This is a genomic window from Geobacillus thermocatenulatus (genome assembly GCF_002217655.1).
Lineage (GTDB): Bacteria > Bacillota > Bacilli > Bacillales > Anoxybacillaceae > Geobacillus > Geobacillus thermocatenulatus.
The window spans coordinates 806957-1032463 of record NZ_NEWK01000002.1 but is presented as its reverse complement, the minus strand read 5'-3'; the positions used below and the strand labels follow the sequence as shown (position 1 = coordinate 1032463).

Genomic DNA, 225507 nt, shown 5'->3' with positions numbered 1-225507 from the left:
GCTGGTCGAATGCTGAGTACGACAAGCTGATCAAAGACGCGCAAACGACGCTGGCCAACGATCAACAAGCTCGTTGGGATGCGATGCTGAAAGCAGAAAAAATCGTCTTTGAAGGAATGCCGATCGCTCCGCTGTACCAACGCGGCGCTGCGTATTTGCAACGCGAATACGTCAAAGATTTCGTCACGCACACGTTTGGCGCCGACTACAGCTTGAAATGGGCGTATATTGAGTAACCGTTCTCTTGAGAGATGCGGAGGAGAGTATATGCATCGGGCATATACTCTCCTTTTGCCTGCCAAGGCGAAAAATGTCGAAAAACAACGAAGATTATAAGAAAAGCAGAGGAGGTGCGGTCATGGCGCGGTATACGCTTCAGCGGTTCGTTTATATGATCATCACGTTGTTTATCATTGCGACGTTGACGTTCTTTTTAATGAAGCTGTTGCCTGGTTCGCCGCTTCAGAACCAAGAGAAATTAACGCCGGAACAGAAGGCGCTTATTTTAAAAGAGTACGGATTGGATAAGCCCGTGCCGGTTCAATACATTCAATATTTAGGGAATTTGCTGAAAGGAGACTTGGGGGTATCGTTCCAATATGACAACCGCCCCGTGGCAGAACTCATCAGCGATCGAATCGGCCCGTCGGCCCAGCTCGGGTTTCAGGCGATTGTGTTTGGGACGATCGTCGGGTTGATTCTCGGAATTGTCGCGGCGATTCGACATAATCATTGGGAAGATTACACCGCTACGGTCATTGCGGTGTTGGGCGCCTCGATCCCGTCGTTTGTGTTAGGGGGGTTTTTGCAATATTTTATCGCTGTGAAACTGCAATGGCTTCCGGTCGCTTTTTGGGAAGGCTTCAAATATACGATTCTCCCGACATTGGCGCTGTCTGTCGGGGTCATCGCCAGCATCGCCCGCTTTATGCGCACGGAAATGCTGGAAGTGTTAAGCTCTGACTACATTTTGACGGCTCGGGCGAAAGGGATCAGCCAGGCGGGGGTTATCATCAAGCACGCCATCCGCAACTCGCTTATCCCCGTCATTACCATTTTAGGACCGATGACCGTCAATTTAATGACGGGAACGCTTGTCATTGAGAAACTGTTTGCCGTCCCTGGTCTTGGAGAGCAGTTTGTCCGTTCGATTGAACTGAACGATTACCCGGTTATTATGGGAACGACGTTGTTTTATTCCGCCTTGTTGATTTTGGCAGTATTCATCGTTGATGTGTTGTACGGGGTTGTCGACCCACGCATCCGGTTAGCGGGAGGGAAAAAATGATGGCGAAACAACAATACGAACAACTGTCACCGGAATGGTTTCAGCCCGCCCCGCCGAACGTCGGTGAGCAGGAAAAAATCAATCGTCCGAGCTTGACGTTTTGGCAGGATGCTTGGCTTCGCCTTCGGGAAAACAAGGCAGCGATCGTCGGGCTCGTGATGATTATCATTTTGACGCTCATGGCGATCATCGCCCCGATGGCGAGCGACCGGACGTATAAAGATCAAAACTTGCGGCATGCGAAACTTCCGCCGAAAATCCCGGTGCTTGAACATATCCATTGGCTTCCGTTTGACGGCCGGGATGCGAACGGCGTTGATGTGTATAAACAGCGCGGCGTAAAAGAGTATTATTGGTTCGGCACGGATGACTTAGGCCGCGACTTGTGGGTGAGAACGTGGTATGGCACGCGCATTTCGCTTTACATTGGTTTGCTGGCGGCGTTGATCGACTTGTTGATCGGAATTGCGTACGGCGGCATTTCCGGCTACTATGGCGGCCGCGTCGACAATGTGATGCAGCGGATCATTGAAATTTTAAACGGCATCCCGTATTTAATTATGGTCATTTTGTTCATTTTGATTTTTGAGCCTGGAATCATTTCCATCACGTTAGCGATGGTCATTACCGGTTGGACGACGATGGCGCGGATCGTGCGCGGACAAGTGTTGAAGTTAAAAAATATGGAATACGTGTTAGCGGCGAGGACGCTCGGAGCGCCGACATCACGGCTCATTTTCAAACATTTGATTCCGAACGTCATCGGCCCGATCATCATTACGACGATGTTCACAATTCCATCGGCCATCTTCACCGAGGCGTTTTTGAGCTTTATCGGCCTTGGCATCCGTCCGCCGGAAGCGTCGCTCGGCTCGCTTGTCAATGACGGATACAAATCGATCCAGACGTATCCGCATTTGATGATTATTCCAGCGGTCGTGATCAGCTTGCTTATTTTAAGCTTCAACTTGGTGGCAGACGGAATCCGCGATGCGCTTGACCCGAAAATGCGCAAATAATCGACGGAAGGGGTGAGAATGGTGGAAAAAATTTTGCAGGTGAACGATTTGCACATTTCTTTTGACATCCATGCCGGTGAAGTGCAAGCCGTGCGCGGCGTCACGTTCGACTTGTATAAGGGAGAAACGCTGGCGATCGTCGGCGAGTCAGGGTCTGGGAAATCCGTGACTTCAAAAGCGTTGATGCGCCTGTTGCCGACGCCGCCAAGCCGAATCAAGCAAGGGGAAATTTTATTTGAAGGAAAAGATTTGACCAAGCTGTCGGAGAAAGACATGCAATCGATCCGTGGTGCGAAAATTTCGATGATTTTCCAAGACCCGATGACGTCGCTCAATCCGACGATGACGATTGGGAAACAAATTATGGAAGCGATTTTAAAGCATCAAAAGCTGTCGAAAGACGAAGCGCGCAAACGGGCGATTGAACTGTTGCAGCTCGTCGGCATTAAAAACGCCGAGCTGCGCATGAAGCAATACCCGCACCAATTTTCCGGCGGGATGCGCCAGCGTGTTGTCATCGCCATCGCCTTGGCGTGCAATCCGAAAATTTTGATCGCCGATGAACCGACGACCGCGCTGGATGTGACGATTCAGGCGCAAATTTTGGAGTTGATGAAAGACATTCAGAAAAAGCTCGGCATGTCGATTATTTTCATCACCCATGATTTAGGGGTTGTCGCCAACATGGCCGACCGTGTGGCGGTGATGTATGCCGGGAAAATCGTGGAGATCGGCACGGTGGATGAAATTTTTTACAATCCGAAACATCCGTACACGTGGGGATTGCTCGCCTCGATGCCGAGCCTTGATCATAAAGATACGGAGCTGTATTCGATTCCGGGTTCGCCGCCAGATTTGTTAAATCCGCCAAAAGGCGATGCGTTTGCGCCGCGCAATCCGTATGCGCTCAAAATCGACTACGAGCTCGAGCCGCCGATGTTTCAAGTCTCAGATACGCACTATGCGGCGACATGGCTCTTGCATGAGATGGCGCCGAAAGTGGAACCGCCGGCTGTTGTGCGCGAACGGATGAAACGGTTTGCCGACATTGTCGCCCGGAAAGGAGGGAAGCCGCGTGGCTAGACAAAAGCTGCTTGAAGTGAAAAACTTAAAACAATACTTCCCGGCCGGCCGCGGCGAGGTCGTCAAAGCGGTCGACGGCGTCACGTTTGACATTTATAAAGGGGAAACGTTCGGCCTTGTCGGCGAGTCGGGCTGCGGCAAGTCGACAACGGGGCGGACGATCATTCGGCTCTATGAGGCGACAGACGGGGAAGTGCTGTTTAACGGGGTCAATGTGCACGGCAAAAAAACGAAAAAAGAGTTGAAAGAGTTAAACCGGAAAATGCAAATGATTTTCCAAGATCCGTATGCGTCGCTCAATCCGCGGATGACGGTCGCCGACATTATCGCTGAGGGCATTGACATCCACGGATTGGCGAAAACGAAAGAGGAGCGGATGCAGCGCGTGTATGAATTGCTTGAGACGGTTGGCTTGAACCGCGAGCATGCGAGCCGCTACCCGCATGAGTTTTCCGGCGGTCAACGCCAGCGGATCGGCATCGCCCGGGCGCTTGCCGTCGAGCCGGAATTCATCATCGCCGATGAGCCGATTTCGGCGCTTGACGTGTCGATTCAGGCGCAAGTCGTCAACTTGCTGAAGCGCCTGCAGCGTGAAAAAGGGTTGACGTACTTGTTTATTGCCCATGACTTGTCGATGGTCAAATACATCAGCGACCGGATCGGCGTCATGTATTTCGGGAAAATGGTCGAGCTTGCTGAATCGGAAGAGCTGTACCGCAATCCGATCCACCCATACACGAAGGCGCTCTTGTCGGCCATTCCGCTTCCGGATCCGGAAACGGAGCGGACGCGCAAGCGAATTGTTTACGACCCGGCGCAACATGGCTACAGAGATGGAGAGGAACTTGAGTTCCGTGAAATTACCCCCGGCCATTTTGTGCTTTGTTCAGAGGAAGAATATAAGCGATATCGGGCGATGTATGCCTAGCAGAATCGAAAAGAGCGCCGCTCCTTCATCGCCGCATGATGCGAACGGTGAAAGAGGCGGCGCCCGCCTATGCGCCTGTCTTGGCGCGTTATTTTTTTCCCCCGACGACTTTCCATCCTTGTTGGATGCGGCGGGAGGCCTCGACGTGCTTTTCCCGTTTTCGGCCGAACAGCCGCTCCCCGATCGTGTTGCTGATGTTCCCCATCAATGCGGTGAGGACGACGATCAATGCCGAAGCAATGGCAAAGTCGATGAAATAGCCGGCCATCGGTTCTTCCTCCCTTTTCCTTTTCTACTTTGATTGTAGAGGATTTGCCTTCACTTTGGAAGAGGAAAGAAAGAAAATTGCATTTATCATCGAAAAACTATATCTTTCTTGGCCGATGTATTGTATAATATATCATGTTAAAGTCATTTCAATTTGCAAACGATTGGCAAAGCGGCTGATCGCCAGACTGGTGTCCAGGCCGTGTCGCTATGCTGTCAGACGTCAAACCGGCATAGCGGTGCACGTCTGTCGTCTGACGGACGAGGGAAGCAAGGGATTCCTTGTCAAAAGGAGTGATCGAAGTGGTCAAGCTATACACATCACCGAGCTGCACGTCATGCCGCAAGGCGAAGGCGTGGCTCGAGAAGCACAATATTCCTTATGTCGAGCGCAATATTTTCTCCGAGCCGCTCACGGTCGAGGAGATTAAAGAGATTTTGCGGATGACGGAAACGGGGACGGATGAGATCATTTCCACCCGTTCGAAAGTATTCCAGAAGCTGAACATTAACTTGGAAGCTCTCCCGCTGCAAGATTTGTACGAACTCATTCAAAAAAACCCAGGCATTTTGCGCCGACCGATCATCATTGATGAAAAGCGGCTTCAAGTCGGCTACAACGAAGATGAAATCCGCCGCTTTCTGCCGCGCAAAGTGCGGGCGTATCAGCTTCGTGAAGCGCAGCGGCTGGTGAACGGGTAATAAAAAAACTTCTACATGGCCTGCCATGTAGAAGTTTTTTATCATTTGCTTTATGCGGCGCGCGACCGACGGTGGGCCGCCAAGCCGAGCAAAACGGCAAGAACGGCCGCCGCCATGGGAAACAGCGCCTCCCCATTCGGGGGGTAAAACGGGCGCAACCGCTCTTCGGCAGCGATCATCTTTCCAGCGGTGTACGCCAAGAGGGCGCCGCCGGCATAAATGAGAATCGGGAATCGTTCCATGGCATAAAGGATGATTTTGCTGCCTAAAATGATGATAGGAACGGAACAGAGAAAACCGAACACAACAAGTCCGATATGGCCTTGAGCCGCTCCAGCGATGGCGATGACGTTGTCAAGGCCCATGGCGACATCGGCGGCGACGATCGTCTGGATGGCTTTCCAAAGCGACGGTTCGGCTTTGATCATCGTCGGTTTTTCGTCTTTTTGCCCGATCAGTTTCAAGGCGATCCAAAACAAGAGGAGGCCGCCGGCAAGTTGCAGAAACGGGATGGTTAGCAGCCATACGACCGCTGCGGTCAGCAAAATGCGGATGGCGATCGCCAGCGCCGTGCCGAGGACAATGGCGATGTTCCGCTTTTGTTCCGGCAAGTTGCGGCTTGCCAGCGCAATGACAACCGCATTGTCCCCGCCAAGAATGACATCAATGCCGATAATCAGCAAGATGGAAACGATGTATTCATCCACCATAGGCGTCCCTCATTCCGTCCGTGTTCATCATCATTATAGTAGGGCATGGCCGGTTTCATAACCAATTTTTAAAAATGCGTTTTTTTATTTCCCTTCTTTCACTTTTTATCATAAAATAAAAGTACAAGATCATCAGTTTTGATTGAAACCGTTTCAGGGGCACGATCCCTTCCTTTTTTATTTCTCTGTTTTAGAAGGGAGAGTTGAGAAATGGAAATCGAACGCATCAACGAGCATACCGTGAAATTTTACATTTCCTATGTTGATATAGAGGAGCGGGGTTTTGACCGCGAGGAAATTTGGTACAATCGGGAACGAAGCGAAGAGTTGTTTTGGGAAATGATGGATGAAGTTCATGGGGAAAGCGATTTTTCGCTCGACGGTCCGCTTTGGATCCAAGTGCAGGCGCTCGAAAAAGGGCTTGAAGTCGTCGTGACGAAAGCGCAGTTGTCCAAAGACGGAAGCAAGCTCGAGCTGCCGCTTCCAGAAGAGAAATGGCGCGAGTTTTCGCTGTCAGCTGATGAAAAGATGGAATCGCTGTTCGGCCACCATTTCCACTTTGGTCAAAGCGGGGACGCCGAGGAGAGAGAAGAGCAAGACGTTCTTCAGTTCATCCTTTCGTTCAAGGACATCGAGGACGTCATTTCCTTGGCCCATCGCGCTGACTTCTCTCGGTTGTCGAACCGCCTGTTCCAATTTGAAGGCCACTATTACTTGTTCGTCGAGTTTGACGAGCGCTACACCGAGCAGGAAGTAGACAATATGCTCAGCCTTCTGTTGGAATACGGAAGCGATTCCCAGCTGACGATTTATCGACTTGAAGAATACGGGACTGAAATTATGGGCGACAATGCACTCGAAACGATCAAAACGTATTTTCCAGTCTCATAATTGTTTCCATTCCGCCGATTTCGCCGCTAGAAATCGGCGTTTTCTACGTTAGTGGAAGAAAAACGGCCATCATGAAGAGCTGGGTGGAGGGGTTTTGTTGCGAAACACATCGAGAGTGGCGATTCTTGTGGTCATTGTCGGCGCGTTGCTGGCATTGACGAACGGGTTTTGGGAAGGGAAGCTGCTTGGTCTTTTCAGCGTATTGATGTCTTGTTCCGTCATCTTTATTGCGCTGGTCATTTCTCTTGAGAATCGAAAGCCGGCGCAGACGATCGCTTGGCTGGCGGTGCTGGGGAGCTTTCCGATTGTCGGCTTTTTGTTTTATTTATTGTTCGGGCGCAACTATTGGCAACAACGGCGCTATAAAAAGAAAGCCCATTTTGATGAGGCGGTGCTGCTCAAGTTTCAAGAGCCGTCGCCGATTGCCGTCGAGCGGCTGCCGATGGCGCCCCATCAGCGTCCACTTTTGCGCCTTGCTTATCGCATCGGCCAGCATCCGGTTTCACTCGCCTCGCAGACGGCAGTGTTGACGAACGGAGAGGAGACATTTTCTTCTATCTTTGCTGAACTGGAAAAAGCGGAACACCATATTCATTTAGAATATTATATCGTCCGCCATGATGAAATCGGCCAACAGTTGAAGCGCGTCTTGATGGAAAAGGCGCGCCAAGGGGTGCGCGTCCGTTTTTTGTACGACGCCGTTGGAAGTTGGAAGTTGTCAAACGCCTATATCGAGGAGCTGCGCGCGGCTGGCGTCGAGATGATCCCGTTTTCACCAGTACGCCTCCCGTTTTTAAGCAACCAGATCAATTTCCGCAATCACCGAAAGATCATCGTCATCGATGGAGGCGTCGGCTTTGTCGGCGGGCTGAACATCGGAGATGAGTATTTAGGAAAAAACAAATATTTCGGATTTTGGCGCGATACGCACTTATTGATCCGCGGTGAAGCCGTCCGGACGCTCCAGCTCATTTTTTTGCAAGATTGGTATTACATGACGGGAGAACGCTTGTTGACGCCGGACTATTTGTCGCCGCCGCTCATCGTCGAGGAAGGGCAAGGCGGGGTGCAGCTCATTGCCGGCGGTCCGGACCAAAAGTGGGAAGTGATCAAACAGCTGTATTTTGCCATGATTACGTCGGCCAAACGGTCGATTTGGGTGGCCTCGCCGTACTTTGTGCCGGATGAAGACATTTTGACGGCGCTCAAAGTGGCGGCGTTAAGCGGCATCGATGTTCGCCTGCTGGCGCCGAAGCGTCCGGATAAAAAAATTGTCTTTTACGCTTCGCGCTCGTATTTTCCCGAGCTGCTCGAGGCTGGGGTGAAAATTTACGAGTATGAGAAAGGGTTTTTACACAGCAAAGTCATCGTCGTCGATGGCGAGCTCGCCTCGATCGGAACGGCGAACATGGATATGCGCAGTTTCCATTTAAACTTTGAAGTGAACGCCTTTTTGTATTATACCGACAGCATTCATAAACTCGTCCGCGACTTTTTGGAAGATTTTCGCCACGCTTCCATGATCGACTACGAACAGTTTCAACAGCGCCCGTTCCGGGTGCGCATTGCGGAATCGGTCTCCCGGCTGTTGTCGCCTTTGTTGTAACCAACCGTTTGTAAACGCGAGTCCGCCGAATCGGCGGACTTTTTTCGGCGCAGTTTGTCTTTGGGCAGGAAAACCGGCGATGGTCAACGAATAAAAGGGAAGAACTCGACGGTGAAGGGGAGCAGCGGACATCCCAGCTGCTTTCGCCCACAGGAAATCATGTTTCACTGGAAAGGAAGTGATCATATTGTTTGTCGCTCTCTCAGCTGATGGCAGGACGGTTTCGCTTGCCGGGGCGGAAAGATGGGGGAAAGAGAGATTGATGGACTTGAAACGGCAAGAACCGTTTTTTTGCCCCGCGTGCCGTCAAGAAGTGGTGCTCCGGTCGGGCCGCTACCGTTTGCCTCATTTCGCCCATCGAAAAGGGGCGGCCTGCCCGGTCGAGCACGAACCTGAGTCGGAGCGTCACTTAACCGGGAAGCGAGACTTGTTCGCGTGGCTCATTCGCCAAGGCATGGAGGCGAAGCTCGAGCCGTATTTGCCCGCCATCAAGCAGCGTCCTGACGTATTGTTCCGCCATGGCCCACACCTTTATGCCCTCGAATACCAATGTTCCACGATCGATGAATCGCTGTTTCGCGAACGCAATGACGGCTACCGTCGCCTCGGCATCCGCCCGTTATGGGTGTTAGGAGCCCATCATTTGCGTCGTTCGCCAAAATATTCGGGGGAAGTGCAGCTCTCCCGCTTTCAGTGGCTGTTTGCCCACCGTGCCCCGCATTCGGCTGTTCCGCATATATGGTACTACAGCCCAGAGACGAAGCGCTTCATCCGTCTTTTCCGCCCGCTGCCGCTATCAGTGCAGCGAACATTCGCTGCGGTCGATTCGATTCTGCTTTCGTCGTTTTCGTTCTCCGATTGGATGGCCCCCTGCCCGCTGCCGCTTTCACCCACGTTTTGGGAACGATGGCTCGAACGAAAAAAACAATGGCGGCGGACGTTTCCCCTTTATCCAAACCAAACCGTGCGCCGCATTTGTGCTGATTTTTACCAGGCGGGCATCGTTCCATCACTGTTTCCGACCGAAGCAGGCTGGCCGGTGCCGCGTGGGTATTTATGGGAGACGGCGCCGTTCATTTGGCAAACGTATGTCCTTTTGTTTCTTCTTGGAAAGACCGGACGGCCGGCGACGGCAGTATCTTTATTTCAGTGGCTCGATGACAAAATCCGCACCGGCCGCCTCGTTCCGCGACGGCTGCCGCTTGTCGGCCGGGATACGTATCGTGAGGCTGTCGCCGAGTATTTGCATTGGTTGAGCCTGCTTGGCTATCTCCGCCGCGAAGAGGGAGACCAGCTTCATTTAGTGAAGCCGCTGTCGTTTCCGTCTACCGTTGATCAGATGATTCATCAAGATGCTGCGCTTCTTGAGCAAATTCATCAAACGCCAACACTTAGCCGCTATTGGGAGGCGCTTGAATTTCAAAACGCGGAGAAAATGAGCAGAAAACAGGAAAAGATGAACGGAATGGTGAATAATAATTCGTGTATCGATTATTTGGATAAGGAGGAATGATGACGGTGGAGGAAAAGAAAACGAAAAAGTCGCTGCCGCTGCGAAGCGAGATTCCGGTGGAAGAAACGTGGCGGCTTGAGGACATTTTTCCCACCGATGACGCCTGGGAAGAAGAGTTCAAACAAGTGAAGGCGATGATTCCAAAGCTTGGCGAATACAAAGGGCGGCTTGGCGAATCGCCGGAAGTGCTGTATGAAGCATTGCAATGTCAAGATGACGTATCGATGCGCCTCGGCAAGCTGTATACATACGCCCATATGCGCTATGATCAAGATACGACCAACTCGTTTTACCAAGGGCTCGACGCCCGGGCGAAAAGCTTGTACAGCGAAGCAGCGAGCGCGATGGCGTTTATCGTGCCGGAAATTTTGGCGATCGATGAAGCGGTGCTGCGCTCGTTTTTGGAACAATACGAACCGCTTCGCTTGTATGCGCACGCGTTAGACGAAATTACGCGCCAGCGCCCGCATGTATTGTCGGCAGAAGAAGAAGCGATATTGGCGCAGGCAGCCGAGGTGATGCAGGCGACATCCGACACGTTCAGCGCGTTGAACAACGCTGATTTGACGTTTCCGACGATTATCGATGAAAACGGCGAGGAAGTCGAAGTCACGCACGGCCGGTTCATCCGCTTTTTAGAAAGCACGGACCGCCGCGTCCGCCGCGATGCGTTTTACGCCGTATACCATACGTATGAGAAGTTTCAAAATACGTTCGCCAATACGCTTGCCGGCACGGTGAAAAAAGACAACTTTTTCGCCCGCATCCGCCGCTACCGTTCGGCGCGGGAAGCGGCGTTGGATGCGAACAACATTCCGGAGAGCGTCTATGACAACTTGATCGCTACGATTCATGAACATTTGCCGCTGTTGCACCGGTACGTACGGCTGCGCAAACGAGTGCTTGGGCTTGATGAACTGCATATGTACGATTTATACACGCCGCTTGTGCAAGAAGTGAAAATGGAAGTGACGTACGAGGAAGCGAAGCAATATATGCTTGAAGGGCTTGCGCCGCTTGGCGAGGAATATGTGGCGATCGTAAAAGAGGGACTTGACAACCGTTGGGTCGATGTGCGCGAAAACAAAGGAAAGCGAAGCGGCGCCTATTCGTCGGGAGCGTACGGCACCCATCCGTACATTTTGCTCAACTGGCAGGACAATGTGAACAATTTGTTTACACTTGTGCATGAATTTGGCCATTCGGTGCACAGCTACTATACGCGCAAAACGCAGCCGTATCCGTATGCCCATTATTCGATCTTTGTCGCCGAAGTGGCGTCGACGTGCAATGAGGCGTTGTTGAACGACTATTTGCTGAAAACGATCGATGATGAGAAAAAGCGGCTCTATTTGCTCAACCATTATCTTGAGGGGTTCCGCGGCACGGTTTTTCGCCAGACGATGTTCGCGGAGTTTGAGCATTTGATCCATTTGAAGGCGCAACAAGGCGAAGCGTTGACGGCCGAGACGTTGACGTCCCTTTATTACGACTTAAATAAAACGTATTTTGGCGATGATATTGTCGTGGACAAAGAAATCGGCCTCGAGTGGGCGCGCATTCCACATTTTTATTACAACTACTACGTGTACCAATACGCAACCGGCTTCAGCGCGGCGACTGCACTCAGCAAGAAAATTTTGGAAGAAGGCAAACCGGCGGTGAGACGGTACATCGACTTTTTGAAAGCCGGCAGCTCTGATTACCCGATTGAAGTGTTAAAAAAAGCCGGCGTTGACATGACGAGCGCCGAGCCGATTCGCCAAGCGTGCCAAGTGTTTGCGGAGAAGCTTGATGAGATGGAGCGGCTGCTTGAGAAATGAAACGAATGCGGCGCTACAGCCGCATTCGTTTGGACGGAAATCCACGAAACTGATGGCGGCGGTTCCATGTCGCCACCAATCCAAGCAAGGAGAGGAACAAAAGCGGCATGGTCGCCCAAAGCGGAAGGAGTTGCATGAGGCCCAACAAGTTCAGAATAAAGGCGGCAGTGGATGCCGCCGCCCAAAGGGATAAGACGATGCGTTGCTTCATGGCGATGGCCACCTCTTCCCATTTGCTTTAGTTGATTATATGCTGTTTGTCTGCCTGATCATGACGCAGGGCGAATTATGACAATAATGTGAACAAACGAGCAAACGGGTTGCCAATTTGGTTGGACGTTTGGTAAGATGAAAACGTGAACGGAAGACAAAACTTGATACCCCTTTGTTTGACCGTGAACAATTTCTCCCATCCCCTTTGTTGTCTTGGCAACAAGAAAAAGCCCGGCGTCAGCCGGGCTTTTTCTTGCGCCCATCCCTGCTTTTAGGGACGGGAATCATCGATATAGCGCCAAAATGTTCCGTGTTTGACGGGCACCCGCTCCACTTTTTGCTTTAGCTGCAGCTTTTTCATTTCCGTTTCCGCTTCTTGGATCGTCCAGTTGTACACAACGGCAACTTCCTTTGTGGCGACGAATTTAAAATGGCTTAAAAATGATTCCAGCGGAGGAGGAGAGGACGGTTCAGGATGGAAGCCGAGCATTTCAGCGATCAATTCGACGTAGATGGCGTACGGATAGCATCCGGAAATTTTAATGCCTTCGTCTTCAATGTTTTCATTAAACAACACAAGCGTCGGAATTTCGTCGACGTCCATTTCCGAGGTGATTTTTAAATCACATTGGAACGCTTTCGCCGCTCCCGGCGAGTGCATGTCGCGCAAAAATTCATCGACATCCAAGCCCGCTTTGACGGCGCATTCGGCGAGCACCGACAAATCGGCGACATTTTGTTTTTCCAGAAAGAGCTGTTCTTGCAGCTTGCGCAAAAAGCGAAGGCCAGCCCGCTTCCCTTGCATTTCCGCCGCTTTAATGGCGAGCGATGGGGCGAACGGGCTCGAAATCGGGTTTTCGAGCCAGACGCTGCCATCGCATGACATGCCGGTGCGGTTCGCCGCCCATTCCCACGCTTTGGCCATTGCCTTCGGCTTCGTTCCTTTGCACGCGCTCCATGTCGCCCATGTTCCGCTCAATATGTGCCTTAAGGTAAAAAAACGGCCGTATTCGATCGTCAGTTTTTTGATGACTGGTTCAAGCCCCCAGCATTCCGGGCATAAAGGATCGATAAACAAATACAGCTCGAGCGGTTTGTTTGTGTTGCCTAGCGGCTGGGAAGGGTAGCAAGTTGATGTCGTCTTCCCAGCAAACTTCTCACTCAAGGGTATGCTCCTTTCTGTCCAGATGATCTGGGGTATTGACCATATGATGGGCGGTGAGTACGAGCCGGTGATAAAACTGTTCGCGCGCCGGCCCGGACAAGCCGATTTCGTCCATGGCTGCCCGCATGCAGGCAAGCCACGCTTCCGCCCGCTTCGGCGTGATTTCAAAGCGGAGATGACGCGCCCTCAGCATGGGGTGTCCATGCTCTGCCGTGTAAAGAGGGGGGCCGCCTAAATATTGTGTTAAAAACTGTTTTTGCTTGCGGGCGGTTTCCGTCAAATCGTCAGGGAAAATGGGCCGCAAGTCCGGATGCGCGGCCACGCGACGGTAAAATGCTTCGACAAGTTTCGTAACCGTCTCCTCTCCGCCGATCGCCTCATAAAGAGTTTGCCATTGTTCCCCCATCGCGGATGCTCCTTTTGTTTGAAAATCATTCGTTGTCGTTTGATTGCTATTTTATCAACAGCACGCATGGATCTCAAACAAAGTGACTCGAGCGCCGCTCGTTTATGTGCGGTAGCTTTTCAACACGCGTTCGACATACGCCCGCGTTTCGGCAAATGGGGGCACGCCCCCATAGCGATCGACGTGCCCGGGCCCGGCGTTGTAGGCGGCTAAGGCGAGAGTGATATTGCCGTTGTACCGGTCAAGGAGCTGGCGCAAATATTTTACGCCGCCGTCGATGTTTTGCGCCGGGTCAAGCGGGTTGTGGACGCCGAGCATTTTTGCCGTGCTTGGCATGAGCTGCATGAGTCCAAGCGCTCCAGCGGGGCTTTTCGCATCGGGACGGAAATTTGACTCATGGCGAATGACGGCGCGGATGAGCTGTGGGTCAACATCGTATTTTTCCGCTGCCGCCGCGATGAAAGCATCGATGGAAGAAGATGAGTTGGTTGCCGCACCCGCTTCAAGTTCGAGCGGGGCGCTGCGATGGCTGGCGGGCGCCGGGAGCTGACTGCTTAGGGCAGCTTGAGGCGCCTCGGCAGAAGATTCCTCCCCGCGGCTGATAGATTCGGCAAGCAAGCTTGAAAACAAGGATGGCACCGGCGATGGCAACAGGCTGGAGCGTCCGGGTGAGAACGCATGGAGCGCCTGCCATTCGATGAGCAGCTTTAATGGCGAAACGGTCATCGTCTTTCCTCCATTTCTTTCATGCGGGCGTAAAAGCGGGCGATTTTGTTTGGCGCCGGGCGGCGCGGGATGCCGAGCTCCTCAAGCAGGCGCAAAAACCGCTTTTCACCCGCTTCCACGTGATCCACTTCATATTCAAGTTCGTAATCTTCGCTTTGCAAGTAACAGTTATGGTCAAGGCATAGCGTGCCGCCTTCATACGGCCATTCGGCTCGGTCGGTGACAAGGGAGCCAAAGCAACGCACCTCGTGTGGGTTGATGCCCAGTTCTGCAAGCAAATCGGCGATCGCCCCGCGCGGCGCCGCTATACCAGCAAGCAACGCTTCCGCTTCAGACAGCGAAAGCGGCTCATGGATTTCCAAAATGGCCCCGTCCGCCCGCGTTTGTTTCAGCGTCAAGGTTAGGCGTCCCTCTTTCGCCCGGATGCGCAGCGCTGCCGCTCGTTCTTTCAGGGCGAATGACGGGGTGTCAAAGTAATGGTTTTCCTGGCGGAAGAAAGCGCCATCATCAAGGCGGAAGGCGGCGCGGACGGCCGCAAACTCCGCTGCTGTTAACAAGTTTTTTAATTCGATTTCGATTTCTTGATGCATCGTGAATCCCCTTCAGACAGGATAGTCGTCTCCCTCTATTATCAGCTGTTTTCCGGCGAATATCAATTATTTCGCCTGTATAGGGTGAATATGGTAAAATAAAGGGCGGATGGTTGATGCGGAAGGAGAGAAAACATGAACGAAAAATGGATCGTCGAGCGGGCGGAGCGGGAAGGCGGCCGGCTTTGGCTGTATGTCCATGATGCTCCGGTTCCGCTTGCCTGTGCGCCGAAACGCCATATGCTTGTCGACTCGGATGCGTTGGCGTTTGCGTACATTTTGGAAACCGATGACCGCTTTCTATATGTCATGATTCCGAAGCCGTGGTGGCCTGAGCTAAAGGCGGCGCTTGACGCCAAGGAGCCGGTCTGGCTTCGATGTGGAGAGAGGACGCTTGAGCTTGAACAGTTTCACGATGAACTGTCTTATTTGCTTGAGAATATTCGCGGCAACGCCAACTATGGCGAGGTGCTTGAACAGGCGGTGCAAGACGTGTTTTTTGTTGAGCCGTAAGCCGGTTGATTTCCCTTTCCGGCGCGTTAGGATCGGGAGCGGCCCGGTGAATTCGATAGATGAGCGGTTCCATCGAGCAGCAAGAAAGAGGCGCGGTTGCGCTCTCTTGACGTAAGCCGCGGGAGATCGAAAACATGTAGGCAGGTGGTACGATGGTCAACCATTGGGATCTGTTTTTAGCCCCGTATAAGCAGGCGGTTGAGGAGCTGAAAGTGAAGCTAAGGGGCATTCGCGCCCAATTCGAGATGATTGAAGCGCATTCGCCGATTGAGTTTGTCACCGGACGGGTGAAGCCCGTCGCCAGCATTTTGGATAAGGCGCAAAAGAAAAACATCCCGCTCGACCGTCTCGAGGAAGAGATGCAAGATATTGCGGGGCTGCGCATCATGTGCCAGTTTGTCGATGACATTAAGACCGTCGTCGAGCTATTGCGCCAGCGCAACGATTTTACGATTGTCGAAGAACGCGATTACATCACGCAAAAAAAAGAGAGCGGCTACCGCTCGTACCATGTCGTCATCCGCTATCCAGTGCAGACGATCCGCGGTGAAAAAAACATTTTGGCAGAGATTCAAATCCGCACGCTGGCGATGAACTTTTGGGCGACGATTGAGCATTCGTTGAACTATAAGTACAGTGGGCGTTTCCCCGAAGATATCAAAGTTCGGCTGCAGCGCGCTGCGGAGGCGGCCTATCGCCTCGATGAGGAGATGTCGAAAATCCGCTTTGAAATTCAAGAAGCGCAGGCTGCTTTTTCTCGAAAACAAGAAGCAAAAGGAGAAGGGCAATGAAACGGACAGACGCGCCGCTCGTGTTCGCCATCACGTCCAAAGGCGATGACATATCGAACGCTTTGGCGCAAAAAATGAAGACGTATTTGCTTGACTTTGACTTGCGTTACGATGAAGAGGAACCTGATCTCGTCATTTCGGTTGGCGGCGACGGAACGCTGTTGTATGCGTTCCATCGCTATTGCCATCGGTTGGACAAGACGGCGTTTGTCGGAGTCCATACTGGCCATCTCGGCTTTTACGCGGACTGGGTGCCGGAGGAACTCGAAAAGCTCGTCATCGCCATCGCCAAGACACCGTACCAAGTCGTGGAATATCCGCTCCTTGAGGTGACGATCCGCTATTTGAATGGAGGCAGCGAGGCGAAGTACTTGGCGCTCAATGAATGCACGGTCAAATGCGTCAGCGGGACGCTTGTGATGGATGTGGAGATTCGCGGCGACTTATTTGAGCGGTTCCGCGGCGACGGGTTGTGCATTTCGACGCCGACTGGAAGCACAGCTTATAATAAAGCGCTCGGCGGCGCGATTTTGCATCCGTCGCTCGAGGCAATTCAAGTGACCGAGATGGCGTCGATCAACAACCGCGTGTTTCGGACAATCGGTTCGCCGCTCGTGCTGCCGGCGCACCATACGTGTTTGCTTAAACCGGTCAACCACGTCGATTTTCAAATTACGATCGACCATTTGTCGCTGTTGCATAAAGAAGTGAAATCCATTCAATGTCGAGTGGCCGATGAAAAAGTGAGGTTTGCCCGCTTTCGGCCGTTTCCGTTTTGGCGGCGGGTGCGGGACTCGTTTATCGCCGACTGAGGGAAGCCCGCCTCCTTGGTTAGGCGGCGCTTCCTGTTTGCGGCGAGGTGACGGTCTTTTGGCGTGGATGCCGATTCCGTTTTCGCGGCGCCAAAGAAAAGTGGATGGAACACGATGAACAAGACGGAGATTTTTGATCAGAAAGGTGACGAACATTGCCGCCGTTTACCATGACCTTTTCCATCGATGAACAGCACGACGGAAAGCTGCTGCGCCAGTTTTTGCAAGAGAACGGCATTTCGCGGACGGCGCTTACCGATATTAAATTCCATGGCGGGGCGCTGTTAGTGGATGGACGGCCTGTCACTGTCCGCCATGTGCTGCGCGCCGGCGAGACGCTGTCGGTTGTCTTCCCGCCGGAGCGGACGAGCGATTGGATGGACGCAGAAGCGATGCCGCTTGACATTCTGTATGAAGACGATTACGTCCTTGTTGTCAACAAACCAGCGGGATTGGCGACGATTCCGTCGCGCCACCATCCGGGCGGGACGCTTGCCAATGGCTTGCTTCACCATTATCGAAAGCAGCAGCTCGACTCGACCGTCCATATCGTCACCCGGCTTGACCGCGATACGTCCGGGCTCGTGCTCGTCGCCAAGCACCGCCACGTTCATCATTTGTTGTCGGCATTGCAGCAAAAAGGGTACGTTGTGCGCACGTATGAGGCCATCTGCCATGGCGTCATCGTCGAGGATGAAGGGACGATTGACGCCCCCATCGGCCGCCAAAGCGACAGCATCATTGCCCGTGAAGTGCGGGAAGACGGGAAGCCGGCTGTCACTCATTTTCGTGTGCTTGAGCGGCTTTATGGCTATACATACGTTTCGCTCCGGCTGGAGACGGGGCGCACGCACCAAATCCGCGTCCATTTGGCTTATCTCGGCCACCCGCTCGCCGGCGATGAACTGTACGGCGGGAGCCGGGAGATGATCGGCCGCCAGGCGCTTCATAGTCGGCAGCTGTCGTTTTTTCACCCGTTTGCCGGGCGCTGGTATACATGTTCCGCCCCGCTTCCTGACGATATGGAACTCCTCCTCGAGGCAACGCGCAGACGGTGCGCTGATTAGGAGAACGTGCGGAATTTTTCCGGGACGAACGGCATCGAGGAAGGAACGGATACCGTTTCCATTTCCGGATAGCGCAAGGCGGTCAGCGCACCGCCGAATACGCAGCCGGTGTCGATGTTGACCGTCCGCCCGACAAACCGCGGTTTTTCGACCGGCGTGTGGCCGTATACAACCCATGCGCTGCCGTGATACCGTTTCGCCCAGTCGCGGCGCACCGGCGTCCCGTCCGGGTTCGTTTCGCCGGTGATGTCCCCATACAGGACGAACGTCTTGACTTTTTTGTCCGTCCGCCCGATATAGTCGTGACGGATGCCGGCGTGGGCGATGACAAGGCGCCCCTCATCGAGCACCGCATACAGCGGCGCCTGTTCATACAGGCGGATGAACTTGCGGCGGATCATCTCTTGTTCGCTTGGAGGCAAGGCGCGATATTCCGCGACCGTCGTCTCAAGCCCGTGGGCGATTTGCACGTTTCGTCCTAAAAAAAAGCGGTACAGCTTATTGCAATGGTTGCCTGGCACGTAGTAAGCCAAATTTCGCTCAACAAGGGCGCAGACGATCTCGATCATGTTCAGCGATTCAGGACCGCGGTCGGTCAAATCACCGACAAAGCCGAGTTTTCGTCCGTCGGGATGAATCGGCACCCCTTCGTCCCAATGGTAGCCAAGTGTCTCCGTCAATGCGGCGAATTCGCGGAAGCAGCCATGAATGTCGCCGATGATGTCCACCTGCATACATGAGCTCCTTTCTAGCCCGAATCGTTATACTACCAGTATGCCCGTTAGACAAGGAAAAGAAAAGATGAGGCAGCTTTGCTCTATCTATCGAAGGCGTGCGAGCGGAGGCGCTGTTCAGGGAGCAGAGGCCACGGCGGAGAGTGGAACAAAGAAGGGGCCTTGGCCCGGGTGACGGCCAAAATAAAGCCGCTTGCGGACGCAGCAAGCGGCTTTATTCATCGCTCGAGAACATAAACTTCCGCGTTCGCGAATGAACGTTTAAGACGAGGCCGATCGCCAGCATATAAGTCGCCAGGGAGCTTCCTCCATAGCTGATGAACGGAAGCGGCAACCCCGTGATCGGCAAAAGTCCAATCGTCATGCCAATGTTTTGGAACACTTGGAACGTAATCATGCCCGCGACGCCGGCGCATAAATAGCTGCCGTATAAATCGTTGCTCTCCAAGGCAATATGGATCATGCGATAAATGAGCAGGAAAAAGAGAGACACGACGATGCTTGAGCCGACAAATCCGAACTGTTCTGAGATGACGCCAAACACAAAGTCTGTGTGCGCCTCTGGCAAATAGACTTGTAGGTTGCCCAATCCTTTCCCATACAGCTCCCCCGATCCAATGGCCATGAGCGAACGAATGAGCTGGAAACCTTGGTCGGTGGAATATTCATATGGAGCCAGCCAGCCGTAAAATCGGTTCAACTGATAATCTTCTTGAATAATGTATTTATGGAAGAAATCAGGAAAATAAAAATAAATAAACACAACGGTTGCCACCATTGTTACACCGGAAAAGACAATGCCGAAAATGATGCGCCAGCGGATGCCGGAAACGAGCACCAAGGTGGCGGTGATGGCCATAAACACCATCGACATGCCCATGTCCGGCTGCTTGGCGAGCAAAATAAGCGGCGGCAAGACGGTCAAAGCGATTTTGCCAAGCAATTTAAAATCATCGCTGATCGTCGGTTCGGGATATTTTTCCCGATGGTTGACAATGATGCGACTTAGGACGATGATCATAAAAATTTTCATCAGCTCGGATGGCTGGAAGTTACCTCCAGGAAGATGATACCAGCTCGTCGCCCCCTTAATGGTTACGGATCCTGGGACGTTCAATTCGAGCCCAAGAAGCAGCAGCATCCCGAATCCATACAAATACCAAGCGATTTGAAACAGCCGATCATAGTCAATGATCATCGTCAAGGCGATCACGACAGCGCCGATGGCGTACCATTGCAGCTGTTTCGAAGCGAAGTTGACGTTTTGCAGTTTCTCCGGCAGCATCGGTTCTGCGCTATGGATGGCGATGGCGCTGACGACCGCCATCAAGAATAAAAGGAACAGCATATGGTAATCAAGCTTCGATTTGGAAACACGATCATGATCCATGGAACGATCCTCTCCATTCAAATGTGCCATATACCATATTAGCGAATTGCGCGGGTTTTGCAAAGTGGGAAAAACCGCCGCCAGCATGAAGGAATCGGAAGGCAAAAGGGAAGCGTGCATTTACATCGCCCGCCGCATCGCCTATAATAGAATTAACACCTGGTGCTAAGAATAAATGATAATTGGGAGGATGAACGAATGGCCTTATCGTTGGAAGGACGTACATATGTCGTGATGGGGGTGGCGAACAAACGAAGCATCGCCTGGGGCATTGCTCGTTCGCTTCACGCTGCCGGCGCTCGGTTGGTGTTTACGTATGCCGGAGAGCGGTTTGAAAAAGAGGTGCGGGCGCTTGTGGATACGCTTGGGGACGAACGTTCGCTTCTGCTGCCATGCGATGTGGCAAAAGACGAACACATCGTTCAATGTTTCGCGCAAATCAAAGAACAAGTCGGCGTCATCCATGGCGTCGCTCATTGCATCGCCTATGCCAATAAAGAAGACTTGAGCGGTGAGTATATGAACGTAAGCCGCGAAGGCTTTTTGCTCGCCCACAACATCAGCGCCTACTCGCTCACCGCGGTCGCGCGCGAGGCGAAAGAGCTGATGACGGAAGGCGGCAGCATCGTCACCCTCACGTACTTAGGCGGCGAGCGCGTCGTGCAAAACTACAACATTATGGGTGTGGCGAAAGCGTCGCTTGATGCGAGCGTGAAATATTTGGCGAACGATTTAGGCAAATACGGCATCCGCGTCAATGCCATTTCCGCTGGACCGATTCGCACACTGTCGGCCAAAGGGGTGAGCGATTTCAACTCGATTTTAAAGCAAATCGAAGAACGCGCTCCGCTCCGCCGGACGACGACCCAAGAAGAAGTCGGTGATGCGGCGCTGTTTTTGTTCAGCGACTTGTCGCGCGGCATCACCGGGGAAATTATTCACGTCGACTCAGGATACCACATTTTAGGATATTAAAAACGTGCGAGCAGCCGTTCCTGTTGATGGAGCGGCTGTTTTTTGCTTGACTTGAGCAATTATGGAGATCACGGGCATACATATATAAGGTAAGGCAAGCATGGAAGGGGGATCGACGTGCGGAAACAAAACGTTGTGGAGACGGAGCCGTTGCTTTACATTGTGCAGCCAAAAGCGATGCGGGCGGCGGCGCATATGCAAGAAACGTTTATGTGGACGAGCCGAATGCAACAGGAAGAGGAAGGAAGTTCTAGCGATGAACGAGGCGGCGAGGAGGAACCGGCTGAATTTTTTGCCAAAAAAGAATTCCAAGTGATGGCGCTCGACGAGCGGCTGGCCTTTTTGGCGGAGCTGCCCGGCCATTTGCCGCCGTTGAAATGCCAATTTGTCATGAAGGATAAGAGCTATGAAGGCATATTAAAGAAGTGCACGGCGACCGAGTTGACGATCGCCGATGAACAAGGAAACGAAACGGTCATCGGGCGCGCGCAGCTTCTCGCGGTGACGATGATCGGGTTTGTGCAGTAACGCATTTCCTTGCGTTGAAACGCATCTTTGCCTGAATGCGTTGCGGCGCCAGGAAAGGATGATGAGGGTTTGTTTCCTTCATTTGCTGTGGGATTGTATTCTCGTTTTTATTTGGGGTGTCCGTCATTTTCTTCGTTGGCGATTTTCGATTCGTGTTAGTGTGAGCTTGCAATCGTAAAATGTTTGGTGTCATGTTTCGCTTGAGCCAATTTGCGGTTCAAATGCGTTTTAGGCGACGCGTCCAGTGTTTGTTGGTTGCCGCTTGCAATGGTAAAAGGTTTTATATGGCGGCCGGTTTGGGGCTGTTTAGGAGCTGGGGCGTTTTTCGCGAGTTCAGTTCGCTCTGCCGCAGCTTCTTTTTGTTTGGCTGTTCGTTGATGGTCTTCCATTGATGTGGCACTCTCTTTTTTGGCTTTTCTCTTTTTCGTTTTGTCGGATGACGCTGCCGCGTTTTTTTTCGAGTGGACGTTTTCTTTTGCATCTGCTTTAGGGATTGGCAGGTTCCGTTGTTCTGTTGCCTCTTCTTCCAGCGGTTCTATTGTCATGCCGGCTGCTTGTTCTTCACTCGCTGCCGCTTGTTCTGTTTTCTCCGCCTGCTCCCAAACTTCCAATAACTCGGAAGCGACTCGCTCCCACTGATAGATCGAAATCGCAAGCTGCCGGCCTTTTTCTCCCATTCTTCTCATCAATGATTGATCTGATAATATTTGGGCAATCTTGTTGGCAAAATCACTCGGGTCCTCCGGATTTTCGACGATCAGGCCGTTTTCATTGGCGAAAATGACTTCCGGATTGCCGCCTCTCGCGGTCGTAACGATCGGAAGGCCTGCTGCCATGGCCTCGTAGTGGACGCGCGCCAACGGTTCCTGCCATTGCGAGGTGCATACGAACAAATCGGCTGCCGCAAACCAATTTTGGATTTCATTCGGTGCGACAAAGCCTGTCGTGACAACAGGGACAGGCATTCGTTTCGCCAGTGCTCTTACATAGGCGACATAATCAGTCATGTCATTTTCGCTAAACCAGTTGCTCCCGACAATCACCAGGGCTACGTTTTGAAATTTTTTTGCCAGCTCCGGCAAGGCTAGAATGAGTTTATCGACCCCTTTATTGCGCGACAGCCTTCCGGCGAACAAAATGACCGTTTTGTTTTCCAACCCATGTGCCCGTCGAATGTCATGGCGTATTTTCTGCATGTTTGGATGATTTCCCGGCAAAAATCGTTCGCTGTCTACCCCTGAATAAATGGTGCGCAATTTTGGCGATGCCTGCGGATATAGGTTGCGGATGACATTGCCAATATAATCACTCACTGTTACGATGTGGGCCACTTCTGCGATGGCCGCCGCTGCTTCTTCTGGATCGATTTTCTCCGGTTGAAACATATCATTGTGCATACTTAACGTTATTTTGGCGGCGGGCGCTGCCTGTCGGATCGGAAGGACAAGACGGGGCCGGTTAAAGATGTGAATGAGATCGAACTCGTTCGCTTCCACATAACGAACAACGTTTTCTCGGTATATTTCAAATAGTTTTCCCGGCACGCGCACGTAGTGAACGCCTTGGATCGTTTCTTGCTCGGGAAGCGACGAATCGCTGATGCCTAAAACGGTCATATCATGGAATTGGTTTACATATGGAAGAATGCTGGAAATATACGTTTGAATGGCTCCGCCGAGTACAGGGGGAACGGGGAGTTTTTCTGTACAAATCATCAAAATTCTCATATTTATCCCATTCCTTTCCAGTCATTTTCGATTTCTGCCAATACAGGCCACTTCGACTGGTCGGTTTCGACAATCGTTTGAATGAGCTGTGCGGTTTGTTCATTGAGAAAGGTTTCTGGTTCATAGACGACTTCCTTCATATTTTTGTAAAATTCGTTTGGCATGGCCAAATCAATCATCAAAAGCTCGTATAATTCAGGTGTGATTGGATTTGCTTCATGGTACGCTAGAATCATTTCCCGCACCCATGTTGCATCCCATTTGTATAAATCGGCCATTGCGCCGCTAATGAGTTTTCGTAAATCACGAATGGGAAGGTCAAAGGCAACTCCGTCGAGATCAATAATCCACATTCCGTCCGCTCCCATTTGGCCGTTGGACCAACCGTAGTCTTGGTGAACCAACCCCCAATGAGCCGTTCCTTGCTTGACGAATTCAACATAGTTGGATTGCAGGAATCGTTCCATGCCTTTTCGCGCCTGTTCTTTAAATCGGTCAACTACTTCTAATAACGGTGGGCTTGCCGGCATTTCAGGGTAGTATTGGGCAATGTTCCGAAACCAGCTCATTTTCGTGATCATCTTTTCATAGTTTTTTGGCCACTTGTGCAGTCGCGAGGCCATTTCCGCCTGCTTCGGGGGGACGTATCCTTTGCTTAGGCGATGGAATTCTCCAAGGGCATAACAAAGCTTTCTTGCTCCTTCCAAATCCTTTGCAACCGGCGTCAACGGTTCAATCCATTCCGCCACAAACCATAGTTTTCCTCCTGCCTCGACATAACGTTTTCCATCCTTTGTTTTTACAATTGGCGGCACTCTTGCCTTGCGCACTTCCACTAAATATTCTTGTGCTCCTAAGCTGAATAGGCTCCTTGTCGGCCTCCGGTGCAGCAGCTTCAAACTTTTCGGGCCTGATTTTGTTTCGAGCTTCCAAATGGCTCCTCCTTTGTCTGGTTTTGTTGTGATGATTTGCATATTTTGAACGGATAAATCGTAATGTTTCAGCACTTCTTCTGCCAGCTGGATGATATACTCAGGGACAAAAAACTCATGGGTCGTTTCATCCACGAGCCATGGTTCAATCACGATGTCTTTCATGCTATCCCTCCTGTCGGGTATTTGGGAATGGACGAAACGAAATAGGTGTGATTGCTACTAGGATATGTATGGAGAACAAAATTGGACTGGGTAAGCTCATTAACTTATTAGGATCTGTCTCTATGATCCTGAAGCTGATGGCGTTCGCTGCGGAGGAAGCACCCCCACAGGGATGCAATGAAAAAGAAGTGGCATTGTTGGTTTCAGAGAAACAAGAAAAAGGCTGTCCCGAAAAAATTTCTTTTAGACAGCCCTTATTGGTTTGGGGAAAGGGAGGAATAGGCTTCGATATAAACCGTTTCAAACCGCTTGGCCACATGGTGGAATTGAAATTGCTGTTCAACGAGCATTCTTGCGTTTTTCGCCATGGTTTCCGCTTCATGTTTATTCACAAGCATGTAATCAATCGCTTCAAAAAAAGCGTGCGGGTTTTGGTAGTCATCGATGACAAAGCCGGTCTCGCCGTGGCGGACGATTTCGGCATTGCCGCCGCGGTTGGTCGTCACGACCGGAATGCCGGCGGCCATCGCCTCATAATGGACGCGGGCGAGCGGCTCGTGCCATTGCGAGCTGCATACAAACACATCGGCGATTAAAAGCAGTTTTGGGATATGGTTGTGTGGAACGTAGTTTGTAAAGATGATGCGATCGGCCATTGGCGATGCCAATTCATAAAGCCAATCAATGTATTCGCTTCGGCTATTGTCGTTGAACCATTTTCCACCGGCAATAACCAGTGCTGTCTCGGGATGGCGGGTTAAAAGGGAGGGAAGACATTGGATCAGCAAATGCGGTCCTTTTGTTTTGCTGAGCCGGCCGAGAAAGAGAACGACTTTTTTATCGGTGAGTCCGTACGCTTTGCGTTCCGACTGGCGGATGCGCCTGCCTTCTTCCGTCCAGACGGGGATGTACTGGGCAAGGTTGACTCCGGAATAAATGACTTTGATTTTTTTCGGGTCCACCAAGTACCGGTCAGTCACCGTCTGTTTGATGTATTCACTGACGGCGGTCAGCAAGGTGCAGGCGTCTAGCGCCCGCTTCGCCTGATTGGCTGTCATTTTCAGCGGGGAAAACATGTCGTTATGCAGGCTTAGCACAAAGGCGCTTTGCGGAGCCGCCGCTTGGTAATCGATGAGCGGAACAGGACGATTGAAGACGTGGACGACATCGAATTTGTGCGCGGCCAGCGCACGTGCCACATCCGTTTCATACGTGGCTTTTGGAAAACGGATGTAGCGGATGTCTCCGTCTGTCTCTTCAGGCGGCAAAAGCGGATCAGCGATTGAAAAAATCGTCAGTTCGTGGCGGCGGGCGATCAAGGGAGCAATCCCATCGATCATCATTTGAATGGCCCCGCCCCGCACTGCTGGGGCGGGCAGCTTTTCGGTGCAGACATAGGCGATTTTCATGAATGCTCACCCTCATACAGCGAACGGATGTATTCAATCTCTTTTTGCAGGCCGTCCTCAAGCGTTACAACCGGCTTGTACCCAAGCAGCCGCTCCGCTTTTGTCAAGTCGGCCCACGTTTGTTTCGGCTCTCCGCGGGCGGCGGGGGTATACTGAGTGTTCGCGTGTTTTCCCGTCAGCTTTTCAAGCAGCCGGATTACCTCATTGACCGATGCTCGTTCTTTTCCGCCGATATTGATCGTTTCTCCAATGACGTCATCCCGCTCGATTGCGGCGATCGTTCCATCAACGCAGTCAGAAATATAGGTGAAATCACGCGATTGTGTTCCGTCGCCGAATACAATGAGCGGTTGTCCAGCGAGCAGCTGACGGATGAAGCGGTGAAACGACATGTCCGGGCGCTGGCGCGGGCCGTAGACGGTGAAATAGCGCAAAATGACGATCGGTACGGCGAACTCGCGAAAGTAAACGCGACATAAATGTTCGCCGGTGAGCTTTGTAATGCCATACGGGGAGAGCGGGGTCGGTTCAAGCGTTTCCGACAACGGTCCACTTCGCTCGCCATAGACGGATGAGGTCGAAGTGTAGATGAACCGTTTGAGCGGCCGGTCTTTGCATGCCTCAAGCAGCCGCTGGGTGGCGGAAATGTTGTGTGCAGCGTAGGCGGCAAACTCCGTTCCCCAGCTCGTTCGCACGCCGGGCATGCCGGCTAAGTGGTAGACCGCTTCGACGTTTTGCAGCAAGGACGGCAAATCGGCTGTCAACAAATCTAGCTCAAGAAAGGTAAACCGTGGATGAGACTGCAAATGGGCAATGTTGTTCGCTTTTAGCGGCGCCGGCGTCGGTCCGAGAAAACCGTCGACGCCGATGACATGATGCTCGTCGTTTTCGAGCAGTTTTTCGCATAAATGGGAGCCGATAAATCCAGCCGCACCGGTGACGAGAATGTTCACGGACGCCCCACCCCCATGTAGCGCAAACCGCTTTGTTCGACTGCATGGCGATCCAAACAGTTTCGACCGTCAAACACGAGCGTTCCATTCATCGCCGCTTTCACTTGCTCCCAGTCAAGCGTGCGGAATTCGTCCCAATCGGTGGCGATGACCAAGCCATCCGCCCCTTGGATCGCTTCGTACACCGACTGGACTTGTGTTACGCGGGCGAGCGGCTCCGAGAGCGTTGCCTTCGGGTCGTAGGCGGCGATCGTGCAGCCGTTTTCGCTCAATCGGCGGATGAGTGCTTCAGCAGGGGAAACACGTGTATCGTCCGTATTCGGCTTAAAGGCGATGCCAAGCACGGTGATCTTTTTGTCCGTCAATGGGGCCAACTGTTCATTGAGTTTTTGAAAGCAAAAGTCAAGCTGGGTGGCGTTGACGGTCTGCACCGCCTTCAGCAAATGCGGCTCCACTTGGCGTGAGCGCGCCGCATGTTCGAGCGCCTTGACGTCCTTTGGAAAACAGGAGCCGCCATAGCCGAGGCCGGCCCGCAAAAAGTGCGAGCCGATGCGTGGGTCGAGGCCGATCCCGCGGGCGATGTCATTGACATCGACGGTAAACGCGTCACAAATGCGCGCCATTTCGTTAATAAAGGATATTTTCGTTGCCAAGAACGCGTTGGCGGCGTATTTGATCAGTTCCGCGCCGGTGAGGCTCGTTGTGAGGTAAGGGGCATTGATGCCGGCATACACCGCCTGCATGACGGCAAGCGATTGGTCATCATCCGGTTCGAGTCCGACGACAATTTTGTCTGGATGGAACATATCGTAGACAGCCGACCCTTCGCGCAAAAACTCCGGGTTGGATACGATGCGGAACAACTGCGGCTTCACTCCTTTGCGGATGAGCTCGGCGCGCATCCATTCATTCGTCCCCGGCGGGACGGTGCTTTTCGTGACGATCGTTTTGTACGATTCGATCATTGTCGCCAAACGGTTGAGCACCGCTTCGATATAACGCAAGTCGGTGCTGCCGTCGGACCGCGGCGGGGTGCCGACACAAATGACAACGACGGCCGCCCGTTTGATATCATCCCAGCGGCCGCTGAACGTCAAATCATGATGGTGTTTGGCAATCAATTCTTCGAGCCCTGGCTCATAAAACGGAATTTCCCCGTTATTGAGCAGGCGGATTTTCCGTTCGTCATGATCGATGCAATGCACGTCATGCCCAAGTTCAGCAAGGACGGCAGCGGTGGTTAGTCCGACGTAGCCAGCGCCAATGATGCAAATGTTCATGCTAATAGGCCTCCTTCGTTAGATCTCCGGCTTTTATAGCGTATTAACAGACAAGCGTGGTTTGCTACATGGCAAGCGCCTAAAACGCTGAAAATGGTGCGGCCTATTTTCGTCGGACAACCTTCCCCGTCATTCGAAAGCGAATACGATATAAAAAAGACACGGGAGAAAAGAGGCGGTCAAAAAAGCGATGATCCCTGCGGCTGGATATGGGACAAGAAAACGGAGCAACAAAAAACCAGGTGACCATTACCTGGTTTTTTTGATGAATTCATCATACAACCGCTCCTGCACCTTGATTTGTTTTGTGATATCAAACCGCTGTTCAATCACTTTGCGCGCTTTTTTCGTGAAGGATGGAATTCGTTCCGGATGTTCCAGGAAAAAGCCAATGCCGTTCGCTAGCTCAAGGTCGTCTCTTTCTGGTGCGAGATAGCCGGTGCGTTTGTGTTCGATCAATTCGGGGATGCCGGCGTGATTCGTTGAGATGACCGGCAGCCCGCTTGCCATCGCTTCTTTCAATACGTTGGGGATGCCTTCAATGTCTCCGTCTGAAGCGGTCTCGCTCGCCAGGCAAAATAGATGGGCGCGTTCCATTTCGCGGGCGATTGAAGCGGCATCCATGGCACCCAGCAGGTCGACAAACGGATCGAGCTTCAGCTCGCTGACAAGCCGGCGGATGTTTTCTTCCTCTTTGCCGCTGCCGATGATGCGGAGGCGGCAGCGCGGATGAACCGCATGCACGCGCCAAAAGGCGCGCACGAGCGTTAAAAACCCTTTTTTCTCGACGAGCCGGCCGATCGAGAGAATGATGATGTCTCCGTTCTCCGGAATCGTCCGTTCCCGGTACGGAAATAAATCGAGCTCGATGCCGCCGTAGAGAACTTGGATTTTTTCCGGCGGAAAGCCTAGCGTGATCAGTTCATTGGCAAGATAGCGGCAGACAGGAAGAAAGAGCGCCCCGTGCTGTTTGAGCAAATGGTACCGTTTTTGATTGCGCCGCAAGCTTTGATGCTTCGCCGATCCATCGCGGCCGCGGATGCTGACGACAAGCGGAATGCGATGGGCGATGCAAAACGGGAGAATTTCGACGGCATGCTTTCCATGGTGAGCATGAATCGCGACGATATTTTGTTCTTTGGCGAAGCGGCCGAAATCTTCGATGTCGTTGAGGTGATAATAGTTGATGAGAGGAAACGGATGGCTGCTGTCATCGGCGAATGACCCAATCATGATCGGGCGGTATTTTTTTAAATGAACCATTTGGTTGTAAATAAAACGTTGATTGATTTTCATTTTTTCATGAAGAAAGTGGGCGATCGTTTGTTTCATGTTTCTCTATCCCTCGCTTTTGAGAAAATCGGACAAGAATGCGAATTTTTTTGTTTCCTGTTCGGCGAGGCGGGTGAGCAAGTCCAAGGACGCTGGGCTGTTTACCGCCCGCTTTTGCTTTTCTTGGCCGACCGTTTCGCTGTAAAACACGTGCGGAAACATGGCATCAGCCAAATAGACACTTTTGTATGGAGCATACAGGGAACAAACGGAGAAATAAAGGTCAAATAGCAGCTCCGTTCGTTTTACCGCATCGTTTTTCGGGTTTTTCGTCAAAGAAATAAGCAAAAAGCGAAAATCATCAAGCGGAAGACCATAGTAGGCGAGGTCAAAGTCAATCATCATGATTTCGTGGTTTTCCGCCAATAAAAGGTTGTTGCTGTTGTAATCCCCGTGGCAAATGGCCTTTCGTTCTTTCGCTGAGCGGCAAAAATCAGCTAGATTGCTTTTTTCAAGCCATGCATAACTTTGATTCGCGATTCCAGCCATCTGTTCCATTATATGAGAAAGAGCGTCACTATGATCGATGGCCTTTGCCTGCTCCTCTAACTGTGCTGCTTTTTGCCGATGTGCGCTCAGCACGTCTTTCGGCTCCGGAAACGATGAAGGGCAGGGGCCGGCCCAATCGGCAAACAGACTGTGAGCATGAAAGCGGGCGAGCCCTTCGATCCGTTGTTGGAAAGAGGGCTTCGTTCCGCTTGGGACGATGTAGTCCATCAAATAGTAGTAATGGCCTTTTCGGTGGATGTAATATTGGTCTGTTTTCGTTTGGAAGATTTTTGGGACATGAAATCCTTCTTGGTACAGCTTTGAATGAAGCAAAATCGGAAAATTCGTTTTGTCTTCGCTCAGCCGTTTCAGCACGTACCGTTCCCTCGTTTTTTTGTTTCGCACAAGCCATACTTTTTCTTTTTTCAGTTCCTTCATGATATCGACTTCAGTTCCAGTCAGGTCGTAACGGCTTAAAATGTCAAACAACAAGCGAGATCGTTTCGAAGCCAAGATCAGTTCCTCCTAGCATCCATTGTCGATTGATAAAAGTGTATGTAATACGAGAAGAGAATGTATAGACAAGCGTACTAGTCAATGAGAAAACGGCGTCGCCAAAAAAATAAGCGCCGACCGCGCTGGTTGGCGTCAGCCGGCTGTGCTTTCTTTCTTGGTTATTCTTCCTCGTCATCCGAATCAGCGGATGAAGCCGGCCGCATGGAAACAGGGAGATCGATTGCGGTGATTGTGGTTGCATCGATCGCAAGGGAGCGCCCCCCGTCTTTATAAAAGCGGTCAACCAACAGTGAGACGTTGTTCGTCCGCGGCTCGAAGCCGAGAAAAAGCGCATTGTAATGCGTCTCGTTGGTGGTGTGCACGTTAACCTCAGTGTTGAGTGGAAGCGCGGTCAGCTGTTCGTAAAGAGCACGGGGAAGGCGGGGTCGGGTTGGGCGTCGGTTGAAAAAGACATGGTACATCGCTTCGCCTCCTTTCTTGTCCCTTGTGTTAAAAACCTATACTCCATCATATGATTGGCTTAGGAGAGCGTTTGGGCAAACGTCCGCGGCAAAGAGAATTCACTGGTTGCCAAGTTAGAACGACGGAGAGGTAATCGGTTTTTTAGCGGTCATGACCGACGGAAAGGGGGAGGGGAGCATGGACGATCCATTTTCATTTGTCCTTCTTTGTTTAGCCAGCTTTCGCCTGACAAGGCTGATTGTATATGATGCGATCACCGCCTGGATTCGCCGTCCCTTTCACGAATGGACGGAGCAGGAACTTCCAGACGGAAGCAAACAAGTATTTCTTTCTTTCAAGGGAGGCGGGCTGCGTCGCTGGTTTGGCGAACTGCTGAGCTGCTATTGGTGCACGGGGATCTGGTGTGCGGCGTTTTGTTATACTGGCCTAATGCTTTGGCCGAATGTTTTTGAGCCGCTCATTATGCTTCTAGCGATTGCCGGCGGGGCGGCGATCATGGAGACGATCGTCAGTAAATGGCTGTCGTAAGGAGAAAGGCGGCTATTGAGATCATGACACAGCCAATGAGGGATGCCGGCGGGCGTCGTTTTGGCCAAAAAATGGACAGCGAACCGCTGATGCTGGTTGGGCAACGTTCGCTGAAGGAATGGGCGGTGTGGATGGAAGTCGTCAAGCCGTCGCCAGCCGGTGATGCAAAAACAGCCGCGCAGCTTGTCGGGATGACGTTGATGGAAGGAAACGTCCAACTGCTATTGTTTGAAATAGGAAATAGCGGAGCCGGCCCAAAATGGCCGGCCCAAACAGCAGGTGCGCCGCTGGTCGGCATGAAGGCGGAAAACGAGTGGGTCACCATTGAATGGCAATATGGTTGGCGGCAGGAACGCCCTTTGGCAGTTCTGCGCAATACACGAATCCATCAACCGTCAATGAGCGGGCATTGCTGGACGGGGGAACAGTGATTTCAAACTGGGAAAAGCGCCGCTCCTCGCCTGGTTCAAGCGGGGCGTCATAAAGCGGGGCAAGCCAGTATTCCCCGCTTTGCCGCACTTTTTCCCGCCAGTTTTCTTGGGTGAACGTCCAGCTTTCCGCGCTATTGGAGATCCGCGCTTCCTGCTCGGCCCGTCCGCTGTTTGGCAAAACCATTTTCCCGCTGAGCACCGCCGTTTTTGGAGGCGAAAGGCGGAGACAGACAATCAAATGGTGAAGCGGCGCTGTTCCGTGATTGCGAATGATGAAATCGCCGATGATGGTCAGCTCTTCCTCGTCAAGATGCGTCGGAATGACGACAGAGTAGTGAAACAACGACGACACAGCGGCAGCTCGTTCCAACACTGGTGTCTGTGTCTCTTTGGAGGTGCTGGATCGCGTTTCTTCGAGTGCAATTTCACACAACAGAAGCTGGCGTTCCAAGGCGGCGATTTTTTTCTTGTACGTTTCAACGTTGGTTGTTTCTGCTTCACGCAGCTTCTCTTTCAAATAGGCGCTGCGCATTTTTTCCTTGGCCAACTCGGCCTCCAGTTGCTGCATTTGTTGCCGGCATGAGGCTGCTTCTGACCGGTAGTGGATGATTTGTTGCTGCAGACGGAGATGTTGGTCGTTTTTGTTTTTCATACGGTTTCCACCCCTTCCATTCTCATCTTATGTATCCATTGCGGGCGCATGCCATATAAAAAAGGCTGTTGTTGGAACAACAGCCTGAACGGTGCAGGACGCTACATGGCCGGGAATACGTCCGGGCATTGCGGCGGGAATTTGGTTGTCGGGCAAAGCACGACTTCGGCCAATTCTTCGCGCGGTTGGCAGAAACGAGCTTCGACTTCGATTTTGACATCAGCTTCCACTTGGACTTCAAGGCATAAGGTGATGGAAACATCAAGTTGTGCAAAGTTGTCTGTGCAGACTAGGCTCGTGTCGCATTCGAAGAACGAAATATGGCAGTTGAGCTGCGTGCCTTCCGGGGCGCACAAGATGAACGTTTGTGCGGTAGCGAACGGAATTGGATTCGATTGGCAAATGACCGTGCCGGCTGGGCTGACAATTTGCACGACGACATGCCCTTTGATGAGCGCTTTGACTTTTTGCAACGTCACCGTTTCCCCAGAAGGAAGGGTGACGTTTACGGACTGCCGTCCGTTTGGCTGCGTAATTTCCTGGCAAATCAAGGCGTCCTGGTCAACGACCGAGTCGATCGGGTTTCCGTCGGCGTCTGTCAGGAAGCAGCGGATCGTCAAGTGTTGCGGGTTTGTATGTTGCGCTCCCAAAAAATCGCAAATCGTTCCTTCCCGATGGCAGTGATTCATCGGGAAAATCGCTTCCAAATCCTCGCCGCTGAAGCTTCGCAATGGCACATCGACTTGGCGCGTCACCCAGTCGTAAATTTTGCGCGTTCTGATGCATACTCTTTCTGTATCGCGACGGTGATGATGACCCATTTTTCTTCGTTCCTCCTATCGTTCAGTTGTTCCCCAACGCCTGGTGGTTTGGGACTACTGTATACTATGGAACGGATTAGGTAAATGTGTTGGGACAGATGCGGATTTTTTGCTGGTGGGTGCAGCCAACGATGAATCAAAGGGGGAGATGTCGAATGATGAAAGATAAACACGGGGCGATGAATGAAGAGAGAAGGGGGACAGGTGAACAGCGGCTTGCTGAGCGACTGGCGGAACTGGAGCGCCGGCTGAAAGAGGTGGAAGCCGAAAACATTGTGTTAAAGGAACTGGCTTACCAAAGCGCCAAGCGCTACGAGCAGCTCAAACAGCTGGCGAAGGAAAATGACGAGCTTCGCCGCCAGCTGTTGCAATCGCCATGGAGCGAAAAAACGGGCAAGACGGATGAGGACGAACGGCCGGACAGCTGGTTTTTCCGCACACTGAGACAAGAAAATGCCATCATGCCACACCCGGAGCGAAACGAAAAATGAGAAGCACCCTTGGCTTGCCAAGCCATACAATAGCAGTAGCCGCTCGCTTTTTCTTTCGCCGTTAGACATGGTTTGTTTTTATGCCGTTTCGATTAGAGACGAATCGTACGGAAATGGACTTGAACATCAATTGGTTGATCGGCGAGGGCTACACTTTTTCGGGATGGAGGGATGAGGAATGAAGAAGCCTACTCCGTCGAAACCGGTGACAAGGGTGCTTTCTTCGACAACGCAGCCTGTGCGGCGTCCGAGCGGATGCGGATGTGGTCGGCCAGCCGTCATCAAGAAGAAATAACGGAAATCTGTGAGAGATGCCTATACTTCGCTTCGCCTCCTTGCATAGTCTAACAGTGCAACTAGGCGAAAGGAAGGGGGGAAGGGCATGTCGGATCGGAAAAAAGCGAAAGTGATTCATGTCGATAAATTGATCATTCATGCCGATGACATCGTCATTATGCCGCGCGGCCGCATCCGCGATCCATGGTTGTTCCCGCACCGCGATGATACGGAAATGGAAGCCGTTGAAGATGTTCGGGACCGGGATAAGGAAGAACATGGTGAAGGAGGCCATGATCGAAACGAAGGAGAACGGAGACCGTTCTCGTGGATCTAGCCATAAAGCAAATGGGGGACGCAAACGGTGGAGCGTTTTAAAAATTACGGGCTTTGGCTCGGGGTCGGGTCGTTTGTCGTACTGGCGCTGGAGACGTTTGGCGTCGACATCGACCTTGGCAAGTATGAACAGTTGTATCATGCGTTATTAAGCATTTTGGTGATGGCCGGCATTTTAAACAACCCGTCGCTTGGCCGCGGTTATTCCGACAAAGTTGATGACAAGTCGTAAACCGCATGGGCGCCTGCAGAAGGCGCCCTTTTCGTGCCTGGAAAGGCTGGAGAGGCGGCAGAACGTTTTGCTGAAAATGACAATTATAATTTGGCGGCGAAAAACCATTCTAAACATTGTCACCCCCATCTTACACCATAAAGGAGGACATCCATTGTGACGGTTGCAACACAAGTGAAACAAACCTTGGCGGGGTTAAAATCGGCTCAAGCGAGCTTCGAAACGTTTGCTTTGCAAACCGAAAACCAAGCCGCAAAACAGCTTTACCAACAAGCTGCCCAACAAACGCAGGCAGTCATTGATTTGGTGAATGGGCGCATGCAAGAAATTCAAAACGAAGAGCCACAATATAAACAACCATAACCTTCGCTGAAGCGAATGGGGATGGTTCAGACGGAAAGGTTGGCACAGCACGCCGACCTTTCCCGACTTGGCGGAAATACATAAAAACGAATGGGTTGATGAAGATGAAAAAATGGTGGTTGGCGGCCGTCGTTGCGATGATCGTGGTCGGCGGCTGCGCCAAAGAAGAAACGGAACAAAAACAATCGCTGCAAGGGGCAAACCTGCTGAGAACCCAAACGTCCGGGACGGCAAAACATGCGGAACTGAACCAAGGTCCGGCCGAGCGGGCGGTCAGCTATTTGCGCGGGCGCGACGATGTTCGGGATGTGGTGGCAGTCAACAGCGGGGATCGGTTGCTCATTGCTTATCAAATTCCCCATATGAAGCGGTGGAGTCGAAAACAAATCGAGAAAGATATTGATCAAAAACTGCGTGGCATGTTTCTCGGCTACCATGTCGTTTCCTCGAGCGATTTGAAAATTTTTTGGAAGACGAAACAGCTGAAAGCCAATATGGATCACCGGCGTTGGGATGAACGAAAAGTCAATCGGGAAATCAGGCGCATTGAAAAGCTAAGCAAAGAGCAAACATAAGAGGTGTCATTATGGCGAATGAAAAACGGAAAAAGCTGACCCCGGTTCAGCAGGAATATCATTTATTCGAAAAAGAGCGGGAAACGAAGCGTCCTATTGTTCGCAACTGTGTTTGCGCGTTTCTCGTTGGCGGAATCATTTGCACGATCGGGCAGGCGATCTCTTATTTCTATATGTACTTCTTTGATTTCACCGAGCAAACGGCAGGCAATCCGACGGTGGCGACGATGGTCTTTTTGTCGATGATTTTAACTGGGCTTGGCGTTTATGACCGGATCGCCCAATTCGCTGGGGCGGGAAGCGCCGTGCCGGTGACAGGGTTTGGCAACGCCGTCATTTCCGCCGCTATCGAGCACCGCACGGAAGGGTTTGTGTTAGGCGTCGGCTCGAACATGTTTAAGCTTGCCGGCTCTGTCATTTTGTTTGGTACGTTTGCCGCCTTTGTCATCGCCCTTGTCAAAACGATTGCGACCCAGTGGGGGGGATTGTAATGCTGAAAGGACACCGCACATGGGTGTTTGCCAACAAGCCGGCGATCATCGCGACCGCTGCCGTCGGCGGGCCGTTTGAAGCGAACGGCCGCCTCGCGGAAGACTTTGATCTTCTTCATGAAGATTTATGGCTCGGAGAGGAGTCGTACGAGAAGGCGCACCGCGTGCTCATAGAAGAAGCAGCGTTTCAGGCGATGGAAAAAGCCGGCCTGGAGAAAGAAAACGTGCAATTTCTCATCGCCGGCGACTTGATCAACCAAATGACCCCGACAAGCTTTGCTGCCCGAACGCTCGGCATGCCGTATCTTGGTGTTTTTGGCGCCTGTTCCACTTCGATGGAAGGGCTGGCACTAAGCGCTTTTATTGCCAACTACGGCGGGGCAGATTATATATTAACCGGAGCCTCAAGCCACAATGCTGCTGTCGAAAAACAGTTTCGTTACCCGACGGAATACGGCGGGCAAAAGCCGCCGACAGCGCAGTGGACAGTAACGGGAGCTGGCGTGGCGATCGTCAGCCCGAAAGGGGACGGGCCGCGCGTGACGGCAGCGACGATCGGCCGCGTTGTGGATATGGGGCTTGCCGACCCGTTCAACATGGGTGGAGCGATGGCGCCGGCGGCGGTCGATACGATTGAGGCGCATTTGCGCGATAGGCAAATCGATGCATCGTATTACGATTTGATCGTCACCGGCGATCTAGGGCGAATCGGACGCCAAGTCTCCCTTGACTTGCTGCGTCAGCACGGCATTGACATCGATGAAGAGTGCTACCAAGATTGCGGGCTGCTCATTTACCGCGATGGGCAGCCGGTTTTGTCCGGCGCAAGTGGGGCGGCTTGTTCTGCTGTCGTCGTTTACGGGCATCTCATCAAACGGATGCTCCGCGGCGAGCTGAAGCGCATTTTGGCAGTCGCGACAGGAGCGTTATTGTCGCCGCTATCGTTCCAGCAAAACGAGACGATTCCATGCATCGCCCACGCGGTGGCGATCGAGTATGGAGGTGAGGCGTAGCGTGTTGGCTATGTTTTTTTGGGCGTTTGTCGTCGGCGGGCTGATTTGCGTGATTGGGCAAATTTTGATGGATGTGTTTAAACTGACACCTGCGCATACGTTGACGATTCTCGTCGTTGTCGGGGCGATTTTGGATGGATTCGGTTTGTATGAGCCACTCATTGATTTTGCCGGCGCCGGGGCGACGATTCCGATTACGAGCTTTGGAAACGCGCTCGTTCACGGCGCGATGCAAGAGGCGGAAAAACACGGCATTATCGGCGTATTGACCGGCATGTTTGAAGTGACGAGCGCCGGCATCTCCGCGGCGATCGTCTTTGGGTTTATCGGGGCGCTCTTGTTCCGCCCGAAAGGATAGGAGGGATCTTCCATGACCGTTGTTTCACAGGTGAAACAAACGTTGGCGAGCTTAAAAGGCATTCACGCTGGGCTGCAACAGCTGGCGCTCACTTCTCAAGATGAAACGGCGCAGCGGACGTTTCATGAAGCGATGCTTGCGACAGAGGAGATCATCGCGGACATCAAAGACCGGATCGGCCGGCTCGAGTTCGAAGAGCCGCAATATCACGGAAAGTAAGGAGCATGATCGATGCCTATATGGTTAGAAACCGCCATTCGTTCGATTTGCATTTTAATCGGGTTGTTTGTGATCACCCGCATTCTCGGCAAAAAGCAATTATCAAAATTGTCGTTTTTTGAATACATCGTCGGCATTACCGTCGGCGATATCGCTGGAACGATGTCGGTCGACTTAGGAATTTCGCTGCAAGAAGGCATCACCAGCATTTTGATTTGGTCGCTGTTTCCAGTGGCTGTCGCTCGACTCTCGCTGCGCAACAAGAAATTTCGCGATTTTGTCGAGGGCAACTCCACGGTTTTTATTAAAAACGGCAAAATTTTAGAGGAAAATTTGAAACGGGAGAAATATACGGTTGACGAGCTGCTCGAACAGCTGCGCAAAAAAGATGTGTTTCGTGTCGCCGACGTCGAGTTTGCGGTGCTTGAGCCGAACGGCGACTTGAACGTGTTGCTGAAGCGGGAAAAGCAGCCGCTCACCGTCGGCGACGTGTTCCCAAACCCGCCGCGGGAAAAAGAGCCGCAAACGGTCATCATGGACGGCATGATTTTGGATGAGCCGCTCGCTGTGATGGGGCTTGGCCGCGGCTGGCTGAAGGAACAGCTTGACAAACAAGGAGTGGCGATTGAAAATGTGTTTCTCGCCCAAGTCGATTCATACGGACAGCTGACGATCGATTTGTACGATGATAAGATCCAAATTGCCGAGCCACAGGAGAAAAAGCTGCTCTTGGCCGCGATGAAAAAAGTGCAGGCTGATTTGGAGTTGTATGCACTGCAGACGAACTCTGAAGAGGCGAAGGCGCTGTATGAACGAAACGCCGCAAAAATGGCGGAGCTTGTGCAAAAAGTCGAACCGCTCTTGCGAAACTGATGACACAGGAGGAAAAGACGATGAAAGAGAAACGGACAAAAACGACGGATGAGGAAATTCAAATCCAATTGAAACGAAATGGGCGCTCCGAGCAAACGCGGACGACCGATGAGGAAATCTCGATTGAATTCATGTTTGACAGCCCGCAGCTGACGCGCCAGCCGAAAGACTACGACGAAATCGAATATTGACAGCTTCCGTTTCCACAATCGTCGATCCATAAGGAGCTGTCTGTTCATTCGCATGGCTGTCCGGGAAGGAAAACTTCCTTCTCGGACAGCCTCTTTTTGTTGCCCTTCTTCTCTGGCGACGCAAGGGCGCCGGCCCGCCTTACTCTGGCAGAGACTGCAAAAAGGCGCGCACCTCTTCCGGCGTTTTGGCGTCAGCGCTGTGCAGATGAGCCATTTTTTCTCCTTTGCGGAAGACCAACAGGCTCGGGATGCCAAGTACCTGGTATTTCTCGCCAAGTTCCGGAAACTGGTCACGGTCGATTTCAAACCAATCATATTGTCCATAGTCGCGAACGATGTCATCGATGAACATATTGAGGCGCACGCAGTCTGGACACCAAGTTGTGTAAAACTTCATAATTGCTGGCTTATCGCCGGAAATGGCCGCCTCGAATTGCTCAACTGTTTCAATTTGTCTCACATTCGTTCCCTCCCTTTCATGTTGCCGTTCATCTTTACTTTACCATATGGCAAGGCAAAAAAAGAACGGGGACGCCTTCACCTCGGGCAGTCGTTTTTGCATACAACAGTAAGAAAGGAGGGGAAAGTGTGAGCAAAGAGTTGGAAAAAGCGCTCGAAAATTGGGTTGCGTCGCGCAAAGAAGGGCATGAAACGTTCATCCGCCTGTTTGAACAATGGGGAAAGGACTTTAACAAACAGCTGCAAGAAATCGAAAAATTGAACAATGGATTTTTAAAAAGTGTGCAAGGCAACTTGGACTACATCGAGCAATGGTTTGCGAAGAAGGAGCGGGAATTTGCCGAGCTGTTCCGCCGATTTGGATGACAAAATGCCCTTGCGCCCATACGTCTCGATGCGCGGATGAATACGATACAGTAAACAAAGAAGGAGGTGCATCATGATGGGCTTCTGCGGCTATGGATTTCCGTACTACGGCTACGGCTATGGCGGTGGCTATGGCGGTGGCTTTGTGCTGATTGTCGTGTTGTTCATTTTGTTGATTATTGTCGGCGCGGCATTTGTCGCCTAACGGAAAAAGCGAATGGGATACGGGCCGTTTCGGCGCCACGGAGCGGCTCGTATTTTTCTTTCCATATTGATGCACGCTGAGGCGGTGGCATCATACGATATAGAAGGGAGAAGGAGGCGGAACGATGGATCAGCAATTTTTTAAAAACATCGAAAAGAAAACAGGTGTCAATATGAAAGATGTCTTTGAGCTCGCCAACTCGCTGCAAAACGCCAATTTCAGCGATGAAAAAACGGTGCGCCAAGTCGTGAAACGGGTGGCGCAAATCGCTAATCGAAAAGTGCCAAAGGAGCTCGAAGACCAAATCGTCAAGGCCATCGTCCATAACGGCAAGCAAATTGATTTCAATACCATTGCCAATATGCTGAACAACAAAAAATAAGCGAAAGGGAGCTTGCGTGTGCACAGCTCCCTTTTTTGCCCTCTCTGCCTAAGCAAAAGAAAAGGTGTCTACAGATCCCCCAGCACTTGATGCCATGTAGGCGAAGGACGTTCAATCAGCTGGTTATTCGAGCGATTTCACCATCGTGACATGTGGAATGCCAGCGTCCATAAAGACACCGGAGACGGTCGTGTAGCCGAGCTTTTTGTAAAACGGTTCCGCGTGCGTCTGGGCGTTCAGTTTCGCCGTTTTCGCCCCTTTTGTTTTCGCCAGCTGTTCGATCGCTTCCATCACCATCCGTCCGGCGCCGCGGCCGCGGTAGGACGGCAGGATGCAAATCCGCTCGATTTTGCCGACGCCTTCGTCAATGAAACGGAGCCGCCCGGCGCCAATGGGGGTTGTGTCATCATACAACACGAGGTGGAACGAGTCGTCCTCGAATGCGTCGATTTCCTCTTCTTCCGGCACGTTTTGCTCTTCGATGAATACAATCCGGCGGACGCGCAAGGCGTCTTCGTACAAAGCGCGATCTTGCGTTGTGCCAATCGCAACGTTCATTTCACACCGTTTCCTTTCCTCCGACGATAAACGTTTCATAGACGGTCCACGAGCCGTTTTCCAGCTGATAGAGAAGATGGAAGCGGTCGACGATCTCCTCGAAGTGCACCTCTTGCAGCTTCAGCTGGCTGTAGACGTCCGCATATTCTGCGCCCGGCAAATCGCGGCCGATCGTAATGTGAGGCACGAACACAAACTCCGGCTTTCCGGCGAACAAGCCGCTGTGCAGTTGTTCATGAAGGCGCTCGAGCACGTCGTTTGGCTCCACTTTTAAATAAATGATGTTGCTTGTCGGGTAAAACGAGCTGAATTTCGTCACTTTGATCGGAATGGGAGGTGTTTCCGCCGCAATGCGGCGCAACTCTTTCGCCATTTTTTTATTTGCTCCTCATCCGCTTCAAATGGGTATTTCAGCGTAATATGCGGCGGGATGAGGGCGTAATGGCTGTCGTACCGTTTCCGGTACGAGTTGGCGAAGTCCTGAATCCGTTTTGGCGGAAAGATCACAATGCCGTACTTCATTTTGTTTTCCCTCCTTGAACCAGTTCTTTTTCCACGCGCAGGAAACGCACGGAATGGATGCGGCGGCTTCGACATCTTTGAAGTTGCTCCGTTTTGTCCTATAACGATAAAACAGCGGCTACGGCCCGGGGTACATCCGGCTGCCAATACGTCCACGCATGGCCGCCTTCGAACTCATGGTACGTATAAGCAAACCGTTTTTCCATAAACAAGTCCCGCGCCATTCGATTCGGGGTGATAAAATCGCGCACATGGCCATCCGTCGTTTTCACCGCTGTTTCCTCTGTGCCAACAGAATGGTAAAGCGAAAGGAGCGATGGATCGCGGAATGAGCGGATGCGCGCCAATGCCGAGTCATCGATATAGGGGGACTGCATGGCGATTTTCCCAAATGTATGCGGATACAACAACCCGGCTAGAAGCGACACCGTTCCGCCGAGCGAATCGCCGATCAGCGCCCGGCCTTTGCCCATTTGGTATGTCGGCAGTTCGCGGTCCAAAAACGGGACGAGTTCATGGGCTAAAAAACGAAGGTATGCTTCGTGCTTTCGGCCTTCCGGGTGGTATTTCTCGTAGCGGTCGTTGACGTTCCGATACGGGATGCCGACGACGATCGTCCGGTCGATTGTTCCTTCTGCCATCAGCGTTTCGATGACGGTTTTCATTTTTCCATACATAAAATAATCTTTGCCGTCTTGCGCGATTAATAAAGAATATTTGTAAAGCGGCGAAAAATTGCTTGGCAAGTAGACGAGCAGTTCGATTTCTTCTTGCAGCTCTCCGCTGTACAACTTGCAGTCGCGCATCGTTCCTGTTGCTGTCGCCATGACCATCCTCCATGAAAGCGTAAGTTCATCTGTTATTGTAACATATTTGCGCCAAAAGATGTTAACGAAGGGCTCGAATTTTTTGCGAATTTGCCGAATCGTGCCATTCACAAAAAAATGGCTTGCAAAAACGGGGGGAATGCGCTACATTTTTTATTAAAATTAGAAAAATTGAATACGCGTCTCATTCTTATCAAGAGAAGCGGAGGGAACTGGCCCAATGAAGCTTCAGCAACCAGCCGCCCGGCGGCCAGGTGCTAAATCCAGCGAATTGAGCATTCAATTCGGCAGATAAGAAGAAGCATGACCATGTGCGTATGGAAAAGTCTTCTTCTTAGAAGACTTTTTTTATTTACTCAAGCGGCCGCTCCCTCAACCGAGAGGCGTCGAGGATCAAGGCGCTTGGCCGCTGCCTGACCCACAGCGCCGTTTCGTTGGGCGTTAAGTGGTCGGCCGTTGATCCATGATGGAATTTTCAGCAGAAGGAGAGAGATGAGATGGAGAAACTGGAGACGTTGTTAGCGCAAATTGGCAACCGGAGCGAAACGGTGACGGGGACGGTCAACCCGCCGGTTTATTTTTCCACGGCCTATCGCCATGCCGGCATCGGGGAGTCGACCGGGTTTGACTACATCCGCACCGGCAACCCGACGCGCAAAATCGTCGAAGAAGCGATCGCCAAACTCGAAGGCGGCGACCAAGGCTATGCGTTCAGCTCCGGCATGGCCGCCATTCAGACGGTGCTCGCCTTGTTTCAGAGCGGAGACGAGTTTCTCGTATCGGCCGACCTTTACGGCGGGACGTACCGCCTGTTTGAGCGCGGCTGGCGCAAGTACGGTCTTGGGTTTCATTACGTTGACTTTGCTGACCTCGATGCAGTGGAAGAAACCATAACGGAAAAAACGAAAGCCATTTTCTTGGAAACGCCGACGAACCCGCTGATGCAGGAGACGGATATTGCCGCCGTCTCCGAACTCGCCAAACGGCACGGGCTGTTGTTGATTGTCGACAATACGTTCTATACACCGGTGCTCCAGCGCCCAATCGAACAAGGCGCCGATATTGTCATCCACAGCGCGACGAAGTATTTAGGCGGCCATAACGACGTCTTGGCTGGCCTTGTCGTCGCCAAAGGCGAGGAGCTCTGTCAACGGTTGGCCGAGTACCATAACGCCATCGGCGCGGTGTTGTCGCCGTTTGATTCGTGGCTATTGATTCGCGGGATGAAAACGCTGGCCCTAAGGATGCGCCAGCATGAAGAAAACGCCAAGCGCATCAGCGCGTTTTTGCGCGAACATGAGGATGTCACGGATGTGTTGTATCCAGGAAGGGGTGGAATGCTGTCATTTCGAATTGACGATGAAAAGTGGGTGAATGGGTTTTTAAAAAGCTTGCGCCTCATTACGTTCGCGGAAAGCTTAGGCGGAGTCGAAAGCTTCATCACATACCCGGCGACGCAAACGCACGCGGACATTCCTGAGGAAATCCGCATCCGCAACGGCGTCTGCAACCGACTGCTCCGTTTCTCGGTCGGCATCGAACATGCGGATGATTTAATCGCCGATCTGGCGCAGGCGTTCAAAAACATGAAAGAGGTGTGAGCGATGGAACGGGAATGGTCGTTTTCAACGAAACTGCTCCATAACGAATGGAAAGTCGATCGCCACACGGGGGCGGTGAGCGTGCCGATCCAGCACGCTTCCACGTTCCATCAGTTCGATTTCGACTCGTTCGGAAAATACGACTACAGCCGCTCTGGCAACCCGACGCGCGAGGCGCTCGAGGAAACGATCGCGGCGTTAGAAGGCGGCGTGCGCGGATTCGCCTTCGCCTCCGGCATGGCGGCCATTTCGACGGCGTTTTTGCTTTTGTCCAAAGGAGATCATGTGCTTGTGACGGAAGACGTCTACGGCGGCACATACCGGATGATTACGGAGGTGCTCGGGCGCTTTGGCATTGAACATACGTTTGTCGATATGACGGATTTAAACGCGGTGGCGGAAAACATCCAGCCGAACACGAAAGTCATTTATATAGAAACGCCGTCCAATCCGCTTCTCAAGGTGACTGACATTCAAGAGGTCGTCAAGCTGGCGAAAGCGCACGGCTGCCTGACGTTCCTTGACAATACGTTTATGACCCCGGCGCTGCAGCGTCCGCTTGACCTTGGCGTCGATATTGTCCTTCACAGCGCCACGAAATTTTTAGCCGGCCATAGCGACGTCGTCGCAGGATTGGCGGTGGTGAAAGATGAAGAATTGGGAAAAAAATTGTACAAACTGCAAAACGCGTTTGGCGCCGTCCTTGGCGTCCAAGATGCGTGGCTTGTGCTGCGCGGATTAAAAACGCTCCACGTCCGGCTGAAGCAGTCATCTGAATCAGCGGCTGCCATCGCCCAATATTTGGATTGTCACCCAAAGGTTGAAAAAGTGTATTATCCGGGGCTTTCGCACCACCCAGGCCATGACATCCAGTGCCAGCAAGCGGCCGGGTTTGGCGCCGTCTTGTCGTTCCGCCTTGCCGATGAAGAATCGGCCCGGACGTTCGTCCGAAACGTCCGTCTGCCGGTGTTTGCTGTCAGCCTTGGGGCGGTCGAGTCAATTTTATCGCACCCAGCGAAAATGTCGCACGCGGCCATGCCAAAAGAAGAGCGGCTTCGCCGCGGCATCACCGACGGCTTGCTGCGGCTGAGCGTCGGGCTGGAGGATGTGAACGATTTGATCGCCGATTTTGAGCAGGCGCTGTCGTTTGTTCAGGAGCGGCCGTCAGTTTCAACGCCATAGCAATCAGCCCGCCAAGCCTTCAAAGCTCGGCGGGCGGTTCAAGATGCCGCTGAGGTGGACAACAGCTTCTCCTCTTGTAAGTGTTTCAAAAAAAGGTCGACGAGTTCGCTGTCCCACTGCGTTCCTTTTCCTTTTCTCAAGATGTCTGCCGCTTGACGAATATCCATGCCTTTACGGTACGGACGATCCGAAGTCATGGCATCAAATGCATCGGCCACGGCGATGATTTTGCCAAACAACGGAATGTCATTGCCTGTTAAACCATCTGGGTATCCCTTGCCATCGATGCGTTCGTGATGGGAGCGTATGCCGGCTAGAAGCGGTTCGATTGGTTCGATCGGCCTGACTTCCCGCAAAATGGCCTCCCCAAGGGCAGGGTGTTTTTTGATCCAAGCAAATTCGTCATCGCTTAATTTTCCGTCTTTCAGCAAAATGGCGTCCGGAACGCCGATCTTTCCGATATCATGCAGCAGAGCGGAACGATACAAGGCATCAAGCTGTTCATTCGGCAGAGAAAGCTGCTTGCCGATTGTCAGCGCGTAGCGGGCTACGCGCTGGGAGTGCCCAGCTGTATAAGGATCGCGGGCGTCAAGCGCCGCTGTCAAGACAGTGATGAAACTGTTGAGCAGTTCTTTGTTCGTTCGATCACGCCGATGCACAGCATCGATCATATGATTGAATCCGCGAAGCAAATACGCAAATTCGTCCGTATAGACATTGTGAGCGATCAGCTCATACATTTCGTTTTCCGCCCGTTTCATATGACTTAACAGCACACTGACCGGCTCATTGATCTCATCGACCAACAAGCGGGTCAAAAAAACGGAGAAGGCGGTCGAAAACAACAAAATCACGGCTGCCCAGGGCCAATACGACCAGTGGGATGCACTCGGACCGGCGAGCGACCATTTGATTTCCGTCGCTAAGCTGAACAAGAGAACAGGAAACGTGCTGCTGAACAAGACCGTCAGCTGCAGTTTCATTTTGAGCGGCACCGGAAGCGGCGGGCGTTTTTCATCAATTCCGCCAGCCTTCGTAAGCAAATGCGCCATCAGCGGCCGGCACGCCTTCGTTGTCAAGAAAAATTCAATCAATGCATGGAGCGACGCGATCAAAATGGCTCCGATAAAGGCGTACAAAATGTATCGATAGGGAAGGGACAGCACACGGTAGTGGATGCATAAAGCCGTCAGCCCCATGCCGGGAATCGACAGCCCAAACAAGTGCGGGCCTAAAATGCGGCGCACCGCCAATAGCGGCAAGCGGCGCGCTTGTTCTAGCGCCTTGGCTGCCAATTCCTCGTCCGGCTGTTTGACGGAAAAAAAACGGCGAATCGGCGCCAAGTCACGGCGAAACACGATCCACTCGGCTGCTCCCATGACCATGGCTGAGAACAACAAAATGCCAATCAGCCATTTCGCTTCTTCCCATGAGATGGCGAGCGTCGTCAACATTAACGTCGAGCCGACGCCCATCACCGCAATCGCTGAGCCGGTAACATAATGACGCAACAACTGGTGCACGAATGAACGATACATGGTTTTCCGCCTTTCTTTTAAGGCTATGGGCTTATTTCTAATATACTAATTCTCGCTTGATAGAACAATCAGAATGTAGAAAAAATACGATGTCGAACCGTTCCAACACGGATTATTCCTTTGGGGGAAGGCACCTTTCCTTTTTTCATCATGAACAGCGATTTTTTTAAAAAAGTTGTTGACAACCAACTTGCCCGTTTATATAATTAAAAATGTGTTCGATAGCGGACAATAAAATATGATTCCGTAGCTCAGCTGGGAGAGCGCCACCTTGACAGGGTGGAGGTCGCTGGTTCGAGCCCAGTCGGAATCATCAAGTGAAATCCCTTGAGCTGGAAGGCTTCAAGGGATTTTTTATTTCTGTTGTCATTCGTTATTTTTGGTGTTTTTGGTGACTTGGTGTGATTTTTGGAGTGATTGATTTAAAACTCACATTTCGCACCCTCTCGACAAAAATCGGGAGGATTTTTTTATCTTCCTGTCGAATGAACCCTTGAAACACAAGGAAAGCAAAGGAGTTTCTACATCATGAGCGTTCAAATCCGTGCCATTTATGAAATTCGTTTGGTGTAGTAAGTAGCCCACGAGAGCAAGCCCAGCACTTGGAGTAATCGCTTCATCTGTCAACACAAACCGAATCGGGAAATCTTTCATGACATTCACCTACTTGATGAAAAGTCGTTAACGTCGTTTTCCCTTATCATATCCATGGTTTGCGACTATTGTAAAGATGTTTTGTCACGGATTCAGGTGTCATTGCTAGTTCAGGACCAGGAATAACAGACCTCGTAACTCATAGCCCAAATTTCTACTACCTTCATTATGGTATACATGTTGGACAAGTAGATCGCCTAACTTTCTTTGGGGATGCAAACCAAAAAATCACTGGTTACTTTGTTGATTGCAGAAAAGGATCTCCTACTCTCCATAAACAAGTAATATTAGAATTTTATCCTGATCCTTCAAAAAAATTATATATTGACAGAGGTATTGCTCACACCTTTGATGGTCTAGAAAATGTTTTAACTCGAGATGAACCAATATGGTATATGTCTGCTGGTAATAAAGATTACAACATAGCTAATGACGTAATTAATGTTAAACGTGATACACCATTAGATGATTTTCCTGTTGTGACAATAAATGAATTTCCTATACCAAGAAAAGCATATGAGTTTGTTCTAGAGCTCCAGCATCTGACAATGGTCGAATTACAACATTATCCAACAAGAATACCAATTACTATTAATGGAGAGAAACGGTATGTAAATTTAAAACCGAAAGTTCAGGAACAGAGGTGAAAATATATGGAACTTAGAATATTGGAAAAAAGTGATATAAACGGACTTTATTGGGGTAAGAACTATTATGTTCAAACTGGTCAAGAAAGTTTTACACTTGTTGCTAACCCTGGTCCATTAATCAGTGATATGATTTATTTTTCTATTGATTCTACAGATCATTTCACAATACAAGTGGGACAAATCGATCGCTTTACTTTTTTCGGAGACCCAGAACAGGAAATTACCGGTTTATTTGTAGATTGTCGTAAAGGATCTCCTACTTTACATAAAAAAGTAGAATTAAAATTCAAACCTGATCCTAGAAAACATCTTTATATTGAGAGAGGCATCGCTAAAATGTTTACCAACATGAAAAACATCACCGTTCGATCAGAACCTATTTGGTTTTCAACTAATGTCAACACAGAATATAATATAGGAAACGACAGGTTAATTGTACCAAGGGATACTGAATTAGAAAATTTCCCAATTGTACAAATAAATGAACTTCCTTTGCCTAATAGAGCTCTACAAGTGATTCTTGAGAGAGAACAACAAATTTTAAGGGAGAACAAGGAGTACCAACAATCCTTTGATCTTTATATGGGAGGTTCCAGAAGCAGGGTTACAATTAAAAAGCGAAATTAACTTTTATTGAAAGGAGGTGAGCAATAATGGCTTTAATAGAAAAAGTACATTCTTCTTTAGAAGAATTACAAGAGTTAGTGAATCAGACTACAGATCCATTAGAGCGTGAAGGTTTAATTGCCTTCATTAATTGTATCACTCCTCACTTAGAAACAGCCTCTGCTACTTTCTTAGGGAAAATCGCTCAAGTAATTGGTTCTGATATTTCAGCAGCTGGATCTATAGAGGAAGCTTTAGAGGCTTTAAAAGAGAACTTCGAGATTGAAATTGAGTAGGAGAGAAAAGTATTACAAATTTTCTCCCCTACCATACCATGTACTTAAAATCGGGAAATCCTCTATAATAGAGGATTTCTCAATTTTACCATATCATTTTAATTAAAGGAAGATGTTACATATGAAGGCAATATATAAAAATAAAGCATTTCTGTTCATAACCTCGAGTCATTTTATACATAAAATAGCAGAAACTCTTTATGATCTAGCCATCCCTTTACTGGTTTTACAGGCAACAGGCTCTTCTTTACTCATGGGAGCAATGTATGCATTGGGCTTTTTTGCTGAATTTTTAGTTAGCTTCTTTGGTGGAGCGATCGTAGATAGCGTAAATAGAAAGAAATTATTAATGTTTATATCCACCCTACAAGCTTTGTTCATTAGCATACTTCCTATATCTGCTTCATTTGAATTCTTTAATATAATAATTATTTTTTTAGTTGCGTTTGTTCTTGATATTTGCATCGCTATATATAGAATTGCGGATATATCTATTATTCCTCAATTAGTTGAAAAAAACATTTACCTGAAGCTAACGGTATTATGCAAATGGCAATTTCTACAGCAGAGGCTATAGGTCCAGCTATATCTGGATTATTAATCTCTACAATGGGATTATTTAACTCGTTATGGATAAATTTCGCAACTTTTATCATGTTGTTAACTACATTATCTTTAATTAGATATCAAAAAACGGAACCAAACAATAATATTACTTCTCCTAAACAACTATGGTCTTCGAGCATTCAAGGACTCCACTATACATTAAGAAATCCCTTATTCAGGTTAATATTAATTTGGAACTTGTTTGTTAACTTTGGACTGAGTGGGGCTGTCCTAATGATTTTGTTTCATTTGAAAGAAATAATAGGCCTAACAAGTTCTGAAATTGGTCTTGTTATGACAATGTCAGCATTAGGAGGAATTACTAGTGGAGCGCTATTCTCAAGGATTCAAGCTATTTTTAGCTCAGGTAAAATGTTATTAATGTCATCATTGACAACTTCTCTAGCATTATTCCTTTTTCCTTTCCAAGATAATTGGTTTTTTTCTGGTATTATGGTCTTTATACTAATGTTCAGTGTAGGACTAAATTCAAGATTAATTCATTTACTATTTCAATCTAGTGTTCCAGCTAATAAATTAGGGAGAGTAATAAGCGCCTCTAGATTAATATCTACCCTCTTAGCTCCTGTCAGTGTGCTCATTGCGGGATTAATTGCAAAAATAAATTCTGATTACGTATTTATTGGTGGCTCCATAATAATCGCTATATCAACCATCATTGCTTTAAATACAAACCTTAAGGAGGCAAACTGGTCTGTAAATGCGAAATCTATTGCGAATACAGAATCACAATAAACATTTACATAACCCGTGGTGCTAGATAAAATCAGACAAGCATAAAAATAGCCCTTGCATGAGGATCTCCTTAAAATGAAAGTGCAACCAAACATCAAAAGGAGAAGTTCCCATGCAAGAGCACTTTCATTTTACAACAGATCGTGTTAAACTTCCAAAACAATATGCATCGATTTTGCTTTTTGTATCGGCTCAACGATCGTATAACCTCGGTGACAAAGGGTACATCAGCCAAAAGCTGCAAAAGAAGCTGTACGAAGAGCACCGAGTCGCTTTTTGGACGCCCGTTCGAAAAAATCAGCGAATTCGCCAATCGGACGCATGGAAACAGTGGATGAAGCGAAAACGCAAAGTGGTGGAAACCGTGTTTTCGATTTTAGTCGATTCGTATCGGATCACCGAGATTCGAGCGAACTCGGTTTCTGGATTTGAAACGGCACTGGATGGTATTTTACTGGCTTACTCGCTTGTTGTTCTTGGGCTAGTTGAGCGTTAAGACTCAACTAGCACCACGGGTATGGAAATCTTTGTCCGAAACAATTCACAAAAAATTTAGCACATTCCTTCAGAAAAGGGGAGAGGGCTTCCTGAAAGAATGTGCAAAAAAATGGGCGTTTTGTGCTGAAATAAAATGATAATTTACAGCTGGCAAGACGAGACGAAATGGGGCTTTTGGTCGAGCTGAACAGCGCGGTCGGCACGCTGAAGGACGAAGCGAAAGAGAAACAGATGGCGGCCATGATCCGCCGGATCGAGTCGATGCCGGGATGCATCCGGGACTACCGGGAGTGGCTGTCGGAGCAAGGGGTGGAGACGACCGGCATGCGTCCGATGGGCCACGTCGAGAGCGTGATGAGCCGGTTTGCGCATCGGGTGAAATCCCGCCGCAGCTGGAAAGACCAAGGGTTTCGGGCGTTTCTGAGGGCGATGGCAGCCCGAATCGACGGGATTGGGTGGAGAAAGGGACCGTTGGAGGAGGAAGAGCCCCGGAGGGCAGCCTCGGCCTCGACGAAGTCCAAGCGGGTTGAACAGGCCAAACGGAAGGCCGGACGGTTGTGGGTGGATGTGGTGCGTCAGAATCTACCGTGTCTGCAACAGTCATCCGGGAGGCCGATCCATCAAGCGTTGTCGGCGCTCCGGGATGGTGGTTGGGTGTAAAAAAAATGGAATGTAATATGATCACCTCAAGATGAGGGATGAGAGTCCGAAAGTGCTCGCGATATCCATTCCTGAAAATGGTTCACTAACTAGTGATTGACAACTGCCGTAGTGAACCGAAAAATGTTCTCCACAAAGTCTTGACTGACTCGCTGTCCGCTCGTTTTTTGCCCTTTTTCATCCGACGTCACCTTTTGGCCCAGTCCCGAATAAAACAGAATAAGGAACATTGCCCACTTGATATGCGGCGTGATTCCGGCGATAATGGAAACGATGTGGAATGAATGCCGCCAAGCGGCACGGAAGAAGTAAAGAAGGTGAGACAGAACGATGAAACGTGCGGAACATATTTATCAAAGACTCGTAGAGATTTGTGGGGAAAGAAACGTCCTGCGCGATGAGCCGATGAAAAACCATACATTAGTGCGGATCGGCGGCAAGGCTGATTTTCTCGTTTGGCCGGAAACGTACGAGCAAGTCATCGAGGTGCTGCGGCTGAAAGAGGAGTACGGCCTGCCGTTTACCCTTCTTGGCAACGGTTCGAACGTCATCATCCGCGACGGCGGGCTGCGCGGCATTGTCATGCAGCTGAAGCATCTCAACCGCATTTGGCGTGAAGGGAACAACGTGATCGCCCAAAGCGGAGCGGATATTAAAGCGGTGTCGCGGTTCGCGCTCGAACAACATCTCACTGGGTTGGAGTTTGCCTGCGGCATTCCGGGATCGGTCGGCGGGGCGATTATGATGAACGCCGGAGCGTACGGCGGGGAAGTGAAAGATGTGCTTGACCATGTCAAGGTGGCGACGCTCGCGGGCGAGTTGAAAACATTGAGAAACGAGGAACTGGAGCTCGGCTATCGAACAAGCATCATCAGCCGGACGCACGATATTGTGCTTGAAGTCGTCTTTTCCTTGCAGCCGGGCGATTATGCACAAATTAAGGCAAAAATGGATGATTTGACGTTTCAACGCGAATCGAAACAGCCGCTTGAGTATCCGTCGGTCGGCAGCGTGTTTAAGCGTCCGCCGGGCTATTTTGCCGGCAAGCTCATTCAAGACAGCGGCCTTCAGGGGAAAGGGTTCGGCGGTGCGGAAGTGTCGATGAAGCATGCCGGATTCATCATTAACAAAAACAATGCGACCGCTGCCGATTACATCGCGACGATCGACATGGTGCGCAAAACCGTGAAGGAAAAATTCGGGGTCGATCTCGAATTGGAAGTCAAAATTATCGGCGAGGAATGACGGAGGATCCGAATCCGGTTTGCGGGTTCGGATTTTTCTCATTTCAACGAGAGGAAAAATGAAACAAACCGCCAATAGGTAAGAAAAGGGGTTATGAGTGGAGGAAGAGGATGAACCTTTATTTCATGATCAATCCAGCCGCCAAAAACGGCCGGTCCGTGTCGATTTGGAAGCAGCTGCAGCCGCTGCTCGATCGGGAAGGAATCGCCTATCAGGCATATTGGACGAGCCGAAAGGGAGAAGGAAAGGAAATCGCCCGACGAATCGGCGAGGAAAGCGCTGAGCCGACGGTGATCGCGGTGGTCGGGGGCGACGGGACGGTGCATGAAGTGGTGAACGGAGCGGGTTCGTTTCCGCACGTTGCGATTGGCTGCATTCCCGCCGGAACGGGAAACGACTTCGTCCGCGGCTTCCATCTTGCCCGAACATCGAAACAGGCGCTCCAACAGCTGTTGAATGGCGTTCGGTTAGGCAACACTTTGTCTTTCGATCTCGGCCGTTTTGCCAGCAGCGCCGTTCCGGACGGCGTGTTTGCCAACAGCATCGGCTGTGGTTTTGATGCCCATATCGCCCGCGCGGCCAACCGTTCCAAATGGAAAGGGCGGTTCAATCGCTTTGGGCTTGGCTCGCTTATTTACGTGCTTTATTTAGTGACAGAGCTATTCCGCTACCGACCCGTCGATCTTGACATTTGCATTGACGGGCGAAACTATTCATTTCAGCAAGCTTGGATGGCGACTATTTCCAACCATCCGTACTACGGCGGCGGGATGCGCATCGCCCCGTCAGCACGGGCGGACGATGGCCTTTTTCACATCACGGTTGTCGGGCGAATGTCTCGTTGGAAAATCCTTGCGCTGTTTTTAACCGTATTTTGGGGCGGGCATGTGCGAATGAAAGAAGTTTCCGTGTTTGCCGGGCGGAACGTGCGCATCCGCCCTGCCGCTCCCGTCCCCGTTCACGCTGATGGAGAGGAAGCGGGGGTGGGAGAGGTGTCGGCTTGGATAGAGGCTAGAGGACTGAGAGTGATCGGTGCGGAAACTTTGTGAATGATTGAAGTGATTGGTTGGGGATGACAATTCTCTGCATGTTGGGGTTTGTCCGTATTTCGAAAATCGTCTCGGAGTGGGAGAACCGCCATCACTCGACGTGAGCGTAAAGGAGAGAAGCGGTCGAAAGCAAAACGGGCAACTGAAGAAACAGGGAAAAGGGAGCGGCGCTGCACATGGCCAAACGCCAAGAGGGTGTCCCAAAAGGATCAGGACACCCCCTTTCGTCTCTCTATATACGGCATTGACCGCTTCTTCCGCACTATATTTCGTGTCTATCTTGAAGTCAGACAGCCTTTTGGGGCAGCCCCTTTCTCATCTTAAATGAAGAACTCATAATACGCAGGTGGCGGGAGTATGTCATTCGGAACTCATTTTCTATTGTTTTCTTTTTGCTTCGCTTTTTCAATGTTGCGGGCGAGCACTTCTTTCGCCCGCGGATTTTTTACCCGTTCGAGCGCGGCTTGCAAGGCCGTGATGTTTTGGGAAAACTTTTCTTCCAGCTGTTGGCGCAATGCCTCGACATCCGTTTCCGCTGTTTCTCCGTTTTGTTCGTCCGCTTGTTTTGTCTCTTCGTAGATGTCCCAAGCTGCCTCTTGTTGTTTCAGAGAGTTGGCGAGTATTTCTTTCGCTTGTTCGATGTCTCCTTGGTCAAGCAGCGCTTTCGCCTCAGCCAGCCGCTCCTCAGCGAACGCCGCGAGCCGTTTCGCTTTTTCGACATCGTCAAACGTAAGGGCAAGTTCAATTTTCTCCATCATCGTTTTGACAAAGTAGAAAAAGTCGCCGGGCAACAACATTGGAGCGTCGTGGTTGACGCTGGCGCCTGTTTCGGCCGCCGTGCTGACGTTTGTTTGTCCCCCAGCCCTTGTGCTGGCAAACACTGCTGGGCTGTAAGGAGCGAGCGCAACGGCTGCAGCGAGTGCTCCCGTCGACAGCACACGGGGGAGTGAGAATCGCTTGTTCATCACCATCGTTCCTCCTTTTGCTTTGGGTTTCGTTATAACGATTTCGCCGTTGGCGCGCCTTTTTTCGACTGTGGGAGCGAAAAATAAGACGAAAGAGGCAGAAAAATAGGAAAGAAAGGGAAACGGTGAGATTTCATTCACAGTTTGGCGGTCAGCCGCCTATTTGATATAATGGAAACAAGTTTGGTAAAGACGATATCCGAGGCGGCTCCTGCCAATTTGTTTGGTGGGAGTTTGTTTTTGCGATGAGCGCCCGGCAGGGGAAAACGGGATGGCCAATGCCATGCCGGGCGAAAACGAAAGGAGCAAACCGGGTATGACGGAGCGGGTGGATGATATTGTTGAGGTTTGTTTATTAGCGGGAAAATTGATGCTTGAAAGCGGTGGGGAGACGTATCGGGTGGAAGATACGATGGTGCGCATCGCCGCTTCGTTCGGTGTTTCCCGCTCTCACAGCTATGTGACCCCAACGGGAATCATGTTTTCCGTTGAGGGAACGAACGTAACACGGTTTATTCGCATTTCCGAGCGATCGACCGATTTATCCAAAGTGGCGCTTGTCAATCATATTTCCCGCCGCATCAGCAGCGGCGAACTGTCGCTCGATGAAGCGCGAAACGAGTTGGAACGCGTTCAGCAGCAGCCGCTCGGTTATCCGCTTTGGCAGCAAACCGCTGCCGCAGCCGGAGCGAGCGCTTGTTTTGCTTCGCTGCTAGGCGGCATGAATCATTTTCTCCCTTCTCTTCTTTCTGGGGGAATGGCGTTTTGGTGTTTTGAAATGATGCATCGGCTCGTGAAAATCCGATTCTTCGCTGAATTTTTTGCCGCTTTTGTCGCTGGTGGGATCGTGCTGTTGATGGAAAGGACTGGATTGGTCAGAGACGTCGGGAACATGATGATTGGCTCAGTGATGCCGCTTGTCCCAGGATTGGCGATTACCAATGCGGTGCGCGACTTGATGGCCGGCCATTTGATCGCCGGTTTGTCGCGCGGTGCTGAGGCGTTTTTAACCGCGTTTGCGATCGGCACCGGCATTGCCTTTATTTTATCGATTCGTTAGCAGGGAGTACCGATGATGATTGTGGAGCTGTTGCTTAGCTTTGTGGCGTCATCGCTGTTTGGCGTCATTTTCAATATTCCGAAACGATTGCTGCCGCACAGCGGATTTGTCGGCATGAGCGGCTGGGCGATGTATATGGCTGCTGCCCGGTCGGGGATGGACGGTGTCGCCGCCACGTTTGCAGCGGCGTTTTTCGTCGCTTTTGTAAGCAACGGGTTCGCCCGCCGCTATCGAACGCCGGCGACGATTTTTATCGTCTCTGGCATTATTCCCCTTGTGCCGGGCGGAACAGCGTTTGAGGCGATGCGCCATGTTGTCATGAACGATTACAATGCGGCGATTTCATTGGCGGCAAAAGCGTTCATGATTTCCGGGGCGATTGCGATGGGGCTCATTTTTTCTGAGGTCGTCAACCAACTGGTAAAGCGTCGCCCGTAATGGTACGTGTCTGTTTTTCCAATCGTTTGCCTATCGTTGTATTTGTTTGTCTGAATATTATAATGAATATAACGATGTTTTTTCTATCGATTTTGAAACAGCGGGGGAGAGCGGAATGAAAGACATCATTGAGCAGATGAAAGCGGAGCTATGGGAGATTTTCGATCACCTTCATCGCCATCCAGAAATCAGTTGGGAAGAGTGGCAAACGACCAAATTTCTCCGCCGAGAGTTGGAGCGCGAAGGGTATCGGGTGCGGACGTTTGCCGATTGTCCAGGCGTGGTGGCGGAGATCGGCACGGGGCCGTTTATGGTCGGAGTGCGCAGTGATATGGATGCGCTTTGGCAAGAAGTGAACGGTGTTTGGCAGCCGAACCATGCGTGCGGGCACGACGCCCACATGACGATCGTGCTTGGGGTGGCGAAGCTGCTTCGCCGCATCGGCTATGAGCCGCCGGGGACGCTCCGGTTTTTGTTCCAGCCGGCCGAGGAAAAAGGCACGGGGGCGCTGAAGATGATCGAAAAAGGAGCGGTCGACGGCGTGTCGTTTTTATACGGCGTTCACCTGCGGCCGATTCAAGAAGTGAAAGGCGGATATGCGGCGCCCGCGATCATCCATGGGGCGGCGCAATGCATCGAAGGGCGGATCCGCGGCGTGGCGGCGCACGCGGCGCGGCCGCATTTAGGCGTCAACGTCATTGAAGTCGGCAGCGCCATCGTGCAGGAGCTCGGCAAAATTCATCTTGATCCGCAAGTGCCGGCGTCGATCAAAATGACGAAGTTTCACGCCGGTGAAAAAGATGCGAACACGATCCCGGACTACGCGGAATTCGCCCTTGATTTGCGGGCGCAAACGAACGAGGCGATGGAGCGGCTCGTCGAGGGGCTGCGCCATGTGATCAATGGGGTCGCTGCGATTTACGGAGCTGATATTGAGCTTGTTGAGCGGACGCGCATCGTTGCCGCTCATCCTGATCCAGATGCGGTGCGGCTGATGGAGGAGGCGATTATCACGACTTTGGGGACGGAAAAATGCGTTCCGCCGGTCGTGACGTCGGGAGGAGAGGATTTCCATTTTTATTCCTTTCAAAAACCGGAGCTGAAAACAACGATGCTCGGATTGGGCTGCGACTTGCGTCCAGGGCTCCATCACCCGAACATGACGTTCCGGCGCGATGATTTGCTTTCCGGCGTGGAAATTTTGGCTCGGGTTGTGATGAACACGTTTGCGGCATATGCGCCACGGGAGGAAAACAAGCATGCCTCTGTCGCTGCAAATCCTTGAGACGATCGAACAGTTGAAAGAGATGGCCAGGCTTGAGGAGGAGATTTGGAAAACGGCGCCGGTTCCGCTCCATCAAACGCTGACGGCGGCGAAAAACGGGGGCATTGTGATCGGCGCGTATATGGACGGGAAGCTTGTCGGCTTTGTCTACAGCTTTCCTGGGTTTCGAAATGGGGAAGTGTACCTTTGTTCCCATATGATGGGGATTGCTGAATCGTTTCGTGATCGTGGCCTCGGCTATCGCTTGAAAATGAAACAGGCGGAAGAAGCGCGGCGGCGCGGCTACCGAGTCATCCGCTGGACGTACGACCCGCTGCAAAGCCGCAACGGCTATTTGAACTTGGCGAAGCTTGGGGCCCTTGGCGTTGAGTATGTGGAAAACTGCTACGGCGAAATGAATGACGCGTTGAACGGTCAGCTGCCGTCTGACCGCTTCATTGTCGAATGGCGGCTTGATGAGCGTCCGACCGGGGAGCGGAGCTTGGCTAAAGCTGATCTTCTCAAGGCCAGCAGTCTGACGGTGCTCGAGGCAGGGCAAAGGGCTGACGGCCTATTGCAGCCGGTGCCGAGAGACATCGATGAAACAGCGGCGCCGTTGTTGTTGACTGCTGTTCCACTTGACTTTCCGCAGCTGAAAGAGCAGGATTTCGCGCTGGCGCTTGAGTGGCGGGTGGCGACACGCGCCTTGTTTCAGCGGCTGCTTGTGGAAGGATGGATTGCCGCCGGCGCTTGGCGCTGCCTGGAGGAAGGGGTGCTTTATTACATATGGAAGCGGCGGGGTGAACGATGGCAGCAGAAAGGGGAAGAAGAATGACGATCAACATCGAGTACGTCATATTGCGCCATTTGCAAATGAAGTTGAAGGCGCCGTTTACAACGAGCTTCGGCACGTTTCAAACGAAAGAGTTGATTTTAGTGGAAGTTGTCGATCGCGACGGCGTTTCCGGCTGGGGCGAATCGGTCGCGTTTGCCGCCCCGTGGTACAGCGAGGAAACGGTGAAAACGAACTGGCATATGCTCGAAGATTTCCTTGTGCCGCTTGCGTTGGCTGAGCCGATTCATCACCCGGAGGAGCTGGCAAAGCGCTTTTCTGCCATCCGCCAAAACAACATGGCGAAAGCGGCGCTTGAAGGGGCGGTATGGGATTTGTACGCCAAGCGGCTCGGCGTCCCGCTTTCTCAAGCACTCGGAGGAACGAAAAAGGACATTGAAGTCGGCGTCAGCATCGGCATCCAGCCGACGGTTGCCGATCTGCTTCAGGTAATTGAGCGGTATGTGGCGCAAGGGTACCGGCGGATCAAAGTGAAGATCAAGCCGGGCTGGGATGTGGATGTCCTTCGCAACGTGCGGCGCGCGTTTCCGAACGTGCCGCTCATGGCCGATGCCAATTCAGCGTATACGCTTGCCGATGTGGATCGATTGAAAGCGATCGATGAATTCGGACTGCTGATGATCGAGCAGCCGCTCGCCGCTGACGATCTCCTCGATCACGCCCGGCTGCAGCCGCTTCTTCAGACGCCGATTTGCCTTGACGAAAGCATTCGTTCCTATGACGATGCGCGCAAGGCGCTTGACCTTGGCAGCTGCCGCATCATCAACATCAAAATCGGGCGCGTCGGCGGGCTTGGCGAGGCGAAGCGCATCCATGATCTTTGTCGTGAACGCGGCGCGCCGGTCTGGTGCGGGGGGATGCTGGAGGCAGGGGTTGGGCGCGCCCACAATATCGCGATCACGACGTTGGAAAACTTCACCCTTCCCGGCGACACCGCCGCGTCGTCCCATTATTGGGATCGGGATATTATCACGCCGGAAGTTGAGGTGCAAGACGGCTTGATCCGCGTGCCGGACGCTCCTGGCATCGGCTATGACGTCGACCGCCGCCAAGTAGAGCGGTATACGCAGTTTGCGAAGGTGTTCCATCGTACGATGACGGCATAAAGCTGGTCACATCCAAATCTTATGCGGAGTTTATGCAAAGGGAGAAGGGAAAAATGATCATAAGGTCTATTGAAGTTAGCGATGCGGAAAATTTCTTGGAGTTGTGCAAAAAAATTGATGAATCTGGTTTTATGTTATTTGAGCCTGGCGAACGGCAAACAACGGTTGAACAACAAAGCAAATCGATTGAAAGAATGTTGTCTGAGCCGAATAAAATGATCTTTGTTGCTGAAACGGAAAACAAGCTTGTCGGGTTCCTTGCTGTCATAGGAGGCGATGTAAAACGAAATCGACATTCTGCCAATGTTGTTTTGGGAGTTCTTGAAGACTATCAAGGACAGGGCATTGCCACTAAACTATTCAACAAAGCGTTTGAGTGGGCAAAGGAAGTTGGAATTTTGAGATTAGGACTTACGGTCATGAAAGGGAACGATAAGGCGTTCAACTTATATAGGAAGATGGGGTTCGTATTAGAAGGCGAGAGGGTTCAATCGTTAAGAGTGAATGGGGAATTTGTAAATGAATATTACCTATACAAACTGTTATAATGCTAATTGGGGCTGGCCCAAACGCAAGCACGTTTTGGGCCAGCCCCTTCTTTGTTGCGTTACACGCGTCCTATCCCAGTATTTGCCTTGACGACAATTTCCGTATATTTCTTTTCGTCCGCTTTTTTCGACGAGACGAGCGTGCCAACGATGGCGCCGATAAAGCCGAGCGGAATCGAGATGATGCCCGGGTTGGCGAGCTTAAAGAGCGGTTCGCCGACGAAAATGGCGGCTCCCGGCTGCGGCGACCAGACGTTCGGGCTGAAGAAGACGAGCACCAAGGCGCTGATCAGACCGACCAACATGCCTGTAATCGCTCCGGTGGTGTTAAAGCGGCGCCAGAAAATCGTAAAGACGATCGTCGGCAAGTTGGCGCTTGCGGCGACGGCAAATGCGAGCGATACAAGGAATGCGACGTTCATTTTTTGGGCGAACAGCGCCAATAAAATCGAAAGCACGGAAACACCAACCGACGCCCAGCGGGCGGCGAGCATTTGTTCTTTTTCTGTCGCTTGGCCGCGCCGCAAAATATGGCTGTAAAAGTCATGGGCAAACGCTGAAGCGGCTGACAACACAAGTCCAGCGACGACGGCCAAAATCGTCGCAAACGCCACGGCCGAAATGAAGGCGAACAAGAAATCTCCGCCGAGGGCTTCTGCCAACAGCGGGGCGGCCATATTGCCGGCCGGGTTGGCGGCGACGATTTTGTCATAGCCGACAAACGCGGCGGCGCCAAATCCTAAAAAGATCGTCATGACGTAGAAAAGCCCGATGATCCATGTTGCATACACGACCGATTTGCGCGCGGTCGGCGCGTCTTTGACCGTAAAGAAGCGGATCAAAATGTGCGGCAGCCCGGCCGTCCCCAACACGAGCGCCAGGTTGAGTGAAATCGTATCGAGCGGATCCTTAAACTTGTTGCCCGGGTTTAAAAACGCTTCGCCAAGCGGTGTCGCTGTTTTCATTTCATGGAACATTTTGGCGATGCTGAAATCGAATTTGGCAAAGACGATGATGGAAATGATAAACGTACCGACCATCAACAAAACCGCTTTGACGATTTGCACCCAGCTGGTGGCCGTCATGCCGCCGAAGACGACGTACACCGTCATCAAAACGCCGACGATCAAGACGGAATAAACGTAGTCTAAGCCCAATAGAAGCTTGATGAGGCCGCCGGCGCCGACAAGCTGGGCGATCATATAGAAGATCGAGATGGCGATCGTATTTAACGCCGCGACGCCGCGCACTTTCTTATCATCAAAACGGGCGGCGATCATATCGGCCATCGTGTACTTGCCGAGGTTGCGAAGCGGCTCGGCGACGATGTACAAGACGACAAGATAAGCGACAAGGAAGCCGATGCTGTAAAAGAAGCCGTCAAATCCAGTCAGTGCGATCATGCCAGCGATTCCTAAGAAGGATGCGGCGGACATATAATCGCCTGCGATAGCGAGCCCGTTTTGCCAGCCGGTCAGGCTGCTGTCAGCGGTGTAAAATTCGCTCGTCGTTTTCGTTCGCTTTGAGGCGTAGTACGTGATGACGAGCGTCAAGGCGACGATGACGAGGAAGAGGAAAAAGGCCAACCCGTGCATTAGGCGTTTCCCCCTTCCTGCGCTTCTCGCTTCACTTGCTCGACGATGGCATCAAATTGTGCGGCGCGCTTCGAATAAAGGATGCATAAGGCCCATGTCATGACAAATTGCGCAAAGGCAAACAGCCAAGCCCAGCTGACCGGCCCAATCGCTGGTGCGTTGAGCGCTTTCGAATACGACGTCAACACCGGAAGGGCGAAGTAAAAGACGAAGAAAAAGACGGTGGCTGGGATGATAAACTGCTTCTTCGCCTGAATGAGTCCGCGGAACGAAGCGGATTGGGCAATGGTTTCATAGTTGACGCTCCCTTGATTGACCCATGATTCCTTTTTCACTGCCATCGTGATCCCTCCTTGTTTGTATTAAAGCGTTTTCAAAATGAGTAATGGAATGTTCTTCCGCAAGCGGCGGATGTGAATCCCCCTTTCTTGACACAAATTTGTCACACATTCATTATACATTTATCTGAAAAATTTGTAAATTGATGTTTTTCGTTATTTTTAAAAACTATTTTTTGCTTTGCCGCACAAAACGGAAAAAATTTTTTGCTGTTTTTCTTATTTTCGCACTTTACAAAAAAACAAGGATCATGTAGAATGACAACTGTATTCGACAATAAAATTCAACAATTTTCTACAAAAAACGACAAGGGGAGACATCTATGAATTTGTTTCGTAAAAAACCGATTCAGTTGCTTATGAAAGAATCGGGGGCAAAAGGAGCCTCGCTGCGAAAAGAGTTAGGCGCATTTGATTTGACGATGCTCGGCATCGGCGCCATTATCGGGACAGGCATTTTCGTCCTGACTGGGGTGGCGGCGGCGGAACACGCTGGTCCGGCTCTCGTTCTTTCGTTCGTTTTGTCTGGGTTGGCGTGTGTGTTTGCGGCGCTTTGCTACGCAGAATTTGCCTCAACTGTGCCAGTGTCGGGGAGCGCTTACACTTACAGCTATGCCACGTTTGGTGAGCTCATCGCTTGGATTTTGGGATGGGATTTGATTTTGGAATACGGGGTTGCTTCGTCGGCGGTCGCCGTCGGTTGGTCCGGCTATTTCCAGGGGTTGCTTGCCGGTTTTGGCATCGAACTGCCAAAGGCGCTGACGAGTGCGTATGATCCGGCGAAAGGAACGTTCATCGATTTGCCAGCGATTATCATCGTCCTGTTCATTACGTTTTTGTTGAATTTAGGGGCGAAAAAATCGGCTCGTTTTAATGCGGTGATCGTTGCCATTAAAGTGGCGGTCGTGCTGCTCTTTTTGGCGGTCGGTGTTTGGTACGTCAAACCGGAGAACTGGACGCCGTTTATGCCGTATGGCTTCTCTGGCGTAGCGACCGGCGCGGCGACGGTGTTTTTTGCTTACATCGGCTTTGATGCGGTGTCGACGGCGGCAGAAGAAGTGCGCAATCCGCAGCGCGATATGCCAATTGGCATCATCGTCTCGTTGCTTGTGTGCACATTGTTGTATATTGCGGTTTCGCTCGTATTGACAGGCATCGTTCCGTACGAGCAGCTCAACGTGAAAAACCCAGTGGCGTTTGCGTTAAACTATATCCACCAAGACTGGGTGGCGGGCTTTATTTCGCTCGGGGCGATCGCCGGCATTACGACCGTGCTCCTTGTGATGATGTATGGGCAGACGCGTCTCTTCTACGCCATCAGCCGCGACGGTTTGCTGCCGAAAGTGTTTGCTCGCATCAGCCCGACGCGCCAAGTGCCGTATGTCAATACGTGGCTGACGGGAGCGGCTGTAGCGGTATTTGCCGGCATCATTCCGCTCAACAAATTGGCGGAACTGACGAACATCGGCACGCTCTTTGCCTTTATCACCGTCTCGATCGGCGTGTTGGTGCTGCGTAAAACGCAGCCGGACTTAAAGCGGGCATTCCGCGTTCCGTTTGTCCCAGTCATCCCGATTTTGGCTGTCTTATTCTGCGGCTACCTCGTTCTTCAGCTTCCGGCGACGACATGGATCGGTTTTGTCTCGTGGCTGCTGATCGGTTTAGTGATTTACTTTATCTACGGCCGCAAGCATAGTGAGCTGAATGAAATGGCACGGACGGAAGAAAAGGCCGGATGAACGGCCAAACAATGAAAAAGGGGCTGACCCAAATGGGGAAACAGCCCCTTTTTCCATTATGTCAAATTTTTCGGCAACACCGCGTTTCACTCTTTTTTCATTTAGAAGGGTTCATCTCCACAAAGTGTACTTGACAAGTGAGGCTTTTTCGCGCGTCACCATGTCTGAAAAATGTTGATTTACTGATTTCCCTTTACAGAAGAAAGCGTGAGATGTTTTGAAACCGTCAAGCACAGAAATACATGATTTTTGCTGATGGAGGGCGTGTGCTCGGCGCAGGCGGCGTTGAGCCTTTTTGGGGACTTGTGTTCACTTGCGCGACTTGAAAAAATCCCTTTTGAGCGACGGCCATATTTGGGTTGCGATGTGCGAATAATATAAAGAATGAGCGTCAGTCCGGCTTTGTATAAGCGGGGTGAAAAGGGTGTTTGGGACATTATTGAAAAGAAGAGAGAGAACGCTTGAACGGACGGTTGTGGAAATTCAGCGGGGAAATGAAGCGTTGCGCAATGAGCTCATCCGGCAATATAAGCCGTTTATCGTTAAAACAGTCTCCAGTGTATGCAAGAGGTTCATTCGTGAGGAAGATGATGAGGCGAGCATTGGACTGATCGCTTTTAACGAAGCGATTGAAAAATATGCGTTGCACAAAGGAGATTCTTGGGAACACCCGCCCCACGGCAGGCTGTCCACCAAGCCATCCCCGTGCGTCCCACGGTTGTGCTGTCTTACAACGACAGCAAACGAAGCCCTTCATTCAGGATATTCCGAGCGGCGTTGTGGTCCCGGTCATGTTCGGCCCCGCAGCTCGGGCACACCCACTCGCGGATGCCGAGCGACTTCACCTCAACCTGCCGGTGCCCGCAGCACGAGCACAATTGACTCGAGGGAAACGTGCTCGCAACACGAACCACCGTCCGCCCGTACCATGTCGCTTTATACTCAAGCATGTTGAGAAAACGTCCCCACGCGGAATCAGAAATGGATTTGGCCAGCTTGCGGTTCTTTTGCATGTTCCTAACACGCAAGTCCTCCACGCACACCACTTGGTTTTCGCGGATGAGGCGGGTGGACAGTTTGTGCAGGAAATCGTTCCGGCAGTTGGCAATTTTTTCATGAAGCTTGGCCACTTTCAAACGGGCTTTCTCCCAGTTCGAACCGCCTGGCTTTCGACGAGCCATCACCCGCTGCCAGTAGGCGAGCTTTTCTTCATACCGGCGCCAATACCGGGGGTGTTCGATCGTTTCGCCTGTGGAAAGCACCACGATCTGTTTCAACCCCAAATCGACGCCCACTTTCTTGTCGGTTTGGGGCAATGGGGGAATATCCGTTTCCACGAGAATGGAGACGAAATACTGCCCCGCTCGATTTCGACGAATCGTGGCGGAGAGAATGCGGCCTTCCATCTCGCGGCTTTTGGCGAACTTCACCCATCCGAGCTTGGGAAGTTTCAATCGATGGCCGTCCACTTCGATCGTAGGGCGTCCGTTCTTCGGGTAGTTGCACTGGGCGGTGTACGATTGGTTCAGGTGTTTTTTGCTTTTGAAGCGGGGAGCGTTCGCCGTTCCCTCGAAGAACCGGTCAAACGCCTCGGACAGCTGTTGCAGTGCGTTTTGCAAGGCGGTCGAATCGGGAGTCTTCAGCCACGGGATCGTTTGTTTCAATGCCGTCAGCCTTTTGGAACATTCGTTGTAGCCGAGCCTTCTTCCGGTGGTTTCATACGTCTCCTTCCACTCGGCCAAAAAGTGGTTGTACACAAATCGGCAGCACCCGATCGTTTGGTTGATGAGCTTCGCTTGTGTTGAGGTGGGATACAACCGAAAGCGGTAGGCTCTATGCATGATCTTCCCTCCTACATACAGGAACGTGTGTTCTATCACTATCCATTTTACACCTTCTGTTCTGTGGAAGCAAGAGGAAGAGCGACGGCAAATCTCGATTCATCCCCCACTTACGCTCACGCATGGAAGTGGGGACTTCTTGGTTCATGGTGATAAAAGGGGTGCTTTCATTGTAAAAAAGGGAATTGTGCTGGAGTTAGGTGAAGAGTTCGTCACGGTATTGACGCCGGAAGGGGAATTTCTTCGATTGAAAAAAGAAAAAGAAAGATCGCCGCCAAGCCGACGTCCGCCGCCATTTGAAAGTGATGGATGCCAAAACGAAAAAAGCCGAGTGATTCCGCTCGGCTTTATTCCGTTTTTCGGCCTGCCAATTCGCTTTGTGCTTGAGCAATGAGCCGTTTCGTCATTTCTCCGCCGACGGAGCCGTTGGCGCGCGAAACCGTGCCAGCCCCGAGCTGTACGCCAAACTCTTGGGCGATTTCGTATTTGATTTGTTCCAACGCTTGTTCGATGCCTGGAACAAGCAGTTTGTTGCTTGAACGAGCCATATGAAATTCCTCCTTGATGGTTTTTTTGGTGAGGTATGATTAGTATGGACGATCTAACAAAGAGATATGGTTGGGAATTAAAGGAGGAATTTTTCATTAAAAAAAGATTGCAAACGTTTTCGGTTATTGTTTATAATGAAAACGAGCAGATGACCGAAAACGTTTTGGAGGAATGGAAGTGACAACCATTAAAGATATTGCCAAGGCAGCGGGAGTTTCGATTACGACGGTTTCACGCGCGCTGAACGGCTATTCCGATGTGAATGAAAAAACGAGACAAAAAATCATGGATATCGCGAAGCAGTTGAACTACAGCCCCAATACACTGGCGCGCGGGCTTGTCATGAATAAATCGAAGACGATCGGGCTGCTCGTTTCTGGATTAACAAGGGAAAGCGCCAAGGATAATTTTACCTTTGAGGTGCTGGCCGGCGTCAATGAGTATGTCAGTGAAGTCGACTATGATATGGTGCTGTTCAGCACGACATCGACCAAGCAAAGAGAAAAAACGTATACACAGCTTTGTCGGGAGCGGCGCGTCGATGGGGCGATTTTGCAAGGGATTCGTACGGATGACCCGTATTTGCATGAGGTCGTGGAAAGCGAAATTCCATGTGTCCTGATTGATATTCCCATCGAGTCCAAAACCGTTGGCTATGTGACAACGGACAATGTGCTGGGTGCGAAAAAAGCGGTGCGTCATTTAATTGAGCTCGGGCATAAACGGATCGCTATGATCAATGGATATGAATACGCATTTGTGAGCGAACAGCGGGTGAAAGGATTCAAGGAGGCGTTGATTGAAGCAGGTTTGCCCGTACGCGAATATTGGATTGCCAATGGGGCGTTCCGCGAAGAAATCGCGGAGCGGGAGGCATTGAGGCTGCTTCAGCAATATCCAGAAATTACGGCTTTCTTTTGTGCAAGCGATTTAATGGCGCTAGGTGTCATCAAGGCAGTAAAACAGCTTGGAAAGCGGGTTCCGGACGATGTGGCCGTGATTGGCTACGATGACATTATTTTAGCGTCCTATTCATCGCCTGCACTCTCCACCATCGCCCAAGACAAATTTGCTATGGGATATGAGGCCGCCAAGCTGTTGATTGATATGCTGGAAGGCAACGCTCAGTCCCATGTCAAGATTCTGGAAACAGAACTGAAAATACGGGGGTCGACGGTGAAAAAAGATGGATGAGGGCTTTTTTCACCGCCCTGAGCCAGTTTCAGTTATGATCCAAAACGTTTCGGATTGTTGTGGTGTCATGAAGACAGATTTTTTTGAATCATGAATGAAAACGTTTTGGAATTCGCTTGTCAAGCATAATTGACGCAGAAAAGACATCGTGCTGTTGAGCCGATGATGACAACCTAGAATCAGGGGGAAGCAACATGGATTATCGAGTGATTAAAGAAAACGATGTGTTTTTATTGACAGATCAAGACGGGAATATCCCTGAACATCATCCGTACGGATTAGGGCTGTATACAAAAGACACCCGTTTTTTGAGCAAATGGAGTTTGCGCATCAATGGGGAAGAACCCGTGCTGCTGGCGTCTGATGCGGCACAAAATTATGTCGCTACCATTTTATTGACAAACCCTCATATTGAACGGGACGGAGAGCTGATTTTGTGGCGCGAATCCGTCGAAATTGAGCGCAAACGATTTATTTATGCGGGTGTGCTCTATGAAACCATTAAGCTGAAAAATTATCATCCCAAGCCGGTGCAATTGGAAATCAGCGTGCACATGGATGCCGATTTTGCCGATATGTTTATCGTTCGCGGCTTTCAGACAGGAGAGGTGGGAAAGCGGACAGGCCAGACCATTGGAAAACGTTCGCTCACGTTCCATTACGAGGGAGCCGACGGAGTGGAACGGGCAACGAAGGTCAGCTGGGATCGAGAGGAGAAAACCGTTAAGGAACATGGAGAAATTGTTTTTGACTTTGCGCTCGACCGGGCGGAAGAGCAGACGGTTACGTTGATGGTCGAACCGATCACCGGCAAAACAGGCAGAGTGGAGGTCATTCCGCCTGAACAGGCGCTTCAACGATTGCAAGAATCCTATCAGCGTTGGGAAAGGGAAACAGCGAACGTCATCACGGACGAACGACAGTTTGAGCGTTTAGTCCGCCGGGGCATTGGGGATTTGCGGGTGTTGCTTACGGATCTTGGCTGTGGGCCATTTCCGGTGGCCGGACTTCCGTGGTTTGGCGTTCCCTTCGGCCGGGACAGTTTGATTGCGGCCTTGCAGCTGCTCCCGTTCAACCATGAAATAGCCAAAGGCACGTTGTTGACAATGGCCCGCTATCAGGGAACGAAAGTAGACCCGTGGCGCGATGAACAGCCTGGAAAAATCATGCATGAAATCCGATTCGGTGAGTTGGCCAATACGAATCAAATTCCGTTTACCCCTTATTACGGAACGATCGATGCGACGCCGCTCTTTTTAGTTCTGTTGGTGGAGTATGTCAAATGGACCGGCAACTTCGATCTCGTCCGGCAGCTTCGATCCAACATTGATGCGGCGCTCCATTGGATTGACCGGTATGGCGACCGCGACGGCGATTTATTTGTCGAGTATTTCCAGGAATCGAGCAAGGGGATTGCCAATCAGGGATGGAAAGATTCAGGCGATTCGATTGTGCACGAAAACGGCGAGTATGCCCGCGCGCCGATCGCCCTTGTTGAAGTCCAAGGCTACGTTTATCACGCCAAAATGGGGCTTGCCGACATTTTCGAACAGCTTCAGGAAGTGGAAAAAGCAGAAGCGCTTCGAACGCAGGCGGAAGCTTTGAAAAAGCGCTTTGAAGAACAGTTTTGGATGGAAGATCGGAAATTTTATGCTCTTGCGTTAGATGAAAACAAAGCCCCTGTCAGAACGATTACATCGAACCCAGGTCATGTGCTGTTTTCCGGAATGCTCGAAGGAAGGCGGGCGGATGCCGTCATTGACACCCTTCTTTCGGAAAAAATGTTTTCGGGTTACGGCATCCGGACGATGGCCGAAGGAGAAGCGGGATATAACCCGATGAGCTATCATAATGGAAGTATTTGGCCGCATGACAACAGCCTCATTTTGCTTGGATTAAGCAAATTGGGGCGGCGGCGCGAGGCAAAGACGATCATTGAAGGACTCGTGGAAGCATCGATGCATTTTGAGTATGATCGCTTGCCGGAGTTGTTTTGCGGCTACAGCCGGTCAGAGGGAAAACCGGTCCGCTATCCTGTCGCCTGCTCGCCGCAAGCATGGGCGGCTGGGACGCCATTGGTGTTTGTCCAAGCGCTGTTAGGCTTGTTCCCTAATGCCATCGAGCAAAGCATTTCTTTGTCACCGACTTTGCTTGATTCCATGAATATGCTGAAAGTCGAGAATATCGCGATTGGCTCCGGGCGCTTATCACTGACGGTGATGCGTGAACATCAAGGCTGCCGTGTTCATATTGACGAAAACACGACAGGCTGGGACCTCATCATTCAACCATAACAAGGAAAGGTCTTCCTTTCCTTGTTATATAAAATATTTCATTGATAAAAAAGGGAGGTTGTGATGGAGATGAAAAAATGGCTGGCAACAGTTGGCGCAGCATCAGTGCTGTTCGGCAGCCTTTTGGCTGGCTGCAGCGGAGGAGAGAAAGCGGAGCAAACGAATGGGGGAGGCAAAGCAGGAGAACAAGTAGAAGTGACGTTGGCTGGCTGGGGCGGCAATCCAACGGAACAGAAGTTGTTGAAACAAACACTGGATGATTTTGAAAAAAAATATCCCAATATTAAGGTCAAGTATGAAGTCATTGCCGACCAGTATATGGATGTCATCAAAACCCGTTTAGCGGGTGGGCAAGGGCCGGATGTGTTTTACCTTGATGCATTTGAAGCCCCAGCTCTGATTGAAACAGGGGCGCTTGAGCCGCTTGACAAATATGTAACGGACGATTTTGACATTAACGATTTTGAAAAGCCGATGCTGGATGCGTTTAAAGGGAAAGACGGGAAAATTTACGGGTTCCCGAAAGACTATTCGACGCTAGCACTGTTTTACAATAAAAAGATGTTCGAAGAAGCAGGCGTCGAAGTTCCAAGAACTTGGGATGAACTGCGGGAAGTGGCGAAAAAGCTGACAAAAGGGAAGCAAGTATACGGATTTGGCGTTGCACCGGAACTGGCTCGCTTATACTACATTGCTGAATCCAAAGGCGGCAAAGTTGTGACGGATAATAAAGCGAGCTTCGCCGATCCGAAAGTCGTCGAGGCGCTCCAGCCGATCGTGGATATGCACGTAAAAGATAAGTCGGCAGCCCAGCCGAATGAAGTAGGGGCCACATGGGGCGGCGAGATGTTCGGTCAAGGCAAAGCGGCTATGGTGATTGAAGGGAACTGGGCGATTCCGTTCCTGCAAGAGACGTTCCCGAACTTAGAATTTGGAACGGCTGAAATTCCGACGATCAACGGCAAAAAAACGACCATGGCTTATACGGTTGCCTATGTCATGAACAAAGATTCGAAAAAGAAAGAAGCTGCTTGGAAGCTGATCGAGTATTTGACTGGCAAAGAAGGCATGAAAACATGGACGAGCAAGGGGTATGCTTTGCCGACGCGGAAATCGGTCGCTGCTGAATTGGGATTTGACAAAGATCCGTTGCGGGCGCCATTAGTCGCCGGAGCATCGTATGCAACTGTATGGCAAAACGGAACGAACTTGCCGATTATTACAAACAACTTCAATAACCAATTTGTCAGCGCTTTCCTTGGTGAACGTCCGCTTGCTGAGGCATTGAAAGAAGCGCAAAAAACGGCCAATAGCGAAATCCAGAGCAAATAAGGCGAGTCAGCTCCTGGCAGACGGACATGCTCTGCCAGGGAGCTGTTCCTTTCTTTCTAACCGCAGCTGTTTTCGGCTGCGTTAGAAAGAGAGGAATAGCGATTTTCGATTCTCGGCAAGGAGAGAGGGAAATGGGATGAAAAGAATGTCAACGAAGCGAATGTGGCGCGAAGCGGGGGCAGGCTACCTGTTTTTGTCGCCTACTTTATTTGTGCTGCTTCTTTTTATTATCGGGCCGATTTTGTTTGCGATCTTTCTAGCCTTTCATAAAGTGCAATTGTTGGGCACGACTTCGTTTGAGTTCGTCGGGCTGGATAATTTCAAGCGCATGGCCGATGATACTCGGGCCAAAATCGCGTTATGGAACACACTGAAATATGTCATCATTGTCGTTCCCTTCCAAACCATTTTAGCGCTTGTATTAGCAGCGACGTTAAATGCGGGACTCAAGGGCCAAAAGTTTTTCCGCATTGTGTACTTTTTGCCGACGTTGACGTCCTCGGCCGTGTTGACGCTCATTTTCATGTGGATGTACAACCAAAATGGGCTCATCAATCACGTATTGAAAGCGGTTGGTTTGCCGACATATAACTGGATCGGCGATCCGGATGTAGCATTGAATGCCATTATGATCATGAACATTTGGGCGACAGCACCGTATTTTATGGTCATTTATCTCGCCGCGCTGCAAGATGTCCCTGATTCATTGTATGAAGCAGCGGAACTGGACGGAGCCAGCGCCTGGCAAAAGTTTTGGCATATAACCGTTCCCTATTTGCGGCCGGTGACCTCATTTGTCGTGATCATGGGGCTGATTGGGACATTTCAGCTGTTTGACCAATCGTATATTTTCTCGAGTGGTTCCGGCGGGCCGAACAACTCGACGTTGACGGTTGTGCTTTTGATTTACCAATATGCGTTTAAAACATTAGGGACAATGGGATATGCCGCTGCACTCGCCTTTGCGTTAGCAATCTTGATTTTCATCGCGACATTGTTGCAACGGAAGTTGTCAAAAGAAGAGTCTCTTTACTAAGGGGATGAGCATGGATGAAAAAGAAAATGGGCATTGGAAAGCTGTTGCTGTATGCCATCTTGATCACATATGCCGTGATTACAATGATTCCATTTTTATGGGCGCTGTCCTCGTCGTTTAAGACGCTTGAAGAAATTGTAAGCGGAACCATGTCCTTTATTCCGAAAAAGTTTACGCTTGATAATTATAAGCAAATTTTTGTCGAACAGGAGTTGTTTCCGCGCTGGCTGTTAAACAGCGTTGTGGTTGCAGGAACTGTCACGGTGCTGAATTTATTGTTCAACTCTATGGCTGGCTATGCGTTGGCTCGACTGCAATTTCCCGGCAGAAAACCACTGTTTCTGATCATTTTGGCTGTCTTGATGATTCCAGCGCAAGTGACGATGATTCCGAACTATTTGATTTTGAAACAGCTTGGCTGGCTGAACTCGTATCAAGGGATGATCGTGCCGACGATGGTGAACGCCACGTTTATTTTCATGATGCGGCAGTTTTTCATTAACTTTCCAAAAGAGTTGGAAGAGGCGGCCGAACTTGACGGCCTCGGGCGGTTCGGGATCTTTTTCCGAATCGTATTGCCGCTCGCCCGTCCAGCTCTGGCGGCTCAAGCCATTTTCGTCTTCATGGGTTCGTGGAACGATTTCATGCGCCCGCTCATTATTTTGTCCGATCCGCAGCTATTTACGCTGCCGCTTGGCCTTAACAGCTTTAAAGGACAGTACATCAGCTATTGGAATTATATTATGGCGGCATCCATGGTGTTTACGCTGCCGGTGTTGGTCATTTATGTCTTTTTCAACCGCTACTTTATCAAAGGAATTTCGTTCACAGGCGGGAAATGATAGGTGTGTTGCACCGTAGTTTATCGATCATATCAAGAAGAAGAGGCTGTTCGCCAAAGGAGGATTGCCACCCTTTGGCGGCAGCCTTTTTTCGTGCGGCATATTGATATTTGCGTGTGCCGTTTGCCAACTTCACTCCATTTGTTGTTCTGGACGATTGTGAGCTCGAAGATGAAAAAACGAATATGTATGCGTATGAAATTTTCGATAAAAAGAAAGATGGCTGCATGAAAGTCGTGCTAAAACCGTAGCGATGCATAAAGAATGTTCGGCCGAGACACGATAAGAAAAAATGCGGAAGGAGGATGAATGTGGCGAACATTGCATTTCCGGTCGCCCACCTGCAAGACGGGACGCTTCGCCAGCTGCAGCAGCTCGAGCAGCGGCTGCGTGAAGAAACAGGAGAAGAAATTGTGCTTGTCGCTTATGAGCGGAAAACGGTTGATGAGGAGGAGACGAAACGATGATGAAGCGAAAAGTGAAATTTGACGCAGCGAAAAACAACAACAAAACGCCGACGGAAAGCTTGCCGGATACGGAATTTGCGGCCCAATACGCCGGCGAGGAAGATATGATCCGCGGCGCGAACCGCAATTCGAAAAAAGGGCGACAAGGAGGCGGCGATGGGTAAAGAGCATCAGGAGCGGCATGCTCGAACGAATGAAGAAATGGCATTTGAATGGGGCGATTTCGCTCGTGATCAGTCGTTTTGGCTGATCGAGGAGCAAAAGCAAGCAAAGGCAAAGGAGAAGGAGACAAAACAAAAAGCGCCGCCGCGGTGAGGGCGCCGTTTTGATGGGATTGGATCGGTGGGCGGACAAAGAAGAGCGCTGGAAACAGCGCTCTTTTTCGCTTGGGCGTTCAAGCCGATGCGGATGACGCAAACAGGGTGGAAAGCGGTGCAGAAAAGACCGTAGCTCCTGTGCCAGACGGGTCGAAATAGGCGACGATGGCCGTTGGCGCAAACGAGACCTGCTTCGCGGCGATATAGCGGCCGACATCGACCGGCACGATTTCCACGACCGTATGTTTAAACAATTCCTTTTCCCCGAGCCCGAGGGCGGCAAAGTCCTCCCCAAGCGCCTCGGGGCGCTCAAGCAGCGCGCGGTAGACGGTCGTGCGCGTCGTTTTCTCCGTTTTTTCTTCCCACCACGGCTTGCGCGGCTTATGCTTTTGTCCACGCAAGTAGTCGTATTTCATGAGCGATTCGGCGACAGGCAGGGCATCTGGCGCACACGTACGTAAAAACTCATGCAAGCGGCGGAATAAATCCTCCAGCTGATGGCCAATGCGCGCCCAGCCGCGCTCATCCCAATACGTGCCAAACTGCTGGAAAAAGTCAAACGGAGATGGGAACACATCGGTCACCAAGTACTCGATCGTTTCGTCCATTCGATGGGCGTTCCAATACTTTTCGAGCACGTCTTCCACTTGCTTGATGCGGATGACGTCATCAAACGACAAGACGTTGTTGGCGAGCACTTCGTATGGCGCATGGTCCATATACACATAGCCGTACTCCTCGGCGCGCAGACGTAACCCAGTGCCGCGCAGCAGTTTCAAAAAGCCAAGCTGCAGTTCTTCCGGGCGAAGGGCGAACACGTCGTTAAACGTCTTTCGGAACGAGTTGTAGTCTTCTTCGGGCAGACCAGCGATCAAATCCAAATGCTGGGCGATTTTCCCGCCTTCTTTAATCATCGTCACCGTTCGCGAAAGTTTTGCGAAGTTTTGCTTGCGCATAATGAGACGGTTCACTTCGTCGTTTGTCGACTGGACGCCGATTTCAAAGCGGAACAGCCCGGGCGGCGCCTCCTTGTTTAAAAACTCGATGACCTCCGGGCGCATAATGTCGGCGGTAATTTCAAACTGAAATACCGTTCCCGGTACATGTTCGTCAATTAAAAAGCGAAACATGTCCATGGCATAGCTGCGGCTGATGTTGAACGTCCGGTCGACGAACTTGATCGTCCGCGCTCCGTGCTTCATTAAATAGCGCAAGTCATCCTTGATTTTTTCACGGTCAAAATAGCGGACACCTACTTCAATCGAGGACAGGCAAAATTGGCAACTGAACGGGCAGCCGCGGCTTGTCTCCACGTAGATGATCCGGTTCGGAAGATGTGGGATGTCTTCCGGAAAGCGAAACGGCGACGGCATATCAGCAAGGCGGAGCTTGTTCCGTTGTGGATTCATGACGATGCGGTCTCCATCGCGAAACGCCAGCCCTGCGACATCTGCCACTTCTTTGCGGCCTTCTAAGGCAAAGAGCAGCTGTTTAAACGTTTCTTCACCTTCACCGATGACGATAAAATCCAATTCTGGCACCCGCTCCATCCATTCACGCACATCGTACGACACTTCCGGTCCGCCGGCGACGATGACCATATTCGGCGCTGCTTTTTTCAGCAGCTTGACGACTTTGATCGTTTCTTCAATGTTCCAAATGTAGCAGCTGAAGCCGATGACATCCGGACGGCGTTGGTACAAATCCGTCACAATGTTCAGCACTGGGTCTTTGATCGTATACTCAACAAGCTCGACGTCAAATTCGGGCTGAGCGTATGCTTTTAAATAGCGGATGGCTAAATTCATATGAATGTATTTGGCGTTCAATGTCGCACAGACGATGTTCATCGCAACAAAACCCCTTTGTCTATAATATAGCAGCGAAACTCCTTTGTCTATATAGATGCAATTGGAAGGTTTCATTTGGCTTTAAGCGAGGGGGAGCGTTGACTATCATGCAGTTTAGCCAAATGAAAAAGCAGAAAAACTTGTCGAACATTGTGGAAAAGAATTTTAAAAAATCTTCGTAAATCAAGGGAGGAGTAAATTTTTCCACATCGAATATATATTTCGTTGAACGGTTTGAATAGACAAGGAGAGATGGATATGGCCCAAAGCCTTTCTCCTCGGGAAGAACAAAATGCATCGCCGGATGTGCGGTCGCTTGAAGAGGAAAATCGGCGGTTAAAAGAGCGGTTGAACAGTTATTCGATCATTTTTGAGCGGTCGCTCGATGCGATCATGATTGTCAATAAAAACGGCGAATTTGTCGATGCGAATGAGGCAGCGTGCAAGCTGTTTGAGATGGATAAGTTTTCGTTGATCGGCCGTTCGTTTTCTTCGTTCCTCGAACTTGTGCCGCCTGATATTTTGCTGTTTCAGCGCTCGATGCTGCAAAAGTTCGGTTCGTTCAGCGATGAACTGCTCATCAAACTGCCGGACGGCAAAGTGAAGCATGTGGAATTTTCGATGAAAAAGGATGTGTTCGACGAATTTGACCTTGTCATGATGCGCGACATCTCAGCCCATAAGGCGCTTGAGCGCGAACGCATCATTCATGAGTTTTTGTTTCGCGACGTATTTAACCGCGCCGTTGACGGCATCGTCATTTTCGATGAATTTGGGCGGTTTATCGATGTCAATCCGGCGTTTTCGATGAGCTTGAACTTGGAAAAAGGAAAACTGCTCAATTTGTCGTTTCAGCAGTTCGTCGCCCGCGAATGCGCCAATGAGTTCGCTCGGCTGCTCGCGGAAGTGAAAGAAAAGGGAACGGCCAAAGGCGAGTTGTCGCTTGTTCGCCCGGACGGAACGGTGAAAATGTTTGAGCTGACGGCGACTTCCAACGTCTATAGCGGGTTTTACATGGCCATTATGCGCGATGTGACAGAAAGAAAAAATATGGAAATCAAGTTGCAAAAAAGCGAAGAACGGTTCCGGGCTATTTTCGAACAAGCGCATGAGGCGATCCTCATTTGGGACGATTTTGGCTGCATATTGAACGCCAATCCGGCGGCGAGCCGGACGTTTGAGCTGCCCTTGAATTTGCTTGTGCGCCGCAATTTGTTTGATTTTGTCGACTATGGGGACGAAAAGGTGAAACGCATTTTCAGCGAGTTCCGCCGCAAAGGGGAAATCCGTGACGAGCTGACGTTTCATATGCCGAACGGTGAGGATAAGCAGCTCGAGTTCACCATGAAAAAAGGAGCGATCGACGGGTACCACTTGACGATTTTCCGCAATGTGAGCGAGCGGCGGAAAATCGAGCGCGAGTTGCGCGAAAGCGAGCAAAAGTTCCGGAGCATTTTCGATCATGCGATGGATGGTATTTTGCTTTGGGATGCGAATCATCGGATCATCGACGCCAATCCAGTTGTCTGCGGCATTTTTTCCGTCGAAAAGGAGGCGCTGCTTGGCCGAATGGTGGTCGAGCTCGTTCCGGAGCGAGCGCGCCGCCAGCTCAATAAGCTGTTTCAACAATGCCAACGCACCGGCGAAGCGAGCGGCGAGGTCGAATTTTTCGACGAGGGAAAAGGGAGAATTATTGAGTTTTCACTGAAAAAGGAAGTGATTCCTAGCGTGGGGATGATGATGTTGCGCGATGTGACTGAGCGCAAGGAGATGGAGCTGCAGCTGCGCAAGTCGGATACGCTCAACGTCGTCGGGGAATTGGCCGCCGGCATCGCCCATGAAATCCGCAATCCGATGACGGCGCTAAAGGGCTTCATTCAGCTGTTGCAAGGAAGCATTGACGGCGACTATTCGATGTATTTTAATGTCATTATGTCGGAATTGAAGCGAATTGAGTCGATCATCACCGAGTTTCTCGTCTTGGCGAAGCCGCAGGCGGTGCAATATAGGCAAAACGACATCTGCAAAATTATGCAAGATACGATCGATTTGATCAGCGCCCAAGCGATGATGCACAACGTGCAAATCATCGCCGACTTCGAGCGTGGGCTGCCGCCGGTGTATTGCGAGCCGAACCAGCTGAAGCAAGTGTTCATCAATATTTTGAAAAACGCCATCGAAGTGATGCCAAAAGGCGGGGACATTACGGTGCGCATCGTCCGCGCTGACTGCTATGTGCGCATCTCCATCACCGACCAAGGATGCGGCATTCCAAAAGATAAAATCAAAAAGCTTGGTGAGCCGTTTTATACGACGAAAGAACGCGGCACCGGCCTCGGCTTGATGGTCAGCTATAAAATCATAGAAGAGCACCAAGGGAAAATTGAAGTGGAAAGCGAAGTCGGCGTCGGCACAACGTTCCATATCACGTTGCCGATCGAACGAATGGAAAGAGAGGACGACGATGACGATTGAATATGCAGTATACCGCTCAGAGCTGCTCGGCGACATTTACATCGCCTCCGACGGCGACGCGATTGTCAAAGTCGAGCTGTTTCCAGAAGAATGGCGCGCGTTCGCTGGCGAACATTCGGTTGTCAAAAACTGGTCGCCACTTCTTGAACGCGCGTTTAGGCAGCTGGATGAGTATTTCCACGGTCGACGCCAAGTATTTGACTTGCCGCTGAAGTGGAAGGGAACAGCCTTCCAAGAAGAGGTGTGGGCGGCGCTTTGCCGTATCCCATACGGCGAGACGGCGACATACGCTGACATCGCCGCGCAAATCGGCCGCCCGAAAGCGGTGCGCGCCGTCGGCCAGGCAAACCGGGCGAATGAACTGTCGATTCTCGTTCCGTGCCACCGTGTTGTCGGCAAAAACGGCGCTCTCATTGGCTATGCCGGAAGACGCACCGATGTGAAGGCGAAGCTGTTGGAGCTGGAGCGCCGCTTACGTAGATGACGCTCTTGCGTTCGTGGAACAGGCAAAGGGTTTGGAAGGCGTTGTATGCGGATGCTGCAATGGAGCAGGCGGAAAAAGAAGCTGATGGCTTGCCTATATATAAGTTGAAACTTTGTTTTACATCCGGCAGAGGGCCCGCCGCAGTCTATCAAAGTCGACTTGTATGAAGGGAAAACAGAATCGAACAATCGGAAAATCTTTATTGCAACTTATATAGATGCAATTTGAAGCTTTACCATTTATCGCTTTTATCAAGTATTTGATCCGACTGTCGGGCGACCGAACAATGCCGCTTCCAGACCCATATATGGGTCTGTGAAGCAGGTGGTTGTTCGGTCTTCCGTCACGCCAAGGCGTGACGGTGCAAGCCTGTGGCTTGCCTTCGACAGTCGAAAATGGACAAACCGCTTTTCCGTCAAGGATATGGTAAACTTCTTCGTTGCATCTATATGAAAAACGCGTCTGCCCCCGAGGATTGCCATCCACGGGGGCAGAGATCGGGCGTTATTTTTTTTGCCAATGCGACAAGGCGAGGGCGCCGACTAAAATGACGCCTTTTATAATGTCTTGGGCGTAATACGGAACGTTTGCCATCGTCAAGCCGTTCAGCAGCACGCCCATTAAAATCGAGCCGAACAATGTGCCGATGACGTTCGGCTTGCCGGCGCCAAAGACGGAAAAGCCGATGTAGGCGGCAGCGACGCTGTCCATTAAAAGCGAGGCGCCGGCCGACACTTGCCCGGTGCCGATGCGCGAGGCAAGGACGATGCCACCTAAGGCCGCAAAAAACCCGCTGATGACGTATGCATATGTCCGATAGCGGTTGACCGGGATGCCTGAGAGCCTTGCCGCCTCGCGGTTTTCCCCGGTCAAATAAAAGAGGCGGCCGGGTTTCGTGTACGTTAAAAACAGATGAGCGGCCATGACGACAAATAGCATTAGCAAGACTGAAAACGGTATGCCGAACAGCTCTCCCTGGCCGATAAATAAAAAGGAAGGAATGAATTTGCCCGGCGCCGTGCCGCCATCGGGCAGCGGCATGTCGTTGTAGATCGAAAACCCTTTCGTATAGGTGAGTTGCACGCCGTTAATGGCGTACATCGTCGCCAATGTCGCGAGCAAATCCGGCAATTTGAATTTGACGATCAATAGCGAGTTCAAGAGCCCGACAGCAATGCCAAGCAACAGCGGCACGAGCAGGGTGATGAAAATTTCTTGGCGGTACAGGACGAGCGCCGCTGCGCTCGCGATCGTCGCGAGGCTCACCGTCGAGCCGACGGACAAATCGAAGCCATCGACGATGAGCGAAAACGTAATGCCGATCGCCACGAGCGTCACGATCGAAATGGACCGCAAAATGTCACTGAAGTTTTCATACGTAAAAAATCGGTCTTGCGTGATGCCGAAGTAGGTGATCACGGCAAGAATGGCCAGCAAGGTGCCGTGTTTATACAACCATTCAAGAATGGACGGCGCCGTGTTTTTCGATGGCGTTGTGGAAACGGCTGGCTGGCTCATGGATCTCACCTCCGCTGCAATAGTAAACAAGCTGTTCATACGTCAGTTCAGCGGCCGGCAGGCGGGCGAGCAGCCGCCCGTCGACCATCACGTAGATGGTGTCGCAAATGTCAAGCAGCTCTTGAAATTCGCTGGAAAAGTACAGCACCGTTTTTCCTTCATCGGCAAGGGAGCGAATGATGGAAAACACCTCTTGCTTCGCGTGGACATCGATCCCTTTCGTCGGTTCGTCGAACAAAAAGACGCGCGCGTTCGTGTTCAGCCATTTGCCGATGACGACTTTTTGCTGGTTGCCGCCGCTTAAGTGGCGAACGACGGTGGTGCTTGATGGCGGATGAACACCTAGCGAGCGGACGAGCCCGTCGGCTTCAGCCGCTTCTTTCGCCCGGCTGATCCATTGCCAGCGCGACAGGCGGGAAAGAAGGCGGACGGTCAAGTTCGTTTTCACTGACTCGGGTAAAAACAACCCTTGTTTGCGCCGTTCTTCCGGGATGAGGCAAAGGCCGGCGTCGATGGCTTCATAAGGCGATGAGAACACATAGCGTCTGCCATCCATTTCCCACTCGCCGGATGTGTTCCGATGGGCGATGAGGCTTTCGGCAAGCTCCGTCTTGCCGGCGCCAACCAAGCCAGCGATGCCGACGATTTCGCCGCGGTGGGCGTATAGGTCGATGGTTGTCCCGGTTTTGTCGATCAACATTCCGCGGGCGGCAAACGCGATGTCGCTTCTGTATGTGCGTGTTTGTTTCGCGGCGGCGGTCCGCTTCGTTCCAGTCATATGAAGGACGATGTCCTCAAGCGGCAGGCTGCGGGCGCCTCCGTGATAGACGACGCGGCCGTCGCGCAAAATGGTCAGCCGGTCAGCGATCTCCTGAACTTCTTTCAGTTTATGAGAGATGTAAATAAAGCCGACGCCTTGCTGCTTCAGTTCTGTGATGATGGCAAACAGACGTCTTGTTTCCGCCTCGCTTAAGGCGGCCGTCGGTTCGTCTAGGATGATATAGCGCGCGTTGGATGACAGCACTTTGGCGAGCACAATCAGCTGCTTTTCATGGAGCGAGCAGTCGCGAACCAATTTCGTCGGCGGCAACGACAGGCCGACGCGGCGAAGCAGGGCGGCGGCCCGCTCTTTTTCGTGACGCAGCGAGCGAATCGGCCGTTGCTTCACATGGACGAACTCGTCCGCCGCTACATTTTCGTAAATCGGCAAGCCGGGAAAGAGCGCTGTGTCAATTTCTTGAACGACAAAGCCGATGCCGGCTCGTTTCGCGTCAAGCGGCGATGAAAACGTGTATATCGTACCGTCGATCGTGATCGTACCAGCGTCAGGCGGAACGGCGCCGGCCAAAATGTTCATGAGCGTGCTTTTGCCGGCGCCGTTCATGCCTAAAAGGGCGTGGACTTCGCCAGGACGAACGTCGAAGTCCACGCCGTCAAGCACGCGCACGGCGCCAAACGATTTTTCCATGCCCCGCATTGACAACCCGTTCATTTTTTGTTCACCTGGGCTTCCAACGTTTTCATCCACGGCGAGATGGCGACATTGGATTGCCCCCAGCCCGGAATGTATTGCGAAAGCTCATTCATCGACACTTGTTTGTCCGGGAGATCGGACCGTTTCACTAAATGAGGCTCAAGCGAGTAAATGTTCGGCGTTTTTTCTCCGGCGATTTTTTGATACGCGAACCGCACTTGGACGCGGCCGACTTCGGCTGGATCTGTCGCCGTTGTCGCCACCCATGGGCTGTTTGGTTTTTGGATCATTTGCAAATCTTCATCGCTCAAATCAATGCCGTACACTTTAATTTCCGTGCGCCCGGCTTGCTCGATGGCGCGCGTCGCCCCTTTGGCGAACTCGTCCCAAGTTGCGAAGACAGCGTCAATGTCGCCTTTGTTCGGGTATTTTTTCAAAATCGCTTCCATTTGCGTTTGCGTGTCCAAAGCCGTGTTGGCGCTCGCCGTGCCGAACTTGGCGATTTCTTTAATGTTCGGATAGCGTTTTTTGAACGCGTCATAAATGACATGGCGACGTTCCATCGGGGTAAAGCCGCCGACCCAAATCGTGACGATGTTGCCTTCCCCGTTTAAGTCTTCTGCGAGCGTTTTTAATGTTTTCCAGGCGAGGCTGTAGTCGTCTTGGTCGATGACGGTGACGCCGGGAATGTTCAAATCGTTGTCAAACGCCACAACGGGAATGCCTTTGGCGACGGCTTTTTTCACCGGGCCTTCGAGCGCATCGGCGCGGCCGTGATCAAGCAAAATGGCGTCCACATTTTGGGTAATGGCCGTCTCAACGTACGATGCCATTTTGGTTAAATCGTTGTCGGCGTTGTAAATTTGCACCTCGCCGCCGAATTTTTGCACTTGTTCTTTGACGCCGGCGACGTATTGCGATGAGAACGTGCCGATGGACAGTTGCATAATGGCCGCGATTTTCACCGGCTTTTTCAACTTTTCGGGAATGGCCGCCTGTTCGCTGCTCGGTGCGGTTTGGCTGTTTGATGATGCGGTGTCGCCTTTGTTGCTTGTTTGCTTCGTTTCGTTGGCCGGCTTGGAGCTTACAGCGTCTTGCTCGTGTGTGCAGCCAGCCAAGATGGAGAACACGGCAAAGAAAAGAAGAAAAAGGGAAGATAAGGCCTTAAATCGTTTCATGTTGCTCCTCCTTTGTGAATAATGATGGCAGCGTTGCGTCGTAATGGCCGCGAATGATGCCTTTTTCGGTAATGATCGCGGTAATGAGTTCGTTTGGCGTTACGTCAAACGCCGGATTGTATACGTTGACGCCTTCCGGGGCGATGCGCACGCCGGCAATGTGGGTCACTTCATCCGGATGGCGTTCTTCGATCGGGATGTCCGCACCTGTTTTCGTCGTCAAATCGATCGTGGACAACGGTGCGGCGACGTAAAACGGAATGTCAAACGACTTCGCGAGCAAGGCCAGGCCGAACGTACCGATTTTGTTCGCCGTATCGCCGTTTTGCGCGATCCGGTCGGCGCCGACGATGATGGCGCCAATGCCTTTCGCCTTGATCGTTTGCGCCGCCATGTTGTCGGTGATGAGCGTCACATCAACGCCCGCCTGCATCAGCTCCCAGGCGGTCAGGCGCGCCCCTTGCAACACCGGCCGCGTCTCGAGAGCGTAAACGGATAGTTCAATTCCTTTTTCTTTCGCCAAATAAAACGGGGCGAGCGCCGTTCCGTAGCGGGCAGTGGCGATTGAGCCAGCGTTGCAAATCGTCATCACCCGGTCGCCTGGTTGAAAGAGCGACAAGGCGTGTTCACCGATGCGGCGGCACACATCCTCATCTTCCACTTGAATGCGGATCGCCTCATGGATGAGCGCCGTTTTTGCCTCGTTGACGGAAAGGGCGTCGGCCGCAGCGGTGACAAGCCGATCGAGCGCCCAAAACAAGTTGACGGCGGTCGGCCGGGCAGTGGCTAGGTAGTCACGATCTTGTTTCAAGCGGCGGTGGAATTCATCGAGCGATTTGGTGTCATAGCCCAGTGCGGCAAGCGCCAGGCCATAGGCGGCGGTGATGCCGATCGCCGGCGCTCCGCGCACTTTCAGCGTGGCAATCGCCTCATAGACGTCTTCCAGAGTGTGCAAGTCGATATATTCGATGATGGATGGCAGCTTTTGCTGGTTTAAAATCGTTACATGCGTCTCGCGCCATTCAACGGAGCGTGGGATGGCAAAGGTGCTCATCGCCATCTTCCTTTCTCTTTTTTTGGTTTGTCCGGGTCAGCGCCGTGCAGCTTGCGTCTAGACCCGGACGATTGTATGGCATTATCGTTCTGTTTCGGCAAACAGGCGGCGGAAGTCTTCCGTTCCGGTGAACTCGCGGCGCTCCATGATCAAGCGGCGGCCGAGGCGAAGCGCATGCCGCTTGGCAGCAAGGCGCACCTCTTTTTGCTCAATGCCGTCAAGGTCGGCCACATGGGCGAGGCCGATCGTCCGGCGGATGACTTCGCAGCCGGCAAAGCCGACGGCATCGATGAACGCGTGCCAGAGCACGTCCTCGAGCAAGCCCGGCGTCGCGGCGTACGTTTCCACGCTCTCGGTGCGCCAAAGGGTTGAGAACACGGACGCAAAGACGTCCCATGTCCGGTCGATGTGGTCAAAGAGCGGTTGGCGCTCTAATTCAGAGCGGGACAACGCATTTAACAGCAAATTGGCGAAAAATTGGCCAAGGTCAAATCCGATCGGACCGTAAAAGGCGAATTCCGGGTCGATCACTTTCGTTTCGTCGGCGCTTACGAAAATGCTGCCGGTGTGCAAATCGCCATGCAAGAGCACATCGGCTTCGGTCAAAAACTTGCGCTTCAGCTTTGCTGCTTCTAGGTGCAGACGGTCATCGCGCCAAAGCGCTTCAACGTCTGGGCGCAATTCGTCTTCAAAGTTGTTCGTTTCGTGGTCAAAAAACGGGTCGGTGAAGACGAGGTCTTCCGTAATTTTGCACAGTTCCGGATTGACGAAGCTTTGCGCCAATTTCTTTTTCTCTTGCTGGTTCATGCCGAAGTCAGACGTATAAAATGCCGTTTTGGCGACAAATTCGCCGATATGCTGGGACAAAAGCGGATACGTTTTCCCTTCGATCAGCCCTTTGCGGGCGATTTGCAAACGGGATAAGTCTTCCATCACCGTAATGGCGAGCGATTCGTCAGAATAGTAGACTTTCGGCACGTATTGCGGCACGTAGCTCGCAAACGTGCGCAGCGCGTTGCTTTCAATGACAGCGCGCTTTAACGTGAGCGGCCAGCTTTCGCCGACCACTTTGGCGTACGGCAACGCTTGTTTGATGATGACGCCTTGTTTCGTTTCTTGATCGACGATATGAAAAACAAGGTTCAAGTTCCCGTCGCCGATCTCGCGGCACAAAAGAGGCGCTCCGTCGCGGAATAAGCCGAGGCGGACAGCGAGAGATACCGCCTTCGGTTCGGTCAGCGGTTCGTAAACCGATGTTTGAACAGTGGTCATTTCCCTTGTTCCCCCTTTTTTTCCTTTCGCTCGTTTTCAAATGCCGGTTCTGACGCGCGCTAAAACTCGGCGTTTCCGGCAAATGAAAAAGCCTCTTTCGCATACGGAAAGAGGCTTGAAGATTCATTCGTTCTTCGCGCCTCTTATCTTTCAGAAAGACATCGGTCTTTCTGTTGGACTTAGCACCGTGCCCTGCGGAAGCATGACGCTTCCGGCGCCGCCCTTGGCGTGCGCCCTATCTCACGATAGTATTACGGTCGGTTGCTGGGCTTCATTGGGCCAATTCCCTCAGCCAACTCTTGATAAGAGTACTGACTTCGTGTATTCAGTTTTTGTAATTTTCGCGATGTTATCAATTGTTTGGTTGCTTGATTCGAATGATACATGGTCGATCACTCGATTGTCAATACGTTTTGAAAAATTTTTTTGCCGTTTCATAGTCGCGCGGCCGGCGGTCGGCAAACACCGGGATGCGCGCGCGGACGTCCGCAACGAGTGCGGGATCGATGTCAGCCGAGAGAATGCCCGGCTTCTCGTCCGCCTCGGCGATCACTTCGCCCCATGGGTCGATGACGAGCGAATGGCCGGCAAAGACGTTGTTCGGGTCGCGGCCAGCCCGGTTGCAGGCGACGACGTAGCATTGGTTTTCAATCGCCCGCGCCATCAAGAGCGTCCGCCAATGGTGCAGGCGGGGAAGCGGCCATTCGGCGACGACAAACAGCACTTCCGCCCCAGCCAAAGCATGGGCGCGAATCCACTCCGGAAAGCGGATGTCATAGCAAATGACCCCGGCGCATGAAAGCCCGTCAAGCGAAAACAAACCTAAGCTGCTTCCCGGCTGCAAATACAAATGTTCATCCATCAATTGGAACAGGTGAAGCTTGCTGTATTCGCCAACGATTTGACCGTTCCGGTCGGCGACGATCATCGTGTTCGTCACGCCGGTTGTTGTTTTTTTAGCGACCGAGCCGGCGACGAGATGGATGCTGTGTGCTTGCGCTAGGCGAGAGGCGAACGCTTTCGCTCGTTCGGCGCCTTCGTCGGCAATCTCATCTAGGCGCGTCAAATCGTAGCCGGTCGTCCATAATTCCGGCAGCACGATGATATTCGCGCCGTCCTTGACGGCCGATTCAATGGCGCTTTCCGCGCGCCGTTCGTTTTCGTTCGGGTCGCCAAACGCAATATCAAGCTGGAGGCAGGCGATGCGGATCGTCATGAGTTTTCACCTCGAAAAAATTTTGCTTTACATTTTGCTTTTTACGATATATGATGTTGCACTAGAATTTCAAGAATTTTTTAAGAAGGTGTGGGCGATGACGATGGAAATTCCTTTTTCCGAGCTGCTTGAGCAGTTGCCAAAGCAATTTTTCGCCTCGCTTGTCGCAAAAGTGGGGGAGAAAATCAAGGCTGGATGCGACGTGATTAATTTAGGGCAAGGCAACCCGGATCAGCCGACGCCAAAGCATATCGTTGAGGCGATGCAACGGGCGGCGGCCAATCCGAAATACCATAAATATTCGCCGTTTCAAGGCTACTTCTTTTTGAAAGAAGCCATCGCCGCGTTTTACGCGCGTGAATACGGGGGGAACATCGATCCAGACCGCGAAGTCGCCATTTTGTTCGGCGGCAAGGCCGGGCTTGTCGAGCTGCCGCTTTGCCTCGTCAACCCGGGCGATGTGGTGCTTGTCCCGGACCCGGGCTATCCAGACTATTGGTCGGGAATCGCGCTTGCCCGCGCGCGGATGGAAATGATGCCGCTTGTCGCGGAAAACGGTTTTTTGCCGGACTATGAAGCCATCCCGGCGGCAGTGGCCGACCGAGCGAAGCTCATGTTTTTAAACTATCCGAACAATCCGACCGGCGCGACGGCGACAAAGGAATTTTTCGCGGAGACGGTGGCGTTTGCCGCCAAGTACGGCATTGCCGTCGTGCACGATTTTGCTTATGGGGCGATCGGCTTTGACGGCCGGAAACCCGTCAGCTTCCTGGAAGTCGATGGGGCGAAAGACGTCGGCGTCGAAATTTATACGTTTTCGAAAACATACAATATGGCCGGCTGGCGCGTGGCGTTTGCTGTTGGCAATGAGCAGATCATTCGGGCGCTTGAGCTTTTGCAGGATCATTTGTATGTCAGCTTGTTCGGCGCCATCCAGGAAGCGGCTGCCGCGGCGCTCCTTGGTCCGCAAGATTGTGTCACGGAGTTGGTCGCATTGTATGAGGCGCGCCGCAATGCGTTCATCGCTGCGCTCTGCGAGGCCGGCTGGGAGGTGCAGGCGCCATCTGGGTCGTTTTTCGCCTGGCTTCCGCTGCCAAAAGGCATATCCTCCGCTGAGTTTGCCGACATGCTGCTTGAGCGGGCGCATGTCGCCGTCGCCCCAGGCATCGGGTTCGGCGAGCACGGCGAAGGGTATGTGCGCGTCGGCCTCTTGACCGATGAAGCGCGGCTTCGCGAAGCAGCGGAGCGGATCGGCCGCCTTGAATTGTTCGAAAAAATTTTTGAAAAATGATTGACAACGCCAATTGGTGATGGCATAATTCAAAGTAAATTTGCCAATTGTTTGACAAGTGCATAAATGAGCAGGCTTTCTTATCAAGAGCAGGCGGAGGGACGAGCCCAATGAAGCCCGGCAACCGGCTTGGCGCGCGCCAAGCACGGTGCTAATTCTTGCAGCGGAAACGCTGAGAGATAAGAAGAGCGCCATGGATGAGTGACGCCTCTTCTTATGAAGAGGCGTTTTTATTTCGAGATTGAGAGGGATGAACGATGAGTGCAGTGATGGCAACGTATTTGCTTCATGATGAAACAAACATTCGGAAAAAGGCGGAAGGGATCGCGCTCGGCTTGACGGTTGGCACATGGACGGACTTGCCGGCATTAGAGCAAGAGCAGCTCCGCAAACATAAAGGGGAAGTCGTTGCGATCGAAGAGCTTGGCGAAAGCGAGCGGGTAAACGCGTATTTCGGCAAGCGGCTGAAGCGGGCGATCGTCAAAATCGCCTACCCGACAGTCAACTTCAGCGCCGATTTGCCGGCATTGTTGGTCACGACGTTCGGCAAGCTGTCGCTCGACGGTGAAGTGCGGCTGCTTGATTTAGAGTTTCCGGATGAATGGAAGCGGCAGTTTCCCGGGCCGCGCTTTGGCATCGCCGGCATTCGCGAGAAAGTCGGGGTGCATAACCGCCCGCTGTTGATGAGCATTTTTAAAGGCATCATCGGCCGTGATTTGGCGTACTTGACGTCGGAATTGAAAAAACAGGCGCTCGGCGGCGTTGACTTGGTGAAAGATGACGAAATTTTGTTTGACAGCGAACTTCTTCCGTTTGAAAAGCGGATCACCGAGGGCAAGACGGCGCTTCAGGAAGTGTACGAACAAACGGGCAAGCGGACGTTGTATGCCGTCAACTTGACCGGCAAAACGTTTGCGTTAAAGGACAAAGCGAAACGAGCTGCCGAGCTTGGCGCTGATGTGCTGTTGTTTAACGTCTTCGCTTATGGGCTTGATGTGTTGCAAGCGTTGCGTGAAGACGAGGAGATTGCGGTGCCGATTATGGCTCACCCGGCGTTCAGCGGCGCCGTGACGCCGTCGGAGTTTTATGGGGTGGCTCCTTCGCTTTGGCTTGGAAAGCTTTTGCGGCTCGCCGGCGCCGACTTTGTCCTGTTCCCGTCGCCGTATGGCAGCGTCGCCTTGGAGCGCGAGCAGGCGCTTGGCATCGCAAGGGCGCTCACCGACGACCAAGAGCCGTTCGCTCGCGCATTTCCGGTTCCGTCGGCCGGCATTCACCCGGGATTGGTGCCGCTCCTTGTCCGCGATTTCGGCCTTGACAGCATCGTCAACGCCGGCGGCGGCATCCACGGCCATCCGGACGGGGCGATTGGCGGCGGTCAGGCGTTTCGCGCGGCGATCGACGCGGTGCTGGCCGGTCGTCCGCTTCGTGAAGCGGCGAAAGACAACGAGGCGCTGCAAAAGGCGATCGACCGCTGGGGCGTCGTTGAGGTGGAAGCATGACGAAACAGCTCGTTCTCTTTTGTGATTTTGACGGCACGATCACGGAAAACGACAACATCATCGCGATTATGAAACAGTTCGCCCCGCCGGAGTGGGAGGTGTTAAAAGACGACATTCTCGCTGAGCGCATTTCTGTTCAGGAAGGAGTCGGGAAGATGTTTTCCCTCCTTCCGTCCACGTTGAAGGATGAAATTGTGGATTTCCTGCGGCGCACCGCTCGGTTGCGCGCGGGATTCCGAGAGTTTGTTGCGTTTACGAAAGAGCGGGGAATCCCGCTCTATATCGTGAGCGGCGGCATCGACTTTTTCGTCTATCCGCTGCTTGAAGGGCTCATTGAACCGGAGCGGATTTTTTGCAACGGCTCCGATTTCAGCGGCGAGACGATCCGCATCACATGGCCGCATGCATGTGACAGCCGGTGCCAAAACGGCTGCGGCTGCTGCAAGCCGTCGCTATTGCGCAGGCTTGCCCGCCCGGACGGGTATCATGTCGTCATCGGCGATTCGATCACCGACTTGGCGGTGGCCAGGCAAGCCGACTATGTGCTGGCGCGCGATTTTCTGCTTGAAAAATGTCAAGAGCTTGACCTGCCGCACGCGCCATTTGCGACGTTTTTTGACGTGATGGATGCGTTGCAGCGAATGGAGGTGACGACATGAGCATCGTCGTGAAAAAGTGGAACGAGCTCGCGGAAGTGAAAGCCGAACTCGCCGCCCGCGACTGGTTTTTCGCAACAAGCGGCAATTTGTCGATCAAAGTGACGGACGACCCGTTGACGTTTTTGGTGACGGCGAGCGGCAAGGATAAGCGGAAGCAAACGGATGAGGACTTCTTGCTCGTTGACGCCGCCGGCCGACCAGCGGAGAAAACACATTTAAAGCCATCAGCGGAGACGCTGCTGCATGTGGAAATTTACAATCGCACAAACGCCGGTTGCGTCTTGCATGTTCATACTGTCGACAACAACTTGATTTCTGAACTGTATGCGCAAAACGGGGAAGCGGTCTTTTCCGGCCAGGAAATCATCAAGGCGTTCGGCATTTGGGAGGAAAATGCCGAAGTGCGCATTCCGATCATTGACAATGACGCCGACATCCCGACGTTGGCTCAACAGTTTTCGACATATATTCATGGCGATGCGGGCGCCGTGTTGATCCAAAACCACGGCATTACGGTCTGGGGGCGTACAGCGTTTGAAGCGAAAAAACATTTAGAGGCATGGGAGTTTTTGTTCCGCTGGCAGGTGAAGCGGCTGCTTTTGCAGCGGGCCGGCCTGCCGGTTGGCTAATCCATATACATTTTTTCAAAGGAGGATGTGAACAATGGCCGTCATCAAAGTGAGAAAAACGGGCCAAGTGATTGAAGGAGAAGACAATGTGCGCGCGTTTTTGAACAGTCAAGGGGTGTTGTATGAACATTGGGACATCACGAAACTGCCGGAGCATTTGCGTGACAAATACGTACTCACGGATGAAGAAAAAAATGAAATTTTAGCGGCGTTCAAAGATGAAATTGAAGATTTGGCGGCGCGCCGCGGCTACAAAACGTGGGATATCGTCGCGCTGTCCGATGCGACGCCGAACTTGGATGAACTGCTGAAAAAATTTGAACAAGTGCACATCCATACGGAAGATGAAGTGCGCGCCATTACGGCCGGCCATGGCATTTTCATCATCAAAGGCGACAAAGAAACCGGTTATTTTGATGTAGAGCTTGAAGCCGGCGATGTCATTTCCGTGCCGGAAGGGAATCCGCATTACTTTACGCTCATGGATGACCGTCGGGTCGTTGCGGTGCGCTTGTTTATCGACCCGTCCGGCTGGGTCGCTCATCCATATGAAGAAAAAGAGGAAGCCGTCCAATAACAACGAACACCCCGCTGCTTATATACAGGCGGCGGGGGTGTTTCCATTAAAACGATTGTGTTAGAAAAATCATAAACAAAATGCCGACAATAAACGCATACGTCGATGTCCGTTCATTTCCATCGCCATGGCTTTCGGGAATGAGCTCTTTGTAAATGATAAACAACATCGCCCCCGCGGCGAACGCCAGCCCGTACGGAACGAGCCCACGAAAAAGGGAGGTTAAGGAAAAACCAAGCAGCGATGTGACGATTTCCACCGCACCGGTCAACGTGGCGATCAGAAACGCCTTCAAGCGCCCGATTTGCTGGTTGATTAAAAACAAAGCGACCAAAAACCCTTCCGGTGCATTTTGCAAGCCAATCGCCAGGGCGATTAAATTGCCGATTTGCGAAGAGCTGTCCGAGGCGTAGCTCACCCCGACCGACAGTCCTTCAGGCAAATTGTGCAAGGCGATGGCGGCAATAATGAGCATCGCTTTTTCATCAAATTGCAAGCCGCTTTTTGTATGTTCCAAGTCAATATGGGGGACGGTCATTTCAAGCAACGTCAATACGAAAACTCCCGCTGCCAGCCCAATCACAAGCGCCCAAAAGCCGCCGGACCGCAATGCTTCGGGGATGAGGCTCATCATCGAAGCCGCCATCATAATGCCGGCGGAAAAGGCCAGCAGCACGTCACGCCACCGGTGGGTGAGCGATTTGGCCATAAACAAAATCGGCACGGCGCCAAGCCCGGTGGACAAGGCGGAAAGCACGCTTCCAACCAACACTTGGTTCATCCACTTCCCTCCCTGACATCTTTTCTCCTTCTTCACATATGCATCATTCAGCGGAATGTGACAGTCGCCCAAGCGCCGACATGATAATAATTTATCATAGCCGAAGGAAAAGCCGTGAACCAGGAAAATGCATCATCGCAAACAAAAAACGGTTGCCCGGGAATTCGCTGTTCCAGTATAATGAAAGTAAGAAAATGTCAACTTTAAAGGGTTGGATGCTATGGAACAAAAGGAACAGGCGTTGCAGCAGTCATTAAAATTATTCATCGTGTTATCGCGGGCATATCGATCGGTCAGCGACCAAGTAAACAAGTCGATTCAATCGTTCGGCGTGAATCCGACCGAATTTGCGGTGCTCGAACTGCTTTACCATAAAGGCGATCAGCCGCTCCAGCAAATCGGGGAAAAAATTTTGCTCGCCAGCGGCAGCATCACGTATGTCATCGACAAGCTTGAAAATAAAGGCTTGATCATCCGCCGCGCCTGTGAGCGGGATCGCCGCGTGACGTATGCGTCGATCACCGACAGCGGCCGGCAGTTCATCCAGCGCGTGTTCCCCGAACATGCCGAGACCATCCATGAAACGGTGGCGGCGCTGACGGCGGCAGAAAAAGAGCAGGCGATTGCGCTGCTGAAAAAATTAGGATATGGGGCAAAAACAAGGGGCTGACGCGAGGTCGGCCCCTTTAATTTTGCCGGAAATGGATACGTTATATAAAGAACATACCATCGCCAGCAAAAAGGAGAGATCGCCATTGATGATTCCAGTAGGGGTATCGAATCGCCACATTCATTTATCAAAAGAACATATGGCGGCGCTGTTTGGCGAAGGCGCCGAGCTGACGGTGCTCAAGCCGTTGTCGCAGCCCGGCCAGTTCGCTGCGAAAGAAACGGTGACGGTCGAAGGGCCGAAAGGGAAAATTGAAAACGTCCGCGTCCTCGGACCGGTCCGTTCGCTGACGCAGCTTGAAATTTCGAAAACGGACAGCTTCAAGCTCGGCGTCGCGCCCCCGGTTCGCTTATCCGGCGATATTGACGGAACGCCGGGCATTACGATTCACGGACCGAAGGGAACGGTGACCGTCGACAAAGGGGTGATCATTGCCAAGCGGCACATTCATATGACGCCGAAAGATGCGGAAACGTTTGGCGTCCGCGACAAACAAGTCGTGAAAGTGAAAACGCAAGGGGAGCGTGCCCTCATTTTTGACGAAGTGATCGTCCGCGTCAGCGAAGACTTTGCGTTAGATATGCACATTGACACCGATGAAGCGAACGCGGCTGGCTTGAAAACCGGCGATTATGTCGAACTGCTTCCGTCGTGAAGTCATCCGCAGCAATGGGAGACAATGCGCCCTCTCGTTCGTCCCGAGAGGGCGCTTTCCGTTAACGCGGGCGTTTCTTGGATGGCTCTAGTGTGCCGACAAGATGAAACGGCGCATCACGCCGAATGGCATCAATGACGCCGCCGCTGATTTCTTGATGGGTGAGCCAGCGCGAACCGTATTCTTCCACGACAAAACCGAGCTGAACTTGCCGATAAAGGCAAGTGACAGGCAAACAGAGTTCCGATTTCGCTTCGGCTGGATCGGCGCGGCTGCCGAGCACGTGAAACAACCGCCAAGGGCCGGAATGTCCGCTATTTTTTTGGATGACGGTGGACAGCGCCTGGTTGCCGTCCGTATGCACCCATGCAATGATTAGAGCAAAAGTTCCGTTTTTTTGGATGGCCCGGGAAATCAGGGAACAAAGCGCTTCTTGATCGCGATAATCAACAAGAAGCGGATTGATGGATGCCATTTGTCCAGCGCAGTCGATGAGCTGCTTCATCCGTGCGCGGCGGCGGGCGATGACCGACACATCATATCCTTCCCGCACAAGCCAAAGCGACACATCAGCCAACATGCCTGTCCCACCGATGACGAGTGCGTGCATGGCGATTAACCAAATGGTCCTTTCAAATAATGATCAAACCAACCGACAATATGGCGGAGCCGCTCGAGCCGGAGCGCCGGGCTGCCGGTGCGCGACAAGTCGTGGTTGGCGTCCGGAAAGCGGACGAGTTTCGTTTCCCGTCCGAGCCGTTTTAAGGCGATAAACAGCTGTTCCGCCTGCTCAATCGGGCAGCGGTAGTCGCGTTCGCTATGCAAAATCAAAAGCGGCGTGCGGATGTTTTGAACGTATTTGAGCGGCGAATGATGCCAAAGCCGTTCAGCGTCTTCCCAGACGTCGCAGCCGATTTCCCATTTCGTGAAAAAGTAGCCGATGTCACTCACACCGGAGAAGCTGAGCCAGTTGGAAATCGAGCGTTGAGTGACGGCCGCTTTGAACCGGTCGGTATGCCCGACGATCCAGTTCGTCATAAATCCGCCGTAGCTGCCGCCGGTGACGCCAAGCCGTTCTTTGTCAATAAAATCGAACCGGTTGAGCGCGGCATTGACGCCAGCCATAATGTCTTCATAATCCATGCCGCCATAGTCGCCGCGCACCGCATTGACAAACGACTGGCCATATCCGTGGCTGCCGCGCGGGTTCGTAAACAGCACGGCATAGCCGCGCGAGGCAAGCAGCTGCCATTCATGGAAAAACGTAAATCCATACATCGCATGCGGACCGCCGTGAATTTCGACGACAAGCGGCGCCTTTTCCCCTTCGCCAAGCTCGGGCGGTTTCATGATCCAGCCTTGAATCTCCCAACCGTCCGTTGATTGATACGTAAACGGTTTGGCGTCAGCGAACACAACTTCGTTTTCGAGCGCTTCATTGGCACGCGTAAGCCGTGTTTTCGTTCCATCGGCAAGTGAGACCGCATATAAGTCGCCAATGGACGTAGGCGAGCTGATGGCGGCGACAGCTTGCCGTCCATTCGGATGGACGGTGAATCCGTATAGATGAAAATCGCCTTCGACCACTGGGGCGATCGGGCCGTCAAGCGAGACGAAATATACGTTGACGCGTCCGCGCTCCGAGGCGGTGACATACAGGCCGCTTCCGTCGCTCGCCCAAATCGGTCCCGGACTTTTCGCATCAGCGTGTGTGTCGCCGACCATGGCATCGCCGAGATGGGCGTCCCAGTCGGCGGTCAACACCCGCTTTGTTTGGCGTTCGAGTTCAAAGACGTAGAGCCGGTGGATGGTCGCTCCGAGATAAGCGAGATCATGGCCAATGGCGGCGAGCTTCATTCCGTCCGGCGACCAACCGAGCGAGGCGAATGTGCCGCAGCCGTTCGTCAAGTTCATTTCTGTTTTTTTCTCGAGATCGAGCAAAATGATGTCGCGGGTAAAGGTGGTGTCCGGGTCCTCGTTTCGGTTGGCGACAAAGGCAAGCGTCCGTCCGTTTGGCGAAATCGCAAACGAACCGATTTCCTCCTCGCGGCCCGTCAACGCTTCGATTTTTCCTGACAGCGCATCGATGCGCGCGAGCACCGCCCGTTTGCCGTCAAGAAAACCAGCCGCGTCCGATTTGTAATACAGCCGCTCGACCACGCGTGGTTTCAGGTCGGCTCGCTTCACTTCTGCTTTTTCCGGTTCTTCGCGGTCTTCAATCGTTTCATCATCGCCAAGCGTTGTCAAAGCGATGAGAAACGTTCCGTCCGGCGACCAGACGTAATCGCGCACGCCGTTTTTGAAGAAGGTCAACTGGCGCGCTTCGCCGCCATCGGTCGGCAGCAGCCAAAGCTGCGTGCGCCCAGAGCGGTCGGACAAAAAGGCGATCGTTTCGCCGTTCGGGGAAAAGCGCGGTTTCGTGTCGCGCCACGGACCGAATGTCCATGGACGGACGGCGCCGTCTTTGGTCCACATATATAAGTGGGAGCGGTATTGGTTTTCTTCGTCGATCGATTTTTCCACAAACACGACGCGCGTTCCGTCCGGCGCGTAGTGCGGGTCGCGCACCGAGCGGAGGCGAAGCAAATCTTCCGCCGTCATGCCGCGGCGTTTCGTCAGGTGCTCGTTGTTGTTCATCAGCAGGACCTCTCTTTCTTTTAAGCAAAATGGAACTACATTGTATATTTCGTCTTGCGAAAGAAAAGATCCTGCCCAAAAAAGAAAAAAACGAACGCCCAAACGATAGGCGTCCGTTTTTTGGCTATGCCGACAGTTTTTGTTTTTCATTTGCCTGCTGCGCTGCCTTTTTCACCTGCGGGTAGAAGATCACGCCGCTTGCCAGCAAGGCAACGCCCAGCAGGAACGTTTTCATATCCGCCGTCCCGGCGATGACGACCCAGACGGAATACAATGTTGCCAGCGCCGCAACGATGCCGTCAGCGAGCCGCTCCCGTCCTGCCGCATACGTTTCCCCAGTGAGCGTGAGCTTCAGCTGGAAGACGGAAGCAATCAAATATGGAACGAGATAAGCGAGCGTAGCGATGTAAATGACGAAGTCAAACGCCGTTGCCATCGAGTGGGAAATGGTCGAGAAAATGAACAATTGCGCCAGCGCGTTTGACAATGTGAGCGAGAAGCTCGGCGCCCCTTTTCTGTTTTCCTTCAAAAAAACCGGCAAAAACATCCCTTGTTTCGCCGCTTGGTACGGCACTTCGGCGCTCAACAAGATCCAGCCGAGCGTCGAACCGAGCAAGCTGATCAGCCCAAGGCCAGCCAACACGTAGCCGCCCGCCGGTCCCACGATGGCAATGATGGCGTCCACAAGCGGCTTTTCCGATTGAATGAGTTTGTTTTGCGGCAAGACGCCCATCACCAAAAAGCTGATGCCGATGTAAATGGCTAAGGCGATGAGCAGGCCGGCGATCGTCGCCTGTTTTACGTCCGCTTGTTTGCGGGCGCGGGAAGCGAACACCATCGCCGATTCAACGCCGACAAACGCCCAGAGCGTCGATAAAGCGGCGTTGTTGATTTGTCCAAGCAAACCGATCGGCTGTCCGTTCCCGTCATAGCGAGGAGCATCAAGCGGACCAATGACGGCTTTGTCAAAGGCAAACAAGGCGATGACGATAAATAGGAAAAAGCCGAGCACTTTGGCCGCGGTGGCAACAAAATTCAGCTTGCCAGCGCCTTCTACACCGCGCAAAATGATGATATGCATCCCCCAAAGGAGCGCCGTGCAGACGAGAAACGTAAGCAAATTCCCGAGCTTCAGCGCAAACGGGCCGATCTCAAGCACCGTTTTGCTGCTTGTCAGCATCGGGAAAAACGTCGACAAGTAGCTTGCAAATGTTGTAATAATCGCGACGTTGCCGGCAAAGTTGCCGACCCAGTAGCCCCATGATGACATAAATCCCGATAAAATCGAGAGATTGGAGCCTTTCGGAAACAGCTCCTTCGCGTAAATTTGCGGACCGCCGCCTAAGTCGGGCTTGCGAATCGCCAAGTTGCCAAACACAAGCGCCGTCATTAAGACACCGGCGCCGGTCAACAGCCAGGCGAACATGACGCCGATGGGGCTCGCCGCCTCCGCCAACGAGCGCGGCAGCATAAAAATGCCGGAACCAACCATATTGCCCACGACAAGCGCGGTTAACACCCAAATGCCAAGTTTTCGTTGCTGATCCAAGATCAAAACGCTCCTTTCGAAAAAAGAAAGCACCCGCGCCTTTTCAGCGGGTGCATGATCGATTCGCATCCAACTGAATGGCGATAGCGCTCCATCACCCAAAAGTGATGGCAGTCCTGCGCCTGTTCGGCCGCAGGCCCAGCTTGCGCCGCCGGAGCGCGCCGCAAACTTCGGCGGTGAACCCTTTCCCGCTGCGTCATCGACCGCTCCGAGCCTCGGCAGCGCTACTTTTGTTCACCGCAACCTCTATCCCATGAAAGTGGAGAGGGGGTATATGGTTGCCGACACTATCTTACCTGATTCGACAAAAATCGTCAATATGTTTTTGGGAAATACAGAAGATGGGACGAGATTCCCAATCCATGGCCGCTATTTCTAGGGGGAAGAGGGCGCGAATGGGAATATGATTTGTTTTTGAAAAATAGAAATGGTTGCGAAGATCAAGATCATGATAGTTGCCTTCTTTTTCTATGAGGAAATAAAATGGAAATTTGTTCAGAGAATGGTTCATCACTAAAAACGAAAAGATGTACTTGCACTAGCCATTAAAGTATGTTAGCTGTTTCTAGCCGAACCCGAAATGCAAAACGTTGGATATTTCTGTATCCGTATCCCCGACGTTTGATCCGCTTAATCTTGTTATTCGTTTCCTCCATTTTCCCATTCGAATAAGATAAAATGCATGATATGATGTCGTCTGTTCGTTTGACGAGTGCGTGGAGGAGAAACATGTTAATATGGTAAAAAAACAACTTAAAGAGGAATACAATGCGGAGTTTGTTGGTTTTATTGATATGTACGGTTTTGTGAGCCATGAAGATTTGACGGCAATTGAAAATGATCAAGTTACGTTCCTTGCTGATACAACAGGAGATAAATATTTCTTGAAGCACGAAAAAGACAATGGCTTTGCCCATGCACTTTCTTGGTTATTAGAAGATGTTAAGAAGAAAAAAGATGGAAACAATAAATAATTAGCGGATAAGGGGGATTGTGCTTCCAAAAAAGCCATGGTACTACGGTTTCAAGCTGCATCTTCAAGTGACCCATCAAGGGCTGGCCATGGGCTATGTCGTGACGGAAGCGTCCTGCCACAATGTCAAAGCCGCTGAAACGGTGATGACTTAAATCTGAATTTGCTCATCTATATAGATGCAATTTGAAGATTTACCATTTGCAACTTTTACCGAGTATTTGATCGACTGTCGGGCGACCGAACAACGCCACTTCCAGACCCATTATATGGGTCTGTGAAGCAGGCGGTTGTTCGGTCTTCCGTCACGCCAAGGCGTGACGGAGAAGCCTGTGGCTTTCCCTCGACAGTCGAAAAGGGGCAAACCGCTTTCCGTCAGGGGACATGTTAAACTTCCTCGTCGCATCTATATACATTACAGTAATAAAAAGGCTCTTCACCACAACATGTACTTGACAAGCAATACGGTTTCCTGCACAAAGATGTGCAAAAACCACTGATTTGTTGATTTTCCCTCACAAGCGTAAATAGGGTATGTTCAGAAAAAATCAAGTACAACTTTTGGTGAAGAGCCAATAAAAAATTTTAAAGGGAGTAGACATCTACTTCCCTTAAATTTTTCATTAGGGGTGAAATTATGTTCAATCCAGAACTTTATTTTTATTATATTTTGTTACTTACTCTTTTAATTTTTACTTATTTATTCTATAGAAGAACAAAGAATTTATCTAAAACACTCCTTATGACAATTACTGTACTTTTTTTCGTATCCGTAGTTTGTAGTATTAGTTTGGCACTTAATTATTATGAATCACTAAAACCGAGTACAGAAGGTATTGGAATTTCAAATGTGATCGCATATTGGCTACTAGGGGAGGATGCTTGGGCACCAGTGTGGACTATTCAACTATTTAAAAAAGCTTACTTCATTTCCTTATGGATTACATTTATTTTATTTGGCTTCCTCATAATTCTTTTATTCATGAAAAGGAAACAAAGCAAAACGAAAGACATGAACTAAAATACTGGATATCAAAAATTTGAAGCTAAGGTAGCATCAAATGCACGCTCTCTCAGATAAAGATTTCCAACGCGCCTGATGGACCGATGGAAAAGAGAAAGCGCAAAATTTTGGTGAAGAGCCTTTTTATGCGCATATATGGATTGTTTTTTGTATATGATGCAAAGGTTGCGAAATATGAGTGAAATGATTAAGTATAATTTGTGGTGATGAACCCAGAGAATGGGAAATCGAGAAGGATTTTGAGGATTCATGGCGAATAAACAGTAGGTCGGCTGAGTGATGAAAAAATGTAAAAATGAAAGGAAAGAAGGGACAGAGCATGAAGTTTTCCGAATTTCGTTACGAGCGGCCGGACATTGACGCCTTGCAAGCGTCGTTTCAAGAAGCGCTTGATGCGTTCCGCCGTGCGGGGAGCGCCGCCTTGCAGCACGAGGCGATGAAGCGGATCAATGCACTGCGCCGCCGCTACAGCACGATGGCGAACCTTTGCCACATCCGCCATACGATCGATACGAATGATGAATTTTATAAACAAGAACAGGACTTTTTCGATGAAACCGAACCGGTCGTCAAGGGGCTTGTCAACGATTATTACCGAGCGCTTGTTGAGTCCCCGTTTCGCGCCGAGCTTGAACAAGTGTGGGGGAAACAGCTGTTTGCGTTGGCGGAGACGCAACTGAAAACATATGCGCCGGCGGTTGTCGAGGACTTGCAAAAAGAAAACAAGCTGGCGAGCGAATATACGAAGCTCATTGCATCGGCGAAAATCATGTTTGAAGGCGAGGAGCGGACGCTCGCCCAGCTGCAGCCGTTTGTCGAGTCGCCGGACCGCACGATGCGCCAACGGGCGAGCGAAGCGCGGTTTTCGTTTTTCACGGACCACGAAAAAGAGCTCGATGAGCTGTATGATGAGCTCGTCCACGTCCGCACAGCGATCGCCCGCAAGCTCGGGTTCCACAACTTTGTGGAGCTTGGCTACGCCCGTTTAGGCCGGACGGATTACAACGCCGACATGGTCGCCAACTTCCGCCGGCAAGTGAAAACGCACATCGTTCCGCTCGCGTCCAGGCTGCGCGAGCGCCAGCGGCAGCGCATCAAGGTCGAGAAGCTCTACTATTACGACGAACCGTTTATGTTTCCAACCGGCAACCCGGCGCCAAAAGGCGATGCCAACTGGATTGTCGAAAACGGCCGGCGCATGTATGAAGAGCTGTCGCCGGAAACCGGCGAGTTTTTCCGCTATATGGTCGAACACGAATTGATGGACCTCGTCGCCAAAAAAGGGAAGGCGGGCGGCGGCTATTGCACGTATATCGATGATTACAAGGCGCCGTTTATTTTCTCCAATTTCACCGGCACCTCCGGCGACATTGACGTATTGACCCATGAAGCCGGACATGCGTTCCAAGTGTATGAAAGCCGTCATTACGACATTCCGGAATACAACTGGCCGACGCTTGAGGCGTGTGAAATCCATTCGATGAGCATGGAGTTTTTCACCTGGCCGTGGATGGAGCTGTTTTTCGCCGACGACGCCGACAAATACCGGTTCGCCCATTTGAGCGATGCGCTCTTGTTCTTGCCGTACGGCGTGGCGGTCGATGAATTTCAGCACGCGGTCTACGAGCATCCGGACATGACGCCGGCGGAGCGGAAGAGTGTCTGGCGCAACATCGAAAAAGCGTATTTGCCGACAAGAGACTACGCCGGCCATGACTACCTTGAGCGCGGCGGGTTTTGGCAGCGGCAAGGGCATATTTACACCGATCCGTTTTATTACATCGATTACACCCTTGCGCAAGTGTGCGCGTTTCAATTTTGGAAGCGGGCGCAAGACGACCTGGCTGCGGCGTGGCGCGACTATGTGGCGCTTTGCCGATTGGGCGGCAGCCGGCCGTTCACCGAGCTCGTCAAAAGCGCCCATCTCATATCACCGTTTGCCGACGGGGCAGTCGCATCGGTCGTCGGCCATATCGAGCGATGGCTGGACAGCGTCGATGACAAAGCTTTGTAAAAAGAAGAAAAAAGGCGGGCGGGAACGGCACCGCCTTGCCTTTCTTTATTTTGGAAACTTCTGCTGAACTAGGGCAAAGGGGGAAAACGGATGATCCGTAAAGCCACATGGGCCGACGCACCGGCCATCGCCTCCGTCCACGTCGAAAGTTGGAAGACGACGTATGGCGGCATCGTGCCAGACGCGTACTTGGAGACGTTGACAGTGGAAGAAAAGCAAACGTTATGGGAGAAGGTGCTCCGCCAATCGGATCATTCCGTGTTTGTCGCCAAGGAAAACGGGCGCGTCGTCGGATTTGTCTCGGGCGGACGAAACCGGGCGAGCGACGGTTCAGCCGCACAATATGACGGGGAGCTGTACGCGATTTATTTGCTTAAGGAAGCGCAAGGAAAAGGGCTCGGCCGGCAGCTCGTTCAAGCGTTGACCCGCCATTTGGCGCAAAAAGGCATTCATTCGCTGGCCGTCTGGGTGCTTGCCGACAACCCGTCCCATGGTTTTTATGAACGGCTTGGCGGTGAAAAAGTGGCCGAGGAAAGGGTGGAAATCGGCGGAAAAGCGTTGTGGGAGCGGTGCTACGGCTGGCAAGACATGCAAGTGATGAACAAGTAGAGGGCTGCCGACAGTTCGGCAGCCTCAAAAAATTTGATTTGTAAGTGATTACTCACTTTACAAACACGTTTGTCCTGTTTTATACTTTTTGTAAGTGATTACTCACTATTTTATTTTCGAAAAGGAGGGGAGATGTATGAGTATTCTGAGAAATAAGTGGGTGGTCTTGTCGCCCATCATCGTGGCCGTTGTTGTATTCATTTTCTCCCTTGTTCTCATTCCAACTGTGCATCCAACGCCTCAACAACTTCCTGTTGCGTTTGTCAACGAGGACGAAGGGGTGCAATGGTCGAATCAGCCCCCGATCAACATGGGGAAAACCATTGAACAGGCCATTCAAAACATGATGAAATCGAATTCAGCAGGAAAGGATCAACCACCAATTGAATGGATACAAGTTGATAGTGAGAAGAAAGCGAAAAAAGGAATGGATAGGCAAGACTATTATGGCGCTCTCATGATTCCGAAAGATTTCAGCAAGAAAGTGGCGTCTCTGCAGACGCCCAATCCATCTTCACCAAAAGTGAAAATCGTCGTCAATCAAGGAATGAATGCCGCAGCATCTGCCATCGTGCAGCAAATCTTGAATCAAGCAGCGGACCATATCAATGCCAACGTGCGTCAACAATTGCTGCAAGCGATGGCCAAAAAAGGGGGGATGATGACGGCTGAACAGGCCGCACTGCTCGCCTCTCCTGTTGGGAAAGAGATAGCCATTGTTCACCCGGTCGGCACACACAGCGCCAACGGCAATGCGCCTGTTTCGTTCGTTCAGCCAATTTGGATGGCAAGCCTCGCTGCAGCGGTGCTGCTATATTTAGCGATCGATCAACGCGCGTTTACTCACTGGCGTGAGAAGCTGGCTGCGCAGGTGACGAAGACCGTTGTCGGGCTGCTGCTGGCGCTGATCGCAGGATTTGGACTCATCGGGATGGCTGACGCGATCGGATTTCATATCCCTTCATTTTTAGATATGGCGCTGTTTGTTTCCCTTGTCTTTTTCAGCTTTTTTGCCATCGAAAGCGCTGTGTTTAGTTGGGTTGGTTTAAAAGGGATTCCGATTTTTATACTTCTTTTGTTCTTCGGCGCTCCGCTGCTTTCCATGGCTCCGGAATCGATGACATCGTTTTATCGTGATTGGGTTTATTCATGGCTGCCGCAGCGTTTCATGGTTGAGGGGCTGCGGGAACTCTTTTTCTTTGATCCGGCACTGCAATGGAACGAGCCCGTTTCTGTCTTATGTTGGCTTGCGCTTGCTGGGGTTGTTCTCGTCATCGTTTCGGCATTCAAGAAAGGTTTTGTTCAGGAATCGGATGAATCCGGCAAACTGACGAGGTCATGATGATGTGTAAAGGAGGAATGAAAAATGCTCACTCATTCACCTATTCAAGTCGAGCGTGTTTCCAAGCGATTTGGAAAAAAGTGGTCATCGACGATGTGTCGTTGGATGTCCGCGCGGGAGAAATTTTCGGCCTGCTCGGCCCGTCGGGGGCGGGCAAGACGACGTTGGTGCGCATGATCGCCGGCATTGATCAAGCGAGTGAAGGAACGATTCACGTGCTGGGCGCAAACATGCCCAATCTTGGCGCCATGAAGCGGATCGGCTTTATGGCGCAGTCGGACGCCTTGTACGGAGAATTGACGGCGCTGGAGAACATGCAATTTTTTGCTTCTATCTACGGATTGCGAGGGAAAAAGCAACAAGAGCGGATCGATGACATGCTGGCGCTTGTCAACTTAACGAATGATCGAAAAAAGCCGGTGCACCAATATTCAGGCGGGATGAAGCGGCGGCTGTCACTGGCGATCGCCTTGCTTCATGAACCGGACGTGCTTATTTTGGATGAGCCGACGGTCGGCATCGATCCGGTGCTGCGCCAATCGATTTGGGCGGAGCTCGAGCGGATTCGCCAGCGCGGCACAACCATTGTCGTCACGACCCATGTGATGGATGAAGCCGAAAAGTGCGGACGGCTCGGCATGATCCGCGAAGGCCGTCTGATCGCCGTCGGCCGCCCGGATGAACTGAAACAAAAAGCAGGAGCGGAAACGATTGAGCAAGCGTTTTTGACGTTTGGAGGTGTCCGTCGATGAGAGTGTTGGCGATTGTCGTCCGCATCATCCGCCAGTTTTTCCGCGACAAGCGCACGCTGGCGCTCATGATTGTCGCGCCGATGTTCATCTTGTTATTGATGGATTTGGTGTTTAATGGAGAAGAATACAAACCAGCCATTGCCGTCAGCGAACACGTGCCTAATATGGTGGTTGACAAGTTGAAAGAAGCGGGAGCGGACGTGAAAGAGCTGTCGGCTAAACAAGCGAAAAAACAGCTGGACGATCAAGAGATTGATGCATGGCTCGACATGAATGGAAGCGCTCCGCATGTCACGTTGGAAGGAAGCGACCCGACTGCCAATCAGGCGGTGATGGCCGCGGTGCAACAGGCGTTTCAGTCTATGGCGCCAAAGCCCCCGTTTCAGCTGAACACCACGTATTGGCACGGGTCAAGCGATATGGCGTCATTTGATTATTTCGGCCCCGTGTTGATCGGCTTTTTCGTCTTCTTTTTCGTCTTTTTGATTGCCGGAGTGTCGTTTTTGCGCGAGCGGACGAACGGGACGCTCGAACGGCTGATGGCGACGCCGCTTCGGCGCTGGGAAATGGTCGTTGGCTACATGATCGGGTTCGGATTGTTTACCACGATTCAAGCGAGCTTAATTTCATGGTTTGCCATTGATGTGTTGGACATGATGATGGAAGGTTCGTTTTGGTATGTGCTGCTCATTACGTTTTTGCTGGCGATGACGGCGCTGGCGCTTGGGATGCTGCTGTCGGCGTTCGCCAACAACGAGCTGCAAATGGTGCAGTTTATCCCGCTTGTCGTCGTGCCGCAAGTGTTTTTCTCGGGTTTGTTCAATCTCGACACGATGGAACAATGGCTTCGTTCCTTAAGCGTCATCATGCCGCTCACCTACGGGGCGGACGCGCTGCGCGATATTATGGTGCGCGGAGAAGGTTTTAGCGCCATCGCCGTTGATGTGTACGTGCTGCTTGGCTTTACGATGCTGTTTATGCTATTAAATGTAGTAGCATTGAAAAAATACCGCAAGCTGTAAGGAGTAGAGTCATGAGCGAGCATTCATGGATTCAGGAATTGCTGCAAATCGGCGGCAAGGAAGGGCAGTTCAGCGAAAAGCAGCTAAAAATTTTGGAAGCTGCCGTTGAAATGTTCGCCGAGAAAGGCTATGCGGCGACCTCGACGAGCGAAATCGCCAAAAAGGCTGGGGTGGCGGAAGGGACGATCTTCCGCCATTATAAGACGAAAAAAGATTTATTGCTGGCCATCGTCACGCCGACGTTGTTTCATTCCGTCGCCCCGTTTTTGGCGAAAGAATTCGTCCGCGAAGTGTTTGACAACGAATATGAGACGTACGAACAGTTTTTGCGCGCGGTGCTCGCCAACCGCTACACCTTTGTGAAAACGTATTTGCCGGCGATTCGCGTGCTTTGGCAGGAGGTTGCCTTTCATTCCGAGATTAAACAGTGCTTTCAACGCGTGTTTACCGAGCACGTGTATCCAAAATTCGCCCGCATTGTCCGCCATTTTCAAGAAAAAGGGGAGTTGGCCGAGCTGCCGGTCGATTCCGTCATCCGCCTGACGATCACATCGCTCGCCGGCTTTTTGGCCGCCCGCTTTCTCCTTTTGCCTGACCACCATTGGGACGATGAGGCGGAGATGGAGCGGACGATTCACGTATTGATGAACGGTCTGCGGCGCTAGACGGCCGGCTTCCGCGTGGGAGCCGGCCTAGCCGTTTTTCTTGGCATAATCGAGGATGGCTTTGGCAAAGTGTTTAAAATCATCGAGATGGTGGTCGATGATGGCTTGCAAAATGCCAAGGTTCAGTTGTTGGTAGTTGTGAACGGCGATGTTGCGGAATCCGACCATCGCCTTCATGTTTTGGCTTACGGCGGGAGAGATCGCGCCGTGTTCTTCAAGAAGGGAGAACGCATCGCGGCTATGCTGCGGCAGTCCGAATTTCTGCTCGGCCACGATATGCATGGCCAAATCGATGCATGCCTCGCACGCCCGCTGTAAATTGAGAATGATCGAGTCTTGTTTTGTATAATTTTGTAAATTTTGGGGGTCGTGGTCATATTCTTCGTCAATTCGTTTCAGACATCGTTCAATGATGCTGACCTTATTCAAAATCACATCATGTTTCATACACCGACCCACTTTCTGCAATTCGTTTTAATACTGGCGCCCTCTCTTCATTCAGCTTTGCATACATTTTCAACGTTTTCATTTCAAACTCCATTCGTTTCCGTTCGTCGCAACAATCGATCACCTTTCCGCTCGAGACGACTTGCGCTTGAAACACCGTGCTGGCTTGGCGCAAATCGACAAGATCGACATCGCGTCCTAACTTGCCAGCCAACTCCCCAGCGAGCCGAAACAGCTCATACGGATCATGCGGCACGCCGTCGCTGACAAAGGCGATGTCGACATCGCTGTCTGGGCGCATCGCCCCACGGGCGGCTGAACCGAACAAGTAGATGACGAACGGGTGAAGAGCCGGGCGGAGCGTCTCAACGATGATCGTCTCCATTTCGTTTGGCAATCGCGATGCCCCCTTTATGTTTTTCTTCATTATAGCAAAATTTTTTTGTTCCTGGAGAAAAGACGGAAAAAGAAAAGGAGGCGATGGCGACCGCCCCTTTTTACAGCGAAAAACCTTTATTCGCGCGAAAGAGTTTGACCTCAAGAAACGGACGCGCGGCCGGTGAAAACGTTTGAGCGAACGACCGTCATTTTTTTGCACCACCGTCTTCCAACATGACGCTCGATCCTTTGTTTGGATCGAACGATTGGTACCATTGGACATCGTTGAAAATATGCACGGGGAACCGTTCTTTGTCCAAAATGACAAGATTATACCGCAAATCTCCGTGATTGATTCGATCGATCAGATCCTTTGGTATATCGGTCGCCCAGGTGGAAGTCATTGTGATGGCATACGACAGCAGCCCGTTTGCCGGCAAAGGGCCTTTGACAGCGTTGGAACGGTCAACATGGGTCAGACGCGAGAGTTCCTCTGGATATTGAATGACGAAATAGTAATCTTGATACTGTTCAAGCAAGCGGTACAGCTGTTGTGAGATGGTGTAATGAATCGTCAGCTCGATCGATCGGCTTGTCGCCTTCGCAGTGAATTGGTTGACTAGAAAATGCGGAGGGAGAAATTTTTGTTCCAGCGACAGCGGCTTTTGTTCCGTCTCCGCTTTTTCGTTTTTTGGCTTCTCTTTCTCTACAGAATGGTGCGTCGCAACGTCAGGGGTGTGTCCAGACTCGCACGCCGCAAGCGTGAGAAAGCAGATGAAAAGGGAATGGAAAAATTTTTTGCTCATAAAAAATCACCGTCTATCAAGACTTAATTTTGTTTAATGCTGTCAGAATACCCTTCGTATGTCCATTGTCCGCTGACAGTTTTCGAGCTGATGAGAGTTCCTCTGGAATTGGACTAATGGTTTGAATCATCTTTCTTTTCAACATTGCAATCCTAAAATTTAGAATTTATAACTTGTTTTTAGCAAAAAAAAAAAAAAAGTGTCAATAATATTTTGAAAAAAATAATTTACAAAATATTTAATCCACTGTAAAAAGTGCGCTTGACAGAATCGAGATAAAAAATCGGCTTGATACACCGTCTATAAAGAAAGATCCGCCGAAAGCAAAGTGGATGTTCGGCGGATCCTCTGTTGCAAGTTATCGTTCGATTTTCGCCGCAATGGCGTCCCCTTCCACGTCGATGCGGATTGCGCGCACCGGTTGATCCGCGTCAAGCAGGCAGTCGGCGATGTTGTCTTCGACATGCTCCTGGATGACGCGGCGGAGCGGGCGGGCGCCGAAGGCCGGATGGTAGCCGAGTTCGGCCAGTTTTTCTTTCGCCGCTTCGGTCACTTCGAGTTCAATGCCTTGTTCGCGCATCACTGCTTTGACGTCGGCGAGCATCAGGTCGACGATCTCAAGCAAGTGTGCTTTTTCGAGCGGCTTGAACTCGATGATGGCGTCGAAGCGGTTCAAAAATTCCGGCTTGAAGTAGGCGCCAAGCGAGTCAAGGACGCTTGTTTGCCCGTTGCCCTCTTTTTCAAAGCCGACGGTGATTTTTTTGTCGGTCACACCGGCGTTGCTTGTCGCGATGATGACCGTGTCTTTGAAGCTGACGGTGCGGCCTTGGCTGTCGGTTAAGCGGCCGTCTTCCAAAATTTGCAGGAAGATGTGCTGCACATCCGGGTGCGCTTTTTCAATCTCGTCAAGCAAGATGATGCTGTATGGGTTGCGGCGCACTTTTTCCGTCAGCTGGCCGGCTTCTTCAAAGCCGACATAGCCCGGCGGCGAACCGATCAGCTTCGAGACGGAATGTTTCTCCATGTATTCGCTCATATCGAGGCGAATCATGGCGTCTTTTGTGCCAAACAGCTCCTCGGCGAGCGTTTTGGCGAGCTCCGTTTTCCCGACGCCGGTCGGGCCGGCGAACAGGAACGAACCGATCGGGCGGTGTTTTGCTTTCAAGCCGGCGCGGCTGCGGCGAATGGCTTTGGCGACTTTTTTCACCGCTTCCGCTTGGCCGATCACTTTTTTCGCCAAGTGTTCTTCGAGATGTTTCATTTTTTCTTTTTCATCGGCTTGCAGCTTGCCGACGGGGATGCCGGTTTTCTCGGCGATGATTTGTTCGATGTCGGCGGCATCGACGACAGGGCGTTCTTGGTTGACGCCTTGCTCGAGTTGTTTTTCGAGCTTCAGCTCTTCATCGCGCAGTTTCGCTGCCAATTCGTAGTTTTCTTCTTTCGCCGCTTGTTCTTTTTCTTTCGCGATTTGCATCAGCCGCTCTTGCAGCTGCTTTTCATCCGTCGGGCCGCGGCGCAAGTTCGCTTTCGAGCCGGCCTCGTCAAGCAAGTCGATCGCCTTGTCCGGGAGGAAGCGGTCTTGAATGTAGCGGTGCGACAATTTCACGCACGCTTCGATCGCTTCGTCTGTATAGCGGACATGGTGGAATTGTTCGTATTTCGGCTGAATGCCTTTTAAGATGGCGATCGCTTCCTCAACAGTCGGTTCGTGGACGATGACCGGCTGGAAGCGGCGCTCAAGAGCCGCGTCTTTTTCAATTTGCCGGTATTCTTTGAGTGTCGTCGCGCCGACGACTTGCAGTTCACCGCGGGCGAGCGCCGGTTTTAAAATGTTGCCGGCGTCCATCGAGCCTTCAGCGGCGCCAGCGCCGACGAGCAGATGGATTTCGTCAATGAACAAGATGACGTTTTTCCGCTCTTGCAATTCGGCGATGAGCCGTTTCATCCGCTCTTCAAATTGGCCGCGGATGCCGGTGTTGGCGACAAGCGAAGCGACATCAAGCAAGTACACTTCTTTGTTTAACAGTTTTTCCGGCACGTTCCCTTCGGCGATTTTCAGCGCGAGCCCTTCGACGATCGCCGTTTTCCCGACGCCCGGCTCTCCGATTAAGACCGGGTTGTTTTTGTTGCGGCGGTTTAAAATTTCGATGACGCGCTCAATTTCTTTGTCGCGGCCGATGACTGGGTCGATCAAGCCCGCTTTCGCCATTTGCGTCAAGTTGCGGCCGAATTGGTCCAAAAATCCGCCGCCATGGCTTTGCGGGCGTTTCCCCATCGTTTTCGGCGCGCTCATCCCCGCGTTGGTGGCTGCGAAGTGGCTAGTAAAGAAGTCATCAAAGGAAAACGGCGAAAAGCCGAAGTTCATCATCGGAATCGACAATTGTTGTTTTTGTTTTTCATAGCATTCATGGCAAAGATGAAGTTGTTGTTGTTCACCGTTCCATTGCAAGTTGACAAACACCGTTGCTTCACGTTGTTGGCATGCTTGGCAGCGCATGAGGAATACCCCCTTTTCCATACTCAGAATTTGACTTTGACTTTCTTTGACTTTCTGACTTTATTATACTTTGACCTTTTTTGACTTTCAAGTGTTTTGTACAAAAAAATTGTGATAACGATGAAATGTTTTTGAAAAAATGGTGAATACTAATGTAGGTGCGGCAAAGCTATGATAAAGTGAAAAGCAGAAAAAGAGGCGGAAAAGACTTCGTCTTTGGTGCTCACGGTGATCATAATCTTTGAAGGATAAAGGAGAAAGGTGAAGATGAGAAGACATGTTCGATTCGCGTTTGCTGTTGTACTTTTGGGGACGATGATCATGGCTGCTTGTACCAATCACAACAAGCAAGCCGAGACGCCGGCCGTGCTTGACGTGAAAATCGATGCGCCGGATCATATCGATTTGAACAAACCGACGAAGCTCGCCTGCATCGTGACGTACGGCGGTGAAAAAGTAGACGATGCGAGCGAAGTCAAGTTTGAAGTATGGAAGCATGGAAGCGACGAGCGGGAAATGCTTGAAGCGAAGCATGACGGCGACGGCCGCTATTCGGTGGAAAAAACGTTCACCGAAGCGGGAACGTATTCGGTCGTCGTTCATGTAACGGCGCGCGACATGCATAATATGCCGAAAAAAGATATTGTCGCCGGCAATCCGGAGCAGGCGGCGACGGCTGACGGTGCGCGCGAAAACTCCCAAGGCAGTGCTGAAGAACACCATCATGGCGCCGTCGCCATTTCGCTGTCGTCCCGTTCGCTCGAAGCCGGAAAACCGGCGGCGTTGACCGTCCGCCTCACCAAAGATGGGAAGCCGTTGACAGGGGCGACTGTTCGTTTTGAAATGTGGCAGGCGGACAATAAGCATGAATTTGTCGATGCAAAGGAAAAAGGAAACGGCGAGTACGAAGCCATGGCCACGTTTGCCAACAAAGGAACGTATTCGGTGAAAGTGCACGTCGAAGGAAGCGGCGGACTGCACGAACATCAAGTCGAACAAGTGACGGTTCATTGATGGAAACGCGATTTCACATCGCACGTCATATTAATGAAGAGAGTTTGCAGTGTGTGAGAAGGCATCTTGTCTCGGATGCCTTCTTTTTTCGTTCTGTCGTCTTTCTTGTCCATGCCGGACATATATATGGCAATAAAGCAACGGACAAGAGAGGGAGATGGAGAAGTTGGGCAAGAGACACGAGTGGTCGGAAGCATGGCAAATCGCCGCTGTTTACGTCGGCACGGTGATTGGAGCGGGATTTGCGACTGGCAGGGAAATTATTGAATTTTTTACCCGCTACGGAATGGCTGGGACGATCGGGGTGGCGGTCAGCGGCGTTTTGTTCACATGGGGCGGCGCGCGCCTAATGGTGATGGCGCGCCGCATTGGAGCCGCGTCCTATGATGAATTGAATCGCTATTTGTTCGGAAGAATGTTGAGTCCGTTTGTGACGCTTGTGATGACGGCGATGATCGCGGGGGTGACGGCGGTGATGATCGCCGGGGCGGGCGCGGTGTTTGAAGAGCAGATCGGCTGGCCGCGGCAGGCGGGCGTCACGCTGACGCTCGGGTTGGCGCTTTTGGTCATGCTGTTTGACCGCAAAGGGCTGTTTGGCGTCAACGTGTTCGTCGCGCCGATGATGGTGCTGTTCAGCGCCATCGCCTTTGTGAAAACAATCGTGGCTGGCGATTTGTGCCGTCCGGACATGGCTGCGGTGGACTATTCCCTCAAGGCGATGTTGTCCCCGTTTTCCTATGCGGCGTTTAACTTGGCGATGGCCCAAGCGGTGTTGGTGCCGGTTGCCCGCGAAGCGACCAGTGAGCGGACGGTGAGGCGTGGGGCGATGTTAGGCGGAATGGTGTTGACGGTTTTGCTGCTGTTGAACCATATGGTGCTGCTGTCGTTTCCACACAAGGACGATTATGATATTCCAATGGCCGAAGTCGTTCATACGTTTTTTACTGTGTTGTATTGGCTTTATGTCGTCGTCATTTACGGAGAAATTTTTACCTCGGTCATCGGCGGCATGTTTGGGCTTGCACGCCAAGTGCGCGTTTGGGCGCCGCTTGGCGGGAAATGGCTGGGCGTGCTGCTCGTTTTGCTGTTTGCGGCAGTCAGCCCGTTTCATTACGGGGAGTTGCTGTCATTCATCTATCCACTGTTTGGTTATATGAGTCTTGTGCTGTTGTGGCTTCTTTGGCGCCGACGGCTGCCGCACCGATAAATCGGCCCTTTCGCTCCTTGGCGTTTCTTTGATGAAGGGGGGCGAAAGGGCTTGGTTTCATGATGAGTGGAAGCGGGCGATCATTTTTTCTAAATCGCGCGCTGCCGCAGCCAACGTGTCGGATTCCCGCGCCAACTGGTGAAGGGCGAGCGTCTGTTGCTCAAGCCCAGCCGCCGTTTCTTGCACCATGTTTGAAAAATCGGCGGCGACGGTGCGTACGTCTTCCATCAGTCCGCCGAGCTGCTCGCCGTCGGCGGTGATGGCGTTGACATATGATTCGTTTTGCTGAAGCAAATCGTTCAGCTGGGCGAACATGCCTTGAAACGATGTGAACGTTTCCCCTGTTTTCCAAAGAGAGTCTTTCGTTTTTTCAACGTGTCGGCCGCTTCCTTGCATCGCATGCACGGCTTCTTTGAGCGCGTTCGTCATGGCGTCGAGCGAGGCGAAAATTTCAGCGGCGAACACGTTTGTATCTTCAGCGAGCTTCCGCACTTCTTGGGCGACGATGGAAAAGCCGCGGCCCGCTTCACCCGCCCGCGCCGCTTCGATCGAGGCGTTTAGGGCGAGCAAGTTCGTTTGCTTGGCGATCGTGCGAATGGCGGCGATCATCTCATGAACGCGCGCCGCTTCAAGGGCGGCTTTGTCAATGAGGGTGGTCGTTTCGCCGATGCCGAGCTGCATCGCGTCCATGTTTGTTTTCGTTTCCTCAATGAGGCGGATGCCTTCGGCCGCTGACGACCAAGCGTCGCTTGCTTGCTTGACGACGCGTTCGACGGCGGCTCGCATGAGCTGCACGCGCTCCACCATCTTGCCGATGACGTCGCCCGCTTGCCGAACGGCGTCCGTCTGCTGTTTTGTTCCTTCACGGAACGTTTCGACGGCAGCGGCGATTTCGTCAAACGATTCAGAGAGGCGGCGCATTTCCATCTGCTGTTCAACGCTCACATCATGCACCGTTTTGGACGCTTTGCCAAGCTCATGGATGATCGTGCGGATGCCGAGAATCATTTTGTTGATTTCGTAGGCGATTTGATGAAATTCATTCCGTTTTCCCGTCGTTTTCACTTCTGTCTGCAATTGGCCTGAGGAGACGGTGCGGGCGACGCTGTACCAATGGCGAAGCTCGGCGGCAATGGCCCGATGCCAGGCGGCGCCAAGCCCAAGCCCAGCGAGAGCGGCGCACAGCGCGGCCAAAACGGGCGACGCCCCTGCGATGGAAGCGGCCAGTCCAACGGCTGCGGGCGTGATGGCGATGCTTGCTAACACCCATTGCAAATACGGACGGTGCATGAGCCGTCCCATCCGCAAATTGATCCGCCTTCCGCCCGGCTCCGTCCAACATGGGCAGCTGGCGTCAATCAGCACCTCGCCGGTATCGCGTTCGTACACTTGCAAGAGCGGCTTGTTCGTGCGGGCGGCAGCCAGCCCGACCGGGTCGGCAAACACCCTTCCCTCGCGAAGGCGGTTCGTATGGACAATTCCGTATCCGCTTTCATCGACAAGAACAAAATATTCATCACGGCCGAGCCGCTCGTCTAAAAAGGTGCGGATGCGGCCCGTCTGTTCTTCAAGCGGACGCGTTCGGTCGATCATCTCCCGCAGCGCTTCCGCCGTTTCTGTCACTTTTTTCAACGCTCGTTTCGCCCGACGCTGTTTCGTCAGTTCGCTCATAGACGATTCTCCTTTTCTCATTTGTCTATTTTCAATAATATATAGAAGATTTTGTCGAATCAATAGGATGAAAGGGGGATGCATAAAAATATCGATCGATTGGAAGACTATGCTGTAAACAGAAAGGTGAGGGGATGTTTGTGGGTTTATTCTCATTTTGGAAAAAAAAGAAAAAACGCTCCCCTCAGCGACCCATTTCGCAGCTTTGGGAAACGCTTCGGCAATCAAGCGATTTTGTTGAATTGTCGTTCATCGTTGGGGGCAAGGAGCTGTCGATTTACTATTTCGATTCGCTCGTCGATCCGCAAGTGCTGCAAGAGCGGATTCTTTGCCATTTGCAAAACGACATTCCAAAGCATCCGACTGTCCGCTTGGAAGACTTGCAGCAAATCGTGCCGATTCAGCGCATTGAGGTGAGCGAAGATGCAGCGCTGATTGAAGAGAAGGTGCTGAAAGGGTTTGTCGCTGTCACCTTCCGCGGACAACCAAACAAAGCGGCGCTCATGAGCGCCGCGGCTGAAAATTTGGGGCTTCGGGAAAACAATGATTCGGAAAACGAATTCAGCGTCGTCGGACCGAAAGTCGGATTTGTGGAAAACGTCGGGGTCAACTTGCACCTCATCCGCCGGCAAGTGGTGACGCCGAATCTTGTCTTTCGGGAAATGTCGATTGGTTCGGTGTCGAAAACGAAAGTGGTCATCGCCTACATCGATGGCGTCGCCAATCCGGAAGTCGTTCAAACGGTGACGCAGCGGCTTGAGTCCATTCGTTTTGACGTCGTGTTTGACAACGCCATTTTGGATCAGCTGCTCGCGGATAATTCACGGACGCCGTTTCCTCTTTTTATCTCGACCGAGCGGATCGATCGGGCGGTGTATGCTCTTATTTCTGGACAAGTCGTGGTGCTTTGCGACGGCTCTCCATATGCCCTAGTTGGTCCCTCTGCCATTTTTGATTTTTTTACGTCCCCCGAGGACTATTATTTGCCATGGGTGCTCGGCACGTTTTTCCGGCTCATCCGGTTTTTCGGCGTGGTGTTTTCGGTGTTGGCGTCGCCGATTTATGTGGCGGTGCTGACGTATCATTATGAAATGATTCCCGAAGACTTGCTTGGACCGATCATTTATTCCCGCTCGAACGTGCCATTTCCGCCGGTTCTCGAGGTGCTGTTTTTGGAAATTACGATTGAGCTGCTGCGCGAGGCCGGAGCGCGGCTGCCGACGAAAGTCGCACAAACGCTCGGGATTGTCGGCGGGATTGTCATCGGGCAAGCAACCGTTGATGCCGGGCTGACGAGCACGATTTTGTTGATTGTCGTCGCGTTGGCGGCGCTCGCTTCGTTTACAACGCCGATTTTCAAAATGTCCAACACGATCCGGTTTATCCGGTTCCCGTTTATTTTGTTTGCCGCTTTCTGGGGCGGGATCGGCATCATCTTTGCCGTCTGCGGGCTGCTCATTCATTTAGGGCGGCTGCAGTCGTTTGGTTATCCGTATTTGCTGCCGTTTTATCCATTTCGTGTGCGCAGCTTCCGCGATACATTCATTCGTTCGCCATACAGTGAAACGGCGGAGCGGCCGATGTTTCTTCGTCCGCGGTCGCGGTTTCGTTACGATCCGAATGCGGCGAAGCAAAAACGCGATATTGATGAGTAAGGGGGATCGCGATGAGGCGTGGGCTTCTATGGGTCGGTGCGCTGCTGTTGCTTGGCGGCTGCGCCAGTTCGCGGCCGATTGACGAAATTCAAATTATTCAACAGATGGGGTATGATTTCGAGAACGGCCGCTACACTGGGACTGCGGTGTACCCGACGTTCAAGCAAGGGCCGATGACAAAGCCGAATATGCTGACGACGACGTCGCCGACCATCTACGACTTGATTCCGCGCCTGTCATCGAAATCCGCGCTGCCGGTTGAGGAAGGGCAGTTGCGGCTTATTTTGTTCGGCAAGGAGTTTGCTAGGCGGGGGGTGACGCAAATTACGCACAGCCTCGCGCGCAACAACAAAGTCGGCAGCCATTTGCTGCTTGGCGTGGCCGAAGGAAGGGCAAAGGAGCTGCTGAACATCACGGCGAACACGACGCTGAGCGATACGTTGTATTTGCCGAATCTGGTGGAGCAGAACGAGCAGTCCATGAACTTGCCGAAAACGAATTTGCACTTGTTTTTGTATCGCTATTTTTCCCCAGGCAGCGACCCATTTTTGCCGTATTTTGAGAAAAAAGGAGATTTCGTCAAGCTCGAAGGGGTCGCGTTGTTTCGCGACGACCGATACGTGGGGCATGTGAGTTTGCGTGATTCGTTTTTGATGAAAATTTTGCTCGGGGAAACAAAAAACGGCGTCTACCAGCTGAAGGTTGGGAATCGCGGAAAACAGGGCGAGGATCGGGTGATGCTGCAAAACTTATGGGCGAAGCCGAAATATGAATGGAAGCGTAATGGAAGCCGCCATGTGCTTGATGTGTTCGTCCATATCCATGCGTCGGTGCGGGATTACCCGTCATGGCTCGATCAGTCGGATCAAGATTTGTTTGCTGATGTGAAGAAAAAAATGCAAAACGAATTGGAGCATAATATGCGCCGGTTATTCCGTTATTTTCAGAAAAAACGGATTGATCCGCTCGGCATCGGTGATTTTGTCCGCAGCGTGACAAGACACTGGGATTCCGACGCGTTTTACCGCGAATACCCGGATCTAGACATCCGCCCGCACGTCACGGTGGATATCGTCCATACCGGCATTGGCGAATAAGACGGGGAACATGAGGAGGGATTAGGATGAAGCAGGCCATTCAGGAACGGTTTCTCATCTCCCCGTTTCTTGTGTTTTTTGTCATTCATGCTACGCAAGTTGGGGTCGGGGCACTCAATTTTCAGCGTCCTCTGATGAAAGAGGCGGGGCAGGATGCCTGGATGGCAGTCTTAATGGCCGGGCTGGCGGCGCACGTGTTGATTTGGCTGATGTATCGGCTGCTGTCGCATTCTCCATCAGGCGGAGACCTCGTGTCGCTTCATGAACAGTATTTCGGGCGGTGGATCGGCGGAGTGCTCAGCTTTGGATTGTTATTGTACTATGCACTTGCCGCTTTGACGGTGCTTCAGGCATACATTGAAATTATCAAAGTGTGGGTGTTCCCGTTGATAGGGGCGTGGCAGTTCAGCCTTATGTTTTTGCTGCTGACGTATTACGCCGTTCTTGGCGGGTTTCGCGTCGTGGCCGGTTTATGTGTGTGGGGAGTCGTGATTCCGCTCGCTACTATTTTCCCGATGTTGTTTTTTCCGCTCGAGTACGCACAATACCGAAACTTTCTGCCAATGTTTGATCATTCATTCGGACAGTTAATCAAAGCGGCAAAACATATGGCTCTGCAATATTTAGGGTTTGAAATGCTGCTTATGTATTACCCGTTTTTAAAACAGGCCCCGTCCTCGCAAAAGTGGGCGCATGCGGCCAATGCATTTACGATCTTTATTTATTTAGTGGTCATATTCATTTCGATTGTGTTTTACAATAAGGAACAGGTTGCGCATATGACATGGCCGACGCTGACGCTGGCCAAAATTCCGGAAGTGCCGTTTATCGAGCGGATGGAGTATATTGTCATCTCGATTTACGTGCTCGTTGTGTTTCCGATCATTACGGTCTCGGTTTGGGCGGCGACGCGCGTGATCAAACAGCTGTTTGCTGTTCAGCAGCGCCGTTCGCTTCCAGTGTTGCTCGCTTGCTTATTTGTCGGGACGCTGTTTTTCCAAGAGAAGACAGATATTGAGCGGTTGACGGAATGGACAGCGAAGGCGGGATTTTATCTTGTCGCGGTGTATGTTCCGCTCCTGTATGTGTATGTATGGACGGCGGAAAAAGTGAAAAAGGCGCTACAACAAAAGCCATAAGTATGGTATAGTAAATAAAGAAAACAGAAGAATCACAATTCCGTACGCTTGTACGGGAGAGGTTTCTAGCAAAACCCTCTATAAAAAACTAGGGACGGCTGTATCCTAGGGGTATGGCCTTTTTTGTTTTGGAAACCTCTTCTTCTGCTGATTCAGAAGGAGGTTGATTGTGATGAAGATGAAGGAAGAAAAGGCGGTCGTCGTCTTCAGCGGCGGCCAAGACAGCACGACGTGTTTGTTTTGGGCAAAACAGCAGTTTGGGGCAGTGGAAGCGGTGACGTTTGACTATGGGCAGCGCCATCGCCGCGAAATTGAAGTCGCTCAGGCAATTGCCGCTGAGCTTGGCGTCCGCCATACGGTGCTTGATATGTCGCTGCTTGGGCAATTGGCGCCGAACGCCTTGACGCGTGATGATATCGCCATCGAACAAAAGGAAGGCGAGCTGCCGACAACGTTTGTGGACGGACGCAATTTATTGTTTTTATCGTTTGCGGCGGTGCTCGCCAAACAGCGGGGCGCGCGCCATATTGTGACGGGAGTGTGCGAGACGGATTTCAGCGGCTATCCGGATTGCCGTGATGTGTTTATCAAATCATTGAACGTCACGCTGAATTTAGCGATGGATTACGAATTTGTCATTCATACGCCGCTCATGTGGCTGACGAAAGCGGAGACGTGGCAGCTCGCTGATGAGCTTGGGGCGCTCGAGTTCATTCGCACGAAGACGCTGACGTGCTATAACGGCATCATCGCCGACGGCTGCGGCGAATGTCCAGCGTGCGTGCTGCGCAAGCGCGGATTGGATGACTATTTGCGGGAAAAAGCGGGGGTGGAGCGGCCATGATGCACCAGCTTTATCCGCAAGTGATGCACCCTTACCGCTATGAGCTGAACAAAGATATGCACATCGCCGCCGCCCATTTCATCCCGCACGAAGCGGCCGGGAGCTGCGCCAACGTGCACGGCCACACGTACATCGTCAATGTGACGATTGCCGGCGATGAGCTCGATGAAAGCGGATTTTTGGTCAATTTTCAAACGATCAAACAGCTTGTGCATGGAAAGCTGGATCATACGCTGCTCAATGACCATGCCGATTGCTTTGATGAAAACGACCCGAACCGGTTTCCGACGACGGAAGTGGTGGCGCGCACGATTTATGAAACAATTCAGCGCTATTTGGATACGCTGCCGCACAAGCCGACATGTTTGCAAGTGTTTGTCCGCGAAACGCCGACAAGTTATGTCGTCTACCGGCCGAAAGCGGGGGAGCGGTGATGGCGCGCACGATTCCGGTGCTGGAGATTTTTGGTCCGACCATCCAAGGAGAGGGAATGGTGATCGGCCAAAAGACGATGTTCGTCCGCACAGCCGGCTGCGATTATCGCTGCCGCTGGTGCGATTCGGCGTTTACGTGGGACGGATCGGCGAAAGACGAGATCGAGCAGCTGACGGCAGACGACATTTGGCGGCGGCTTGAAGCCATGGGCGGCCGCCGCTTCCGCCACGTGACGATTTCAGGCGGCAACCCGCTTCTGATTGCGGCTCTTGGGGAGCTCATCGCGCTTCTTCATGAAAAAGGGATGCGGGTTGCGGTTGAAACGCAAGGGAGCCGTTGGCAAGACTGGCTGCTCGATGTAGACGATATCACCATTTCCCCAAAACCGCCAAGCTCGGGGATGGACACCGACTGGTCGGCGCTCGATCCAATCATGGAACGGCTGCAGGCTGACCGAAGCCGGGTGCGGCGCATCAGCTTGAAAGTCGTCGTCTTTGATGACGCCGATTTGGCGTATGCGAAAGAGGTGCACCGCCGTTACCCAGGCGTTCCGTTTTACTTGCAGGCAGGAAACGCCGATGTGGCCGATTCGGATGTGGATGCACTCCGCGCGAAGCTTCTCAGTCGGTTGGAATGGCTGGTGGAGCAAGCCGCCGATTCGGAGGAGCTGGCCGACGTCCACATCTTGCCGCAGCTGCACACGCTTCTTTGGGGAAACAAGCGCGGCGTGTAAAGCGGGGGTGCGGCAGCTCACGTTGCATGAATCAAAGGGAGGAATGAAGGAATGGCAGGAAGAAAAGAGGAAGAATTGAAAGACTTGACGCTGCTTGGCCATCAAGGGACAACGTATTCGTTTACGTACAATCCCAATCTTCTTGAAGTGTTTGACAACAAACATCCTGACCGGGATTATTTCGTGAAGTTCAATTGTCCGGAGTTCACTTCGCTATGTCCCAAAACCGGCCAGCCGGACTTCGCGACGATTTACATCAGCTACATCCCGGACAAAAAATGCGTCGAAAGCAAATCGTTGAAGCTGTATTTGTTCAGCTTCCGCAATCATGGCGACTTTCACGAAGACTGCGTCAACATCATTATGAACGATTTGATTAAAGTCATGGAACCGCGCTATATCGAAGTGTGGGGCAAATTCACCCCGCGCGGCGGCATTTCCATCGATCCGTACTGCAACTGGGGGCGTCCGGGGACGAAATACGAAAAAATGGCGGAATATCGGCTGCTCAACCACGACTTGTATCCAGAAAAAGTCGACAACCGCTAAACTACAAAAAAAGAGGTAGTTTTTTCGCCAAAACTCCTATATAATGGACAATGAATGTTTGCCTTGGAGGTTTTGGCGTTGGAGCGAAGAACAGCTCTTTTGCTTGGGGCGAGCGGTTTGGTCGGCGGAGAGTTGCTCAAGTTGCTGCTTGAGTCGGATTTGTACCGGCAAGTGACCATTTTCGTCCGCACGCCGCTGCCGATTGAGCATGAAAAGCTGCGGCAAGTCGTCGTCGATTTTGCGCGGCTTGAATCGTATGAGCGGCATTTTTATGTCGATGATGTGTTTTGCTGCCTCGGAACGACGCGGAAAAAGGCGAAAACAAAGCAGCAGTTCATTCAAGTTGACTATGAATATACGCTGCGCGCGGCGGCGCTGGCGGAAAAGTGCCGCGTGAAAAGCTTTTTGACCGTCTCTTCGGTTGGCGCCAACCCGTGTTCGCCGTTTTTTTACCAACGCATCAAAGGGGAAACGGAAGAAGCGCTGCAGCGGCTTGCCATTCCGTCGCTCCATATTTTTCGTCCGTCGCTGCTTGTCGGCAAACGCCGGGAGTTCCGCCTTGGCGAGACGCTCGCCGGGTGGCTGTTATGCCGGTTGCCGTTTTTGTTCGTCGGCAAATGGAAAAAGTATAAGCCGGTCGACGCCCGTCAGCTTGCTTTGGCGATGTTTTACCGGGCGGCGTCCGCAACGAGCGGCGTCCATATCTATGAATGCGACGAACTCGCCCGCATTTCGTAAACAAAAAAGAGGCTCTTGACGGCCTCTTTTTTCTATTCAATAATCTTATAATTTTTATGGTTGACCACCGTCCGCTCTTGCAAATCAAGCTCGCGGTAGTTTTTCATATATGTCAAATCGACGATGACCGAATTTTCGTTCACTTTTTCCACGATGCCGCGCAATCCATTTTTAAATTCAATAATGTCCCCGACTTTTGCTTTTTTCACCATTCTATCATTCCCCTTTTTAAACCGAATATAGTCGTCGGCGGCTAAAACGGGCGTGATCGGCCGAAAAGGCGGCCGGCCGGTGCGCCCTGGCCGTTGTGCCCGCTCTTTATAAAAAGGAGCAGGCGCTTTTTTACTAGTTTGCCTTATTTTTATGCACAAGTAAAGGGGTTTCTTTCCTAAAATCTGATATTTTAAAAAAAAAAACAAGGGGCGAAGCCGTTAACTATACTATAATGATTAGAGGATATTATGTTCAGTATAAGAACATATATCCTCTTTTTCATACATAATAGATTCATTATCTGTAGATGAGCAAATTCGCTAACATAAATTGACAATCAAACAAAAAAGGAGACATGAACCGGACTCCTTGGTTAGAATAGATGTGCTACCAACTACCCACAAGGAGGTTCATGTCCCATGAATAGATTAGCACATCACCAAGGAATCTACAAGTTTTTCTTCACTTTGGGGTTGACGCTGCAACTTTCCAAACCGGTCTTGAAGCATCTCGTTCACATTGTCGATGCCTTGACCACCAAGGGATTTTCGGGAACGTTGACCGATGTCCATCACTGGCGCACCCTAGGTCTGTAAGATATCCACAAAACTGAAAAAGGATGTAAGGGATTTTGTCGAAAAATATTTTTTGGACACCCCTGAGAGGCCGAAAAGCCTTGATAGATCAACATTTCTAGAGGGAGGTTTTGATTTTTTTGGAACATATAACAATAGCCAAATTGAATGAATTAGATGAGATAGTAAGAATCGATGCGGAAGTTATTGGAGATGAAAGCAGAAGAACATACATAAAGAAAGCAATTGAAGAAGGGGGTTGTTTAGTCGCTAAAGTTAACAGGTCAATTGTTGGTTTTTTGGTTTACAACACTCATTTTTTTGAATGTAGTTTTATCTCATTAGTTGTTGTAAAACCTTCAGAAAGAAGAAAAGGATATGCGAAATCACTAATCAAGTATTTTGAAAATATATCTCCAACGGAAAAGATTTTTTCTTCAACGAATCAATCTAATGAGAGAATGCACAGGGTATTCTTATCACTTGGATATAGTAAGAGTGGTTTTATTGATAATCTGGATGAAGGAGACCCTGAAATAATTTACTTTAAACAACTCAAAAAATAACTCTCTTACTTATCTCCCATGGAAGAACGAATGAACTTCCATCATCTGTGGCGCTACGAAGCGATGCATGGGCGGCTAACGGGTGGAATTAGTTCAATCCAAAATAAAAAAGGTAAGCAAACATATTATACATGACTAATATGTGCTTACCTTTATTTTTTTAGCATTTTTTAATTTTAGGTCTTGATAAAGAGAATCCCCTTGTTTTCGTCTACTTGGCAAACACATGGTTGCCGATGACGACGGTCACTGGGCGCGAGCGCAGCCATTTGCTTTTCGCCGTTTTCGGATTATAGAAATAGAGCGAGCCGTTTCCTAAACCGCGAAAAGCAAGTGCTTCTTCAACGGCGCGGTATGATTCACGGTCGGCCGGTTCGTTGATCGATCCGTTTGCGACCGGCGTGAATGCATAATGGCCGCCAGAGCGCTCATAAATGACGGCGCGGATCGTATCCGGAAAATCCGGATGGTCGACGCGGTTGAGCACGACCGTTGCCACGGCCACTTTCCCGGCGTACGGTTCCCCTTTCGCCTCGGCATGGACGAGGCGAGCGAGCAAATCTTTCTCCGCCGCCGTGATGCCGGCATCAGGGATGACGAGTTTTTCACCAGGATATAGCCAGTCGCCTTTGCGGTTTGTCTGCTGCAGTTGTTTCAGCGGCACACCGTATTGTTTCGCGATGTTCCAAAGCGTGTCGCCGCGCTTGACGGTGTGGATCGTCGCCGCATCGGCATGGCCGGCAAAGAAAAAGATGCCGCACAACATAGCCGTCACCCATGCTTTTGCTTGTTTCATCCACTTCCCTCCTTTTGTCTTGCAAACTCGCTACTAGAGTAACAAGGATCACGCGATGAGTCATTATCGAAATGATGGAAAAAACGCGCGAGGCATTGAAATGACTAGTTTCATAGAGAAGGGTGGAAAATTCTTCGTGAGCAAAAACACCCGGCTTCTAGGGCGGAAAGCCGGGTGTGAAGCCATGGGAACAGGAGCTTTTAGCTGCGTGGAGCATCCATATAGTGGTAAATAACATGGCCGCCGCGCTGGGCGATGCCGCGAAATCGTTTGAAGTCGGGCTGTTTGACGAGCACGGCGCGAAAAACAGGGAAGTCCTCTTTTTTCACCAACAGTTCGGAGATGATTCCGTTGCGCAAATCATCGATTTGCTTGGCCGCCAGCGCTTCATTCATTGCACATCCCTCCAAGCATCGTTCGGTGTCGTCACCGTTATTGATCGTATCACAGACGCCTGTTGGGTGAAATACCTATATTTTGGCCGGGCAAACACCCTTTGCTTGTTCCGACATACAATATGGGTGGGTACGCGCCCCGAGAATATAAGCAAGAAAGGGAGAGAACAATGAATCATTGGGATCCGTATATGAATGGTCCGTTTTCAACCTCTTCCGGCCATGACAGTGAAGCCGGGTGGATGGAGAATAACGTGCCACCGATGGCTCCGCTATCGGCAACGACGCCAAATGAAGGGATGCCGACTCAAGTGATGCCGATGGCGTATTATCCGCCGGCAATGCCTTATGGCTATTGGTGTCCACCGGTTGCGCCGCCAGCGCCGCTTGTCAGTCCGGTCCATCTTGACAGTCCAGACAGTCCGGACAGCTCCGATATGATGCTGCCGGCGCCGCCGCTCGGTTTAGGAGCCGGGCCGAATATGGCCCATGCTTCCGTTTGGCCGATGGGGGGGAAAGAAAACAAGCCGCCGATGACGCCTGATGACGCCGCTATTCCGTATGGCATGACGGCCCCGTATGCAGAAAACGTTCCCCCGGCTGGCAGCGCGGCTCCCGTGGCCGTTCCTGGCACGCTGTCTGGAATGGCTGCTGGTGCAACATCAAGTTTCGTTCCTGGCGCACATCCATATGCGCCGCTGTACTATCCACCGATGGCGCCGCAGCCGTATGCCCCGGTGATGCCGTATGGCTATGGCTATCCTGCCGCGCCGCTGCCTCCATATTATGGCGGAGGAACCCCGTATGCGCCTGGCTTTCCCATCTCGTATGGCCCCTATCGGTAAGATGCCAAAAAAGACCGCCGAATGGCGGTCTTTTTCACATCTCGGGCCGAGAAAATCCTTACTTCCATGCATGAGCGCAAGTGGGGATGAATCGGTATCTTTCCTCATCCACCTTCCTCTTGCACCAAAAGAACGAAAGGTATAAAATGGTCATGAATAGAACAAATGTTCCTTATCGTGGGAGACAGGTCATGCATAAAGCCTACCGTTTTCAGTTGGATCCCACCCGAAAGCAAACGGAGCAAAGGAAGGGAGAAGAGATTGCACGTGAGCATGGAACAGAAAACAGCCATTGTCACCGGTGGAGCGAATGGGATCGGCAAGGCGATCGCTAGAGCATACGCAAAACAGGGAGCGAACGTCGTGATCATCGACCGCGATATTCAAAACGGTGAAGCGTTCGCCGCGCAATTGCAGTCGGACGGGTTCCAGGCGATCTTTGTGGCAGCGGATGTGCGGAAGGTGGACGATATTGAACGGTTTGTACAAGAAGCTGCCGGCCGCTTCGGCCGCATTGACTATTTGATCAACAATGCTGGCGTCTCACGCTGGAAGTCGCCGTATGAGCTGACGGCCAAGGAGTGGGATGACGTGCTGTCAACGAATTTGCGCAGCGCTTTTTTTGCTTCTCGAGAAGCAGCGAAATATATGCGCCGCAATGCAAAAGGCGGAGCCATCGTCAACATTGCCTCGACAAGGGCGCTCATGTCCGAGCCGAATTCCGAGGCGTACGCTGCATCGAAAGGCGGCCTTGTCGCTTTGACCCATGCGCTGGCGGTGTCGTTTGCGGATGATCGCATTCGCGTCAATTGCATCAGCCCCGGTTGGATTGAAACGGGCGATTATGGGCAATTGCGAGACATTGACCACCGGCAGCACCCGGCCGGCCGCGTCGGCAAACCGGACGATATCGCCCGCGCTTGTCTGTATTTATGCGATGAGGAAAACGATTTTATCACCGGGGTTAATTTGGTCATCGACGGGGGAATGACAAGGAAAATGATTTATATTGAGTAGGGAGCGGGCGTTTGTTAAAATAAACAAAATGGAGACGGTTTGAAAGGAAAAGGTGAGACGGAAACATGAAAATCCGCAAAACGCCGGTGATGGACGGACAAGCTCCGGCTAATGTCTACATTTACGAAAATCGAAAAGAAGAATATATCGTGATGGCCATTCCGGCGCTTGAGTGGTCATTTTCGTTCGCCTATGAGGAAGAGGCGGAGGCGGTGGCCGAGCGGCTTGAGGCATCGCTAAAAAAGCGGCTTGACCATGAGCGCGCCGCCCTCTTGGCCGTGCGGTTGCTCGGCTGGGCGCGGGAAATGTAGCCTAGAGAGCGACCGTGGCCGCCAGCGACTTTGCATGTTAGGGGTTCGATGAGAACGTGGTCAACAAAACAAAAGTAATCGCCGTATACATCATGGGCAGCATTTTATGGATTGCCGCCACCGACACCTTGCTCAATATGCTGTCGATCAGCCGCGCTGTATATATGGCGCTTGGCGCCGCCAAAGGGGCCGTGTTTATTTTGCTCTCGGCTATTTTTTTGTACCAGCTGTTAAAAAAACGCGAGCAGCTGGAAAAGATCGAAGAAAATGAACAACAGCTGCTTACGCTCATCAATTCGATGCCCGATTTCGTTTGCTTTAAAGACAGCGAGGGTCGATGGCTGCGCGTCAACGATTTCGGACAGCGGCTTTATCATCTCGAGCGTATCGACTATGTCGGGAAAACCGATCGTGAACTTGGCGAGCTGGTGCCGTTTTTTAAGGACGCTTTCGAGCAGTGCATCGAATCGGACCGCGAAGCATGGAAAAACGGAACGGTCACGCGCCGCGAGGAATCGTTTGCGACGCCGGATGGAGAAGTGAAGACGTTTGACGTCATTAAAGTGCCGCTCTTTGACGAAAACGGAGCGCGCAAAGGGCTGCTGACGATCGGCCGCGACATTACCCAGCAAAAGCTTGCTGAGGAGCTGCTCTTGAAAAAAGAAAAGCTGTCCGTTCTTGGCGAGCTGGCCGCCGGCATTGCCCATGAAATTCGCAACCCGCTCACCTCCATGAAAGGATTTATTCAGATGATGCAAGAAACACGCGAAGTGAATGATCATTACATGCGCATTATGTTAAATGAGCTCGGCCGCATCAACCAAATTGTCAGCGAGCTGTTGGTGCTCGCTAAGCCGCAAAGCCACGATTATCGGCCGTTTTTGCTAGACGAGGCCCTTTCGTATGTCATCAGCTTGATTGGCCATGAGGCGACGTTGAACAACGTTTCCATTTCCGTCCATAACACCGCTCCGAAAGCTTGTGTGTACGGCGATCAAAACCAAATTGTTCAAGTGTTGTTGAACGTTATGAAAAATGCCATCGAAGCGATGCCTGATGGCGGAATTCTATACGTCCACGTTGCGGAAGCGGACGGGAAGGTCTTGGTCGATGTTGCCGACACCGGCGTCGGCATTCCGAAAGAGCGGCTGCAGAAAATCGGTGAACCGTTTTTCACTTTGAAAGAAAAAGGAATGGGGCTCGGGCTGACGACAAGCATGAAAATCGTTCAAGAACATAAAGGAACGATGCGGATCGAAAGTGAGGTTGGGAAGGGAACGACTGTTCATTTGACGTTTCCGTCCGGCGGCGTCAAAGCCGCAAACGGCCGGCAAAATACGCTGTCATAACAACAGGCGTCCACGCAGAGCGAGGATGTCTGTTTTTTTTTGGCTAACGGCTCAATCCATGGCTGATAGGCAGACGAGTTCTATGGCAGGCAGCGGCTGATGTTTTGTGGATCATCATAGGCCCTTCCGGTGCACAGCGCGTTTTGGTTCGTCAAATTTCTCTTTCAGTTTTTTAGGGTCGAAACTGCCGATCGTGCAGGGAACGATTCTGACTTAGCTTTGCTTGAAGTGGGAGACTTCTTTCGGAAATCCGTTAAAAATGAAACCTATTGCACATGATAAACGTAGTTTGAGGAGGAATAATGGGAAAAGGATGTGATGATGTGTTCATCGCCCAACTGGCAGTCATTTTATTTGCCGCCAAACTTGCCGGCGATCTTGCCGTGCGCCTTGGCCAACCTGCCGTGCTCGGCAAGCTGCTCATCGGCATTGTGCTTGGTCCGAGTGTGCTCGGTGTGATCGAGGATACCGACCTTTTGCAGGAGTTAAGCCAAATCGGCGTCATTTTGCTTATGTTTATCGCCGGCCTTGAGACGGATATGGACCAGTTTCGGCGCACTGGAAAAGCTGCTGTGGCGGTCGGAGTGCTCGGCATTCTCGTTCCGCTGCTCGCCGGGTATGCGGCTGGCGCAGCGTTCGGCATGGAAACCGGCACAGCTCTTTTCCTCGGACTTTTGCTGTCCGCAACGAGCGTCAGCATTTCCGTGCAGGCGCTCAAAGAGATGGGACAGCTGCAATCGAAGGAAGGATCCGCGATTCTCGGCGCAGCGGTGATCGACGATGTGTTGGTTGTCATCGCGCTGGCGTTTTTATTGAGCTTGACGGGCGGTGACGTTGACCTCGGAGCGGTTGTGCTGAAAAAAGTCATCTTTTTTGCCGTTGCCATTTTGCTCGCTTGGAAAGCCATCCCGCTCGTGCTAAAGTGGTTTGCCCCGCTGCGTGTGACGGAAACGGTTGTGTCAGCTGGTTTGATCATTTGCTTTGCGTTTGCTTACTTCGCTGAAGCGACGGGAGTGGCGGCGATCATCGGAGCCTATATGGCCGGGCTTGGCGCGAGTTTTACGGACTATCGGGAAGAAGTATTTGAGAAAATGGAAACGATCGCCTATTCTTTGTTTGTCCCTGTCTTTTTTACCTCCATCGGGGTTGCGGCCGACTTTTCCGGCATCGTCGAGCATTGGCCGCTGATTGTCGGTTGGAGTGCGCTCGCGATTTTGACAAAGCTTGTCGGCGCCGCGCTGGGGGCAAAATGGGCCGGATTTTCGTGGGGAAGCTCGCTGGCGGTCGGCGCTGGCATGGTGTCGCGCGGTGAGGTGGCGCTCATCATCGCCGGCATCGGCTTGGAGGCCGGCCTGCTTGATGGGGACATGTTTGCGGTCATGATCATCGTCGTATTGGCAACGACTGTTGTGACGCCGCCGTTATTGAAGATGATTTTCAGCCGTCTTCATCCGGTGCGCCGGACGGCCTAGTCGCCGTCGAAGTGGGCGGCCGGGCCGATGGCCGCCGGCGCTATAGCGGCAAAACAGCGGGGCTGTCCCCAAAAAAGGGGAGCCTCGCTGTCGCTGCGAGCGGTTCTTTTTCGCTTGCTTGGCCGTATCCACGCTGTCTTTGGCCATTTCTGCCTCCGCCTTGGAGACGGTCGGGTTGGCTGTTTCTTGGTTCACTTTCTTTTGTCTCCCTTTGTTCGACATGCGACCTCCTTTCGGCCCGTTTCGCTCCGCTGCCGTATGCCCGCAAAATCTTTCCTCCCTCCCAGCACTCTTATTAGTATGTCGAGAAGAGCGGCGCCCCATCCAAAAAAACGTCATTGAGAGCGATGGCCCGTCCGGTTTATAATGTAGTCTGCATAGACTAGCGGCAGACGATGGGTGCAGAAAGGAGGGATCCTGATGGAACAGCCGTTTCGCGTCGAAAAAACGCTCAACAATAACGTGTTAATCGCTTCCCATCCGGCGTATGGCGAAGTCGTTTTGCTTGGCAAAGGAATCGGCTTCGGCAAAAAACGGGGGGACGAGATTGCGAAGAGCGCTGTGGAAAAATGTTTCGTTCTGAAAAACGAACGTGAACAAGAGCAATACAAAAAGCTGCTTCCGGAATTGAGCGAAGAATTCATCGCCCTCATGAGCGAGGTGGTTCAACATATTCAGCAACGCGTGGGCGCACCGCTCGACGAGCACATCCATGTGGCGCTGACGGACCATATCGCTTTTACATTGAAGCGGCTTGAACAAGGATTGGACGTCAAAAACCCGTTTTTGGCTGAGACGAAAAGCTTGTATCCGTTGGAATATGAAATTGCCAATGAAGTGGCCCGCACGATTGAACAAAAGCTCGGAGTCTCCCTGCCTGAAGGGGAGACAGGCTTTATTGCCCTTCATATTCATAGCGCGATTTCCAAACAAAGCGTGTCGGAAGCGAATCGATATTCCCAGCTCATTGCTGATCTTGTCAAGATCGTCGAGCAACAGCTTGGCGTTGACATCGACCGCGAGAGCGTTCATTATTTGCGTTTCGTCCGCCATTTGCGCTATGCGATTGAGCGGATGAAAAAAGGCGAAAAAGTCGAAGAACCAAAAAATTTGTCGAAAATCTTGAAGGAAGCGTATCCATTATGCTATAATCTAGCATGGAAGTTGGTCAAAGTCATGCAGCAAACGCTTCATCTGCCGGCGGACGATGCCGAGGCGGTCTATTTGACGTTGCATCTGCAACGGCTGGCGGAGAAAAAGAACAATACAACTGCATAGGTTGTCTCGCTTTACGTGTTACTGACTCGATCAGGCATGAGTAAAGAGGGCAAATAAGGCGGCAACAGCTGCGAATGTATGCGCGCTGTTGTAAGCGTTCTTTTTGCCTCTCTTTAATCATGCCTTTTTTATTGCGCCGGTGCCCTTCGGAAGCGTCCGCTCCATTTTCGGTACATGAATCAGCTGTTTGCTGCAAAACTTAAGAAAAGGAACCTAAAGGAGGTTATGAAGATGAAGCGAGCGTTTGGCACGCTGCAAAAAGTCGGGAAAGCGCTCATGCTGCCGGTGGCGATTTTGCCGGCGGCCGGGATTTTGCTGGCGCTTGGCAACGCCTTGAAAAACCCGGCGCTCACGGACAAAATTCCCGCATTAAAAGCCGATTGGGTCGTGCTCGTCTCCAACGTGATGGAGCAAGCAGGCGGCATCGTCTTCTCCAACTTGTCGCTCTTGTTTGCGGTTGGTGTGGCGATCGGTCTTGCCGGCGGGGACGGGGTCGCAGGCTTGGCGGCGATTATCGGCTACTTGATTATGAACGTGACGATGAGCGTCATCTTAGGCGTAACGGCCGATATGGTCGGCTCTGACCCGTCGTACGCCAACATTCTCGGCATCCCGACGCTGCAGACGGGCGTCTTCGGCGGGATTATCGTTGGGATTTTGGCCGCGTACATGTACAACAAATACTTCAATATCGAACTGCCGCAATATCTCGGCTTTTTCGCCGGCAAGCGGTTCGTGCCGATCGTGACGGCGGCGTCCGCAGTCGTGCTTGGCATTATCATGACATTCGTTTGGCCGCCGATTCAGCACGGGCTCAATGCGTTTTCGCACAATATGATCGATGCGAACAAACCGTTGGCCGCCTTTATTTTCGGCGTCATCGAACGGGCGTTGATTCCATTTGGCTTGCATCACATTTTCTATGCACCGTTTTGGTTTGAATTTGGCGAATACGTCAATAAAGCCGGGCAAGTGGTGCATGGCGACCAAAAAATCTTTTTCGAGCAGCTGAAAGACGGCGTGGAACTGACGGCCGGCACGTTCATGACCGGGAAGTTTCCGTTTATGATGTTTGGTCTCCCGGCAGCGGCGCTTGCGATTTACCATGAAGCGCGGCCGGAAAACAAAAAAGTTGTGGCCGGCATCATGGGATCGGCCGCGTTGACATCGTTTTTGACCGGGATTACCGAACCGATCGAATTTTCGTTCTTGTTTGTCGCCCCGGCGCTGTTTGCCATTCACTGCGTCTTTGCCGGCTTGTCGTTTATGATCATGCACTTGTTGAACGTCAAAATCGGGATGACCTTCTCCGGCGGGGTCATTGACTTCTTGCTGTTTGGCGTTCTGCCAAACCGGACGGCATGGTGGCTCGTCATTCCGGTCGGCTTGGTGTTTGCCGTGATTTATTATTTCGGATTCCGTTTTGCGATCCGCAAATGGGATTTGGCGACGCCGGGCCGGGAAAAAACGGTCGAGGAAGCACCGAAAGCCGAGGCAGCCGCCGCTGGCGACCTGCCGTATGAAGTGCTCGCTGCCCTTGGCGGAAAGGAAAACATCGAACATTTGGACGCATGCATTACACGTTTGCGCGTTTCGGTCCATGATATCGGCCGGGTCGATAAAGATCGCCTGAAGGCGCTTGGCGCTGCCGGGGTGCTTGAAGTCGGCAACAACGTGCAAGCGATTTTCGGTCCGAAATCGGATATGTTAAAAGGGCAAATTCAAGACATCATGCAAGGAAAAACGCCGGCCCGGGCGGAAGAGAAACCGAAAGCAGCGGCTTTGGTAGCCGCGGAGTCCGAAACGATTGCTTCGCCGATGTCCGGAGAAATCGTTCCGCTCGCTGAAGTGCCGGACCAAGTGTTTTCGCAAAAAATGATGGGCGACGGGTTCGCGGTCATGCCGACGGCCGGCACGGTCGTCTCTCCGGTTGATGGCAACATCATCAACGTCTTTCCGACGAAGCACGCCATTGGCATTCAGTCGGCCGGCGGGCATGAAATTTTGATCCACGTCGGCATCGACACGGTGAAGCTGAACGGCCAAGGGTTTGAAGCGCTTGTGAAGGAAGGCGACGAAGTGAAAAAAGGGCAGCCGATTTTGCGCGTCGACCTTGATTATGTCAAACAGAACGCGCCATCGATCGTCACGCCGGTGATTTTCACGAATCTCAAAGCCGGCGAAACGGTTCACGTCAACAAGCAAGGCTCAGTTGCTCGAGGAGAAGACGCTGTTGTGACGATCCGCTAAACTGCTTATTCGCCGCGGGGCGGGACCAAGCATTTTCCGTTGCCTCCCCGCCCCTGCATTTGATATGATGGCAAAGAAAAAATTGAAGAAAAGGGGAATGATGAACATGGCAGAAAAGACGTTTAAAGTCGTTTCGGATTCCGGCATCCACGCTCGTCCGGCGACGATTTTGGTGCAAACGGCGAGCAAATTCAACAGCGAAATCCAGCTTGAGTACAACGGCAAAACAGTGAACTTGAAATCGATCATGGGCGTCATGTCATTAGGCATTCCGAAAGGGGCCACGATCAAAATCACGGCAGAAGGGGCCGATGCAGCAGAAGCAATGACGGCGTTAACGGATACGTTGGCGAAAGAAGGTCTTGCGGAATAATGGAAAAAATGATTCATGGCATCGCCGCTTCAAGCGGCATCGCCATCGCCAAGGCATATCGCTTGGAAACGCCTCATTTGGCGGCGGAAAAACGAACGGTCGCCGACGTCGAGGCGGAAATTGCGCGGCTTGAGGCGGCGGTCGCAAAAGCGAAAGAAGAGCTGGAAGCCATCAAGCAGCATGCCTTGGAAAAACTTGGAGAAGACAAAGCCGCCATTTTTGCCGCCCACTTGCTTGTGCTTGACGACCCAGAATTGCTGAACCCGATTAAGGAAAAAATCAAAACAGAACAAGTGAATGCGGAATATGCGCTCCATGAAACGGCATCGTTTTTCATTTCCATGTTTGAAGGCATGGACAATGAGTATATGAAAGAGCGGGCCGCCGATATCCGCGATGTGACAAAGCGCGTCCTCGCCCATCTGCTTGGCGTCACGATCTCGAACCCGAGCCTCATTTCTGAGGAAGTCGTGATCATCGCTGAAGACTTGACGCCATCCGATACGGCGCAGCTGAACCGCCAATATGTGAAAGGATTTGCCACCGACATCGGCGGGCGAACGTCGTACTCGGCCATTATGGCCCGCTCGCTCGAAATTCCGGCTGTCGTCGGCACGAAGGCGGTGACGGCGGAAGTAAAAAACGGCGACATGGTCATCGTCGATGGGCTCGACGGTCAAGTCGTCGTCAATCCGTCACCGGAGCTGCTTGCGCGTTATGAAGAGAAGCGGGCTCGCTATGAGGAGCAAAAAGCGGAATGGGCGAAGCTTGTCGATCAACCGACGGTCACCGCTGATGGCGTGCACGTTGAGCTGGCGGCCAATATCGGCACGCCGGACGATGTGAAAGGAGCGTTGGCCAACGGAGCGGAAGGGATCGGATTGTATCGCACGGAATTTTTATACATGGGACGATCGGAGCTGCCTACGGAAGACGAACAGTTTGCGGCTTACAAAACGGTGCTGGAACAAATGAATGGCAAGCCGGTCGTTGTGCGTACGCTTGACATTGGCGGCGACAAAGAGCTGCCGTATTTGCAGCTGCCGAAAGAAATGAATCCGTTCTTAGGGTTCCGGGCAATCCGCCTTTGCCTTGAGATGCAAGATATGTTCCGCACGCAGCTGCGCGCCTTGCTGCGGGCGAGTGTGCACGGCAATTTGAAAATCATGTTCCCGATGATTGCGACGCTCGATGAATTCCGCCAAGCGAAAGCCATTTTGCTTGAAGAAAAAGAGGCGCTCCTCCGCCAAGGGGTTGCCGTTGCGGATGGAATTGAAGTCGGCATGATGGTGGAAATCCCGGCGGCTGCCGTCATGGCGGACCAGTTTGCGAAAGAAGTCGATTTCTTCAGCATTGGAACGAACGACCTGATCCAATATACGATGGCGGCCGACCGGATGAATGAGCGTGTTTCGTATTTGTACCAGCCGTACAACCCGGCCATTTTGCGGCTCATCAGCCACGTGATCGATGCCGCCCATCGCGAAGGAAAATGGGTCGGGATGTGCGGGGAAATGGCCGGCGACCCGATCGCCATTCCGATTTTGCTTGCCCTTGGCCTTGATGAGTTCAGCATGAGCGCCACCTCGATTTTGCCAGCGCGCGCTCAGTTGAAACAACTGGCGAAAGAAGAGGCGGCCCGCATCAAAGAGACGGTGTTGTCGCTCGGCACGGCTGAGGAAGTCGTGTCGTTTGTCAAACGAACATTTTCACTTGCCTGAATGAAAGCGTGGCGACGTTTATGTTCGCCGCGCTTTTTTCGTTTTGCGTTATGCCAACAGCGGCTTCGACGATTCATGGCCATATCGTTGCCGGACCGTGAGCGAAAGGCCTAACGCGATCGCTTTCGCCATTTGGTAGACAACGTGCAAATTCGTATACGGAAGCGCGCTTACATCGGCCGTGTCCTCCATCATGACTCCCATGACGCTGATGTCGCCGATCGATGGCAGCGATTTGCCGAGCGCCGTGCCAGGGGAAAGGGCGCCAGGGCGGATGGCGATCGTATGGACAAACGGCTGCGGCCCGACAATGCTGTCGATTGCCACTACATATGCTCCGTGTTCGTTTTGCAATTGTTCGGAAACGCGTCGGATGTTTGTCGCATCGACGGGTTGCCTGAGCGTGCCGATGACGGTCAAATGATCCGGATAAGCGTTTTCCAGCAGCGTGCCGACGAACGGCCCTAAGCTGTCGCCGTTGATGCGATTGCTGCCGATGCAAACGACGGTCAGATGACGGATGTGCGCCGGCAGCAAGGAAAACAGTTCATTGCGAATGAGCAAAGGAGCGAGCGGATCGCTGTAGGAAATCGTCCTCATCGATCGCGATTCCTTTCTGTCGATAGTCTCCTTTTCTTATTCGCGGCCGCTGCCGGCGATTCCTTTCTTTTCAGGGTTGCAAATTTTTCCTTATGTTTGCTTAAACGGATTGCGCCATTCCATTAACACGGCATGGTTGAGCGATTCTTCGTCTTCTAATAAACTTTCTTGCTGCACGCGGATGAGATCAGCGAAGTCGTCTGTCGTATAGTTGCGGATGACCGCTTTATTTACAAATAAAGAAAATGAAAGGGTTTTTGAGCTGCCAAAGCCGTTTATGGTGGATTCGAATGTCGATGAACGCTCTGGCGAGGTGCAGCGCTCAGAGAATGTAACGTATGAATTACAACAGGATGATCAAGGATATATTTTAACGGTCAAAGCCGACCCGGAGTGGCTGAAGGATCCTAAACGTGTATACCCTGTTTATATTGATCCGAGTACTTCCATTAATGTGTCTACCGATGCATTTGTAATGAGTGCTTATCCGACAACCAACTATAGTTCCTCATCAAGCAAGTGGAATTCGGCGCAGGGACAATACGTTTTGAAAGTTGGTTATTATGATGGAACAACAGGTACTTGCTATGGCTTTTTGAACCCAGATCTATCGAGCATCAAAAATATGAATGTGACGAGTGCCACATTCCATGTCTATGTCACCCATTCGTATTATGCAACGACACCAACAGGGTTATGGCTAGATGTTGTCAATGGTCCATGGTCCGTGAGCACGTTAACGTGGAATCATCAACCTTCCTCCACCAACATTGGCAAGGTTGATGTCGCAAGAGACCAATGGGCGCAATTTGATGTAACGAATACGGTAAAAGAATGGGCATCCGGGACAAAGCAAAATTACGGATTTAAACTTCATACGAATGGCAATGGACAAACGTATTGGAAAAAAGTTGTTTCCACTACGAATAGCAGTTATAAACCATATTTGTCTGTTACGTATACGATACCCGTTCCAAATACGGCGACAGGAACCGCCTTCAGCAATGGGGATGGCACAGGATATATCAATTTATCATGGGATCCGGTTCCTGGTGCTGCGGGTTATAAAGTTTGGATTTATAACGGGAAATCATATGAAGCGTTTGATGTAGGCAATGTCACTTCCTGGAGTACAAAGGGGAAAAAAATCTGGCCGACCCCTTCTGAAATTAGCGCTGGAAGATACGACCTTCATCAAGATCAGTTAGGGACGGAGCTGGCTGTCGATCCTTCCCCGGTCTATCGAAATTCAGGCGGAAGCTATCCGAACAGTAAGAACTACTGGTTCCGAGTCAGCGCCATTTTCCCTCAAGGCGAAAGCGCCATGTCAGGCGCGTATATGCCGACCATTCCGAATTTGGCAAAGCCATCTGCTCGGACGGGGGTAAGTTATACAAATGGAAATGGAACAGGATATATCGATTTCAAATGGAATCCTGTGAGTGGAGCGACGGGGTATAAAATTTGGATTTTTAACGGTTCCTACTATGAATCGTTAGATGTCGGGAACGTCACTTCTTGGACAACGAAAAACAAAAAGTATTGGCCAACATCCACGGAAATTCATGCAGGTAGATATAAGTTGCATGTAAACGATGGTCTTGGCACAGAATTAGCTGTTGACCCGTCCCCGGTCTATGCCAATGCAGGAACGAAATACGCAACAGCTGCCAACTACTGGATTCGAGTAAGCGCCTATAACTCTCAAGGGGAAACCGTCTTTTCGGATGCGTATATGCCTCGTATTCCAGATTTGCCAGTGCCATCAGCGCCTTCAGGGTTTGCTTACAGCAACCGATTAGGAAGCAACTCGGGTTATGTCATGTTAGACTGGGAGAAAATCCCTGGTGCAACAGGATACAAAGTATGGATTTTTAATGGACTTTACTATGAAGCATTTGATGTAGGAGACGTGGACCATTGGACGACGCAAAATAAAGGAATTTGGCCAACGCCGGAGGAAATTCAACAGGGGGATTCCAGCACCTTAACGTTGCATCATGATGGACAAGGATTGGAACTTCCGAAAGATCCTTCCCCCATGTATGCGAAAATGGGGACAAAATACGCCACAAGCACCAGTTACTGGTTCCGACTCAGCGCATACAATGCGGATGGGGAAACGGTATTTTCCAACAATGCATTGACGGTGAAAATTCCGGAGGCGAATGAGTATTTAGGAAAGGAAGAGTACTGGTCCATCATTGATGTTCCGTATGGCAGCGTGAATGCCGCTACCGGTAATCTGATTATAGACGAAGACGATGTTTCGATTTCCGGAAGAGGACCTGGGTTTGGAATCACAAGAACGTACAATAGTTTATCCACATCGGTTGGATTGTTCGGAAAAGGATGGCATAGCGATGCGGAAATGAATATCGTTGCCCAAGGAAATGAAGCGAGATTTACGGATGAAGATGGCACGCTCCATATATTCACGAAATTATCCGACGGCACGTATAAAGCCCCGACAGGTGTTTACTTGGAGTTAAGCGAAACAACCGATGAATATATCCTGACGACAAAAGATCAAACGAAAATCCACTTTCAAAAAAGTGACGGCAAGTTAACGAAAATCGTAGATGGACATGGGAATGCCACTACCTACAGTTATTCTAACGGAAAGCTGGTGTCGGTGACCGATGCATCGGGCAGAAAGCTGAGTATCGAGTATAATATAGACGGCAGAATCCAGAAAATTACCGACCCAATGAATCGGGTGATCCAGTATGAATATGACAATGATTTATTAACCAAAGTGACTCAGACGGGCGGGGAAGTAACGAGATACTGGTCGATTAGAGAAAGTATTGGAACCGACGCATACGGAAGCAAAACCGGTCGTTAATCAGTTCATTTATCATGGCGACAGGCTAAGCCAAGCGATTGATCCTGAAAACCGCATCTATACGATGAACTATGACCAAACAAAACGACAACTTGTCGTAACGCAACCGAATGGCCGTAAAATTCAGTATACCTTTAATGAAGCGGCGAATCCTATTCAAATCATTGAGGACGTAGATGGCTTAAACATTACAACAAGCTACGTTTATGAGGGAAATAATTTAGTAGAATCACGGGATCCGAATGATCAAAATGCTGTTTTTTGCAAGCAAAAAGTGCAGAGAATTGCAAGAAAAAATACATAGGCTTGCCGGCTCAATGAATTTACCTTTCAACCGAGTGAGAAGGGAGCGACTGAACGGCAGAAAGCGCGTGCCGCAAGCGGTAGCTCTCTCCCGTAAACGCGAGAATGTGGGCGTGATGGACCAAACGATCCACCAGCGCTGCCGTCAGGCGGTTGTCCCCAAACACTCGATTCCACTGTCCAAACTCTAAATTCGATGTCACGATGACACTTTTTCGTTCATAACAATCGGCAATGATGTGAAACAGCAGTTCCGATCCCTGCTTTTGGAAAGGTACATAGCCGAGTTCGTCCAAAATCAACAGCTCGCATGTGTCGATTTGCCGTTTGAGCCGTCCGAGGGTGCCGTCTTTTAACGCCTCTTCGAGCTGGGCGACAAGATCGGCGACACGGAAAAACCGAACTTCATGGCCCCGTTTACACGCTTTTCATCCTAATGCGGTGGCGAGATGGGTTTTTCCTGTTCCCGGCGAACCTCAAAGCAGGACGTTCTGTTTTTGCTCCAAAAAGCGAAGGTCGCAAAGTTCTTCCTTCGAGGTCGTGGTCGGCCAATGAATCTGATCCGACCATTCGTAATCTTTGAGCCATTTCAACTCCCGGAACTTCGCCTTCTTGATCAATCGAGCCTGTTTTGCTTTCTGACGGAACGACAGCTCCAACACCAACACATCACGCAAAAACTGTTCCTTGGTCTCGTAGGTCACCTCCTCGAATCGATCCGCGATGTACGCCAAATGCAGGGCTTTACAAATCTCTTTTAAATCCATCTTCATGCCCGGCTTCCTCCTTCCCTTGACGGACAAAGACGTTGATCATACACATGTAAATCGGTTTCATAGTCGACTAAAACGGAAGGGGTATAGAAGGCTGGTGAAAAAGTACACGCCAAGGCAGGGATTTAGGGGGGCTTATGTCGAAAAAGGAAGAAAAATCGTTGGAATGGAGCGTGAGCGGATCATGAAAGCCCCCAAAAACCCTTCGACTCAGCCTCGTCTGTTTTAAGTCATCGACATGGAGGACCTGGTTCCCCCACACCATATCCTGCGCCAGATCAACGAAGCCGTCGACTTTTCCGTCATTCACGATTGGGTGGCTCCCCTGTACACGGAAAAAACGGGTCGCCCGGCGGCGGATCCGGAACGGCTGCTTCGCCTGATGCTGCTCTCGTATTGGTTCGACCACTCTGAGCGGGTCCGAAGATCCTAGGCATCCATCCTCGCGCCTAGATACACGCCCGAAGTGTGCCCAAATGTCTCTCGTCCCTTTTGCATCAAGGGGCGAGAGGCATTTTGTTTGCCTAGTGACTGTCGAACTCGGGTTTAAAACAACATTGGAATATAAGCAAATTATACTCAAGCAACATTTTAACCATAAAAAATCCCCCTCCTTTTCACTCATCTGATTCAAAATAGGAGGGGGATTTCCTTGTTTTTAAGCCGAAAATGTTAACTGTTTAAGAAGTTAATCTAATAATTTTACGTGCCAACTGTGTGAACGTGTATCTAAATTCATCCCTTGCATTAATGCTGTTAGATAAAACCAAATTGACATATTCTTTATTGTACAAAATACATAAAAGACTTTTTCCAAATATCCTAAAAAACTCAAGTCTAAACATAGGTTAAGTCTTTTTTTGCGGCAGTTTTATCACTATAGAATACCACACCTAGATTATTAAGATGTTGTCTCGTACTGTCACTAATACTTTTTCTGCATGCTATACATAAAAATTCCTTTGCCCTACTAAAAGCAACGTATCCTAATCGGCAGTCATCCGTCTTATCTGATAACCTTTTGTTTTTATCTATCTCTAGCCATTTTAATAATTCTTTTTCAGTGCTGGCCACTGCTAATACAGCATCTGCCTGTAATCCCTTGGATTTATGAATAGTTAGAAAGTGGTCTTCATAATCATCATCAATAATGTTATCAATATTTTTTTTAAAATCGATAGATTGGATGTCTTTAATAAAATCTTCTACAATTTTATCAATTTTAAATTGAATATTTGTGTTTTCCTCTAAAGGACTAATCTTATGCGGAAATAATGAATTTAGATATGTAATTATATGCTCTATTTTCATATTTGGATCGCTTCTAATTTTAAAAAACAGATTCAAACACCTTTTTCTGAATTCAATGGTTTCCATATTAAAATGATTAATCAGTTTAGACTTTTTTACATTATAAAGAGCACCAAGATATTGCATAATTAAATCTATAACTTTAAATGCCTGTTTAGACTCTCTATTACCGCTATTATTAATCCTATATTCATCAAATTCTTTATTTTCATACGCTAGAAAAAACCTTTTTTTCGGTTTGTTTTCACAATATTCCTTGTTAGTACATAAATCATTAAAATTGCGTACAATTTGATTAAGTTCAGTTGATTCAATAAACACAATAGGATTTTTAGATGTAATTTCCTTATTCTTATAAAGTTGCTTAATATCAGAATGAAAATGGTTAATAAATTCTACAATTGTTTCACTCGAACGATAGTTATTCTGTATACATTCTACATGATACGTTTTTTTACCTTGAAGGGAAACGATAGGATGATTTGTTATTTTCTTTCGGAAATTCATGATGTTTTGTTCAGGATCTCCTACAAGTACTATCTCAGTGCAGTTTCCTTTTCTTAATATTTCAAATATCTGAAATTGACCTAAATCAGAATCTTGAAATTCATCTACAAACAAATACGCAATTCTCTTACAAAATCTTGCCCTTACCACGTCATTTTTAAGAATTTTTTTCGCTAGAGTTACAACTCCATCATAAGTAATAATGCCTTTACGTGACAATGCATTAATTATTTGATTTTTTCTTTGGTAATATTGATTTCCCGTCTGGGAATCTATTTTGATGTCATAATCTGTTATTGTAATTTCATCGGGAACAAGCCTCAAAATCTTACCATACGGTTTAATCACGTATTTAATTAAAAAACTGTGTATCGTTCCTATAAATACATTTTCAGGAATACTAATTTCCTCCTCCAGTCTTTCTTTTATTTCATTAGTTGCTGCATTAGTATAAGTTATAACAATTAAGTGTTTAGATGGAGGTAATAATTTAATCTTATCTTTTATTCTTTTGATTAGTTCTCTAGTTTTACCAGATCCAGCAGCCGCAATAATTAACTTATGTTTACTAATTTTCTTGCTTCTCCCCATCATTTTCCTCCATTATGAACTTTAAAATTCTTTTAATATATTCTGGAATTTCAAAGCCATCATGGTTTTCTTGTAGTTCCTCTTGCAAAAAGAAAGCAAAATCTGATTTTGCTTCTTTAATTTTTCCAAAATATTCGTCAATATTAATTTCTGAGTCCCAGTTAGGCGAAAAATCTATAAATAACTTTGGACGTAATTTCTGAAAAACCTTTAGTAAAATATCCTTTCCTTTTCCTTTTTGATTGAATTTCAGAATCTCTTTTTCAAAAGTTTCTTCATTAAATTCAATCTTAATTATGTCTCCATCGTATTTTTTCTTAAGTTCATCTGCTCTATTTTCCATATGTGTACCTTTATCTTTATCCGTTACAACTCCACATTTTATAAAATAGCCATTTTTTATTACTTCAAGAAAAGGCTTAAAAGCCAGGCCATTGACATTGATGATGTTACAACCTATTCTTTCTAATGTTTGACCATACAATAATTTAAAAAAGGTTGGAATCAATATTTGCTCAGAGATACCTTCTACCAAAATAAGTTTTCTAGCAAAGAACATTGATGAATTAGTCGCATCTATGTATTTCTTTAAATAACGGATATGTTCCCTACCCTCCCTATTATCTTTAAATCCGTCCAAGATGTAATGATAGTCCAGTTTCCCTTTATCTTTGTACAAAACTACCAAATTCTCAAGATCTATGGATGTTGTAATATGTGTTGAATGTGAGGTGACAATAATTTGTGTATCCTTTTTTATACCACTCTCACCATTCTTTTGTATCCCCTCGTCTGAATCTAATGTCTCAACTTTGCTAATATCACTTAAATTGTGTGCCAAATGTTTTTGAGAGTGAGGATGTAAATGGGCTTCTGGTTCTTCAATCCCAATCACTCTAAATATTAATGGCGATTTATTTTCTGTTTGTGAAGCGAGATGAGAAAGTACAAGAGAAATAAACAGAAGGTTGTTTTTTCCTAATCCATTTCTTTCAATAGAAATAGGTTCCTGTCCATAAATAAGACTTAATTTTTTCAAAATCTCGCTAATTTCGGGTGAAGAAAAATTAAAGTCTATATTATTTTGTTCAACCGAATTGACTAATGACACTCTATCTAAGTAATGAGTTAATTCCCTTTTGATTTGTTGTAACTTTTCATTTTGTTTTATTTCTTCATTTAAGTTTTCTAATAAAGTACGTATTCCAACAAAATCAGTGTCATAATCTTTGTTTAGAATACGATACAAAAGTTTATATTCCCCATTTGCTTTTAACTCTCTTTTTGCATCCCTCAAAGCATCGAGTACCTCTAACTTAAGCATTCTTAAAAAATATGGGTCACATTTATTCGCCGGATTATCTCCGCCGTATATAATATATTCATATTGTTCTATCGGAAAGTCTACATATTCATACAACTTTTTACTTTCAATATGTCTTTCTTTATGTAATTTTGCTAGTTTCTCTTTCTGTTGATTAATCCAATCGCTCTTTTTGAATCCCGGCCTTGGCCGAAACAAATATGTTAATTTTGCTTTAGTAAACGTCGGTTCGAAAAACCAATCACCTACCACTGCCAGTTGGTCATCGTCCATATCTTCTAATACGATTTCAACTTTAACCTCAGGAAATTTTATTTTCTCTTCTATCCCTTTTAAATCATCCATAAAAACCAAATTGGCTACTTGTTTTTTAAATGTTTCTTTAGTTTTATAGTTTATATCTTCTATATCAAGCATTCTTTTCTTGAACATTGTTATATCTTGACTAAGTATTAGACCTATCGACTCTAGAAGATTAGATTTACCAATATTGTTTTCTCCGATAATCGCAGTAAAGGGCTTTAATGGGATTGTAAATTCTTCATCTCCAAAATTACGGTAATTCTTAATACTTAGACTAGAAATATACATTTTACCCCCCCTTAATCAAAAGTTATTAACGAATTTCGACATTTTTTTCAAAAAAACCTTCAAATAATTACAAAATTATACCTCATATTTCGCACCATAGTAGAGGGGAGCGAGAGGATTTTTTATTCATTTTTTCAGAAAAATTTTTAAACCAACACCACTAGCGATCGTATCCTTTTTTTACCATCGCTAGTGGTTCCTTATTTCATCAGACGTACATACTCTCGTCCATCCCTAATCCTTGCAGAATCCTTCGCTGCTCATATGTGAGCGGTTGACCTAACGCGCGTTGGATTCGTCCATCCGGCAGTTCCAACAGGACGACTCTAACATACCAAAACAATGGAAAAATCGCTTGTCCAGTCGGTCGGGTCAGTTTCCGTCCTCCCGCCCCCTTTAATGGGTGTTCCGGGGTGATGAACGGACGCACTCGGCGCTGGAAGACGCGGTAAATCGCCAAGGCCAACAGAAACAAATAGCCTAATACCGCGACCCGTTCCGGTTTTTTTACGTAAATCTCATCCGTAAAGAACGGGTCTTTCAAGAAAGAGAAGTTCATTTCCACCGAGATTTGACCTTTGTACAACTTCAAGATCTCTTTCGCATTCATCGGTTGACCTTTCCATTCCTCCGGAACGGTCGTGACAAGGACAAACCGGGACGCTTTCCGTCTCGCCTGTTCCCACGCAGCTTGGTCGAATTCCACGTTCACGCGAAGGGCGTACAGCGTCTCCATGTCCGGTTCCGCCTCTTTTTTCGGACGTCCACGCCGTTTTTTCGGGCGCACGATCGCTTCGACCGACGCCTCGACGCGATGGAACCGGAGACGAAGGGACGACTTTAGAGACGCTAGGGCTTGTTCCGCATCTTCCCGGCACGAAAACAGACGGCTTTCCCACTGGGTTTGTTTCTGCCGAAGAAGCTCTGCTTCTTGGTTTCGTTCTTTTTCGAGCGTCTTTCCTTTTCGTTGGTCAAGCGCGCTGGATTCAACGACAATCAGCCGAACCGAATGACCTTCGTACGTCGATGTCGTTTCCCACACCCGGTAGGTGGCTCCGTTTTTCTCCGCTAAGGAGAACGGATCTCTCCACGGCGTCTCTTGGGCATCGGCTTCGGCGAGCGCGGTTTTGACGATCCGAAGCGAAGAAGGACCTCTTGTGATCAAAAAGGCGTTGGCGGCCTTCGTTTGCGCCAGTGTGTCTTTCGTCATGGCGGCAGAATCGGCAACATAAATCCATTCCTCTTCGATCTTTGCCTGCTGTAGCTGTTTCTGCACACGGGACAACACCTCGGGATTCCACGTCTTATCCGGCAGGTTGCCGTCGTGTACATCGCCATAAAACGGAATGCCATCCTCGTTGCCAATCAGCCCAAATCCGATCTGCTTTTGCCAACGATGATGCCGATTGTAGCCATGCGTAATCGGCAAGGCATCTGGTGAGGCCGATTCATACGTACCGTAAACGGATGCATCGGTCGTATCGGCATGGAACACCCGAAGAGGGATGCCTTCTTTCTTGTAAATTTGCACGAGACAGGCCGAAAGAACCGCGTGGATATTGGCGTCGTACAGCCGATCGAGATGTCGGGCGATCGCATCGTCGTTGAACCAAGAAGGGGAAAGCCCTGGCCGGATCAGCTTAGGCAAATCGATGTCATGCGCCCATCGTTCCACATGAACGAGTGCTTGCCGACCGCTCAATATATCCAAGGTGAGCAGCCAGACCACATCGCTGGCTCGGGTTTGGCATTGAGGATTCACAGGAACAAGACGGTCGATCAACACAGGGAGACCAAGATCCTTGAAAATGGTGCTTATTATATTCAAATAGGAACTTTCATAAATGGCACGGATTTGAACGCTCATGATGTAGAAACTCCTTTGCTTTCCTTGTGTTTCAAGGGTTCATTCGACAGGAAGATAAAAAAATCCTCCCGATTTTTGTCGAGAGGGTGCGAAATGTGAGATGCAAGATAAAAATTAAGCACTAAATTGGAAACAAAACAGGTCAGTTTTCTCACAAAATATAATTTCAGAGACACGGCTTTACATGAAGTGGCGTGCATGGTAGGTTGGTTGCCTCTGCGAACTCCTTTTGTGCTGCGGCCTTCGCAAAAGAATCTATGCATGCAGAGGCTCCATGTCAAGCCTTATAGGGTAAGATAATTTATATGGTTCATCACCAAAAGTTGTACTTGCACCTGTCATGAAAGTATGTTAGCTGTTTCTAGCCGAACCCGCAATGCAAAATGCTGGATATTTCGGTATCCGTATCCCCGACGTTTCATCAGCTTGATCTTGTAGCTCTTCACCAAAAGTTGTACTTGACTGTTTCAGATCATGTCTTGCTTACATGCATAAGGAAAATCAGTAAATCAACGATTTTCCTACATGGTGACACGAGAAAAAGCCTCGCTTGTCAAGTACACGTTGTGGTGATGAACCTTATTTTTGCGTTCGTTGCCGACAATTCCTGTCATTTGGTGTCTGTTAATTTTTTTTGGTCATCTGCCTAAATGGATTGCGCCATTCCATTAACACGGCATGGTTGATCGATTCTTCGTCTTCTAAATAATTCCGGACAATCGCAAGCGGCGTTCGCCCGCAACGGAGCAAAAACGTAATGACCGGATCGCTCAGCTCGCCAGCAACGACTTTGTCGATGTAGGCTTCCGGCGATAGTTCAGCCGCATGTCGATGGTAGCCAGGCATCCGCCCGCCGCCGAGCAGCCGGTCAAGGCCGAGATGGACGACGACTTCATACATCGACTGCATGAGCCATTTGCCGAGGCCGAGCTTCCGGTATGGCGGCGAGACGCAAATGTCGACGACATACAGCGTGTTTCCATCCGGGCGGTGGTTGCGGATGTAGCCGCCGTCGGTGATCTCTTCCCATGTATGATCGGCATGGGCTGGATCAAAGTCAACGATCAAGCCGGTCATCGATCCGACGATGCGCCCGTCGACTTCGACGCAAAGCGCTCCTTCGGGAAACAAGGTGACATGGTTGTGAAGCTGTTGTTCGTTCCACCATAACTCCGATGGAAACGGGGGCGGAAAACTTTCTTGCTGCACGCGGATGAGATCAGCGAAGTCGTCTGTCGTATAGTTGCGGATGACCGCTTCGCGCGGGGTGTTGCCGTCAAAGACGTATAAACGTTTATCGTACATGCCGATCCCCCTTGCTTTTTTACCTTCATCATAACGGAAAACGCGAAAAAATGGCAAGAAAAGCCTCCGACAACTAACAGCGGCCGGAGGTTTTTTGCTCGACATACTCGCTCGCAAGCGCTTCGATTTGCTGTTCATCGGGCTTTTCGCCGCAAAATGCAAACTCAATTTCCTCAATCAATTCACCGTCTCGATAAACGTGCAGCGCCCCTTTTTGCAACAGGACGCTGTATTCGATCTCAAATCGATATCCTTCGTGTTCGATGGCGCCCATTGTCATTCACCTTCCTCTCGTTTATTGTCTCATGTGCGTCGATTCGTTATGTATGAATTAAGAAGGTCCTCCTATAGACGGGGGCTGATCGTCCTTTGTATAATGAAAATCAGTGCGACAAAAAGAGGAAACAGAGGGGAGAAATAGCGAGTGTTCCGGACATTGCGCAGCAAACTGATTACTTTGATGGTCTCTTTGCTAGTCGTGTCGATGCTTGTGACTCAGTTAGTAGGTGTTGCCCAAATGAGCTCAATGGTGAATAAGGATGCAGAAGAAAGAGCGAAATCCGCCATTGAAGGGTTGCTAACCAATATTCGACTTAGTTTTCAAAGTGAAGAGAACAGCTTAGCCCAGTTAAGCGAATCACCAACTACCTTGCAAATGGTGCATCAAGAGAGCATGTGGCCTGCTTTGAAACATCAGTTCCAGACTTTTTTGCGTTTGCATGAAAATGTGCAATTTATTTACATAGGGACTGAAAAAAAACGCATTTATGTTACCCCAAATGCTCAATTTCCAAAAGGATATGATCCGACAAGTCGCCCTTGGTACCAAGAGGCAGTGAATCGCCCTGATGAAGTTATCTGGACAGATCCGTATATTGACGCGATTACTGGAAAGTATGTTGTCACTTTGGCGAAAGCAGTAAGCGATAATGGTCATACTTCTGCTGTCATCGGGATCGACATGACGCTCGATACAGTGTCCAAAATTGTTGGTTCGACTGATGTAGGTTACAATGGGTATCCCGTCTTGTTTGATAAGAAAGGTACGGCAGTGGTTCACCCCGAATATAAAGGTCAAAATATGTCCAATGATCAAGCAGTGCAGTATATTTTGGAACATGAGAAAGGGATTCATCATTATGAACGAAACGGAGAGAAGCGAATCGTCTATTTTACCACCATTCCTGAACTTGGATGGAAGGTAGGAGTTGTGTATAAAGAAAAAGAATTATTGGCCATGAGCCGTACTCTGGGATGGTATATGGCCGTGATCACAGGAATTGCTCTCATTCTGTCTTCCGTTTTCGTCTATTTCTTAGCTCGTTCGATTACAAAGCCGATAAGGATGTTGCAAGAACAGGTAGAAAAGGTAGCTCAAGGAAACTTGACCGTTCAAGTAAAGGTGGCAACGAAAGACGAGATTGGCCGATTGGCCCATCATTTTAATGTTATGATTGAGCATATGCGTGAGTTGATAGGTGAGGTTAACCGTTCTGTTCATGAACTTGCCGCTTCGGCCGACCATTTGAGCGCTGTCTCGGAAGAAACGATGGCGACAAGCGAACAAGTGGCGAAAGCGATCGGCGAAATTGCCAAAGGAACAACCGATCAAGCAGGAAGTCTTGATACGATCAATGAGCGGACGACGACGCTGTCGCAGCAAATCGAAGCGGTTGCGAATGCGACGGCTGGCATGGAGTCGCTTTCCGATGAAACGAAAACCGCGAGCTACGATGGCTTGGAGCATTTAAACATTTTGCAGAAAAAATCGGAAGAAGCGAAACATGAGCTGGAGTCAGTAGAAAACGTCATTAACGACCTTGTGAAAAAAATGAAAGAAATTGACGATGTCATTCAAACGATCACAGCCATTTCTGGACAGACGAATTTGCTGGCGTTAAACGCCAGCATCGAGGCGGCGCGCGCCGGCGAGCATGGGAAAGGGTTTGCCGTTGTCGCTGATGAAGTGCGCAAGCTGGCCGAACAATCCGCGAAAGCGACGGAGATGATCCGCGCGACGATCGCCGCCATCCAGCAGCAGGCCGGATTGGCGATCGAGGCGGTCAGCCGCTCCAAGCAGGCGTACGACGAACAGCGGGAAGCGGTGCACACGACCGGCGATTCGTTTGTCAAAATCACCGACATGATGGAGCAAGTGGCTGATGCGCTTGCTGGGATTATGGAGGAAGCAAAGCGGATGAACGCGAGCAAAGACGATGTCGTCGGAGCGATGCAAAACATCGCCGCCATCGCCCAACAAGCAGCGGCAGCGGCGGAAGAAGTGGCTGCTTCGGCTGATGACCAGCTGCAGGCGCTTTCGACGGTGACCGAATCGGCGGAGGCGTTAAGCGAAATGAGCCGGCAGTTGAAACAACTGGTGGAGAAGTTCAAAATTTCATAAAAAGCAGAGGACGCCCTGATGGCAGCGGGGCGTTCTTTTTATCGCCTCCAGCCGAGTGTATTCATACAGTGATAATAAGTGAAATTTTTTCAGCTTCTTCGTCGATTTTAGTGAGCGATAGTGCTAAAATAAACAGTGAAAACGTTTATACCGTTATTTTGCTGTACGTTTGGGGATGCTGGCAGCGAAATGAGGACTTTCATGCATAGCTGTTGCCAGCCCGAACGATGCGAAAACAAGGTGGAGGTTTTTTCACGATGGCAAAGCAGACAAACTACGCTCAACCGTGGAGCCAGTTTTACGGGCCGAACCTCGGTTATGTCATCGACATGTATGAACAGTACCTCGATGACCCTAACAGCATCGACCCGGAACTGAAGCAACTGTTTGAACAGTGGGGGGCGCCGGTTTTGGAAGAACCGGTTTCTTCTGCGGATGACGAGGCGGCCAAAACGCATCAAACGTTCCGGCTGCCGGAGACGCCGACGATTTTCAGCAAGCTTGTCGCTGCCGTCAAGCTGGCGGACAGCATTCGCCATTACGGCCATCTGGCTGCTGATACGAATCCGCTTGTCAAAAAGGAGAAAAAGCTGCGCCGCTTGGAGCTTGACGAATACGATTTAACGGAAGAGGATTTAAAGCGCATTCCGGTCGCGTTTCTTTGTCCCCACGCTCCGGCGCATGTCAAAAACGGCTGGGACGCCATCTTGCATTTGCGCAAAATTTACACGGACAAAATCGCGTTCGAATTCTCGCAAGTACATAATCTCGAAGAGAGGAACTGGCTCATTCAGCAAATCGAGTCCGGAGCGTATTACCCGAGCTTGGCGAACAAAGAGCGGGTCGCTTTGTTGCGCCGCCTGACGGAAGTGGAAGGGTTTGAAAAGTTCATCCACCGGACGTATGTCGGGCAAAAACGGTTTTCGATCGAAGGGCTTGATTCCATGGTGCCGCTTTTGGATGAACTTGTCAGACAGGCGATCGAGCATGAAATCGACGCCGTCAACATCGGCATGGCGCACCGCGGCCGGTTGAACGTGCTGGCTCACGTGCTCGGCAAGCCGTACGAAATGATTTTCGCCGAGTTTCAGCATGCGGAAAGCAAAAATTTCATTCCGTCTGAAGGGGCAGTGGCGATTACGTACGGGTGGACGGGCGATGTCAAATACCACTTAGGGGCGGCGCGCCGCCTTCGCAATAAAAGCGCGCATACGATGCGGATTACGCTCGCGAACAACCCAAGCCATCTCGAAGTGGTCAATCCGGTTGTGCTTGGCTACACGCGCGCTGCGCAAGAAGATCGGACAAAACCAGGAGTGCCGGTGCAAAATACGGATGCGTCGTTTGCCATCTTGATTCACGGCGATGCCGCGTTCCCGGGACAAGGGATCGTCGCGGAAACGCTCAACTTAAGCCAGCTGCGCGGCTATACGACCGGCGGGACGATCCATATCATCGCCAATAACATGATCGGCTTTACGACGGAGAGTTACGATTCACGCTCGACGACGTATGCTTCCGATATGGCGAAAGGGTTTGAGGTGCCGATTGTGCACGTCAATGCCGACGACCCGGAGGCTTGTTTGGCGGCCGCATGCTTGGCGTTTGCCTACCGCCAGCGGTTTAAAAAAGACTTTGTCATTGACCTAATCGGTTACCGCCGTTTCGGTCATAATGAAATGGATGAGCCGATGGCGACGAACCCGACGATGTACGCGATCATCCACCAACATCCGACCGTACGCCAGCTGTATGCGCAAAAATTGATGGAAAAAGGGATCATCACCGAGCGGGAAGTCGACGAAATGGAGCAAGAGGTGGCGGAACGGCTGAAAATCGCCTACGAGCGGGTGCCGAAAAACGAAGACGAGCTTGATTTCATCATGGATCCGCCCAAACCGGTCGTCGATCGGCTGCCGGAAGTGAAAACGGGCGTGGCGAAAGACGTGCTCCATCGTGTGAACGAAGAATTGCTGGAGTTTCCGGACGGATTCAACGTCTTTAACAAGCTTGAGCGCATTTTAAAACGGCGAAGCGGCGTGTTTGCGCAAAACGGCAAAGTCGATTGGGCGCATGCGGAAATTTTGGCGTTCGCCACCATTTTGCAAGACGGGGTGCCGATCCGTCTGACTGGTCAAGATTCGCAGCGCGGCACGTTCGCACAGCGCCATTTAGTGCTGCATGACGTCAAAACCGGCAAAGAGTATGTGCCGCTTCACCATATCAGCGGCGCGAAAGCTTCGTTTGTTGTGTACAACAGCCCGCTGACGGAAGCGGCCGTGCTCGGCTATGAATACGGCTACAACGTGTACGCCCCGGAGACGCTCGTGCTGTGGGAAGCGCAGTTTGGCGATTTTGCCAACATGGCGCAAGTGATGTTTGATCAATTCATTTCATCCGGCCGGGCGAAATGGGGGCAAAAATCCGGGCTTGTCATGCTCTTGCCACACGGCTACGAAGGGCAAGGCCCTGAACATTCAAGCGGCCGCGTCGAGCGCTTTTTGCAGTTGGCGGCGGAAAACAACTGGACGGTTGCCAATTTATCGACGGCCGCGCAATATTTCCATATTTTGCGGCGGCAGGCGGCGCTGTTGACAAGAGAAGAAGTGCGTCCGCTCATCATTATGACGCCAAAAAGCTTGCTCCGTCATCCGCTGGCGGCGTCGGATGCGGAAGCGTTCGTTGACGGTGCGTTCTCGCCGGTGCTCGAACAGCCGGGATTGGGCGCTGACGCTGGCCAAGTGGAACGCATCGTGTTTGGCACCGGAAAATTGATGATCGATTTGGCGGAACAAATCGGCAAAATGGAAGGTCTTGACTGGCTGCATATTGTGCGCATTGAAGAGCTGTATCCGTTCCCGGAAGAAGCGGTGAGAGACATCATCGCCCGCTATCCGAATGTCAAAGAGCTCGTATGGGTGCAGGAAGAACCGAAAAACATGGGGGCGTGGACGTATATGGAGCCGCGCCTGCGGGCTGTCGCTTCGGAAGGCGTCGACGTCAGCTACATCGGGCGGCGCCGGCGGGCGAGCCCGGCGGAGGGCGATCCGGTCGTTCACCGGAAAGAGCAAGAGCGCATTATTCGCTGTGCATTGACGAAACATGAGCGATGATTACGGAACGTTTGAGGAGGGCATCAACGTGGCTGAAATCAAAGTCCCAGAATTAGCAGAGTCCATCACGGAAGGCACAATCGCCCAATGGCTGAAAAAGCCGGGCGACTACGTGGAAAAAGGAGAATCGATTTGCGAGCTTGAAACGGATAAAGTGAACGTGGAAATTATGGCGGAAGAGTCGGGCGTTTTGCAGCAGCTGCTTGCCAATGAAGGCGATACGGTTGCGGTCGGTCAAGCGATCGCCATCATCGGAGAAGGAGCGGCATCGGCTCCAGCTGCTTCAGAAGCGGCCTCGGAGCCGGTTGATGAAACGGAAACGGTCATGCCAGCTGATCGCGCCGAGCAGCAAACACCGCAGCCGGTAGCGGTTGCCCAGGCGCCGAGCCAACGGCCAATCGCCTCTCCGGCCGCCCGGAAAATGGCGCGTGAAAAAGGGATCGACTTGACGCAAGTGCCAACGGCTGATCCGCTCGGGCGCGTGCGCAAACAAGACGTCGCTTCGTTTGCCGCCCAACCGGCCGCCGCCCCGCAGCCGGCTCCGCAAACCGCGCCGACCCCGGCTGCCGTTCCAGCCGCTGAGGCCGGCAAGCCGGTCATCCGCGAAAAAATGTCGCGCCGTCGGCAAACGATCGCCAAACGGCTGCTGGAAGTGACGCAAACGACCGCGATGTTGACGACGTTCAACGAAATTGACATGTCGGCGGTCATCGATCTGCGCAAGCGGAAAAAAGATAAATTTTTCGAAGAGCATGACGTCCGCCTTGGCTTTATGTCCTTTTTCGTCAAAGCGGCCGTCGCTGCGCTGAAAAAATATCCGTACGTCAACGCGGAAATTCAAGGCGATGAAATTTTGCTGAAAAAATATTACGATATCGGCGTTGCTGTATCGACGGACGAAGGGCTTGTCGTTCCGGTTGTGCGCGACTGCGACCGGAAAAACTTCGCTGAAATTGAGCGCGACATTGCCGAATTGGCCGCAAAAGCGCGCAGCAATAAGTTGTCGCTTGCCGATTTGCAAGGCGGCACGTTTACGATCACCAACGGCGGCGTGTTCGGTTCATTGTTGTCGACCCCGCTTCTCAACGGCCCGCAAGTTGGCATTTTAGGGATGCATTCGATCAAACTGCGCCCGGTCGCCATCGATGAAGAGCGGATCGAAAACCGGCCGATGATGTACGTTGCCTTGTCGTACGACCACCGCATCATCGACGGCAAAGAGGCCGTAGGATTCTTAAAAACGGTGAAAGACTTAATCGAAAATCCGGAAGATTTGCTGCTTGAAAGCTGAAAAGGAAAAGAGGAGCCTGCGATGTGCGGGCTCTTTCTTTTTCCCCGCCTTTCCTTGATCGGTGAATGATTTTCCATGTCTTACGGAACACTACCGGAAAAAAGGGGGGAATTTGATGCCAGAGCGTGGACGAAACGATCACCCGCACATGTTTTACCGCGACGGCGCCCGCGAAAGCGTCATCAACGATCCGACTGTCGACGGCGCCGAGGCGATTGGGGTGCGGACTGATGCTGATCCGATGAAGGCTGCCAATCCGAATCCGTTTCACGTTGATTGTCTTGACGTCGAGGAAGGGATGAAACGGTTTCAGTCGCTTTTCGAAGAGAGGTGATCCGTCCAGCGGATCACTTTTTTCGCTGATCGAAAGAAGGAAAATGACGAATGAGCGCGAATATGGTTACGTAACACCATTCTTTTGTTGGAGGGATGACGATGGAACTTGGATTGGCGGGAAAAACAGCGCTTGTCGCCGCCTCGAGCCAAGGGCTTGGCAAGGCGATCGCCCGGGCACTTGTGCTTGAAGGAACAAACGTGATGATCACGAGCCGAAACGAAGAAAAGTTGCACGAAGTGGCGGAAGAATTGAACAGTTTACATAAGGGACGCGTCGCTTATACACGCACAGATGTCACCAACGCCGACGACATTCGCCAGCTTGTCGCCAAAACGGTCGAAACGTTTGGGACGATCGATTTGCTCGTCAACAACGCCGGCGGCCCTCCGGCGGGAACGTTTGAAACGGTGAGCGACGAAGACTGGCAATATGCGTTTGAGCTCAATTTGTTGAGCTATATTCGCCTCATTCGCGAAGCGCTCCCTTACTTAAAGAAAAAGGGGGGGAAAATTGTCAACATCGCCTCATCATCGATTAAAGAGCCGATTTCGGGACTTATTTTATCCAACACGTTCCGCACTGGCATCGTTGGGCTGACGAAAACGCTTGCTGTTGAGCTGGCTCCGGATGGCATTTTAATCAATACGGTAGCTCCTGGTCGGATCGCGACGGAGCGCGTCGCCTTTTTGGACAAAGTGAATGCCGAGAAACTCGGCATTACGAAAGAAGAAATGGAAGCGCGCATGAAAAGCGCCATTCCGCTCGGCCGCTACGGAACCCCGGAAGAGTTTGCCAATGTCGTCGTCTTCTTGCTGTCCGAAGCGAATTCGTACGTTACTGGTCAAGCGCTCATTGTCGATGGCGGCATGGTGAAGGCGATTTAAGGCAAACCGACAGGAGGGGAGACCGGATGAAAACGATCGGATTCATCGGCCTTGGCGTCATGGGGAAAAGCATGGCGCGCCACTTGCTGAAGGCGGGCTATCCGCTTCTCGTCTATACGCGCACAAGAGAAAAGGCGGAAGGTTTGCTTCAAGAAGGAGCGGTTTGGAAGGAAATGGTCGCTGATTTGGCGCGGGAGTCGGATGTCGTCATCACGATGGTCGGCTATCCTCACGATGTCGAGCAAGTGTATTTTGGCGAAGGCGGCATTTTGGAGAACGCGCGGCCGGGAACATATGTCATCGATATGACGACGTCAACACCGACGCTTGCGAAGTCCATTTATGAAGCGGCCAAGCAAAAAGGGATTCACGCGTTGGACGCCCCGGTGTCCGGCGGCGACATCGGCGCGCGCGAAGGAACGTTGACGATTATGGTCGGCGGCGACGAAGACGTGTTTTTAGCGTGCAAACCGATCCTTGAGCGGATGGGTGCCAACATCATTCTGCAAGGGAGAGCCGGCGCCGGCCAGCATACGAAAATGTGCAACCAAATCGCCATCGCGACGAACATGATTGGGGTGTGCGAGGCCATGGCGTATGCGAAGCGGGCTGGTCTTGACCCGCTCCGCGTGCTTGAGAGCATCGCCAAAGGGGCGGCCGGCAGCTGGTCGCTGAGCAACTTGGCGCCGCGCATGTTGTCAGGCGATTTTGCTCCTGGGTTTTACGTCAAGCATTTCATTAAAGATATGAAAATTGCGCTGGAGGAAGCCGAGCGGATGAACTTGCCGCTGCCAGGGCTGGCGCTCGCCAAACAACTGTACGAAGAGTTGGCGCAAGCTGGCGAGGAAAACAGCGGCACACAAGCACTATACAAACGATACATTGAACATTAATCAGGGGGCGGCTTCGTCCTCTCTTTTTTTGAACGCGAGGCGTATTTATCAAAAAATATTGAATATTTCTTTTGGTCGAGGTATAGTAGAAATAAAGAGCACATACTAACCGGTTGGTATATAGGAGGCGATGAGATGGACTTTTCTTATTCACCAAAAGTCCAAGAGTTGATCAAAAAATTAAGCGCTTTCATGGAGGAGTACATTTATCCGAACGAGAGGGTGTATGAGGAGCAGCTGAATGCCCAAGAGTCAAGATGGTCAGGCGTACCCCCAATTATCGAGGAGCTGAAGGAAAAAGCGAAAAAAGAAGGGCTTTGGAATTTGTTTTTGCCGGACAGCGAATACGGAGCCGGCTTAACGAACGTCGAATACGCTCCGCTTTGCGAAATTATGGGCCGCTCTCTCATCGCTCCGGAAGTGTTCAATTGCAATGCGCCCGATACCGGCAACATGGAGGTGCTCGTCCGCTATGGAACAGAAGAGCAAAAGCAGAAATGGCTCATCCCGCTCTTGAACGGCGAAATTCGCTCGTGCTTTTCGATGACGGAGCCGGACGTCGCGTCAAGCGATGCGACGAACATTCGCGCCTCCATCGTCCGCGACGGCGACGAATACGTCATCAACGGACGAAAATGGTGGTCGTCCGGGGCTGGCGACCCGCGTTGCAAAGTCGCCATCGTGATGGGAAAAACGAACCCAGATGCCCCGAAGCATGAGCAGCAATCGATGATCATCGTTCCGCTCGATACGCCGGGGGTGAAAATCGAACGGATGCTGCCGGTGTTCGGCTTTGACCATGCGCCGCACGGGCATGCGGAGATTACGTATGACAACGTGCGGGTGCCGAAAGAGAACATCATTTGGGGCGAAGGGAAAGGGTTTGCCATCGCTCAAGGGCGGCTCGGCCCGGGGCGGATCCATCATTGCATGCGCTTGATTGGAGCGGCGGAGCGGGCGCTTGAGCTCATGTGCCGGCGCGTGCAGTCACGGGTGGCGTTCGGCAAGCGGCTTGCGGACCATGGCGTCATTCGCGATTGGATCGCCCAGTCGCGCATTGAGATTGAACAGGCGCGTCTGTTGACAATGAAGGCAGCGTACATGATGGATACGGTCGGCAACAAAGCGGCGCGCAAAGAAATTGCCATGATTAAAGTTGTTGCCCCGAATGTCGCCTTAAAAGTGATCGACCGCGCCATACAGGCGTTTGGCGCCGCCGGGGTGAGCAACGATTTTCCGCTTGCCGCCATGTGGGCGAACTCGCGCACGCTCCGGTTGGCCGACGGGCCGGATGAGGTGCATAAAGAGCAAGTAGCCAAGCTTGAGTTGCGGCCATATGAACAATAAAGGGAGAGGAAGTGGCGTTTATGCATGTGTTGGACTTGTTTAAAATCGAAGGAAAAACCGCCATCGTCACCGGCGGCGGGCGCGGGCTCGGCGAGCAAATCGCCGTCGGCCTCGCCGAAGCGGGGGCGAACGTTGTCGTCTGCTCGCGCAAAGTGGAGGCGTGCGAGCAAGTGAAAGAAAAACTGGAGCAGCTCGGCGTCCGTTCATTGGCGCTAAAGTGTGATGTGACGAATCCGGAAGATGTCCAACATGTCGTCGAAACGACGGTGAAGGAGTTTGGTGGCATCGATATTTTGGTGAACAACAGCGGAGCGACGTGGGGAGCGCCGGTCGAAGAGATGCCGCTTGAGGCATGGCAAAAGGTGATGAACGTCAATGTGACCGGCACGTTTCTCATGAGTCAGGCGGTCGGCAAAGTGATGATTAAAAAACAAACAGGCGGCGCCATTGTCAATATCGCTTCGGTCGCCGGCCTTGGCGGCACGCACCCGGACATTTTAAATACAATCGGCTACAACACGAGCAAAGGGGCGGTCATTACGTTTACGAGGGACCTAGCGGCAAAATGGGGGAAGCACGGCATTCGCGTCAATGCGGTGGCGCCGGGCTTTTTCCCGACGAAAATGTCAAGAGTTGTCCTCGAGCAAGTGGGGCAAAAAGTGCTCGAGCATACGCCGCTTGGCCGCTTTGGCGGCGAGGATGACTTAAAAGGCGCCGTCCTGTTTCTCGCCTCGCCGGCGTCTGCGTTTGTCACCGGTGCGCTGTTAGTCGTTGACGGCGGCAGCCACGCGACCGGCATTTAATTAAAAAAGGAGGAAGCGCAAATGAGCGAAAAACGGGCGTTGTCTCTTTATCCGGAGCATGTGTCGTTTCATATCGACATTCCGAATAAAACCGTATGCGATGTGCTCCATGAACGGGCGGGGGAATTCGGCTCCCAGCCGGCGTTGACATTTTACGATAAGATGATCACCTATGCCGAGCTCGCGGCCGCGGTCAACCGCTTTGCCTCAAGCCTGCAGGCGCGCGGCGTACAAAAAGGGGACCGCGTCGCGATTATGCTGCCGAACTGCCCACAGTATGTCATCGCTTACTACGGCATTTTGCAGGCGGGCGCCATCGTCACCCAAGTGAACCCGATGCTTGTTGAGCGCGAACTTGCCTATTTGCTCAAAGATTCCGGCGCCAAGATGATTGTCATTTATGAACCGCTTTATCCGCGCCTCGCCGCCGTCAGAGGGGAAACAGCCGTCGAGCAGGCGGTCACCGTCAGCCTTGGCGCGCCGCCGTCCGTTGCGCTCGCGGAAGGAGATGTCACATTTGACGAATTTCTTGCCGCAGGAAGCGGAGCGGTGCGCCCGGTGCCGATCGAGCCGGCGCACGACATCGCTGTATTGCAATATACGGGCGGGACGACGGGGCGCTCCAAAGGGGCGATGCTCACCCACCGCAACATTTTCGCCAACGTCTTGCAATGCGCCGAATTTTTCAAAGGGACATTTGAGTTCGGGAAAGAGCGATATTTAACCGTCATCCCGTTGTTCCACGTGTTCGCGATGACGTCGGGAATGAACTTGGCCATTTACCAAGGAGCGGAAAACATTTTGCTGCCGCGCTTTGAGCTGAAAGAAGTGCTGGAGACGATTCGCGACAAGCAACCGACCGTGTTTCCGGGAGTGCCGACGATGTACGTCGCGATTACCAATACGCCGGGCGTCGAACAGTACGGCATCAGCAGCATCAAAACGTGCAACAGCGGCAGCGCGCCGATGCCGCTTGAATTGATGCGCGACTTCGAAGCGAAAACGGGAGCGGTCGTCCTTGAGGGATACGGCTTGTCGGAAGCATCGCCCGTGACGCATTGCAATCCGCCGTTTGCGGCGCGCAAGCCGGGCACGGTCGGCATCGGCATGCCGCTCACCGAATACAAAGTCGTCGATGTGGCGACCGGCACGCAGGAATTGCCGCCGGGTGAAGTCGGCGAGCTCATCATCCGCGGCCCGCAAGTGATGAAAGGATATTGGAACATGCCCGAGGAAACGGCGGCGGCGCTGCGCGACGGTTGGCTGTACACTGGCGATTTGGCCTCGATCGACGAGGAAGGGTATGTGACGATCGTCGACCGGAAAAAAGATCTGATCATCGCCGGCGGCTATAACATTTATCCGCGTGAAATTGAAGAAGTGCTGTACGAACATCCAGCGGTGAGAGAGGCGGCGGCGGTTGGCGTGCCGGATCCGTACCGCGGCGAAACGGTGAAGGCGATCATCGTCTTAAAAGATGGGATGCAGGCAAACGAAGAAGAGATTCTTGCCCATTGTCGGAAAAACTTAGCGGCGTACAAAGTGCCGCGCATCGTTGAGTTTCGCGCCGAACTGCCAAAGACGAACGTCGGGAAAATTTTGCGCCGCGCCTTGCGTGAAGAAGCATCCCGCACGCAATAACAGGGCGGTTTTCGGCCAAGTCGGAAGCGGGCTTGGCCATTTTATGGTACAATAGCTGGCAGCGACTACAATTTAGGCAAGAGGTGTAAAAACGTGAAAGAGAAAATTATGGCTGCCAGCATTGAGCTGTTTGAACAAAACGGCTTCAGCGAAACATCGATCCAAGACATCGTTGACACCCTTGGAGTGACAAAAGGGACGTTTTATTACTATTTTACAAGCAAAGAAGAACTGTTGATGGATATTCATCTTCGCTACATTGAAAGGCTGCTGGACGAAGAGGAGCGGATTATAAGCGATGCACAGCGCTCGGTGCGGGAACGACTGTATGACATCGTCTTCATGCTCATCCATAATGTCGAACGGCAGGGACGGGAAGCGCGTATTTTTTTTCGTGAAATGAAGCATTTGAATGAAGAGCATTTACAGAAAATAAAAGAAAAGCGCGATTTGTTCCGCTATCGGCTGCAGTCGTTGATTGAGGAAGGAATGAAAAGCGGTGAACTGCGCTGCGATTTGTCGCCATCGATCGCCACGCTTACCGTTCTTGGGGCAGCCAATTGGAGCTACCAATGGTTTCGTCCGGAGGGCGAGCTGACCGATTCCGAGGTGGCTAAGCAGATGGTGGCGATCCTGCTTGATGGCATGAGCGCGCCGTCTGTCTCGAAAGCCGAGTGAAAAGAGAGACAAACAAGTTTGATCCGAGGTGTGTCGATGGATGCTGTTCGTGCGGCGGCAATGGCGCGCTTGAATTGTTGACCAAGGGGGAGAGGGAGATGACAGCGATTATTCCAGTGCGCAAGGGGGAAGAACTGCCGGCAGGGAAGCTGGCCAAGTTTTTGCGCACGGTGCTGCCGGACATGCCGGATGGGGAGCTCGAGATCCAGCAATTTTCCGCCGGCCGGTCGAATTTGACGTATTTGCTCCGCTGTGGGGAGTGGGAGGCAGTGCTGCGCCGGCCGCCGTTTGGCCCGGTGCCGCCGAAAGCGCACGATATGAAGCGGGAGAGCACGTGGCTTTCTGAAATCCATCCGCTGTTCCCGTTGGCGCCGAAACCATTCTATTTTTGTGAAGACGAATCGGTGATCGGCAGTCCGTTTTTCGTCATGGAGCGGCGGCAAGGCGTCGTGATTGACAGCGATTTTCCCGATGGCGTCATCCCGACAGAAGACGTTTGCCGTGGCATCTCCGAGACGATGGTCGAGACGCTTGTCCGTATCCATCAAATTGATTATACGAACACACGCCTCGTTCAGATGGTAAAGCCGGATGGGTTTATGGAACGGCAAGTGCACGGATGGATCCAGCGCTATGAGCGGGCCAAGACGGATCATATTCCGGAAGCCGAGGCGCTGATGAAGTGGCTTGCCTCCCACATCCCACCGCAGCGTGAAGCAACGGTCATCCATTACGACTTCAAGCTGAACAACGCTTTGTTTGCCAAAGACGACATCACCAAAATGGTTGGGCTGTTTGATTGGGAGATGTCGACGGTCGGGGATCCGCTTGCCGATTTGGCGGTGGCCATGAGTTATTGGATTGAGGAAGACGATCCTCCACTCATTAAAAGTGGGTTTGGCCGCGCGCCGGTCACCGTCCGTCCCGGTTTTTATACGCGCGAACAGTTTATTGAGGCATATGCGAAAAAAAGCGGTCGTGATGTTTCCAATATGCACGTGTATTTGACGTTTGCCTACTTTAAATTAGCGGTCATTTGCCAGCAAATTTATTACCGCTATCGCCGCGGACAGACGAACGATGAGCGGTTTCGCCATTTTGGCCAGTTTGTCGAAGCGCTCATTGAGCATGCATGGCAGCTGGCGACAGGACGGTGAGGCGGCGTGATGACAAAAGTGCATGTCGTGCTGCGCAAAGAAGACATTGATGAGATGGCGCTTGCTGATCGAAAGGTGGCTGTCGTGTTCGATGTTTTGCTTGCCACCTCGTCGATTACGGCAACGCTCTCTGCCGGCGCTCGTTCGGTGATCCCGGTGCGCGATGCCGAGGAGGCCAAGGAGATCGCGCTTCGCTTGCCAGAGGGCAGCTATGAGCTCGTCGGCGAATACGAAGGGCGGACGATCGCCGGTTTTCATCCGCCGGCGCCGTTGTTTTTGCAAACCGTTTGTTCAGGGAAAACAGTCGTGCTATCGACGACCAATGGCACGGTGGCGATTCGCAGAGCTCAGCCAGCCCGTGCGGTGTACGCGGCGAGCTTGCTGAACAGCCCGGCGGTCAGCGAGCATATTTGCCAATGGCACCGAGAGGAAACGATTATCGCGATCTGCTCTGGCTCGTCCGGCCGCTTTTGCCTGGAAGATTTTTATGGCGCCGGTTACTTTATGCACTGCTTGATCGAGCAAGGGATCAACGCGGCGGAGCTGTCCGACAGCGCGATGGCCGCATGGCTCTTTTACCGGCAATATTCGGATGAAGGGAAGGCGAAAGAAGTGCTGTCTGCCTCGCGCGTCGGCCGTTGGATGACGGCGTACGGCTTGGAAAAAGAAATCGACTACATCAACCGGCACGGGTCGCTTTCTGCTGTTCCAAAACTTGAGCTGGGGCCGTTCGGCCCGGAACTGCGCGATATGGCGTCGACAAACGTAATGAAAGAGGGGATATCGCCATGAAATTTGTCCAATTCGTGGAATACGGTGGACCGGATGTCTTGCGTGTTTGCGAAGGCGAACGTCCGAAACCCACGGGGCGGCAAGTCGTGATTGAAGCGGAAGCGATTGGCGTCAACTATGCGGATACAGCTCGGCGGGAAGGGCGCTACGTTGTGCCGACGCCGCTTCCGTTCACACCTGGGACGGAAGTGGCCGGCGTTGTCCGCGAAGTTGGTTCGGAGGTGCAAACGGTCCGCCCAGGGCAGCGCGTCGTCGCGTTGATCGAATCCGGCGGCTACGCTGAGTTTGTCGCTGTCGATGAACGGGCGGTCGTGCCGCTTCCGGATGGCATGGATGCCCGGCAGGCGGCGGCCTTGCCGGTGCAAGGGCTAAGCGCCTACCATATTCTCAAAACGATGGGCCGCTTGGAAGAAGGGGAGACGGTGCTCGTTCATGCCGCAGCCGGCGGCGTTGGGACGATTGCCGTCCAATTGGCGAAACGGTTTGGCGCCAAAACGGTCATCGCCACGGCAAGCACGGAGGAAAAACGGGCGCTCGCCAAACAGCTTGGTGCTGATGTCACCATTGATTATACAAAAGACAGCTGGGCGGCGGCCGTGATGGAGGCGACCGGTGGGCGCGGCGTCGATGTCGCTTTGGAAATGGCGGGCGGCGATGTCTTTCATCAGACGCTCGATTGCCTCGCTCCGTTCGGCCGCTTGGTTGTCTACGGTGCGGCGAGCGGGGAAATGACGCGTCTCAATCCAGTCCGGCTGATGGCGAAAAACTGGTCGGTGATCGGCTTTTTCTTGCCGCAAATCATGAAAAAGCGGACGTTGTACGAACAAAGCCTGCGGGAATTGCTCGCGTGGGTGCAGGAAGGAAGCCTGAAGCTGATGATCGGCGGCGTCTACCCGCTTGAGCAGGCTTCTGAAGTGCATCGGCTGCTGCAGGGGCGGAAAACGCATGGCAAGCTATTGCTTGTGCCATAAGTAAAGAAGAGGGTGTCCCAAAAGGATTGGGACACCCTTTTCTTGCATATTCCCCTAAAGCCAATGGTGAACAAAAGTCGAAAGTAAAGCGGCCTTTTTCTTATGGGGGCATGGCGGCCTAAACCGATACGATTTTTGAAAACCGTTACGGTCTGCGGCGCTTCGTTTGGATATACCGCTCGAGCCGGTCAAGCCCTTCTTTGAGCACATCGAGTGAATAAGCGTACGACAGGCGGACATGGCCTTCACCGTATTCAGAAAAGGCGCTGCCGGGAACGAGGGCGACGCCGGCGTTTTCGACGACATCGAGGGCAAAATCAAACGAAGACATGCCAAAGGCGGCGATTGACGGAAACAAGTAAAAGGCTCCATCCGGCTTCTCAACCGGCAGCCCCATGGCGGTGAGACGACTGTAGGCATACTCAAGCCGCTCGGCGTAGGCGGCGCGCATCACCTCGGCGTCGTTTTGGCCGGCGGTTAGCGCCTCCACCGCCGCTTTTTGGCTGATCGATGACGTGCACGAGACGCTGTATTGGTGCACTTTCACCATTTGTTCAACGGCGAACGCCGGAGCGAAGACAAACCCGATGCGCCAACCGGTCATGGAGTGCGATTTGCTTAAACCGTTGATGACGATCGTCTGCTCCGGCAGCCACTCGGCGATTGAGTGATGGCGTCCGTGGTAAACGAGCTCGCTGTAAATTTCATCGGAAACGATCCAAATCGGCCGTCCTTTCAAAAGGGAAGCGATCTTCTCAAGCTCTTTGGCTGGCAGCGCCGTCCCGGTTGGATTGGATGGGTATGGAAGAACGAGGCAGCGCGTCTTTTCCGTCAAATAAGGCGCAATGAGCTCAGCCGACAGACGGAAACCGTTTGGCCTTGTGTCGATGTACACCGGTTTCGCCCCGCACAGGCGGATGAGCGGTTCATAGCCAGGATAGACGGGTGCGGGAAGGAGCACTTCCGTTCCTTCTTCCAAAATCGTGCGAAATGCGATATCAAGCGCTTGGCTGGCGCCGACGGTGGCGATGACTTCGTCCGGCGTGTAGCGAAGGCCGTACTTGTCAGCGACGAATTGGCAAGCCGCCTGGCGCAGTTCCAGCAGGCCGGCGTTCGCTGTATACGTCGTGAAATCGGCGGCGATCGCCTCCTGAGCGGCTGCTTTGACATGATCGGGCGTTGGGAAATCAGGCTGGCCGATCGTCAAGGAAACAAGTCCCGGCCGGTCGGCGACAAGGTTGAAAAATTGGCGGATGCCTGATAACTGAATGGCTTGAACGCGTGGTTGAATGAGGTGTTTCACGGTTGTCCACCTTTCTTTTTTTGTTTCTATTGTACCATTGGCGAGGAAAACGAAAAAACAAAAATGAGCCCCTTTCCGTTTGGATGATTCCTTGAAACGGAAATGGGGCTCATTTGTTGGTCATCGACGATTCACTGTCCAACTTCGTTCGCTCCTTTTACGCGCCGTATTTTTTCAACAGGTCGTTATATTGGGCGGAAAGTTTGAAAAACAACGGCTTGTCGCCGGCCGCGAGCGCTTCGTCAATTTGTTCCATCAGTTTTTTTCTTTGAAACTGGAAGATCGCTTCGTTCAGCACTTGTTCGGCCATCGGCCCGTAGCTGCTTTTTTCTTCCGGTTGGTTGAACAAAACGGCGCCTTCATTCGGGTATTGTTTTTCGTACATCGTTTAGTCCCTCCCATACGGGAACGAAATGGTTCCCTTTTTTATATTATCGTCGTTTTTTTAAGTGTTGTAAAGAAAATTTTGATAAATGTTTTTTGTCATTTTTTTCTTTACATCATTTTCATACCCGTTTTTTGTTGGGGATTAACAGGTTTTCGGTTATGATAAGAGGAGAACAAGGCAAAGGTGATGGCGATGATTCGCACGTGTGTCGTGACAAAAGAATTTGAGATTTTGTATGATGTTGACGTAACGCTTGTCAACAGCCCGGACGTCTCATGGTATTGGGTTGACTTTCATGAGCCGACGGATGAGGAATCGGCGCTGCTCGCCTCCTTTTTCCGTTTTCACCCACTGGCGATTGAAGACTGTCTCGAATATGTGCAGCGGCCGAAGCTCGATTTTTATGACCGCTACTTGTTTGTTGTGCTTCATGCCATTGCCGGGATGACGCTGGAGGCTGAGGAAGTCGATTTGTTTGTCGGGCAAAACTTCATCGTTTCGTTTCATAAGTCGCCGATTCATGCCGTTGACGAGGTGTGGGAGCGATTGAAGCATGAAGAAGATGTTCAGCAGGGGCCGTTTCACGTCATGTACCGGCTGATCGACAAGCTTGTGGATGATTATTTTCCACCCCTTTACCATATTGAAGACGTGCTGAACGATTTAGAGGAGAATACGAACAATGAACCGATTCACGACATTATTGAAAAAGTGTTTGACATCCGCGGCGATTTATCGAAGCTGCGCCGAACGATCGTGCCGATGCGTGACTTGCTGTACCGCATTATCCACTCCGACCGGCTGCAGCGCATGAAAGAACGGCAGCTGTACTTTCATGACATTTATGATCATTTGCTGAAGCTGTCCGAAATGATTGAGACAAACCGAGAAATTACCGCGGATATCCGCGACAGCTATTTATCGCTCAACTCGAATCGAATGAACAATATTATGATGACATTTACCGCCATTACGACCATTTTCATGCCGCTGTCCTTTATTGCCGGCATTTATGGGATGAACTTTGATTATATGCCTGAACTTCATTGGAAATATGGCTATTTTGTTGTATTGGCCGCCATGGCGGTGATCGGCATGACGATGTTCGTCTGGTTTAAGCGCAACGGCTGGTTTCAGTTGTTGAAAGGCGACTGGGCGAAGGAGGAGCGAGAGCGCCGCCAGTAGCCGTATAAAACGGGCTGTTCCCCTCATATACATAATTACATCATGACGGCAGCGTAAGCGCGAAGGAGGGGAACCGATGGCAAGAGGAATTTGGGGCGTCGACTCGGCGCAAGCCGTAACGGACCCATTGTTTCAATGCGTGCGGACGGAGCTTGGCTATCCAAAATTTTGGGGCCGCTATTTGGTGGAAGTGCCGAACGTGTCGGAAGGGTTGACGCGCGACGAGATCGCCCGCATCCGCAACTATGGCGTGAAGGTGCTGCCGATTTATAACGCCTTCCGTGAAGCGGTCGGCTATGCGAACGGTCAGGTGGCGGCGCGCAACGCGGTGTTCCATGCGCGGCGGCTCGGCATCCCGAAAAATAAACTGCTGTTTGCCAACATCGAAGATTTTTTCGCCGTGGATGCCGCTTGGATTGCTGCCTGGGTGGAAACGCTCTACCCGACCGGATACCGGCCAGGGCTGTACGCGGACCCGACGAAAGGGGATTTCGCCGCTGCTTATTGCGAGGCGGTCAGCCGGAACAACCAAGTGGCGGTGCAGGCGGTCATTTGGAGCGCGGCTCCAAGGCCGGGAACGACGAAAGAGCAGAAAGCGCCGCGCTATCAGCCGGCTGCCCCGCCTTGCAGCGCGAATGTCTGGGTGTGGCAGTACGGACGTGATGCAGAAGTCTGCCCGGTTGACACGAATTTAGCTGACCGACGCCTATTGGACTTTTTGTATTGAACAAAGCCGTTGCAAAAAGGCAACGGCTTTGTTATGCGGCTAGAGAATGGTTGGTTGTTGTACGTCTTTTCTTTTAATTTTTTGGCTTGGATTGATTATATTAGTAATAGGAAAAAAGGAGGATGTCAGTCGGTTGGGAAAAACGGAACGATGATCGAAAGGAGAGAGAAATATGGATCGATCTGTCGCCTCGCTGTTGGATCGCATCCATGAACAATACGAACGATGGAGGGCGGGGCCGCCGCTTGACGGTGCGGAATTGGCCCGATTTTTCAACGCTGTCTTCCGGACGGCGGCGGTGATTGGTCGCAGCGACATCGTTTCGGAAGCAGAGCGGCTCATTCATCGGTTGAACGGTCAAACAAAACGGCCATGGACAGCGGAGGAGGCGCTGATGGAGATGGTTCCTCTCCTTCGCTGCTTCTATGAAGCCGGGGAAGCGGCTTCTGCCGCCATTCCCTCTTCGCACCGCCAAGGGCCGAAAGCATCGATTCTCCTCTGTGGAAATGATCCCCTGTTTTTTGCTTACGTCCGCGGCGCCCTGCAAACCGTGCCATGGTGTTTCATGACGATTTCCTCCCTTGAGCAGGCAGCTGTGTCGATGTTTCGTCTCAGCCCGGATTGCATCATCGTCAGCGTGAAGGAGGGAGAGTGGGAGAACCCGGACTTGACGGTTTTGCTTGAGCGCGCCGGACAGCGCCCCTATCTTCCTGTTGTCATTGTGAGGAGAGACGGGGGCAAAGAGGAGCGGTTGAAAGGTTATGAGCTTGGCGCGGATGATGTCATCACCACCCCAGCGGCAGATGAACTGTTCGTTCGCGTCCGCCGGCTCATTGAAAAAAAACGAAAAATCGATGACCTTGTGCTCATTGACGAATTGACAGGGGTGTACAACCGGAAGTATTTGCCGCGGGTATACGCCCGCCTTCGGAGCGACCTGGAGCGTTACGGAGCGCCAAGTTGTTTGGCGTTGCTTGATTTGGACCATTTCAAGCAAATCAACGACCGCTTCGGCCATTTGGCAGGCGATGCCGTGTTGCGGAAGCTGGCGGCCTTTTTGCGCCAACATACACGTGGAGTGGATACGGTCGTTCGCTTTGGGGGCGAAGAGTTTGTCGTTTGGCTGGCCAAAACGTCCAAAAGTAAGGCGCGTGCGGTGCTTGAGCGGCTGCAACGCCAGTTCGCCGCCGAAAAAGTCGAGGCGGATGGCGCACTTCTATCATGTACGTTTTCCGCCGGCTTGGTTGAGTGCGATGAACCGGATCGGCCGCTTGACTATTGGCTGCGTCTGGCCGACAAGGCGCTGTATGCGGCGAAACGAGGCGGCGGCAATCGGATCGAAGAGGCGTCACGCGAACGAAGCGAATTTTTAGACGAGGACGTTCATCTGACGCAAACGGACCAACAGCGGTGGTCAGTGGCCATTGTGGATGATGATGAGCTCGTGCGGATGATGATCGCCGATCTTGTCCGAAAGTTTGCTGCTGAGCAGAAGAGGGAAGCAGACATTTACGAGTTTGGCGACGGCCTTTCGTTTCTCGAATCTTCGTTTTATCAAAACGGGCGGCCATCTGTCGTCATTTTGGATCGGGTGATGCCAAAAATGGACGGCCTTGAGGTGCTAAACCGCCTCCGTCAAGAGCGAAAGCCATACAAGGTGATGATGCTGACGTCGCGCCAAGATGAGCGCGATATTGCTCATGCGCTGAACCGAGGAGCGGACGAATATGTGACAAAGCCGTTTAAATGGCTTGAGCTTGAGGCACGGCTGCGCCGGCTGTTGAGGGAGCTGAATGAGTGATGGCGCTTTTTTCTGCCTTAGCCGCAACGGTTGTTTTCCTTGTACTGTTAGTAAACCTATTTCTCTATTTGGTGGTGCGAAAATGGAGGGAAAATAGACGTCAGGCAGAGCTCAGGGCATTGAAGAAGCGGTTCCATCTTCCGCTGCTTCGTTATGTGCTCGGCGAAGAGGAAGATCTGCCGTTGCCGTCTTCGCCGCTTGAGCGTGAGGCGATGATGGAGCTCCTTGACCATTTCGCTTCGCTCTTGAGAGGAGAACGGGTGCAGGAGAGAATCCGAACATTGGCGGAAAAACATTTTCAAGGATGGCTGCGCCGCCGGTTGTCAAGCCGGTATTGGAGCGAACGGATGAACGCCCTGTTTTTGATCGAGGATTTGCAGATGAAGGCGATGCTGCCGGAGATGGAGCGGTTGTACCGCTCCGACCGGGTGACGAGAGGAGAAGAAGCAAAACTGTTGACGATTTTCGCCCGATTTGACTATAGCCCGGTGGTGGCCTACGTGCTTGAGCCGAAATACGAATTGACCGAGTTTGCGTACCGAGTTATTTTTGGCCATATGAGCGAGCGGCTGCTTCGACAGGTGGAACAGCGATTTGAGGAGCTGCCGCGGGCGGGGAAATGTGCGTTCGTGGATATGATCGGCATCCGCCGGCGCGAAGAGCGGTCGTTTTTGCTGGAGCTGTTGGCATCCGATGAGTTGGAGCTTCGCGTTCGCGCGCTCAAGGCGATGGCGGAAATCGGCATGCCGCTTGAAGCGGAGAGGCTCAAACAGCATTTGTGCTCCCCCCATTGGCAAGAGCGGCTGATGGCCGCACGCCTCGCCGGAAAATGCCGCGAAGAGCGGCTTCTTCCGTTGCTCTATGAGCGGCTGGCTGACCGTTCATTTGTTGTTCGTTCCGAAGCCGCCGCGGCCATCGCGCGTCTGCCGGGAGGCCGAACGACGTTGCGCGCCGCGGCACGCACAGCATCGGATCGTTACGCCCGCGATATGGCGAGGCAGTGGCTTGGAGGGGAGGAGTGATGATGGAAGCGTGGCGTTCGTTTCTTTGGGTCGCAGGACATATTGTACTGATTTACATGGTCATCGTTCTTCTTTTTTATGCCTTTTTGCTTGTTGTCTCGTTCATCCATTTGCGCAGGGTTCATCGTCTTGATGACTGGGAGCCGTATGAAGAGCTGCTTGATGCGAGCTATGCCAAACCGGTGTCCATTCTCGTTCCCGCTTATAATGAAGAAGCGGGCATCGTCGGCTCAGTGCGGTCGCTGCTGGCTATTGAATATCCTGAGTACGAAGTCATCGTCATTAACGATGGTTCAACTGACAAGACGCTTGAACGGCTGATTGAGCATTTTCATTTGCAGCCGGTCTATCGCGTCATTCGCCGCCAGCTGGCCGCAAAGGAAATTAAGGCGGTTTACCAGTCGCCTGATTATCCGCATTTGTTTGTGCTGGATAAAGAAAACGGCGGGAAAGCGGATGCGTTGAACGCGGGGATCAACGCCTCCCGCTATCCATACATTTGCTCGATTGACGGCGATTCGGTTTTGGAGCGGCGCGCGTTTTTGAAAGTGATGAAACCAATGCTTGAGTCCGACGGGGAAATCATCGCTTCTGGAGGAAGCGTCCGCATCGCCAACGGCTGTCGGATTGAACGCGGTGAAATCGTCCAGGTCGGGTTGTCGCGGCGGCCGCTCGTCATTATGCAAACGATTGAATATTTGCGTGCGTTTTTGCTCGGCCGCCTCGGCTTAAGTCGCCATAACTTGCTGTTGATCGTTTCCGGGGCGTTCGGTGTATTTTCCAAACCTTGGATGATCGAAGCGGGCGGATATGCCGACACCGCTGGCGAGGATATGGAACTCGTCGTGCGTCTGCATCGGCTGGCGCGAGAAAAGAACGAGGCGAAAAAAATCATCTACATCCCCGACCCAGTTTGCTGGACGGAAGCGCCGGAAACGTATGGGGATTTGCGCCGGCAGCGGCGGCGCTGGCATCGCGGGCTGCTTGAGAGCTTATGGATGCATCGGTCGATGCTGTTCAACCCAAAATACGGTTCGATCGGCCTTCTTTCGCTACCGTATTTTTGGTTCATTGAGCTTCTTGGACCGGTCGTTGAATTGATCGGCTATATCGTGGTTGTTTTTTCATTGTTTCTCGGGAGCATGTACGTGGAGCTTGCTCTTCTGTTGCTGACGGTTTCTGTGTTGTACGGTTCGTTTTTGTCAGCCGCCGCCGTCTTGCTTGAAGAATGGACAGAGCGGAAGTTCCCGAACGTATCTGATTTGGTGAGGCTTTTTTTCTTCTCGCTGACCGAGACGTTTTGGTACCGCCCGCTTACCGCTTGGTGGCGGTGCGAAGGGGTGATCGACGCCTTTCGCCGAAAAAAGCAATGGGGGAGCATAAAGAGAAAAGGAGTGTCAGCATAACCGGCAGAACATTAACCAATCGCTTGTTTTCGATCAGCGAAAAGGGGGCTAGAAGGCCGGTCATGATGGAAGGCGGCGCCCGCCTAATAGCGGTCGCCGAGCCGTTTAAATACGGGTTTTGTCAGCCGTTTCGGCCTTTGTTCCGGCTTTTCTTTTAATCCGGTGTAGGCGATGAGAATGGCCTTGGCTTCTGACAGTGGCATCCGAGCCGGAGGGTTGCGGTATGAATCGTTGAGAGCGCCAAGGTGCGGAAGGACGGCGAAATCTTGTTTTGTCGGTGGGATGTGGAAGTAGTAGTCGCCGACGGCGACAAGCACGTCGGATTGCTGTTGGCTGTATTTCGGATTGCGGGAAAAATGGAGGCCCACTTTTTTCGCCTTGCCCTCCTCGAGCAGCTTTTCAATCGCCTTTTTCTTTAGAAGATAAAGGAATGCAGGATTCAAAGCGGTTTTTGCATGGCGGTTGACGGTAAAAATCGCTTTGGCAATATTGTCGACCGTCAATTGCAACGGTTTCATCGGCATGTCTCCTTTTTTCTTTCTATTATAACATAGAAAGCAGCGTTGTTGGTCGGTTTGTCCTACTTCTAGCCGGGAGTAAGCGAAAAAACGGTCAACTCCGGCGGAGCAAAGAAGCGAAGCGGCACCCGCGTCGTGCCAAGGCCGCGGTTGACGTACAACAAGAGTCCGCCGACGTGGTAAAACCCTTCATAATACCGCTCAGACAACGGCGGCGTGATGAGCGGTCCGATAAACGGCAACTGAATTTGCCCGCCGTGGCTATGGCCAGACAGTTGAACGTGAATAGGGAAGCGGCGAGCCTCAATGGCACCGTCCGGCTCATGAACGAGGGCGATCGTATATGTCGCCCGCGGAATGCCGTTCGTCATTTTCGACCAGTCCGGGCGTCCGAGCATCATATCGTCGCTGCCGGCGATCGCGATCGCCCCGTGGCCGCGCCGGACGAGTGCATGCTCATTGACGAGAACGCGGAACCCGGCTCGTTCCATCAATCGACGGTAAATATCTGTTCCATAGCCGCCGTGATCATGGTTTCCGTAAATACAAAATTTCCCAAGAGGAGCGCGGACGCCGGCCAACGCCTCAGCGACCGCGTCGACGTGCGGATACCGGTTCGCCTCATGGAGCAGATCGCCTGTGAATACGACGAGATCGGGCCCGAGTTCGTTGATGCGGTCCATAATGCGGTAAAAGCGTTCCAAGCCATAATAATGGCCGAGATGGAGATCACTGAACTGCAGCAGCTTGACGCCGGCAAACGACTTTGGGATCAGAGGATGCGACAGCGTATGGTGCGTCACGGTCAGCTCGGCTGGCTCAATCCAGCGGGCGTATCCAGAGGCGGCTGCCACGGCCAGCGCTGCGCTGAAACTTGTGCGCGCCAGCTTTTTCAAAAAGGCGCGCCGGCTTAGTTTGGTTGTTTCGAGATGGTGCATCGTTTCGCCGTCCTTTCACAAGCAGCTTTATTATAACGAAAAGAGAGGGAAAAGGACAATAGGAGGACTAAGATGTTCGAATATTCCACTATTTTATGATATGATAGAAATGAATGAGTAATCAGTCATAGGAGGAGAAATGGATGAACGGAAAGGTGATCATTGTGACCGGCGGGTCGAGCGGAATGGGGAAGTATATGGCGAAGCGGTTTGTCGCTGAGGGGGCCAACGTCGTCATTACGGGAAGGCGGGCCGAGGCGCTCGAAGAGGCCAAGCGGGAAATCGCTGCGCCGAATGGGGGACAAGTGCTTACGGTTCCGATGGATGTGCGCAACCCGGAACAAGTGGCGCACATGGTGGAGCGGACTGATGCGGAATTCGGCCGCATCGATGCCCTCATCAACAATGCGGCGGGCAATTTCATTTGCCCCGCGGAAAAGTTGTCGATCAACGGCTGGAACAGCGTCATTAACATTGTGTTAAACGGCACGTTTTACTGCAGCCGGGAAGTCGGCAACTACTGGATTCAGCGCGGCTTGAAAGGGAACATTATCAACATCGTTGCAACATATGCCTGGCATGCCGGCGCCGGGGTCATTCATTCAGCGAGCGCGAAGGCGGGAGTGCTGGCCATGACGCGCACGCTTGCTGTGGAATGGGGGAAAAAGTACGGCTTCCGCGTCAATGCGATCGCTCCCGGACCGATCGAACGGACCGGTGGGGCGGAGCGGCTTTGGGAATCAGAGGAAGCGGAGCGGATGACGTTGGAAAGCGTGCCGCTCGGGCGGCTCGGGACGCCGGAAGAAATCGCGGCGGTCGCTTCGTTTTTGCTTTCGGATGAAGCCGCTTACATTAACGGCGCTTGCATCACTGTCGACGGCGGTCAATGGCTGAATCGGCGGCCGTTTTAATCAAATTTGCCGTAAAGCAAGATGGTCCTCATCCAAAAGGGATTGCAGGCGGCATTTCTTCATTTATTGCGGGCAACCGGTTCATTGCACGTAACGGCTTTTGTCACAAGCGGATTCCCTGCTGTCAGGGGAGCCGCTTTTTTTACGTCAGGAATGATTGGGCAATTATGCTATAATAAAGGTAAAGATGGTCGATGGGAATGAGGTGGGCACGATGGATGCATTAGACGTTATGGCCAACTTGCCGCAGGTGATCCCCTACTATCAACCGATCTTCAGCGCTGATGAGCATGGGGTCGTCGGCTATGAAGTGCTCGGTCGGTTTCAAACGGAAACAGGGCCGGTCAGCCTTGGACCGTTTTTTCATGATGAAGCCATTCCAGAAGAATTTCGCATCGAAGTAGATGATGTGGTGACGAAAAAGGCGCTCGACTATTTTCTGTCGCTTGATGATCAAACGCTGCTCATTTTTTTAAACCGCGATGCCAACTTGCTGATGCTTGACCGCGGCGAGTCGTTTTTGCAACTGCTTCTCTCCTATGAAGCGAAAGGGTTGGCGCTAAGCCGCATTGTTTTGGAAATCAATGAGCAGCATTTCAAGGGAGACGTCGATCAGCTCAGCCATTTATTGACGTATCTTCGTACATACGGCGTTAAGGTGGCGGTCGACAACATCGCCGAACATAGCATTCATCTTGAGCGAATCGGCGTCTTGTCGCCTGATATTTTAAAAATCGATTTGCGTGAATTGCGGAAAACGTCCGTTCATCAAGCATACCAGGAAATCGTTCACTCGATTTCGTTGTTGGCGCGCAAAATCGGAGCGACGCTCCTGTATGAGGACATCGAAACGTCATTTCAGCTTCAGTATGCTTGGCGGCATGGCGGTCGCTATTATCAAGGGTATTATTTGGCCAAGCCGGCGCCTGAGGTTGTGCCGCGCGATTTGTTGAAAGACTTGCTCCGCCAAGAGTGCCATCGCTTCATCCAGCAGGAAAAGAAAAAGCTTGAAACGCTGTATCAAATTGCTGAGCAGTTTCAGCAGCGGATGAGCGCGCTGCTTGGCAAATACAAAAAAGCCGCCGATTTTAACGAGCTCATTTCCCTGTTGGCCGGCGAGCTCGACGATGTTTGCTTCCGCATTTATGTTTGTGATGAGGACGGCTTCCAGCAGTCGGGCAATATGTTCAAGCGCGGCGGCCGGTGGGAGCTTCAGCCGCAATATTATATGAAAAACTGGAGCTGGCGTCCATATTTTTTGGAAAACATTATTCGCATGCGCTCGCGTCGAAGAGGGCTTTTGTCCGATTTATACACGGATATTGAAACAGGGGAAACGATCCGGACGTATTCGTATCCGATCGATGAGCGCCATTACTTGTTTATTGACTTGTCGTACAGCTATTTGTTTGAGCATGACGCCCATTATTGACTGCATAAAACCGACTCATTGCGGCAAAGTAAGCATGAGGTGAAACGTATGGCACAGCTGACTTTCGTATTATCTGTCCTTTCTGTATTGATTGCGGTGATTGGATTTATGTATACGGTCCGTCTCGGCCGCCAGCAGCGCTGGCAAGGGGAGCTTGACGGGCCGATCCCGAAAACGGTCGAGGGGCATGCCTATTTGCGCAACCCGATATTGCTTGCGTATGTGCTCGCCGTCTTGCTTGCTGTGTTTGCCATCGGTTATTTGGCGCTTCGATATGATTGAACGGAAGGTGTCCCAACAAGGCGGGACACCTTTTTTGATGGCCGCCATGCACAAAATATCACGCATCTGTCTGCTTTACCATCTTTCTTCTGAAAGAAGTCTCCCACTTCTAAGCGAAGTGAAAGTGGGAGATGAATGTCGGTTGGCGTCAGCCAACGAATAGGATAGAATATGGTTAGAACGGACACCTTTGGAACGAAGGGAAGCGTAAAGGGTTCTTGTGTGCGGCTTGCCGTTCGGCGAACACACCCAAGTCGCTTGAAGCCCCCACCTCTCAGCGAAGCGTAGGTGGTGGGTAGTTCACGGAGAGAAAACCGTTTTTTGGTCGCTTGGAAATGACGGTTTTTTCCACGACTTTTTTCCTTTGCCGGCGAATATATATGGAAGCGGAAGAGGCAAAGGGGGAATGAAGATGACGAAGCGGCTGCCGACAAGGCTGTCGGGCGAGGAAGCGGCGTTATTGCTTGACGTTTTGTTTAGCCAGCAATATGCACTCGAGCTCATCCGCTCCGAGCTGGCGGATATCGAAAACGGGGACAAGGCGGTCGATGAACACCGGTACCGGCAGCTGTTGCGTTTATACGACCGCCTGTTGATAGAGGAAGAGGAAGGATAAAAATTGTTGTGCACTATCGCTATCGCAGGAAGCGATAGTCTTTTTTATGGTATGATAACAGTGTGGAGAGGAGAAGATGCAGAAGAAAGGCGGAACATCGGCATGACATGGGAACACAATGAATTCATGCAAATGACTGTGAAGTCCTTTCTGATTCCGGCGGATAAAGTGGCGCATGTGCAGCCGGGAAATTATTTGGATCATGCGCTGCTCGTCCTGACGAAAACCGGCTATTCGGCGATTCCGGTATTGGACACATCTTATAAACTTCACGGGCTCATCAGCATGACGATGATAATGGATGCCATTTTAGGATTGGAGCGCATTGAATTTGAACGTCTCGAGACGATGAAGGTCGAAGAAGTGATGAACCGAAACATTCCGCGCCTGCGGCTTGACGACAGCCTGATGAAGGCAGTGGGGCTTATTGTCAACCATCCGTTCGTGTGCGTGGAAAATGACGACGGCTATTTTGCAGGCATTTTCACTCGACGGGAAGTACTGAAGCAACTGAATAAACAGCTGCACAGGCCTAATGGCGGCCGGAAGCTAGGCCGAAAAGAAGCTGAACAATGAGCAGAAAGGGAATCGTGTGCCATAACAAGAGCAGCGGGCTTTGGCTGATCCGTTCGGAAGCGGCAGGGCAACTTCCACAAGTCCAAGCCTTCGAGAAGATATTTACAGTATTTTGCTCAATGAATTTGTGCTTGTCACAATGATCTCTGTTTTGCTAAAGTAAAAAAGAATACAGGTGTAAAGGAGGATATCGCCCATGAAGATGATGGACGCCAATGAAATCATTTCGTTTATTCAAAACAGTAAAAAATCAACGCCTGTTAAAGTATACATAAAAGGGGATCTTGATGGCATCGATTTCGGCTCAAGCGCGAAAACGTTTATGATCGGCAACGTCGGCGTTGTGTTTGGCGAATGGCAAGACATTCAAGCGGCAATCGAAGCGAATCAAGACAAAATCGAGGACTATGTTGTCGAGAACGACCGTCGCAACTCGGCCATTCCGCTTTTGGATTTGAAAGGCATCAAGGCGCGCATTGAGCCGGGCGCGATCATCCGCGACCATGTCGAAATCGGCGACAACGCCGTCATTATGATGGGAGCGGTCATCAATATCGGCGCCGTCGTCGGCGAAGGAACGATGATCGACATGAACGCGGTGCTCGGCGGCCGGGCGACGGTAGGGAAAAACTGCCATATCGGCGCCGGCGCGGTGTTGGCAGGCGTGATCGAGCCGCCATCAGCCAAGCCGGTCGTCATTGAAGACGATGTGCTCGTTGGGGCGAATGCCGTTATTTTGGAAGGTGTCACGGTCGGCAAGGGAGCGGTTGTGGCTGCCGGCGCCGTTGTTGTCGAAGACGTGCCGCCGTATACGGTCGTGGCCGGCGTGCCGGCGCGCGTCATTAAGCAGATCGACGAGCAAACGCGGGCGAAAACGGAGATTAAGCAGGAGCTTCGCCAATTATAATCATCATAAAAGCTGTCCCTTCACACGAGGACAGCTTTTTTATCCATGGAGGAGAGACGATGTCTGCGATCAGCCCATTTGTCGCCATTCGCCGCGACTTGCATCAAATCCCAGAGCTTGGGTTTCAGGAGTTTAAAACGCAGCAATATTTGCTTCGCTATATCCAGTCCTTGCCGCAAGAGCGGCTTCAAGTCCGGACGTGGAAAACCGGGATTTTCGTCAAAGTCAACGGAACATCGCCGCGCAAAACGATCGGCTACCGCGCCGATATGGACGGGCTGCCGATTCGCGAGGAGACCGGTTTGCCGTATCGGTCGAAACATGAAGGGCGCATGCACGCGTGCGGCCACGATGTGCATATGAGCATTGCTCTTGGTGTGCTCACCCATTTTGCTTATCATCCACTGAAAGACGATTTGCTGTTTGTATTCCAGCCGGCCGAGGAAGGACCGGGCGGAGCAAAGCCGATGTTAGAAAGCGACATCATGCGGGAATGGAAGCCGGATATCATCGTCGCCCTGCATATTGCGCCGGAATATCCAGTCGGCACGATTGCAACGAAAGAAGGGTTGCTGTTTGCCAATACGTCGGAGCTGTTTATCGACCTGAAGGGAAAAGGTGGCCATGCGGCGTTTCCGCATTTAGCGAATGACATGGTCGTCGCCGCCTGCGCATTGGTGACGCAGCTGCAGTCGATCGTCGCCCGCAACGTCGATCCGCTCGATGGCGCGGTCATTACGATCGGAAAAATTGCCGGCGGGACGGTGCAAAACGTCATTGCGGAGCACGCCCGGCTCGAAGGAACGATTCGGACGCTGTCGACTGCAGCGATGCAGAAGGTGAAGCGGCGGATTGAAGCGATCGTGCATGGCATTGAAGTCGCATACGAATGCGAAGCATCCATCGATTACGGTGCCATGTACCATGAAGTGTACAACGATCTGGATCTGACAGCGGAATTTATGAAGTTTGCCAAGGCGCACGGCGGCGTGAATGTGATCCGTTGCAAAGAAGCGATGACTGGTGAAGATTTCGGCTATATGTTGGCAGAAATTCCTGGATTTATATTTTGGCTCGGTGTTGATTCGCCATATGGGTTGCACCATGCAAAACTGGCTCCGAACGAGGAAGCGATCGACCGCGCCATCGCGTTTTTAATCGACTATTTTTCATGGAAAGGAAACGCAGAATGAAGTATAGTTCCGCCTCTAGCAACACACATTAATGAGTGTGAGGAGGTGAATGGTGATGGCGAAAATTGGTGTTGAGCCATCGTTGACGGACGTACAGGAAGCGTTGAAAGAGCGAGGATATGACGTTGTACCGCTCCGCGGGGAGCAAGACGCAAGAGGCTGCGACTGCTGCGTCATTACCGGCCTGGACGCCAATATCGCCGGCATTCACAACATCGTGACGTCCGGTCCGGTCATTGAAGCGAGTGGGCTCACCGCGGACGAGATTTGCCAAAAAGTAGAAGAAACATTTCGCTGATGCCGAACGTTCGGGCTGTGTGCGCTGGCAGCCTCGTTTTGGCGAAATGGCGAAAGCTCATCGTGTAAAGGAATGATGGAAAAGGAACGAAGGACGTTTTCGTTCCTTTTTCTTTTTTGCTAAAATAAGGGGAAGAAACAATGCTTGATCAACGATGGAGGAGTGTCAATGAAAAAGAAACAGTTTGCTGTCATCGGCCTCGGGCGCTTTGGAGGCAGCATCTGCCGAACGCTGAGCGAACAAGGGATGGAAGTATTGGCCATCGATATTGATGAAGACCGGGTGAACGAATTTGCGTCGATCGCTTCGCATGCCGTCGTCGGCGACACGACCGATGAAAACGTGTTGAAAAGCTTAGGCATCCGCAACTTCGACCATGTGATTGTTGCGATCGGCGACAACATTCAGGCGAGCATTTTGACGACCTTGATTTTAAAAGAGCTCGGCGTCAACCATATTACGGTCAAGGCAACGAACGATTACCATGAGAAAGTGCTGAAAAAAATCGGCGCTGATCAAATCGTGCATCCAGAGCGCGACATGGGCGAGCGGATCGCCCACAATTTGATTTCCAATAACGTCTTAGATTATCTGGAGCTGTCGGACAAATACAGCATTGTCGAAATCGTGGCGAGCGAGCGGCTTGACGGCCATTCGCTTTTGGAGCTTGACATCCGCGCCCGCTACGGCATCAATATCGTCGCCATCAAGCGTGGAGCAAGCGTCATCGTCTCCCCGCTCGCCTCGGAAATCATCCGCAAAGGCGACGTGTTGGTCGTCATCGGCGCTGACAGCGACATTGACCGGTTTGAGGAAAAAGTGGTCGGCTGACGGCTGACAGACGGCCTGTGCATGATGATGGCAGAAAAAGGGCATCCCTTTTGCAGGGACGCCCTTTTTTCGTTAGATTTCCATGATGATCGGCAAAATCATCGGCCGCCGTTTCGTCCGCTCGTACAAGAACGGAGCGAGCGTTTCCGTAATTTCGTTTTTGATCTCCGACCATTGGTTTGTTTTCCGTTCCAGCACTTTTTCGAGATGCTTGGAGATCAACACCTGCGCTTCGCTGATCAAGTCGCCTGACTCCCGCATATAGACGAAGCCGCGAGAGATAATATCAGGACCGGCGGCGATTTTAAATTCTTTCATGTTGATGCTGACGACGACAATCACGAGTCCTTCCTCAGACAAAATGCGGCGGTCGCGCAAGACGATGTTGCCGATGTCGCCGACACCGCTGCCGTCGATGTAGACGGAGCCGGACGGGATCTTGCCGACGATGCGCGCTTCTTTGTCGCTGATGCCAAGCACTTCGCCGTTGTCCATAATAAAGCAGTTTTCCTCCGGCACGCCGCAGTCAATGGCGAGCTTGGCGTGCATTTTTTGCATGCGGTATTCGCCGTGGATGGGCATGAAATATTTCGGCTTCATCAGCCGGATCATCAATTTTTGCTCTTCTTGTCCGCCGTGGCCAGACGTATGGATGTCGTTGAGCGGACCGTGGATGACTTCTGCACCAGCGCGGTACAGCATGTTGATCGTACGGTTGACGCTCACCGTGTTGCCCGGGATCGGGGATGAGGAAAAGACGACCGTGTCGCCCGGAATGATTTGAATTTGCCGGTGCGTGCCGTTGGCGATGCGTGACAAGGCGGCCATCGGCTCCCCTTGGCTGCCGGTGCATAAAATCGTCACCCGGTTGGCCGGCAGGCGGTTGATTTCGTTCGCGTCGACGAACGTGCCTTTCGGGCATTTGATATAGCCGAGGTCTTGTCCGATCTCAATCGCCGCTTCCATGCTTCGGCCGAAGACAGCGATTTTTCGGTTATTGGCGACGGCTGCTTCCGTCACCTGTTGAAGACGGTGGATGTTGGATGCAAATGTGGCGAAAATGATGCGTCCTTCCACCTTGCGGAAAATGTCATGAATGCTTTCGCCGACGCGTCGCTCCGACATCGTAAAATGTGGAATCTCGCTGTTCGTGCTGTCCGACATGAGGCAAAGAACGCCTTCTTTCCCAATCTCGGCCATTTTTGTCAAATTGGCTGGCTCACCGACCGGCGTAAAGTCGAATTTAAAATCCCCAGTGTGAACGATTTGCCCGACTGGCGTTTTCACAACAATACCGTAGCTGTCTGGGATGCTGTGCGTCGTCCGGAAAAAGGTGACGGCCGTTTTTTGAAAGCGGATGACATCGTCTTCGCGAATCTCAATGAGTTTCGCTTGGCGCAACAAGCCATGTTCTTCAAGTTTATTCCGAATCAGTCCAAGCGCCAATTTGCCGCCGTAAATCGGGATGTTCACCTGCCGGAGCAAATACGGAATGCCGCCGATATGGTCTTCGTGCCCGTGGGTGATGAACAGCCCTTTCACTTTGTCCGCGTGCTTCACTAAATAGGAGTAGTCTGGAATGACATAGTCGATCCCAAGCAGCTCATCTTCCGGAAACTTAATGCCTGCATCAATGACAATGATTTCGTCTTGGAATTGTACGCCGTATGTATTTTTTCCGATTTCACCCAGTCCGCCGAGGGCAAAAACGCCAACTTGCTGGTCAGCTAACAGCTTCATGATGAAATCTCCAATACTTGAAAGTTCGGGCTTTTCTTTTCGTATTCTAGATGCGCTCCCTCTAACGGCTGAATATACTCAATATTGATCGGACGGCTTTCGAGTTTTCGGCGTACATCCCGCTCTGATTCTGCTTCGATGTAGAGTGTTTTCGTTTTTTCTCTCACGGGCACCTCGTCCACGTTTTCTTGGTAAAACACTTTGAAAATCATCGTGAAATCTCTCCTTATCGTACAATGGTTGCTCTATCTATTATATAAGAATGTAACGTTCTTTTCATGTATTTTGTTGCCAAAAGCCAAAAACAGGCGTGAGATGTGCCGACGATATGCATCATTGACGAATGTTGCCCGCTTTATTCAAGTGGGAAAGAAGCCCTTCGAAGGGAAGGGCTGTTGTAACGGTCAGGCGATCAATTTTTTCCGGAGCAGGTCTTTCCACTGTTGAAGCAGCTTTTTTTTCAGCTTTTTCAACATGTTTCATCACTCCTTACCTTTTATTGTACTCATTTTGCAGCGAAAGTAAATGTTCTATTCTATATGATATGTAGACGGAGGTTTGTTTTTCATGGGTAAAAATGGAACAGAACGTGCCTCTTGGTTGACATTCCGGGCGTTTTTCAGTACGGTTAACAATGAACAATTTTTTCACAAGGGGAAGTGAACGTGGGCAGAAAAATTGTCTTTTTCGACATCGACGGCACGCTTCTTGATGAGCAAAAGCAGCTGCCGCCATCAACGATCGAAGCGGTTCGCCGCCTGAAGCAGTCGGACGTTTATGTCGCCATCGCCACCGGACGCGCTCCGTTTATGTTTGAGCATGTGCGCAAACAGCTTGGCATCGATTCGTTCGTCAGCTTCAACGGCCAGTACGTCGTTTTTGAAGGGAATGTGCTATACAAGCAGCCGCTTTCCCGTGAGAAAGTGCGGGCATTGACTGAAGACGCCCACCGCAACGGCCATCCGCTTGTCTTTATGAACGCTGATGAAATGCGGGCCAGCGTTGATGACCATCCGCACATCCACGTCAGCATGGCGAGCCTAAAATTCGCCCACCCGCCTGTCGACCCTCTTTATTATGAGAACAAAGACATTTATCAAGCGCTTCTGTTTTGCCGCGCTGAGGAAGAAGAACCGTATGTGCGCAACTATCCGGAATTCCGCTTTGTCCGCTGGCACGACGTCTCGACCGATGTGCTGCCGGCAGGGGGCTCGAAGGCGGAAGGCATCCGCATGATGATCGAAAAACTCGGGATTGATAAGAAGGATGTGTACGCGTTCGGCGACGGATTGAATGATATTGAAATGCTCTCGTTCGTCGGAACCGGGGTGGCGATGGGCAACGCCCATGAGGAAGTGAAAAAGATCGCCGACTTCGTTACGAAGCCGGTCGATCAGGAAGGCATTTGGTATGGATTGAAACAGCTGCAGCTCATCCGATAAAAGCGGCCTTGGCCTTTTCGGCGAGGCCGCTCGCCATTGACAACAGGCTTTTTAGCGCCCGATTGGAATCGCTCCGTCCGGCACTTGGAAGGGGTCGTCCGGATTGATGCGGTCATAAAACATAATGCCGTTTAAATGGTCGATTTCATGCTGGAAGACGATGGCCGGCAATCCTTTGAGGCGCAAGGTGACTTCCTCGCCGTCGATCGTCGTCCCCGTGACCGTGATGCGGGCATAGCGCGGCACATACCCCGGCACGTCGCGGTCGACCGACAGACAGCCTTCCCCGGTCGTCAAGTAACATTGCTGGACGGAATGGCTGACGATTTTCGGATTGAACAAGGCGTAGCTGTACAGCGTCCCGTTTTCATCGGTGACATGGACGGCAATCATCCGCTTTGAGACGTTGATTTGCGGGGCGGCAAGGCCAATGCCGGGCCGCAGGCCGTATTTCGCTGCCAGCTCCGGGTCTTGGCTCATTTTCACGTAGTCAAGCAAGCTTTGCAAAATGCGCTTATCTTCCTCTGAAGGCGGCAACGGAACGGGTTCGGCGATTTTCCGCAATGTCGGATGCCCCTCTTTGATGATGTCCTTCATCGTGATCATTCGCTTCGTTCACTCCCTACGTTTGGCATCGCTGTCTATCGTTTAGTCTAACAAAATGAGCATCGATCGTAAATCAAAACGCAACCGCACGAATATATTATTCGAGTATAAGGAAAACAATAAGACAAATTAGAGAAAACGTTTTCATTATCTTATCAAGCCACTGTATGTTTTGTATTTTGTGAAAATATAATACAGGACTCGTACAGGTAGTGAGGGATGTAATATAACAGTTTGCGGGCGGAATATTACCAATTCCAATTCCCCCCAAAAGATAAAGCGAAAAAACATGAGAAATCAAAGTCGTTGACGGTTGATCCAAGAACGTGTAAACTAAAACTTGCAAATGCGTATTGTACTAATTCAATCTTGAAAAATAGTGAAACAGATTTCGGCGCCTTTGTTGCTTGCGTTGGCGCCGGATGGCGGCCGTTTTTTATTTCTCTTTCATTTTGGGTACATTAATAGTATGTGGGCGAATGTATTCTCATTTCTAAAATTTCTAATGAAAGGCAGAGGTGAATAACATGGGTGTGAAAACCTCCCAGTTTCGATTTGCGGAGCAGCTCGAGAAAGTAGCCGAGCAGTTCCCGACGTTTCAAATTTTGAATGAAGAAGGCGAAATCGTCAACGAAGAGGCGATGCCAGAGTTAAGCGACGAGCAGCTGAAAGAGCTGATGCGCCGCATGGTGTATACGCGCATCCTCGACCAGCGCTCCATTTCGTTGAACCGCCAAGGCCGACTCGGGTTTTACGCACCGACCGCCGGGCAAGAAGCGAGCCAAATCGCCAGCCATTTTGCGCTTGAGAAAGAAGATTTCATTTTGCCGGGATATCGCGACGTTCCGCAAATCATTTGGCACGGGCTTCCGCTTTATCAAGCGTTTTTGTTCTCGCGCGGCCACTTTCATGGCAATCAAATTCCTGAAGGCGTCAATGTCTTGCCGCCCCAAATTATTATCGGGGCTCAATACATTCAAGCGGCCGGCGTGGCGCTCGGCTTGAAAATGCGGGGCAAAAAGGCGGTGGCCATTACATATACCGGCGATGGGGGCACATCGCAAGGCGACTTTTATGAAGGGATCAACTTCGCGGGGGCGTTTAAGGCGCCGGCCATCTTTGTTGTGCAAAACAACCGCTTTGCCATCTCGACGCCAGTGGAGAAGCAAACGGTCGCCAAAACATTGGCGCAAAAAGCGGTCGCTGCCGGCATTCCGGGCATTCAAGTCGACGGCATGGATCCGCTTGCAGTCTACGCCGCGGTGAAAGCAGCCCGCGAACGCGCCATTAACGGCGAAGGGCCGACGCTCATCGAAACACTTTGCTTCCGCTACGGTCCGCACACGATGTCCGGCGACGATCCGACGCGCTATCGTTCGAAAGAACTCGAAAACGAATGGGCGAAAAAAGACCCGCTTGTCCGCTTCCGCAAGTTTTTAGAAGCGAAAGGTTTATGGAGCGAAGAGGAAGAAAACCGCGTCATCGAGCAGGCGAAAGAGGACATCAAGGAAGCGATCAAAAAAGCGGACGAAACGCCGAAACAAAAAGTGACCGACTTAATCAGCATCATGTTCGAAGAGCTGCCGGCGAACTTAAAAGAGCAGTATGAAATTTATAAAGAGAAGGAGTCGAAGTAAGCCATGGCGCAAATGACAATGGTTCAAGCGATCACCGATGCGCTGCGCATCGAGATGAGAAACGATCCGAACGTGCTGGTGTTTGGCGAAGACGTTGGGGTCAACGGCGGCGTATTCCGGGCGACGGAAGGGCTGCAAGCTGAGTTTGGCGAAGAACATGTGTTTGATACGCCGCTGGCCGAATCGGGGATCGGCGGTTTGGCGATCGGCTTGGCCTTGCAAGGGTTTCGCCCGGTGCCGGAAATTCAGTTTTTCGGGTTCGTCTATGAGGCGATGGATGCGATTTGCGGACAAATGGCGCGCATCCGCTACCGCACTGGCGGCCGCTACCATGTTCCGATTACGATTCGTTCGCCGTTTGGCGGCGGCGTTCATACGCCAGAATTGCACTCAGACAGCTTAGAAGGACTCGTCGCCCAACAGCCGGGCTTGAAAGTCGTCATCCCGTCGACGCCGTATGATGCGAAAGGATTGCTCATCTCAGCCATCCGCGACAACGACCCGGTTATTTTCCTTGAGCATTTGAAACTGTACCGTTCGTTCCGACAAGAGGTGCCGGAAGGAGAGTACACAATTCCGATCGGCAAAGCAGACATTAAGCGTGAAGGGAAAGACATTACGATTATCGCGTACGGGGCCATGGTGCATGAATCGTTAAAGGCGGCGGCAGAATTAGAGAAAGAAGGCATTTCTGCCGAAGTCGTCGACTTGCGCACCGTGCAGCCGCTCGATATGGAGACGATCATTGGTTCGGTCGAAAAAACGGGCCGCGCCATCGTCGTTCAAGAAGCGCAACGGCAAGCCGGCATCGCCGCCAACGTCGTTGCTGAAATTAACGAACGTGCGATTTTAAGCCTGGAGGCGCCTGTATTGCGCGTCGCCGCGCCGGATACCGTCTATCCGTTCGCTCAAGCAGAATCGGTGTGGCTGCCGAACTTTAAAGACGTGATCGAGACGGCGAAAAAAGTGATCAACTTCTAATGTGGACAAGTCCGGGGGAGCAAAGGGCCTTCCCCCGCTCATTTTCGGCAAACGAATAGGAGGTCGACCTACAGTGGCATTTGAATTTAAGCTGCCGGACATTGGCGAAGGCATTCATGAAGGCGAGATCGTCAAATGGTTCGTCAAGCCGGGCGATGAAGTGAACGAAGACGACGTGTTGTGCGAAGTGCAAAACGACAAAGCGGTCGTCGAGATCCCATCTCCTGTCAAGGGGAAAGTGCTTGAGATTCTCGTCCCGGAAGGAACGGTGGCGACGGTTGGGCAAACGCTCATTACGCTCGATGCGCCGGGCTATGAAAACATGACGTTTAAAGGACAAGAACACGAAGAAGTGAAAAAAGAGGAAAAAGCGGAAACGGTGTCGAAAAAGGAAATGGTTGAGACCGCTGCTTCGAGCGCACCGGCGGCCGAAGCGGGAGCCGACCCGAACCGCCGCGTTATCGCGATGCCGTCTGTGCGCAAATATGCGCGTGAAAAAGGCGTCGATATCCGTCTCGTCCAAGGCACGGGGAAAAACGGCCGCATTTTGAAAGAAGATATTGATGCCTTCCTCGCCGGCGGCGCGAAAGCCGCGGCTGAGCCGACGCCGCAAGCGGCGGAAGAGAAGGCAGCGCCGCAAGCGCCAGCAGCGAAACCGGTTGTGCCGGAAGGCGAATTCCCGGAAACGCGCGAGAAAATGAGCGGCATCCGTCGGGCGATCGCCAAGGCCATGGTGCATTCGAAACATACGGCCCCGCACGTGACGCTGATGGACGAAGCCGATGTGACGAAGCTTGTTGCTCACCGAAAAAAATTCAAGGCCATTGCCGCGGAAAAAGGCATCAAGCTGACGTTCTTGCCGTATGTCGTCAAAGCGCTTGTTTCTGCGCTGCGTGAATATCCGGTGCTGAATACGTCGATCGACGATGCGACGGAGGAAATTATTCATAAGCATTACTACAACATCGGCATTGCCGCTGATACGGACCGCGGCTTGCTCGTGCCGGTCATTAAACATGCCGACCGGAAGCCGATTTTCGCGCTGGCGAAGGAAATCAACGAACTCGCTGAAAAAGCGCGCGAAGGCAAACTGATGCCAAACGAAATGAAAGGCGCATCGTGCACGATTACAAACATCGGCTCAGCCGGCGGGCAATGGTTTACGCCGGTCATCAACCATCCGGAAGTGGCGATTCTTGGCATCGGCCGCATTGCCGAAAAACCGGTTGTCCGCGACGGTGAAATTGTCGCTGCTCCGGTCTTGGCGCTCTCGCTCAGCTTTGACCATCGGATGATCGACGGAGCGACAGCGCAAAAAGCGCTCAACCATATCAAGCAGCTGTTAAGCGATCCAGAATTATTATTAATGGAGGCGTAAAACGATGGTAGTTGGCGATTTTGCAATTGAAACAGAAACGCTCGTCGTTGGCGCCGGCCCTGGCGGCTATGTCGCCGCCATCCGCGCCGCACAGCTCGGCCAAAAAGTGACGATTGTGGAAAAAGGAAATTTGGGCGGCGTCTGCTTAAACGTCGGCTGCATCCCGTCCAAGGCGCTCATCTCGGCAAGCCATCGCTACGAGCAGGCGAAACATTCCGACGAGATGGGCATCAAGGCGGAAAACGTCACGGTTGATTTCTCGAAAGTGCAAGAATGGAAAGCGAGCATCGTCAAAAAATTGACGGGCGGCGTCGAAGGACTTCTCAAAGGCAACAAAGTTGACATTGTCAAAGGGGAAGCGTACTTCGTCGACGCCAATACGGTGCGCGTGGTCAACGGCGACAGCGCGCAGACGTATACGTTTAAAAACGCGATTCTGGCCACCGGTTCGCGTCCGATCGAGCTGCCAAACTTCAAGTTTTCCGGCCGCATTCTCGACTCGACCGGTGCGCTCAACCTCGGGGAAATCCCAAAATCGCTCGTTGTCATCGGCGGCGGCTACATCGGCATCGAACTCGGTACGGCTTACGCCAATTTTGGTGCGAAAGTGACGATTCTGGAAGGGGCCGGTGAGATTTTATCCGGCTTTGAAAAGCAAATGGTGTCCATCATTAAGCGCCGTCTGAAGAACAAAGGGGTCGAAGTTGTGACGAATGCGCTCGCAAAAGGAGCCGAAGAGCGTGCAGACGGCGTGACGGTCACGTATGAAGCGAACGGCGAAACGAAAACGATCGACGCCGACTATGTGTTGGTGACGGTCGGCCGCCGACCGAATACAGATGAGCTTGGTCTTGAACAAATCGGCATCAAAATGAACAACCGCGGCTTGATTGAAGTGGATCAACAATGCCGGACAAGCGTGCCGAACATTTTCGCCATTGGCGACATCGTCCCAGGCCCGGCGCTCGCCCATAAAGCGTCGTATGAAGGAAAAGTGGCGGCGGAAGCCATCGCCGGCCATCCGTCGGTCGTCGATTACATCGCCATTCCGGCTGTGGTCTTCTCGGATCCGGAATGCGCCTCGGTCGGCTACTTTGAACAACAGGCGAAAGAGGAAGGCATCGACGTCATTACGGCGAAATTCCCGTTTGCCGCCAACGGCCGCGCTCTGTCGCTCAACGATACGGACGGCTTCTTGAAGCTTGTCGTCCGCAAAGAAGACGGCGTCGTGATCGGAGCGCAAATCATCGGCCCGAACGCCTCAGATATGATCGCTGAGCTTGGGCTTGCCATCGAAGCCGGCATGACGGCGGAAGATATCGCGTTGACGATTCATGCCCATCCGACGCTTGGCGAAATCGCCATGGAAGCGGCGGAAGTGGCGCTTGGCACGCCGATTCATATCATTGCGAAGTAACGGAAAACGAAGGGGTTGACCCCAAAAATCCGCTTTTTGGCGAACTTTTGGGTCAACCCCATTTTTTCCTTGTAGTACCATTACAAGAAATATGAGAAAAAGTAGCACATCAATACCCCAATCGAGAGAATATGTTTTTAAAAAATCTTTTGCGGCGCAATCCCTCTACCAATTTCACCGTATCTTGATAAGGGCGCTGCAAGATGATTGGCGGAAAAGAAATGAATCTGCGGCGGCAGCTGTATGTTCGCCTGTTGCTGCGCCCGGTCCACAGTCTTTTGTCCAAAGGAGCGGCCTGGTCCATTTCTTGTCCAATTTCCCATACTATTTTCCGCTCTCGCTTCATATCGTTATGGTAAAGAACAAGCGGGAGATGGAGTTGAAATGAAAGCTTACGTTGCATTTTTGATGCAGATGATGATTTGGAGCAGTTTCTCATTGATCGAGTGGCTGTCAGGAAGAGACCGCCTGTTTTTCCGCGGGCTGATGCTGTGCATCTTTATGTACATCGCGTTTTTGCTGGCCCGCCAGCTCGGCTTGGCGACGCGCAAGGCGGCGCTGACGACGATTGGGACGGCGGCGGTGTACTTTGCCGGTCAGCATGTCATTTGGCAGGCCGTTCAATAAAAAACAGCGGTCGAATGCCCGCTGTTTACGCGCTGCCAAACACCATCGTCCGGCCGCTGAACAAGTGCAGTTCACCGCCGAGCGTTTTCGCCAGCCATTTGCTGAATTCATTGGCCTTCCCTTTATCCCCATGCGTCGCCCCCGGCGGCAGTGCGATGTCAATGAATGTCTCTTCTCCAGCTGTTCGCACGGAAATCGCCATCCCTTTGTACAAACGGCCGTCTCCTTGCAAGTAGAGAACTGATTCGTGTATGCGGACCGTATACGGGAAAGCGGCCTGTTCGTACGCCCAACCAAGCTGTTCCCCTGTCTTTTTGAGCGCCATCTGGTAGCGCTCGAGCAGCTGTTTGACGTCCTCGATGGTCATCGTTTTCCCCGCAGGCAGCTTTAGATTGGTGTTCATCATTCCTTTCCCTCCCACCATTTCCATTGCGTTTTTATCCTTATTGTACCATATGTTGGCGGACAATAAATGGAAAAAGAGCGGTTTCAAAAAAGTTCTTTTTTTGTTAAATGTGATATACAAATTGGGATTGACAATTGAAATGTGATATATTATTATGAAATCAACAACCGAATTTATCATCACAAAGGGGTTTTGGGGATGGGCACGATCGTATGTCAAACGTGTGATGCGACGATTGCGTATTTCGAAGATGAAAAAGTGACAACGCTTTATGGGAAATGTGATTGCTGCGAGCACGACCATGAGGGCGGAGAAAAAGAATAAAACGGTCAAACCGATGGGGGAAAGGAACGGATAGAGGCGCGCATGTCGACAAGTCACATGCGCGCCGTTTATTTTGGCAAAAAAGCACAAGCCAGGCAAAACCGGCTTGTGCGATCAGCGGATCGGTTTATATTCCTTAATGACGCGCAACGTCTGCAGCGTGTCGTCTTCCGGCCCTTGGACAGGGAGGCCGGCAGCCAAGTTCGTCTCAATATACTTCAAGTTTTCTTCCGTGATGATTTCGCCTGGAATAAAAATTGGAATGCCAGGCGGATACACCATCACAAATTCGGCGATGATTCGGCCGGCCGATTCGTGAAACGGCACGACTTCCGTTTCGGCGTAAAACGCATCGCGCGGCGTCAAGGCTAGGGCCGGGATGTCCGGAAGGAGCACTTTCGGCTTGACCCCTTTCTCTGCCTGATGGCTGAACTGCTTCGACAAGCGGCGGAGCGCTTCAACGAGCAGGCTCGCCTCCCGTTCGGTATCGCCTGGAGTGATGATGCACAAAATATTGTATAAATCGGAAAGCTCGACTTCAATGTTGTACGTTTCGCGCAGCCACCGTTCGACGTCATGACCGGTCAGCCCAAGCTCTTTAACCGAAATGATGAGCTTTGTCGGATCGTAGTCGTACGTTGCTTCCGTGCCTAAAATCTCTTCGCCGACGCAGTACAAATATGGAATCTCGTTGATTTGCCGGCGCGTCCAGTCGGCGAGTCGAATGGCTTTGTCGATGAGTTCACGCCCTTTCGTCGCCAACTGTTTGCGGGCGACATCAAGCGAAGCGAGCAACAAGTACGACGTTGAAGTCGTCGTCAGCATGCTTAAAATCGCCTGCACGTGTTTCGCGGAGACGAGTCCTTCCCGCACATTCAAAATCGAGCTTTGCGTCAGCGATCCGCCAAGCTTATGGACGCTTGTCGCCGCCATATCGGCGCCCGCTTGCATCGCGGAGAGCGGCAAGTCCTCATGAAAATGAATGTGCACGCCGTGCGCTTCGTCGACAAGCACCGGAACGTTGTACGAGTGGGCGATCTCGACGATTTTTTTCAAATCGCCGGCAATGCCAAAGTACGTCGGGTTGATGACGAGCACCCCTTTGGCGTCCGGGTGCTGGCGGAGCGCTTTTTCCACTGCTTGCGGCGTAATGCCATGGGAAATGCCAAGCTCCTTGTCGATTTCGGGATGAATGAAAATCGGCGTCGCTCCAGAAAAGACAATGGCCGACATGACCGATTTATGGACGTTGCGCGGCACGATGATTTTATCGCCCGGCCCGGCGACCGACATGACCATCGTCATGATGGCGCCGCTCGTTCCTTGCACGGAAAAAAACGTATAATCGGCGCCGAACGCTTCGGCAGCGAGCTCCTGGGCCCGTTTGATCATCCCTTTTGGATGGTGCAAGTCATCGAGCGGGCTGATGTTGATTAAATCAATCGCCAAGGCGTTGTCTCCGATGAAAGCGCGAAACTCCGGATCCATGCCGGCCCCTTTTTTATGGCCGGGGATGTGAAATTGAACCGGATTTTTTTTCATATGCTCCAACAAACCGGTAAACAATGGTGTCTCGAGTTGCGACAATGGTTTTTCACACCTCTTTTTTATCTCGAGGATAAAACAAGTGCATTATAGCATGGATTTTTCTGTTTGCAAAGAAGAAATGAATGGACGCTGAAAAAGGAAAACAGCGGTTCAAGAGAGAAATAAAAGAAAGACAAAGCAAAAAGGGGGCGCTATCGAAATGAAATGGAGAACGAGGGTGACAGAGCTTCTCGGCATTACATATCCGATCATTCAAGGAGGACTCGCTTACTTGGCGTACGCTGATTTGGCCGCAGCGGTCTCGAACGCCGGTGGGCTCGGACAAATTACGGCGATGTCGCTCGATGGACCGGAGCAACTACGCGAGGAAATCCGCAAGGTGAAGGAAAAAACCGATCGGCCGTTCGGCGTCAATTTCGCCATTGGCCAGCACGGCCGCCCGTTTGCTCATATGCTTGAAGCAGCGCTTGATGAGGGGGTGCCGGTCGTTTCGGTCACCGGCGGCAATCCAGCGCCGTTTTTTGAACAATTGAAAGGAACGAACGTGAAAAAGCTCGTGCTCGTTGCCGCCGTCCGCCAGGCAGTGAAAGCAGAGGAGCTCGGTGCTGATGCGGTGATGGTCGTTGGTCAGGAAGGGGGCGGGCATCTCGGCAAATACGATACTGGCACGTTCGTCCTCATTCCGAAAGTCGTTGACTCCGTATCGATTCCGGTCATCGCCTCGGGCGGCATCGCCGATGGACGCGGGTTGATGGCGGCATTGGCGCTTGGAGCGGAAGGGATTGAGATGGGAACGCGGTTTATCGCCACGAAAGAATGCGTTCATGCTCATCCCGCATATAAAGAAATGATTCTTAACGCCACCGAAAACGATACGGTCATCATTAAACGGTCGCTCGGGGCGCCAGGGCGGGTGCTGGCCAACGCCTGGGCGGAAAAAATATTGGAAATCGAGCGCCAAGGCGGTACGTATGATGATTTAAAAGAATATATTAGCGGAGAAGCGAACCGGCGCTTCATTTACGAAGGAAAGGTGGACGAAGGATTCGCTTGGGCTGGGCAGGCGATCGGGCTTATTCACGACGTTCCGTCCGTCGCTGAGTTGTTTGCCCGCATGATCGAAGAGGCGGAACAAATTCGGCGCCGTTGGGCAAACTAACGGTGGAGGTGGAACAATGGGTTATTCCTATCCATTTTCCTACGACTGGTCAACACAAGAAATCATGGATGGCCATAGTTCCCCTGGGATTACCGCTGTGGTATCATTCGAGCCACAATGGAAGCGCGGTAGGTAAACGCACAAATTAGTTGCATACACCCCTTTTTCCACATAATATAATATAAAACAAAATGGAGCAGTACATTCGTGACGGGCGCCGGAAGTTTAGCGGATGATCGAGAAAGGGGTGCGGACGAAGATGAAAAAAACCGCCAATTCGCTGAAGCGGCCAGATGGAGACAAACGCATGGCGGTGTTGCGGCTCGAACTCGATTACGAATTAGCGACGCTGTACGAGGCCATGATGGAAAACGATGAAGAAAAGAAAAAAGAGTGCAAACGGCGGCTTGAAAAGCTGCGCCAAGAACTGATGCGCCTTCAAGTATGATTCTGATTCAAGGCGAACCATCTTTCCGGTTCGTTTTTTTCTTGAGCCGTGTCCGCCCCCGTTCCGGTTGCGATCTATACATAACTGAAGGCAGGAGGAATCAATATGGCAGAAAAATGGGAAGAAATCGACCGATACGCCCGGCAATGGATCGACGAAGCAGGAAAGCGCATCCGCACCTCGTTTGCCAAACAGCTGACGGTGGAAGCGAAAGAGAACCCGAACGACTTAGTGACGAACGTTGACCGCGCCATTGAGCAATTTTTCGCCGAGCACATCCGCCGCCAGTTCCCTAGCCACCGCCTGTTGGGGGAAGAAGGATTTGGCGACCGGATCGATGCCTTGGACGGCGTTGTTTGGGTGATTGACCCGATCGACGGCACGATGAATTTCGTTCATCAGCGGCGCCATTTTGCTGTATCGATCGGCATTTTTGAAGACGGCATCGGGCAGCTCGGCTACGTGTATGACGTCGTGTTTGACGAACTGTATGCGGCGCAAAAAGGGCGGGGGGTGTTTTTGAACGGGGAGCCACTCGGCCTCCTGCAGCCCGCGCCAGTGGCGGAGTCGATCATCGCCATCAACGGGACATGGCTCATGGAAAACAAGCGCCTCGACCATCGCCCGCTCATGAGGCTGGCGAAAGAGGCGCGCGGCACGCGCTCGTATGGTTCAGCGGCGCTTGAGCTCGCGTATGTTGCCGCCGGCCGTTTGGACGCCTACATTTCTCCGCGCCTGTCGCCGTGGGATTTCGCCGGCGGGATGATTTTGATTGAAGAAGCGGGCGGAATGGTGACGACCCTTGACGGGAAGCCGCTGGATCTGCTTGGCCGCAATTCGGTGCTTGCTGCGAAACCTGGGGTGCACGAAGAAATTTTGCGGCGCTATCTTCACGATTGATGAGGCGCGAAATCGCGAAAACGGGACAAGCTGGATGCTTGTCCCGTTTTTCAACGCGTCCGTTTTTTATGGGCGAACCCGGCGCCCATGGCGGCGATCAAGATGAGCGTGGAAGCGGCGATGCCGATCAAACTTTGCTCGGCGATGAAGACGCCGATCGCCATGATGGCGGCGACGGCAAGAATGGCGAGCAACAGCGGTACAGGCTCGATCCGTTTCATTGGGTTGACTCCTTTCTGGCAAAGTGGGCGTCTTTTTTTAGTGTACCGGAAAACATGCCGATTTTCTATCGGTTGTGATATAATAGACAAGCAGTTTGCCGAACAGGAGTGACCGACATTGACGAACAGACGAATCGATCTTCGCAATATCGCGATCATCGCTCACGTCGACCATGGGAAAACGACGCTCGTTGACCAGCTGCTTCGGCAGTCAGGGACGTTCCGCGAAAACGAACAAGTCGCGGAGCGGGCGCTTGACCGCAACGATTTGGAGCGGGAGCGCGGCATTACGATTTTGGCAAAAAACACTGCTGTCTTGTATAAAGGAACGCGCATCAACATTTTGGACACGCCGGGACACGCTGATTTCGGAGGGGAAGTGGAGCGGATCATGCGCCTTGTCGACGGCGTCTTGCTTGTCGTCGATGCGTATGAAGGCTGCATGCCGCAGACGCGGTTTGTGCTGAAAAAGGCGCTTGAGCAGCAGCTTGTGCCGATCGTCGTCGTCAACAAAATCGACCGCGAATTTGCTCGGCCGGCGGAAGTCGTTGATGAGGTGCTCGACCTGTTTATCGAACTTGGTGCTTCTGAGGAGCAGCTCGAGTTTCCAGTCGTGTACACATCGGCGCTGCGCGGGACGGCAAGCCTCGATCCGGATCGCCAGGATGGTGACATGACCGCCTTGTTTGAGACGATCATCGAGCATATTCCGGCGCCGGCGGACAACCGCAACGAACCGTTGCAGTTTCAAGTGGCGCTGCTCGACTATAATGAATATGTCGGACGCATCGGCATCGGCCGCATTTTCCGCGGCACGATGAAAACAGGCCAGCAAGTCGCTCTCTTAAAGCGCGACGGTGCCGTCAAGATGTTTCGTGTCACGAAGTTGTTTGGTTTTATTGGGTTGAAGCGGATTGAGATTGAAGAAGCGCACGCTGGCGACATCGTCGCGGTCGCCGGGATGGAGGACATCAATGTCGGTGAAACGGTTTGCCCGCCCGATCATCAAGAGCCGCTGCCGCCGCTTCACATCGATGAGCCGACGTTGAAAATGACGTTTCTCGTCAACAACAGCCCGTTTGCGGGGCGCGAAGGCAAATACGTGACGGCGAGAAAGCTGGAGGAGCGGCTTCGCACCCAGCTGGAGACCGATGTCAGTCTGCGCGTTGAGCCGACCGAGTCGCCGGATGCGTGGATTGTCTCCGGCCGCGGGGAGCTTCATTTGGCGATTTTGATTGAAAGCATGCGCCGCGAAGGATACGAACTGCAAGTATCGAAGCCGGAAGTCATTCTAAAAGAGATTGACGGTGTCACGTGCGAGCCGATCGAGCGGGTCGTCATGGACATCCCGGAGGAATATACGGGAGCGATCATGGAGTCGCTCGGCAGCCGCAAGGGCGAGCTCGTCGATATGGTGCACGGCGACAATGGGCAAGTGCGTCTCGTCTTCCTTGTGCCGTCGCGTGGCTTGATCGGCTATCGGAGTGAATTTATGTCGTTGACGCGCGGATATGGAATTTTAAACCATTCGTTTGACCATTATGCCCCCGTGCAGCCTGGCGCCATCGGCGGCCGCCGCCAAGGGGTGCTCGTCTCGATGGAAACCGGAAAGGCGACGGCTTACAGCATCATGCAACTTGAGGATCGCGGCACCATTTTTGTTGAGCCGGGTACTGAAGTGTACGAAGGGATGATCGTCGGCGAGCATAACCGCGAAAACGACCTCGTCGTCAACATTTGCCGCGAAAAACATGTCACCAACATGCGTTCATCGACGAAAGAGCAGACGGTGACGATGAAAAAGCCGCGTCTGTTGACGCTTGAAGAAGCGCTCGAGTATTTGAATGATGATGAATATTGTGAGGTGACGCCAGCCTCGATCCGGTTGCGCAAAAAAATCTTGAATAAAAGCGAGCGTGAAAAGGCGGAGAAGAAAAAGAAAGCGGTTGAGCAGGCGAAATAGCCGGAAGCGCCATGCGCGCGTCCTTGGTTTGCGAACAATCGAAAACGCCTTGGAGAAGGGCGTTATTAGGATGAACAGGAGGGGAATGGTGTGAATGTGCTCGAACGGCTCACGTTTTTCGCCTCGCTTTATAAGGTGCACGATCATCCCGAGCGCGGTATGTGGCTATTGTATGTGACAGTGTTGTTGCTTGCCGCGCTTGTGTATCGCCTCGGTTTTGCCCGCCGCCTGCCGCTGTTGAAAAACGTCATCATTTACGTCTTGCTGGCGCTTGGCTGCACGGTTTTGACCTTTTTTGCCGTCTTTTTGCCGGTGGCAGAAGGATTGGCCGTCACCGCCCTCGTATTAATCATTTATAAAGTGCGCCTGAAGCAGGCGAAAGAGGGAGAAAAGTCATGAAATCCGTGCAGGATGCCCTTTATAACTGGCTGACGATCCACATCGTCGCTAAAGCCCGTCCGCACGATGCGGCGGCGCGCGATACGGCCTCGTTTTTCCGCGCCATCTTGGAAAACGACTTTGGTGTGACGGCCGTAGACGCCGTCAAAGATGAAACGAATGGGCAATATATTGTCGAATATGTGCGCGGCGGGGAAACAAAGGCGGCGCGTTTCCCGCTTGAGCTGGCTGAGGCGATGTGGCGGCAGATCGAAGCCGAGCCGGAAAAGTATGGATGATGACAACCAAAAAGGCGCGGAAAAGCGATCGCTCTTCCGCACCGTTTTTTTTGCGGGATCACCAATCATCGTCTGCGCGGCGGCCGCGATAGAAGCGGAACTTTCCTGTTGCCAGCCGCTGTTTCGTTTTTTCGGTGATGCGGTCGTGGCATTCGCGGCACATGTACGTGTGGATCGGGCGGTTGCGCAGCCGCTTGGCGAGCGGCGATTCATCGTCGATCGTATCGATTTGGTCGCAAAGCACGCATTTGACTCTCATTGTTCACCTCAATACATCCAAACGCGAAATGGTAGAGTATTCTTTCGCTCCCATTATACCACATTTCCCGCCCTCGTTTGTTGATTCAAATGCATTTCACTCCCCCGCTTTCCTCGGAAATGAGCCGCGCTTTCTGTTCCATTATAATTCACACAGAAACCGTTTATCGATTTAAATGTTCATTCGATTGCTTGTTTTGCTGTTCGTTCAGTTGCCGCTCCTCCCGTTCGTTCAGCTGTCCGTCATTTTCTTCGGTCGGCTTCGGCGTCGTTTCAAATAGGTCGCTTGGCACTTCCGGCATCACTCGTCCGACGATGTCGGCGATTTCGTTCATGAACGCTTGCACCGGCCTCCCCTCATCGATTTGCCGGCCGATGTTGCGCACGCGGGTGTAAAGATCTGGGTCAGCGACAATAATAGCGTTCGCACCGTACGGATCTTTTTGCAATGCTTCGGCGACGGAATATTTGATGGTGCCGACGCGCGAGGCATCCATATTGGCGCCGACGTCAATGCCGACGATGGCATATTTGCCGACGACGATCGCGGCGGCATTGTGAACGTTTGGAACTCGGTCGGCGATTTCCGCCAGCCGGCGGGCGATCTCTTGCCCGGATTTGTTCTCGACGTGTTCATCGACCGTATTTTTGACACGCACGAGTGAACGATTGGGCTCGTTCGCTTCATGATCGTTTCCAAACGCGCAGCCGCTGAAAATCAAAAGAGGAAGGAAGAAAACGGCGAGCCAGCAGTTTCTCTTCATAATGGGCCACCTCGACTTTTTTTCTTTAGTTTGCAAATGTCCTTCTATCTTTATACATGTTTTCATATGTTGTATTACAGCCATTCCCATCCAACGGAAAAACGTGAAAAACTCACATGGGGGGAAGCGGAATTTGGGAAAAAAAATTTACGTGCTCGATACGAACGTGCTGTTGCAAGATCCGTATTCGATTTTCGCGTTTGAGGATAATGAGGTCGTCATTCCAGCGGTCGTGCTTGAGGAAGTGGATTCGAAAAAACGGTATATGGATGAAATTGGTAGAAATGCCCGCCAAGTGTCAAAGCTCATCGACCGTCTGCGCGAAAACGGCAAGCTGCATGAAAAAATTCCGCTTGAAAACGGAGGGGCGCTGCGCATTGAGTTGAACCATCGTTCGTTTCATCAACTGCAAGAAATTTTTGTGGAAAAAACAAATGACAACCGCATTCTGGCGGTGGCGAAAAATTTATCGCTTGAAGAGCAGGCGAAGGAAGATGGACGCTCCGTCATTTTGGTGAGCAAAGATGCGCTCGTGCGCGTCAAAGCGGATGCCATCGGGCTGCAGGCAGAAGACTTTTTAAGCGACCGCGTCGTTGATGTCGACCATATTTACAGCGGATTTTTGGAGCTGTACATAGGAAAGGACCACCTGCAGCGATTTTACGACAAAGGGGAGCTCGTGCTCGCCGATATCGCCGATCACCCGTTTTATCCGAACCAGTTCATTATTATGAAAGACGCGTTTGGCAGCTCGGCGTCAGCAATTGGCATTGTCGACCAAAACGGCAAAAAAGTGAAAAAGCTCATCTTCCATCACGAACATATATGGGGCATTCGCCCGCGCAACGTGCAGCAGACGATGGCGTTTGAGCTTCTCATGCGCGACGACATTCCGCTTGTGACGCTCATCGGCAAAGCTGGAACGGGCAAGACGTTGCTTGCCCTTGCCGCGGGGTTGATGCAAACGGAAGATTTGCGCACATACAAAAAATTGCTCGTCGCTCGGCCGATTGTGCCGATGGGGAAAGATCTCGGCTTTCTGCCGGGGGAAAAGGAAGAAAAGCTGCGCCCGTGGATGCAGCCGATTTTTGACAACTTGGAATACTTGTTCAACACGAAAAAACCGGGGGAGCTCGATGCGATTTTAGCCGGCATGAGCTCGATTGAAGTGGAGGCGCTCACGTACATCCGCGGCCGGAGCCTGCCGGAGCAGTTTATCATCATTGATGAGGCGCAAAATTTAACGAAGCATGAAGTGAAGACGATTTTGACGCGCGTCGGGGAGAAAAGCAAAATCATTTTAATGGGCGATCCGGAACAGATCGACCATCCGTATTTGGATGAATATAACAACGGGTTGACGTACGTCGTCGAAAAGTTTAAAGACCAAAAAATCGCCGGTCATATCCGGCTCGTCAAAGGGGAGCGTTCGGCGCTCGCCCAGCTTGCCGCTGATTTGCTGTAGCTAGGCGTTCCTCAGAGCATCCGCCGTTAAAGAACGGGTGCCAGGCGCGCGGCCTGGCGCCGCGAACGTTTCGAAAGGCGCCCGCCGCCTGGGGAGCTGTGGAAAATATCTGGGTTCCAAGCGCTTGAGGCGGTTGAAGGCGTCAAAAGCTCAAACACCGGGCCGCCCCTTCATGGGGCGCCCGGTCATCGGACGACGAGCCGACGCACATGAGTAATCGGCGCCTCGCGGTTGGAGCCGTCGCCAAAATAAATGTGCACCGGACCGTCGTCGCTTAGCGGTTTTCCGTTTTGGGAAAAAGCGAAAATCAGGTCGTACGCCTTTTCCAGAGGGATCACGGTTTCTCCATGTTCCGTCTCAATGACAAGTTCAGACGCGTCTTCATGCGGCTCAGCGTTTCGCAAAAATGGGGCGAACGGCATGCCGAACGAGCCGGTGATGATGTTCTCCTTCAAAAAGCGCCGCTCCGTTTTCAACGTCGGCGGAAAAACCGCGCCCTCTTGAATTTCCCGGTCCCAAAATGCCGACAGCTTTTTGATTTCCTCGTCCTCTTGCTCCGCTTCCGTCGGCTGTGGAGCCGGCTCCGAAAAATACGCATCCATGTCCACTTTCCGGTCGTCGAAAATCCAGACGCCGGGGTCAAGCGTGATCGTAAACTTCACCTTTCCTGTCAGCACAATAATATCGTTCATGAAACACCTCTCCTCTGCATGTTCCCACCGTTTTTAGTATAATAATAACGAAAGAGCTTGTCATGTTCCAGGCGGGTTGCTGTCAACGGTTTCAACTTGCAAAATGGCTTGTTTCACGTTAAGATGTAAAGAAGGATAGGGGAGAGAACGGAGGGATCGATGTGACGGACGAATCGATGAGCTATCGGGAGAAGGCGTACGCGCTTTTACAAGCGGATGCAGAGAAGATCATCCAACTCATCCGCGTGCAAATGGACCATTTGACGATGCCGCAATGTCCGGTGTATGAAGAAGTGCTTGACACGCAAATGTTCGGTTTGTCACGGGAAGTTGATTTTGCAGTGCGCCTCGGGCTTGTGGAGGCGAAAGACGGAAAAGCGCTCCTTGACCGGCTTGAGCGCGAACTTTCCGCGTTGCACGAGGCCGTGGCCAAAAAGCGCGTGCGATAAGAATATAAGGCAACTCAAACGATTGGCACACCATCGTTTGAGTTTTTCTGTTTTTCGGCAGGAAAACAGCGCGCCGCTGCGAATGATTTTAAGTACATATATGTTCACAGGGAAGAGGAACGATGGAACGACAATTATGGAAAAAAGTATTGAAGTGCTATGATTATCCGCTGATCGCTACGGTCATCATGCTGTCGTTGTTCGGATTGATTATGGTGTACAGCTCGAGCATGGTCACCGCCGTCATCCGCTTTGAAGTGCCAAGCGACTATTTTTACGAGCGGCAAAAACTGTGGCTGATTGCCGGATTCATCGCGTTCGCCATCATGATGGCGATTCCCTATAAAGTGTGGCGGGCGGAGCGATGGGTGAAACTCGTCTTTTTTGCTTCTCCATTGATGCTGATCGCCGTCGCTTTTCTCGGCCATACGGCCAACAACGCAACAAGCTGGTTTCGCGTCGGGGCACTCTCGATCCAACCGGCGGAGCTCGCGAAGCTCGGCCTGATTTTATACTTGGCCGCAGCGTTCGCCAACAAGCGGAAGCGGCTGGCCGAGCCGGCGAAAAGCAATTTGTTCCCCATTTATTATACATTGGTGATTTGTTTCCTGATTGCCATACAGCCTGACTTCGGAACGGCGGCGATCGTGTTTGCCATCGCGATGTGCATCATTGTTTCGTCCGGCTTGCGCCTCACGTTGCTTCTCAAGCAGATGCTTTTTTTTGTGTTGATCGCGACTGTGCTGTCACCCATGTGGCTTCCGGTGATAGGAAAAAAGATTTTTTCCCCTGAACGGTTGGGACGGATTTACAGCTTTTTGGATCCCTTTCAATACGCAAATGGCGATGGCTACCAGCTCGTGAATTCGTATTTGGCGATCGGGCTTGGCGGGCTGAAAGGAGTGGGGCTTGGCAAAGGCATTCAAAAATACGGCTACCTGCCAGAGTCGCACACCGATTTTATTATGGCGGTCATCGCCGAAGAGCTCGGCTTATTTGGTGTAGCGTTCACGCTTGGGTTATTGGCGTTTATCGTGCTGCGCGGGCTTTGGATTGCCCGCCGCTCCCACGATGCGTTTGGGAGCCTGCTTGCGATCGGCATCTCCGTCATGATCGGCTTTCAAACGTTCATTAACGTTGGTGGGGTCGTTGGCCTTATTCCGATTACAGGGGTGCCGCTGCCGCTTGTCAGCTACGGGGGAACGTCGCTTGTCCTGACCATGGCTTCGCTCGGGCTTTTGGTGAACATTTCGATGTTTGCAAAGTACGAACAACGGTATAAAAAAGCGGAAAAAACGATGGTCAGCAAACAGAAAAGAGGTCTGACTTTTTAGAAAGTGTATTTACAAATCGGCAAAACTTTTATACTTTTATTAAATAAAGGAGGAGGGACAGAATGAGGACAAGACGAATTCGCAAAGTGCTGGCAGCCAACCGTGGAGAGATCGCCATTCGCGTTTTCCGCGCCTGCACGGAGCTTGATATCCGCACCGTGGCGATTTATTCGAAGGAAGACGCCGGATCGTACCATCGCTACAAAGCGGATGAGGCGTATTTAGTCGGGGAAGGGAAAAAGCCGATCGAAGCCTACTTGGACATCGAAGGCATCATTGAGATCGCCAAAGCCCACGATGTCGATGCCATCCACCCGGGATATGGGTTTTTGTCGGAAAACATTCAATTTGCCAAACGGTGCCGGGAAGAGGGGATTATTTTCATCGGCCCGAACGAAGAACATTTGGATATGTTCGGCGATAAAGTGAAAGCGCGGCATGCGGCCATGAAGGCGGGCATTCCGGTCATCCCGGGCAGCAATGGACCGGTCGGCGGCCTTGAAGACGTCGTCCGCTTTGCTGAGACGCACGGATACCCGATCATCATTAAAGCGGCGCTTGGCGGCGGCGGCCGGGGCATGCGCATCGTCCGCTCGAAGTCAGAAGTGAAGGAAGCGTTTGAGCGGGCTAAGTCGGAAGCGAAAGCAGCGTTTGGCAGCGATGACGTTTATGTTGAAAAGCTGGTCGAAAAGCCGAAGCATATTGAAGTGCAAATTTTGGGCGACCACGAAGGAAACATCGTTCACCTTTATGAACGCGACTGCTCGGTGCAGCGCCGCCATCAAAAAGTCGTGGAAGTCGCGCCAAGCGTCTCGTTGTCGGACGAGCTGCGCGAGCGCATTTGCGAGGCGGCGGTCCGGCTCATGAGAAGCGTCGGCTACGTCAACGCCGGCACGGTTGAGTTTCTCGTCTCCGGAGACGAGTTTTATTTCATCGAAGTCAATCCGCGCATCCAAGTTGAGCATACGATCACCGAAATGATCACCGGGATTGACATCGTCCAGTCGCAAATTTTAATCGCCGACGGATTTTCGCTCCACAGCCCGGAAGTCGGCATTCCAAAGCAGGAGGACATCCGCATCAACGGCTACGCCATTCAGTCGCGGGTGACGACGGAAGACCCGCTCAACAACTTTATGCCGGATACGGGGAAAATTATGGCGTACCGTTCCGGCGGCGGTTTTGGCGTGCGCTTGGATGCCGGCAATGGCTTCCAAGGGGCGGTTATTACGCCGTATTACGATTCGCTGCTCGTGAAAGTGTCGACATGGGCGTTGACGTTTGAGCAGGCGGCAAGAAAAATGCTGCGCAACTTGCGCGAATTCCGCATCCGCGGCATTAAAACGAACATTCCGTTTTTGGAAAACGTCGTTCAGCATCCGAAATTTTTGTCGGGGGAATATGATACGTCATTTATCGATACGACGCCGGAATTGTTTGTATTCCCGCGCCGGAAAGACCGTGGGACGAAAATGTTGACGTACATCGGCACGGTGACGGTCAACGGCTTCCCTGGCATCGGCAAAAAGAAAAAGCCGGTGTTTGACAAACCGCGCGTGCCGAAGGTGAGCCAAACGGAGCCGATCCCAGCGGGAACGAAGCAAATGTTGGACGAACGCGGACCTGAAGGGCTTGTTCGCTGGATTCAAGAGCAATCGCGTGTTTTGCTGACGGATACGACGTTCCGCGACGCTCATCAGTCGTTGTTGGCGACCCGCGTCCGCACGATCGACTTGTTGCGGATCGCTGAGCCGACGGCGCGTTTGCTGCCCAACTTATTCTCGCTTGAGATGTGGGGCGGGGCGACGTTTGATGTGGCATACCGCTTTTTGAAAGAAGATCCGTGGGACCGCCTGTTGAAGCTGCGCGAGCGCATCCCGAACGTGCTGTTCCAGATGCTTCTTCGCTCCGCCAACGCCGTAGGGTATAAAAACTATCCCGACAACGTCATCCGCGAGTTCGTTGAAAAATCGGCGCAAGCCGGCATTGATGTGTTCCGCATTTTCGACAGCCTAAACTGGGTGAAAGGGATGACGGTGGCGATCGATGCCGTCCGGCAAAGCGGCAAAATCGCCGAGGCGGCGATTTGCTATACAGGCGATATTTTGGACCCGAACCGGCCGAAGTACAATTTGGATTATTACAAAGCCTTGGCGAAAGAGCTCGAGCAAGCCGGAGCGCACATTTTAGGCATTAAGGATATGGCCGGCCTGTTGAAGCCGCAGGCGGCGTATGTGCTCATTTCCGCTCTCAAGGAAACGGTCGACATTCCGATCCATTTGCATACGCACGATACGAGCGGCAACGGCATTTACACGTACGCCAAAGCGATCGAAGCCGGCGTCGATATTGTCGATGTCGCCGTCAGCTCGATGGCCGGCTTGACGTCGCAGCCGAGCGCCAATACGCTCTACTATGCCCTTGAAGGAACGGAGCGGGCGCCGGAGGTCGATATTTACGGCCTTGAGCAGTTGGCCCGCTATTGGGAAGACGTGCGCAAATTTTATCAGGAGTTTGAAAGCGGCATGAATGCGCCGCATACGGAAGTATATATGCATGAGATGCCAGGCGGCCAGTACAGCAACCTGCAACAGCAGGCGAAAGCGGTCGGCCTCGGCGATCGGTGGGATGAAGTGAAAGAAATGTACCGCCGCGTCAACGACTTGTTCGGCGACATCGTCAAAGTGACGCCATCATCGAAAGTCGTCGGCGACATGGCGCTTTATATGGTGCAAAACAATTTGACGGAGCAAGACATTTTTGAACGCGGCGAAACGCTTAATTTCCCAGACTCGGTCGTGGAGTTTTTCGAAGGCTATTTAGGCCAGCCGCATGGCGGGTTTCCGAAAGAGTTGCAGCGCATTATTTTGAAAGGGCGCGAACCGATCACCGTTCGCCCGGGCGAGCTGCTTGAGCCGGTTGATTTCGAGCAAATCAAGCGGGAGCTGTATGACAAGCTCGGCCGCGAAGTGACCGACTTTGACGTCATTGCCTATGCGCTTTATCCGAAAGTGTTTTTGGAATATGCCGAAACGGTCGAAAAATACGGCGATATTTCCGTGCTCGATACACCGACGTTCCTGTACGGCATGCGCCTCGGCGAGGAAATTGAAGTGGAGATTGAGCGTGGGAAAACGCTCATCGTCAAACTCGTCTCCATCGGCCAGCCTCAGGCGGACGGCACACGCGTCGTTTACTTCGAGCTGAACGGCCAGCCGCGCGAAGTCATCATCCGCGATGAAAGCATCAAAGCGGCCGTTGCTGAGCGCATCAAGGCCGATCGGACGAATCCGAACCACATTGCCGCCACGATGCCGGGCACGGTAGTGAAAGTGCTCGTGGAGAAAGGGGAAAAAGTCGACAAAGGCGACCATTTGATGGTAACGGAAGCCATGAAGATGGAAACGACGGTGCAGGCGCCGTTTGCCGGCATTGTCAAAGACATTTACGTCAAAAGCGGCGACGCCATTCAGGCGGGCGATTTGCTGATTGAGCTGTCCAAATGAAACGGTCTATACCGAACAAAAAAAAGGGGTGCCCAAGTTTTGGCGGGCATCCCTTTTTGTTTGCGGATGGATGGCCGTCATTTCAACGTGGCCGGCGCCGCTTCCTCGGCTGAGTGGTCGGCGGCTTTTACCGGCGCGCGGCGGGTGCGGAGCGCCAAGAGCAATAAATAGCTGAGCACGCCGAACAGGCAGGAAATGAAAAAGGCATGCGCCAAGGCAATGTATAAATTCAGCTGCGTAAAAACGACAAGCGCTCCGGTTGTCATTTGCGCGAGCACGAGCAAAAGAGCGATGAGCCATCCGTAGTAGATGACCGGCTGTTCGCGATAATGACGCACAGCGTGTATGGCGGCAGCAGCGATCCAAATGATGATGACAAGAGCGGCCAATCGATGACCCATCTGCACCCATTCATGAAACTGAGCCGGGAGGAGGCGCGTTTTCGCGCAAAGCGGCCAGCTCGGACAGGCGAGGCTGGCGTTCGTATGGCGCACGAGCGCCCCGGTGTAGACGACGATGTATGAGTATATGGTGATGCCGTAAATATGAAACCGCATTTTGCCGTCAAGCGAAAGGGAAGCGGCGGAAAACGTTTTGTCGATTTCAAAAATCAATAGCGTCAACAGCAGCACAGCGGCAAACGAAATGAGCGAAATGCCGAAATGCAAGGCGAGGACGAAATCGGACTGCCCCCACACGACCGCGGCGGCGCCGATCAGCCCTTGCAAGACGAGAAAGACAAACGATATGACAGCTAAAAACTTTGTCTCCCGCACATGGCCAATGGCTCTCCACGCCCAGATGGAAAGGATGAGCACCATGATGCCGGCAAAGCCGGAAACGAGTCGATGGCTCAGCTCGATGATGAGCTCAGGCGTAATCTGATCCGGCACCCATTGGCCGTTGCACAGCGGCCATGATCGGCCGCACCCCATGCCGGAGCCGGTTTTGGTCACAAGCGCTCCACCAATTAAAACAAACAACATTGCCAACGTGGTTGCCGAGGCGAACCATTTCAGTGAACGTTGCAAAATCTTCACCTTCTTGTATTGAGAAACTGTGATTTTGTCCATATTAGTAAAGTGATGGATTTTATTGCAGCCAACCGTGCTGCCAAGCCAAATCTATTTTACACGATGGCAGCCGGAAACACAAAATGACGTTTGCATATTGAATAAGTCGATTAAGTTTGCTAGAAATATTAATGGGACAAGCGAATGAGCCGTTTTGGGTGCGCGCATTCAAAAATTTGACACAAATTATTCAAAAAAAGTTCACATGATGAGGAAAAAATGTGATTTAATATAAAGAGGAAACAGCCCGTTTTGGCTATTTGGCGTTGGAAAGAATTTCAGGCAACATCACGGCGCCGGCCGGGCAAGGAGCGGCGCAGCGAGGAGGAACAGGAGACATGGCCGAATTGAAAGCGGTGCACCAGGATGCGGCCGATGCCGGTCATCGCTCGCATGTGAGCGTCAAGACAGTTTGGAGAGAGTTATCGTCTGTTGTGAAAATCGGAATCGTCAATTCGAATTTGATTACGACGTTCGCCGGGATGTGGCTGGCGTTTTATTTTACTGGGGAACACTTTTTGGAGAACCTGCATCTTGTTTTTTTCACGCTGTTTGGGGCAGCGCTTGTCATCGCGGGTTCATGTGCGATCAACAACTACATTGACCGCGACATTGATCAATATATGGAGCGAACGAAAGCACGCCCGACCGTCACCGGGACGATGGATCCGCGGCGGGTGCTTTGGCTTGGGATTGGTCTTGTCGCAATCGGCGAGATGAGCCTGCTTATGACAACGGTTACGGCTGCTGTCGTTGGATTGATCGGTATGGTGACATACGTCTTTTTCTATACGCTTTGGACGAAGCGCCATTACACGATCAACACCGTTGTCGGCAGCATTTCCGGCGCGGTGCCGCCGGTGATCGGCTGGACGGCGGTTGATCCGGATTTCCATATTGTTCCGTTCATCCTGTTTTTAATCATGTTTTTGTGGCAGCCGCCGCACTTTTTGGCGTTGGCGATGAAGCGGTGTGAAGAATACCGCACCGCCGGCATCCCGATGCTGCCGGTCGTCCATGGATTCGCCATGACGAAGCGGCAAATCATCGTTTGGGTGGCGTGTTTGCTGCCGTTGCCGTTTTACTTGTTCTCGCTTGGTGTTCCATTTTTAGTCGTGGCCACGCTGCTCAATGTCGGCTGGCTGCTGCTGGGATTAGCGGGTTTGAAAATGAAAGATGACATCAAATGGGCGAAGTGGATGTTCGTCTATTCGCTCAACTATTTGACCATTTTGTTCGTGGCAATGGTCATCGCTACGATTTGGTGAGCAGGTTAAAATTCTTTCTTTGTGAAAGAATTGACATACACATTTATCCATCAAAGGAAAGAGGGGTTTGATTAGGCTATGAACAAGGGGCTCTGTAACTGGCGCTTATTTTCCCTGTTCGGGATGATGGCGCTGTTGCTCGCCGGCTGCGGCAAGCCGTTTTTATCGACGCTCCAGCCCGCCGGTGAAGTAGCGGACATGCAGTATTCGCTCATGTTGTTGAGCACATCGATCATGGTGCTCGTCATTGTCGTCGTGGCGATCATCTTCGTTTACGTTGTCATCCGCTTCCGGCGGCGCAAGGGGGAAGAAAACAAAATCCCGAAGCAAGTGGAAGGAAGTCATAAGCTGGAAATTATTTGGACTGTCATTCCGATCATCCTCTTGCTCATTTTGGCTGTGCCGACGGTATTGACTACATTTAAACTCGCCGACGTCAAGGCGATGAACGACAAAAAACGCGATAAGAATACAGTTGTCGTCAATGTTCGCGCCAACCAATACTGGTGGGAGTTTGAATATCCAGATTACGGCATTATCACGAGCCAAGACTTGGTTGTGCCGACGAATGAAAAAGTGTATTTCAACTTGATTGCGTCGGATGTCAAACATTCGTTCTGGATTCCGGCGGTCGGCGGCAAAATGGATACGAACACGGACAACAAAAACCAATTTTGGCTTGTTTTTGATCAAAAAGCGACCGATAAAGCCGGCGGCGTCTTTTACGGCAAATGTGCGGAGCTTTGCGGTCCGTCCCATGCGCTGATGGATTTTAAAGTTCGGCCGTTGCCGCGCGACCAATTTGACGCCTGGGTGAAAAAGATGCAAAATGCGAAAAAACCGGTTGTCACTGATCCGGTCGCCAAAGAAGGGGAAGCGATTTTCAATAAAAGCTGTATTGGCTGTCATGCGGTGACGCCTCTTGATAAGCGTCCGGCGCAAGCGCGCACAGCGCCGAACTTGGCGGATTTTGGCGATCGCGAACGAATTGCCGGTATTTTGGAACATAATGAAGAAAATCTAAAAAAATGGCTGAGAGACCCGAACAGCGTGAAGCCTGGAAATAAAATGGCGGGTACATACGGCCACTTGACGGAAGAGCAAATTGACGCATTGACGAAATATTTGATGAGCTTAAAAGTGGAATAAAGCATGCGAAGGGGGTTTTACCGTGAGTACGATCGCTCGCAAAAAGGGTGTCGGCGCCGTTTTATGGGATTACTTGACAACGGTCGACCATAAAAAAATCGCCCATTTGTACTTGATTTCCGGCGGGTTTTTTTTCCTGCTCGGCGGTCTTGAGGCGTTGTTCATCCGCATTCAGCTCGCGAAGCCGAACAACGATTTCCTTGTCGGCGGGTTGTATAACGAAGTGTTGACGATGCACGGAACGACGATGATTTTCTTGGCTGCCATGCCGCTTATTTTCGCCTTTATGAACGCAGTTGTGCCGCTGCAGATCGGTGCGCGCGACGTCGCGTTCCCGTTTTTGAACGCTCTTGGATTCTGGATGTTTTTCTTCGGCGGTTTGTTTTTGAACTGTTCATGGTTTTTGGGCGGCGCGCCGGACGCTGGTTGGACGTCGTATGCGTCGCTGTCGCTTGACTCAAAAGCGCATCATGGCATTGATTTTTATACGCTCGGGCTGCAAATTTCCGGCTTCGGTACACTAATGGGCGGGATTAACTTCCTTGTCACGATCATTAATATGCGCGCTCCAGGCATGACGTTTATGCGCATGCCGATGTTCACATGGGCGACGTTTGTGACGTCGGCGCTCATCTTGTTTGCGTTTCCACCGCTGACGGTTGGTTTGATTTTTATGATGATGGATCGTTTGTTTGGCGGCAACTTCTTTAACCCAGCTGCCGGCGGCAATACGATCATTTGGGAGCACTTGTTCTGGGTATTCGGCCATCCGGAAGTCTACATTCTTGTTTTGCCGGCGTTCGGCATTTTCTCGGAAATTTTTGCGACGTTCTCGCGCAAGCGGCTGTTCGGCTATTCGTCAATGGTGTTTGCGACCGTGCTCATCGCGTTCTTAGGGTTCATGGTATGGGCGCACCATATGTTCACGGTCGGGATGGGGCCGATCGCGAATGCCATCTTTGCGGTGGCAACGATGACGATCGCCGTTCCGACAGGAGTCAAAATTTTTAACTGGCTGTTTACCATGTGGGGCGGGAGCATCAAATTCACAACGCCAATGCATTATGCCGTCGCCTTCATCCCGTCGTTCGTCATGGGCGGGGTGACCGGGGTCATGTTGGCGGCGGCGGCCGCAGACTACCAATACCATGACAGCTATTTCGTTGTCGCGCACTTCCATTACGTCATCGTCGGCGGGGTTGTGTTCGCTCTGCTTGCGGGCACGCATTACTGGTGGCCGAAAATGTTTGGCCGCATGTTGAACGAAACGCTTGGCAAAATGACATTCTGGCTGTTCTTTATCGGTTTCCATTTAACGTTCTTTATCCAACATTTCCTTGGTTTAACAGGAATGCCGCGCCGCGTCTTTACGTATTTGCCGAACCAAGGATGGGAGACAGGGAACTTCGTCAGCACGGTCGGTGCGTTCTTTATGGCGGCTGCCACGATTATTTTACTTATTAACATTGTGGTAACGACAGCAAAAGGCGAAAAAGTGCCGGGCGATGCATGGGGCGACGGCCGCACGCTCGAATGGGCGATCGCTTCGCCGCCGCCGGTGTACAACTTTGCGCAAACACCGCTTGTCCGTGGCTTGGATGCTTTCTGGCTTGAAAAAATGGAAGGCAAAAAAGAATTGACGCCAGCTGAACCGCTTGGCGACATCCATATGCCGAATTCGTCGTTTTTGCCGTTTGTCATTGCGTTCGGCCTGTTTGTCGCCGCCTTCGGCTTTACGTATCATAATGACGCCGGATGGGGCTTGCCGGTCGGCATTCTCGGTCTGCTCATTACGCTCGGTTCGATGTTCTTGCGCTCGGTGATCGATGATCACGGCTTCCACATCCATAAAGAAGAAGTGCTTGAACTTGAGAAGAAGGAGGCGAACGCCTGATGCATGCAGAGGAAAAATTGACGGCCGAGACGTTTCCAGCCGCGCCGGAACGCGCCACCCTTGAGGGAAAAAATAAGTTTCTCGGCTTCTGGCTCTTTTTAGGCGGAGAGACGGTGCTGTTCGCCTCTCTCTTCGCCACCTATTTGGCGCTGAAAGATAAAACGAACGGAGGTCCTTCGGCGGAAGAACTGTTCCAAATGCCGGTTGTGTTCATGGCAACGATGCTGCTGCTAACCAGCAGCTTGACGAGCGTGTATGCCATTTATCATATGAAAAACTTTGACTTTAAAAAGATGCAGCTCTGGTTTGGCATTACCGTTTTGCTTGGCGCCGGCTTTTTGGGCTTGGAAATTTACGAGTTCAATGAATATGTGCATGAAGGCCATAAGTTTACGACCAGCGCTTTCGCTTCAGCATTCTACACGCTCGTTGGCACGCACGGAAGCCACGTCGCGTTCGGGTTGCTTTGGATTTTGACGCTCATGATTCGCAATGCTAAGCGTGGGTTGAATTTATACAACGCCCCGAAATTTTACGTCGCAAGCCTGTATTGGCACTTCATCGACGTCGTCTGGGTGTTCATTTTTACCGTTGTATATTTGATGGGAATGGTGGGGTGAACGTATGGCGAATCAAACGAATTCAGGAAATGAACGCGTCGATTTGGCGTATCGCCGGCGGAAAAACGCGGAAGAGATGCGTCATCAAATGATTGCATTCGTTTTGATGATTTTGTTGACGCTCATCGCCTTCGCCGCCGTTGGGTACGAAGAATTTTCCCATTGGTTTGTCGTTCCGTTTATTTTGCTTTTAGCCGCCGTGCAGGTCGCATTCCAGCTTTATTATTTCATGCATATGAGCCATAAAGGCCACGAATTCCCGACGATGTTTATTTACGGCGGTGTGGCGGTTATGCTTTTGCTTGTTTGGGCGTTTACAACAGTCATTTGGTGGTAAGAAAAGGGGGAATCGGTTTTGCGCCGGTTTCCCCTTTTTGAATAGCTGTGGCGCGGCGTCTTGTAGTATAATGGGAAAGGACCAATCAGGAGGGGATTCGTATGTTTCAATCGCTGCAAATGTTTGGCCCCGTCGCCCTTTGGAGTCCGTTTTTTTTGCTTGTGTTAGCGGCGGTTGCATTGCTGTACATGGGGATCACCGGGCCATGGCGGCAGCGTTTCGGCCTCGGTGATGCCGTTTCGGGGAAGCAGAAAGCATATTTTGGGACCGGGATGGCGCTTCTTTATATATGCAAAGGGTCTCCGCTAGATTTGATGGGCCATTTGACGTTCACCGCCCATATGGTGCAAATGGCAGTGCTGTATTTGATCGTGCCGCAATGTTTTATTTTAGGCATTCCGGCGCCGCTTTATGAGCGAGCGTTCCGTTTCGCAGCGGTGCGCCGCGTGTTTCGGTTGTTGACAAAGCCGATTGTGGCGCTGCTGCTGTTTAACGGTTTGTTTTCGCTTTATCACGTTCCATTCATTTTTGACGCTGTGAAAATGAATATGTGGCTGCATGCCTTTGTTACCTCGGTCATTTTCGTTGCTGCGTTTTGCATGTGGTGGCCGCTTGTTAATAAACTTCCTGAGTGGCAAACATTGTCCGGCTTAAAAAAAATGGGTTACATTTTCGCTGACGGCATGCTGTTGACCCCGGCTTGCGCACTCATCATTTTTACCGATACGCCGCTTTATGCGACGTATACGGACCCGAAAGCATGGATGGCCGCGCTGGCTCTATGCGTTCCTCAAGGGACGCTGGCTTCGCTTGATTTGACGGGGCCGCAAATGTTTTTATCGATGTCGCCGCTCCATGACCAGCAGCTCGGCGGAGTGTTGATGAAAATCATCCAGGAAATCGTGTACGGGACGATGCTGTTCTTCATCTTCACCGAATGGTATCGGAAGGAGCGGGAGAAAGAGCCAAGCATGGATATGGAGCCGCGGCCGACCAAACTGTAAAGCGCGGTTAGCCGCTAAACGATGAACAAAGAAGAAAGGGAGAGAAGCGATGGCCGTTTTACCGACAATCAGCACGAGCTGCATCGTGATCAGCGCTTTGCTTGTTGCTTATGGGTGGTATTTGATCAGCCGCAGGCGGATCGAAGCGCATAAAAAGGTGATGCTGACGGCAGCGGTGTTTGCTTTGCTGTTTTTCACCATTTACATGTCGCGGACGTTGTTTATCGGCAATACGAGCTTTGGCGGGCCGGAGAACGTCAAAGTGTACTATACGCTGTTTCTTATTTTCCATATTGTGCTGGCGACAGTTGGCGCCGTATTTGGCCTTGTCACGATTTGGACGGGATTGAAAGACAAGAGGGCCCGCCATCGTCGGCTTGGGCCGATCACCAGCATCATTTGGTTTGGCAGCGCCTCAACCGGGGTCGTCGTCTACTGGCTGCTTTATGTCCTCTATCCAGGGGGCCAAACAACGTCGCTCATCAAGGCGGTGCTCGGTTTTTAACCGGCGGGCAAGGAGCAAGGACAGCGGTGGCTGCATAACATATATTAAATTAGCCAGAAGTCCTCCACCTCTATAGGTGGGGGATGAATGGCTTCTTTTTTCTGTGAAAATGCGCTGCCTTGATAAGTCATTTTCATGCCAGGGTGGGGAGCAAGGCTTGCTCATGGATGTTTTTTGTTTCTCCCTTCTCTTTTGATTTTCGATAAACATAGGAGGTGAAACCATGTATCGAACGCTGAAGAGAATAAAAGTCAAAACCGTGTCGCTATTGACCCAGGGGAAATTCACACCATCGCAGCCGTTTGTGAAAATGGGGAAAACCTCATTATCACGGGAAGAAAAATAAGAAGCATCCATCGGTTGAGAAACAAAAAATTAAAAGAACTGCAAAAACTCATGAGCAGATGCAAAAAAGGCTCCAAACAATGGAAAAAGTACAATCGGGCAAAACAATATGTACTTTCGAAATCAGAGGCACAACTAAAGGATGCGTTGCACAAAACCACGAGACAATTTGTTCGTTGGTGTTTGGAAAACCAAGTGAAAGAAGTCGTCATTGGGGATGTCGAGGGGGTACAACGGAACACGAAAAAGAAACGAAACAAAAAGACCAATCAGAAATTATCCAATTGGTCGTTTGGAAAACTATTTGATTATCTCAAATACAAATTGAATGCCGAAGGCATTGAAATGGAGAAAAAGGACGAGAGCTACACATCGCAAACATGCCCTGTTTGCGGGAAGAAGAATAAATCTTCTTCTAGAAATTATACATGTCAATGCGGATACAAACAACACCGTGACATCCACGGAGCGATGAATTTATTTGCCAAAGTATATTATGGCGAAATTCGCCCGTTGGAATTTACGGTCAAACCGTTTACGTATCGACGGATTGCATAAGCAAGAAGTCGTAGATGGCGAGTTCCCGCCCTTGAGTATCGATGATACTCATGTTGCCTGTCGCTCCCAACGGGACGGATGCCAGGCGTTGCCTGCAGATAGGCTGCCGACCAACCTATCACGCATCCACCCCGAAGGGGAAACAGGAACCCCCCACTTCTGTAAGTGGGAGAGGTTCATATTGCATCTATATAGAATACAACGTGCCTGTATAGACGTGATTTTGTGCAGCGGGAGGAGAAGGCGGTGAACACGTTTCGCTATCGGAAACGGAGCGCCGTAGAGGCGACGCTGTTGACCATTGTCATGATGTGTGTGCGCGGCCAGACGGAGGTCGCTCTTGACGATTGTGAGGTGTTCATCACCGTTGCTCAAGGAGAGCGGTGCCGCGTCACGGTCAAAATGTCCATTCGATATGGGGCGCCGGTGATGGAAGTTTGCCGCCAGCTGCAGCAGCATATTGCCGAGGAGATCGCCGCGATGACGCCATATGTTGCCGAGGCGGTCGACATTGTTGTCAAACGGCTTGTCATGCCGGAAAAAAACGCATGAGAACCGTGCTCTCATGCGTTTTTTGATTATTCTTTGATTTTTTCAAGCTCGCTTTTGACCTGCGCCAACACGTTTTGGCATTGGCTGACAAGAGAGGACGGAAAATGTTCATCATCGCCGTACTCGACGCCGTGTGGATAGTAATGTTTCCCTAAAATCGGCGTGAGCAGCTTAATGAGCGCATAGCGCGAATCGACATCTCCCTCAATGGCGTATCCTTGAACACGCAAATAGTAGGTGCCTTCTTTCACGACGTATTTCCGGTCGTATGTGACCCGTTCATAATCCCATTGCGCCGCGCGTACAAAGCCGAGGCGCTCCATAATGTCATCAAGGCGGGAAAGTTCGACCGTCTGATTTTCCAGTCCGGTATTTTCAAACTTCATCCTTCTTCCTCCTAACAACACAGTATGTAAAAGCGCAAAACAGGAAATCATCCCCTCATTTATAATAGTACGAAAATGGTTTGCTTTTCAACGAATTGTTTGCCATTGTTTCCGTTTCGCTCGCATTTTTTTTTGTGATCCGGCGCACAATACGGGTAGAAAGGAGAGACGAAGAATGCAAACGGTACGGGACGTCATGTCAACGGATGTGCAATATTGCACCCCCCTTGACAATCTCTACGAAGTGGCGGTAAAAATGCGCGATTTCAACATCGGGGCGATTCCGATTGTCGATGACGGCCGCCTTGTCGGAATGATTACCGACCGCGATATGGTCGTGCGCGGCATGGCCGAAAAACATCCCGGTTCGACTGCGGTGACGGAAGTGATGAGCCGCGATCTCGTCACGCTTTCCCCGGACGATTCGGTGCAAAAGGCAGCAGATATGATGGCACGTCACCAAATTCGCCGCCTCCCGGTCGTAGAAAACGGGCGTTTGGTCGGCATCATCTCGCTCGGCGATTTGGCGACGAACCGCTATTCTGATGAACGCGCGGGTCGTGCGTTAAGCGAGATTTCCGAACAAGACGCCATCCATTGACAAACGCAACGGACACGGCTTCTTTCGAGGAGGAGCGCTCTTTTTGGGTGTCCTCTTTTTTTTGCCTCTAAAAAACGGCTATAATGGCAATAAGGAGATTGCGCAGAAAGCGGGAGTTGCCGTGTGAAATGGTTTTTCCTTTTTTTGTTTTTCTTGATTGGATTGTATTATTTTGCGCCGAGTCCGTCACCCCCGAGCCCCCCGGAGCAGCCAGAGACGAATCGATACATGTTGAAAGAGCCGAAGGCGTCGGCCGGCATCGTTGCGTTGATCGGGCAATCGGTGCAAGAGGCGAAAAAACGGCTTGGCGCTCCAGACCGAATCGACCCGTCAGCTTACGGATATGACTGGTGGGTGTACAGCCGTCGACCTGAGTCGTACGTGCAGATTGGCATCTTGCGCGGTCGCGTCGTCACCGCTCTTGTCGGCGGAGAGAAGGTGAACGTTGAACCGTTTGCGGTCGGCCAGCGGTTGCAGACGATTTTTCAAACGATGCCGGTGCTATCGAACATTGAGATTAAGCTAGGCAGCGGGACATACCGGTTTGAGCTGTCTGAACAAGATTACTCATCAAGGCCGGTTGTCAAAGTGGGCAGCGTTTACGCTCAGCTGTATGTTGACCGCTTTACCGGCGAGGTGGCGGCGATCCGCCTGATGGATGCAGAAACGTTCGTCAAGTTGCGGCCGTACGAGCTCGTTTACCGCGGCAGCCTGCCGGCGGCCGCGCCGCTGTCGGAAGAAAAGCGACAGGTTGTTGATGCGGCCAACGCGAAGCAAATTTTTGACTGGACGAATTTGATCCGCCATCGCCACGGGCTTTCCTCTCTCGTATGGGATGACAAGGCCGCTGCCGCTGCGGAAAAACATAGCCGAGATATGCATGATCACCGGTTTTTCTCCCATGAGTCGCCGCAGTATGGCGATTTATCGAAGCGGCTTGGCGCGCTTCACATTCCGTTCCAGCTTGCCGGGGAAAATATCGCTGCCCATCAAGTCGATGGCGTTGAGGCGACCATCGGATGGCTGAACAGCCAAAACCATCGGAACATGATGTTGAACGAAGAGTTCACTCACTTGGGCGTTGGCGTCTACGCCGATTACTATACGCAAAACTTCTTTACGCCGCTCTAAAAATTGGGCGCACCTCTCTGTGTTGGATGCGATATGATATGGCAGATAGGCATGAGTGGACGAAAGGGATGAGAACCGCCATGGTCAAGCCTCTGCATCCTTCCGTTGAACAGTTTAAACAGTTTGTGAAAAAACATCCAAAAATCATCCAGGAGGTGCGCAGTGGCAAAAAGACGTGGAAACAAGTGTATGAGGATTGGTATTTGTTCGGGGAAGACGATGACATATGGGAGCCGTATCGGGAAACAAACGGTGCGGCAAAAGAGGAGGAAAAAGGAACGAACAAATGGATCGATAAGCTCGCGGCTATGCTTGGACAGATCGATGCAGCTGATGTGCAAAAACATTTGGTGAACGTCCAGCAGGCGATCGCGGCGATTCAGAGCATTCTTTCCGAATTTCAAGGGGTCGGTCAAGAACAAAGAAACAAAGAAGCGCATCCGTTTTCGTTCCGCAAAGATTAAAGGGTGGTGGCGATGAGGAAAGATGTATGGCAATACGTGCAAGGAACTCCGATGTTGCGCGCGTTTTTGCGCGAACAGCCGCGCTGGTACCGGCTCCTTGCCCGCCGTCCGCATGAACTGTCGATGTTCCAATTGGCCGCCTTGCGCCACTATGAGCTGACGATCCCTGACAAAGTGGAAAAAATATCCCAATCGTTGCAAATGGCGTCGCTTATGTGGCAAATGTTTAAAGCCATGCGCGACTAATCGGGCGGCCAATGGCAAAGACTAGTTTCGAAAGGGAGTGATGTCTTTGCCAAAGTGGTTCGCATGGTTTGCGGCTGTCATATTGCTTGCGGCGTATGCCTTCTTTGAGCCGGCGTCGTCATCCTCCGCTCACGCCGAAGCAGTGGGCGGTCCGCTTCAGGTGAAGCATGAAGTGAAAGGAAGTGACGTATTCATTGAATGTGTTGCCGTCCACTTTCCGTTCCGCAAAGGGAGCGGCGGCGGACACATTCATGTCTATGTCAACGGTCAAAAAATGACGGAAGTATACACGGCCGCCTTTATTGTGCGCGGTTTGCCGAGCGGGAAACATACCATCCGTCTTGAGCTCGTCTACAATGATGGGAAAGCAACCGGCATGACGCACGAATTTGATGTCGCCATCCGATAGAGATGACGACGATCGTTTAAAAGGCGGACAGAGGCGATTCGGCACAGTCTGGATCGCCTTTTTTGTTTGCTTCTTTGCTATCTCTTTCCTTTTCCTTTTCTTTTCGTTCATGGTATGATGGGTAATGGAGGTGCCATTTGGTGAAGATTGCGACTCTCGAGCGCATCGAGATTTTAGATAAAGCAGAAGCGTTGGCTAAAATGATTGTCGAGTCGGACGTGGCGGACGAATACCGCCGCGCCTTTTGGCGGCTGAAGCAAGACCGCCGCGCCCAGCAGCTAATCGCTCGCTTTGTCAAGCTGAAGGAGCGCTACGAAGAAGTGCAGCGCTTCGGAAAATACCATCCTGATTACCGCGACGTGATGAAAGAAGTGCGCGAAGCGAAGCGGGAGCTCGATTTGCATGAGACGGTCGCCGCCTTTAAGGAGGCAGAGAAGGCGATGCAAGAGTTGCTTGATGAGATCAGCGTGCTGATCGGCAAAGCGGTGTCCGAACATGTGAAAGTGCCGACCGGAAATCCATACTTTTTGTCGGCGGGCTGTTCCGGTGGCTGCGGGGCGGGCGGGAGCTGCGGCTGCCGCACATAAAAAAAGGGGAAGGGACTATGTTTCCAAAACGGCAAGGGATTATCGTTTGGCTTCATTCGCTGAAATATGGGAAACAGTTGCGCAGGTTCGGCAACATTCATTACATTTCCAAACGGCTGAAGTATGCGGTTCTGTATTGCGATATGGAGCAAGTCGACCATGTCATGAAAAAGCTCGCCTCGCTTCCGTTCGTCAAGCGGGTCGAGCCGTCGTACCGCCCATTTTTAAAACTGGAATTTGAATCGAAAGGGGAGAAGGAAAAAGACTCCCCGTATCCGCTTGGATGAAGGAAAACAGCGGGTCGAAAAAGGCCGACGCCGGCTTTTCGGCCTGCTGTTTCTTTGTTTACTGCAGCGGCGGGATGAAGCGATTCATCCGCATAATGCCGATCAAATGTTGGTAATATAAATCGAGTTCAGCGAACATCGTCGATGGCTTAACATCAAGATGAATGACGTCTATGCCCAGCTCCTTTGCGGTTTCCATAAATAGTTCGTACCGTTTGTTTGGCTTGACGGACGGATCGGGAATGCCTTCACGGCAAATGTAAAGCGGCTGGAAATCGCCGGGATCCGTCGGATGAAGGACAACGGCCAAGGAGACGACCGCCTGGCCTTTTTTCACCGTATGGAAGACAAAGAATCCGGACAAACGATGGCGGTTGGCCTTCGCCAATGCAATCAGCTCATATATATCGGAATATCCTTCGCCAAGTTCGATAAATCGTTGGATCATGAATCGTTCCCCCTTGCAAGCATCGTCCACCCTTAACTTTACCGGCCATCTTCGCGAATTGCAATCAAAAAAAACCTTGCGGAAATGAACCCGCAAGGCCCTTTCCAGTTCCTTGCCTCCGCGCAGGGCGGAACAAGGATCGGAAAGAATAAAGAAAAGGGAGAGGAGAAACCGGAGGAAGAACTTATGGGGAAACGTAAGTCTTCTCCGTCACTGGCAACAACGCACTAAGCGTGTTGCCATTACTCATTATGGACCATTTGCCGATTTCTATACATGAATGGCGAAAAAATTCCGTAGTTTGACGATCATCAACTTTATGGTAAGATTACCATGAAAACAACGAATCAAATGGATGACAAGGCCACCTTGAAACGGTGAATTGGGTGAAGGCGATGAGAGTGATTTCCGGGACATGCAAAGGACGGCGTCTGCAAGCGGTTCCAGGGATGTCGACACGGCCGACGACCGATAAAGTCAAAGAAGCGATCTTTAATATGATCGGGCCATATTTCTCAGGCGGCAACGGTCTTGATTTGTTTGCTGGCAGCGGCGGATTGGGCATCGAGGCGCTCAGCCGAGGAATCGAGCGCGTCATTTTCGTCGATCATGACAGGAAAGCGGTGCAGACGGTCCGAAAAAACCTGGCGGCCTGCGGGCTTGAGAAGCGGGCGGAAATTTACTGCAACGACGCCGAGCGGGCGCTGAAGGCAGCAGCGAAGCGCGGCCTCCGCTTTGCGGTTATTTTCCTTGATCCGCCGTACAAAGAGAAACAGTGGCCGACGTTGCTGTCGTCGATCGCCGAGCGTCAGTTGCTGGAGCCGCACGGCGTCGTCGTCGCTGAACACTCGGCGGAGGCGGAGCTGCCGGAGGAGGTCGGCGGCCTGACACGATGGAAGCGGGAAACATACGGTATCACCGGTGTGACGATTTATAGATGGGAAGGGGATGGAAGCGATGGCGAGCATTGCGGTTTGCCCCGGGAGCTTTGACCCTGTGACGTACGGGCATTTGGATATTATTAAACGAGGGGCGAAAGTGTTTGATCAAGTGTATGTGGCGGTGTTGAACAACTCGTCGAAAAAGCCGCTGTTTACTGTCGAGGAGCGGATCGAGCTGCTTCGTGAGGTGACGCGGACGCTTCCGAACGTCCATGTCGAAGCGTTTCACGGCCTGCTTGTTGATTATGCCCGCAGCAAAAAAGCGAATGCCATTTTGCGCGGCTTGCGCGCTGTGTCCGATTTCGAATACGAAATGCAAATTACGTCGATGAACCGCGTTCTTGATGAAAACATTGAAACGTTTTTTATGATGACGAACAGCCAGTATGCGTTTTTAAGCTCGAGCATCGTCAAAGAAGTGGCGAAATACAACGGCGATATTTCCGAGCTTGTGCCCCCGGTTGTTGAGCAGGCGCTGAAGCGGAAATTTGCGTCCACGGCCGCTGATTGACGCTTCCTTATGAAAGCCGCTTAAGCGAACGTTGCAGTCGGAGCCGGCCCGGTTTTGCCGTCAAGGGCGGCTCACGGCCGAGACGACGCGAGCCGCACCGATGGCTTTTTGCTGCCAAAAAGCTGGGCGCTCAAGCGTCTTATGAGCGCCCGCGCGGTTCACTGGCCGCCTTGATGACGAGCCATATATAAAGGCAAAGGAACAACAGTGTCAAGAGCGGCCCGTATTGCTGCAGCAACCGCCAGCCTTCATTCCAAGCGACGTCTTTGGCGGCGTGAAGAAACGCTGGGATGTTAGTCGGCATTCCGCCGGCTGTTTTGATGTACAACGGTTTCCAAAGCAAGTATGTAAAGGAAGCGGCAAACACTCCGTGCAGCAAACGCGCGATGAAAAACGGCTGAAAGCGGATGTTCGCTTCGGCGAGAATGCTGGCGACTTGCGCTTGGACGGAAAAACCGCCGAAAGCGAGGACGAAGCTTGTGGCCACTGCTTTTTCCATCAGCATCGCCTCATCGGTTTGACTGATCATTTGGCTGCCGAGTGTAATTTCAAACAAGCCGGAAAACACTGGGATGTCAAGCTGCTCCGGCAGCTGGGCAAGGCGGAGCAGATGGCGCAGCAATGGGGCAAGCTGTTCGGTCAAATGCATCATATACAGCAGTTTATTCATAACCGAAAAGAGAATAATAAAACCGCCGATCATTAACAGTGTTTGGACAGAAGAACGCACGGCGTCGCCAAGAAGTTTGCCAAGCGGCTGTTCGTTTTTCAGTCGCGTGCGGTGCAGTGTGCGCAGCGCATACGGGAGCGAAAATGAGCGTGGCTGCCGCTTCGCTTGCCTCTGTTCTTTTCGGATGCCGTGAAAGCGCATGATCAGCCCAACGCTAATGTTTCCTAAATAGTGGGAAACGGCCAGCACAAGGCCGAGTTGCGGGTTGTTGAAAAATCCCGCTGATACAGCTCCAAAAATAAAAAGTGGGTTGGATGAATTGGTGAACGACGAGAGCCGTTCGGCTTCAATCGTCGTCAGCTGTTTTTCCTGGTACAGGCGGGCGGTCAGCTTGGCTCCAGACGGGTAGCCGGACGCCATTCCCATGGCCCAGGCGAAGCCGCCGACGCCCGGGACGCGAAACAACGGGCGCATGAGCGGCTCGAGCAAGACGCCAAGGAAGCTGACGACGCCGAAGCTGATGAGCAGTTCCGAGACGATGAAAAACGGCAAAAGCGATGGAAAGACGACCTCCCACCACATATTTAAACCGCGAATGGACGCTTCAAGCGACTGTTTTGGATAGCAAATGAGCGAAAACGCAAACAAGGTGGCGGCGGAAGCGAGCAATACGGTTTTCCATTTCGCCCCCCAATTTTGTTTCACTTTTTTCCCCCCTTTTTTGCCGTGCGGTTTCTTGTAGTACAACCTCATATAACCTAATATACGAGCATAGGGGGGCGTTTTAGACCATAAGATGAAAGCGGATAGCGCTGCGACAAAGGGGGGAGGAGGCGTGCCGCCAAAAGTCGGATTGGCGCTCGGGTCGGGAGGAGCGCGCGGGTTCGCCCATCTTGGGGTATTGAAAGTGCTCGAGGAGGAGCATATTCCGATTTCCTATTTGGCCGGCAGCAGCATCGGCGCGCTTGTCGCCGTCCTTTACGCAAGCGGCCATGGCCTCCATCGTCTCTATCGGTTGGCTCAATCGTTTCGACGCAACGATTTTCTTGACTGGACGGTGCCGAAAATGGGGCTGATCGCTGGCGAGCGCATCACGCAGTTTCTTCGCTTGTTGACGAAAGGGAAACGAATCGAGGAGATGTCCCCGCCTGTGGCTGTTGTCGCCGCTGATTTGCGGACAGGAGAGAAAGTCGTGTTTCGGCAAGGGGAAGCAGCCCAGGCGGTGCGGGCGAGCATCTCAATTCCTGGCATTTTTGTGCCGGCGGAGGTGAATGGCAGACTGCTTGTCGACGGCGGCGTCGTCGACCGGGTGCCAGTGTCGGTCGCCCGAGCGATGGGAGCGGATATTGTCATCGCTGTCGATGTCTCTCCGCTCAACACAAAGGCGGAAATTGCGTCGATCGCCGATGTCATTTGGCAGAGCCTCGATATTTTGCAAGCGGAGCTGGTCGCTCACCGTCAGCTCGCCTCAGACGTTATGATCCGGCCGCGAGTCGAACAGTATAGCTCGCGGGCGTTTACAGATATTGAGGAAATCATCGCTCGCGGGGAAGAGGAAGCGCGGAAGCAAGTGGGAGTGATCCGTCAAGCGATTGAACAGTGGAAGGAGTCATCACACGAATGAAGAAACGGACGTATATTGCCCTGTTTTTCTTTGGCGCCGCCCTCATCTTTCTGCTCATTTTTATGAAGCTGCCGTATTATGTGACGATGCCGGGAAGCGCGCAAAGTTTGAAGCCGCTCGTTCACGTGAAAAACGGCGACCGCGATAAGGGAACGTTGATGCTTACGACGGTGCGGATGGGGCGGGCGAATGTGATGGCGTATTTGTTGGCCCATATCCGCCCGTTTTATGAGCTTCATCCGGTCGAGGAGATCAAGCAGGAAGGGGAGAGCGACAAGGAATATACGATGCGCCAGCTTGAGCTCATGGAACAGTCGAAGGAAGCGGCGATCATCGTCGCTTATCGACACGCCGGAAAGCGGGTGTCGTATGAACCTCATGGCGTTTATGTCATGAGCGTCCTCCCGGATATGCCGGCCGCCGGCCGTCTAAAGACCGGCGATCGCATCGTCGCGATCGACGGAAAGCCGCTCGGCACATCGGAGCAGATGGTCAACTACATTCGCGGAAAACAAGCGGGTGATCGCGTCCGCGTCGCATTCATTCGCGGCCGGAAGCGGCAGGAAACAGAGCTCGAGCTGAAGCCGTTTCGACAGCACCCGAACCAAGTCGGCCTTGGGGTGACACTCATGACCGATTATGACGTCCGCACCGACCCGCCGGTTGACGTGGAGTCGGAACAAATCGGCGGACCGTCGGCTGGGCTCATGTTTTCACTTGAAATTTACAACCAACTTGTCGATGAAGATATTACAAAAGGTCATAAAATCGCCGGCACCGGGACGATTGATCTTGACGGAAACGTCGGGCCGATCGGCGGTGTTTCGCAAAAAGTCGTGGCCGCTGACCGCGAAGGAGCCGAGGTGTTTTTCGCCCCGAACGAACATGGTGCGCCGACGTCAAACTATCGAGAGGCGGTGCGGACGGCGAAAAAAATCGGGACGCATATGAAAATCGTCCCGGTCGATACGTTCGACGAGGCAGTTCGTTATTTGCGTTCGATGCCGGAAACGTAAATCGGCGCCGTGGCGTATTCTTCTTTCAGCGCGGCGCTGTAGAGCGGCTCCGGAAAAGCGGCGGCGTACACAGCTGCCGCTCTTTTTTCTTGCTCATAAAGAGGGTCGCCGTTGAGTTTGGGTGCTCTGGCGACGAGCGGGAGCGCGGCGCTTTTTTTCACCTGCTTTAAGTAGCGGCGGCCGGTTTCACTCATGCCGAGCAGCCGGATATAGGTCGGGTTGGCCGCTTTGGCTTGCTCCTCCTTTGTGAAATTCGTCAACACATGCGCGCATAGGCGTTGCAGCCTTGTCCAGGTGTATCGCTTCGTTTTGACAGCGGCGATGAAGGCGGCAAACGTTTCGGCGTGGGTGATGTGTTGCTTCAGCCGGTGTTCGATCCCTTCCTCCACGCCGGCGATGCGGCGCAAGTCGGCCTCTGTGGCGGTCAACAGCCGATATTTTAGGAGTGGAAAATACACTTCCCAATCGTGAAAGCGCCCGTATGTCTCCCGGTATTGGCGGAGTTGTTCGAGCGCAGCGGGCGGAACGTACGCCGCGATTGATTCGAGCCGCCCGGTTTGTCGCAATGTTTTCCGCAGGCTGGTGGCGCTCGCAATCGACGGGTGGGAAAATGATTCGTCATGATAGCCGGCGGCCAGCCGCGGAATCGTGCGCGGCATCATCGCCAGCTTGTTTTGCCAAATGGCTTTCACATACGCAAAACCAAGCACGTTGTTGGGCTTGGACAAATCAAGCGGAGCGGCGCCGAACGTTTGCCACGCTTCAGCGGCGGCTTTCGGAAAGCTTTGTCCGCGCGAAAGCCCGGTGCGGATGAGAGAATCGAACGTTTCCTTCTGTTCAAGCCATGTTTGGGCCGCGGATAAAAAAGCGGAAATTTCCCCCGATTCGCTGCCAAAGCAAAGCTCTTGGCAGCCGATCGCCGCAAGCAGCTGCACCGCCCCATGAGCGAACTGTTCAGCCGCTTGCACAGCGAAGGCGTACGGCAGCTCGATGACCACATCTACGCCGGCGGCGAGCGCCATTTTGGCCCGCGCCCATTTGGAGACGATGGCCGGCTCACCGCGTTGCAAGAAGTTTCCGCTCATGACGGCGATCAAACAGTCCGCATTTGTCTTTTGCCTCGTTTCGTTCAAATGGTGGAAATGACCGTTGTGAAACGGGTTGTATTCCACGATCACGCCGACGGCTTTCACCTTTTTTCGCTCCTTTCATGGCGATTCGCGCGGCTTGGCCGCAACGAAATGGCTGTCTATTCGATCTGAATTTAGTATGGAATATACGACGGCGAAGATCAACGGCAACATGCGGTGAGAACAACAAAAGAAACGAAGCGGTCGACCGTTTTCCAATGTCCGCGCGCCGACCGTGCATGTTCGGAATGGCATTTGGACATGATGGGAGTATGCCGTTCTTTTCCAAGGAATGAGTGGTTGTAAAGAAAAAACATTGACAAAACTAGAAACGAAACGTATAATTTTATTCGTTGCCTTGAGGTGATGATATGAAATGGACGGTCCAACAGCTTCGCCGTTTTCAACATAAGGAAATGGCGATTGATGAGACGGTCGATGTGTCCGATTTAAAACAAATTGACACGTTGATCCGCGATATTTCGCCGGTGCACGTCCAAGGAAAAGCGGATGTCGGGTCGACAAAATTCACGTTTCATTTGACATTGTCCGGAACGATGGTGTTGCCTTGCTCGCGGACGCTTGTCGATGTGACGTATCCGTTTTCCATTCAGACGACGGAGACGTTTTTTGCGGATGGCAGCGGCATCGTGGAGACCGATGAGGACACCCATATGGTGGCGGGGGACACGATTGATTTGAACCCCATCATCCGCGAGTTGATTTTGCTTGAAATCCCGTTGCAGCTGATCGCCGAAGGACCGGTTGCCGGCGGCGCGCCGCAACATGGGGAAGGATGGGACGTTCTGTCGGAAGAAGAATGGGAGAAAGCGATGCAAGAGCGGGAACAGAAAGTAGATCCTCGCCTTGCAGGGCTGGCCAAGTTTTTCGAGGAAAAACGAGAGGAATGATCGTGAGTCGGCGTTGCCGGCCGATGGCGCCTATGGCGCGCCGTCCGGCAGCCGCCTTGTGTGCCGGCGGACGGCGGCCTTGAGGTTGGCTGGTCCGCCGGCATGGATATGCCAAAATGCGCCCGACAAGGAGGTGGGAATGATGGCAGTACCTTTTAGAAGAACATCGAAAACGAGAAAACGGCTGCGCCGCACGCACTTTAAACTGCAAGTGCCAGGCATGGTGCAATGCCCGAACTGCGGCGAATGGAAATTGGCGCACCGCGTCTGCAAAGCATGCGGAACATACAAAGGAAGAGATGTCGTCAACAAATAATGGCCGACATCGAACGACAGGCTGTCCGAAAAGAGGACAGCCTTTTTGATTGTCTGCAAAAAATCAGTTGTTCGTCCAGGCGGCAGTTTTTTTCGGCGTGAGGCAGGAAATTGAAGAGAACGTGCCCAATTCATTGATGAAGAAAGGAGAGACGTGCTGATGGAAGCGATGTTGGAGCATCACGACGGCATTGCGCTGTTTACAATTTGCCGTCCAGAGAAACGGAATGCGATCAATTTTGCCGTGATGGGGGCGCTTGAGGAGGCGATGGAACAGGCGGCGGCTGATCCACAGGTGAAAGTGTTCGCCATTACCGGTGCCGGCAGCGAGGCGTTTTGCTCCGGCGGCGATTTGAGCGAGTTTGGGCATTTGCGCGGCACGGAGGCA

The 225507-nt window shown here is 51.7% G+C and carries 233 protein-coding genes, 1 tRNA gene, 11 pseudogenes and 4 riboswitches (2 of these 249 only partly in view); of the genes and pseudogenes, 169 read left to right on the top strand and 76 right to left on the bottom strand.

The features are described 5' to 3' along the window. The 5 genes from B9L19_RS14105 to B9L19_RS14085 all read left to right on the top strand — a co-directional run. On the top strand, window positions 1-236 hold the final stretch of the coding sequence (locus B9L19_RS14105; protein WP_047753516.1) for a peptide ABC transporter substrate-binding protein. The gene continues 1417 nt to the left of window position 1, outside the view; only the last 236 of its 1653 coding nucleotides appear in the window; the start codon falls outside the window, past its left edge; it ends in the stop codon at window positions 234-236. Between the two features lie 122 nt (window positions 237-358). Continuing rightward, on the top strand, window positions 359-1288 hold the full coding sequence (gene opp3b, locus B9L19_RS14100) for an oligopeptide ABC transporter permease (RefSeq protein ID WP_025948673.1): 930 nt from the start codon (window positions 359-361) through the stop codon (window positions 1286-1288). After that, complete coding sequence (gene opp3C / locus B9L19_RS14095; protein ID WP_033023954.1) at window positions 1285-2307, top strand: oligopeptide ABC transporter permease; 1023 nt, start codon at window positions 1285-1287, stop codon at window positions 2305-2307. The genes opp3b and opp3C overlap by 4 nt, the downstream gene beginning before the upstream one ends. 18 nt (window positions 2308-2325) lie before the next feature. Further along, a complete protein-coding gene (locus tag B9L19_RS14090) occupies window positions 2326-3390 on the top strand; it encodes an ABC transporter ATP-binding protein (RefSeq protein WP_425268986.1) in 1065 nt (354 codons plus the stop codon). Continuing rightward, complete coding sequence (locus tag B9L19_RS14085; RefSeq protein ID WP_025948670.1) at window positions 3383-4318, top strand: ABC transporter ATP-binding protein; 936 nt, start codon at window positions 3383-3385, stop codon at window positions 4316-4318. Before B9L19_RS14090 ends, B9L19_RS14085 begins: the two co-directional genes overlap by 8 nt. Before the next feature lie 88 nt (window positions 4319-4406). Here the strand turns inward: B9L19_RS14085 and B9L19_RS14080 are convergent, their stop codons facing one another. Continuing rightward, window positions 4407-4586: a hypothetical protein gene (locus tag B9L19_RS14080; RefSeq protein WP_047753515.1), complete on the bottom strand. Its 180-nt coding sequence runs from the start codon at window positions 4584-4586 to the stop codon at window positions 4407-4409. Window positions 4587-4888: 302 nt separating this feature from the next. Here B9L19_RS14080 and spxA point away from each other — a divergent pair, with 302 nt between their 5' ends. Beyond that, window positions 4889-5287: a transcriptional regulator SpxA gene (spxA, locus tag B9L19_RS14075; protein WP_011230318.1), complete on the top strand. Its 399-nt coding sequence runs from the start codon at window positions 4889-4891 to the stop codon at window positions 5285-5287. Window positions 5288-5337: 50 nt separating this feature from the next. Here spxA and B9L19_RS14070 read toward each other — a convergent pair whose 3' ends face one another. Further along, window positions 5338-5997, bottom strand: coding sequence for a TerC family protein (locus B9L19_RS14070; RefSeq protein WP_025948668.1), 660 nt, complete (start codon window positions 5995-5997; stop codon window positions 5338-5340). Window positions 5998-6207: 210 nt separating this feature from the next. On the opposite strand from B9L19_RS14070, the gene mecA reads away from it, so the two are divergent. The 4 genes from mecA (at window position 6208) to pepF (ending at window position 11830) form a co-directional block, all read left to right on the top strand. Then, on the top strand, window positions 6208-6888 hold the full coding sequence (gene mecA / locus B9L19_RS14065; protein WP_025948667.1) for an adaptor protein MecA: 681 nt from the start codon (window positions 6208-6210) through the stop codon (window positions 6886-6888). A gap of 97 nt (window positions 6889-6985) precedes the next feature. Then, entirely contained in the window at window positions 6986-8494 is a 1509-nt protein-coding gene (gene cls, locus B9L19_RS14060) for a cardiolipin synthase (RefSeq protein WP_025948666.1), read from the top strand. 184 nt (window positions 8495-8678) lie between these two features. Next, window positions 8679-10007 carry a competence protein CoiA gene (locus B9L19_RS14055; protein ID WP_025948665.1) on the top strand — a complete coding sequence of 443 codons (1329 nt, stop codon included), beginning with the start codon at window positions 8679-8681 and terminating at the stop codon, window positions 10005-10007. After that, a complete protein-coding gene (gene pepF / locus B9L19_RS14050) occupies window positions 10007-11830 on the top strand; it encodes an oligoendopeptidase F (protein WP_025948664.1) in 1824 nt (607 codons plus the stop codon). Before B9L19_RS14055 ends, pepF begins: the two co-directional genes overlap by 1 nt. 13 nt (window positions 11831-11843) lie before the next feature. Here pepF and B9L19_RS14045 read toward each other — a convergent pair whose 3' ends face one another. The 5 genes from B9L19_RS14045 to B9L19_RS14025 all read right to left on the bottom strand — a co-directional run bounded on the left by B9L19_RS14045 (window position 11844) and on the right by B9L19_RS14025 (window position 14930). Continuing rightward, window positions 11844-12041 (bottom strand): hypothetical protein, encoded by a 198-nt coding sequence (locus B9L19_RS14045; protein ID WP_013146066.1) that lies wholly within the window; start codon window positions 12039-12041, stop codon window positions 11844-11846. Window positions 12042-12314: 273 nt separating this feature from the next. Continuing rightward, window positions 12315-13208: a ClpXP adapter protein SpxH gene (gene spxH, locus B9L19_RS14040; protein WP_025948663.1), complete on the bottom strand. Its 894-nt coding sequence runs from the start codon at window positions 13206-13208 to the stop codon at window positions 12315-12317. Then, the gene (locus tag B9L19_RS14035) at window positions 13201-13614 is read right to left on the bottom strand and encodes a globin domain-containing protein (RefSeq protein WP_025948662.1); all 414 of its coding nucleotides are present in this window, start codon (window positions 13612-13614) and stop codon (window positions 13201-13203) included. Before B9L19_RS14035 ends, spxH begins: the two co-directional genes overlap by 8 nt. 102 nt (window positions 13615-13716) lie before the next feature. Then, on the bottom strand, window positions 13717-14340 hold the full coding sequence (locus B9L19_RS14030) for a lytic transglycosylase domain-containing protein (RefSeq protein ID WP_047753514.1): 624 nt from the start codon (window positions 14338-14340) through the stop codon (window positions 13717-13719). After that, on the bottom strand, window positions 14337-14930 hold the full coding sequence (locus B9L19_RS14025) for a CYTH domain-containing protein (RefSeq protein ID WP_025948660.1): 594 nt from the start codon (window positions 14928-14930) through the stop codon (window positions 14337-14339). Before B9L19_RS14025 ends, B9L19_RS14030 begins: the two co-directional genes overlap by 4 nt. A gap of 135 nt (window positions 14931-15065) precedes the next feature. On the opposite strand from B9L19_RS14025, the gene B9L19_RS14020 reads away from it, so the two are divergent. The 4 genes from B9L19_RS14020 (at window position 15066) to B9L19_RS14005 (ending at window position 18113) form a co-directional block, all read left to right on the top strand. Further along, complete coding sequence (locus tag B9L19_RS14020) at window positions 15066-15443, top strand: UPF0738 family protein (protein WP_025948659.1); 378 nt, start codon at window positions 15066-15068, stop codon at window positions 15441-15443. Window positions 15444-15595: 152 nt separating this feature from the next. Then, on the top strand, window positions 15596-16234 hold the full coding sequence (gene yjbM, locus B9L19_RS14015; protein ID WP_011230330.1) for a GTP diphosphokinase: 639 nt from the start codon (window positions 15596-15598) through the stop codon (window positions 16232-16234). Then, entirely contained in the window at window positions 16231-17046 is an 816-nt protein-coding gene (locus B9L19_RS14010; RefSeq protein ID WP_011230331.1) for an NAD kinase, read from the top strand. Before yjbM ends, B9L19_RS14010 begins: the two co-directional genes overlap by 4 nt. A gap of 155 nt (window positions 17047-17201) precedes the next feature. Beyond that, window positions 17202-18113: an RluA family pseudouridine synthase gene (locus B9L19_RS14005; RefSeq protein WP_047753513.1), complete on the top strand. Its 912-nt coding sequence runs from the start codon at window positions 17202-17204 to the stop codon at window positions 18111-18113. On the opposite strand, the gene prpE is transcribed toward B9L19_RS14005, so the two are convergent. Both prpE and B9L19_RS13995 read right to left on the bottom strand, forming a co-directional pair. Next, a complete protein-coding gene (prpE, locus tag B9L19_RS14000) occupies window positions 18110-18847 on the bottom strand; it encodes a bis(5'-nucleosyl)-tetraphosphatase PrpE (RefSeq protein WP_015374167.1) in 738 nt (245 codons plus the stop codon). The two genes, B9L19_RS14005 and prpE, sit on opposite strands and share 4 nt — an antisense overlap. Window positions 18848-19061: 214 nt before the next feature. Next, a complete protein-coding gene (locus tag B9L19_RS13995; protein ID WP_025948657.1) occupies window positions 19062-20237 on the bottom strand; it encodes an FtsW/RodA/SpoVE family cell cycle protein in 1176 nt (391 codons plus the stop codon). A gap of 198 nt (window positions 20238-20435) precedes the next feature. Here B9L19_RS13995 and fabI point away from each other — a divergent pair, with 198 nt between their 5' ends. Further along, window positions 20436-21212, top strand: a complete 777-nt coding sequence (gene fabI / locus B9L19_RS13990; RefSeq protein ID WP_047753512.1) for an enoyl-ACP reductase FabI — start codon at window positions 20436-20438, stop codon at window positions 21210-21212. Window positions 21213-21329: 117 nt separating this feature from the next. After that, window positions 21330-21740 carry a CotO family spore coat protein gene (locus tag B9L19_RS13985; protein WP_025948655.1) on the top strand — a complete coding sequence of 137 codons (411 nt, stop codon included), beginning with the start codon at window positions 21330-21332 and terminating at the stop codon, window positions 21738-21740. 155 nt (window positions 21741-21895) lie between these two features. Here B9L19_RS13985 and B9L19_RS13980 read toward each other — a convergent pair whose 3' ends face one another. The 8 genes from B9L19_RS13980 to B9L19_RS13945 all read right to left on the bottom strand — a co-directional run bounded on the left by B9L19_RS13980 (window position 21896) and on the right by B9L19_RS13945 (window position 31004). Beyond that, the gene (locus B9L19_RS13980) at window positions 21896-23467 is read right to left on the bottom strand and encodes a glycosyltransferase family 4 protein (RefSeq protein WP_025948654.1); all 1572 of its coding nucleotides are present in this window, start codon (window positions 23465-23467) and stop codon (window positions 21896-21898) included. A 2-nt stretch (window positions 23468-23469) separates the two neighbouring features. Next, window positions 23470-24564, bottom strand: coding sequence for a CotS family spore coat protein (locus tag B9L19_RS13975; RefSeq protein ID WP_025948653.1), 1095 nt, complete (start codon window positions 24562-24564; stop codon window positions 23470-23472). 254 nt (window positions 24565-24818) lie between these two features. After that, on the bottom strand, window positions 24819-25973 hold the full coding sequence (locus B9L19_RS13970; protein WP_047753511.1) for a glycosyltransferase family 4 protein: 1155 nt from the start codon (window positions 25971-25973) through the stop codon (window positions 24819-24821). After that, window positions 25970-26926 (bottom strand): NAD-dependent epimerase/dehydratase family protein, encoded by a 957-nt coding sequence (locus tag B9L19_RS13965; RefSeq protein WP_025948651.1) that lies wholly within the window; start codon window positions 26924-26926, stop codon window positions 25970-25972. The genes B9L19_RS13970 and B9L19_RS13965 overlap by 4 nt, the downstream gene beginning before the upstream one ends. Continuing rightward, a complete protein-coding gene (locus tag B9L19_RS13960) occupies window positions 26923-28206 on the bottom strand; it encodes a UDP-glucose dehydrogenase family protein (protein WP_047753510.1) in 1284 nt (427 codons plus the stop codon). Before B9L19_RS13960 ends, B9L19_RS13965 begins: the two co-directional genes overlap by 4 nt. A 249-nt stretch (window positions 28207-28455) precedes the next feature. Then, a complete protein-coding gene (locus B9L19_RS13955; protein ID WP_047753509.1) occupies window positions 28456-29538 on the bottom strand; it encodes a glycosyltransferase in 1083 nt (360 codons plus the stop codon). A gap of 6 nt (window positions 29539-29544) precedes the next feature. After that, entirely contained in the window at window positions 29545-30540 is a 996-nt protein-coding gene (locus B9L19_RS13950) for an aminoglycoside phosphotransferase family protein (RefSeq protein ID WP_047753508.1), read from the bottom strand. Between the two features lie 161 nt (window positions 30541-30701). Then, window positions 30702-31004: a hypothetical protein gene (locus tag B9L19_RS13945; protein ID WP_047753507.1), complete on the bottom strand. Its 303-nt coding sequence runs from the start codon at window positions 31002-31004 to the stop codon at window positions 30702-30704. 178 nt (window positions 31005-31182) lie between these two features. Between B9L19_RS13945 and B9L19_RS13940 the strand changes: the two genes are divergently transcribed. Together B9L19_RS13940 and B9L19_RS13935 are read left to right on the top strand one after the other, a co-directional pair. Beyond that, window positions 31183-31533: a DUF1360 domain-containing protein gene (locus B9L19_RS13940; protein WP_013523186.1), complete on the top strand. Its 351-nt coding sequence runs from the start codon at window positions 31183-31185 to the stop codon at window positions 31531-31533. A gap of 23 nt (window positions 31534-31556) precedes the next feature. Beyond that, window positions 31557-31964 (top strand): hypothetical protein, encoded by a 408-nt coding sequence (locus B9L19_RS13935; RefSeq protein ID WP_075261344.1) that lies wholly within the window; start codon window positions 31557-31559, stop codon window positions 31962-31964. On the opposite strand, the gene B9L19_RS13930 is transcribed toward B9L19_RS13935, so the two are convergent. Then, window positions 31852-32616 carry a hypothetical protein gene (locus tag B9L19_RS13930; protein WP_025948646.1) on the bottom strand — a complete coding sequence of 255 codons (765 nt, stop codon included), beginning with the start codon at window positions 32614-32616 and terminating at the stop codon, window positions 31852-31854. The two genes, B9L19_RS13935 and B9L19_RS13930, sit on opposite strands and share 113 nt — an antisense overlap. Window positions 32617-32717: 101 nt before the next feature. Further along, window positions 32718-33437, bottom strand: coding sequence for a BMQ_0737 family morphogenetic spore coat protein (locus tag B9L19_RS13925; RefSeq protein WP_025948645.1), 720 nt, complete (start codon window positions 33435-33437; stop codon window positions 32718-32720). Window positions 33438-33592: 155 nt separating this feature from the next. On the opposite strand from B9L19_RS13925, the gene B9L19_RS13920 reads away from it, so the two are divergent. From B9L19_RS13920 to B9L19_RS19095, 11 genes are all read left to right on the top strand, one after another. Then, window positions 33593-33928: a spore coat protein regulator protein YlbO gene (locus tag B9L19_RS13920; RefSeq protein WP_047753506.1), complete on the top strand. Its 336-nt coding sequence runs from the start codon at window positions 33593-33595 to the stop codon at window positions 33926-33928. A gap of 382 nt (window positions 33929-34310) precedes the next feature. Next, complete coding sequence (locus B9L19_RS13915; protein WP_011230350.1) at window positions 34311-34541, top strand: hypothetical protein; 231 nt, start codon at window positions 34311-34313, stop codon at window positions 34539-34541. Between the two features lie 27 nt (window positions 34542-34568). Continuing rightward, window positions 34569-34772 carry a hypothetical protein gene (locus B9L19_RS13910; protein WP_025948643.1) on the top strand — a complete coding sequence of 68 codons (204 nt, stop codon included), beginning with the start codon at window positions 34569-34571 and terminating at the stop codon, window positions 34770-34772. 156 nt (window positions 34773-34928) lie between these two features. After that, window positions 34929-35135: a DUF1657 domain-containing protein gene (locus B9L19_RS13905; protein WP_025948642.1), complete on the top strand. Its 207-nt coding sequence runs from the start codon at window positions 34929-34931 to the stop codon at window positions 35133-35135. A gap of 98 nt (window positions 35136-35233) precedes the next feature. Next, window positions 35234-35710 carry a YhcN/YlaJ family sporulation lipoprotein gene (locus tag B9L19_RS13900; RefSeq protein WP_025948641.1) on the top strand — a complete coding sequence of 159 codons (477 nt, stop codon included), beginning with the start codon at window positions 35234-35236 and terminating at the stop codon, window positions 35708-35710. Between the two features lie 11 nt (window positions 35711-35721). Continuing rightward, window positions 35722-36201, top strand: coding sequence for a stage V sporulation protein AC (gene spoVAC / locus B9L19_RS13895; RefSeq protein ID WP_015374180.1), 480 nt, complete (start codon window positions 35722-35724; stop codon window positions 36199-36201). Beyond that, window positions 36201-37214: a stage V sporulation protein AD gene (gene spoVAD / locus B9L19_RS13890; protein ID WP_025948640.1), complete on the top strand. Its 1014-nt coding sequence runs from the start codon at window positions 36201-36203 to the stop codon at window positions 37212-37214. The genes spoVAC and spoVAD overlap by 1 nt, the downstream gene beginning before the upstream one ends. Window position 37215: 1 nt before the next feature. Beyond that, the gene (gene spoVAE / locus B9L19_RS13885; RefSeq protein WP_013146042.1) at window positions 37216-37572 is read left to right on the top strand and encodes a stage V sporulation protein AE; all 357 of its coding nucleotides are present in this window, start codon (window positions 37216-37218) and stop codon (window positions 37570-37572) included. 12 nt (window positions 37573-37584) lie between these two features. After that, window positions 37585-37791: a DUF1657 domain-containing protein gene (locus tag B9L19_RS13880; RefSeq protein ID WP_025948639.1), complete on the top strand. Its 207-nt coding sequence runs from the start codon at window positions 37585-37587 to the stop codon at window positions 37789-37791. A 12-nt stretch (window positions 37792-37803) separates the two neighbouring features. Next, on the top strand, window positions 37804-38664 hold the full coding sequence (locus B9L19_RS13875; protein WP_025948638.1) for a DUF421 domain-containing protein: 861 nt from the start codon (window positions 37804-37806) through the stop codon (window positions 38662-38664). A 20-nt stretch (window positions 38665-38684) separates the two neighbouring features. Then, a complete protein-coding gene (locus tag B9L19_RS19095; protein WP_167372788.1) occupies window positions 38685-38855 on the top strand; it encodes a hypothetical protein in 171 nt (56 codons plus the stop codon). 139 nt (window positions 38856-38994) lie between these two features. Here the strand turns inward: B9L19_RS19095 and B9L19_RS13870 are convergent. After that, window positions 38995-39330, bottom strand: a pseudogene (locus tag B9L19_RS13870) (thioredoxin family protein); the annotation flags it as partial. A 113-nt stretch (window positions 39331-39443) separates the two neighbouring features. Here B9L19_RS13870 and B9L19_RS13865 point away from each other — a divergent pair. From B9L19_RS13865 to spoVIF, 3 genes are all read left to right on the top strand, one after another. Further along, the gene (locus B9L19_RS13865) at window positions 39444-39680 is read left to right on the top strand and encodes a hypothetical protein (protein ID WP_015374185.1); all 237 of its coding nucleotides are present in this window, start codon (window positions 39444-39446) and stop codon (window positions 39678-39680) included. Window positions 39681-39756: 76 nt separating this feature from the next. Continuing rightward, the gene (locus tag B9L19_RS13860; RefSeq protein WP_071880143.1) at window positions 39757-39885 is read left to right on the top strand and encodes a YjcZ family sporulation protein; all 129 of its coding nucleotides are present in this window, start codon (window positions 39757-39759) and stop codon (window positions 39883-39885) included. Between the two features lie 124 nt (window positions 39886-40009). Further along, complete coding sequence (gene spoVIF / locus B9L19_RS13855; protein ID WP_011230363.1) at window positions 40010-40267, top strand: sporulation-specific transcription regulator SpoVIF; 258 nt, start codon at window positions 40010-40012, stop codon at window positions 40265-40267. Between the two features lie 123 nt (window positions 40268-40390). Here spoVIF and B9L19_RS13850 read toward each other — a convergent pair whose 3' ends face one another. The 3 genes and pseudogenes from B9L19_RS13850 to B9L19_RS13840 all read right to left on the bottom strand — a co-directional run bounded on the left by B9L19_RS13850 (window position 40391) and on the right by B9L19_RS13840 (window position 42174). Further along, the gene (locus B9L19_RS13850; RefSeq protein WP_025948636.1) at window positions 40391-40825 is read right to left on the bottom strand and encodes a GNAT family N-acetyltransferase; all 435 of its coding nucleotides are present in this window, start codon (window positions 40823-40825) and stop codon (window positions 40391-40393) included. A gap of 1 nt (window position 40826) precedes the next feature. Beyond that, a pseudogene (locus B9L19_RS13845) lies at window positions 40827-41347 on the bottom strand (YjcG family protein). A gap of 98 nt (window positions 41348-41445) precedes the next feature. Beyond that, window positions 41446-42174 carry an alpha/beta hydrolase gene (locus B9L19_RS13840; protein WP_047753505.1) on the bottom strand — a complete coding sequence of 243 codons (729 nt, stop codon included), beginning with the start codon at window positions 42172-42174 and terminating at the stop codon, window positions 41446-41448. A 187-nt stretch (window positions 42175-42361) separates the two neighbouring features. Further along, window positions 42362-42472, top strand: a riboswitch (SAM riboswitch). Window positions 42473-42671: 199 nt separating this feature from the next. On the opposite strand from B9L19_RS13840, the gene B9L19_RS13835 reads away from it, so the two are divergent. Together B9L19_RS13835 and metC are read left to right on the top strand one after the other, a co-directional pair. Beyond that, window positions 42672-43775 carry a methionine biosynthesis PLP-dependent protein gene (locus tag B9L19_RS13835; protein ID WP_025948634.1) on the top strand — a complete coding sequence of 368 codons (1104 nt, stop codon included), beginning with the start codon at window positions 42672-42674 and terminating at the stop codon, window positions 43773-43775. Between the two features lie 3 nt (window positions 43776-43778). After that, window positions 43779-44957, top strand: a complete 1179-nt coding sequence (metC, locus tag B9L19_RS13830) for a cystathionine beta-lyase (RefSeq protein WP_047753502.1) — start codon at window positions 43779-43781, stop codon at window positions 44955-44957. Window positions 44958-44995: 38 nt separating this feature from the next. Here the strand turns inward: metC and B9L19_RS13825 are convergent, their stop codons facing one another. Beyond that, complete coding sequence (locus B9L19_RS13825; protein ID WP_047753501.1) at window positions 44996-46495, bottom strand: HD-GYP domain-containing protein; 1500 nt, start codon at window positions 46493-46495, stop codon at window positions 44996-44998. A gap of 240 nt (window positions 46496-46735) precedes the next feature. Between B9L19_RS13825 and B9L19_RS13820 the strand changes: the two genes are divergently transcribed. The 10 genes and pseudogenes from B9L19_RS13820 (at window position 46736) to B9L19_RS13770 (ending at window position 53515) form a co-directional block, all read left to right on the top strand. Then, window positions 46736-46808, top strand: a tRNA-Val gene (locus tag B9L19_RS13820). Window positions 46809-47250: 442 nt separating this feature from the next. Then, window positions 47251-47796, top strand: coding sequence for a dTDP-4-dehydrorhamnose 3,5-epimerase family protein (locus B9L19_RS13810; RefSeq protein WP_341864969.1), 546 nt, complete (start codon window positions 47251-47253; stop codon window positions 47794-47796). 6 nt (window positions 47797-47802) lie between these two features. Next, window positions 47803-48426, top strand: coding sequence for a dTDP-4-dehydrorhamnose 3,5-epimerase family protein (locus B9L19_RS13805; protein WP_047753471.1), 624 nt, complete (start codon window positions 47803-47805; stop codon window positions 48424-48426). A gap of 26 nt (window positions 48427-48452) precedes the next feature. Next, the gene (locus B9L19_RS13800; RefSeq protein WP_047753470.1) at window positions 48453-48701 is read left to right on the top strand and encodes a hypothetical protein; all 249 of its coding nucleotides are present in this window, start codon (window positions 48453-48455) and stop codon (window positions 48699-48701) included. Between the two features lie 121 nt (window positions 48702-48822). Continuing rightward, on the top strand, window positions 48823-49278 hold the full coding sequence (locus tag B9L19_RS19600; protein ID WP_053004413.1) for an MFS transporter: 456 nt from the start codon (window positions 48823-48825) through the stop codon (window positions 49276-49278). Next, entirely contained in the window at window positions 49251-50063 is an 813-nt protein-coding gene (locus tag B9L19_RS13790; protein ID WP_157720886.1) for an MFS transporter, read from the top strand. Before B9L19_RS19600 ends, B9L19_RS13790 begins: the two co-directional genes overlap by 28 nt. A gap of 202 nt (window positions 50064-50265) precedes the next feature. Continuing rightward, window positions 50266-50559 (top strand): annotated as a pseudogene (locus tag B9L19_RS13785) (transposase); the annotation flags it as partial. 146 nt (window positions 50560-50705) lie between these two features. Then, a pseudogene (locus tag B9L19_RS13780) lies at window positions 50706-51221 on the top strand (UPF0236 family transposase-like protein); the annotation flags it as partial. Between the two features lie 330 nt (window positions 51222-51551). Continuing rightward, entirely contained in the window at window positions 51552-52466 is a 915-nt protein-coding gene (murB, locus tag B9L19_RS13775; protein ID WP_025948423.1) for a UDP-N-acetylmuramate dehydrogenase, read from the top strand. A 110-nt stretch (window positions 52467-52576) separates the two neighbouring features. Further along, window positions 52577-53515: a diacylglycerol/lipid kinase family protein gene (locus B9L19_RS13770; protein ID WP_047753573.1), complete on the top strand. Its 939-nt coding sequence runs from the start codon at window positions 52577-52579 to the stop codon at window positions 53513-53515. A 371-nt stretch (window positions 53516-53886) separates the two neighbouring features. Here B9L19_RS13770 and B9L19_RS13765 read toward each other — a convergent pair whose 3' ends face one another. Beyond that, window positions 53887-54480 carry a DUF5667 domain-containing protein gene (locus B9L19_RS13765; RefSeq protein ID WP_241772027.1) on the bottom strand — a complete coding sequence of 198 codons (594 nt, stop codon included), beginning with the start codon at window positions 54478-54480 and terminating at the stop codon, window positions 53887-53889. A 316-nt stretch (window positions 54481-54796) separates the two neighbouring features. Between B9L19_RS13765 and B9L19_RS13760 the strand changes: the two genes are divergently transcribed. The 6 genes from B9L19_RS13760 to B9L19_RS13735 all read left to right on the top strand — a co-directional run bounded on the left by B9L19_RS13760 (window position 54797) and on the right by B9L19_RS13735 (window position 59749). After that, complete coding sequence (locus B9L19_RS13760; RefSeq protein WP_025948421.1) at window positions 54797-55540, top strand: threonine/serine exporter family protein; 744 nt, start codon at window positions 54797-54799, stop codon at window positions 55538-55540. A 12-nt stretch (window positions 55541-55552) separates the two neighbouring features. Next, window positions 55553-55978: a threonine/serine exporter family protein gene (locus B9L19_RS13755; protein ID WP_025948420.1), complete on the top strand. Its 426-nt coding sequence runs from the start codon at window positions 55553-55555 to the stop codon at window positions 55976-55978. A 115-nt stretch (window positions 55979-56093) separates the two neighbouring features. After that, window positions 56094-57263 carry a M20 peptidase aminoacylase family protein gene (locus B9L19_RS13750; RefSeq protein WP_025948419.1) on the top strand — a complete coding sequence of 390 codons (1170 nt, stop codon included), beginning with the start codon at window positions 56094-56096 and terminating at the stop codon, window positions 57261-57263. After that, the gene (locus B9L19_RS13745) at window positions 57238-58077 is read left to right on the top strand and encodes a GNAT family N-acetyltransferase (protein WP_047753572.1); all 840 of its coding nucleotides are present in this window, start codon (window positions 57238-57240) and stop codon (window positions 58075-58077) included. The genes B9L19_RS13750 and B9L19_RS13745 overlap by 26 nt, the downstream gene beginning before the upstream one ends. Continuing rightward, window positions 58074-59201 (top strand): o-succinylbenzoate synthase, encoded by a 1128-nt coding sequence (menC, locus tag B9L19_RS13740; RefSeq protein ID WP_025948417.1) that lies wholly within the window; start codon window positions 58074-58076, stop codon window positions 59199-59201. The genes B9L19_RS13745 and menC overlap by 4 nt, the downstream gene beginning before the upstream one ends. 53 nt (window positions 59202-59254) lie before the next feature. After that, a complete protein-coding gene (locus B9L19_RS13735; protein ID WP_047753571.1) occupies window positions 59255-59749 on the top strand; it encodes a GNAT family N-acetyltransferase in 495 nt (164 codons plus the stop codon). A gap of 59 nt (window positions 59750-59808) precedes the next feature. Here the strand turns inward: B9L19_RS13735 and B9L19_RS13730 are convergent, their stop codons facing one another. Together B9L19_RS13730 and B9L19_RS13725 are read right to left on the bottom strand one after the other, a co-directional pair. Next, window positions 59809-61344, bottom strand: coding sequence for a solute symporter family protein (locus tag B9L19_RS13730; protein ID WP_047753570.1), 1536 nt, complete (start codon window positions 61342-61344; stop codon window positions 59809-59811). Beyond that, window positions 61344-61685: a DUF485 domain-containing protein gene (locus B9L19_RS13725; protein ID WP_047753569.1), complete on the bottom strand. Its 342-nt coding sequence runs from the start codon at window positions 61683-61685 to the stop codon at window positions 61344-61346. The genes B9L19_RS13730 and B9L19_RS13725 overlap by 1 nt, the downstream gene beginning before the upstream one ends. Before the next feature lie 320 nt (window positions 61686-62005). On the opposite strand from B9L19_RS13725, the gene bcaP reads away from it, so the two are divergent. Then, window positions 62006-63421 carry a branched-chain amino acid transporter BcaP gene (gene bcaP / locus B9L19_RS13720; protein ID WP_025948413.1) on the top strand — a complete coding sequence of 472 codons (1416 nt, stop codon included), beginning with the start codon at window positions 62006-62008 and terminating at the stop codon, window positions 63419-63421. A gap of 424 nt (window positions 63422-63845) precedes the next feature. Continuing rightward, window positions 63846-64082, top strand: a pseudogene (locus B9L19_RS19420) (RNA polymerase subunit sigma); the annotation flags it as partial. A 67-nt stretch (window positions 64083-64149) separates the two neighbouring features. Here the strand turns inward: B9L19_RS19420 and tnpB are convergent. Continuing rightward, a complete protein-coding gene (gene tnpB, locus B9L19_RS13710) occupies window positions 64150-65262 on the bottom strand; it encodes an IS200/IS605 family element RNA-guided endonuclease TnpB (RefSeq protein ID WP_089113961.1) in 1113 nt (370 codons plus the stop codon). Here tnpB and B9L19_RS19835 point away from each other — a divergent pair. Next, window positions 65261-65656 carry an anti-sigma factor domain-containing protein gene (locus B9L19_RS19835; RefSeq protein WP_425268984.1) on the top strand — a complete coding sequence of 132 codons (396 nt, stop codon included), beginning with the start codon at window positions 65261-65263 and terminating at the stop codon, window positions 65654-65656. The genes tnpB and B9L19_RS19835 overlap by 2 nt on opposite strands. On the opposite strand, the gene B9L19_RS13700 is transcribed toward B9L19_RS19835, so the two are convergent. After that, the gene (locus tag B9L19_RS13700) at window positions 65610-65810 is read right to left on the bottom strand and encodes an alpha/beta-type small acid-soluble spore protein (RefSeq protein WP_025948410.1); all 201 of its coding nucleotides are present in this window, start codon (window positions 65808-65810) and stop codon (window positions 65610-65612) included. The two genes, B9L19_RS19835 and B9L19_RS13700, sit on opposite strands and share 47 nt — an antisense overlap. 178 nt (window positions 65811-65988) lie before the next feature. Here B9L19_RS13700 and B9L19_RS13695 point away from each other — a divergent pair, with 178 nt between their 5' ends. The 8 genes from B9L19_RS13695 (at window position 65989) to B9L19_RS19080 (ending at window position 73291) form a co-directional block, all read left to right on the top strand. Next, the gene (locus B9L19_RS13695; RefSeq protein ID WP_047753454.1) at window positions 65989-67005 is read left to right on the top strand and encodes a LacI family DNA-binding transcriptional regulator; all 1017 of its coding nucleotides are present in this window, start codon (window positions 65989-65991) and stop codon (window positions 67003-67005) included. A 194-nt stretch (window positions 67006-67199) separates the two neighbouring features. Continuing rightward, window positions 67200-69299, top strand: a complete 2100-nt coding sequence (locus B9L19_RS13690; RefSeq protein WP_047753453.1) for an amylo-alpha-1,6-glucosidase — start codon at window positions 67200-67202, stop codon at window positions 69297-69299. Window positions 69300-69362: 63 nt separating this feature from the next. After that, window positions 69363-70631 (top strand): ABC transporter substrate-binding protein, encoded by a 1269-nt coding sequence (locus B9L19_RS13685; RefSeq protein ID WP_025948407.1) that lies wholly within the window; start codon window positions 69363-69365, stop codon window positions 70629-70631. Window positions 70632-70767: 136 nt separating this feature from the next. Continuing rightward, window positions 70768-71667 carry a carbohydrate ABC transporter permease gene (locus tag B9L19_RS13680; protein WP_025948406.1) on the top strand — a complete coding sequence of 300 codons (900 nt, stop codon included), beginning with the start codon at window positions 70768-70770 and terminating at the stop codon, window positions 71665-71667. A 14-nt stretch (window positions 71668-71681) separates the two neighbouring features. Continuing rightward, window positions 71682-72509, top strand: coding sequence for a carbohydrate ABC transporter permease (locus tag B9L19_RS13675; protein WP_047753452.1), 828 nt, complete (start codon window positions 71682-71684; stop codon window positions 72507-72509). Between the two features lie 311 nt (window positions 72510-72820). Next, window positions 72821-72976: a hypothetical protein gene (locus tag B9L19_RS19090; RefSeq protein WP_167372785.1), complete on the top strand. Its 156-nt coding sequence runs from the start codon at window positions 72821-72823 to the stop codon at window positions 72974-72976. After that, the gene (locus B9L19_RS19085; protein WP_011230441.1) at window positions 72973-73140 is read left to right on the top strand and encodes a hypothetical protein; all 168 of its coding nucleotides are present in this window, start codon (window positions 72973-72975) and stop codon (window positions 73138-73140) included. Before B9L19_RS19090 ends, B9L19_RS19085 begins: the two co-directional genes overlap by 4 nt. Continuing rightward, entirely contained in the window at window positions 73133-73291 is a 159-nt protein-coding gene (locus B9L19_RS19080) for a hypothetical protein (protein ID WP_167372784.1), read from the top strand. Before B9L19_RS19085 ends, B9L19_RS19080 begins: the two co-directional genes overlap by 8 nt. A gap of 79 nt (window positions 73292-73370) precedes the next feature. On the opposite strand, the gene B9L19_RS13665 is transcribed toward B9L19_RS19080, so the two are convergent. Beyond that, a complete protein-coding gene (locus B9L19_RS13665; protein WP_025948404.1) occupies window positions 73371-75143 on the bottom strand; it encodes a B12-binding domain-containing radical SAM protein in 1773 nt (590 codons plus the stop codon). A 258-nt stretch (window positions 75144-75401) separates the two neighbouring features. Here B9L19_RS13665 and B9L19_RS13660 point away from each other — a divergent pair, with 258 nt between their 5' ends. After that, window positions 75402-77618, top strand: coding sequence for a PAS domain-containing sensor histidine kinase (locus B9L19_RS13660; protein ID WP_025948403.1), 2217 nt, complete (start codon window positions 75402-75404; stop codon window positions 77616-77618). Beyond that, window positions 77608-78102 carry a methylated-DNA--[protein]-cysteine S-methyltransferase gene (locus B9L19_RS13655; protein ID WP_025948402.1) on the top strand — a complete coding sequence of 165 codons (495 nt, stop codon included), beginning with the start codon at window positions 77608-77610 and terminating at the stop codon, window positions 78100-78102. Before B9L19_RS13660 ends, B9L19_RS13655 begins: the two co-directional genes overlap by 11 nt. Window positions 78103-78606: 504 nt before the next feature. Here the strand turns inward: B9L19_RS13655 and B9L19_RS13645 are convergent. The 6 genes from B9L19_RS13645 to B9L19_RS13620 form a co-directional block, all read right to left on the bottom strand. After that, window positions 78607-79620: an ABC transporter permease gene (locus B9L19_RS13645; protein ID WP_089113960.1), complete on the bottom strand. Its 1014-nt coding sequence runs from the start codon at window positions 79618-79620 to the stop codon at window positions 78607-78609. Then, entirely contained in the window at window positions 79562-81112 is a 1551-nt protein-coding gene (locus B9L19_RS13640) for a sugar ABC transporter ATP-binding protein (RefSeq protein ID WP_047753446.1), read from the bottom strand. Before B9L19_RS13640 ends, B9L19_RS13645 begins: the two co-directional genes overlap by 59 nt. Continuing rightward, window positions 81109-82272 (bottom strand): sugar ABC transporter substrate-binding protein, encoded by a 1164-nt coding sequence (locus tag B9L19_RS13635; protein ID WP_025948399.1) that lies wholly within the window; start codon window positions 82270-82272, stop codon window positions 81109-81111. Before B9L19_RS13635 ends, B9L19_RS13640 begins: the two co-directional genes overlap by 4 nt. Continuing rightward, the gene (mtnA, locus tag B9L19_RS13630; RefSeq protein ID WP_025948398.1) at window positions 82259-83326 is read right to left on the bottom strand and encodes an S-methyl-5-thioribose-1-phosphate isomerase; all 1068 of its coding nucleotides are present in this window, start codon (window positions 83324-83326) and stop codon (window positions 82259-82261) included. Before mtnA ends, B9L19_RS13635 begins: the two co-directional genes overlap by 14 nt. An 81-nt stretch (window positions 83327-83407) precedes the next feature. Continuing rightward, a complete protein-coding gene (gene mtnK / locus B9L19_RS13625; protein WP_025948397.1) occupies window positions 83408-84598 on the bottom strand; it encodes an S-methyl-5-thioribose kinase in 1191 nt (396 codons plus the stop codon). A gap of 140 nt (window positions 84599-84738) precedes the next feature. After that, window positions 84739-84907, bottom strand: a riboswitch (SAM riboswitch). 94 nt (window positions 84908-85001) lie between these two features. Next, complete coding sequence (locus B9L19_RS13620; protein WP_025948396.1) at window positions 85002-85814, bottom strand: carbon-nitrogen family hydrolase; 813 nt, start codon at window positions 85812-85814, stop codon at window positions 85002-85004. Between the two features lie 97 nt (window positions 85815-85911). Between B9L19_RS13620 and B9L19_RS13615 the strand changes: the two genes are divergently transcribed. The 5 genes from B9L19_RS13615 to B9L19_RS13595 all read left to right on the top strand — a co-directional run bounded on the left by B9L19_RS13615 (window position 85912) and on the right by B9L19_RS13595 (window position 90469). Next, on the top strand, window positions 85912-87105 hold the full coding sequence (locus tag B9L19_RS13615; RefSeq protein ID WP_047753449.1) for a pyridoxal phosphate-dependent aminotransferase: 1194 nt from the start codon (window positions 85912-85914) through the stop codon (window positions 87103-87105). Window positions 87106-87182: 77 nt separating this feature from the next. Continuing rightward, window positions 87183-87291: riboswitch (SAM riboswitch) on the top strand. Window positions 87292-87362: 71 nt separating this feature from the next. Continuing rightward, window positions 87363-88604, top strand: a complete 1242-nt coding sequence (gene mtnW, locus B9L19_RS13610; RefSeq protein ID WP_047753445.1) for a 2,3-diketo-5-methylthiopentyl-1-phosphate enolase — start codon at window positions 87363-87365, stop codon at window positions 88602-88604. Continuing rightward, on the top strand, window positions 88601-89263 hold the full coding sequence (mtnX, locus tag B9L19_RS13605; protein WP_047753444.1) for a 2-hydroxy-3-keto-5-methylthiopentenyl-1-phosphate phosphatase: 663 nt from the start codon (window positions 88601-88603) through the stop codon (window positions 89261-89263). The genes mtnW and mtnX overlap by 4 nt, the downstream gene beginning before the upstream one ends. Then, complete coding sequence (locus B9L19_RS13600) at window positions 89260-89892, top strand: methylthioribulose 1-phosphate dehydratase (RefSeq protein ID WP_047753443.1); 633 nt, start codon at window positions 89260-89262, stop codon at window positions 89890-89892. The genes mtnX and B9L19_RS13600 overlap by 4 nt, the downstream gene beginning before the upstream one ends. Before the next feature lie 34 nt (window positions 89893-89926). Continuing rightward, the gene (locus B9L19_RS13595; RefSeq protein ID WP_013145966.1) at window positions 89927-90469 is read left to right on the top strand and encodes a 1,2-dihydroxy-3-keto-5-methylthiopentene dioxygenase; all 543 of its coding nucleotides are present in this window, start codon (window positions 89927-89929) and stop codon (window positions 90467-90469) included. A gap of 46 nt (window positions 90470-90515) precedes the next feature. Here the strand turns inward: B9L19_RS13595 and B9L19_RS13590 are convergent, their stop codons facing one another. Next, window positions 90516-91250, bottom strand: a complete 735-nt coding sequence (locus tag B9L19_RS13590) for a ZIP family metal transporter (RefSeq protein WP_047753442.1) — start codon at window positions 91248-91250, stop codon at window positions 90516-90518. A gap of 220 nt (window positions 91251-91470) precedes the next feature. Here B9L19_RS13590 and B9L19_RS13585 point away from each other — a divergent pair, with 220 nt between their 5' ends. Beyond that, a complete protein-coding gene (locus B9L19_RS13585) occupies window positions 91471-91920 on the top strand; it encodes a MarR family winged helix-turn-helix transcriptional regulator (RefSeq protein WP_047753441.1) in 450 nt (149 codons plus the stop codon). An 88-nt stretch (window positions 91921-92008) separates the two neighbouring features. Further along, complete coding sequence (locus B9L19_RS13580) at window positions 92009-92575, top strand: phosphate propanoyltransferase (RefSeq protein ID WP_013523257.1); 567 nt, start codon at window positions 92009-92011, stop codon at window positions 92573-92575. Between the two features lie 61 nt (window positions 92576-92636). Here the strand turns inward: B9L19_RS13580 and B9L19_RS13575 are convergent, their stop codons facing one another. From B9L19_RS13575 to B9L19_RS13555, 4 genes and pseudogenes are all read right to left on the bottom strand, one after another. Continuing rightward, complete coding sequence (locus B9L19_RS13575; protein ID WP_047753440.1) at window positions 92637-93185, bottom strand: short-chain dehydrogenase; 549 nt, start codon at window positions 93183-93185, stop codon at window positions 92637-92639. A 5-nt stretch (window positions 93186-93190) separates the two neighbouring features. Continuing rightward, complete coding sequence (locus B9L19_RS13570; RefSeq protein ID WP_047753448.1) at window positions 93191-95212, bottom strand: S9 family peptidase; 2022 nt, start codon at window positions 95210-95212, stop codon at window positions 93191-93193. A gap of 124 nt (window positions 95213-95336) precedes the next feature. After that, window positions 95337-96761, bottom strand: coding sequence for an amino acid permease (locus B9L19_RS13565; protein ID WP_025948386.1), 1425 nt, complete (start codon window positions 96759-96761; stop codon window positions 95337-95339). 76 nt (window positions 96762-96837) lie between these two features. Beyond that, window positions 96838-97018, bottom strand: a riboswitch (Lysine riboswitch). 288 nt (window positions 97019-97306) lie between these two features. After that, window positions 97307-97477, bottom strand: a pseudogene (locus tag B9L19_RS13555) (transposase); the annotation flags it as partial. Between the two features lie 21 nt (window positions 97478-97498). Here B9L19_RS13555 and B9L19_RS13550 point away from each other — a divergent pair. The 8 genes and pseudogenes from B9L19_RS13550 (at window position 97499) to B9L19_RS13515 (ending at window position 105162) form a co-directional block, all read left to right on the top strand. Then, window positions 97499-97735 (top strand): hypothetical protein, encoded by a 237-nt coding sequence (locus tag B9L19_RS13550; RefSeq protein ID WP_025948385.1) that lies wholly within the window; start codon window positions 97499-97501, stop codon window positions 97733-97735. Then, window positions 97736-97886, top strand: a pseudogene (locus B9L19_RS18775) (transposase); the annotation flags it as partial. A 1191-nt stretch (window positions 97887-99077) separates the two neighbouring features. Continuing rightward, window positions 99078-100772: a M3 family oligoendopeptidase gene (locus B9L19_RS13540; RefSeq protein ID WP_047753439.1), complete on the top strand. Its 1695-nt coding sequence runs from the start codon at window positions 99078-99080 to the stop codon at window positions 100770-100772. Window positions 100773-100862: 90 nt separating this feature from the next. Further along, window positions 100863-101381, top strand: a complete 519-nt coding sequence (locus tag B9L19_RS13535; RefSeq protein WP_047753438.1) for a GNAT family N-acetyltransferase — start codon at window positions 100863-100865, stop codon at window positions 101379-101381. 142 nt (window positions 101382-101523) lie between these two features. Beyond that, window positions 101524-102723 carry a YhgE/Pip domain-containing protein gene (locus B9L19_RS13530; RefSeq protein WP_025948381.1) on the top strand — a complete coding sequence of 400 codons (1200 nt, stop codon included), beginning with the start codon at window positions 101524-101526 and terminating at the stop codon, window positions 102721-102723. A gap of 24 nt (window positions 102724-102747) precedes the next feature. Beyond that, window positions 102748-103475: pseudogene (locus B9L19_RS13525) on the top strand (ABC transporter ATP-binding protein). Next, on the top strand, window positions 103472-104497 hold the full coding sequence (locus tag B9L19_RS13520) for an ABC transporter permease (protein WP_025948379.1): 1026 nt from the start codon (window positions 103472-103474) through the stop codon (window positions 104495-104497). The pseudogene B9L19_RS13525 and the gene B9L19_RS13520 overlap by 4 nt, the downstream one beginning before the upstream one ends. 11 nt (window positions 104498-104508) lie before the next feature. Next, on the top strand, window positions 104509-105162 hold the full coding sequence (locus B9L19_RS13515; protein ID WP_025948378.1) for a TetR/AcrR family transcriptional regulator: 654 nt from the start codon (window positions 104509-104511) through the stop codon (window positions 105160-105162). A 27-nt stretch (window positions 105163-105189) separates the two neighbouring features. On the opposite strand, the gene hepT is transcribed toward B9L19_RS13515, so the two are convergent. The 4 genes from hepT to B9L19_RS13490 form a co-directional block, all read right to left on the bottom strand. Next, on the bottom strand, window positions 105190-105609 hold the full coding sequence (gene hepT, locus B9L19_RS13510; protein ID WP_025948377.1) for a type VII toxin-antitoxin system HepT family RNase toxin: 420 nt from the start codon (window positions 105607-105609) through the stop codon (window positions 105190-105192). After that, on the bottom strand, window positions 105599-106006 hold the full coding sequence (gene mntA / locus B9L19_RS13505; protein ID WP_015374264.1) for a type VII toxin-antitoxin system MntA family adenylyltransferase antitoxin: 408 nt from the start codon (window positions 106004-106006) through the stop codon (window positions 105599-105601). The genes hepT and mntA overlap by 11 nt, the downstream gene beginning before the upstream one ends. Before the next feature lie 187 nt (window positions 106007-106193). After that, window positions 106194-106793, bottom strand: a complete 600-nt coding sequence (locus B9L19_RS13495; RefSeq protein ID WP_025948375.1) for a hypothetical protein — start codon at window positions 106791-106793, stop codon at window positions 106194-106196. A 358-nt stretch (window positions 106794-107151) separates the two neighbouring features. Next, window positions 107152-109290, bottom strand: coding sequence for an ATP-dependent Clp protease ATP-binding subunit (locus B9L19_RS13490; RefSeq protein ID WP_089113959.1), 2139 nt, complete (start codon window positions 109288-109290; stop codon window positions 107152-107154). Between the two features lie 267 nt (window positions 109291-109557). Here B9L19_RS13490 and B9L19_RS13485 point away from each other — a divergent pair, with 267 nt between their 5' ends. Beyond that, window positions 109558-110304, top strand: coding sequence for a FixH family protein (locus tag B9L19_RS13485; RefSeq protein WP_025948373.1), 747 nt, complete (start codon window positions 109558-109560; stop codon window positions 110302-110304). A gap of 166 nt (window positions 110305-110470) precedes the next feature. Further along, a complete protein-coding gene (locus tag B9L19_RS13480; protein WP_025948372.1) occupies window positions 110471-111511 on the top strand; it encodes a YkvI family membrane protein in 1041 nt (346 codons plus the stop codon). A gap of 57 nt (window positions 111512-111568) precedes the next feature. Here the strand turns inward: B9L19_RS13480 and B9L19_RS13475 are convergent, their stop codons facing one another. After that, window positions 111569-113182 carry a methyl-accepting chemotaxis protein gene (locus tag B9L19_RS13475; RefSeq protein ID WP_025948371.1) on the bottom strand — a complete coding sequence of 538 codons (1614 nt, stop codon included), beginning with the start codon at window positions 113180-113182 and terminating at the stop codon, window positions 111569-111571. 140 nt (window positions 113183-113322) lie between these two features. Between B9L19_RS13475 and B9L19_RS13470 the strand changes: the two genes are divergently transcribed. The 8 genes from B9L19_RS13470 to B9L19_RS13435 all read left to right on the top strand — a co-directional run bounded on the left by B9L19_RS13470 (window position 113323) and on the right by B9L19_RS13435 (window position 120372). Further along, window positions 113323-114837 carry a spore germination protein gene (locus B9L19_RS13470; protein ID WP_033023901.1) on the top strand — a complete coding sequence of 505 codons (1515 nt, stop codon included), beginning with the start codon at window positions 113323-113325 and terminating at the stop codon, window positions 114835-114837. Between the two features lie 11 nt (window positions 114838-114848). After that, complete coding sequence (locus B9L19_RS13465) at window positions 114849-115934, top strand: Ger(x)C family spore germination protein (RefSeq protein ID WP_025948369.1); 1086 nt, start codon at window positions 114849-114851, stop codon at window positions 115932-115934. A 26-nt stretch (window positions 115935-115960) separates the two neighbouring features. Beyond that, entirely contained in the window at window positions 115961-117073 is a 1113-nt protein-coding gene (locus B9L19_RS13460; protein WP_025948368.1) for a GerAB/ArcD/ProY family transporter, read from the top strand. 172 nt (window positions 117074-117245) lie between these two features. Beyond that, on the top strand, window positions 117246-117917 hold the full coding sequence (gene queC, locus B9L19_RS13455) for a 7-cyano-7-deazaguanine synthase QueC (RefSeq protein ID WP_047753435.1): 672 nt from the start codon (window positions 117246-117248) through the stop codon (window positions 117915-117917). After that, on the top strand, window positions 117914-118351 hold the full coding sequence (gene queD / locus B9L19_RS13450; protein ID WP_047753434.1) for a 6-carboxytetrahydropterin synthase QueD: 438 nt from the start codon (window positions 117914-117916) through the stop codon (window positions 118349-118351). Before queC ends, queD begins: the two co-directional genes overlap by 4 nt. Beyond that, the gene (gene queE, locus B9L19_RS13445) at window positions 118351-119085 is read left to right on the top strand and encodes a 7-carboxy-7-deazaguanine synthase QueE (RefSeq protein WP_025948365.1); all 735 of its coding nucleotides are present in this window, start codon (window positions 118351-118353) and stop codon (window positions 119083-119085) included. The genes queD and queE overlap by 1 nt, the downstream gene beginning before the upstream one ends. Window positions 119086-119136: 51 nt before the next feature. After that, window positions 119137-119634 (top strand): preQ(1) synthase, encoded by a 498-nt coding sequence (gene queF / locus B9L19_RS13440; RefSeq protein WP_025948364.1) that lies wholly within the window; start codon window positions 119137-119139, stop codon window positions 119632-119634. 54 nt (window positions 119635-119688) lie between these two features. Beyond that, window positions 119689-120372, top strand: coding sequence for an NAD(P)H-binding protein (locus B9L19_RS13435; RefSeq protein WP_025948363.1), 684 nt, complete (start codon window positions 119689-119691; stop codon window positions 120370-120372). Between the two features lie 32 nt (window positions 120373-120404). Here the strand turns inward: B9L19_RS13435 and B9L19_RS13430 are convergent, their stop codons facing one another. Beyond that, a complete protein-coding gene (locus B9L19_RS13430) occupies window positions 120405-120584 on the bottom strand; it encodes a YkvS family protein (protein ID WP_033005507.1) in 180 nt (59 codons plus the stop codon). Between the two features lie 420 nt (window positions 120585-121004). Here B9L19_RS13430 and B9L19_RS13425 point away from each other — a divergent pair. Together B9L19_RS13425 and B9L19_RS13420 are read left to right on the top strand one after the other, a co-directional pair. Then, a pseudogene (locus B9L19_RS13425) lies at window positions 121005-121160 on the top strand (IS701 family transposase); the annotation flags it as partial. Between the two features lie 140 nt (window positions 121161-121300). Beyond that, window positions 121301-121726, top strand: coding sequence for a GNAT family N-acetyltransferase (locus tag B9L19_RS13420; protein ID WP_047753428.1), 426 nt, complete (start codon window positions 121301-121303; stop codon window positions 121724-121726). Window positions 121727-121937: 211 nt separating this feature from the next. On the opposite strand, the gene B9L19_RS13415 is transcribed toward B9L19_RS13420, so the two are convergent. Both B9L19_RS13415 and B9L19_RS13410 read right to left on the bottom strand, forming a co-directional pair. Continuing rightward, the gene (locus tag B9L19_RS13415) at window positions 121938-122522 is read right to left on the bottom strand and encodes a cell wall hydrolase (RefSeq protein WP_047753427.1); all 585 of its coding nucleotides are present in this window, start codon (window positions 122520-122522) and stop codon (window positions 121938-121940) included. Between the two features lie 200 nt (window positions 122523-122722). Then, entirely contained in the window at window positions 122723-122917 is a 195-nt protein-coding gene (locus B9L19_RS13410) for a hypothetical protein (protein WP_025948362.1), read from the bottom strand. A 170-nt stretch (window positions 122918-123087) separates the two neighbouring features. Here B9L19_RS13410 and B9L19_RS13405 point away from each other — a divergent pair, with 170 nt between their 5' ends. From B9L19_RS13405 to B9L19_RS13385, 5 genes are all read left to right on the top strand, one after another. Beyond that, complete coding sequence (locus B9L19_RS13405; protein WP_047753426.1) at window positions 123088-123762, top strand: hypothetical protein; 675 nt, start codon at window positions 123088-123090, stop codon at window positions 123760-123762. A 267-nt stretch (window positions 123763-124029) separates the two neighbouring features. Beyond that, entirely contained in the window at window positions 124030-124779 is a 750-nt protein-coding gene (locus tag B9L19_RS13400; protein WP_025948360.1) for an SDR family NAD(P)-dependent oxidoreductase, read from the top strand. 65 nt (window positions 124780-124844) lie between these two features. Further along, window positions 124845-125090, top strand: a complete 246-nt coding sequence (locus B9L19_RS13395) for a YueH family protein (RefSeq protein ID WP_025948359.1) — start codon at window positions 124845-124847, stop codon at window positions 125088-125090. Window positions 125091-125146: 56 nt separating this feature from the next. Then, on the top strand, window positions 125147-126439 hold the full coding sequence (locus B9L19_RS13390; protein WP_025948358.1) for an ATP-binding protein: 1293 nt from the start codon (window positions 125147-125149) through the stop codon (window positions 126437-126439). Between the two features lie 302 nt (window positions 126440-126741). Next, complete coding sequence (locus B9L19_RS13385; protein ID WP_172643478.1) at window positions 126742-127911, top strand: cation:proton antiporter; 1170 nt, start codon at window positions 126742-126744, stop codon at window positions 127909-127911. On the opposite strand, the gene B9L19_RS13380 is transcribed toward B9L19_RS13385, so the two are convergent. Continuing rightward, window positions 127861-128133, bottom strand: a complete 273-nt coding sequence (locus B9L19_RS13380) for a hypothetical protein (protein WP_047753425.1) — start codon at window positions 128131-128133, stop codon at window positions 127861-127863. The two genes, B9L19_RS13385 and B9L19_RS13380, sit on opposite strands and share 51 nt — an antisense overlap. A gap of 198 nt (window positions 128134-128331) precedes the next feature. Here B9L19_RS13380 and glcT point away from each other — a divergent pair, with 198 nt between their 5' ends. The 4 genes from glcT (at window position 128332) to ptsP (ending at window position 133533) form a co-directional block, all read left to right on the top strand. Then, window positions 128332-129189 (top strand): glucose PTS transporter transcription antiterminator GlcT, encoded by an 858-nt coding sequence (gene glcT, locus B9L19_RS13375; protein WP_025948355.1) that lies wholly within the window; start codon window positions 128332-128334, stop codon window positions 129187-129189. Between the two features lie 231 nt (window positions 129190-129420). Further along, complete coding sequence (ptsG, locus tag B9L19_RS13370) at window positions 129421-131439, top strand: glucose-specific PTS transporter subunit IIBC (protein ID WP_025948354.1); 2019 nt, start codon at window positions 129421-129423, stop codon at window positions 131437-131439. Window positions 131440-131545: 106 nt separating this feature from the next. Further along, the gene (locus B9L19_RS13365) at window positions 131546-131812 is read left to right on the top strand and encodes a phosphocarrier protein HPr (protein WP_025948353.1); all 267 of its coding nucleotides are present in this window, start codon (window positions 131546-131548) and stop codon (window positions 131810-131812) included. After that, window positions 131812-133533, top strand: a complete 1722-nt coding sequence (gene ptsP / locus B9L19_RS13360; RefSeq protein ID WP_089113958.1) for a phosphoenolpyruvate--protein phosphotransferase — start codon at window positions 131812-131814, stop codon at window positions 133531-133533. The genes B9L19_RS13365 and ptsP overlap by 1 nt, the downstream gene beginning before the upstream one ends. 48 nt (window positions 133534-133581) lie before the next feature. Here ptsP and yyaC read toward each other — a convergent pair whose 3' ends face one another. Continuing rightward, complete coding sequence (gene yyaC / locus B9L19_RS13355; protein WP_025948351.1) at window positions 133582-134133, bottom strand: spore protease YyaC; 552 nt, start codon at window positions 134131-134133, stop codon at window positions 133582-133584. 217 nt (window positions 134134-134350) lie between these two features. Here yyaC and B9L19_RS13345 point away from each other — a divergent pair, with 217 nt between their 5' ends. Continuing rightward, on the top strand, window positions 134351-136981 hold the full coding sequence (locus tag B9L19_RS13345) for a DNRLRE domain-containing protein (protein WP_241772014.1): 2631 nt from the start codon (window positions 134351-134353) through the stop codon (window positions 136979-136981). After that, complete coding sequence (locus tag B9L19_RS19410; RefSeq protein ID WP_241772013.1) at window positions 136944-137285, top strand: hypothetical protein; 342 nt, start codon at window positions 136944-136946, stop codon at window positions 137283-137285. The genes B9L19_RS13345 and B9L19_RS19410 overlap by 38 nt, the downstream gene beginning before the upstream one ends. A gap of 19 nt (window positions 137286-137304) precedes the next feature. Here the strand turns inward: B9L19_RS19410 and istB are convergent. Continuing rightward, window positions 137305-138057, bottom strand: a pseudogene (gene istB, locus B9L19_RS13340) (IS21-like element helper ATPase IstB). Window positions 138058-138295: 238 nt separating this feature from the next. On the opposite strand from istB, the pseudogene B9L19_RS13335 reads away from it, so the two are divergent. Next, a pseudogene (locus B9L19_RS13335) lies at window positions 138296-138475 on the top strand (transposase); the annotation flags it as partial. Between the two features lie 419 nt (window positions 138476-138894). On the opposite strand, the gene B9L19_RS13330 reads toward B9L19_RS13335, so the two are convergent. The 5 genes from B9L19_RS13330 to B9L19_RS13310 form a co-directional block, all read right to left on the bottom strand. Beyond that, on the bottom strand, window positions 138895-140466 hold the full coding sequence (locus tag B9L19_RS13330) for a UvrD-helicase domain-containing protein (RefSeq protein WP_047753498.1): 1572 nt from the start codon (window positions 140464-140466) through the stop codon (window positions 138895-138897). Continuing rightward, the gene (locus B9L19_RS13325) at window positions 140444-142381 is read right to left on the bottom strand and encodes an ATP-dependent nuclease (protein ID WP_089113957.1); all 1938 of its coding nucleotides are present in this window, start codon (window positions 142379-142381) and stop codon (window positions 140444-140446) included. The genes B9L19_RS13330 and B9L19_RS13325 overlap by 23 nt, the downstream gene beginning before the upstream one ends. A gap of 208 nt (window positions 142382-142589) precedes the next feature. Next, on the bottom strand, window positions 142590-144248 hold the full coding sequence (locus tag B9L19_RS13320; RefSeq protein ID WP_089113956.1) for an IS1634 family transposase: 1659 nt from the start codon (window positions 144246-144248) through the stop codon (window positions 142590-142592). Window positions 144249-144872: 624 nt separating this feature from the next. Further along, the gene (locus tag B9L19_RS13315; RefSeq protein WP_025949656.1) at window positions 144873-145553 is read right to left on the bottom strand and encodes a GNAT family N-acetyltransferase; all 681 of its coding nucleotides are present in this window, start codon (window positions 145551-145553) and stop codon (window positions 144873-144875) included. A 73-nt stretch (window positions 145554-145626) separates the two neighbouring features. After that, a complete protein-coding gene (locus tag B9L19_RS13310; protein ID WP_047753408.1) occupies window positions 145627-145827 on the bottom strand; it encodes a YbxH family protein in 201 nt (66 codons plus the stop codon). Between the two features lie 150 nt (window positions 145828-145977). Here B9L19_RS13310 and B9L19_RS13305 point away from each other — a divergent pair, with 150 nt between their 5' ends. From B9L19_RS13305 to B9L19_RS13245, 13 genes are all read left to right on the top strand, one after another. Further along, complete coding sequence (locus B9L19_RS13305) at window positions 145978-147954, top strand: methyl-accepting chemotaxis protein (RefSeq protein ID WP_047753407.1); 1977 nt, start codon at window positions 145978-145980, stop codon at window positions 147952-147954. A gap of 257 nt (window positions 147955-148211) precedes the next feature. Continuing rightward, complete coding sequence (locus tag B9L19_RS13300; protein WP_025949659.1) at window positions 148212-151067, top strand: 2-oxoglutarate dehydrogenase E1 component; 2856 nt, start codon at window positions 148212-148214, stop codon at window positions 151065-151067. A 28-nt stretch (window positions 151068-151095) separates the two neighbouring features. After that, window positions 151096-152358 (top strand): 2-oxoglutarate dehydrogenase complex dihydrolipoyllysine-residue succinyltransferase, encoded by a 1263-nt coding sequence (odhB, locus tag B9L19_RS13295; RefSeq protein WP_047753410.1) that lies wholly within the window; start codon window positions 151096-151098, stop codon window positions 152356-152358. Window positions 152359-152473: 115 nt separating this feature from the next. Beyond that, window positions 152474-152692 carry a hypothetical protein gene (locus B9L19_RS13290; protein WP_025949661.1) on the top strand — a complete coding sequence of 73 codons (219 nt, stop codon included), beginning with the start codon at window positions 152474-152476 and terminating at the stop codon, window positions 152690-152692. 101 nt (window positions 152693-152793) lie between these two features. Then, window positions 152794-153579: an SDR family oxidoreductase gene (locus B9L19_RS13285; protein WP_047753406.1), complete on the top strand. Its 786-nt coding sequence runs from the start codon at window positions 152794-152796 to the stop codon at window positions 153577-153579. A gap of 26 nt (window positions 153580-153605) precedes the next feature. Beyond that, window positions 153606-154472 (top strand): NAD(P)-dependent oxidoreductase, encoded by an 867-nt coding sequence (locus B9L19_RS13280; RefSeq protein WP_025949663.1) that lies wholly within the window; start codon window positions 153606-153608, stop codon window positions 154470-154472. Window positions 154473-154607: 135 nt separating this feature from the next. Next, window positions 154608-155819: an acyl-CoA dehydrogenase gene (locus tag B9L19_RS13275; protein ID WP_025949664.1), complete on the top strand. Its 1212-nt coding sequence runs from the start codon at window positions 154608-154610 to the stop codon at window positions 155817-155819. 20 nt (window positions 155820-155839) lie between these two features. After that, complete coding sequence (locus tag B9L19_RS13270; RefSeq protein WP_025949665.1) at window positions 155840-156622, top strand: SDR family oxidoreductase; 783 nt, start codon at window positions 155840-155842, stop codon at window positions 156620-156622. 21 nt (window positions 156623-156643) lie between these two features. Then, complete coding sequence (locus tag B9L19_RS13265; RefSeq protein ID WP_025949666.1) at window positions 156644-158263, top strand: long-chain-fatty-acid--CoA ligase; 1620 nt, start codon at window positions 156644-156646, stop codon at window positions 158261-158263. A gap of 93 nt (window positions 158264-158356) precedes the next feature. Beyond that, window positions 158357-158941: a TetR/AcrR family transcriptional regulator gene (locus B9L19_RS13260; RefSeq protein ID WP_025949667.1), complete on the top strand. Its 585-nt coding sequence runs from the start codon at window positions 158357-158359 to the stop codon at window positions 158939-158941. 98 nt (window positions 158942-159039) lie between these two features. Then, window positions 159040-160098: a phosphotransferase family protein gene (locus tag B9L19_RS13255; RefSeq protein ID WP_025949668.1), complete on the top strand. Its 1059-nt coding sequence runs from the start codon at window positions 159040-159042 to the stop codon at window positions 160096-160098. A 9-nt stretch (window positions 160099-160107) separates the two neighbouring features. Further along, window positions 160108-160890, top strand: coding sequence for a 2-phosphosulfolactate phosphatase (locus tag B9L19_RS13250; protein WP_025949669.1), 783 nt, complete (start codon window positions 160108-160110; stop codon window positions 160888-160890). Further along, window positions 160887-161861 (top strand): quinone oxidoreductase family protein, encoded by a 975-nt coding sequence (locus tag B9L19_RS13245; RefSeq protein WP_025949670.1) that lies wholly within the window; start codon window positions 160887-160889, stop codon window positions 161859-161861. The genes B9L19_RS13250 and B9L19_RS13245 overlap by 4 nt, the downstream gene beginning before the upstream one ends. 145 nt (window positions 161862-162006) lie before the next feature. On the opposite strand, the gene B9L19_RS13240 is transcribed toward B9L19_RS13245, so the two are convergent. Together B9L19_RS13240 and B9L19_RS13235 are read right to left on the bottom strand one after the other, a co-directional pair. Beyond that, window positions 162007-163164 carry an aminotransferase A gene (locus B9L19_RS13240; protein WP_025949671.1) on the bottom strand — a complete coding sequence of 386 codons (1158 nt, stop codon included), beginning with the start codon at window positions 163162-163164 and terminating at the stop codon, window positions 162007-162009. A 157-nt stretch (window positions 163165-163321) separates the two neighbouring features. Continuing rightward, complete coding sequence (locus tag B9L19_RS13235) at window positions 163322-163549, bottom strand: IDEAL domain-containing protein (protein WP_025949672.1); 228 nt, start codon at window positions 163547-163549, stop codon at window positions 163322-163324. A 189-nt stretch (window positions 163550-163738) separates the two neighbouring features. On the opposite strand from B9L19_RS13235, the gene corA reads away from it, so the two are divergent. The 5 genes from corA to B9L19_RS13210 all read left to right on the top strand — a co-directional run bounded on the left by corA (window position 163739) and on the right by B9L19_RS13210 (window position 169693). After that, window positions 163739-164737, top strand: coding sequence for a magnesium/cobalt transporter CorA (gene corA / locus B9L19_RS13230; RefSeq protein ID WP_033005298.1), 999 nt, complete (start codon window positions 163739-163741; stop codon window positions 164735-164737). 76 nt (window positions 164738-164813) lie between these two features. After that, complete coding sequence (locus B9L19_RS13225) at window positions 164814-165464, top strand: glycoside hydrolase domain-containing protein (protein ID WP_047753404.1); 651 nt, start codon at window positions 164814-164816, stop codon at window positions 165462-165464. A 172-nt stretch (window positions 165465-165636) separates the two neighbouring features. Further along, a complete protein-coding gene (locus tag B9L19_RS13220) occupies window positions 165637-167265 on the top strand; it encodes a diguanylate cyclase (protein WP_025949675.1) in 1629 nt (542 codons plus the stop codon). After that, window positions 167262-168287: a HEAT repeat domain-containing protein gene (locus B9L19_RS13215; RefSeq protein ID WP_047753403.1), complete on the top strand. Its 1026-nt coding sequence runs from the start codon at window positions 167262-167264 to the stop codon at window positions 168285-168287. The genes B9L19_RS13220 and B9L19_RS13215 overlap by 4 nt, the downstream gene beginning before the upstream one ends. 2 nt (window positions 168288-168289) lie before the next feature. Further along, window positions 168290-169693, top strand: coding sequence for a glycosyltransferase family 2 protein (locus B9L19_RS13210; protein ID WP_025949677.1), 1404 nt, complete (start codon window positions 168290-168292; stop codon window positions 169691-169693). A gap of 83 nt (window positions 169694-169776) precedes the next feature. On the opposite strand, the gene B9L19_RS13205 is transcribed toward B9L19_RS13210, so the two are convergent. Next, window positions 169777-170211 (bottom strand): YkyB family protein, encoded by a 435-nt coding sequence (locus B9L19_RS13205; RefSeq protein ID WP_025949678.1) that lies wholly within the window; start codon window positions 170209-170211, stop codon window positions 169777-169779. 68 nt (window positions 170212-170279) lie between these two features. Continuing rightward, window positions 170280-171149, bottom strand: coding sequence for a metallophosphoesterase (locus B9L19_RS13200; RefSeq protein WP_025949679.1), 870 nt, complete (start codon window positions 171147-171149; stop codon window positions 170280-170282). A gap of 143 nt (window positions 171150-171292) precedes the next feature. On the opposite strand from B9L19_RS13200, the gene fadH reads away from it, so the two are divergent. From fadH to B9L19_RS13155, 9 genes are all read left to right on the top strand, one after another. Then, a complete protein-coding gene (fadH, locus tag B9L19_RS13195) occupies window positions 171293-172060 on the top strand; it encodes a 2,4-dienoyl-CoA reductase (RefSeq protein WP_025949680.1) in 768 nt (255 codons plus the stop codon). A gap of 214 nt (window positions 172061-172274) precedes the next feature. After that, window positions 172275-173492, top strand: coding sequence for an EAL domain-containing protein (locus B9L19_RS13190; RefSeq protein ID WP_025949681.1), 1218 nt, complete (start codon window positions 172275-172277; stop codon window positions 173490-173492). Window positions 173493-173540: 48 nt separating this feature from the next. Continuing rightward, window positions 173541-173774 carry a hypothetical protein gene (locus B9L19_RS13185; RefSeq protein ID WP_025949682.1) on the top strand — a complete coding sequence of 78 codons (234 nt, stop codon included), beginning with the start codon at window positions 173541-173543 and terminating at the stop codon, window positions 173772-173774. A 412-nt stretch (window positions 173775-174186) separates the two neighbouring features. Continuing rightward, window positions 174187-174390, top strand: coding sequence for an antirepressor AbbA (abbA, locus tag B9L19_RS13180; RefSeq protein WP_025949683.1), 204 nt, complete (start codon window positions 174187-174189; stop codon window positions 174388-174390). 102 nt (window positions 174391-174492) lie between these two features. Next, complete coding sequence (gene cbpB / locus B9L19_RS13175) at window positions 174493-174966, top strand: cyclic-di-AMP-binding protein CbpB (RefSeq protein ID WP_047753402.1); 474 nt, start codon at window positions 174493-174495, stop codon at window positions 174964-174966. Window positions 174967-175162: 196 nt separating this feature from the next. Beyond that, window positions 175163-175873 (top strand): 2,3,4,5-tetrahydropyridine-2,6-dicarboxylate N-acetyltransferase, encoded by a 711-nt coding sequence (dapD, locus tag B9L19_RS13170; RefSeq protein WP_025949685.1) that lies wholly within the window; start codon window positions 175163-175165, stop codon window positions 175871-175873. Between the two features lie 59 nt (window positions 175874-175932). Then, window positions 175933-177066: an N-acetyldiaminopimelate deacetylase gene (locus tag B9L19_RS13165; RefSeq protein ID WP_047753401.1), complete on the top strand. Its 1134-nt coding sequence runs from the start codon at window positions 175933-175935 to the stop codon at window positions 177064-177066. A 55-nt stretch (window positions 177067-177121) separates the two neighbouring features. Beyond that, window positions 177122-177364 (top strand): YkuS family protein, encoded by a 243-nt coding sequence (locus B9L19_RS13160; protein WP_047753400.1) that lies wholly within the window; start codon window positions 177122-177124, stop codon window positions 177362-177364. 168 nt (window positions 177365-177532) lie between these two features. Continuing rightward, window positions 177533-178195: a potassium channel family protein gene (locus tag B9L19_RS13155; RefSeq protein WP_013145901.1), complete on the top strand. Its 663-nt coding sequence runs from the start codon at window positions 177533-177535 to the stop codon at window positions 178193-178195. A gap of 72 nt (window positions 178196-178267) precedes the next feature. On the opposite strand, the gene rnjA is transcribed toward B9L19_RS13155, so the two are convergent. From rnjA to B9L19_RS19075, 3 genes are all read right to left on the bottom strand, one after another. Continuing rightward, complete coding sequence (gene rnjA, locus B9L19_RS13150) at window positions 178268-179935, bottom strand: ribonuclease J1 (protein ID WP_025949688.1); 1668 nt, start codon at window positions 179933-179935, stop codon at window positions 178268-178270. Beyond that, window positions 179932-180147, bottom strand: coding sequence for a DNA-dependent RNA polymerase subunit epsilon (locus B9L19_RS13145; protein ID WP_025949689.1), 216 nt, complete (start codon window positions 180145-180147; stop codon window positions 179932-179934). The genes rnjA and B9L19_RS13145 overlap by 4 nt, the downstream gene beginning before the upstream one ends. A 121-nt stretch (window positions 180148-180268) precedes the next feature. Then, a complete protein-coding gene (locus B9L19_RS19075) occupies window positions 180269-180418 on the bottom strand; it encodes a hypothetical protein (RefSeq protein ID WP_167372783.1) in 150 nt (49 codons plus the stop codon). A 182-nt stretch (window positions 180419-180600) separates the two neighbouring features. On the opposite strand from B9L19_RS19075, the gene B9L19_RS13140 reads away from it, so the two are divergent. Then, window positions 180601-181377 carry a Cof-type HAD-IIB family hydrolase gene (locus B9L19_RS13140; RefSeq protein ID WP_025949690.1) on the top strand — a complete coding sequence of 259 codons (777 nt, stop codon included), beginning with the start codon at window positions 180601-180603 and terminating at the stop codon, window positions 181375-181377. 51 nt (window positions 181378-181428) lie between these two features. On the opposite strand, the gene def is transcribed toward B9L19_RS13140, so the two are convergent. Then, a complete protein-coding gene (gene def, locus B9L19_RS13135) occupies window positions 181429-181983 on the bottom strand; it encodes a peptide deformylase (RefSeq protein ID WP_011230557.1) in 555 nt (184 codons plus the stop codon). A 527-nt stretch (window positions 181984-182510) separates the two neighbouring features. Here def and pdhA point away from each other — a divergent pair. From pdhA to B9L19_RS13110, 5 genes are all read left to right on the top strand, one after another. Beyond that, window positions 182511-183620 (top strand): pyruvate dehydrogenase (acetyl-transferring) E1 component subunit alpha, encoded by a 1110-nt coding sequence (gene pdhA / locus B9L19_RS13130; RefSeq protein WP_013523311.1) that lies wholly within the window; start codon window positions 182511-182513, stop codon window positions 183618-183620. Between the two features lie 3 nt (window positions 183621-183623). Continuing rightward, a complete protein-coding gene (gene pdhB, locus B9L19_RS13125) occupies window positions 183624-184601 on the top strand; it encodes a pyruvate dehydrogenase complex E1 component subunit beta (RefSeq protein ID WP_047753399.1) in 978 nt (325 codons plus the stop codon). Between the two features lie 73 nt (window positions 184602-184674). After that, window positions 184675-185979, top strand: coding sequence for a dihydrolipoamide acetyltransferase family protein (locus tag B9L19_RS13120; RefSeq protein ID WP_025949692.1), 1305 nt, complete (start codon window positions 184675-184677; stop codon window positions 185977-185979). 4 nt (window positions 185980-185983) lie between these two features. Continuing rightward, the gene (gene lpdA, locus B9L19_RS13115; RefSeq protein WP_025949693.1) at window positions 185984-187396 is read left to right on the top strand and encodes a dihydrolipoyl dehydrogenase; all 1413 of its coding nucleotides are present in this window, start codon (window positions 185984-185986) and stop codon (window positions 187394-187396) included. A 384-nt stretch (window positions 187397-187780) separates the two neighbouring features. Next, window positions 187781-188023: a hypothetical protein gene (locus B9L19_RS13110; RefSeq protein ID WP_011230562.1), complete on the top strand. Its 243-nt coding sequence runs from the start codon at window positions 187781-187783 to the stop codon at window positions 188021-188023. A gap of 25 nt (window positions 188024-188048) precedes the next feature. Here the strand turns inward: B9L19_RS13110 and B9L19_RS13105 are convergent, their stop codons facing one another. Next, window positions 188049-188429, bottom strand: a complete 381-nt coding sequence (locus B9L19_RS13105) for a DUF1885 family protein (RefSeq protein ID WP_025949694.1) — start codon at window positions 188427-188429, stop codon at window positions 188049-188051. A gap of 198 nt (window positions 188430-188627) precedes the next feature. On the opposite strand from B9L19_RS13105, the gene B9L19_RS13100 reads away from it, so the two are divergent. After that, a complete protein-coding gene (locus B9L19_RS13100; RefSeq protein ID WP_025949695.1) occupies window positions 188628-188753 on the top strand; it encodes a GapA-binding peptide SR1P in 126 nt (41 codons plus the stop codon). Window positions 188754-188867: 114 nt separating this feature from the next. Here B9L19_RS13100 and B9L19_RS13095 read toward each other — a convergent pair whose 3' ends face one another. Continuing rightward, window positions 188868-190340: an aminotransferase class I/II-fold pyridoxal phosphate-dependent enzyme gene (locus B9L19_RS13095; RefSeq protein ID WP_025949696.1), complete on the bottom strand. Its 1473-nt coding sequence runs from the start codon at window positions 190338-190340 to the stop codon at window positions 188868-188870. Between the two features lie 160 nt (window positions 190341-190500). On the opposite strand from B9L19_RS13095, the gene B9L19_RS13090 reads away from it, so the two are divergent. The 3 genes from B9L19_RS13090 (at window position 190501) to B9L19_RS13080 (ending at window position 192808) form a co-directional block, all read left to right on the top strand. Beyond that, window positions 190501-191460, top strand: coding sequence for an NAD(P)H-dependent flavin oxidoreductase (locus tag B9L19_RS13090; RefSeq protein WP_011230566.1), 960 nt, complete (start codon window positions 190501-190503; stop codon window positions 191458-191460). A 232-nt stretch (window positions 191461-191692) separates the two neighbouring features. Beyond that, window positions 191693-191908, top strand: a complete 216-nt coding sequence (locus B9L19_RS13085) for a hypothetical protein (protein WP_172643496.1) — start codon at window positions 191693-191695, stop codon at window positions 191906-191908. 105 nt (window positions 191909-192013) lie between these two features. Beyond that, entirely contained in the window at window positions 192014-192808 is a 795-nt protein-coding gene (locus B9L19_RS13080) for an inositol monophosphatase family protein (protein ID WP_047753398.1), read from the top strand. A 50-nt stretch (window positions 192809-192858) separates the two neighbouring features. Here B9L19_RS13080 and B9L19_RS19070 read toward each other — a convergent pair whose 3' ends face one another. Further along, window positions 192859-193029 carry a DUF5325 family protein gene (locus B9L19_RS19070; protein ID WP_157832555.1) on the bottom strand — a complete coding sequence of 57 codons (171 nt, stop codon included), beginning with the start codon at window positions 193027-193029 and terminating at the stop codon, window positions 192859-192861. Window positions 193030-193147: 118 nt separating this feature from the next. On the opposite strand from B9L19_RS19070, the gene typA reads away from it, so the two are divergent. From typA to B9L19_RS13065, 3 genes are all read left to right on the top strand, one after another. Then, on the top strand, window positions 193148-194992 hold the full coding sequence (typA, locus tag B9L19_RS13075; protein ID WP_047753397.1) for a translational GTPase TypA: 1845 nt from the start codon (window positions 193148-193150) through the stop codon (window positions 194990-194992). Window positions 194993-195082: 90 nt separating this feature from the next. Next, window positions 195083-195391 (top strand): YlaH-like family protein, encoded by a 309-nt coding sequence (locus B9L19_RS13070; RefSeq protein ID WP_025949698.1) that lies wholly within the window; start codon window positions 195083-195085, stop codon window positions 195389-195391. Then, window positions 195388-195669, top strand: coding sequence for a hypothetical protein (locus B9L19_RS13065; protein WP_025949699.1), 282 nt, complete (start codon window positions 195388-195390; stop codon window positions 195667-195669). The genes B9L19_RS13070 and B9L19_RS13065 overlap by 4 nt, the downstream gene beginning before the upstream one ends. Before the next feature lie 58 nt (window positions 195670-195727). On the opposite strand, the gene B9L19_RS13060 is transcribed toward B9L19_RS13065, so the two are convergent. Continuing rightward, complete coding sequence (locus B9L19_RS13060) at window positions 195728-195928, bottom strand: YlaI family protein (protein WP_013145887.1); 201 nt, start codon at window positions 195926-195928, stop codon at window positions 195728-195730. Window positions 195929-196091: 163 nt separating this feature from the next. Further along, window positions 196092-196691, bottom strand: coding sequence for a YhcN/YlaJ family sporulation lipoprotein (locus B9L19_RS13055; protein WP_025949700.1), 600 nt, complete (start codon window positions 196689-196691; stop codon window positions 196092-196094). Between the two features lie 133 nt (window positions 196692-196824). Here B9L19_RS13055 and B9L19_RS13050 point away from each other — a divergent pair, with 133 nt between their 5' ends. Further along, window positions 196825-198156, top strand: coding sequence for a PhoH family protein (locus tag B9L19_RS13050; protein WP_011230575.1), 1332 nt, complete (start codon window positions 196825-196827; stop codon window positions 198154-198156). A 185-nt stretch (window positions 198157-198341) separates the two neighbouring features. Here the strand turns inward: B9L19_RS13050 and B9L19_RS13045 are convergent, their stop codons facing one another. Beyond that, the gene (locus tag B9L19_RS13045; RefSeq protein WP_047753396.1) at window positions 198342-198848 is read right to left on the bottom strand and encodes a molybdopterin-binding protein; all 507 of its coding nucleotides are present in this window, start codon (window positions 198846-198848) and stop codon (window positions 198342-198344) included. A 161-nt stretch (window positions 198849-199009) separates the two neighbouring features. Here B9L19_RS13045 and B9L19_RS13040 point away from each other — a divergent pair, with 161 nt between their 5' ends. The 3 genes from B9L19_RS13040 to pyc all read left to right on the top strand — a co-directional run bounded on the left by B9L19_RS13040 (window position 199010) and on the right by pyc (window position 204137). After that, complete coding sequence (locus B9L19_RS13040; RefSeq protein ID WP_025949702.1) at window positions 199010-199297, top strand: Fpa/YlaN family protein; 288 nt, start codon at window positions 199010-199012, stop codon at window positions 199295-199297. Window positions 199298-199419: 122 nt separating this feature from the next. Next, window positions 199420-200631 (top strand): putative lipid II flippase FtsW, encoded by a 1212-nt coding sequence (ftsW, locus tag B9L19_RS13035; RefSeq protein WP_025949703.1) that lies wholly within the window; start codon window positions 199420-199422, stop codon window positions 200629-200631. Between the two features lie 62 nt (window positions 200632-200693). Beyond that, a complete protein-coding gene (gene pyc / locus B9L19_RS13030) occupies window positions 200694-204137 on the top strand; it encodes a pyruvate carboxylase (RefSeq protein ID WP_047753395.1) in 3444 nt (1147 codons plus the stop codon). 77 nt (window positions 204138-204214) lie between these two features. Here pyc and B9L19_RS13025 read toward each other — a convergent pair whose 3' ends face one another. Beyond that, window positions 204215-205168 carry a COX15/CtaA family protein gene (locus tag B9L19_RS13025; protein WP_015374340.1) on the bottom strand — a complete coding sequence of 318 codons (954 nt, stop codon included), beginning with the start codon at window positions 205166-205168 and terminating at the stop codon, window positions 204215-204217. Between the two features lie 380 nt (window positions 205169-205548). Between B9L19_RS13025 and cyoE the strand changes: the two genes are divergently transcribed. The 9 genes from cyoE (at window position 205549) to B9L19_RS12980 (ending at window position 213442) form a co-directional block, all read left to right on the top strand. Then, window positions 205549-206478, top strand: coding sequence for a heme o synthase (gene cyoE, locus B9L19_RS13020; protein ID WP_025949705.1), 930 nt, complete (start codon window positions 205549-205551; stop codon window positions 206476-206478). A 78-nt stretch (window positions 206479-206556) separates the two neighbouring features. Next, a complete protein-coding gene (gene coxB / locus B9L19_RS13015) occupies window positions 206557-207627 on the top strand; it encodes a cytochrome c oxidase subunit II (RefSeq protein WP_089113955.1) in 1071 nt (356 codons plus the stop codon). Between the two features lie 22 nt (window positions 207628-207649). Beyond that, a complete protein-coding gene (gene ctaD, locus B9L19_RS13010) occupies window positions 207650-209521 on the top strand; it encodes a cytochrome c oxidase subunit I (RefSeq protein ID WP_025949707.1) in 1872 nt (623 codons plus the stop codon). Beyond that, window positions 209521-210141, top strand: a complete 621-nt coding sequence (ctaE, locus tag B9L19_RS13005) for a cytochrome c oxidase subunit III (protein WP_011230584.1) — start codon at window positions 209521-209523, stop codon at window positions 210139-210141. Before ctaD ends, ctaE begins: the two co-directional genes overlap by 1 nt. A 4-nt stretch (window positions 210142-210145) precedes the next feature. Then, window positions 210146-210478: a cytochrome c oxidase subunit IVB gene (ctaF, locus tag B9L19_RS13000; protein WP_025949708.1), complete on the top strand. Its 333-nt coding sequence runs from the start codon at window positions 210146-210148 to the stop codon at window positions 210476-210478. 101 nt (window positions 210479-210579) lie between these two features. Further along, window positions 210580-211482 (top strand): cytochrome c oxidase assembly factor CtaG, encoded by a 903-nt coding sequence (gene ctaG / locus B9L19_RS12995; RefSeq protein ID WP_025949737.1) that lies wholly within the window; start codon window positions 210580-210582, stop codon window positions 211480-211482. Between the two features lie 49 nt (window positions 211483-211531). Then, on the top strand, window positions 211532-211987 hold the full coding sequence (locus tag B9L19_RS12990; protein WP_011230587.1) for a DUF420 domain-containing protein: 456 nt from the start codon (window positions 211532-211534) through the stop codon (window positions 211985-211987). 267 nt (window positions 211988-212254) lie between these two features. Beyond that, the gene (locus B9L19_RS12985; RefSeq protein ID WP_341864968.1) at window positions 212255-212890 is read left to right on the top strand and encodes an RNA-guided endonuclease InsQ/TnpB family protein; all 636 of its coding nucleotides are present in this window, start codon (window positions 212255-212257) and stop codon (window positions 212888-212890) included. A 246-nt stretch (window positions 212891-213136) separates the two neighbouring features. Further along, entirely contained in the window at window positions 213137-213442 is a 306-nt protein-coding gene (locus B9L19_RS12980; RefSeq protein WP_015374346.1) for an Asp23/Gls24 family envelope stress response protein, read from the top strand. 26 nt (window positions 213443-213468) lie between these two features. Here the strand turns inward: B9L19_RS12980 and B9L19_RS12975 are convergent, their stop codons facing one another. Continuing rightward, a complete protein-coding gene (locus B9L19_RS12975; protein ID WP_013523323.1) occupies window positions 213469-213828 on the bottom strand; it encodes a YugN family protein in 360 nt (119 codons plus the stop codon). Between the two features lie 175 nt (window positions 213829-214003). Here B9L19_RS12975 and B9L19_RS12970 point away from each other — a divergent pair, with 175 nt between their 5' ends. The 7 genes from B9L19_RS12970 to B9L19_RS12940 all read left to right on the top strand — a co-directional run bounded on the left by B9L19_RS12970 (window position 214004) and on the right by B9L19_RS12940 (window position 217553). Next, window positions 214004-214429 carry a CBS domain-containing protein gene (locus B9L19_RS12970; RefSeq protein ID WP_025949739.1) on the top strand — a complete coding sequence of 142 codons (426 nt, stop codon included), beginning with the start codon at window positions 214004-214006 and terminating at the stop codon, window positions 214427-214429. Window positions 214430-214552: 123 nt separating this feature from the next. Further along, complete coding sequence (locus B9L19_RS12965) at window positions 214553-215560, top strand: CAP domain-containing protein (RefSeq protein ID WP_047753393.1); 1008 nt, start codon at window positions 214553-214555, stop codon at window positions 215558-215560. 80 nt (window positions 215561-215640) lie between these two features. Beyond that, window positions 215641-216024 (top strand): YlbD family protein, encoded by a 384-nt coding sequence (locus B9L19_RS12960; protein WP_025949741.1) that lies wholly within the window; start codon window positions 215641-215643, stop codon window positions 216022-216024. Window positions 216025-216036: 12 nt separating this feature from the next. Next, window positions 216037-216270 carry a YlbE-like family protein gene (locus tag B9L19_RS12955; protein WP_025949742.1) on the top strand — a complete coding sequence of 78 codons (234 nt, stop codon included), beginning with the start codon at window positions 216037-216039 and terminating at the stop codon, window positions 216268-216270. Between the two features lie 40 nt (window positions 216271-216310). Then, window positions 216311-216679 (top strand): hypothetical protein, encoded by a 369-nt coding sequence (locus B9L19_RS12950; RefSeq protein ID WP_025949743.1) that lies wholly within the window; start codon window positions 216311-216313, stop codon window positions 216677-216679. Window positions 216680-216819: 140 nt separating this feature from the next. Beyond that, window positions 216820-217266, top strand: coding sequence for a YlbF/YmcA family competence regulator (locus B9L19_RS12945; RefSeq protein WP_011230595.1), 447 nt, complete (start codon window positions 216820-216822; stop codon window positions 217264-217266). A 17-nt stretch (window positions 217267-217283) separates the two neighbouring features. Further along, on the top strand, window positions 217284-217553 hold the full coding sequence (locus B9L19_RS12940) for a YlbG family protein (protein ID WP_025949744.1): 270 nt from the start codon (window positions 217284-217286) through the stop codon (window positions 217551-217553). Between the two features lie 58 nt (window positions 217554-217611). Here the strand turns inward: B9L19_RS12940 and B9L19_RS12935 are convergent, their stop codons facing one another. Beyond that, the gene (locus tag B9L19_RS12935; protein ID WP_025949745.1) at window positions 217612-218001 is read right to left on the bottom strand and encodes a DUF7147 family protein; all 390 of its coding nucleotides are present in this window, start codon (window positions 217999-218001) and stop codon (window positions 217612-217614) included. 395 nt (window positions 218002-218396) lie between these two features. Here B9L19_RS12935 and rsmD point away from each other — a divergent pair, with 395 nt between their 5' ends. Together rsmD and coaD are read left to right on the top strand one after the other, a co-directional pair. Then, window positions 218397-218993: a 16S rRNA (guanine(966)-N(2))-methyltransferase RsmD gene (gene rsmD, locus B9L19_RS12930; protein ID WP_047753394.1), complete on the top strand. Its 597-nt coding sequence runs from the start codon at window positions 218397-218399 to the stop codon at window positions 218991-218993. Further along, on the top strand, window positions 218959-219453 hold the full coding sequence (coaD, locus tag B9L19_RS12925) for a pantetheine-phosphate adenylyltransferase (protein ID WP_011230599.1): 495 nt from the start codon (window positions 218959-218961) through the stop codon (window positions 219451-219453). Before rsmD ends, coaD begins: the two co-directional genes overlap by 35 nt. Before the next feature lie 139 nt (window positions 219454-219592). On the opposite strand, the gene ylbJ is transcribed toward coaD, so the two are convergent. Further along, the gene (gene ylbJ, locus B9L19_RS12920) at window positions 219593-220828 is read right to left on the bottom strand and encodes a sporulation integral membrane protein YlbJ (protein ID WP_025949747.1); all 1236 of its coding nucleotides are present in this window, start codon (window positions 220826-220828) and stop codon (window positions 219593-219595) included. A gap of 130 nt (window positions 220829-220958) precedes the next feature. Between ylbJ and B9L19_RS12915 the strand changes: the two genes are divergently transcribed. After that, window positions 220959-221747: a patatin-like phospholipase family protein gene (locus tag B9L19_RS12915; protein WP_025949748.1), complete on the top strand. Its 789-nt coding sequence runs from the start codon at window positions 220959-220961 to the stop codon at window positions 221745-221747. After that, complete coding sequence (locus tag B9L19_RS12910) at window positions 221744-222763, top strand: SepM family pheromone-processing serine protease (RefSeq protein WP_025949749.1); 1020 nt, start codon at window positions 221744-221746, stop codon at window positions 222761-222763. Before B9L19_RS12915 ends, B9L19_RS12910 begins: the two co-directional genes overlap by 4 nt. Here the strand turns inward: B9L19_RS12910 and B9L19_RS12905 are convergent. Beyond that, window positions 222736-223956, bottom strand: a complete 1221-nt coding sequence (locus tag B9L19_RS12905; RefSeq protein ID WP_047753391.1) for a nucleotidyltransferase — start codon at window positions 223954-223956, stop codon at window positions 222736-222738. The two genes, B9L19_RS12910 and B9L19_RS12905, sit on opposite strands and share 28 nt — an antisense overlap. 308 nt (window positions 223957-224264) lie before the next feature. Here B9L19_RS12905 and B9L19_RS12900 point away from each other — a divergent pair, with 308 nt between their 5' ends. From B9L19_RS12900 to B9L19_RS12890, 3 genes are all read left to right on the top strand, one after another. Then, entirely contained in the window at window positions 224265-224804 is a 540-nt protein-coding gene (locus B9L19_RS12900) for a YceD family protein (protein ID WP_047753390.1), read from the top strand. A gap of 142 nt (window positions 224805-224946) precedes the next feature. Then, on the top strand, window positions 224947-225120 hold the full coding sequence (gene rpmF / locus B9L19_RS12895; protein ID WP_011230605.1) for a 50S ribosomal protein L32: 174 nt from the start codon (window positions 224947-224949) through the stop codon (window positions 225118-225120). Between the two features lie 159 nt (window positions 225121-225279). Then, window positions 225280-225507, top strand: partial view of an enoyl-CoA hydratase/isomerase family protein gene (locus B9L19_RS12890; protein ID WP_047753389.1) — the beginning only. It continues 528 nt past the right edge of the window; the window shows 228 of its 756 coding nt (coding positions 1-228); the start codon lies at window positions 225280-225282; its stop codon lies beyond the right edge, outside the window.

Coding starts and splice junctions, on each gene's coding strand:
- opp3b (WP_025948673.1), top strand. CDS start 359: ATGGCGCGGTATACGCTTCAGCGGTTCGTTTATATGATCATCACGTTG.
- opp3C (WP_033023954.1), top strand. CDS start 1,285: ATGATGGCGAAACAACAATACGAACAACTGTCACCGGAATGGTTTCAG.
- B9L19_RS14090 (WP_425268986.1), top strand. CDS start 2,326: ATGGTGGAAAAAATTTTGCAGGTGAACGATTTGCACATTTCTTTTGAC.
- B9L19_RS14080 (WP_047753515.1), bottom strand. CDS start 4,586: ATGGCCGGCTATTTCATCGACTTTGCCATTGCTTCGGCATTGATCGTC.
- B9L19_RS14070 (WP_025948668.1), bottom strand. CDS start 5,997: ATGGTGGATGAATACATCGTTTCCATCTTGCTGATTATCGGCATTGAT.
- mecA (WP_025948667.1), top strand. CDS start 6,208: ATGGAAATCGAACGCATCAACGAGCATACCGTGAAATTTTACATTTCC.
- pepF (WP_025948664.1), top strand. CDS start 10,007: ATGACGGTGGAGGAAAAGAAAACGAAAAAGTCGCTGCCGCTGCGAAGC.
- B9L19_RS14045 (WP_013146066.1), bottom strand. CDS start 12,041: ATGAAGCAACGCATCGTCTTATCCCTTTGGGCGGCGGCATCCACTGCC.
- B9L19_RS14035 (WP_025948662.1), bottom strand. CDS start 13,614: ATGGGGGAACAATGGCAAACTCTTTATGAGGCGATCGGCGGAGAGGAG.
- B9L19_RS14030 (WP_047753514.1), bottom strand. CDS start 14,340: ATGACCGTTTCGCCATTAAAGCTGCTCATCGAATGGCAGGCGCTCCAT.
- B9L19_RS14025 (WP_025948660.1), bottom strand. CDS start 14,930: ATGCATCAAGAAATCGAAATCGAATTAAAAAACTTGTTAACAGCAGCG.
- B9L19_RS14020 (WP_025948659.1), top strand. CDS start 15,066: ATGAACGAAAAATGGATCGTCGAGCGGGCGGAGCGGGAAGGCGGCCGG.
- yjbM (WP_011230330.1), top strand. CDS start 15,596: ATGGTCAACCATTGGGATCTGTTTTTAGCCCCGTATAAGCAGGCGGTT.
- B9L19_RS14010 (WP_011230331.1), top strand. CDS start 16,231: ATGAAACGGACAGACGCGCCGCTCGTGTTCGCCATCACGTCCAAAGGC.
- prpE (WP_015374167.1), bottom strand. CDS start 18,847: ATGCAGGTGGACATCATCGGCGACATTCATGGCTGCTTCCGCGAATTC.
- B9L19_RS13995 (WP_025948657.1), bottom strand. CDS start 20,237: ATGGATCATGATCGTGTTTCCAAATCGAAGCTTGATTACCATATGCTG.
- fabI (WP_047753512.1), top strand. CDS start 20,436: ATGGCCTTATCGTTGGAAGGACGTACATATGTCGTGATGGGGGTGGCG.
- B9L19_RS13980 (WP_025948654.1), bottom strand. CDS start 23,467: ATGAGAATTTTGATGATTTGTACAGAAAAACTCCCCGTTCCCCCTGTA.
- B9L19_RS13975 (WP_025948653.1), bottom strand. CDS start 24,564: ATGAAAGACATCGTGATTGAACCATGGCTCGTGGATGAAACGACCCAT.
- B9L19_RS13970 (WP_047753511.1), bottom strand. CDS start 25,973: ATGAAAATCGCCTATGTCTGCACCGAAAAGCTGCCCGCCCCAGCAGTG.
- B9L19_RS13960 (WP_047753510.1), bottom strand. CDS start 28,206: ATGAACATTTGCATCATTGGCGCTGGCTACGTCGGACTAACCACCGCT.
- B9L19_RS13955 (WP_047753509.1), bottom strand. CDS start 29,538: ATGAAACAAACGATCGCCCACTTTCTTCATGAAAAAATGAAAATCAAT.
- B9L19_RS13945 (WP_047753507.1), bottom strand. CDS start 31,004: ATGTACCATGTCTTTTTCAACCGACGCCCAACCCGACCCCGCCTTCCC.
- B9L19_RS13940 (WP_013523186.1), top strand. CDS start 31,183: ATGGACGATCCATTTTCATTTGTCCTTCTTTGTTTAGCCAGCTTTCGC.
- B9L19_RS13935 (WP_075261344.1), top strand. CDS start 31,557: ATGACACAGCCAATGAGGGATGCCGGCGGGCGTCGTTTTGGCCAAAAA.
- B9L19_RS13930 (WP_025948646.1), bottom strand. CDS start 32,616: ATGAAAAACAAAAACGACCAACATCTCCGTCTGCAGCAACAAATCATC.
- B9L19_RS13925 (WP_025948645.1), bottom strand. CDS start 33,437: ATGGGTCATCATCACCGTCGCGATACAGAAAGAGTATGCATCAGAACG.
- B9L19_RS13920 (WP_047753506.1), top strand. CDS start 33,593: ATGATGAAAGATAAACACGGGGCGATGAATGAAGAGAGAAGGGGGACA.
- B9L19_RS13915 (WP_011230350.1), top strand. CDS start 34,311: ATGTCGGATCGGAAAAAAGCGAAAGTGATTCATGTCGATAAATTGATC.
- B9L19_RS13900 (WP_025948641.1), top strand. CDS start 35,234: ATGAAGATGAAAAAATGGTGGTTGGCGGCCGTCGTTGCGATGATCGTG.
- spoVAC (WP_015374180.1), top strand. CDS start 35,722: ATGGCGAATGAAAAACGGAAAAAGCTGACCCCGGTTCAGCAGGAATAT.
- spoVAD (WP_025948640.1), top strand. CDS start 36,201: ATGCTGAAAGGACACCGCACATGGGTGTTTGCCAACAAGCCGGCGATC.
- B9L19_RS13880 (WP_025948639.1), top strand. CDS start 37,585: ATGACCGTTGTTTCACAGGTGAAACAAACGTTGGCGAGCTTAAAAGGC.
- B9L19_RS13875 (WP_025948638.1), top strand. CDS start 37,804: ATGCCTATATGGTTAGAAACCGCCATTCGTTCGATTTGCATTTTAATC.
- B9L19_RS19095 (WP_167372788.1), top strand. CDS start 38,685: ATGAAAGAGAAACGGACAAAAACGACGGATGAGGAAATTCAAATCCAA.
- B9L19_RS13860 (WP_071880143.1), top strand. CDS start 39,757: ATGGGCTTCTGCGGCTATGGATTTCCGTACTACGGCTACGGCTATGGC.
- spoVIF (WP_011230363.1), top strand. CDS start 40,010: ATGGATCAGCAATTTTTTAAAAACATCGAAAAGAAAACAGGTGTCAAT.
- B9L19_RS13850 (WP_025948636.1), bottom strand. CDS start 40,825: ATGAACGTTGCGATTGGCACAACGCAAGATCGCGCTTTGTACGAAGAC.
- B9L19_RS13840 (WP_047753505.1), bottom strand. CDS start 42,174: ATGGCGACAGCAACAGGAACGATGCGCGACTGCAAGTTGTACAGCGGA.
- B9L19_RS13835 (WP_025948634.1), top strand. CDS start 42,672: ATGGAGAAACTGGAGACGTTGTTAGCGCAAATTGGCAACCGGAGCGAA.
- metC (WP_047753502.1), top strand. CDS start 43,779: ATGGAACGGGAATGGTCGTTTTCAACGAAACTGCTCCATAACGAATGG.
- B9L19_RS13825 (WP_047753501.1), bottom strand. CDS start 46,495: ATGTATCGTTCATTCGTGCACCAGTTGTTGCGTCATTATGTTACCGGC.
- B9L19_RS13805 (WP_047753471.1), top strand. CDS start 47,803: ATGGAACTTAGAATATTGGAAAAAAGTGATATAAACGGACTTTATTGG.
- B9L19_RS13800 (WP_047753470.1), top strand. CDS start 48,453: ATGGCTTTAATAGAAAAAGTACATTCTTCTTTAGAAGAATTACAAGAG.
- B9L19_RS19600 (WP_053004413.1), top strand. CDS start 48,823: ATGAAGGCAATATATAAAAATAAAGCATTTCTGTTCATAACCTCGAGT.
- B9L19_RS13790 (WP_157720886.1), top strand. CDS start 49,251: ATGGCAATTTCTACAGCAGAGGCTATAGGTCCAGCTATATCTGGATTA.
- murB (WP_025948423.1), top strand. CDS start 51,552: ATGAAACGTGCGGAACATATTTATCAAAGACTCGTAGAGATTTGTGGG.
- B9L19_RS13770 (WP_047753573.1), top strand. CDS start 52,577: ATGAACCTTTATTTCATGATCAATCCAGCCGCCAAAAACGGCCGGTCC.
- B9L19_RS13765 (WP_241772027.1), bottom strand. CDS start 54,480: ATGAACAAGCGATTCTCACTCCCCCGTGTGCTGTCGACGGGAGCACTC.
- B9L19_RS13760 (WP_025948421.1), top strand. CDS start 54,797: ATGACGGAGCGGGTGGATGATATTGTTGAGGTTTGTTTATTAGCGGGA.
- B9L19_RS13755 (WP_025948420.1), top strand. CDS start 55,553: ATGATGATTGTGGAGCTGTTGCTTAGCTTTGTGGCGTCATCGCTGTTT.
- B9L19_RS13750 (WP_025948419.1), top strand. CDS start 56,094: ATGAAAGACATCATTGAGCAGATGAAAGCGGAGCTATGGGAGATTTTC.
- B9L19_RS13745 (WP_047753572.1), top strand. CDS start 57,238: ATGCCTCTGTCGCTGCAAATCCTTGAGACGATCGAACAGTTGAAAGAG.
- menC (WP_025948417.1), top strand. CDS start 58,074: ATGACGATCAACATCGAGTACGTCATATTGCGCCATTTGCAAATGAAG.
- B9L19_RS13735 (WP_047753571.1), top strand. CDS start 59,255: ATGATCATAAGGTCTATTGAAGTTAGCGATGCGGAAAATTTCTTGGAG.
- B9L19_RS13730 (WP_047753570.1), bottom strand. CDS start 61,344: ATGCACGGGTTGGCCTTTTTCCTCTTCCTCGTCATCGTCGCCTTGACG.
- B9L19_RS13725 (WP_047753569.1), bottom strand. CDS start 61,685: ATGGCAGTGAAAAAGGAATCATGGGTCAATCAAGGGAGCGTCAACTAT.
- bcaP (WP_025948413.1), top strand. CDS start 62,006: ATGAATTTGTTTCGTAAAAAACCGATTCAGTTGCTTATGAAAGAATCG.
- B9L19_RS19835 (WP_425268984.1), top strand. CDS start 65,261: ATGATCTTCCCTCCTACATACAGGAACGTGTGTTCTATCACTATCCAT.
- tnpB (WP_089113961.1), bottom strand. CDS start 65,262: ATGCATAGAGCCTACCGCTTTCGGTTGTATCCCACCTCAACACAAGCG.
- B9L19_RS13700 (WP_025948410.1), bottom strand. CDS start 65,810: ATGGCTCGTTCAAGCAACAAACTGCTTGTTCCAGGCATCGAACAAGCG.
- B9L19_RS13690 (WP_047753453.1), top strand. CDS start 67,200: ATGGATTATCGAGTGATTAAAGAAAACGATGTGTTTTTATTGACAGAT.
- B9L19_RS13685 (WP_025948407.1), top strand. CDS start 69,363: ATGGAGATGAAAAAATGGCTGGCAACAGTTGGCGCAGCATCAGTGCTG.
- B9L19_RS13680 (WP_025948406.1), top strand. CDS start 70,768: ATGAAAAGAATGTCAACGAAGCGAATGTGGCGCGAAGCGGGGGCAGGC.
- B9L19_RS13675 (WP_047753452.1), top strand. CDS start 71,682: ATGAAAAAGAAAATGGGCATTGGAAAGCTGTTGCTGTATGCCATCTTG.
- B9L19_RS19085 (WP_011230441.1), top strand. CDS start 72,973: ATGATGAAGCGAAAAGTGAAATTTGACGCAGCGAAAAACAACAACAAA.
- B9L19_RS19080 (WP_167372784.1), top strand. CDS start 73,133: ATGGGTAAAGAGCATCAGGAGCGGCATGCTCGAACGAATGAAGAAATG.
- B9L19_RS13665 (WP_025948404.1), bottom strand. CDS start 75,143: ATGAACATCGTCTGTGCGACATTGAACGCCAAATACATTCATATGAAT.
- B9L19_RS13660 (WP_025948403.1), top strand. CDS start 75,402: ATGGCCCAAAGCCTTTCTCCTCGGGAAGAACAAAATGCATCGCCGGAT.
- B9L19_RS13655 (WP_025948402.1), top strand. CDS start 77,608: ATGACGATTGAATATGCAGTATACCGCTCAGAGCTGCTCGGCGACATT.
- B9L19_RS13645 (WP_089113960.1), bottom strand. CDS start 79,620: ATGAGCCAGCCAGCCGTTTCCACAACGCCATCGAAAAACACGGCGCCG.
- B9L19_RS13640 (WP_047753446.1), bottom strand. CDS start 81,112: ATGAACGGGTTGTCAATGCGGGGCATGGAAAAATCGTTTGGCGCCGTG.
- B9L19_RS13635 (WP_025948399.1), bottom strand. CDS start 82,272: ATGAAACGATTTAAGGCCTTATCTTCCCTTTTTCTTCTTTTCTTTGCC.
- mtnA (WP_025948398.1), bottom strand. CDS start 83,326: ATGAGCACCTTTGCCATCCCACGCTCCGTTGAATGGCGCGAGACGCAT.
- mtnK (WP_025948397.1), bottom strand. CDS start 84,598: ATGACCACTGTTCAAACATCGGTTTACGAACCGCTGACCGAACCGAAG.
- B9L19_RS13620 (WP_025948396.1), bottom strand. CDS start 85,814: ATGACGATCCGCATCGCCTGCCTCCAGCTTGATATTGCGTTTGGCGAC.
- B9L19_RS13615 (WP_047753449.1), top strand. CDS start 85,912: ATGACGATGGAAATTCCTTTTTCCGAGCTGCTTGAGCAGTTGCCAAAG.
- mtnW (WP_047753445.1), top strand. CDS start 87,363: ATGAGTGCAGTGATGGCAACGTATTTGCTTCATGATGAAACAAACATT.
- mtnX (WP_047753444.1), top strand. CDS start 88,601: ATGACGAAACAGCTCGTTCTCTTTTGTGATTTTGACGGCACGATCACG.
- B9L19_RS13600 (WP_047753443.1), top strand. CDS start 89,260: ATGAGCATCGTCGTGAAAAAGTGGAACGAGCTCGCGGAAGTGAAAGCC.
- B9L19_RS13595 (WP_013145966.1), top strand. CDS start 89,927: ATGGCCGTCATCAAAGTGAGAAAAACGGGCCAAGTGATTGAAGGAGAA.
- B9L19_RS13590 (WP_047753442.1), bottom strand. CDS start 91,250: ATGAACCAAGTGTTGGTTGGAAGCGTGCTTTCCGCCTTGTCCACCGGG.
- B9L19_RS13585 (WP_047753441.1), top strand. CDS start 91,471: ATGGAACAAAAGGAACAGGCGTTGCAGCAGTCATTAAAATTATTCATC.
- B9L19_RS13580 (WP_013523257.1), top strand. CDS start 92,009: ATGATTCCAGTAGGGGTATCGAATCGCCACATTCATTTATCAAAAGAA.
- B9L19_RS13575 (WP_047753440.1), bottom strand. CDS start 93,185: ATGCACGCACTCGTCATCGGTGGGACAGGCATGTTGGCTGATGTGTCG.
- B9L19_RS13570 (WP_047753448.1), bottom strand. CDS start 95,212: ATGAACAACAACGAGCACCTGACGAAACGCCGCGGCATGACGGCGGAA.
- B9L19_RS13550 (WP_025948385.1), top strand. CDS start 97,499: ATGGTAAAAAAACAACTTAAAGAGGAATACAATGCGGAGTTTGTTGGT.
- B9L19_RS13540 (WP_047753439.1), top strand. CDS start 99,078: ATGAAGTTTTCCGAATTTCGTTACGAGCGGCCGGACATTGACGCCTTG.
- B9L19_RS13535 (WP_047753438.1), top strand. CDS start 100,863: ATGATCCGTAAAGCCACATGGGCCGACGCACCGGCCATCGCCTCCGTC.
- B9L19_RS13520 (WP_025948379.1), top strand. CDS start 103,472: ATGAGAGTGTTGGCGATTGTCGTCCGCATCATCCGCCAGTTTTTCCGC.
- B9L19_RS13515 (WP_025948378.1), top strand. CDS start 104,509: ATGAGCGAGCATTCATGGATTCAGGAATTGCTGCAAATCGGCGGCAAG.
- hepT (WP_025948377.1), bottom strand. CDS start 105,609: ATGAAACATGATGTGATTTTGAATAAGGTCAGCATCATTGAACGATGT.
- B9L19_RS13495 (WP_025948375.1), bottom strand. CDS start 106,793: ATGAGCAAAAAATTTTTCCATTCCCTTTTCATCTGCTTTCTCACGCTT.
- B9L19_RS13490 (WP_089113959.1), bottom strand. CDS start 109,290: ATGCGCTGCCAAGCATGCCAACAACGTGAAGCAACGGTGTTTGTCAAC.
- B9L19_RS13485 (WP_025948373.1), top strand. CDS start 109,558: ATGAGAAGACATGTTCGATTCGCGTTTGCTGTTGTACTTTTGGGGACG.
- B9L19_RS13475 (WP_025948371.1), bottom strand. CDS start 113,182: ATGAGCGAACTGACGAAACAGCGTCGGGCGAAACGAGCGTTGAAAAAA.
- B9L19_RS13465 (WP_025948369.1), top strand. CDS start 114,849: ATGAGGCGTGGGCTTCTATGGGTCGGTGCGCTGCTGTTGCTTGGCGGC.
- B9L19_RS13460 (WP_025948368.1), top strand. CDS start 115,961: ATGAAGCAGGCCATTCAGGAACGGTTTCTCATCTCCCCGTTTCTTGTG.
- queC (WP_047753435.1), top strand. CDS start 117,246: ATGAAGATGAAGGAAGAAAAGGCGGTCGTCGTCTTCAGCGGCGGCCAA.
- queD (WP_047753434.1), top strand. CDS start 117,914: ATGATGCACCAGCTTTATCCGCAAGTGATGCACCCTTACCGCTATGAG.
- queE (WP_025948365.1), top strand. CDS start 118,351: ATGGCGCGCACGATTCCGGTGCTGGAGATTTTTGGTCCGACCATCCAA.
- queF (WP_025948364.1), top strand. CDS start 119,137: ATGGCAGGAAGAAAAGAGGAAGAATTGAAAGACTTGACGCTGCTTGGC.
- B9L19_RS13435 (WP_025948363.1), top strand. CDS start 119,689: ATGTTTGCCTTGGAGGTTTTGGCGTTGGAGCGAAGAACAGCTCTTTTG.
- B9L19_RS13430 (WP_033005507.1), bottom strand. CDS start 120,584: ATGGTGAAAAAAGCAAAAGTCGGGGACATTATTGAATTTAAAAATGGA.
- B9L19_RS13415 (WP_047753427.1), bottom strand. CDS start 122,522: ATGAAACAAGCAAAAGCATGGGTGACGGCTATGTTGTGCGGCATCTTT.
- B9L19_RS13410 (WP_025948362.1), bottom strand. CDS start 122,917: ATGAATGAAGCGCTGGCGGCCAAGCAAATCGATGATTTGCGCAACGGA.
- B9L19_RS13405 (WP_047753426.1), top strand. CDS start 123,088: ATGAATCATTGGGATCCGTATATGAATGGTCCGTTTTCAACCTCTTCC.
- B9L19_RS13395 (WP_025948359.1), top strand. CDS start 124,845: ATGAAAATCCGCAAAACGCCGGTGATGGACGGACAAGCTCCGGCTAAT.
- B9L19_RS13385 (WP_172643478.1), top strand. CDS start 126,742: ATGGGAAAAGGATGTGATGATGTGTTCATCGCCCAACTGGCAGTCATT.
- B9L19_RS13380 (WP_047753425.1), bottom strand. CDS start 128,133: ATGTCGAACAAAGGGAGACAAAAGAAAGTGAACCAAGAAACAGCCAAC.
- glcT (WP_025948355.1), top strand. CDS start 128,332: ATGGAACAGCCGTTTCGCGTCGAAAAAACGCTCAACAATAACGTGTTA.
- ptsG (WP_025948354.1), top strand. CDS start 129,421: ATGAAGCGAGCGTTTGGCACGCTGCAAAAAGTCGGGAAAGCGCTCATG.
- B9L19_RS13365 (WP_025948353.1), top strand. CDS start 131,546: ATGGCAGAAAAGACGTTTAAAGTCGTTTCGGATTCCGGCATCCACGCT.
- ptsP (WP_089113958.1), top strand. CDS start 131,812: ATGGAAAAAATGATTCATGGCATCGCCGCTTCAAGCGGCATCGCCATC.
- yyaC (WP_025948351.1), bottom strand. CDS start 134,133: ATGAGGACGATTTCCTACAGCGATCCGCTCGCTCCTTTGCTCATTCGC.
- B9L19_RS13345 (WP_241772014.1), top strand. CDS start 134,351: ATGACCGCTTTATTTACAAATAAAGAAAATGAAAGGGTTTTTGAGCTG.
- B9L19_RS13330 (WP_047753498.1), bottom strand. CDS start 140,466: ATGGGGAGAAGCAAGAAAATTAGTAAACATAAGTTAATTATTGCGGCT.
- B9L19_RS13325 (WP_089113957.1), bottom strand. CDS start 142,381: ATGTATATTTCTAGTCTAAGTATTAAGAATTACCGTAATTTTGGAGAT.
- B9L19_RS13320 (WP_089113956.1), bottom strand. CDS start 144,248: ATGAGCGTTCAAATCCGTGCCATTTATGAAAGTTCCTATTTGAATATA.
- B9L19_RS13315 (WP_025949656.1), bottom strand. CDS start 145,553: ATGTACGATAAACGTTTATACGTCTTTGACGGCAACACCCCGCGCGAA.
- B9L19_RS13310 (WP_047753408.1), bottom strand. CDS start 145,827: ATGGGCGCCATCGAACACGAAGGATATCGATTTGAGATCGAATACAGC.
- B9L19_RS13300 (WP_025949659.1), top strand. CDS start 148,212: ATGGCAAAGCAGACAAACTACGCTCAACCGTGGAGCCAGTTTTACGGG.
- B9L19_RS13290 (WP_025949661.1), top strand. CDS start 152,474: ATGCCAGAGCGTGGACGAAACGATCACCCGCACATGTTTTACCGCGAC.
- B9L19_RS13285 (WP_047753406.1), top strand. CDS start 152,794: ATGGAACTTGGATTGGCGGGAAAAACAGCGCTTGTCGCCGCCTCGAGC.
- B9L19_RS13280 (WP_025949663.1), top strand. CDS start 153,606: ATGAAAACGATCGGATTCATCGGCCTTGGCGTCATGGGGAAAAGCATG.
- B9L19_RS13275 (WP_025949664.1), top strand. CDS start 154,608: ATGGACTTTTCTTATTCACCAAAAGTCCAAGAGTTGATCAAAAAATTA.
- B9L19_RS13270 (WP_025949665.1), top strand. CDS start 155,840: ATGCATGTGTTGGACTTGTTTAAAATCGAAGGAAAAACCGCCATCGTC.
- B9L19_RS13265 (WP_025949666.1), top strand. CDS start 156,644: ATGAGCGAAAAACGGGCGTTGTCTCTTTATCCGGAGCATGTGTCGTTT.
- B9L19_RS13255 (WP_025949668.1), top strand. CDS start 159,040: ATGACAGCGATTATTCCAGTGCGCAAGGGGGAAGAACTGCCGGCAGGG.
- B9L19_RS13250 (WP_025949669.1), top strand. CDS start 160,108: ATGACAAAAGTGCATGTCGTGCTGCGCAAAGAAGACATTGATGAGATG.
- B9L19_RS13245 (WP_025949670.1), top strand. CDS start 160,887: ATGAAATTTGTCCAATTCGTGGAATACGGTGGACCGGATGTCTTGCGT.
- B9L19_RS13235 (WP_025949672.1), bottom strand. CDS start 163,549: ATGTACGAAAAACAATACCCGAATGAAGGCGCCGTTTTGTTCAACCAA.
- corA (WP_033005298.1), top strand. CDS start 163,739: ATGGCGATGATTCGCACGTGTGTCGTGACAAAAGAATTTGAGATTTTG.
- B9L19_RS13225 (WP_047753404.1), top strand. CDS start 164,814: ATGGCAAGAGGAATTTGGGGCGTCGACTCGGCGCAAGCCGTAACGGAC.
- B9L19_RS13220 (WP_025949675.1), top strand. CDS start 165,637: ATGGATCGATCTGTCGCCTCGCTGTTGGATCGCATCCATGAACAATAC.
- B9L19_RS13210 (WP_025949677.1), top strand. CDS start 168,290: ATGGAAGCGTGGCGTTCGTTTCTTTGGGTCGCAGGACATATTGTACTG.
- B9L19_RS13205 (WP_025949678.1), bottom strand. CDS start 170,211: ATGAAACCGTTGCAATTGACGGTCGACAATATTGCCAAAGCGATTTTT.
- B9L19_RS13200 (WP_025949679.1), bottom strand. CDS start 171,149: ATGCACCATCTCGAAACAACCAAACTAAGCCGGCGCGCCTTTTTGAAA.
- fadH (WP_025949680.1), top strand. CDS start 171,293: ATGAACGGAAAGGTGATCATTGTGACCGGCGGGTCGAGCGGAATGGGG.
- B9L19_RS13190 (WP_025949681.1), top strand. CDS start 172,275: ATGGATGCATTAGACGTTATGGCCAACTTGCCGCAGGTGATCCCCTAC.
- B9L19_RS13185 (WP_025949682.1), top strand. CDS start 173,541: ATGGCACAGCTGACTTTCGTATTATCTGTCCTTTCTGTATTGATTGCG.
- abbA (WP_025949683.1), top strand. CDS start 174,187: ATGACGAAGCGGCTGCCGACAAGGCTGTCGGGCGAGGAAGCGGCGTTA.
- cbpB (WP_047753402.1), top strand. CDS start 174,493: ATGACATGGGAACACAATGAATTCATGCAAATGACTGTGAAGTCCTTT.
- dapD (WP_025949685.1), top strand. CDS start 175,163: ATGAAGATGATGGACGCCAATGAAATCATTTCGTTTATTCAAAACAGT.
- B9L19_RS13165 (WP_047753401.1), top strand. CDS start 175,933: ATGTCTGCGATCAGCCCATTTGTCGCCATTCGCCGCGACTTGCATCAA.
- B9L19_RS13160 (WP_047753400.1), top strand. CDS start 177,122: ATGGCGAAAATTGGTGTTGAGCCATCGTTGACGGACGTACAGGAAGCG.
- B9L19_RS13155 (WP_013145901.1), top strand. CDS start 177,533: ATGAAAAAGAAACAGTTTGCTGTCATCGGCCTCGGGCGCTTTGGAGGC.
- rnjA (WP_025949688.1), bottom strand. CDS start 179,935: ATGAAGCTGTTAGCTGACCAGCAAGTTGGCGTTTTTGCCCTCGGCGGA.
- B9L19_RS13145 (WP_025949689.1), bottom strand. CDS start 180,147: ATGATTTTCAAAGTGTTTTACCAAGAAAACGTGGACGAGGTGCCCGTG.
- B9L19_RS19075 (WP_167372783.1), bottom strand. CDS start 180,418: ATGAAACATGTTGAAAAAGCTGAAAAAAAAGCTGCTTCAACAGTGGAA.
- def (WP_011230557.1), bottom strand. CDS start 181,983: ATGATCACGATGAAGGACATCATCAAAGAGGGGCATCCGACATTGCGG.
- pdhA (WP_013523311.1), top strand. CDS start 182,511: ATGGGTGTGAAAACCTCCCAGTTTCGATTTGCGGAGCAGCTCGAGAAA.
- pdhB (WP_047753399.1), top strand. CDS start 183,624: ATGGCGCAAATGACAATGGTTCAAGCGATCACCGATGCGCTGCGCATC.
- lpdA (WP_025949693.1), top strand. CDS start 185,984: ATGGTAGTTGGCGATTTTGCAATTGAAACAGAAACGCTCGTCGTTGGC.
- B9L19_RS13110 (WP_011230562.1), top strand. CDS start 187,781: ATGAAAGCTTACGTTGCATTTTTGATGCAGATGATGATTTGGAGCAGT.
- B9L19_RS13105 (WP_025949694.1), bottom strand. CDS start 188,429: ATGATGAACACCAATCTAAAGCTGCCTGCGGGGAAAACGATGACCATC.
- B9L19_RS13100 (WP_025949695.1), top strand. CDS start 188,628: ATGGGCACGATCGTATGTCAAACGTGTGATGCGACGATTGCGTATTTC.
- B9L19_RS13090 (WP_011230566.1), top strand. CDS start 190,501: ATGAAATGGAGAACGAGGGTGACAGAGCTTCTCGGCATTACATATCCG.
- B9L19_RS13085 (WP_172643496.1), top strand. CDS start 191,693: ATGATCGAGAAAGGGGTGCGGACGAAGATGAAAAAAACCGCCAATTCG.
- B9L19_RS13080 (WP_047753398.1), top strand. CDS start 192,014: ATGGCAGAAAAATGGGAAGAAATCGACCGATACGCCCGGCAATGGATC.
- B9L19_RS19070 (WP_157832555.1), bottom strand. CDS start 193,029: ATGAAACGGATCGAGCCTGTACCGCTGTTGCTCGCCATTCTTGCCGTC.
- B9L19_RS13065 (WP_025949699.1), top strand. CDS start 195,388: ATGAAATCCGTGCAGGATGCCCTTTATAACTGGCTGACGATCCACATC.
- B9L19_RS13060 (WP_013145887.1), bottom strand. CDS start 195,928: ATGAGAGTCAAATGCGTGCTTTGCGACCAAATCGATACGATCGACGAT.
- B9L19_RS13055 (WP_025949700.1), bottom strand. CDS start 196,691: ATGAAGAGAAACTGCTGGCTCGCCGTTTTCTTCCTTCCTCTTTTGATT.
- B9L19_RS13045 (WP_047753396.1), bottom strand. CDS start 198,848: ATGAACGATATTATTGTGCTGACAGGAAAGGTGAAGTTTACGATCACG.
- ftsW (WP_025949703.1), top strand. CDS start 199,420: ATGGAACGACAATTATGGAAAAAAGTATTGAAGTGCTATGATTATCCG.
- pyc (WP_047753395.1), top strand. CDS start 200,694: ATGAGGACAAGACGAATTCGCAAAGTGCTGGCAGCCAACCGTGGAGAG.
- cyoE (WP_025949705.1), top strand. CDS start 205,549: ATGGCCGAATTGAAAGCGGTGCACCAGGATGCGGCCGATGCCGGTCAT.
- coxB (WP_089113955.1), top strand. CDS start 206,557: ATGAACAAGGGGCTCTGTAACTGGCGCTTATTTTCCCTGTTCGGGATG.
- ctaE (WP_011230584.1), top strand. CDS start 209,521: ATGCATGCAGAGGAAAAATTGACGGCCGAGACGTTTCCAGCCGCGCCG.
- ctaF (WP_025949708.1), top strand. CDS start 210,146: ATGGCGAATCAAACGAATTCAGGAAATGAACGCGTCGATTTGGCGTAT.
- ctaG (WP_025949737.1), top strand. CDS start 210,580: ATGTTTCAATCGCTGCAAATGTTTGGCCCCGTCGCCCTTTGGAGTCCG.
- B9L19_RS12990 (WP_011230587.1), top strand. CDS start 211,532: ATGGCCGTTTTACCGACAATCAGCACGAGCTGCATCGTGATCAGCGCT.
- B9L19_RS12975 (WP_013523323.1), bottom strand. CDS start 213,828: ATGAAGTTTGAAAATACCGGACTGGAAAATCAGACGGTCGAACTTTCC.
- B9L19_RS12970 (WP_025949739.1), top strand. CDS start 214,004: ATGCAAACGGTACGGGACGTCATGTCAACGGATGTGCAATATTGCACC.
- B9L19_RS12960 (WP_025949741.1), top strand. CDS start 215,641: ATGGTCAAGCCTCTGCATCCTTCCGTTGAACAGTTTAAACAGTTTGTG.
- B9L19_RS12955 (WP_025949742.1), top strand. CDS start 216,037: ATGAGGAAAGATGTATGGCAATACGTGCAAGGAACTCCGATGTTGCGC.
- B9L19_RS12950 (WP_025949743.1), top strand. CDS start 216,311: ATGTCTTTGCCAAAGTGGTTCGCATGGTTTGCGGCTGTCATATTGCTT.
- B9L19_RS12940 (WP_025949744.1), top strand. CDS start 217,284: ATGTTTCCAAAACGGCAAGGGATTATCGTTTGGCTTCATTCGCTGAAA.
- B9L19_RS12935 (WP_025949745.1), bottom strand. CDS start 218,001: ATGATCCAACGATTTATCGAACTTGGCGAAGGATATTCCGATATATAT.
- rsmD (WP_047753394.1), top strand. CDS start 218,397: ATGAGAGTGATTTCCGGGACATGCAAAGGACGGCGTCTGCAAGCGGTT.
- coaD (WP_011230599.1), top strand. CDS start 218,959: ATGGCGAGCATTGCGGTTTGCCCCGGGAGCTTTGACCCTGTGACGTAC.
- B9L19_RS12910 (WP_025949749.1), top strand. CDS start 221,744: ATGAAGAAACGGACGTATATTGCCCTGTTTTTCTTTGGCGCCGCCCTC.
- B9L19_RS12900 (WP_047753390.1), top strand. CDS start 224,265: ATGAAATGGACGGTCCAACAGCTTCGCCGTTTTCAACATAAGGAAATG.
- rpmF (WP_011230605.1), top strand. CDS start 224,947: ATGGCAGTACCTTTTAGAAGAACATCGAAAACGAGAAAACGGCTGCGC.